This is a genomic window from Nitratireductor mangrovi (assembly GCF_007922615.2).
Lineage (GTDB): Bacteria > Pseudomonadota > Alphaproteobacteria > Rhizobiales > Rhizobiaceae > Mangrovimarina > Mangrovimarina mangrovi.
This window is the reverse complement of the sequence record NZ_CP042301.2, coordinates 3,094,746-3,267,500: the sequence shown is the minus strand read 5'-3', so window position 1 is coordinate 3,267,500 and position 172,755 is coordinate 3,094,746. Positions and strand designations below refer to the sequence as shown.

Here is a 172,755-nt window from a genome sequence, read left to right as displayed (position 1 = left end):
ATCCGTTCGGAGCACTGCTCCGGGTGGGCATTGGCAATGAGAATGATCAAGTGTCTTAAGGGCAATTGGTGGATGCCTTGGCATGCACAGGCGATGAAGGACGTGATACGCTGCGATAAGCTACGGGGAGGTGCGAATACCCTTTGATCCGTAGATCTCCGAATGGGGAAACCCACCTTAGATACTTGGAAAATCAGAGTGGCGGAGCGATCCGCTGCTGTGGTTTCCAAGTATCGTTTAAAGGTATCTTATCCTGAATGCATAGGGATAAGAAGCGAACGCGGGGAACTGAAACATCTAAGTACCCGTAGGAAAGGACATCAACCGAGACTCCGCAAGTAGTGGCGAGCGAACGCGGACCAGGCCAGTGACAATCGTGAGACAAGCAAAACCTTCTGGAAAGTTGGGCCATAGTGGGTGACAGCCCCGTATGCGTAATGCGAACGATTGTCCTCGAGTAGGGCGGGACCCGTGAAATCCTGTCTGAAAATGGGGAGACCACTCTCCAAGCCTAAGTACTCGTGCATGACCGATAGCGAACTAGTACCGTGAGGGAAAGGTGAAAAGCACCCCAACGAGGGGAGTGAAAGAGTACCTGAAACCGGTTGCCTACAAACAGTGGAAGCGCGCAAGCGTGACCACGTACCTTTTGTATAATGGGTCAGCGACTTAATGTGGCGAGCAAGCTTAAGCCGGTAGGTGTAGGCGCAGCGAAAGCGAGTCTGAACAGGGCGTTCAGTTCGTCGCATTAGACCCGAAACCGAGTGATCTAGCCATGAGCAGGCTGAAGGTAAGGTAACACTTACTGGAGGGCCGAACCCATATCTGTTGCAATAGATCGGGATGACTTGTGGCTAGGGGTGAAAGGCCAATCAAACTCGGAAATAGCTGGTTCTCCGCGAAATCTATTTAGGTAGAGCGTCAGCCGAATACCCCGGGGGGTAGAGCACTGGATGGGCTAGGGGGTCTCACCGACTTACCAAACCTAACCAAACTCCGAATACCCGGGAGTACTAGCTGGCAGACACACGGCGGGTGCTAACGTCCGTCGTGGAGAGGGAAACAACCCTGACCAACAGCTAAGGTCCCCAAGTTATGGCTAAGTGGGAAAGGATGTGAGGATCCCAAAACAACCAGGATGTTGGCTTAGAAGCAGCCATCATTTAAAGAAAGCGTAACAGCTCACTGGTCTAAATAAGGGTCTTTGCGCCGAAAATGTAACGGGGCTAAAGCCATACACCGAAGCTTTGGGCTTGCTTTGCAAGCGGTAGCGGAGCGTTCCGTAAGCTGATGAAGGGAGACCCGTGAGGGCTCCTGGAGGTATCGGAAGTGCGAATGCTGACATGAGTAACGATAAAGGGGGTGAGAGACCCCCTCGCCGAAAGTCCAAGGGTTCCTGCTTAAAGTTAATCTGAGCAGGGTTAGCCGGCCCCTAAGGCGAGGCCGAAAGGCGTAGTCGATGGGAATCACGTTAATATTCGTGAGCCTGGAGGTAGTGACGGATCGCGTGTGTTGTTTGCCCTTATCGGATTGGGCAGGCAGCGAAGCGGTCCCGGGAAATAGCTCCTCCTTATAGTCCGTACCCGAAACCGACACAGGTGGACTGGTAGAGAATACCAAGGCGCTTGAGAGAACTCTGCTGAAGGAACTCGGCAAAATGCACGCGTAACTTCGGGATAAGCGTGACCCTTCTTCGGGCAACCGGAGGGGGGTGGCACAGACCAGGGGGTAGCGACTGTTTATCAAAAACACAGGGCTCTGCGAAGTCGCAAGACGACGTATAGGGTCTGACGCCTGCCCGGTGCCGGAAGGTTAAGAGGAGAGGTGCAAGCTTTGAATCGAAGCCCCGGTAAACGGCGGCCGTAACTATAACGGTCCTAAGGTAGCGAAATTCCTTGTCGGGTAAGTTCCGACCTGCACGAATGGCGTAACGACTTCCCCGCTGTCTCCAGCAGAGACTCAGTGAAATTGAATTCCCCGTGAAGATGCGGGGTTCCTGCGGTTAGACGGAAAGACCCCGTGCACCTTTACTATAACTTTACACTGGCATTCGTGTCGGCATGTGTAGGATAGGTGGTAGACTTTGAAGCGCGGGCGCCAGCCTGCGTGGAGTCACCCTTGAAATACCACCCTTATCGTCATGGATGTCTAACCGCGGCCCGTCATCCGGGTCCGGGACAGTGTATGGTGGGTAGTTTGACTGGGGCGGTCGCCTCCTAAAGAGTAACGGAGGCGCGCGATGGTGGGCTCAGAACGGTCGGAAATCGTTCGCTGAGTGCAATGGCATAAGCCTGCCTGACTGCGAGACTGACAAGTCGAGCAGAGACGAAAGTCGGTCATAGTGATCCGGTGGTCCCGTGTGGAAGGGCCATCGCTCAACGGATAAAAGGTACGCCGGGGATAACAGGCTGATGACCCCCAAGAGTCCATATCGACGGGGTTGTTTGGCACCTCGATGTCGACTCATCGCATCCTGGGGCTGGAGCAGGTCCCAAGGGTATGGCTGTTCGCCATTTAAAGCGGTACGTGAGTTGGGTTCAGAACGTCGTGAGACAGTTCGGTCCCTATCTGCCGTGGGTGTAGGAATGTTGAGAGGATCTGTCCCTAGTACGAGAGGACCGGGATGGACGTATCTCTGGTGGACCTGTTGTGGCGCCAGCCGCATAGCAGGGTAGCTATATACGGAACGGATAACCGCTGAAGGCATCTAAGCGGGAAACCGACCTCAAAACGAGCATTCCCCGAGAGTCGTGGAAGACGACCACGTTGATAGGCCGGGTGTGGAAGTGCGGCAACGCATGAAGCTTACCGGTACTAATAGCTCGATCGGCTTGATCGTTCTCATTGCTTGTGCCCATCGCCAGCGCGATCGGCGGCAATCCAGCTTCTCGAATGAAAATGCTTTTCGCTGACCTGGTGGTTATTGCGGGGCGGCTGCACCCGATCCCATTCCGAACTCGGCCGTGAAACGCTCCAGCGCTGATGGTACTTCGTCTCAAGACGCGGGAGAGTAAGTCGCTGCCAGGTCTGCGAAACGCATTTTCGGCTTTCTCTTCATGACCTCGCCGCGAAAGCGGTGGCAGCCGCGCAGCCTCAGGGCCAGACGGCGTCCCATCAAGCTCTTTGCGGCCCACGTAAGGCAAGGCTTACGTAAAGATTGACGCGGGGTGGAGCAGCCCGGTAGCTCGTCAGGCTCATAACCTGAAGGTCGCAGGTTCAAATCCTGCCCCCGCAACCAAAATCCTACGCGTTACCAAACGCTTACGCGCCGCCCTCCGGGGCGGCGTTTGCGTTTTCACCACCCGTGGAAGCACTGTGGAAGCAAGAGGGGCCGAAGTCCTTCGTGCTTCCGGATGAGCCGCTGAGCTGCTGAGCTCAGCGTTCCTCGATGAAAACACTGCACTCCTTCGAGTGGGACATGAGATTGTCGATCCCCGCGGTCACGTCCCATCTCAAGTTGACTCTGGCCCCGTCGTCGACGGTCTGGATGGTTACGACGCGATCATGGAAATGACGGTCGCGTCCGGAGCGGTGATGGAGTTCGGGCGTAACCGAGACTCCGGAAGATCGCAGCTCAGCGCGCACCGCGTTCGACTGGGCTTGCGGCGTGTCCGGCTCTCCATGATCGGGATTCCACACGACCGCGAGCCGCTCTATGCCGACGCCCGCTGCGCCGACCGCAGCGACGAAGCTTGCGAGACGACGACGGTTGTGCGGGCGAACGCCGCACCAGGGATCCTCGATTTCGAGCGCGACACGGCGTCCCGCCACACCCTGGAAAAGCGGCGTGAGTGCACGGGCTGTTCCCGGCCGGAAGCGGAAGACGCGCAAGCGCTCGGTGAGACCAGCCAACGGCCCCGGCAGCGTTCGGACGCTGTCTTGAACAGAGGCGAGCCAGCTGTCGCCTGCTGAACATGAATACAGATGACTCACCCCCATGAGGGGGCCGTCAAGAGCAGCCGCCGCTTCCTGCTCTGCGTAGAAGGCATCCACGGAAGCCTCAGAACCGCGCCCCTTCAGAACGGACAGGCGAGGCGAATGCAACAAGGCGGACCTATCCAGCGTGCCGAAGCGAATCTGACCGGATCGCTCGTACTGTGCCAAAGCATAGGCAATCTCGCGATCAAGGCCTGTTGGTGTGCCCGCTTCGACTGCTCCCGGAGGAAGGAGGAAGAGCGCATGACGGTTCGCTGCTTCATCGAGCCAGTTTCTCAGTGCCCGGGCGCTTGTGATCGCTTCGGATCGATCTTCGGCGCCCCATAGGGTTGGCGAAGAGACGGCTACAAGCCCGGCTCCTTCCAGACGCACCCGCAGCGTAGCCGCCGCGGTCTGCGCTACCGGGACTGCCGCCTCGGGAGCATGAGAGGGGCGCCGTGTCGACTCCGCAAGCAGGCCGCGCAGCCAATTCAGCACCGGATGTCGATCAAACTGATCCCAATGAACCTGGTTGGAATAATCATTCAGGCACCGCGAACAGCTCGTCTCGCACGCTGAGCCTCGGGGGCAATCCAGGACCGCGATTGCTCGACCGAGCAGCACGCGTGCCGAGAAGCGAGAATCGTCGAGCAGTCGGCGGCAATAGCCGGCACCACCTGGGACTGAGTCCGATAGGATGACCAGCGGGGCCGCACCGAGTAGCTCAACGGTCGCGCGGAGGTCTCTTGGGTCGGTTTCAAGAATGTCCGCTGCCGCAAGTCTCAGTGCCTCTGCCAGCGTTCTGAGGAAGCCATCCCGGGCCGCCCGCCGTTCAGTCTCCGTGGGGCGATCAGAAAAGTCTGGGACCGGCTGATCGATTCGGATCCCCCGAAGATCCGTCTCGAAAACATGTGCGAGGTCCACGGGCCAGCGGAGGGATTCAACCCGGCACCGATCTCCGGTCCGCGGGTTCTCATGCACTGCCCGAATCTCGGCCCCGCCAAGCGCCTCTTGGGGCGCTGGTCTCGCGTGTTCGCAGGACGGGCACCAAAGATAGCCCGCCCCCAGCGGTCCGCGGTTCAAGACGAGCATCCGTCCAGGCTGACTCCCTTCTGGTGCGATAGCCGGCGCGAAGAAATGCGTGACGCGTGCTAGGTCTGAAACCTGGAAGTCTTCAGGGCGGGCTCGCGTTAGGAGGCGCGCTTCGTCGACGGGTCGAACTCTCAAGCGTGTCGCGCCCGGGTCTCTACCCTGCCGGTCGGCATATGAGGTCAGGAACCCGACGGGTTCAACGAAGGCACGGCGCGGGCCACTGGCCCGTGCGCCGCACTGAGGGCAATTCTCCCCAAAATCATCCCGCTCGTGATGTGTTTCTGCATGCTGGCACGTCGGACAAACGCGATGGAATCCACGTTCCATCCAGGCGTCGCCGGTGCCAACTGTGGCTCTCCGTGCAATGCCAGCGGACGTCCATATTCGGCCGCCGGCCACGACTTCGGCGCCCGGCGCATATTCAGCGATCGCCATTGCTGCGTCTCGATCGAGCTGCAGCGCTCGGTCATCTGAGGCAGTGCGAGCGCCGCGCTCCGTGACTATTTCGAGATGAATTGAATGCACGGGGAAGCTGTAGGTTGGGATCACAGCTGCACGCGACAGAGCCTCGACGAGGAAACGATCAAGATATCGACGCATGTCGCCCAAGCGGCCGTTCATTCGACCGGCAGCGCGGCTGCGCGCCTGCTCATTTGCCTCCGGATCATCGAGCGCGGCACGTGCCGTTTCGTAGGCTTCATTCAACTCACGCCAGCGAGCGGACGTAGCCCTGATCCAGCGCGTGATCTCTGCGCGCGCGTGTTCAGTCAGTTCCCCCGCGGCGAGGCCCACATGATCGAGCCTTGCCGGGAGTGTGGATGCCATTCCTTCGGCGACTGCGCGTGCGGCGACTCCTGCGTCCGAGGCGAACCATGTCGCAAGGTCGGCCAACAGAGCGGCCTCCGCCGACACGTCCAAGCGTTCGCCTAACACATCGCGCAGACGCGGGGCGCCCGTACGCTCATGGCCTGCAAGGCGACGATCCAGCCAGCCTGCAAGAACGCATGAGACTTGATGCCGCCGGAAAAAACTGGGGTTGTCCAACGTCAGGTAGGGAGCTGGCGGCAATGCCTCGAGGTAGCCGCGCAGATCGTTGAACTGTGCCTGATCGTACCTGCCGGACCTCGCCATCATCAACGCAACGGGAGCGGCCTGCGCGCGGCGACCAGCGCGGCCCGCGCGCTGTTGATAATTCGCGATGCCGGGTGGAACATTCCGGCAGAAAACCGCTTCCAGCTCACCCAGATCGACGCCCATTTCCATCGTCGTTGTGCAACTGAGCAGATTTACTTCGCCCTGCCGGAATCGCTCTTCGATCTCGGAGCGCTCCGTGGTCGAAATTGCCGCAGTGTGCTCCCGCGCGATCCCGCTGAGTGGCTGTCCTTCATAGCGAACAAGGTAGTGGTTGCGCCGACGCATCTCTGCCCGCTCCTCGGCAGATATGGGAACGGTGCGCCCAGTGCAGCGCCACGCTGTGCAGGCGCCGCCAAGATCGATCTGGCTGGACGCGCCGCAGCTTTCGCAGCGGCGCAGTTCTCCTTCCGCGGTCGCTGCGAATCTCATGGCGGCCAAGTTCAAGACATGACCATGCCCCCCGGCTAGCAAGAGGCGGTGCCTAGGGCGCGTCGCCTCCTCCCAGAAAGCAGAGAGAAGGTCTCTTGCTTGATCTTCCGGAATTCCGAGCTGATCGACGAGCACCCAAAGCGGTCGATTGGGACGTCCCGGCTCTGAGAGCAGCGTTCGCAGTCGGCGACTTTGGTGTGTTCGTGTCAGTGACCACGATATGTCGGCGCTTGCCAGCCCTTCTCCCCAAACCGACTCGTCCGTGAGGTCGATATTCTCTAACGTGTTGATTGCTCTCGTTTGCCGGATGAGATCGAGGAGAAAACGGACAAGAGTCGGCACCATACCTCGATACTCGGGCTGGACCCGTTCTGCCAGTCGCTGCGCGATCCTCGCGCTGCCCTCGTAATGGACAGTGATCAGGCCGAGCGATTCAAGCGATAGCCGGAGAGGGCCACCGCAGAGCTCGGCCGCGATCAGGGCCATCAGGCGGTCTTTCGCGGCGCTGCTGCTCAATGGTTCCGGATTGCGGCGGTCATAGAGCTTGAAGCCGGATCGCCGTAGCGACGTCCAAACACCATCCCGCAACCCCATGAGGTCCAGCGCTTCGTTGGTCTCTCTGCGCAGCGCTTGGACCATCGCTGCGCGAAGCGCCTGATCCCGAGCGGTACGCTCGAAGAATGGGGCGAAAAACGCCGCGTCCTGCCGGTTGTCGGCAAAGACGAGAAGATTTCGCCCCTGCATCGGTGCTTCGGATGACCGCGCCTGCGGCGGCGGCAGAGCCTCGAGCAGCGCCTGGGCCGTTACCGACGCGAGCGCATCGTCGCCAGGATGGATCGGGGTAACTGGCTCGGCGAAGCGTCCGCCGGTGGCTCCGCAGGAGAGGCATTTTCGGACATAGCTGCGACGCTCCTCGGCATCGTCTCGCATCGGCGCTTCGGCAAGGGAGAGGACGCCTTCCTCGGGGCGGTCGGCCAACTCGCCAGTGTCGGCGAAGAACTCAAAAGGGGGTTCGTCCTCGGATCCCTCGTCTTGCTCGTCAGAGTCAACTTCTGTCGCGGCCTCTCCCGCTCTGATCAACCTTAGAACCCGGCGCCTTGATCCAGGACTGATTTCGGGGCGCGGATGGAGCATAGTTCCATCATCCCATCCCTCGACATAGGGTTCGCCGCAGTTGCGGCAAACGAGAAGGGGATAGGCCGGGGCCTCAGCTATATGCATGCCATTGCGAGAAAGCCGGAAGTCCGACCAATTCTCGGCGTCGCTCGCAGACAGCCTCAGGGCCACACCCTCGACGCCCGAGGCGGCGAGATGAAAACGTGCTGGAAGAAGTGGAAACGCGCCGGGTACAGAAGGGCGAGCCAGAACACCAAGCGAGATCAGAGCCGTCAGAGCTGTCTGCGCCGTCTCTCCAGATTCCGATGGAAATACTCGCGCTGCCAGATCGGCGAAGGGCAGAGCTCTCTCCTTGAGCGCACTGGCCACCGCACGAACCTCTGCAATGCCGGCGAGCCGTGCAATGAGCCCTTCGCCGAATGGATGTATAGGGTTCAGGACCAGCGCATCGAGGTCGGCCTCCCGCATCGCCTCGTTCCAGTCCTCGGTCAGATAATCGGCATTGTCAGCCGCGAGGCATCCTTGCTCTCGCAACTCCGAGAGTACCCGTCCTGCTTCGACCCAGGCGGACGCGGACAGAGCTTCTGGTTCGGCACCGTCGACCAATGCTGGATGGAGTCGTCTTTCGGCGGTGATGACCGAACCGTCACCGCTCGGGAAGGGCTCCCCGAACAGGTCCTCCGCGAATCGCGCGAGTTCTTCTCGCCTCGCTGGGTCAAGGCTCGCGGACGTCCCCACACACCGAATCTGCCCTTGGGGTATGCCGAGACGCGCTTTCAGCTTTCGCAGGAGGAAAGCGACTTCGATTGCTTGGGCGCCGGTATAGGTATGGACTTCGTCGAGCACGAGCCAACGGACGTCCGCCCCGGCCAGCAATGCGCGGTTACGCGGCAAGAGCAGGATGTGCTCGAGCATGGCGTAGTTTGTGACGAGAATGTGCGGTGGGTTCGCCAACATTTCGCCCCTGGCTAGAAGCCAGTTCCGGGGAGCATGGCGCACGTCGGGGAAATCGGCCTGAAAAGTGGGCGTGGCCGTCAGTCGTACTTCCTCGTCCGACCTTGTCGCATCTGAGCGCACCTGCCCGGTGAAGCGCCCGAGTGTGATGCCGGGATCACCGAGATTTCGAAACAAGAGCCGTGCGATACGGTGCATCTGGTCGTTTGCGAGGGCGTTGAGCGGATAGACAAGGATCGTCCGAACGCCGGGCCGCTCCAGTTCTCCGTGACGCAGGAGATCGTCGATCAATGGGAAGAGAAAAGACTCTGTCTTGCCCGAGCCGGTGCCCGTTGCGACCAGGTAATTCTCGTCGCGCCCGATGGCTGCAGACTGGTGCAGGTGAAGCCGCCTGCGCCACAGGGATCGCCCTTCTTCGCTTTCGGAAAGCGCTGACCAAGCACCGTGCAATGCACCGGTAGCAACGAGTTCCTCGATGCTTCCGCCCTTCTCGAAGTCTGGCAAACTTTCGACGAACGGGCCGCGCACCAATGCCGAGCGCGCGCATGCGTCAGCGACGGCGCGTGAAAGTCGCGGCGCCCGTGCAGAAGAGACAGCGGCGGCTGTTGAGATGTAGCGCGCCAGCGTCGCGCCGAGGTCGTCCCTGAAACGGATTGGGTCGAGTTCGTTCATGGGCGTTCCTTGGCGATTTGCCAGAGCAATAGATGGAAGGCGAAAAGCTCTGGAGCGAGGCGCAACATAAAGGCGATGCTGGTCAGGGCTTGCCTTGGCGACATGTCCGCCCGCGTGGAAAGGCTTTCAACGTACTCGGACACCTCATTCAGGCGGCTTGCCCGGGCAAAGCCGGAAAGGAGCGCCGAGCCCCACAAATCGACCTGAGCCGGCTCCTCCGACTCCTTGCTGCGATGCGGAGCAGGTGGGCGAAGCTTCTCTGGCGCCAAGATCCAGGCTGCGTGCATCAAGCGCTGCAAGGATGCCTGACGCCGGCTGTTCGGCCCTTCTTCGGCCGTGTCCTCGACGAATAGACCGGCGGCGTCGAGCCGCTCGACAAGGCGCAGATGTGCTGCACGCCAATGGTCGGGCCCGAGCAATGGCGTACCACGCCAGAACCATCCCGCTGATGGATCGCCGTCGACCAGCGGCAGGTTTCTGAATACGCGTGCTGGGTCGAACCCCTCCAACCGCGTTCCCTTGTCGCGCGCCGCCTGCAGGTTCCGGAACGCGAGGTAGACCGTGGGATGAAGATGAGACAGCTCGCGAAGGCGCGCCGTGTCGAGTGTGGCGAGCGCTGCCATTTCGGCAACGCCGGGATCAATGGACGCCGCCAGTGAGGCGAATGCCTGCGGCGCTGCAGCGTATAGATCCGGAGCGAATTGCAAGGGGTGAAGGATTGGTACCCAGCCGGGGGCCGCGTGGTCGGGAGGCGGCAAGCAGGCCGCTCGCATCACCGCTCCGTCGCCGCCGTGAAGTTCTCGCAGCCGAAGACCGAGTTCCTGCCAGCGCGGCACCAATGTGCGATCCAGCGTTGGCCAGCACTCTGCTGCATAGCAATCCGACAGCCAGCGACTGAGGGCTTCGAACCGACGCTGAAGCTCTCCGTCCTGCACGAAGTCGTTCGCCGCCGGGTTGATAATAGCGATTGCGAAACAGTCGCCTCGCGAATTGCGCAGCGGTCGCCAGCCATCGCGCCCTTCGGGGCGGATCAGGAGCCGGGCCAAGCGGGGGCCGTCATCGAGCCAATCGGCGTCAAGCGTCAGTTCGAGGCCGTGCGCGTCGTTGTCGCTCACCTCGGCATGAAACCATTCCGGCCGACGGGTGGCCACCGGCCGATGCCGCAGCGCAGCTTCGGCGAGAACCACTGCTCCGGTTTCACCCTCAACCTCGACGGCCACTGCGTCCACCGGCTCTCCGAATTTTAGCTGCAGCCGGATCGCGCTACGAGCGGGAAGAAAGTTTATCCCCTGGGGGGCAAGTGCTGCGACCAGTTCGAACAACAGGACTTCCGAACCGTTTCCACGCCGCAGTAGCACACGTTCATCGGACGCAGGTGTCAGAAGATCACGAACAGCTAAACTACGGGTCAACCCGCCAAGGAACGGACGCTCTTCCCGCCTTCCGCGGATGACCAGTTGCGCCTTCTGATCAGGGCACCGGATGCTGATCGTATCGAAGCGATCATCTTCACCAACCGAGAGCCGCGTGCCAATCGGGAGTGGGGCAAGGCTGCCTTCTGCACGGCGCCTGGTTACGGAAACATCGGGCCAAGGCAGATCGAATGGAACATGAACGCCTTCGATCTCGAATACGGCCCGCGCAACGCTGTATCCGCCGCCGGGATCAAGACAAAGACGCCCTTGGTCGTCACGGCCGACATGGAGGCATTCGTCCTGTACGAGGTTACGGACCGGGCCGTCGCTATGGAACACGATCCCGTCAGAGTCCCGAAATCCAGGCCATACCCAGGCGGCAAGTCCGATCCCGGAGCCATGAACAGTGGCACCATCAGCGCTAGGTGCCATCAGTTCCATCCGAAGACGCACCGGGTCTGCTGCCTCAGTCTCTGCGAAGCCCGCTAGGACCTCTTCCATCCCGACATCGCCAAAACCGTCATCTGAGATCAGTACCTCGTTAAGCCGCGACTGCATGCCGAGCGCGACCCGTACCGCACGGGTCTCGGAGCGTCCCAATCCAGTTTCGATCCGAAGGCGTGCAGACTGCCCGTGTAGCACGCCCCGTGGACCGCTCGCGATTTCGGCGCCCGCCAGGGAAAGGCGTCTTCGTGGACGGGCCCTGACGCCTATTTGAACACCGTCGAGGTTGAGCGCCACAGGGCGGGGCCCAAGCATCGTAAAGCCAACATAACTATCGGTTTCTGGTTCAAGAGCGGGTTCGCCTGCTACGGAGAACGGCGCACGTGCCAGGATCGCTATGTCCGTTGAGTCCAGTTCGATCTCTACCGCCCCTCGCGGGATCTCGCGCAGGTAGTGGCCGGTCATCCTGTCGAACGCGGCACATCCTCCGTGCGCGAGGAGTTCGAGCTGGCCGCTCTGGCCAGAAATTTCCCAACGTATCTCGCGCGGCCAGGGCTGCGGAAGTGTCCAGTCTTCGCCACCACGCAAACGCAGCGGTCGTTGCGCCCCATCGAGCCACAGGCGAATACGTCCCTCGCTTCGAGGCAGTCGCAAGACAAGCCCCCCAGACTGCCAATGGAGCCGGGGCCGTGGTGCAAGTGCCTCGCTTCCTCCTCGACTTGATGTCGGCCGCGTTTCCTTCAGCCTCTGGTCAAAGACTTCCTTGAAACACCTCTCGAACTCGATCGCAGGGACGAAGGCCTCTGGATCTTGGCGTATCCGTGCAAACAGGGCGGCATGCCAGGCAGTCTCGTCCCAGAGGATCGCACGGCGAGGCACGATGACCGCGGGTGGAAGGAAATACAGGGCATCGTCCTCCCAGCGGTTGAGTAGCACGGTCGTTTCGACAGGCGGCGGACCAAATGCTGCTTCCTGTCTCAGAAACGCGTCGATCAAATGGGGAAGCTGCGCTTGGCTTACTCCGGCATGGAGAAGGTAGACGTCGACATCGCGATCGAACCCTCGAGTAGGCAACCCGAACCGGTCGCAGACGCCACAGAATGAGCTGAACAGCACTTTGCGATGCTGCTGGTTATCAAGCGGAACGCGAAGAGTATCGGCAATATGCGGGTACACCGCATGGCCGGTGTCTCCATATCCTTCGCTAAGAGAGTGAGTGACGAGCCATGCTGCGAGGCTTGGAAACTGGCGGAACAACACTTTCAGCCTGTCCGGCCGGCCGTCCAGAAACTGTCGCGTGCGCTCGATGGCTCGCACTCGCGCGGCTTCGTCCAGGGGGATAAGGCCAATGAAGGGCGGCGCCCCTGCTTCTTGGCGGCGTCTGTTGATCAAGAAGTCTGCGGTCCTGCAACCCAAAGCACACCCTTCCGTCTACAGTGCCCGCTGGCCGCGAGTCCGCTTCGCTGTTGATACTGTTGGGGATAAGGCGTAACAGTTCGCATATCCGCGAACAAGCGGATTGACAGGGAGAGCAAGCGATGAACCGGCCATGTCCGCCGACGGTGTGACCTTCGGCCAGGCGATCTCGAAGGCCCGCAAGGGACTCGGTCTCAGCCAGAAGGAGCTCGCAGCGCGCGTGATTAAGGAAGAGGGCGGCGGGTCGATATCCCCGCAGTACCTCAACGACATCGAGCACGATCGACGCAGCCCCACCTCGGGGCACCTGATCCGCCAGTTCTCCGGCATCCTGAACATCCCGGAGGACTACCTATATGCACTCGCAGGCCGGCTACCGGATGATCTGCGGCCGGATGCGTCCACTCCGGACAAGGTCGTCGAGGCCTTCGCCAATTTCAGGAAGACGTTGAAGGAGTAAGGAGGTTGGCATGGTAAAGATGATCCGTGACAACACGGGCCGCTTTGCCGAGCGACCCTTCTACGAGGCGCGGGATCTCGACAATGAATGCGAGCGACTGATCCAGGACCTTCTGCTGAAGCGCCGCAGGACGGTCGACTACCCCGTGGCGACCGACGACCTGACCGTGCTGATCGAGATGCACGGTGCGGACCTCGACCCTTACGCCGACTTGTCCGCGTATGGCGCCGATGTCGAAGGGGTGACCGAGTTCTTCCCCGACCGCGGACCGCAGGTCTCCATCTCGGAACGCATCGCGGCCGACGAACGGCGCGAGAATCGCTTCCGCACCACGCTCACCCATGAGTTCGGACACGTGAAGTTCCACGGGCCTCTCTGGGCGCAGAAGTTCGCCAACGGCGACCTGCTCGAGCGCGGCGTGAACGCCAACAAGGCGATCTCCAAGCGCGACAACATCCTGGACGCCCCGCAGTCCGACTGGATGGAATGGCAGGCCGGCTATATCAGCGGCGCTCTGTTGATGCCGGACACGCCGGTCCGTCGCCTCGTTTCCGACTACTGCAGCCCGCGCGAGCTGCATGGCGATATCCATGTTTCGACGGAGCATGCCGCGCGGCTGATCGAGATCGTCACAGAGCGGTTCGCGGTCTCCGAAGAGGCCGCCCGCATCAGGCTGTTGAAGCTGAACCTGATCACTTCGACACACGGACAGCCCTCGCTTTTCAGCCGTTGATCGCGAATCCGCGGAAGCGCGTATTTTTTCGATTGACTCCACTCTGGCGCGATATACGCTGATTAGCAGATCAGCCGATAAATGGAATCGCCAGAAAGGAGATCATGGTGACTGCACTGTCCGCCTTCCTTCGCAAGACGCCCGGCGAGGCGCTGCGCGAATACTTCGACCGGCCGGAGATCGGCCTGCCCACCGAGTTCGACTGGAGCGTGCCGGAGGCCGAGCTGTCGAGGCCGCTTCTCGGCGCCATCGAGAAGATGTCCCGCGTTCAGCGTGACCGAATTTCGAACGACGCCGAGCGCGTCCATGCACTGTCCGACGAGCCGGGGCAGGCCGCGATCTACAGCGTTGCGGACGATCCCGCGTTCCTCGACGGCCTCGCGAACCCGCATGCGCGCTCGCTCTGGATGTTCCTGAATGCGCAGGACCGGTTCCGCCATGCCGAGGAAGTTCGCTTCACCGAGGACCGCAGGCGCGGCCGGATGTGGGCGGGCTACATGACCGACGCGGGCTGTGTTGTGCAGCGCGATGCATCGGCCCGTCACGCCTTCATCTCCGCGATCAAGGAGTTCTCGGGCGCCGCCCATGCCCATGTCGACATCTTCGACCGGGTGAGGACGACCCATGAGGGCGACGAATGCGACCTCGTGCAGGTGACGATCTACCGCGAGGGACGGCCCGACGACTTGCTGCGCTTCGACGACAAGGGGTCTCTCGTGCGGCAGGCCTATCGTCCCGTCTTCGAGGCCGCGGTAACCTATGAGCCCGCGACCGGCGCCATCGAAGTGATCGCTAACGACAAGGCGACGCGGGGCGAGATCGTGAAGGCGACGGTCACGCACCTCCTCGGCATCGCGTTCAAGGAGAACCGTCTGCCGCTTCGGTGCTACGACCTTTCCGTGCTGCTGACGCCGTACGACTTCCCGGTCGACCCGGAGGACGGGATCGAAGGTGTCGAGGTGCGCGAGCTGCGCCTCATGCCGATCGACGACAGCAGCCGGAGGGTCACACTGGAGAACATGGCCCGCGCGGACGGTACCATCTGGTCTATGGCTGACGAGATGTTCCAGGAGCGCACGCCCTTGCGCGACGGTTTCGTCATCACGCGGGCCAAACTGGCGGTGAAGCTTGCCAAGCGCCCAGGGGGCGACCGCCGGCGCACACTCACGCTGTCGATCACCTGGCCCCACGGCTGCGACCTGAAGGATCGCACCGCGACCGAGCAGATGATCGGCGAGAAGTACCTGCGGCGCTGGGGGATCCTGGTCGATGACCTGCAGCTCTTCGAGGATTGATCTCGCCGCCCGCCGGCTGCTCTCGTCCATCGCCGGGACCCGCGATGCGCGGGTCTCGGCCATGGCGCTGGCGCATATGCGCGGCGCCGGAAAGACGCTGATGGATACCGGACTCCTCGTGCAGCGCGGCGGCGCAATGTCCGTCGTTGCCGAGGACGATCTGGACGACACCCCGACGTCCGTCATCGCCCACCCGATCACCGGCCAGCATGGGCATCTCGGCAACGCGGCCTGGCACGACGAACAGGCGAGCGCCCGCCGCCGGGTCTATGCGCTGGACATGGGAGTAGCAGCTCGGCGGGTGGTCGCCCGCCTCGACTGCTCGCTCGGAAAAGACCCGGTTTCGTACCTCCACGGCGCGGTGCTGGACTTCGGGACAGCACGGCTGCCGAAGCGAAGGGCACGTGTCGGGATCTGGGTCGCTCGCCGTCTGACGACACCGGCCGTGTTCGAGGAGTTCCGCCAGCTCGTTGCGCGCCGCCCGGCCGACGGGCTTCGTGTGGTCCTCTTTCTCGACCCTCCGGATCGGCATCGCTTCCGCTTCATCCGGGGCCACGAGTTCGTCGCGTTGGCAGACGTGGTCGATCATGAAGATGGGCTCGCCATCGCCCCGGAGGTCCTGACCGCCCGCCTGCTGAAGGGCCCGTCGCGCAAGGAACCCGTCTGGGTCTCCGGCGACGGCGGCGTGCTGATCGTGCATGGCAAGTGGCACGAGTTCACCGGCGGCAAGCAGAAGATCGCCGTCGCCATGCTCGCCGAGGCCTGGCTGGACGGGGATCCGGTGCTGCCCGTCGCGCGCATCCTCGAGGAGGCCGAGTGCGGTCCCTCCGTGAAGCGATTGAAGAATCTCTTCGACGGGCACCCCACGTGGCAGGAGGTCATCCGGGAGAGCGGCTCCAGCGCCTGGCTCGAGGTGTGACGCCACGAAATCACGACGATCAGGCCGTCCTTCGGGGCGGCCTTTTTTCGTTTTCGGGGGCCCCGATCTGCATTCCTCCCGTCTCCCCTCCATCCGCCCTCCCGATCTCCTCCCCTCGCACACCCCAGTCTCCTTCGCAGGCATTCGGCCAATCGCGAAGGAGACGACGATGTCAGTCACGCATCTCAACCAGGTCGAGCTGGCGGCTCGATGGAAAATCAGCCCGCGCACGCTGGAGCGCTGGCGTTGGACCGGTGAGGGCCCCGCCTTCATCAAGATCGGGGGCCGGGTCGTGTACCGGCTCGAGGATGTCGAGGCCTACGAGGCCAACCGGCACTGCTCGAGCACGGCCGACAAGCCCGCCGTGAAGCTGGCGTGATGGGGGTAGCCATGACGATCCCCAACCGCATCACCCTCGACGATCTGTCCTCCATGTCGATCGACGAGCTCATTGCCCTCTCTGGTGAGCAACTGGCGCTCGCAGAAGACGAAGCCTGTGAGCGGCTGCGCGCCGCCAAGACTCTTTACGACTGGATCGCGGGGGCCATCGCGCTGAAGTACGGCGAGCAGGCGCAGGCCGCCCGCCGCGCGGAAGGCAAGGACACCGGCACCATCCGGCTGCAGGACGGCCCGGTCACCGTGGTCGCCGATCTCCCCAAGCGCGTCGATTGGGACCAGGCGATGCTCGCCGGTCTGGTCGAGCGCATCCGGGCCGATGGCGCCGATCCCGCCGACTACGTCGACTTCGCGTTCAGCGTGCCCGAGCGCAAGTACACCGCCTGGCCCACGGACATCCGCCAGGAGTTCGAGCCCGCGCGCACGGTTCGCACCGGCAAGCCCAAGTTCCGGCTGCTGCTCGGCGAGGAGGCCCGCTGATGGCCATCTCGCTCGCATCCATGCAAACCTCGACGGCTCTGCGCCCGCCGCGCGTGCTGATCCACGGCGTCGCCGGCATCGGCAAGTCCACCTTCGCGGCGTCCGCCGACGCACCTGTGTTCGTCCTCACCGAGGACGGTCTCGGCAAGCTGCAGGTGCCGCATTTCCCGTTGGCGACGAGCTACGCGGAGGTCGCCGAGGCGCTCGACGCCCTGCTCGACGAGGACCACCCCTATTCGACGGTGGTGGTCGACAGCGTTGACTGGCTGGAGCCGCTGATCTGGGCCGAGGCCTGCCGGCGCAATGGCTGGCAGTCGATCGAAAGCCCCGGCTTCGGCAAGGGCTACGCCGAGGCGCTGACCATCTGGCGCGAATACATCGACAGGCTGAATGCGCTCCGCGACCGGAAGGGCATGGCGGTCATCCAGATCGCCCATACCGACATCAAGCGCTTCGACAGCCCCGAGCACGAACCCTACGACCGGTACGTGATCAAGCTGCAGGCCCGCGCCTCCGCGCTGCTGCAGGAGCACTCAGACGTCGTACTCTTCGCCAACTACCGGATCTCGGTCAGCAAGTCCGACGTCGGCTTCAACAAGAAGGTGACCCGGGCGCTCGGGTCCGGCGCGCGCGTCATGCACACCGAAGAGCGCCCCGCCTTCCTCGCCAAGAACCGCTACGGCCTGCCGGAAACCCTCCCGCTCGAGTGGTCGGAGTTCCTGGCCGCCATGCCCCAATCCGCCTGATTACGACTGAAAGGACAGAACGATGGCACGTTTCGACAGCGCCTTTGACGCCACCGGCATCGAGCCCACCACCGCCTACGAGATCCTGCCCGCGGGCAAGTATCGCGCCCAGATTGTCGAGAGCGAGATGCGCGTCACGAAGAACGGGATGGGGCAGTATCTCTGGCTGATGCTCGACATCCTCGAAGGGCCGCAGCAGGGCCGCAAGGTCTTCGACCAGCTGAACCTGGTGAACGCCAACCCGACCACGGTCGAGATCGCGCAGCGCACGCTGTCGGCGATCTGCCACGCCACGGGGAAGCTGCAGGTGAACGACAGCGAGGAGTTGCACCTGATCCCGATGACGATCCAGGTCGGCGTGAAGCCCCCGAAGGACGGCTACGGCGAGCGCAACACGATCCGCTACCTGGTGCCGGAGGCCCCGGCGCAGGCGACCCCGCCCAAGCCCGCCTCGACGCAGCCGGCCAGCGCGCCCGCCCAGGCGACCGCCCGCCCGGCCACCGCGCCCTGGAACCGCAAGAGCTGACGCCCTCGGCCGCCGCGGGCTGACACTCGGCTCGCGGCCCGGACATCGCCAGACCCGAGAGACCGACCATGACCAACACCACCGACGCGGCCTGCGCGGCCGCGAACGCCCCCGGCTTGCCTGACGACACGCGGCGCCTGATCGAGATCGAGGACGCCATCGCGAAAATCCGCACGCAGATCGCGACCGCCGATCTGACGCGGCAGCGGACAGCGAAGCCGATCGACCCCGACTGGTTTCACCGCGCGCGCACGGCGCTGCGTCACCTCAATCGCGAGCGCGCCGAGATCGTCGCCCGTCAGGGTGGCCGCCGCCGGCGCGAACGGCTCAAGGACATGATCATCGCCATCCTGCGCGAGCGCCATGACGGCGCCGCCTGGACGGCTGTGCTGGCGGAGGCGCGGGCGCGGCTCGAGCGGGAGGAGGCGTGCTGATGGCCGAACTTCCCGAACCCCCGACGCCGACCCTCTCCGCGATCTACGCTTCCTACGAGGCCCGGCAGGGCGACGGCTTCCGCGACCACCTTGGCGCCTCGCTGATCGGCAAGTCCTGCGCCCGCGCGCTCTGGTACGATTTCCGCTGGGCGATGCCCGCGCGGCACACCGGCCGTATCCTGCGGCTGTTCGAGACCGGCCAGCTGGAAGAGGCGCGGCTCGTCCGCGACCTGCGCGCCACCGGCGCGACGGTGCTGGAGGTCGATCCCGAGACCGGGCGGCAGTTCCGCGTCGAGGCGCACGGCGGTCATTTCGGCGGCTCGCTTGATGGTGTCGCGCTCGGGCTGCTCGAAGCGCCGAAGACATGGCACGTCGTCGAGTTCAAGACGCATTCCGCGAAGAGCTTTGCCGAGCTGATCGCCAAGGGCGTCGCGCTCGCGAAGCCCCAGCACGCCGCGCAGATGCAGGTCTACATGCACCTGACCGGCATCACTCGGGCGCTCTACGTCGCGGTCTGCAAGGACACGGACGCGCTGCACATAGAGCGCGTCCCGGCTGACCCCGCGATGGGCGAGCGCCTGCTGGAAAAGGCGCGACGGATCATCTTCGCCCAGCACCCGCCCGAGCGGATCAGCGCGGATCCTGCCTGGTTCGAGTGCCGGTTCTGCGACCACCACGGGCTCTGCCATGGCGAGGAGGCCGCGGCCGTCACCTGTCGGTCCTGCCTGCATTCCACGCCCATCGAAGGTGGCTGGCACTGCGCGCGTCACGACCGGCTGCTCGACCCGGCCGACCAGCGCCGCGCCTGCGCCCGGCACCTGTTCATCCCCGATCTGGTCCCCGGCGAGGTGACCGACGCAGGCGAGGACTTCGTCTCCTACCGCATGCGCGACGGCTCGGCCTGGACCAACGACGCCCGCGAAGAGGAGGCCGCCGCATGCTGACCCTGCGCCCCTACCAGCAGGCCGCGATCGCCTCGATCTACGGCTATTTCGAGAAGGAGAGCGGCAACCCGCTCGTCGTGATCCCCACGGCCGGCGGCAAGAGCCTCGTCATGGCCGCCTTCATCGACGGCGTGCTCAAGGCCTGGCCCGACCAGCGCGTGCTCGTCGTCACCCATGTCCGCGAGCTGATCGCGCAGAACCATGCGGAGATGCTCGGGCTCTGGCCCGAGGCGCCGGCGGGCATCTACTCGGCCGGACTCGGCCGCCGCGACGCGCGGGCCCGGATCCTCTTCGCCGGCATCCAGTCGATTCACGACAAGGCGACGCGCATCGGCCATGCCGATCTGGTGCTGATCGACGAGGCCCATCTGATCCCCGGCCGGTCGAACACCATGTATCGCCGCTTCCTGACGGACCTTCAGGCGATCAACCCGGCGCTGAAGGTGATCGGGCTGACAGCGACGCCCTTCCGGCTCGACAGCGGCATGCTGCACGAGGGCGAGAATGCGCTCTTCACCGATATCGCCTACGAGGTGTCGGTCCGCGACCTGATCGATCAGGGCTATCTCTCCCCGCTCATCTCGAAGCAGACCAAGACCCGCCTCGACGTGACCGGTGTGGGATCGCGCGGCGGCGAGTTCATCGCGCGCGACCTCGAGGACGCGGTCGACCAGGACGCCATCACACGCGCGGCCGTGGCCGAGGTGATCGCCCATGGCGAAACGCGCCGATCCTGGCTCGCCTTCTGCTCGGGCGTTCGCCACGCCACCCATGTCGCCGAGGAGTTCCGCCGCCGCGGGGTGAGCTGCGCCACCATCTTCGGCAAGACGCCGAAGGACGAGCGCGACGCGATCATCGCCGCCTTCAAGCGCGGCGAGATCAGGGCGCTGGCGTCGATGGGCGTGCTGACGACGGGCTTCAACGCGCCGGCCGTGGATCTGATCGCCATGCTGCGGCCTACCAAGTCGGCCGGGCTCTATGTCCAGATGGCCGGACGGGGCACGCGGCTCGCCGAGGGCAAGGAAAACTGTCTGGTTCTCGATTTCGCGGGCAATGTCCGCCGGCATGGTCCCATCGATCTGGTGCGGCCGAAGCGGCCGGGCGGTCCGGGCGACGGGCCGCCGCCCACTAAGATCTGCCCGAAATGCGGGACCATCGTGGCCATCGCCGCCCTCGAATGCCCCGACTGCGGTTTCGAGTTCCCCGGCCGCGAGGTGAAGCTGGAGCCGACCGCCTCGACGCTGGAGGTGCTGTCGACCGGCAAGCCGCAATGGGTCGCCGTCACGGATGTCATCTACAGCCGCCACGAAAAGCGCGGCGGGCGGGTCTCGCTGAAGGTCACCTACCGCTGCGGTCTCGCCTTCCATACGGAATGGGTCTGCTTCGAGCATGAGGGCTATCCGCGCCGGAAGGCCGCGAGCTGGTGGCGCGAGCGCGCGCCCGCGCTGGAAGTGCCCGAGTCCATTGGCGAGGCGCTCCTGCTGGCCGACCGGTTGCGCCGCCCCACCGAAATCGCCGTCCGCCCCGCGGGCCGCTTCACCGAAATCACCGCCTACAGGTTCGCCCCATGCCTTACAGCCGTGCCGGGCTCTGCGCCGTCTGCCACCGAGAACCCGGAGGCTGGGGCTGGTTCGACGCGCGCTTCCGCGTCTCCGACCCGCGGCGCGACACGAGCCTCAGAGACCTCTGCAGCCGGGCTTGCCAGGACATCTGCCACCGGAGGTCGGGCATGATCGATCCGACCCCCAATGAGACGGCGGCCATGGTCGAGGGCGGAAAGGCTGGCGGCGCCTATCTCGACAGCCTCGGCCGGACCGATCTCGCCCTGCTGAGCGAGGAGGAGTGGGACACCTTCGTCGAGGTGATCGTCACCGGCTACTGCGACCACCTTCGTGACCTGGCCGCGAAGGACCGCGCGCGGCTCGACGGCATGATCCCGGAGGTGCCCTTCTGATGGCGGACACCTCGTGGATGGCGCGCGTGGGCGCGCGTCTCGTGACCAACGGCTACGCGATCCTGCCGATCGCGCCCGGCACCAAGAAACCCGGCCAGTTCGCTCGCGCGGCTTGGCACGACTACCCGCAGTGGAACCGGCATGCGAGCCGCGCCACGACCGAGTTCGAGGTCACGACCTGGTCGACCTGGCCTAGCTGCGGCGTCGGGATCGTCGGCGGCGCGGTCGCCGCGCTCGACATCGACGTCGCCGAGGATGGCGAGCTTGCGCTGCGCATCGAACGACTGGCCCGCGAGCGGCTGGGCGACACGCCCGCGCTCAGGATCGGCAAGGCACCGAAGCGGCTGCTGGTCTATCGCACGCGAGAGCCCTTCGCCGGGATCCGGCGCGCGCCGCTCGAGGTTCTGTGCCTCGGACAGCAGTTCGTCGCCTATTCCGAGCATCCCGACACCGGCCAGCCCTATGCCTGGCCGGACGAGGGGCTCGCGGATCTCGACATCGAGAGCCTGCCCGAAATCGACGCCGACCGGGCGGCAGCGTTCCTCGACGAGGCGCTGGCGCTGATCCCGCCCGAGCTGCGCCCGAAGAGCCTCGGTGCGAAGGGCGTGAACGGGGCCGGACATCCGTGTCTGCCCGCCCATGCACAGGCTGGCACGCTGGCGGCGATCCGGAGCGCGCTCGCCTGGCTGCCAAACGCCGAGCTCGACTACGACAGCTGGATGCGCATCGGCATGGCGCTGAAGGGCGCGCTTGGCGAGGAGGGCGCGACGCTCTTTGCCGACTGGTCGGCGCAGGCGGCCAAGAACGACCCGGCAGCGACGGAGAAGGCATGGACGAGCTTCAAGCCCGCGCGGATCGGCGCCGGCACGATCTATCACCTCGCCATGGAGAAGGGCTGGCGCCCCGATCCCGACCTCCTGCTCGACGGCAGCCAGAAGGCTTGTGCGGCCGACGAGCATCCCGCGGCGGGCCTCTTGGCGCGGCTCGCCCAGCCCGAAGCCCCGATGCCGATCCTCACGCCTGCGCCGTCGTTCACGTTGACGATCCCGGGCGGGCTCGTGGGCGATCTCGCGCGTTATATGATCGACACTGCGCGCAGACCGCAGCCGCTTCTCGCGGTGGGCGCCAGTCTCTGCGCCCTCGGTGCGCTGATGGGGCGTCGCTACCGCACGACGACCGACCTGCGCACGAACCTCTACATCGTCGGCATCGCGGACAGCGGATCGGGCAAGAACCACGCCCGCGAGGTCGTCAACGAGCTGTTCTTCGCGGCGGGGCTAGCGCACCACCTGGGCGGCAACAAGATCGCCTCGGGCGCGGGGCTCCTGACTGCGCTCCACCGTCAGCCGGCGATCCTGTTCCAGATCGACGAGTTCGGGATGTTCCTCTCGGCGGCGGCCGACCGCAAGCGCAGCCCGCGCCACATCACCGAGATCCTCGACAACATGACCGAGCTCTACACTGCGGCCAGCGGGATCTTCCTCGGCGCGGAATACGCCAACCGGGACGGCTCGAACGAGCGGCGCGACATCGTACAGCCCTGCCTCTGCGTCTACGGCACGACGACGCCACTGCATTTCTGGGGGGCGCTGCAGGGCGCCAACGTGGTGGACGGCTCGCTCGCCCGGCTCATCATCCTGCCGAGTGAGGAGGACTATCCGGACGAGAACCGTAGCGCCGGGCTCCGGAGATCGCCCCGGCCGCTGATCGAGGGGCTGCAGCGGCTCGCCGAAGGCGGCGGCCAAGCCAGCGGCAACCTCGCCGGCCGGACATCCGGACCAGAGACCGCGGTCGATCCGATGACCGTGCCGATGGACGACGAGGCGCAGCTTCGCTTCGACGCGCTCCGCGACGAGATCACCGCCGAACTCAGAGCCGCGGCCGGCACGTTCCACACGCCGATCCTCGCCCGGATCGCGGAAAACGCGGCCAAGGTCGCGCTCGTCCTGGCCGTGGGGCGGGATGCGGTCCATCCCGTCATCCGGCTCAAGGATGCTGTCTGGGCGATCGATTTCGTGCGCCATTTCGCCAGGCGCACCATCGACGCCGTCGAGCGCCACGTCGCCGACACCGAGACAGAGGCGCATCTGAAGCGGGTGCGCGAGATCATCCGCAAGGCGGGGTCGGCAGGCGTCACCAAGTCCGAGCTGACCCGCGCCTCGCAATGGCTTCGGGCGCGCGACCGCGACGACATCCTGCTCACGCTGGTTGAGAGCGGAGACATCGTCACGGTCGAGCAGGAGACCGGGGGTCGGAAGGCCATGCGCTTCCGGGCGCTGCGGTGAGGGCCGGGACGATGCTTCCTTCAACGGCCCCCATCCTTCATGTGAAGGAAGTTGCCGCCCAAGCCTCGGTCCCGAAACGGAAATCCGGCGCGGCGGACTTCTTTCAATATTTCACGCAAGACGACTCGCGCGCGTGGGCGGGGATGGAAGCCAGACACATACCCCATGAAGTAACTGAAATATTGAAAGAAGAGATTTATCCTTATTCTGCCAATGGCTTGCGACCCCACTTCCTTCAAGCGGACGGGGTGAAGCCATTGAAGGAAGCGCCGGGCGCTCCCGGCAACGACAACGTGACCCTGACCAGACCTCGCGATCCCGGCCCGGGCGCGCGTGCTGCCTTCACCAGGCTGCCGTGCCGCCCCGACCGCCCAATCGAAGAGGAGGTCGTCATGGACCGTTCCCAACACATCGCCGCAGTGCCTCTCACAGCTGTCGGCAATCTCGACCGCTGCATTCTCGCGCTGGATCTCGGCACCAGCACCGGCTGGGCGTTGCGCTCGGCCGAAGGGCTGATCACCAGCGGGACCGCGAGCTTCAGGCCCGGCCGCTATGACGGTGGCGGCATGCGCTATCTGCGCTTCACGAACTGGCTCACCGAGATCGACCGCCTGTCGGGGCCGATCGCCGCGATCTGGTTCGAGGAGGTGCGCCGCCACGCCGGAACAGATGCGGCCCATGTCTATGGCGGGCTCATGGCCACGCTGACGGCATGGGCGGAACTGCGGGGCGTGCCCTATGCCGGCGTTCCTGTCGGCACGATCAAGCGCCACGCCACGGGCAAGGGCAACGCGCCGAAGGAAGCGATGATCGCTGCCGCCCGGGCCCGAGGCTTCAGCCCTGCCGACGACAACGAGGCCGACGCCATCGCGCTGCTGCTTTGGGCCATCGAGACGAACGGGGGTGTCGCATGAGGTGGCATCCCAAGGGCTACGGCGGCCATCGCCGGGATCCGGACCAGGTGAAGCGCGATGGCTGGCGTGAGCAGGGTCTCCTCGCCGTCTCGCTCGAGGACGCGCGCCTGACCTGGCCGGAACGCGAACTCGTCCGCCAGCTCGGCGAAAAGCTCTACGGGCCGCCCCCCTCCGACAAGGGAGGGCGCCATGGATAAGTGGACCCCGTCCCTCGTCGAGGCCCGTCTCGCTGAGGCGGCCTTCGTGCTCAAGCGCCTGCCCGAGCCGCGACGGCAGGGCTACTTCAGCACGTGGCCCGAGATCGTCCACAGCTTCGCCGACAAGGTGGGCCAGGAGCCGAAGCCGATGCGTGTGCTGCCCTCGCCGCAGGCGATCAGCCGGATGGAGGAGACGCTGACCTGGACCGCCTGCCTCGACCCCGTCGACGGCAAGATCGTCTGGATGCGCGCGCATGGCGAGCGGTGGAAGACCATCTGCTGGACGGTCGGTCTGCAACGCTCGGCTGCCAACCAGCACTGGCTCTACGGGCTTTGCGTCATCTCGCTGAAGCTCAACCGGCGTCGGTTCAACCGCAACCTGTCGAAGCGGCGCGTGATCGAACTGGCCGGTGGCGCGTAACCCTGCGCGCCACAGGGGAAGGTGTGCGGCGGACAGTTTTCGACGGGACAGAAAACCGGTTCAGGGGCTAGGTTCAGGATAAGCTCGGGAGAGGCGCGCGCGGCGCGGTCCCGAGCGAAACCATCCTTTCGTTGGCAGGCCTTTTGGAAAAGGAAAGGCGCTTATCCTTTCCTTGCGGGCCGCTTTCCGCCCCTGCCAAGCCCCTCAGCCGACTCCGCGGTTCCTTTTGCGCGACATTCGTATGCTGGCGGGCGAAGCGCGGGACATCGCCAGCGAAAGGGCCTGATTTTTGGGAAGCCACCCGGAAGCCGGAGCCACCCGAGCACCGCGCAAACACCAATGAACGCTGGCCTTCCGACCGGACACCGCTGGTGGCCGCTGGACCCCGCTTGGAGTCCGGCCCGGCATCCGGAGTCCGGAAGCCACCGGCATCCACCCGACCGAGGAACCTTGCCCACCATGATGCTGAGCTTCGCCCCGGACGCGATCGAGATGTGGCCGCTGTCGCGCCTCCAGCCCTACGCGAGGAACGCGAAGGCGCACGGCGCGGACCAGGTCGCGAAGATCGCCGCCAGCATGGCCGAGTTCGGCTGGACCGTGCCCTGCCTCGTCGGCGACGACGGGGAGCTGATCGCGGGCCATGGCCGCGTGCTGGCGGCGACGCAGCTCGGGCTGACGGAAGCGCCGGTGATCGTGCTCGGGCATCTGACCGAGGCGCAGCGCCGGGCATATCGCATCGCGGACAACAAGCTGACCGAGCTCGGCACATGGGACGAGGCGCTGCTATCGGCGGAGCTCAACGACCTGCTGGCCGAAGATTTCGACCTGTCGCTGGTCGGCTTCTCCGACGGCGAACTCGACAAGCTGCTGGCCTTCGTGCCGGAGGGGGATGAAGAAGTAGGCGGCGCCGGGGGCTCCGTGCCGCCGGTGACCATCCCCGAACCGCCCCGCAATCCGGCGTCGCGCACCGGCGATCTGTGGATCCTCGGTGACCATCGCCTGCTCTGCGGCGACAGCACCAGCGCTGCCGATGTGCGCCGCCTGATGAATGGCGAGCGCGCGATCTTGTTCGCCACCGATCCGCCGTATCTCGTCGATTACGACGGCTCGAACCATCCGACCCGCAACAAGGATTGGTCCGCGTCCTATGGCACGACCTGGGACGACAGTTCTCAGGGCGCGGAGCTCTACGACGGGTTCATCGCTGCGGCCGTGGCCGAGGCGATCACCGAGGACGCCGCCTGGTACTGCTGGCACGCCTCGCGCCGCCAGGCGATGCTCGAGGCTTGCTGGGAAAAGGCGGGCGCCTTCGTCCACCAGCAGATCATCTGGGTGAAGGACCGCGGCGTCCTGACCCGGTCCCACTACCTCTGGAAGCACGAGCCCTGCTTCATGGGCTGGCGCCGCCCGAACCGTCCGCCGAAGGTGGCCGAGCAGACGCTGCCTTCGACCTGGGAGATGCCGTCCTTCGCGAAGGACGAGCGGCCCGACCACCCGACGCCGAAGCCGCTGGACGCCTTCGGCATCCCCATGCGCCAGCATGTGGCACGCGGCGGCCTCTGCTACGAGCCGTTCTCGGGCTCCGGCTCGCAGATCATGGCGGGCGAGGCCAACGGCCGCCGCGTCTTCGCGATGGAAATCAGCCCGGCCTATGTCGATGTCGCCGTGGAGCGCTGGCAGGCCGAGACCGGCCGCGATGCCATCCTCGACGGCGACGGTCGGACCTTCGCGCAGGTGAGGGCCGAGCGGCTGGGCGACGACGCCGACGCCCCGGCCGATCCCCCGGCAACGGACACCGCCCCCGAGCCCGCGCGAAAGCGCAAGACCGACGCGTGACATGCATGACCTGGCTTTACCTTCCTCCGGAGACACTTCCGGAGCCGGAGACGCATGCCTGTTCGGCCTCTCCCTCTGCTCCGGCGCAGGTGGTCTCGACCTCGGGCTCACCATCGCTATCCCCGGATATCGTGCTGTGGGCCATGTCGAACGGGAAACCTACGCCGCAGCCACTCTCGTGGCGCGGATGGAAGATGCGTCCCTGGATCAGGCTGTTGTATGGGACGATGTTGCCACCTTCGACGGCCGCCCGTGGCGCGGCGCGGTGGACATCGTCACTGCGGGCTATCCGTGCCAGCCGTTCTCGGTCGCGGGCAAGCGCCGGGGCGCGGACGACCCGCGCCACCTCTGGCCCCATGTCGCCCGCATCATCGGCGAGATCGAGCCGCCCTTCGTGTTCCTCGAGAATGTCGCCCATCATCTCCGCCTCGGCTTCCCCGAAGTCGCCGCAGGACTGGTCGGTATGGGCTACAAGCTTGCGGCAGGCCTCTTCACGGCGGCGGAAGTCGGCGCGCCCCACAAGCGCGAGCGGCTCTTCATCCTCGCCCTCCGCGAAGGAGACGAGCTGGCCGACCCCGCGCGCCTGCTCTGGAACCCGGTCGAGTGGCGGGAACCGGACGGAATTGCTGCGGCTGTGGCCGACGCCCCGCGCCAGCGCCAACGAGAACCGGCAGACGAAGCCGACGCCCTCGCAGGAAGCGGGTCAGCATGGGATGAACCTCGCGACGACGGCCGCGATGTGGCCGACGCCGCAGATCGACAGCTTTCGCAGCCGGGGTGGCGCGCGGAAAGACGAGAAGGGTCTGGACCGCATGGCGCGGGACTGGCCGACGCCGATGGCGAACGACGGCTGCAAGCCGAGCGCGGGCAACCGCCGGACGGCCGATCTGACCCATGCCAGTCAGATGTGGATGACGCCAACAGCACGGGATCACAAGGACGGAGCGACGACGCTGACGAACACACCGGTGAACGGCCTGCTTGGCCGCCAGGTCCTGGCGACGCCGATGGCTGGGAGCGATACCTCCGAGCCGCGCCGGAGCTTGAACCCGCTGTTCGTCGAGGCACTGATGGGTTGGCCCACCGGGTGGACCGGCTTCGGCTCTGTGGCAACGGAGTGGTGCCGCTGGTTGCGGCGCATGCGCTGCGAACTCTGGCGGCTGAACTGCTGGCTGATGGATGAGGCAGCGGCGTGAAGCAGTCCCGCCTCATGTCGCTGGTCGAGTCCGTCGCCAACGTCATCGTGGGCTACGGCGTCGCGGTGGTCACGCAGATCCTGATCTTCCCGGTCTTCGGGCTGCACACGACGCTGGCGCAGAACCTGAAGATGGGCGCCATCTTCACCTTGGTGAGCATCGCACGATCCTTCGCCCTGCGGCGGGTGTTTGAGGCGATCCGGATGCGGAGCGCCAAATGATCGACCGCCGCCCCGGAGGGACGGCGGCCATCAACTTTTCGGGGTCCGGTGCGTCAGGCGGCGGGGAGTCTGTACACGCGCCCGCGCCCCTCGATCTTTTCGGAGGTGACCTCGAGCCCGAGCTTCTTCTTCAGCGCCCCGGACATGGCGCCGCGCACCGTGTGCGACTGCCAGCCTGTTTGGGCGACGATCTCGTCGATGGTCGCGCCGCCCTCTGCGCGGAGCATCTCGATCAGGGTCTCCTGCTTGGTGCCCTTCCGGCGCTTGACTGGGGCGGTCGGCGTTTCGGGCGGCGGCGTCTCGCCCGGTTCGTCCGTGATCCCGAGGGTGCTGTAGGCCAGCGGGGTGGCGCGCAACGTGATCGGGCCGCGCTCCTCGTCGTGCCGCCAAACCGTGTTGAGATCCGTGGCGGCGATTTCCTCGATCAGGCCCAGCTTCAGGAGGCTCTTGCAGACGTTACCGACGGCGCCGCCCTTGAGGCTGGCGGTGACAGGGAAGACTGCCCCGTCCTCGCGCGCGCAGGCGGTGGACAAGATGACGGCTTGGGCGTCGGAAAGCAGAATCTGGGTCATGGGGTCGTCTCCGTATTCGGGCCCGCGACATGCGGCGCCTTTTACGACCCCGAGCCGCGCAGGGCGCGCGGCGGGAGTTCCGGCAGCGCCGGAGATCAGCGGGCGTGCTCGCCCTCGCCGAAGGCGCTGTCGGTGATGCGCTTCAGGAGGCTGGCGTAGTGTTCGAGGGTGCCGACCATCGCCCAGCCCGCCTCGTCGGGGGCGCAGTTGAAATGGTCGTCGCTGAGCGCCTGCAGGCGGGCGAGCATCTCGTCGATCTCGGCCTTCTTGCCGATGAAGGCCGTGAGCGCGGCTTCCTTGTTCCGGCGCGCTTTCTCGGCGCGGGCCTCAAAGCGCGGCGTGGTGATCGGGTTCAGGCGGGTGGTCATCGAGGTGGCTCCTTGGTGAGTTGCATCGTCCTTCTGGAGACACGTTCCCTCTGTCCGCACCGCTTATCAACTCGATAAGTACATGATTCAGAATGATAACCGGAGCCGTCGATGCAGGGCATGAGCGAGCGCCAGTACGCCGCGCATGTCGGGCTGTCGCGCGGCGCGATCCAGAAGGCGAAGACGGCCGAGCGGCTGGTCCTCTATCCTGACGGCAGCATCAATGCGGCCGCCAGTGATGCGCGGCGGGCGGAGACGACGGACCCGTCGAAGACCCGCAAGCCGCCCGCGCCGAAGCTGAAGCCTGTCCCCGAGGCGGCGGTCGCCGCTGTCGGCGACACGCTGCGCGAACAGGGGCTGGCTGTCCCGGCGGTTGGCGGCGGCACGACCTTCCTGCAGGCCAAGACGGCGAACGAGGTACTGAAGGCGCAGGAGCGGCGCATCCGGCTCCAGAAGCTGAAGGGGGAGTTGATCGAGCGGGCCCGCGCGCTGGCGCTGGTGTTCCGGCTGGCGCGGGAAGAACGGGACTCGTGGGTAAACTGGCCTGCGCGCGCGGCGGCGCTGATGGCGGCCGACCTCTCGGCCTCGTGCAGCGAAGTGGCGGGCCAGCAGATCACCGTTGAGCCAGCCGCGATGCAGAAGGTCCTGGAGAAACATGTACGCGCCCACCTCGACGAACTCGCCGAGGTCCGGCCCGACTTCCGGTGAGAGCGGCGATGGCCTGACCGATTTCGACGGCGCGGGCGAGATCCTGCGCGCCTGGGGCAACGGGCTGCGACCCGACCCGGACCTGACCGTCTCGGAATGGGCCGACCGGCACCGCATGCTCTCGGGCCGCGCCTCGGCCGAACCGGGGCGGTATCGCACGGTGCGCACGCCCTACATGCGCGAGATCATGGACCGGCTGTCGCCGGGCGATCCCACGCAGCGGATCGTGTTCATGAAGGCGGCACAGGTCGGCGCGACCGAGGCGGGGAACAACTGGATCGGGTTCGCGATCCACCAGGCGCCGGGTCCGATGCTGGCGGTCCAGCCGACGGTGGAACTGGCCAAGCGCAACTCGCGGCAGCGGATTGACCCGCTGATCGACGAAAGCCCGGAGCTGCGGGAGCGGGTTAAGCCCGCGCGATCCCGCGATGCGGGCAACACCATGCTGTCGAAGGAGTTCGCGGGCGGCATCCTGATCATGACGGGCGCGAACTCGGCGGTCGGGCTCCGATCGACCCCGGCGCGGTACATCTTCCTCGACGAGGTCGACGCCTATCCGGCTTCGGCCGACGAGGAAGGCGATCCGGTCACGCTGGCCGAGGCGCGGTCGCTGACCTTCGCCCACCGGCGCAAGGTGTTCCTGGTGTCGACCCCGACCATCCGTGGGCTGAGCCGGATCGAGCGGGAATACGAGGCGAGCGACCAGCGGCGGTTCTTCGTGCCGTGCCCGCATTGCGGCCACGCGCAATGGCTGAAGTTCGAGCGGCTGCGCTGGCAGAAGGGTCGTCCCGAGACGGCGGAATATCACTGCGAGGGCTGCGAGACAGCAATCGCGGAACACCACAAGACGGCGATGCTGGAGGGCGGTGAGTGGCGGGCGACGGCCGTCGCCGCTGACCCGACCACGGTCGGATATCACCTCTCAGCGCTCTATTCGCCGGTGGGCTGGCTCAGCTGGTCCCGCATTGCCCGTGGCTGGGAGGCGGCCCAAGGGTCGGACGAGGCGATCAAGGCGTTCCGCAACACCATCCTCGGCGAGACATGGGTCGAAAGCGGCGAAGCGCCGGACTGGCAGCAGCTCTACGAGCGGCGCGAGCGCTGGAAATCCGGCACCGTGCCTGCGGGCGGGTTGTTCCTGACTGCCGGGGCCGACGTCCAGAAGGACCGGATCGAGGTCGATGTCTGGGCATGGGGGCGCGGACTTGAGTCCTGGCTCGTAGATCACGTCGTCATCGAGGGCGGCCCTGATCGGCATGATGCGTGGTCGGAGCTGACGGCGCTGCTGGATCGAAGCTGGCCGCATGAACGCAGCGCGCATCTGCGGATCGCGCGGCTGGCCATCGACACGGGCTACGAGGCTCCGGCCGTCTATTCCTGGTCGCGGGCGCAAGGCTTCGCGCAGGTCTCGCCGGTCAAGGGCGTCGAGGGGTTCAATCGTTCCAGCCCGGTCTCGGGCCCGACCTTCGTCGATGCGACCGAGGGCGGCAAACGCCTGCGGCGCGGGGCCCGGCTCTGGACCGTGGCGGTGTCGACCTTCAAGGCCGAGACATACCGCTTCCTGCGGCTGGCACGCCCGACCGAGGAGGACATGGCTGACGGGGCGGCGTTCCCGCCCGGCTCAGTGCATCTGCCGCACTGGATCGAGAACGAATGGCTGAAGCAGTTCGTGGCCGAACAGCTGGTGACTGTGCGCACGAAACGCGGCTTCGCCCGGCTGGAATGGCAGAAGCTCCGCGAGCGCAACGAGGCGCTGGATTGCCGGGTCTATGCCCGCGCCGCCGCCTGGATCGCGGGCGCGGACCGTTGGCCCGACGAGAAATGGCGCGACCTCGAGGATCAGCTCGGGGCCGCCCCCACCGACACCGATCCCGCGGGACAGATCAACCGGCCGGGACAGGCCCCGCAGGGCAAGCGCCGCTCCGACTGGCTTGGACGGCGGGAGGGATGGTTTTGAACATGACGGACTGGACGGAAACCGAGCTCTCGGCGCTGCGCCGCGCTTATGCCAGCGGCACGACGCGGGTGAGCTACGACGGCAAGTCCGTCGACTACGGTTCGGCCGAGGATCTGCTCGCCCGCATCCGGACCATCGAGCGCGCCATCGCGGGCGTCAGCCAACCGCTGCCGATCGCCGGGTTCGCGGGCTTCTCGCGCGGAGACCGGTGATGTCGGCCAACTGGTTCGACAGGGCCATTGCCTCCGTCGCCCCTCGGGCCGCCGCCAGGCGCGTGCTGGCCCGTCAGGCCTTCGAGACCCTGACGCGCGGCTATGACGGGGCCGCGAAAGGGCGACGGACGGACGGCTGGCGCGCGCCGGGATCCTCGGCCGACACCGAGATCGGCGTGGCCGGAGCGCTCTTGCGCGACCGGATGCGGGATCTGGTGCGCAACAACCCGCATGCGGCCAAGGCCGTGGCGGTGCTGGTCAACAACATCATCGGCGCGGGGATCATGCCGCGCGCCGCGAGCGGTGACGACAGGCTGGACCGGAAGGTCGACGCGCTCTTCGAACGCTGGATGGCGGAGTGCGATGCCGACGGTCAGCTCGACTTCTACGGTCTGCAGACGCTGATCTGCCGCGAGATGGTCGAGGCGGGCGAGGTGCTGGTGCGCCGCCGCCTGCGGCGCGCGAGCGACGGTCTGCCGGTGCCGCTGCAATTGCAGGTGCTGGAGGCGGACTTCCTCGACGCCACGAAATCCGGCGCCCTCGGCGCGGGACGGCTGGTGCAGGGGATCGAGTTCGACCCGGTCGGCAAGCGCAGGGCCTACTGGCTGCATGCCGAACATCCCGGCGACGCCTATGGGGCATTGCAGAACGGCCTGCAGAGTCGCCCGGTCCCGGCGGCCGAGATCGCCCATGTCTACGAGAAGCAGCGCACGCAGGCGCGCGGCGTCCCTTGGGGCGCGCCGGTGATCCGGTCTTTGCGGGATCTGGACGACTATGAGGTGGCTGAACTGGTCCGCAAGAAGACCGAGGCCTGCGTCACCGCCATCGTCTTCGGCGACGACGAGGCGCAACAGGGCATCGCGCCCTCCGTGGTCGATGCCGACGGCAACAGGGTCGAGCAGTTCGAGCCGGGGCTCATCGCCTATGCGCGCGGCGGCAAAGACATCCGGTTCAACCAGCCGTCGGCCACCGGCGGCTACGGCGAATACAAGCGGGCCAGCCTGCACACGATCTCGGCCGGGTTCCGGGTGCCCTACGAGCTGCTGACCGGGGACCTGTCCCAAGTGAACTATTCCTCGATCCGGGCGGGGCTCGTGGAGTTCCGCCGCCAGATCGACGCCGTGCAGTGGCAGCTGTTCATTCCGATGCTCTGCGCCCCGGTCTGGCGCTGGTTCACGGAAGCCGCGTGGGCGGCGGGCCAGATCCCGTCGCCGACCGTGCCGGTCGAATGGTCGCCGCCGAAGTTCGAGGCGGTCGATCCGCAGAAGGACGCGATGGCGAACCTGCTGTCGATCCGCTCGGGCACCATGACGTTGGCCGAGGTGATCGCCCGGCAGGGCCGCAACCCCGACGCCGTGCTGGCCGAGATCGCCGCCACCAACGCCAAGCTTGATGCGCTGGGGCTGGTGCTCGACAGCGATCCGCGCCGCGTCACCAAGACCGGCAGCGCGCAGACCAGCGATCCGGCCACCGATCCGGATGCAGACGAACCGGCCGATTACCCCTCCGCCGACGCGGAAACCGAACCGGCGCAGGCCGACCAACAGGACTGACCTTCATGGACACGATGATCGAACTGCCGGCCATGCGCCGGTCGGCGGAGCTTGCGCCGAACACGGCCGATGCCGACAGCCGCACCGTCGAGGTGGTCTGGTCGGCCGGGGCGCGCGTCCGGCGCGCGACTTTCTTCGGCGAGCCCTATGACGAGGAACTGAGTCTCGATCCGGCCCATGTTCGGCTCGACCGGCTGAACGCGGGCGCGCCGTTCCTGAAGGTGCACGAGCTCGACACGCTCGACGCGGTGATCGGTTCGGTCGTGCCGGGCTCGGCGCGGATCGAGAACGGCCGCGGCATCGCCTTGGTGCGGATCAGCGAACGCGCCGACGTCGAGCCGATCTGGCGTGACATCCAGGCCGGGCACATCCGCGCGGTCTCCATTGGCTACCAGGTCCACCGCTTCGAGGTCTCCAAACCCGAAGCCGCCCGCGAACTCTGGCGCGCGGTCGACTGGACGCCGTTCGAGGTCTCCGCCGTCGCGGTCGGCGCCGACCCCGCCGCGGGCTTCCGTGCCCAGCATCCCCTTCACGACTGCGTCCTTCACCGCCGGGACGCCCCCACACCGCAAGGAGCATCCCCGATGACGGACAAGACCCAGACCCCGGCGAGCGACGCCGCAACCCCCACCACCACCCAGCCGACCGCGCCGGTCGAAACCGAGGACACCACCATGACCGAGCCGAAACCGGCTGCGCCCGACCCGAAGGTCGCCGCAGTGGAAACCCGCACCCAGCCGAAGCTTCCGAAAGCCGACGGCCCCGCTGCACCCGACACCGAGACGGTCGCCACCCGCGCCCGCGAGGCCGAGCGCGACCGCGTCTCCACCATTTACGATCTGGCCGGGCGGCTGAACCTCGAGCGCGGTTTCGCCGAAGATCTGGTCAAGCGCGGCGTTAGCGTCGACGAGTCCCGCCGCCTGATCCTCGACCAGGTCGCCGCGAAGTCGGACGAGACCCGGACATTCCCGCATGTCTCTGTCCCCCTCGGCGGCCGGGACGAGCGCATCACCCGCCGTGATGCCGTGGCGAACGCGCTGCTGCATCGCTACAGCCCGACGCTGTTCCAGCTGGAGGACGCCGCGCGCCAGTACCGCGGCATGACGCTGCTGGAACTGGCCCGCGAGAGCCTCGGCAATGCCGGGGTCAACACGCGGGGCCTGTCGCGCGACGAGGTGGCGACGCGAGCGCTACACTCGACCTCGGACTTCCCCGAGATCCTGTCGGCGGTCACCAACAAGACCCTGCGGCAGGCCTACGAGGCCTATCCCCGCACCTTCATGCTGTTCTGCCGCCAGGTGCTCGCCACCGACTTCAAGGCGATGCACCGGGTCCAGCTCGGCGAAGCGCCGCAGCTGCTGGAGGTCGGCGAGAGCGGCGAGTTCAAGCGCGGCACGCTCGGCGAGAGCAAGGAGAGCTACAAGGTCAAGACCTATGGCCGGGTGGTCGCGATCACCCGCCAGACCCTGATCAACGATGATCTCGACGCCTTCACGCGCATCCCGGCGATGTACGGCAACTCCATCGCTCAGCTGGAGAGCGACGTGGTCTGGGGCATCATCACCGCCAACCCGGCGATGGCCGACGGCAACGCCCTGTTCCACACCAGCCACAAGAACCTCGCGGGCACCGGCGCGGCGCTCGATGTGAGCAGCGTGGGCGCGGCTCGGGCGGCGATGGCCAAGCAGACCGGCCTCGACAAGAAGACGGTGCTGAACGTCCGCCCCGCCTTCCTGATCGTGCCCGCCTCTCTGGAACTGAAGGCCGAGCAGCTTGTCGCCCAGAACCTCGTGCCCGCCGCGACGTCCAGCGTGGTGCCGCAGTCGATCCGCACGTTGGCGCCGATCAGCGAGCCGCGGCTCGATGCGGCCAGCGAGACCGCCTGGTATCTGGCGGCCAGCCCGAACCAGATCGACACGATCGAGTACGCCTATCTCGAGGGCCAGCAGGGCGCCTACATCGAGACGCGTAACGGCTTCGACGTCGACGGTGTCGAGATCAAGTGCCGCCTCGACTTCGGCGCCAAGGCCATCGACTGGCGCGGCCTCTACAAGAACCCGGGCGCGTAACCCGCACCCCATGCTGAAGCCTGACATGCCGGCGGTCCAATCGGGCCGCCCTTCGTCTTTCCACGAGGATCCTCCCCATGAAAAATTACGTCCAGCCCGGCAACACCATCGCCCTGACCGCGCCCTATGCCGTCGCCTCGGGCAATGGCCTGCTCGTCGGCTCCATCTTCGGCATCGCCGCCGGCGACGCCGCCCTCGGCGAGAGCGTGGAGACCGCGCTCGTCGGTGTCTTCGACATCACCAAGGTCGGCTCTCAGGCTTGGACCGTCGGCGCCAAGGTCTATTGGGACGACGCCAACAAGCGCTGCACCACGGTCGCGACCGACAACACCCTCATCGGCGTGGCCGTCGAGGCGGTGGCGAGCGGCGCGGGCGACACCATCGGTCGGGTGCGCCTGAACGCGACGTTCTGATGAGCGCCTTCGCCGCCGCGGTCGGCGCTCTCTTTGCGGATCCGAACATCGGCCGGGACGCGGTCTACATCGCCGACGGCGGCGCGCCCATGCTCGTGCGCGTGGTCGCCCGGCGTGCCGATGCGATCACCGACTTCGGCGACGCGCGGCTCTGGTCCGAGACCACCCGGATCGACCTTCGCGTGGCCGAGGTGGCGAACCCGCGTCCCGGCGACCGGATCGAGATCGAGGGCGACGCCTTCCTCATTCAGGGAGAGCCCGTCCGCGACCGCGAGCGGCTGGTCTGGACCGTCGATCTGAGGCCCGCGTGAAACTGAAGCTCGACGTCGTACTCGGTGGCGAAGCCAAAGCCGCCGTGGAACTGCAAGCAGCAATTCGCCGCCTCCCAGCTGGCCTTTGCGGCCAGGTATTTTGCCATGTTCGCCTCGGTCCCGCATGGTTCGCCCGCGTCGAACAGCTGGCAGGCCTGCCAGCGCATCAGGTCGGCCGCCTCGATCTCGATCTTCGCCTCGGCGATCGGGAACGCAACACCCTGGTTCTGGCCGATAGGCCGTCCGAAGACCTGCCTCTCGGCCGCGTAGGCGGTGACCTTGTCGATGAACCAGTGCCCATCGCCGATGCATTCGGCCGCAATCAGCGTCCGCTCGGCGTTCAGCCCGTCCAGGATATAGCGGAAGCCCATGCCTTCCTCGCCGATCAGGTTTTCGACCGGGATCTCGAGATTGTCGAAGAACAGCTCATTGGTCTCGTGATTGACCATGTTGGAGATCGGCTTGACCTCCAGTCCGTTGCCGATCGCCTCCCTGAGGTCGACGAGGAAGATGGACATGCCGCGGGAACGCTTCGTCACCTCGCCAAGCGGCGTGGTCCGCGCCAGCAGGATCATCAGTTCGGAATGCTGCACACGGCTGATCCAGACCTTCTGCCCGTTGACGACGTAGCGATCGCCCTTTCGTTCGGCAAAGGTCTTGATCCGGGTCGTGTTGGTGCCGGCGGTCGGTTCGGTAACGCCCATGGATTGAAGCCGCAGTTCACCCGTGGCGATCCTTGGCAGGTAGGCGCGCTTCTGTTCCGGGGAGCCATGCCTGAGAAGCGTGCCCATATTGTACATCTGGCCATGGCAGGCGCCGGCATTGCCGCCGGCGCGGTTGATCTCCTCCATGATGACGGAAGCTTCCGCCAGGCCGAGCCCCGAGCCGCCGAATTCCTCGGGGATCAGGGCCGCCATCCAGCCCTCTCTGGTCAGCTTGTCGACGAAGGCGTCCGGGTAGCCGCGTTCTTCATCCACCTTGCGGAAATATTCGGGTGGGAACTCGGAACACAGCGCGCGAATGGCGTCGCGCAATTCCTGATGGGAGATTTTCATGATCGCTCGGTTACCTTTGCGTCCGACAACCCGGTCAGTCTTTGCGTTCGGGCGTATGTGGAAACTAACGCCCAGATCGAACTTCGGGAAACCGGAATTCAAGAAGCCTGGTCTTGCTGGCCTGGCGGGTCGCTGAGGCACGCATCCTCAACCGCTCCGGTTGATCGTCCGGCGGCAACTTCGCCGACCTCAGGCTGGTGCCGGAGCTTGAATAGGGTTCCGGGGGATCGTCCTGGCGGCCTGCCAGTAGTGCCACGCCCCCCAATATCCCGGTAAGCTGTACCATGAGAATGGCGAAACCCAGCGATCGTGCGCCGTGGCCGGCGAACATGGTGTCGCTGGCCAGCCCGATCACCGGTGGTCCGACGCCGACGATCTTGAAGACGAACAGGAAGATCGCGGTGGCCATCGGCCGCATGTAGGGTTCCACGCGCGCGTGCAGGAAGGCACAGGTCGGCCCCCAGAACACCGCCGCCAGACTGGCGGAGACCGCGAGGCAAGCGAGCGCCGCCGTCGCCGACGGCAGCAGCAGGAAGCCGGCGAAAAGGGCTTTGCCGCCAGGATCGCGACGATCACGACCCCCACGCGCCAGCGTGGTTCGCCGGCGCCAAGGCGGTCGGCGATGACGCCGCTCGCCAGGTGCCCAGCCCGCCGAGAACGCCGATGGTCAGCGCGAGATAGATGCCCGTCTCGGCCTGGCTGAGACCATGTGCGCGCGGATGATGAAGGCTGCGTTCCAGGCGAGCGCGCCGAAGGTGACGATACCGGTAATCGCCAATCCCCACATGGCGTGGAACAGGCCGCGGTCGTTCCAGATCGTGTTCAGCGTCGCCGCGAAGACCGACCCGCGGCGGTCGGCCTTGCCTGCCGGCCGCTCGGGTTCGGCCACCGTCAGGCGCATCAGAACGGCCAGGGCCAGTCCCGGTATGCCGGCGATGACGAAAGCCCAGCGCCAGCCGAGCGCCTGTCCCGCGATGCCGCCGATCAGAAAGGCCAGCAGGATACCGATATTGGCGCCCATGGCGAAGGTCGCCATGGGCGAGGTGCGCTTATCGGGCGGGTAGAGATCAGATCATCGAATGCGCCGGCGAGTCGGCATCGGCCTCGCCGATGCCGACGCCGAGCCGCGCGAGCGCCAGTTGGGCGAAATTCTGCGCGCCGGCCATGGCGATGGTCAGGGTGCTCCAGATCGCGGTGGCCCGGCGACGATGTTGCGCCTGTTGCCGCGCGCGGCCATGCGTGCGACCGTGAACCCGAAGACGACGTAGACGAACGCGAAAAATGCGCCCGACAACAGGCCAAGCTGCGTGTCGGAGAGCATGAATTTCGTGCCGATCTGGTCGAGCGTGATGCCGAGGATATTGCGGTCGAGTTGGTTGATGGCAAGCACGCAGGTCAGGATCGCCAGGCGTGGCCGGGCGTGTTCTTTGCCATTTCCCCTCGCGCCCGGGCGGCGCGTCCCTTCCAACATTTGCGCCAAGGTTGCCTGCCAGTCGCCCGATTGCAGCTCCTGATCGCGGAAAGTCCTCTCGACACTTGCAGAGCGCGCCCGATCCAGTCCGGATAGACGTCGGTTTCTTTCCAACCGTGCAACGCACGGTCTCGGCGGCCGAACCGTTCGGCGCGTCCGGGCCACGGCACGTCAGTCAGAAAATCTCGGGCAACAGCTTGACCCTCTAGTCGCTATAGATTGCATATGAGGTGTCACATCGAACGAACCGAGGTGACATATGCCGGTCGACTCCAACGTCGCGCTCAAGCTCCGTGTCGAGGGCATGGATTGCGGCGCCTGCGCGCTCAAGATCGAAAACGGGCTGAAGCGCCTGCCCGGCGTCAGCGACATCAGCGTGAATGTCGGGCTGGGGACGCTGTCGCTCGCGCTCGACGAGGACAGGACCGCGCGAAGCGCCGTCGAGGCGCGCATTCGCGCGCTCGGTTACACGCCGTCACCGACGGAGCGCGAACTACCGGATGGACTGGCGGCTGCGCCGCTGCGGCCGAGGGCGGCCACCGATCTCTGGTGGCGGACATCCAAGGGCCGGCTTGTCATCGGCACCGGTGTTCTCCTCGGCCTCGCTTATGGTGTCGCGACGTTGGTGCCGGAATACGCCGCTGCGGCCTATGTGGCGGCAGCGCTCTTCGGGCTGCTGCCAATCCTGCGGCGTGCCGTCGCCGGCACGCGGCATGGTACGCCGTTCGGCATTGAAACGCTGATGTCGGTCGCGGCAATCGGTGCCATCGCCATCGGCGAGAGCGCCGAGGCGGCGGTCGTGGTCTTCCTGTTCGCGGTCGGCGAACTGCTGGAGAACGTCGCCGCCGGCCGCGCCCGTGCCGGCATCGAGGCACTGGTCGATCTGGTCCCGCGCGTGGCGCGGCGCGAGCGCGGCGGCGTTGTGAGCGAGGTTGCGGTCGAGGCACTCGAGATCGGCGATGTGGTGGTGGTCCGGCCGGGCGACCGGGTACCGTCCGACGGCGAGGTGAGCGAGGGCAGTTCCGAGGTAGACGAGGCGCCGGTCACCGGAGAGTCCGTTCCGGTCCTGAAGGAACCGGGTAGCATGGTTCATGCCGGCAGCATCAATGCCAATGGCGTCCTCAAGGTGCGCATCACCCGCACGGCGGCCGACAACACCATCGCCCGCATCATCCACCTGGTCGAGGAGGCGCAGGGCTCGAAAGCGCCGACGGCGCGTTTCATCGATCGTTTCAGCGCGTACTACACACCGGGCGCGATGGTGGTATCCGCATTGGTCATCGTGCTGCCGCCGCTGTTTTTCGGGGCCGAGTGGTGGACATGGGTCTACCGCGGCCTGGCAACCCTGCTGATCGCCTGTCCGTGCGCGCTGGTCATCTCGACACCGGCCGCCATCGCCTCGGGTCTGGCCGCCGGCGCGCGCAACGGGCTGCTGGTCAAGGGCGGCGCGGCGCTGGAGACGCTCGGCAAGGTTCGCACCGTCGCCTTCGACAAGACCGGCACCCTCACGCTCGGTAAGCCGCGAGTTACCGATATCATAGCGCTGGATGGCGATGAGGCCGGGCTGCTGGCAAGGGCGGCCGCGGTCGAGAAGGGCTCAGGCCATCCGCTCGGCACGGCAATCGTCGAGGCGGCCGCGGCCCGCGGCCTTATGCTGCCGGCAAGCTTCGGTGGTGCGGCGGCGATCCCGGGCAAGGCCGTCACGGCCCGGTTGCGCGAAGGTTTCGTCTCGGTCGGCTCGCCGCGCCATGCGGCCGAGCGGGATGCGCTGTCGCCTGAATTCGGCGCACGCCTCGACGCGCTTGAGGGCGCCGGCAGGACAGCGGTCGTCGTCCTGTCCGGCAACCGTGCCATCGGTGCGATCGGCCTGCGCGACGAGCCCCGCGAGGATGCGTCGCAGGGCATTGCCGACCTCAAAGGCCTTGGCATCAGGACCGTCATGCTGACGGGCGACAACCGGCGAACCGCCGATGCAATCGCCGGCGGGCTTGGCCTGGAGGCAACGGCTGAACTCCTGCCTGATGCCAAGCTTGCCGAGATCGCCTCGTTGCGTGCGCACGGAGGCGTCGCCATGGTGGGCGACGGCATCAACGACGCTCCCGCGCTTGCCGCCGCCTCGGTCGGCGTCGCCATGGGCGGCGGCACCGATGTCGCGCTGGAAACGGCCGACGCCGCCCTTTTGAAGAACCGCGTGGCCGGGGTTGCCGAACTGGTCCGACTGTCACGGGCGACCCTCGGCAATATCAGGCAGAACATCGCTATCGCGCTCGGGCTCAAGGGCATCTTCCTGATCACGACGCTGAGCGGCGTGACGACGCTTTGGATGGCGATCCTGGCCGATACCGGCGCCACCGTGCTCGTCACTGCCAACGCCCTGCGCCTGCTGCGTTTCGGCGGCGCCCGCCGCGGACCACGCAAAGCCTGAGCGCAGCCATCTGACACAGGGTGGACATTTTGACGCAGGGCAATCTGCCGCCTTGTCACATGTGGCAGGTTCGCCTTGCCGATCAATGGCTTGACGCTACGTCAGCGCCGCCCAGTGACCTCGATATGCACAGCCGGAGCGTTCCCATGTCGGTCGGGGCGCGGCGATCCCGTGGAAACGGCCCGCAATATCAGGTAATTGTGATGTGACATCTGAAAACAGGCGCGTGAGTCGCTGATAAGGATGTCGGGAGGACCGGAGGATGGCCGTAGCGCTCGTACTCGTTCTCGTTGTCGCCGGCTCGGTACTTTTTCACATGCTGAGCCCTTGGTGGTGGACGCCCATTGCCTCGAACTGGGGCTATATCGACACCACGCTCGTCATCACCTTCTGGATCACAGGTGTTGTCTTCGCGGCGGTCGTGCTGTTCATGGCCTACTGCGTCTACAAGTTCCGGCACCGTGAGGGCCACAAGGCCGATTACGAGCCGGAAAGCCGCAAGCTCGAATCCTGGCTGACCGGTCTGACCGCGCTCGGCGTGGCGGCGATGCTCGCGCCGGGGCTGATCGTCTGGTACCAGTTCGTTACAGTGCCGGAGGACGCGACCGAGATCGAGGTGGTCGCCCAGCAATGGCAGTGGAGCTACCGGCTGCCCGGCGCCGACGGCAAGCTCGGCACGTCGAATGCCAGGCTGATCAACTTCGAAAACCCGCTCGGCGTCGACCCTGAGGACGCCAACGGTCAGGATGACGTCATCATCGAGGCGGGCGACCTGCACCTTCCGATCGACAAGCCGGTCAAGGTGCTGCTGCGCTCGATCGACGTACTGCACGATTTCTACGTGCCCGAATTCCGCGCCAAGATGGACATGGTGCCGGGCATGGTGACCTATTTCTGGTTCACGCCGACGCGCACCGGCACCTTCGACGTTCTGTGTGCCGAGCTGTGCGGGACCGGCCACGGTTACATGCGCGGCATTGTCGTCGTCGACACGGAAGAGGACTATCAGGCCTGGCTCGCGGAGCAGTCGACCTTTGCGCAATTGTCGTCGCCAGAAAAGGTGAGCGCTGCGGAGGATGTCCGTCCGTGAGCGGGGAGGCGACCGCGTAAGCGGATACCGGCGGAGCCCGCATCGGGGGCTGCGCCGGAGGAACGGGAGGTGAAGGAATGGCCGATGTCACACCTCATCAAGCAGACGATGTCATTTCGCCTGCCGAAGTTCCCGACGTCGAGCTCTATCACCCCAAGAGCTGGTGGACGACCTACGTCTTCTCCCAGGACGCCAAGATCATCGCCATCCAGTATTCCGCCACGGCGACGGCGATCGGCCTCGTGGCGCTTGCGCTGTCCTGGCTGATGCGCCTGCAGCTCGGTTTTCCGGGCACGTTCGATTTCATTACGCCGGAAGCCTATTACCAGTTCATCACCATGCACGGCATGATCATGGTGATCTACCTGCTCACGGCGCTCTTCCTCGGCGGTTTCGGCAACTACCTGATCCCGCTGATGGTCGGCGCGCGCGACATGGTCTTTCCCTATGTCAACATGCTGAGCTTCTGGATCTATCTGGTCGCCGTTCTGGTGCTGGTGGTCAGCTTCTTCGCGCCCGGCGGGCCGACCGGCGCCGGATGGACGCTCTATCCGCCGCAGGCGATCCTTGGCGGGACGCCAGGCGGCCAGGACTGGGGCATCATCCTGATGCTGGTGTCGCTGATCCTGTTCATCATCGGCTTCACCATGGGCGGCCTCAACTACGCCGTCACCGTGCTGCAGGGCCGCGCGCGCGGCATGACGCTGATGCGCATGCCGCTCACCGTCTGGGGCATCTTCACCGCCACCGTCATGGCGCTGCTCGCCTTCCCGGCGCTGTTCGTGGCCGCGGTGATGATGCTGTTCGACCGCCTGCTTGGCACCTCCTTCTTCATGCCGGCGCTGGTCGAACTCGGCCAGCAGCTCGAATATGGTGGCGGCAGCCCGATCCTTTTCCAGCACCTGTTCTGGTTCTTCGGCCATCCAGAGGTCTACATCGTCGCTCTGCCCGCCTTCGGCATCGTCTCCGACCTGATCTCGACGCATGCGCGCAAGAACATCTTCGGTTACCGCATGATGGTGTGGGCAATCGTCATCATCGGCGCGCTGTCCTTCATCGTGTGGGCACACCACATGTATGTCTCGGGCATGCATCCCTGGTTCGGCTTCTTCTTCGCCACCACGACGCTGATCATCGCGGTGCCGACCGCCATCAAGGTCTACAACTGGGTGCTGACCCTCTGGCGAGGCGATATCCACCTCACCATCCCGATGCTGTTTGCGCTCGCCTTCATCGTCACCTTCGTCAATGGCGGGCTCACCGGGCTGTTCCTCGGCAATGTCGTGGTCGACGTGCCGCTGTCGGACACCATGTTCGTGGTCGCGCACTTCCACATGGTGATGGGCGTGGCGCCGATTCTGGTCATCTTCGGCGCCATCTATCACTGGTATCCCAAGATGTCGGGCCGGATGCTCAACGAGTGGATGGGCCAGTTCCACTTCTGGGTCACCTTCATCGGCGCCTACGCGATCTTCTTCCCGATGCATTATGTCGGGCTGGTGGGCGTGCCGCGGCGCTATCCCGACATCAGCGGCACATCGTTCATTCCCGAGTCCGTCAATACGCTCAACGCCTTCATCTCGGTCGCGGCCCTGATCGTCGGCTTCGCGCAGATCGTGTTCCTTTTCAATCTGGTCTGGAGCCTGCGCTTCGGCCGCGAGGCGGGCGGCAATCCGTGGCGGGCGACGACGCTCGAGTGGCAGACGCCGACCACGCCGCCGCCACACGGCAACTGGGGCGACAAGCTGCCGATCGTCTATCGCTGGGCCTATGACTACAGCGTGCCCGGCGCGCCGGAGGACTTCATCGCCCAGAACGATCCCGGTCCGGGTGGCAGAGAGGCGCCGGCATGAGCGTCATCCTCGTCTTTTTGATGGTCGTGCTTGGCGTGGCCGGCTGGTGGCTGCTACAGCAGCGCATCACTTCGAAGCCGTGGCTGGAGCAGGGCATTCCGGCGGCGTATCCCGACGGTGACGTCACCCATCAGCCGACGGCCAAGATCGCGCTGGTGGTTTTCCTCGCGGTGGTCGGCGCACTCTTCGCGCTGTTCGCCAGCGCCTATTTCATGCGCATGGAGTATGTCGACTGGCAGGCGCCGCCATTCCCGCGGGTGCTGTGGCTCAATACCGGCATCCTGCTTCTGGCAAGCATCGCCCTGCATCTGGCGGTCATGGCCGCGCGCAAGGGTCATCAGGACACTCTGCGGCTGGCGCTGGTGACGGCGGCGCTTACCACGCTCGCCTTCCTCGTCGGCCAGTTGATGGCGTGGCGCGAGCTGTCGCTGGAGGGCTATCTGCTCGACGGCAACCCGGCCAACAGCTTCTTCTACCTGATCACCGGACTCCACGGGCTACACATCGTCGGTGGCATCGTGGCGCTGTCGCGTACCACGACAAGCGCCTTTCGCGGCGCCCATGACGAGAAGCTGACACTCGGCGTCGAACTTTGCGCCATGTACTGGCATTTCCTGTTCATCGTCTGGCTGGCCATGTTCGTGGTGCTGGCCGGCTGGGCGAGCGATTTCATCGCCGTCTGCCGTCAATTCCTGATCTGAGGGGAAGGGGAATGGCCGATACCGCACATACCGCATCGAACCGCCCCAGCGGATTGAAGGGCATCGCCGCCGATTGGTCGGCCGACCAGCGCGCGTTCAAGAGCGCGAGCTGGGGCAAGTCGATGATGTGGATCTTCCTGTTGTCGGATACCTTCATCTTCGGCTGTTTCCTGCTCTCCTACATGACGGCGCGCATGTCGACGACGGTGCCGTGGCCGAATGCCAGCGAGGTGTTCGGGCTGCATGTCGGCGGCGTCAGCGTGCCGCTGCTCCTGATCGCGATCATGACCTTCGTCCTGATCTCGTCGAGCGGCACCATGGCCATGGCCGTCAACGCGGCCTACCGGCGCGACAAGAAATGGACCGTGATCCTGATCCTGTTCACCGCACTGATGGGCGCGACCTTCGTCGGCATGCAGGCCTTCGAGTGGTCGAAGCTGATCTCGGAAGGCGTCAGGCCCTGGGGCAATCCATGGGGTGCGGCGCAGTTCGGTTCGACTTTCTTCATGATCACCGGCTTTCACGGCACCCATGTCACCATCGGGGTCATCTTCCTTTTGATCGTGGCGCGAAAGGTATGGCGCGGCGAATATGACCGCGGCGACAAGGGCTTCTTCACCAGCAGGCCCGGCGACTATGAGCATGTCGAGATCATGGGTCTCTACTGGCACTTCGTCGACCTGGTCTGGGTCTTCATCTTCGCGTTCTTCTACCTGTGGTGAGGCACACATGACGGCATCATCCGGTCACGGCCATGAACATGCGGCGAAGGCCGCCACCGCCGGCTCGCACGCCGAAGGCCAGCAGCACCCTATCCGCATCTATCTGGTGGTCTGGTTCTGGCTGTTCGTGCTCAGCGCCTGCTCCTACTTCGTGGATTACATCCATCTCGAAGGGCTGCTGCGCTGGAGCCTGATCCTGATCTTCATGGTGCTGAAGGCCGGGCTGATCGTCGCCGTCTTCATGCACATGGTATGGGAGCGTCCGGCCCTTTCCTGGGCAATCCTGCTGCCGCCGGTGGCCGTGCTGGTGTTCGTCGCGATCATGGTGATCGAATCCGACTACACCGCACTGACCAGAACCGTGTTCTTCTCCGGTGGCGGGTAAGCTTCGATCTTTCGGTGAAGGAGCGGCTCCTTGCCGGCGCCGCTCCGTTGGCGAAGCGCCGCTATTTCCTGGCGGCGGCCTTGCTCTTGCGCGCCGGCTTGCCGGTCGAAACGATCGCTTTGCGATAGAGATGCCAGGTCGAGTGGCCGAGGACCGGGATGACGACGGCGAGGCCGGCAAGAAGCGGCAGCGAACCGACCACCAGCGCCACGGCCACGATCAGCCCCCAGAACAGCATTGGCACCGGGTTGGCGAGCACGGCGCGGGCCGAGGTCTCGATCGCCGCATAGGCGCCGACGTCGCGGTCGAGCAGCAGCGGGAAGGCGATCACGGTCGTAGCAAGCACCACCAGCGCGAACAGGAAGCCGACCACGTTGCCGACGATGATCAGGGTCCAGCCTTGCTGCGTGGTGAACAAATTGCTCAGGAAGGCACCGATCGATTGCGGCTGGCCGGTGCCGAAGAGCCATGCGTAGAGGGCCTGTGCGGAATAGAGCCAGACCAGGAACAGCACCACCAGCAGCGCTCCCACCGCGACGATCGACGGGATCGCCGGCGACTTGCGCACCTCGAGCGCATGCGTCCACGAGGTGTCGAGGTCGAGTTCGCGCCTGCGGCTCATCTCGTAAAGCCCGATAGCGGCGAAGGGGCCGAGCAGCGCGAAGCCGGACATCAGCGGGAACAGCAATTGCAGCGCGTTGCCGCCGGAAGCCCAGGTCAGAAGCACGATGCCGACGATCGGATAGATCAGGCACAGGAACACGTAGTGCGAGGGTTTTTCCCAGAAATCCTCGAAACCGAGCCGAAGGGCGTCGATGACGTCCTGGATTCCGATCTGCCGCACCTTGGGATGCGCGATCGTCTTCTGGGCTCCTGCAAATACGTGAAAGCTCGCCATGACCACTCCTCCTGGATCAAGTCCGGTATGGTCGCGGTTCACGGTGTCGCCCTGGCGGCGGTTGAGGCCACGCAAACCGCGACCTTGCACAAACCACCATACATTCAAGTGGGCAATTTGTCGCTCCTTTTCGAAGGCCGCGGCGGGCGCTACGCGCTGGCGCGGTCTCATGTTCTTGGTTAGCGTGCCCATGGCGGCGCGCGCTCGGGAGGTCTGGAAATGGACCAGAGAATGCTGCTGCTGGTGGGTGTAGGCCTGTTGGTCCTGCTCCTGATCGGGTTTGGCGCGGCCCAGATGTGACCGGTGCCCCGGCCGATCCGTCGGTCGGGACGCGACACGATGCCGAACCGGTAGCCGGCTTGTGGCCGGCCGGGTACGTGGCCGCCAGGAAGGCGGTCAGACGACAATCGTTAGGAGGACTTCTGTCATGAAATCGATCAGCCTTTCTGCCTGGACCTGCCTCGCCCTCGCGGTCGCCGCGCCGCCCGCGTTGGCCGAAGGTGACGCTGTCGAAGGCAAGAAGGTGTTCAACAAGTGCCGCGCCTGCCACGACGCCGAGGCCGAGAAGAACAAGGTCGGGCCGCACCTGGTCGGCGTCTTTGGCCGTGTGGCGGGGTCGCTGGAGGATTTCCAGCCACGCTATTCGCCCAACATCAAGGAAGCCGGCGCGGATGGCCTTGTCTGGAACGACGAGACGCTGACGGAATATCTGCGCGATCCCAAGTCGGTTATCCCGAAAGGCAGGATGGCGTTTCCGGGGCTCAAGGACGATGCCGATCTCGCCAATGTGATCGCCTATCTCAAGGCTGATCCGAAGCCCTAATTGCCTCGGCTGGCCCCATTCGAGGAGACTGGGGGGCGTGCCGTGCCGGCGGCGAGGCTTGCGATGCAAGCGACCCGCTGACGGCTTGACGGATCGTACCAGGGGAAAAAATGGCCGGATCTTTCGATCCGGCCAGAAATTGGAAGTGCCCGTCAGGGCCAAACCTCCAGAGGGGAACACTTTCCGGGCAGAAATGGGAGGAGAATGCCCGGAAAGGTGGTTCATCTTTGAGCTATTCGCGGCGAAGGACAAGGGCTGCAACCGCAAGATCGACTGGTCCAGAAGCTAACAGCCGTTCACCAACAGGAACTGATCGACGTACTGCAGTGCCGAGCGCGCGATCCTTCGCAGGGCCGCCAACCGTCGTGGTGAAGGCGTGCGGACACCTTGGCATGATTGACCATGAGCGGCGACCGGCGCAGTCTGGTCGGATGAGTAACCTCTTTGAGGACACGCGCGATCATGCCTTCGAGGCCGATGGCGCGACGATTTTCGCCCGTATCGGTGGCAACGGTCCGCCGCTCCTGCTTTTGCACGGCTTCCCGCAGACGCATGCCATGTGGCACGCGGTCTATCCCGAGCTTTCCCGGCGCTACACCTGCGTCATGCCCGATCTCAGGGGTTACGGGCGCTCGTCCTGTCCGGCCAATGATGCCGGCAACATGGCCTATTCGAAACGGACGATGGCGGCCGACATGGTCGGGCTCATGACCTCGCTCGGGCATCACCGCTTCGTCGTTGCCGGTCACGACCGCGGCGGCCGCGTCGCCTACCGGATGGCGTTCGATCATCCCGACGCCGTGATCGCCATCGCCGTGTTCGACATCGTGCCGACCGCCGCGATGTGGCGGCAGATGGATACCGCGCTCGGCATGAAGACCTACCACTGGTTCATGCTCGCCCAGCCCGAGCCGCTGCCGGAGATGCTGCTCGGGGGATCGCCGGAAAAATATCTCGACTACACCATCGCCTCCTGGACCAGGGCGAGGGACCTTTCCGCCTTCGATCCGCGCGCCATGGCGGTCTACCGGGAAAGCTTCGCCCGGCCGGACTATTTCCATGCCGCCTGCAACGACTACCGCGCAGGCGCCACCATCGACCGCGAAATCGACGAAGCGGATATTGCCGCCGGCCGCAGAATCGCGGCGCCGCTTCTGGCGCTGTGGGGCGACGCCGGTATTCCGTCCGCGACCTCCGGCCCGCTCGACACCTGGCGGCAGTGGGCCGACAATGTCGAAGGGCAGGGCATCGATGCCGGTCATTTCATCGCCGAGGAGAACCCGGCCGCGACGCTTGCCGCGCTGATGCCGTTTCTGGCGAGGCACGCGGTTTAAACCACCGCCATTCGGCGAGGCGCGACCGGTTTCGGGCAATCCCCCTTTACAGCCGCGCAGCGCTGTGGATTGCTCGGCCGATCGACCATTGGAGAACGCGCATGGCCATCGAGACCTGGCTCGCCTTTGCCGCCGCTTCGGCGGTGCTCCTGATCATCCCCGGGCCAACGATCCTTCTCGTGGTTTCATATGCCCTTGGCCAGGGCTGGCGCGCCGCGCTGCCGATGTCGATCGGCGTGGCGCTCGGCGATTTCACCGCGATGACGCTTTCGATGCTCGGCATCGGCGCGCTGCTGGCGACATCGGCCACGGTGTTCACTGCGCTGAAATGGATCGGCGCGGCCTATCTGGTCTATCTCGGCATCAAGCTTTTCCGAGCCGGCGGTTCGCTCGACGCGGCGCCGCGCACCGACGCGGTGGCCGCGGGCCGGATGATGGGCCACGCCTGGCTGGTGACGGCGCTCAATCCTAAAAGCATCACCTTCTTCGTTGCCTTCCTGCCGCAGTTCCTCGACCGGCATGGTGATTTCTTGACACAGATGGCAGTGTTCGAGGCCACCTTCCTGGCGCTCGCCTTTGCCAATGCGTTCGGTTACGCGCTGGTCGCTTCGCGGGCGCGAGCAGCGGTAAAGAACCCTCGCGTCGTCTCGGTCTTCAACCGGGCGGGCGGCACGCTGCTGGTCGGGGCCGGGCTGGCGACAGCCGCGGTCAGGTCCGGCAATTGACGAGAGCGGACCAATGACGGTCCACGACCGGCTCGGATTTACCCTTTCGGGCGCCAGCGCCGACAGTGCCGAGGCCTATGAGGAGGGCCTCGTCGCGCTGCAACGTTTCGCCGGCGATCCGATTGGTGCCGTCCATCGCGCCATCGCGTTGCGGCCCGATTTCGTGATGGGGCATGTGCTCAAGGGCTGGCTCTACGGCCTCGCCACAGAGCCGGCGGCCACCAGGGTTGCGCGGGAATGCTTCGAGGCCGCCGACGCGCTGCCGAAGGCGGCGCGCGAAGCCGGCCATGTCGCTGCGCTTGGCGCCCTGACAGCAGGCCGCTGGCACGAGGCCGGCGCGATTCTGGAGGAGCTGACCATCGAAGAGCCGCGCGATGCCCTGGCGCTGCAGGCGGGCCACCAGATCGATTTCTTCACCGGCAATGCGCGCATGTTGCGCGACCGCATCGCCCGCGCGCTGCCGGCCTGGGACGACGCCATGCCGGGTTACCACGCGATCCTGAGCGCCCACGCCTTCGGGCTCGAAGAAACCGCCGACTACGCAGCCGCCGAGGCGACCGGGCGGCGGGCGGTCGAACTGGAGCCGCGCGACGGCTGGGGCCAGCACGCGGTGGCGCATGTCATGGAGATGCAGAGCCGGCAGGCCGACGGCATCGCCTGGATGCGTGCGAGCCCCGAAAACTGGACGCGTGAAAGCTTTCTGCAGGTCCACAATTGGTGGCACCTGGCGCTGTTCCACTACGATCTCGGCGAAATCGACGAGATCTTCGCGCTGTATGACGGCCCGATCCAGGGCGGGCAGTCGGCGATTGCGCTGAACATGGTCGATGCTTCCGCCATCCTCTGGCGACTGCATCTGCGCGGCATCGACGCCGGTGGCCGCTGGGCGCCGCTTGCCGAATTGTGGGCGCCGTTCGTCAACGCCGCCAACTACGCCTTCAACGATGCCCATGCGATGATGGCCTTCGTCGGAGCGGGTCGCACACAACTTGCCGAGATGCTAGTCGAGGCGCAGCGCGCGGCGATCGAGGGCGATGGCGACAATGCCGCCTTCACCCGCGATGTCGGCCATCCGGCAACGCTGGCGATCCGCGCCTTCGGCGACGGCGATTACGCCGAGGCGGTCCGGCTCCTGAAGCCGCTGCGGGCCATCGCGCATCGTTTCGGCGGCAGCCACGCGCAGCGCGATGTGCTCGACCTGACCCTGATCGAGGCGGCGCTGCGTTCCGGCAACCGCGCGCTTGCGGGCGCGCTCGCTGCCGAACGCCATGCCCTGCGGCCGGCCAGTCCGCTTTCGGAACTGTTCGTGCGGCGTGCGAAGCAGATGGACGTCGACCTGTCCTGAACGGAGGGCGAGCTCAGTCGCCCCGGCGCCGCTTGCGCACATCCGCCTTGGCGCGAAAGATGCGCATCGCGTCCTCCAGCCGCGCCTCCTCGCTCTGTTCCGGCCAGGCGGCCAGTCGCTCGGCCGAGCGCTCGGCCCACTCGTCGGTCAGTTCGGCGAACGAGACCAGGAAGTCGTAGACCATCGAGCGGGTCAGGACGTGCTTCTGGAAGGGCGCGCTGCCCGTCAGATATTCGCCGCCGACCCGTTCGGCGGCATCGAACATGTCGGTAATGTTCGCCCGCACCTGCAGCAGCGCCTCGGCGAGATCGGCGTCCTTCCCCAGAGGCGACAGGAAGACGCGCAGCAGCGCCTCGAATTCAAGCAGCGGTCCCTTGGCGGCGGCCGGCTCTGCAAGCCATCGCGAGAGTTCGGCGCGGCCGGCCTCGGTGATCGAATAGACGGTGCGGGCACGCTTGCCCGTCATCTCCTTCTCGGCGCTGGCCAGCCCCAGCGCCACGAGGCGCTTTGGTTCGGCGTAGACCTGGCTTTCGGCGCGCGGGAAGAAATAGTGGACGTTGCTGCGCATCTGCTGGGCGAGGTCGTACATCGTCCATGGTTGCAGCGCGAGGTGGCCGAGAATGGCGTAGGATGTCGTCGTGAGGGTCATGGCGAATCCTGTTTACTCCAGATCAGAGTAAACATATACTCCGGATCGGAGTAAATTCGATCACTGTGGAGGAACCCGGAATGACGGACGCGCCAACCTTCCTTCTCGTACACGGATCCTGGCACGGACCCTGGTGCTGGGACGATTTGCGGGCCGCCCTGTCGCGGCGCGGGCTGGCGTCGGCTGCGGTCGCTTTGCCCAGCTGCGGCCACGACCCCGCGGCTCTCGGCGGCCTTGCCGAAGACGCTGCCGCCGTCGGCGCGGCAGCAGCCGCCATCGCTGGCGACGTCGTCGTGGTCGGCCATTCCTATGGTGGCGCGGCGATCAGCGAGGCCGAATACGGCCCCAACGTGAAACGCCTGGTCTATGTCGCCGCGTTCATGCCGGATGCCGGCCGTTCCAGCGTCTCCTACCTGCCGCCAGGGCCGATGGCGCCCTATATCGGGCTGCGCGACGACGGCACGATGGAAGTGCCTGCAGGTCAGGCGGTGCCGTCCTTCTACCACGACTGCACGCCTGAGGTGGCGGCGGCGGCCGAGGCGCAACTCTGCCTCCAGTCGCAGGCGGTGCTCGGCCCGGATTCGACCCGCGCGGCGTGGCGCAGCCTCCCGTCGACCTATATCGTGACCACTGATGACCGCGCGCTGCCGGCCGATTTCCAGCGCATGTTCGCCGCCCAGGCAAGCGAAACGCGCGACTTCGCCAGTTCGCATTCGCCGTTCCTATCACGCCCGGACGATTTCGCCGACCTCCTGGCGGAAGTCGCCGGCGGCCGCTGATCAAGGGCCGGGACGCGGGCGGGTTCGCCACCGTTCGCGCTACCGTTGGACGCGGTGTCCGGCCGGTCATCCTTGCGCCTGATTGCTTGGCCCGTGAATGTCCTCCCTTCCGAAAACACTTGATTTTTTCCGAGACACGAAAAAAATAGCAGGATCGGCTGCCGCAGCGGTTTCCATCGTGATCCGCTTCGGATAAGACTGCTTCTGCCATCTGGTCCGACCAGATGGCTACAAGGATTGGCGCGCCGGTCAAGGCGCGTCCGGGAGGAACCGTCATGTATCTCGGGCTCGACCTCGGCACGTCGGGGGTCAAGGCGCTGTTGATCGACCCGGATCAGCGGGTCGTCGCTTCGGCGACGGGCGACCTCGACGTGTCGCGGCCCAGGCCGGGCTGGTCGGAGCAGGCGCCGGCCGACTGGATTGCGGCGACAGAGACCGCCATCGGGAAATTGCAGCGTTCGCACGGGCGTGAACTCGCCGCCGTGCGCGGCATCGGGCTTTCCGGACAGATGCATGGCGCGACGGTGCTGGGCGAGGATGACCGGCCGCTCAGGCCCTGCATCCTGTGGAACGACACCCGCAGCCACGAACAGGCGGCTCAACTCGACGCCGACCCACGCTTCCGCCGGATCACCGGCAACATCGTCTTTCCGGGCTTCACGGCGCCAAAGATCGCCTGGATGCGCGACAACGAACCCGACCTTTTCGCCCGCCTGCGCAAGGTGCTCTTGCCAAAGGACTATCTAAGGCTGTGGCTGAGCGGCGGGCATTTTTCGGAAATGTCGGACGCGGCCGGCACCTCGTGGTTGGATGTCGAGAACAGATCATGGTCAGGCGATTTGCTGGCCGCGACCAGTCTGTCGGAAGAGAACATGCCGGCGCTGGTCGAGGGAACCCAGCCAGCCGGTGCGCTTCGCCCGGACCTCGCCCGGCAATGGGGCATGGCCGAAGGTGTTGTCATCGCCGGCGGGGCCGGCGACAACGCGGCCTCGGCCTGCGGCATGGGCGCGGTGAGGCCCGGCCAGGCCTTCGTGTCGCTCGGCACGTCCGGCGTCCTGTTCGCCGCCAATGACAGCTATCTGCCCAACCCGGAAAGCGCGGTCCATACCTTCTGCCACGCCCTGCCCGGGGCCTGGCACCAGATGGGCGTGATCCTGTCGGCGACGGATTCGCTCAACTGGCTCTCCGGCGTCACCGGCCGCTCCGCCGGCGAACTCACCGCCGAACTCGGCGACGATCTCAAGGCGCCGGGCAGCGTCACCTTCCTGCCCTACCTCTCCGGCGAGCGCACGCCGCACAACGATGCCGCCATCCGCGGTGCCTATGCCGGCCTCGGGCACGAGAGCGACAGGACGAGCCTCACCAGGGCCGTGCTCGAAGGCGTCGCCTTCGCGTTGCGCGACAATCTGGAGGCGCTGAAGGCAGCCGGAACACGCCTCGAACGGGTGACGGCGATCGGCGGCGGCTCACGCTCGCGCTACTGGCAGAAGGCGATCGCGACGGCGCTCGGCATCGCCGTCGACATACCGGCCGACGGCGATTTCGGCGCCGCCTTCGGCGCGGCGCGGCTCGGCCTGATCGCTGCCGAGGGCGCTGACCCGCTTTCTGTCTGTACTGCGCCGGCGACAGCGGCGACGGTCAAACCCGACACCGCGCTCGCCGGAGCCTTTGAAGAGGCCTATCAACGCTACCGGGCGCTCTATCCGGCGATCAGGGGGACGATGTGACGGTGACCCGCCCGGCCGATGCGTCAGGCCTGTTGCGCCGGTACCTTGTCGAGGAAGCCGGTCACGCGCGCCAGGCGTCCGTCCTCGATGACGCAGATGTCGGTTCCCTCGACCGGCGCTTCCTCACCGTCGGGGCCGAGGCTCCAGGAGAAGCGGATCATTTCGGCAAAGCCGTCCGGCTCCCCCTTGAGCGTGAAGCGGAAGCCGGGGAAGCGCTCCTGCACGCCGGCGATCAGCGCGGCGATGCCGTCATGGCCGTCGCCCGCCATCAGCGGGTCGCGATAGCTGGCCGTCTCGGTGAAGGCGGCAGCAATGCGCGTCGCCCGTTCGGCAGGGTCGACCGCGTTCCACGCGGCGATATAGGCGTTCGCGATATTTCTCAGTTCGGCCATCGGTCGGGTCCTTCCGTTGCGATATCGATGCGCAACGGTGTGGAACGGCCGGCGAATGAAACCAATTACCCGGCGGGTCATGGTGGCCCGGCGCCGCGGCCGCATCACCCTGCCGCCGCGGTTTCCAGAGGAGCAACGACATGAGCACCGGATTCTTCGGCGATATCGGCAAGGTCAGGTTCGAGGGGCCGGACAGCGCCAACCCGCTCGCCTTCCGTTTCTACGATCCCGACGAGAAGGTCATGGGCAAGAGGCTCGAGGATCATCTGCGCTTCGCGGTCTGCTACTGGCACAATTTCGTATGGCCGGGGAACGATCCTTTCGGCGGCGAAACCTTCGAGCGGCCGTGGTTCCCCGCCGACACGATGGACCTTGCGCGGAAGAAGGCGGATGTGGCCTTCGAGATGTTCTCGATCCTCGGCGCGCCCTATTTCTGCTTCCACGATCACGATGTGCGGCCGGAAGGTGCGACGCTCGCCGAAAGCGTGTCGCGCCTCGACGAGATCACCGACTATTTCGCCGGCAAAATGAACGAGACCGGCGTCAAGCTGCTCTGGGGTACGGCCAACCTGTTTTCCAACCGCCGCTACATGGGCGGTGCGGCGACAAATCCCGACCCGGATGTGTTTGCCTACGCGGCGGCGACCGTGAAGGCCTGCATCGATGCGACGAAGAAGCTCGGCGGCGAGAACTATGTGCTGTGGGGAGGCCGCGAGGGTTACGAGACGCTGCTCAACACCGACATGAAACGCGAGCTCGACCAGCTCGGGCGCTTCCTGTCGATGGTGGTCGACTACAAGCACAAGATCGGTTTTTCCGGCACCATCCTGATCGAGCCCAAGCCGCAGGAGCCGACCAAGCACCAGTATGATTCCGACGTCGCCACCGTCTACGGCTTCCTCAAGCGCTACGGGCTCGAAAACGAGGTCAGGGTCAACATCGAGCAGGGCCATGCGATCCTCGCCGGCCACTCCTTCGAGCACGAACTGGCGCTTGCCAACGCGCTCGGCATTTTCGGTTCCATCGACATGAACCGCAACGACTACCAGTCGGGCTGGGACACCGACCAGTTCCCCAACAACGTGCCGGAGATGGCGCTCGCCTACTACCAGATCCTGTCGGGCGGCGGCTTCACCACGGGCGGCACCAATTTCGATGCCAAGCTGCGGCGCCAGTCGCTCGATCCGGAAGACCTGCTTCATGCCCATATCGGCGGCATGGATTGCTGCGCGCGCGGCTTGAAGGCGGCGGCGAAGATGATCGAGGACAAGGCGCTGAGCGGGCCGCTCAAGGAGCGTTACGCCGGCTGGAACGGCGCCGAAGCCAAGGCCATGCTCGCCGGCGAACGGGGCTTGGAGCAAATCTCGGAGCGGATGCTGAAGGACGACGTCGAGCCTCGACCGCGTTCCGGCCGGCAGGAATATCTGGAGAACATCGTCAACCGCTACGTCTGACGGGCGCCCGGCCGGCCGCCACAGGCCGTTCGGCTATCCGGCACAGCGTTGCGAGAAACACCGGGCGTGAAGGCCGTCCTGCCTGGGGTGGTACTGCCTCGCCAGCGCATCGCCGCCTCCGTTTGCTTCCCATCGGCGTCGGAACCGGACTACACTTTCCGCGGATCCCCGATGGAGGGTGTCGTGATCCGCTTTGCCGCCTGCGTCACGATTGTCGCCGCGCTCCTGTGCAGCCTTGTCCTTGGGGCTGCCACGCAGGATTTCGTCGAACTGGACAGCGCGGCGACCGAAGCGTTCGAACTGCGCCGCTTCGCCGAAGCCGGGCGCCTTGCCGCGCAGGCGCTTGCCGCTGCCGACGCCGAGGGTCTTGCCGACACCGATCCAAGGCGGCTCGATGCGCTGGGCGTCCTGGCGGGAACCGCGCAATGGTTCGGCGATCTCGACGCCGAGGAAGGGCATCTGCACGCCATTCTTGCGGTGATGAAGGCCAATTTCGGCGGCCCCGGCAACATCAATTCCGCCTTCGCGATGGAGGCGCTCTCCTATCTTCACGCGCGCGCCGGGCGCCCCGACGCCGCGGAGGCGATGCTTGCCGAGGTCGTCGCCTTGCGCGAGCCGTTCATCATCGACGGCAACGATCCCTTCGAGACGGTGCACCTCGCCATCCGGGCCAGGATCGCGCTTGAACGCGGCGACTGGGCCAACGCCTATGACGGCTTCACGCAGGTGGTCGATCGGATCGCGGCGGCCGGTGCGGTCCCGCAGCGCGACATGCGCGGCTTTGTCTTCGAGACCGACAGCTGGACCTTTCTCGGCTTGGTGCGGGCGGCCTGGGGGCTGACCGGCGGCGCTGAGGGCGATGGTGCCGGCCCGGCCGATGAGGCCTTTCGCGCCATGCAGTGGAAATGGCGCACCTCGGCCGCTTCGGCCCTGCTGCGCGCTGCGGCGCGGCCCTATGCCGAGGACGAAGCACGCACCGAAGCGCAGCGCGAACTGGAGGCCAAGAGGGCCGAGCTCGACGACCTCGTCGAGCGGCATGCCAATTTTCCGCAGACGAGGGCGAAGACGCCGGAGCAGCTCGCGCTGGAACAGGAACTCGAACAGGCGCTGGCGCGGCAGGACACCGGCGCGCAGGTGCGGGCCATGCAGCGCAGCCTGGAGCTGACCCAGAAGCTGGTCCAGTTGATGCAGGCGTGCCCGACCGGCTGTGAGGCCGAGATGGCAAGACTGCAAGCCGACATCGCGCAAGCGGCAAACCCGGACCAGGACGCCGGCACGGAGATCGCCGAGCTCCAGCGCCAGCTCGAGCAGGCGACCGACCCCGCGGAGGATGCCGCCTTTCATGAGGAGTGGAACCGCCTCGGCGCTGAAATGCGACGCAAGCAGGCCGCGTTCGAAAAACTGCAACGCGCGTTCGACGAGCGCTACGTCAAGGTCGGGGACGGCCCTGACCGGTCGGCGGCCTTTCTGGCCGAACCCGATCCGATCGGCATTGCCGAAGCGCAGGCGCTGCTGGGGCCGGACGACGCATTGCTCGCCTACCTCGTGGCGGACGAGATGTCGTTCGTCTGGGCGATCTCGGCGGAAAGCATTTCGTGGGCGCCGGTGCCGGTGGCCGCGCACGAATTGCTGTCGCGCGTTTCGCTGCTGGTCCATGGCGCCGATCCAAACGGCTCGGTGCGCGGCGCGCGAGCGCTGACGACACCGGAAGCCGGCTTCGATCTTGACGAGGCGCACGCGCTTTTCCGGCTGCTGGTCGGTCCCGTCGACAAAGCGCTCGCCGGCAAGGGCCATGTCTATCTGGTGCCGACGGGTCCGCTCACGGCGCTTCCCTTCCATGCGCTCGTCACCGAGCCGCCCGATCCGGCGCTCAAGGGCGCCGAAGCGCTGCACGGCGCGGCGTGGCTCGCACGCCGCCATGCCGTCACCGTGCTGCCTTCCGTCGTCAGCCTGCGCGCTGTCGGTGCCTTTGCCGAAAAGAGGCGCGCTCCCGACCCGTTCGTCGGCTTCGGCGACCCCCTGCTCGACGGCGACGGTGACGACGGCAGGCGGGGCCTTTCGCAATTCTTCGACGGAGCGCGCGCGGACCTCGCCCAGTTGCGGAGGCTGGCGCCGCTGCCCGACACCGCGGAGGAGTTGCATGCGGTCGCGCAAGCGGTCGGGGCCGGCGCCGAGGCCGTGCTCCTCGGCGAGCGCGCGACGGAGGCGTCGGTGAAGAACATGGCGGTAGGCAACTACCGCGTCGTGCATTTCGCCACCCACGGGCTGGTTGCCGGCGAACTGCGCGGCCTGGCCGAGCCGGCGATTGTGCTGTCGCCGCCAGACCGGCCAACGGTCGAGGATGACGGGTTGCTGACTGCGGGCGAGATCGCCGCTCTGGCGCTCAATGCCGACTGGGTGGTGCTTTCGGCCTGCAATACGGCCGCCGCGAGCGCTGCCGGGGCGGAAGCGTTTTCGGGCCTCGCCCGTGCCTTCTTCCACGCCGGCGCGCGGTCGCTCCTGGTCTCCTATTGGCCGGTCTATTCGCGCGCTGCGGTGACACTGACCACGGGCGCCTTCGACGCGCTTGCTGACGATCCGGGCATCGGCCGAGCCGAGGCGCTGCGCCGTTCGATGCTGGCGCTCATCGAGAGCGGCCAGCCGGCGCAGCTCGAGCCGCGTTATTGGGCGCCATTCGTCGTCATGGGGGAGGGCGCGCCGCGCCGGCGGTGACCCTCAGGCCGGGCAGTCAAGCTCGAAGGCGGCTTCGGCAAGCACCTTGCCATTGACCATCAATTCGACGCGGTGGCGGCCGGGATGGTGCGTGCGCGTGGTGAAATCACGAATGGTCTGCGAGATGGCAAGCTCGCAGGCCGCGCCCGGCCCGAGATCGAATTCCTTGAGCTTGAAGACCTTGCGCGAGGTATCGCCCTTCTTCTTGACGTAGTGGATCGCGTAGTCGGCCACCAGGCGCTGCGCGTCTTTTGCGGCCGAGGTCACGCGCGCTGCGATCGTGATGCGCTCGCCGAGCGCGACACTGGCAGGGGTGACTGCAAAACCGTCGATCGTCACCCTGGCCGCCTCGCCGGCGCCGATCAACTCCAGCGCTTGCGGGTCGCCGTTCTTGATCAGCGTCCGCAGGGCGCGCTTTGCGACCCACGCCGTGCGGGGGTCGTCGAGCGGCCAGTTGCGCAGCTTGCCGATCACCCAGCCGGGATGGTCCTTGGTGATGTCGTTCAGATGATTGGCGACAGACTTGCGGACATAGAGGCTCGGGTCGCGCTTCAGTGCGTCGAGGATCGGCGCCACCGGCTCCGGGTTGGCGACGAGGTCCTTGAGTTGAAACGACCAGGGCAGGCGCGGGCGGCAGCCTTCACTCGCCAGCCGGCGCACATGTTCGTTGTCGTCCTCGGCCCATGTCCGCATGATGGCGAGCGAGCGCGCCGTGTTGCGGGCGATAAACGGCCTGACGGCGAACTCCGACGAGCCGTGGCGAGTCAGGTCGGCCAGCGCCTGCATGGAAAGCTCAAAATGCTCTTGGCCATAAAGTGCGACATATTCCGACAGAGCGATCGCCGCGAAGGAATGGTCGAGCCGCGGCGCCAGCTCGCGCAGGATGTCGATATTGGCCGCGAAGCCGCCGGGCAAGGTGGCGTGCAGGCTGGTCGCCACCTGCCGCATGCGCTGCATGATGCCAAGCCCGTCGAGGTCCTTGCCCGCATGTCGAAGGAACGCTTCGCTGTCGAAGCCGGGACAGACGGCCGCTGCCTCGCGGGCAATGTGCCGGAGGCGCTCATCGTTGAAGATTTCCTTCAGAAGCGGTGAAGTCGCGTCGGCCATTGGCGAAATTCCTCGTTGCAATGTCCGCCATAGCACGGCCTCATGCCAGCGAGCTGTCAGGATGGTGAGTTCACGCCGCGATGGCGCTGACTTTCCGCTTGAAAGCGTCGTTTAACTGGGATACTAGAATCCAAATTCTTCGGGAGGAAGAATGCGTCAAGGCTGGCGGTGGTTTGGGCCTCAGGACAAGGTAACGCTGGCCGACGCGCGGCAGGCGGGCGTCGAATGCGTCGTCACGGCACTCCATCACGTCCCCACAGGCGAGATCTGGCGACCGGAGGAGATCGAGAAGCGCCAGCGCGAGGTGGCCTTTCATCCCGACGGCGCGATGACGCATCTCGCGTGGGACGTGGTGGAGAGCCTGCCGGTCTCGGAGGCGATCAAGACCCAGTCCGGTGACTGGCGCGCCCACATCGTCCACTATCGGCGGAGCCTGGAAAATCTTGCGCGGGCCGGCATCTCCACCATCTGCTACAATTTCATGCCGGTTCTCGACTGGACACGTACCGACCTCGCCTGGCGGGTACCGCACGGCGGCACCGCGATGCGTTTCGACCTCGCCGATTTTGCCGCCTTCGATATCCACATCCTGAAACGCAAGGGCGCGGCCGAGGGCTATCCCGAGACGGTCCTTGCCGAGGCTGACAAGCGTTTCGCCCGCATGGACGACGACGCGCAAAGGCGGCTCGCCGCCAACGTGGTCGCCGGGTTGCCGGGTGCGGTCGAGAGCTGGACCCTGGAATCGCTCGCTGCGCAACTCGAGACCTATCGCGGCATCGGCCCCGACCGCCTGCGCCGCAACCTCATCGACTTCCTCTCCGATATCGTGCCGGACGCGCAGCGGCTGGGCATGCGTCTGGCCTGCCATCCCGACGATCCGCCGTTCCCGCTGCTCGGGCTGCCGCGCGTGATGTCGACCGAGGCGGATTACCGCGCCGTCCTCGACGCCGTCGCAAGCCCTGCCAACGGCGTCACACTGTGCACCGGCTCGCTCGGCGCGCGTCCCGACAACGATCTGCCGGGCATGGCGGCGCGGTTGGCGCCGCAGGTCCATTTCGTCCATCTGCGCAATGTTCGCCGGGACGACGAGGCGGTGCCGTGTTCGTTTTTCGAGGACGAGCATCTGGCCGGACAGACCGACATGGTCGCGGTGGTGGCGGCGCTTCTGGGCGAGGAACGCCGGCGCCGGTCCGAGGGCCGCGCCGATGCCGAAATCGTCATGCGGCCGGACCATGGCCAGGACATTCTCGACGATCTGAAACGCGGCGCCCAGCCGGGCTATCCCGCGATCGGCCGGCTGAAGGGCCTGGCCGAGCTGCGTGGTGTCATGGCGGCGCTGAACCATGCCGGCTCCTCTTCATGACGGCGCGGCTCGTCAGTCTCGACAGCCTGCCGCCGTCGGTGCAGCGGCCGGTCTATGCCCGCGACGGCCTCGGATGCGGCATCGTGCATCTCGGCCTCGGCGCCTTTCACAAGGCCCATCAGGCGGTCTACACCGACGATGCCATCGCCGAAGCCGGCGGCGACTGGATGACGGTCGGCGTCAGCCTGCGTTCGCCGGACGTCGCCGACGCGCTGAACCCTCAGGACGGGCTCTACACGCTGCTCGTCCGAGGCGCCGGGGGCACGTCGGCGCGGGTGATCGGCTCGGTCCGCCGGGTCCTCGTCGCGCCGCGCGAGCCGGAAGCGGTGCTGGGCGCAATCGCCGCGCCGGAGGCCCGCATCGTCAGCCTCACGATCACCGAAAAGGGCTATGGGCTCGATCCGGCAACCGGCGGTCTCGATCGCGGCAACCCGGCCATTGCCGCCGACCTCGAAGGCTCCGCCCCGCCGCGCAGCGCAGTCGGCCTGCTGGTGGAAGCAATGCGCCGGCGCATGACGGCTGGGCTTGCCGGCGTCACCGTGCTTTGCTGCGACAACCTGCCGGGCAACGGCCGCATCGTTCGGCGGCTGGTGGGCGAATTCGCTGCGGCCAAAGATCAGCGGCTTGCAGACTGGATCGCTGAGAAGGTGCGTTTTCCGGCGACCATGGTCGACCGCATTACGCCGGCAAGCACGGCCGAGACCCTGGACGAAGTGCGCCGCCTGACCGGCCATGCGGACGAGGCCGCCGTCGAGACGGAATCCTTCTCGCAATGGATCATCGAGGACGATTTCGTCGCCGGCCGGCCGGCCTGGGAGGCGGGCGGTGCGCTCTTCGTGCGCGACGTCGCGGCATACGAGAAAATGAAGCTGCGCATGCTCAACGGCGCCCATTCCATGCTCGCCTATGCCGGCCATCTCGCCGGCCATGCCTTCGTGCGCGACGTCATGGGTGACACCGATCTTGCGCTGCTTGTCGAGCGCCACATGCAAGACGCGGCGAGGACGCTCGACCCTGTGCCGGGGATCGATCTTGCCCGCTACGCCAGTGAATTGCGCGACCGTTTCACCAATCCGGCGATCGCGCATCGCACCTACCAGATTGCCATGGACGGCACCCAGAAGCTGCCGCAGCGCCTGCTCGAACCGGCGGCGTCGGCGCTCGAGCGCGGCTGGCCGCTCGATGCCTACGCTTTCGCAGTCGCGGCCTGGATGCGCTACGCCACGGGCCGCGACGAACGCGGCAAGAGCTATGCGTTGCGCGATCCGCGCGAAGCCGAGATCGCGGCCGTTGTGGAAAGGTCCGGCGATGAGCCGGCCTTGCTTGCCGATGGCCTCCTCAATCTGCCCGGCCTGTTTCCGCAAGGCTTGCGCCTGTCGCAGCCCTGGCGCGACAAGGTCAGTTCGAAGCTGGCCTGCATGCTGGAGCAAGGGATGCGGGCAGCCATCGAGCGTGAGGTAAGCCTGTGCCGCGCGTGAAGCGTATCCCGGAGGGGTTCGACCTCGCCGCGGCGCTCGCGGGTGTCAGGATCGACCGCAGCCGGGCGATCGCGCCGCAGCTTTACCAAGCCCTGCGTCAGCGGATCATCGATTGCCGTTTGCCGGCCGGCACGCCGATCCACGAAAGCGACATCGCCGCGCTTTGCCAGGTGTCGCGCACGCCGCTCAGGGCGGCGCTGCAACAAATGGTCAATGAAGGGCTGGTCGTTACCCGCCCGCAGGTCGGATCGATCGTCGCCGAGCGCGACCACGCGCGTTTTCTGGAGGCGCTGTTCATCCGCTCGGCGATCGAGAGCCAGGTCGTGCGCCGCCTGGCCGTCACGGGCATCGACGAAAAGGCGCTGGCGCCGATCATGATGCGGCAGGAAAGGTCGGCAAAAATCGACGATTACGCGGCGTTTTTTGAAGACGATGAGGCTTTTCACGAATTTCTGGCCGAGATGGCGGGCGTCCCGGGCGCCTGGCAGCTCGCCCAGTCGGTCAAGGCGCATGTCGACCGCGAGCGGTTCATCCTGATGTCATCGATCCATGGTCGATCGGAACGCGCCTATCGCGATCATCTGCGCATCCTGGACGCCATCAGGGCCGGAAACCCGGACCGCGCGGCATCCGAGATGGTGGCACATATCGAGACGGTTCTGAATGTTTCGGAACCTTGACAGCGGGGCGAAGAAGGTGCTCGAAATTGACTCTTATATAAGATATAAGATAGCAATTTCGCGCACCACGGCATGCGGCTTCGTCCGTTCAACCGGGCATGCATCGAACAGGGAGGAATTCATGACATCGAGACAGCTTCTTTCCGGCATCGCGTTTGCGGCCATCGTGGCGGCAACGCCCGTCTCCGCCGCAGAGCTGCGTTTCGCCTGCTATCAGGACGGCGTCGAATGCGACGCCTGGGCGGAGCAGTTCAAGGCGTTCGAGGCCGAAAATCCCGGCACCACCGTCGCCGTCGACGTGGTGCCCTACAAGTCGATCGTCGAGAGCCTGCCGCTGCAGCTCGCCTCCGGCGAAGGGCCCGACCTTGCCCGCGTGACCGACCTGGGTGGGCTCGCGCAATACATGCTCGACGTTACCCCGCATGTCTCTGACCCGGCCAAGATCGAGGAACAGTACGGCAAGACGCTCGCCTGGACCCGCGTCAACGGTCCCGACGACAAGGGCATCTATGCCATCATGGACCAGCAGACGGCGACGGGTCCCTTCGTCAACAAGACCCTGTTCGACCAGGCCGGCGTGGAAATGCCGGGCAAAGGCGCGACCTATGAGGAGTGGGCGGCGGCCGCGAAGGAAGTGGCCGAGAAGACCCAGACGCCCTATCCGATGGCGCTCGACCGTTCCGGCCACCGCTTCGCCGGCCCGGCGATCTCCTATGGCGCGGCGCTGTTCGACGCGGACGGCAATCCGATCACGGTCGATGACGGTTTCCGGGCCTTTGCCGAGCAGTTCGTCGAATGGAACAATGACGGCACGATGGCCAAGGAAGTGTGGGCCGGCGCCGGCGGCGCCACCTACCAGGACGCGGCGGCGGAATTCACCAACGGCACGCTGGTGATGTATCTCTCCGGGTCGTGGCAGATCGGCCGTTTCGGTCGCGACATCGGCGACGCGTTCGACTGGGTCGCGGTTCCTGCCCCTTGCGGGCCGGGCGGCTGCACCGGCATTCCGGGTGGTGCCGCGATCGCGGCCTTCAAGCACACCGCGGCGCCGGAGGAACTCGGCAAGCTGATCGAGTTCATCTCGCGTGAGGACGTGCAGGCGAAGGTGCTGGCCAAGACCAAGAACATCCCCGCCAACCAGGCGCTGCAGGTGAAGGGCATCGAGTACGAGAACGCGTCCGACGCGGAAAAGGCCGCGCTGACCGCGTTCGGCAACGCGCTTGCCGGCTTCTCGCCCGTCGCCTTCCAGTTCCAGGGCTACAAGAACAACCGCGCCATCATGAACGCCACGGTGACCCGCATCACCCAGGCGATCGTCGGCGAATCCTCGCTCGACGAGGCACTCGAGCGCATCGACGCCGACGTCAAGGAAGCGGTCGCGGCGGCGCAGTAGCAGCCGGCGCAACGGTCGGCGTGAAGCCGATCCTCCACTGAAAGGCAGGTGGGCCCCGGGGGCCCGCCTGCCGACCAGCGCCCGCGTCGGTGCCCTCGGGCGTCCCACCGGGCATTTCAGGCGTCGCCCGAGCCTGCAAGGCGCGGTGAAGGCGATAGCGGCGGAACGAGCCATGCTGTCAACGCTCACGGGTGTCGCATCGCTGGCCTATCGCGGCGCGTTCGAGATCTTCGAACGGCCGATGCTCGCCATCCAGAAGATGACTGGCGCGCAGAAGATCGCCTGGGTTTTCTTGCTGCCCAACCTCGTCATCTTCGGGCTCTTCACCTTCCTGCCGATCTTCCTCAACTTCTTCTACGCGACCAGCGGCAGCGACCGCATCCTGCTTTCGCAGCGGCCCTATGTCGGCATGGAGAATTTCTCCTCGCTGCTCGCCTGCCAGAACTATCTCGATCCCAATTCCTGCCAGCGCGACATCTTCTGGCGCGCGGTCCACAACACCGGCTGGTTCGTGGTGCTGCAGGTTGGCTTCATGATCCTGTTCTCGCTGGTCACGGCGCTGGTTCTCAACCGCAACATTCCGCTGCGCGGCTTCTTCCGTAGCGTGTTCTTCTATCCGGTGCTGCTGTCGCCCGTGGTCGTGGCCCTGATCTGGAAGTGGGTGCTGCAACGCTATGGCGTGCTCAACGCCGTGCTCGAAGGGCAGGGGCTGCCGATCACCAACTGGCTGGTCGAGGCGGACTGGGCCTTCTTCTGGATCGTCTTCGTGTCGATCTGGGCCCATATGGGCTTCTACACGCTGATCCTGCTCGCCGGGCTGCAGGCGATCCCGTCCGACGTCTACGAGGCGGCCGAGATGGATGGCGCCTCGAAATGGCGGGTGTTTTCGAAGATCACCATGCCGCTTCTGATGCCGACCATGGCCGTGGTGCTGGTGCTGTCGCTGATCCGCGCCGTCCAGGCCTTCGACGAGATCTTCGTTTTGACCGGCGGCGGGCCCGGCTCGGCCACGCTGCTCATCCTGCAGTTCATCTACGAGACCGGCTTCGCCTTCCGTCCGCAGCTCTACGGGCTGGCCTCTGCCGCCTCGCTGCTGATGGCCGCGGTGCTGATGGTGCTGACGCTCCTGCAATTGCGGGTGGCGCGCGGGCGCGGGGAGGACTGAGCCATGGTCTGGAGGTTTTTGACGCGTACCCGCGGCCGTGGCCGGCTCGACCTCACCGACTGGCTGACCTTCGGCTATCTCGCGTTGGCCGTGGTGCTGATGTTCGGCCCGGTGGCATGGATGGCGCTCTCATCCTTCAAGACCGAATCGGCGCTGCAGGAATATCCGCCGTCGATGCTGCCGCTGGCGCCGGTCACGGTCAGCGTCGAGGGTTACGAGCAACCGTTGCAGCTCTTCCGCATCACCGGCGGTGAGCACGAGGGCAAGACGCTGGCCCAGATCCGCCGCATCGGGCTGGTCAGCCAGATGGTCGATCCCGACAACCCGGGCGAAAGGCTGAGCGTCAACATCAACGACCGCGAGCCGGTGCGTGAGTTTGCGCTGGCACTGGGCAATTACAGCGAGCTGTTCCAGCGTTTCAATTTCGCGCTCTATTTCTGGAACTCGGTCTTCATTACCGTGATCGCGACCATCATCACCGTGCTGTTCAACTCGATGGCGGCGTTCGCGCTTTCCAAATACCGGTTCCGGGGGCGAACCGTGGTGTTCCTGCTGATCATCGCCACGCTGATGGTGCCGCCGACCATTAACCTCGTGCCGATCTATCTTGTCGTCTCCGAGCTCAACCTGGTCAATTCGCCCTGGGGCGTGATCTGGCCGGCGGTGGCGACGCCGACCGGCGTCTTCCTGCTCAGGCAATACATGCTGACCATTCCCGACGACCTTCTTGACGCGGCGCGCATGGACCACGCCTCGGAATGGCGGGTCTACTGGCGCATCGTGCTGCCGCTGGCTGCACCGGCGCTGGCGGTGCTGGTGATCTTCTCGGTGATGTGGCGCTGGAACGATTTCCTGTGGCCGCTGATCGTGCTGACCCGTTCGGAACAGTTCACGCTGCAGCTGGCGCTGAACTCCTTCCAGGGCGACCTGCAGACGAGCTGGTCCAACCTTCTGGCGATGACGGTTCTGACGCTGCTGCCGATCACCATCGTGTTTGCGTTCCTGCAGAAATACATCACCACCGGCATCGCCCAGACCGGGGTCAAGTGATGACGGCGTTGGCGAGGAGGGTCTGAGGCGATGGCGGTTCTCGAACTCGACGGGCTGGTCAAGGACTATGGCGAGGTGCGCGCCATCCACGGCATCGACCTCACCATCGACAATGGCGAGTTTTGCGTCTTCGTCGGGCCCTCGGGCTGCGGGAAGTCGACCCTGCTGCGCATGATTGCGGGACTGGAGGACATCACCGGCGGCGAACTGAGGATCGACGGCGAACGCGTCAACGAGCAGCGCGCGTCCGAACGCGGACTGGCAATGGTGTTCCAGACCTACGCGCTCTACCCGCACATGACCGTGCGCCAGAACCTCGCCTTTGGGCTCGAAAACATCCGCACGCCGAAGGACGAGATCGCGCGCCGCGTCGGCGAGGCTGCACGCATGCTGCAGATCGAGGCCTATCTGGAGCGGCGGCCGAAGCAGCTTTCCGGCGGCCAGCGCCAGCGCGTCGCCATCGGCCGCGCGGTGGTGCGCGAGCCGCGCGTCTTCCTGTTCGACGAACCCCTGTCCAACCTCGACGCTGAGTTGCGTGTGACCATGCGCGGCGAGATCGCCTCGCTCCACCGCCGGCTCGGCAACACCATGATCTACGTCACCCACGACCAGATCGAGGCGATGACCATGGCCGACAAGATCGTGGTGCTGCGCGACGGGCGGATCGAGCAGTCGGGTTCGCCGCTCGACCTCTACAACCAGCCGCAGAACCGCTTCGTTGCCGGCTTCATCGGCTCGCCGCGCATGAACTTCATCGAGGTGACGGTGAAGGAGATCGGCGCCGACGGCGTCACGGTGACAGACGCGGCCGGCAACGATTTCAGGGCGGCGGTCACGGGTGAAGGGCTGACAGCGGGCGAGGCGGCGGAACTCGGCATCAGGCCCGACCATCTCCAGGTCGGGGAGGGCAGCGGCCATGCCGTGACCGTGCATTCGGTGGAGCAACTGGGCGGCGAGTCCTATCTCTATTGCGAAACCGCCGACAAGACGGCGCTGACCGTGCATCTGGCCGGCCAGACCGCGATCGGCCGCGGCGAGACGGCACATGTCCTGTTCCGGCCGGAATTCACCCACCTCTTCCGCAAGTCGGATGGCAGGGCGCAAAGGCGCCTGGTGATCGGGGAGGCGGTGTAGCCTCTCGCACGCGCAATGCAGGTCAGATAATGTCCTTTCTCACGATCTCCGGTTCCCTTGAGGAGACGGCGACCGGCGCGACCGCGCCGCTGTCGGGTGGATTCTCGCTGCGGGTGGAAGCGCTTGCCGACTGGCTGCTGCGCATCGCCGTCGTTCCCGATGGCGGCTTCACGGTGGATCGCACCTGGATGATCGCGCCCGGGGATGATGTGCCCTGGCCCGGGCGCGACAGGCTGTCGACGGAAGGTTTCCAGTCGCCTCTGCCCGCGTCAGTCAACCAGACCGGCGGCGCGGGAACGATCGTCACGCTGGGCGACGATTGGTGTGTCCATGTGCAGTCGGTGCCGCTCGCGCTGACCATTCAGCGCCGCGACGCGGGCAGTTGGCGCACGGTGGTGGCCGACCGCACCACCGGCGCCTATCAGTGGTTCGCCGGTCGCGGCATCTTCCGCCACTTCCAGATGCGCGGCCTCGACGACCGGCACTACGGGCTTGGCGACAAGACCGGTCCGCTCGACCGCACCGGGCGCCGGCTGCGCTGCCTGCAGACCGACTCGCTCGGCTACAATGCCCAGACTGCCGATCCGCTCTACAAGCACGCGCCCTGGGTGATCGCGGAGATGGCGGACGGCTGGGCCACCGGCCTTTTCTACGATACGCTTTCGGAAACCACCTTCGATCTGGGCGCGGAACATTCCAACTATCACCCGCACTACCGGCACGTGGATATCCAGGAAGCGGGCATGGTGCTTTACGTGGTCGCCGGGCCGAAGCTGCGCGACATCGTTCCGCGGCTGATGCAACTGACCGGCAGGCCGCATTTTCCGCCGCGCTGGTCGATGGGTTTCGCCTTCACCACCATGCACCATGCCGACGCGCCCGACGCGCAGCGGGTCATGACCGGCTTCGCCGAACGCTGCCGGACCGAAAGGATCCCGATCAGCGCCATCCATTCCGGCTCCGGCTACACCACCAGGGATGACGGGCGGCGCTATGTCTTCACCTGGAACGACAAGAAGTTCCCCGACCGCGCCGGCTTCTTCCGGCACCTCGCCGAACTCGGCTTCCGCACCGCCGCCAACGTCAAGCCGGTGCTTCTGACCGAACATCCCGACTACCCGCAAGCCGCGGCCGAAGGCTGGTTCGTGCGCCGGCAGGACGGCAAGCCGGCGGTGGAGATGTTCTGGGGCGGCAACGGCTCCAGCCTCGACTTCACCAATGCCGCCACCGTCGACTGGTGGAAACAAGGCATTTCCGCGCAGGTGCTGGAAGCCGGCTTCACCGCGGCGTGGAACGACAACAACGAATGCGAGCTCTGGGACGAGACCGCGACCATCGACGGTTTCGGCAAGCCGCTGCCAGCGATCGACATGCGGCCGGTGCACGCGCTGCTGATGACCCGCGCCACCTACGAGGCGACACTCGCGCGCCGGCCCGACGAACGGCCCTACACGATCAGCCGCGCCGGGCCGATCGGCATTTCACGCTACGGCGAGACCTGGTCGGGCGACAACCGCACCAGCTGGCACACGCTGAAATGGAATTTGCGCCAGGGGCTGTCGATGAGCCTTTCCGGCATGCAGTTCACCGGCCACGACATCGGCGGCTTCGACGGGCCGAAGGCGGAGCCGGAACTCTTCGTGCGCTGGGTCGAGATGATGTCGCTGCACCCGCGCGCGGTGATGAATTCATGGAAACCGCAGCTCGACGACCCGACCAACCTGCCATGGATGCATTCCGAGGCGACCGATAACGTGCGCGCGGCACTCGCCCTGCGTTACCGGTTCCTGCCCCATCTCTATCATCTGGCCTATTTGGCGCATCGCGACGGGTCGCCGCTGATCGCGCCGCTTTTCTATCATTTCGACGATCCCGAATGCCGGGCGGACATGGACGCCTTCATGCTCGGCCCGGACGTGCTGGTGGCGCCGGCGGTCGAGGCGGGGGCGACGCGCGTCGAGGTCTTCCTGCCGCGGGTCGAGGGCGGCTGGCACGATTTCCATTCCGGCGCCATCCACGAAGGCGGGCAGGCCGTTACGGTCGACGCGCCGCTCGGGCGATTGCCGGTGTTGGTGCGGTCGGGGGCGATCCTGCCGCTCGCCACCCGATGGCCGGACACAACGCCGCACGATTTTGCCGAGGTCGAGCTGACGCTTTTTGCCGGTGAAGGGTCGGGAGAGACACGGCGCGAGGCGTTTTTCGACGATGGTCTGGGCTGGGGTTATCGCGACGGGGAGGCGTCGCTGGTCGCCTGCGAGGCTGATTGGGATGAAAAGTCGGTCCGGCTTGAAGCGTGCGAGAGATGGAGCGGCCGCGGCCGGCCGCAACTGACGCTCGCCTGCCGCGGGCTGGCAGGGCGGAACTTCGAGGCGGACACCCGCTGGTAGGCCGTCAAATGCGGATCATGGCCGTCGGCGAAAAATCGTCTCGGCTTGCCGCGGCCGCGCGCTCGCGCATGCCTGCGTCGGCGATCAGTCGCATCGGCGTGGTGTCGGCGTACACGCGTTCCTCGAAAATCTTGCCGTCGCGCATCAGGAAGCGGTCCATGCCGGTCCACTCCACGGGAATGCCGGCCAGGGTCTGCGTCACGCGCCACTCGACATAGACAGTTTCGCCGCGCACCGCCCAGTCGACGAGGTGCCAGGCAAGATCGGGAATCATGCGGGTCTGGGCAGCGAGGAGCGCGGGCAGTTCGTGCGGCGACACCGGACGGTCGACGATCGGCGTGAACAGCCTGCCGTCGGGTTGCCACAGGGCCTGCATGGCGTGGCCATCATGGTTCGCCCACGCCGCCTCGAAGCTGCGGACGAAGGTTTCGGCTTCCTGGTCGGTCATGGAAATGCTCCTTGCTGCGGCGACCGTGCAGGAAGCATCGTGAACCATTGTCGGCCACCCGAAAGCCGCCGACGGCCCGGTCTCCTGACACCTTATGGCAAGTGGCTTTCGCCGCCGGCTCACTGCGCGACGAAAAAGTGCTCGATCCGTGTCGCCGTCTCGCGCAGCACCGGCAGCACGTCGCCGGTCATCTGCCTGGCCGAAAGCCGTGCCGATTGTGTGGAGACGTTGATCGCGGCGACGATCGCGCCGGAACGGTCGCGTACCGGAACGGCGATCGAGCGCAGGCCGGGCTCCAGCTCCTCGTCGACCAGCGCATGGCCGTCGCGCGCGGCGGCAAGGATGGCGCTCCTCAGAGCGGCGCGGCTGGTGAGGGTTTTCGGCGTCAGACTGCGGATGTCGGCTTTGGCCAGAAAGCGGTCCAGTTCCGGCGCGGAGAGCCCCGACAGCAGCACCCGCCCCATCGAGGTGCAGAAGGCCGGCAGGCGGGTACCGACATTGAGACCGATGCTGACGATGTGGCGGCCTGGCACGCGGGCGACGTAGACGACGTCCTCGCCGGAGAGTTCGGCCGCCGAGCACGCCTCGCCGAAACGCTCCGAGACCGCGCGCATGAACGGTTCGGCGAAGGTCCACAGCGAGGCGCCCCCGAGCCAGGTGCGCGCCACGGCAAGGAGCCGCGACGACAGCCGGAAGGTGCGGCCATCCTGGACGGCGTAACCCGACGCGACCAGGGTCAGCAGGAAGCGCCGGGCACCGGCACGGGTCAGCCCCGCCTCGGCTGCCATTTCGGTCAGCGTGAGACCGGCAGGATGCGCGGCGAGGATTTCCATGACGGCCAGCCCGCGCTCCAGCGAGCCGACAAGATCGCGCGCGACGGCGTCGGCACGCGTTGACTCTGGCGTCGGTTCCATGTATCGAGTTTCGCATAGAAAACAATTGTTCGCAATACGAACTTCGTAATGTGCTGCGGGAATGGTGGTGGCGGGATCGAGCGACGATGAACAAGATCTATCCAGGCCTCGAAGAGGCGCTCGACGCGGTCGAGGACGGCATGGCGGTGATGATCGGCGGCTTCGGCGGTGCCGGCGCGCCGATCGAGCTGATCCATGCGCTGGTCGAGCGCTACAAGCGCACCGGCTCGCCGGGCAATCTCACCGTCATCAACAACAATGCGGGTAACGGCGCGGTCGGCATCGCGGCGATGATTTACGCCGGCATGGTGGCGAAGATGGTGTGCTCGTTCCCGCGCTCCTCCGACCCAAAGGCCTTCACCGACAAATATCTTGCCGGCGAGATCGGGCTGGAACTGGTGCCGCAGGGCACGCTTGCCGAGCGCATCCGCGCCGGCGGCGCGGGCATTCCCGCCTTCTATACGCCGACAAGCTACGGCACCCAGCTCGCCGAGGGCAAGCCGTTGGCCGAGTTCGACGGTCGGCAATATGTCCAGGAGCGCTGGCTCAAGGCCGACGTGGCGCTGATCAAGGCGGAACTCGCCGACCGCAAGGGCAACCTCACCTACCGCAAGGCGGCGCGCAATTTCTCGCCGCTGATGGCGATGGCGGCGACCACCACCATCGTCCAGGCGAGCCGGGTCGTCGAACCGGGCGAGATCGACCCGGAACATGTGGTGACGCCCGGCATCTTCGTCGACAGGATCGTCGAGGTCGCCGACCCGAAACAGGAAGAGGCCCTGCTGCGCGAGGGAGCCGCATGATGGCAACGAAGCTCACCAACGCACAGATCGCCTGGCGCGCGGCGCAGGACCTGCCCGACGGCGCCTATGTCAATCTCGGAATCGGCTTTCCGGAGATGATTGCCAAATTCAAGCCGAAGGGCCGCGAGGTCACTTACCACACCGAGAATGGCATCCTCGATTTCGGCGAGGCGCCGCCGGCGGGCGAGGAGGACTGGGACCTGATCAATGCCGGCAAGAAGGCGGTGACGCTCAATCCGGGCGCGGCCTTTTTCCACCATGCCGATTCCTTCGCCATGGTGCGCGGCGGCCATCTCGACGTGGCCGTGCTCGGCGCCTACCAGGTGGCCGAGAATGGCGACCTGGCCAACTGGAGCACCGGCGCCGGTTCGGTGCCGGCGGTCGGCGGCGCGATGGACCTGGTTCACGGCGCCAGGCAGGTCTGGGTGGTCACCGACCACGTGACCAAGAAGGGCGAGCCGAAGCTTCTGGAGACCTGCACCCTGCCGCTCACCGGCGTCGGCTGCATCACCACCGTCTATACCAGCCTTGCCGTGATCGACATTGTCGACAAACGCTTCGTCCTGCGCGAAAAGCTGCCGTCGATCAGCCTCGACGAATTGCAGGCCGTCACCGGCGCGCGGCTCGTGACCGGCGACACGATCGGCGAACTCAACGTACCGGAGCTCTGAGTCCCATGCCCGAAGCCTTCATCTGCGATTATGTCCGCACGCCCATCGGCCGCTTCGGCGGGTCGCTGTCTGCGGTGCGCGCCGACGATCTCGGCGCCGTGCCGATCCGCACGCTGATGGAGCGCAATGCCCAGGTCGACTGGGCGGCGATCGACGATGTCGTCTATGGCTGTGCCAACCAGGCCGGCGAGGACAACCGCAACGTCGCGCGCATGGCGCTGCTTCTGGCGGGCCTGCCGACCGAGGTGCCGGGCTCGACGGTCAACCGGCTCTGCGGCTCCGGCATGGACGCCGCCACTATCGCCGCGCGCGCCATCAAGGCCGGCGAGGCCGAGATCATGATCGCCGGCGGCGTGGAATCGATGAGCCGTGCGCCGTTCGTCATGCCCAAGGCCGACAGCGCGTTTTCGCGCAAGGCGGAAATCTACGACACCACTATCGGCTGGCGTTTCGTCAACCCGCTGATGAAGAAGCAATACGGCATCGATTCCATGCCCGAGACCGGCGAGAACGTCGCCGAGGAGTTCCAGGTGAGCCGCGCCGACCAGGACGCATTTGCCGTGCGCAGCCAGTCCAAGGCGGTTGCGGCGCAGGAAAACGGCCGGCTGGGCAAGGAAATCGTCGCGGTGACCATCCCGCAGCGCAAGGGCGACCCGGTGGTGGTCGACAAGGACGAACACCCGCGCGCCGGAACCACGGTCGAAACACTCGCCAAGCTGCCAACGCCGTTCAAGAAGGAGGGCGGCACGGTGACGGCCGGCAATGCGTCGGGCGTCAATGACGGCGCCGCGGCGATGATCATCGCCTCCGAGGCTGCGGCCCGTAAGTATGGACTTACGCCGATCGCGCGTATGCTGGGCGGGGCCGCCGCCGGGGTGCCGCCGCGCATCATGGGCATCGGCCCGGCGCCGGCAACCAGGAAGCTCTGCGCGCGCCTCGGCATCAAGCCGTCCGATTTCGGTGTCATCGAGCTCAACGAAGCCTTTGCCTCCCAGGGCATCGCCGTGCTCCGCGATCTCGGCCTGCCCGAGGACGCGGAGCACGTGAACCCGAATGGCGGCGCCATCGCGCTCGGCCATCCGCTCGGCATGTCGGGCGCCCGCATCACCGGCACGGCGGCGCTGGAACTTCACGAGCGTCAGGCGAAGCTGGCGCTGGCGACGATGTGCATTGGCGTTGGCCAGGGCATCGCGATCGCGCTGGAACGGGTGTAGCGACCAAGCGGAGCAACGAGTTTGAGCCTGTTGGTCGAACCGGCGGCGCGCACGGACTCCCTGCGGCTTGCCGATGACCGTCGCCTGGCCTGGAGCGAGTGGGGGCCGCGCGAGGGCCTTCCAGTCCTGTTCTGCACCGGCGCCGGCATGAGCGGCTCGCTCGGTTTCGGCGCCGAATGCCTGGAGCGTGAGCATGTCCGTCTGATCGGCATCGACCGGCCGGGGCTCGGCGCATCGGGTGTCGACGCGGCGAAATCGTTCGAGAGCTGGACCCGGGATGTCGGCGAACTGATCGGCGCCAGGAACCTGACGAGACCGTGCGCCGTCGGCTTCTCGCAGGGTGGCCCCTTCGCCCTGGCGCTGGCGGCTGGCGGTCTCGTGAGCGCCGTCGCCATTGTCGCCGGACAGGACGATCTCGGTTGCGCGGACCTGCAAGACCGGCTCGATCCGATTGTGGCCGCCATGATCGCGGCCGCAAGGGCGGATCCGACGGCGTTCGAGCAGCAGATTGCCGCCACGGCGTCCGCGGAATGGCTATGGCAGATGGTCGTTTCGATGAGCGCGCCGCAGGACCGGCAGGTCTATGAGGACGGAGCCTTTGGCCGGCTCTACCGCACCTGCCTGGCGGAAGGTTTTTCGCAGGGCGCGGGCGGCTATGCGCGCGACCTCGTCAATGCCGTGAACGAATGGCCGTTCGCCCTCGAGGAGATCGCGGTGCCGGTCCGCCTTTGGTATGGCCGCCTGGATGCGAGCCCTGTCCATTCGCCGGATTTCGGCGTCACGCTGGCGCGGCGCCTGCCGAATGCTAAGCTGACGGTCGATGACGATGCCGGCGGTTCGATCCTGTGGACCCGGTCCGGCGACATCCTGAGGGATCTCATCGAAACCGTGGCGGCGCCTGCCGCACCGGGAGCGGCCGACGGCAATGCAGGCCGTCGGTCCCATGTCTCGAACGCCGGTTAACCCGAACCGGGCCGCTCTTGCTGGTGGCTACTCACGTGTCCAGTCCTCGAAAGTCAGGCCCCGGCACGTGCCTGAAGGTCGGTCGGACGAGACCGGCACGTGGTTCAACGCTCAGCTCTTCCGCATCCGTGCCGGCGGCTGGCCGAAGGTTCGGGAGAAAGCGCGGCTGAAGGCAGCGGCGCTTGAAAAACCGGTGCGCGCGGCGATGTCGGCCATCGGCTCGGCCGTGTCGAGCACCAGGCGGCGCGCCGCATTCAGGCGCAGGCGCAGATAGTAGGCGCCGGGCGTCTCGCCGATCGCGGCGGCGAAAATCGTCTCCAGCGTTCTGGCCGTAACGCCGCAGCGGCGGGCGATCGCCGAGACCGGCAAGGGCCGGTCGACATGGCTCTCCATCAGCCGGATCGCCTGCGCCAATCGCGGATCGTAGCCGTCGAGCCGGCCCAGCGACACCAGCGGCTGGGCGTCGGTCGCCGCGCGCGTCTGGTCGTAGATGAACACCGAGGCGACATCGAGCGCCACCGCCATGCCGAGGCGCTCGCGCACCAGATGCAGCATCAGGTCGAAGGTCGGCGATGCGCCGCCCGTGGTGAACACCGGGCCGTCGATCACATAGCGGTCGGGCCTGACGTCGCAGCCCGGGAAGGCGGCGGCGAAATCCTCCAGATCCTCCCAGTGCGTGGTCGCGGCGCGTCCGTCGAGCAGTCCCGCCTGACCCAGCAGCCAGGTGCCGGCCTCGATGCCGCCGACGGCGCGGGCCTGCCGGCTGGCGCGGCGGAAGGCCGCGACAAGCGGCGGCGCCGATTGCAGCCGCGTGCCGAAGCCGCCGACCGCAACCAGCACCTCGCTCGGCCGCCGGGCGTCGAACGCGCCGGCCACCGCGACCGGCAGGCCGGACGTGGTCATCGCCGGTTGGCCGTCGGGCGAGACGATGGTCCATTCGAAGACCTTGTGGCCGGCGATGCGGTTGGCTGCGCGCAGCGGGTCGATCGCCGAGGCGACGCACATGATGGACGTGCCGGAAAAGACGAGAAAGGTGACGGAAAGCAGGTCCCGCTCGGGCCGGAAGATCGTTCGGCTTTCGCTTTTCATCAATTCTGTTTGGTAAAGTGCAAATCATGGCAGTGCAAGACGCGACATCATTCCCTCCGAGCCAAGGGAGGATGCCGATGCCGCTTGCCATGAACCGCGAGGTCTTCATCACCTGCGCCGTCACCGGCTCGGGCGGCACCCAGGACCGCTCTCCCCATGTGCCCCGTTCGCCGAAGGCGATCGCCGATGCGGCCATCGAAGCGGCGAAGGCGGGCGCTGCGATCGTCCATTGCCATGTCCGCGACCCCGAGACCGGCGCCCCGCGCCGCGACATCGCGCTCTACCGTGAGGTGACCGAGCGCATCCGCGATGCCGAGGTCGACGTGGTGCTGAACCTCACCGCCGGCATGGGCGGCGACATGGTGTTCGGTTCGGCCGAAAAGCCGCTGCCGCTCAACGACAAGGGCACCGACATGGCGGGTGCCGCCGAACGCGTCGAGCATGTGCGCCAGTGCCTGCCGGAAATCTGCACCCTCGATTGCGGCACAATGAACTTCGCCGAGGCCGACTACGTCATGACCAACACGCCCGGCATGCTGCGCGCCATGGGCGGCATGATGACGGAGATGGGCGTGAGGCCGGAGATCGAGGCTTTCGACACCGGCCATCTCTGGTTCGCGAAGGAACTGGTGAAGGAAGGTGTCCTGCAGGCGAAGCCCGAAGTGGGCGGCGCGCTGGTGCAGCTCTGCATGGGAGTGCCCTGGGGCGCGCCCGACGATCTGAACACCTTCATGGCGATGGTCAACAACGTGCCGGACGACTGGACTTTCTCGGCCTTCGCGCTCGGCCGCAACCAGATGGCCTATGTCGCGGCCACGGTGCTCGCCGGCGGCAATGTGCGGGTCGGGCTGGAGGACAATCTGTGGCTCGGCAAGGGCGAACTCGCCACCAACGCGCAGCTGGTCGAGCGCGCGGTGACGATCGTGCAGAACATGGGCGCGCGCGTGATCGGCCCGGAGGAAGTGCGCAAGAAGCTGGGATTGGTGAAGCGAGCGCCGGTGGCGGCACCGTAGAGAGACTCGAGAAGATGAGTTCGCCTCACGCCCCCCTCTGGCCTGCCGGCCATCTCCCCCACAAGGGGGGAGATCGACGGATGCGATCCTCCTGCGATTTCGGAGATGCCGGCGGGCGCTGCAACGGTGACGACTGGCGAAAGCTCAATGGAAGGCTAATCTCCCCCCTTGTGGGGGAGATGGCCGGCAGGCCAGAGGGGGGCAACGTAGAGCGTAGCCTCCACGACACGGAGGCATTCGCATGACCATCACCAGGGCAGCCTGCGTCGGCGGCGGCGTGATCGGCGCCGGCTGGGTGGCGCGGCTGGCGCTCAACGGCATCGACGTTTCGATTTTCGACCCCGATCCGGAGGCAAAACGCAAGGTCGGCGAGGTGATGAAGGGCGCGCGCCGCGCTTACAGGCGCATGGCCACGAACGGCCTGCCCAGGGAAGGCAGGATCACCTATGCAAAATCCATTGCAGAGGCGGTCGAAGGAGCAGACCTGATCCAGGAGAGCGTGCCGGAGCGGCTCGACCTGAAGCACAAGGTGCTGGCCGAGATCGACGCCCATGCGCAGAGGGACGCCATCATCGGCTCCTCGACCTCCGGCATCAAGCCGACCGACATGCAAAGCGCCATGAAGCGGCCGCAGCGGCTGGTCGTCGCGCATCCGTTCAATCCGGTCTACCTGTTGCCGCTGGTCGAGATCGTCGGCGGCGAGAAGACAAAGAAAAAACATGTCGAGCGGGCGCGCGAACTCTACGCCTCGATCGGCATGAAACCGGTCGTGATCCGCAAGGAGATCGAGGCCTTCGTCGGCGACCGGCTGCTCGAGGCGATGTGGCGCGAGGCGCTGTGGCTGATCAAGGACGGCATCTGCACGGTCGAGGAACTCGACGACATCATGCGTTATTCCTTCGGCTTGCGCTGGGCGCAGATGGGCATGTTCCAGGTCTACCGCATCGCCGGCGGCGAGGCCGGCATGCGCCACTTCATGGCCCAGTTCGGACCGTGCCTGTCATGGCCGTGGACCAAGCTGATGGATGTGCCGGAATTCAACGACGAACTGGTCGACCTGATCGCGACCCAGTCGGACGCGCAGTCGGGCCAGTGGTCGATCCGCGAATTGGAAAAGATCCGCGACGACAATCTGGTCGCGATGATGGAGGCGCTGGCCAGGGGCGACGGCGGCAAGGGCTGGGGCGCCGGAGAGTTGCACAAGGATTACGTGAAGCAGTTGGGCAAGGCGGCGAAGGGTTCGAAGGCGGCGCGGAAGAGGAAGGCGGAAAGCCCGGCCAACACTCTCGAGCCGAAGAGCGGGAAGGGGTGATGGTCGTCCCGTCCACCCCCCTCTGTCGGCTTCGCCGACATCTCCCCCTCAAGGGGGGAGATCGGCTTTCATCGATGGCTTCGCCAGGTGCCAACGCCCACGTGCCTTCATCTCCGCAGGTGATCTCCCCCCTTGAGGGGGAGATGGCCGGAAGGCCAGAGGGGGGTATCTTGTGTAGCGGGATGCCATCATGAATTTCGGCCTCACCGAAGAGCAGAAGCTGATCGTCGAGACGACGCGCGCCTTCGTCGAGAACGAGCTTTATCCGCACGAGCAGGTGGTCGAGCGTTCCGGCCGGCTGGAGCTGGACCTGATCCGCGAGTTGCAGCAAAAGGCGATCGCCGCAGGGCTCTACGCCGCGAACATGCCCGAGGATGTCGGCGGCGCCGGGCTCGATACGCTGACCTGGCTGCTCTACGAGAAGGAACTCGGCCGCGCCAACTACGCGCTGCACTGGACCTGCGTGGCGCGGCCTTCGAACATCCTGCTCGCCGGCACCGATGAGCAGAAAGAGAAATATCTCTACCCCTGCATCCGCGGCGAGACCTGGGATTGCCTGGCGATGACCGAGCCCGGCGCCGGCTCCGATCTGCGCGGCATGAAGGCCACCGCCCGGCAGGATGGCGACGACTGGGTGCTGAACGGCACCAAGCATTTCATCAGCCATGCCGACATTGCCGGCTTTGCCATCGTGTTCATGGCGACCGGCGAGGAGGAAACCTCCAGGGGCAGGCGCAAGAAGATCACCGCCTTCTTCGTCGACAAGGGTACGCCCGGCTTCACCGTGCGCGACGGCTACCGCAACGTCTCGCATCGCGGCTACACCAATGCGGTGCTGGAGTTCGACGATTGCCGGCTGCCGAAGGAACAGGTGCTGGGCGAGGTGCATCGCGGCTTCGAGGTCGCCAATTCTTGGCTCGGCGCGACCCGCCTGCAGGTGGCGGCGACCTGCCTCGGCCGCGCCGAGCGGGCGCTCGGCCATGCGATCGACTATGCGGCCAGCCGCGAGCAGTTCGGCCAGCAGATCGGAAAGTTCCAGGGCGTTTCGTTCAAGCTCGCCGACATGGCGACGGAGTTGAAGGCGGCGGAACTGATGGTCATGGAAGCCGGCTGGAAATATGACGAGGGCACCGTCACCGACCACGACATGGCGATGGCCAAGCTCAAGGCGAGCGAGATGTTGGCATTCGTCGCCGACGAGGCGATCCAGATCCATGGCGGCATGGGGCTGATGGACGACCTGCCCTTGGAGCGCATCTGGCGCGACGCCCGCGTCGAGCGCATCTGGGAAGGCACCAGCGAGATCCAGCGCCACATCATCTCGCGGGCGCTTCTGCGCGCGGTGGGCGGCTAGGGAAGGCGGCTATGCCTAGGCAAGCCATCAGGGAGACGGATCTTTATCAGCCCGTGAAGCGGTTGCTCGAAGGGCAGGGCTATGCGGTCAAGGGCGAGATCGGGGCGGCCGACATGGTTGCGGTGCGCGGCGACGAGGACCCGGTGATCGTCGAACTGAAAACTGCGTTCTCGCTGTCGCTGTTCCACCAGGCCATCGACCGGCAGGCCTTTTCCGACACGGTCTACGTCGCGGTGCCGCGTGGCAAGGGTCGCGCCTTCCTGAAGGCGCTTGTCGCCAACACCAGGCTTTGCCGCCGGCTCGGGCTGGGTCTGATCACGGTCCGCCTCGACGACGGTTTCGTCGAAATCCACTGCGACCCGGCACCCTACAAGCCGCGGCAATCGAAGCCGAAACGCGCCCGGCTGCTGCGCGAATATCACCGCCGCGTCGGCGACCCCAACAGCGGCGGCGCGACCCGCCGCCAGCATCTCGTCACCGCCTACCGCCAGGATGCGTTGCGTTGTCTGGTCTTGCTCGACGAGAACGGCCCGACCAAGGCGGCGGAGGTCGCAAGGCTGACCGGCGTGGCGCAGGCGCGCCGGCTGATGGCGGACGACCACTATGGCTGGTTCGAGCGCGTGGCGACCGGCATCTACGGGCCGAGCCCGAGGGGCGTCGAGGCGGTCGCCGCCTACGCCGCCGAGATCGAGCGCATTCGCGCCGCTTCGACCGCCGGCGACACGGCGGACGGGGAGAATGCGCACCCATGAGCGCGCGCCGCGACCTCTCGCGCCTGCTGCGGCCACGCTCGATCGCCGTGGTTGGCGGCGGTTTCTTCGGCACCAATGTCGTGCGCCAGTGCGTCAAGATGGATTTCGCCGGCGACATCTGGCCGGTGCATCCGACGCGGGATGCCGTGGAGGGCTTGCCTGCCTTTCGCTCGATTGCCGAACTGCCCGAGGCGCCCGACGCGGTCTTCGTCGGCGTCAACCGGCACCTCACGGTCGATATCGTGCGTGACTTGCGGCTGCGCGGCGCCGGCGGCGCGGTATGTTTCGCCTCCGGTTTCCTCGAGGCGGGCCAGGACGATGCCGACGGCGCGCGGCTTCAGCAAGCGCTGCTGGAGGCGGCCGGCGACATGCCGGTCATCGGACCCAATTGTTACGGGCTGATCAACTATTGCGACGGCGCATTGCTGTGGCCGGACCAGCATGGCGGTGTGCGGCTGGCCGAGGGCGAACGCGGCGCGGCGATCGTCACCCAGTCATCGAACATCGCCATCAATCTGACCATGCAGCGGCGCGGCCTGCCGCTCGCCTATGTCATGACGGCGGGCAACCAGGCCCAGACCGGGCTGTCGGAGATCGCGCTCGGGCTGATCGAGGACGAGCGGGTGTCCGTGCTCGGCCTGCATATCGAAGGTTTCGATTCCGTCGCCGGCTTCGAGCGCCTTGCCGCACGCGCCCGCGAACTGAGGAAGCCGGTGGTCGCCATGAAGGTCGGCCGGTCGGAGCAGGCCCGTGCCGGAACCGTGTCGCATACCGCCTCGCTTGCCGGTTCCGACGCCGCGTCCAACGCTTTTCTTCGCCGGCTCGGCATCGCCCGCGTCGATGCGATCCCGTCCTTCCTTGAAACGCTGAAGCTGCTGCATGCGGTCGGCCCGCTCGGCGGCTCGCGGCTGTCGTCGATGAGCTGTTCCGGTGGCGAGGCGGCGCTGATGGCGGACAGTGCGGATGGTCGCCGCGTGCACTTTCCGAGGCTGATGGACGAGCACCGCGCGCGTGTGAAGGCGACGCTGGGGCCGCTGGTCGCGGTCGCCAACCCGCTCGACTACCACACCTTCATCTGGAACGACGAGCCGGCGATGATGGCGACGTTTTCGGCCATGGTTTCCGGCGGCTTCGACCTCAATCTGCTGGTGCTCGACTTCCCGCGCCACGATCGCTGCTCGGATGCAGACTGGCGGCCGACCGTGGACGCGTTCGCGGCCGCTCTTGAGGCCAACGGTGCGAGGGGCGCCGTCGTCGCCTCGATGCCGGAGAACCTGCCGGAGGATTATTGCGCCCAGCTCCTGGCGCGCGGCATCGCCCCGCTTTGCGGCATCACCGAAGCGCTCGATGCGGCTGAGGCGGCGGTGAAGCTGGCGGAGGCATGGAACGCGGCGGCTGCCTCCCCCTTGAGGGGAGGGTGGTCGGCAGAAGGCCGGCCGGGTGGGGACCCCTCCCCTGGCACGCCCTCTTTTCAATATGCCTCGAGCCCGTCGCCGGCGACCCCGCCCGGCCCTTCGGGCCTCCCTCCCGTCAAGGGGGAGGGAACGCACCCCGACGAGGCCGCGGCCAAGGCACTGCTTGCCGCCCACGGCCTGCCGGTGCCGGACGGCAAGGTTGCCGTGACCGCTGAGGAGGCGACCTTTGCCGCCACGGAAATCGGCTTTCCGGTCGCCCTCAAGGCGCTGGGCATCGCCCACAAATCCGAGGCGGGTGCGGTGCGCCTCGGCCTTGCCGACGGTGCGGCGGTCTACGCGGCGGCCGGCGAATTGCTCCAGCTCTCGAACCGCATCTATGTCGAAGCGATGATCGAGGGCGCCGTTGCCGAACTGATCGTCGGCGTCACCCGCGATCCCGCTTTCGGGCCGGTCATGACCGTCGGCTCCGGAGGCGTCCTGGTCGAATTGTTGCAGGACACCGCGACGCTGCTCCTGCCTGCCACGCGCGACGAGGTCGATCGCGCCTTGCGGTCGCTGAAACTCTTCCCGTTGCTCGACGGGTTTCGCGGCCGGCCCCGCGCCGACCTTTCCGCGGCGATCGTTGCCATTCTCGGCATTGGCGATTTCGCCATCGCCCACGCCGATAGCCTCGATGAACTCGACATCAACCCGCTGATCGTCTGCGAGCGCGGCGCATGGGTCGCCGACGCGCTGATCGTGTTTGGGCCACTCGCCTCGCTGCGGGAAGGCGAAACCGATCTGCCGGTCGGCGCCATCGTTCCCGGCGGCAAGCGCGCAACGGCCGAGCGTATGCCCCCAACCCTCACCCCGACCGGTGTTGCCGGTCGACCTTCCCCTCACGGGCGGGGATAGAGCAGGAGCACGCCATGTCCGTCATCACCACGCGCCGCGAAGGCGCGATCCTGGAAGTCACGCTCGACCGGCCGAAGGCCAACGCCATCGATCTGGCGACCTCGCGCCTGATGGGCGAGACGTTCCGAGACTTTCGCGACGATCCCGACCTGCGCGTCGCGATCGTCAGGACGGCGGGCGAGAAGTTTTTCTCGGCCGGCTGGGACCTGAAGGCGGCCGCGTCCGGCGACGCGGTCGACGGCGACTACGGCGTCGGCGGGTTCGGCGGTCTGCAGGAACTGATCGGCATGAACAAGCCGGTCATTGCCTGCGTCAACGGCATGGCGGTGGGCGGCGGCTTCGAGCTGGCGCTTTCCTGCGACCTGATCTACGCCTCCGAACATTCCTCATTCGCGCTGCCCGAGATCAGGGCCGGCACGCTCGCCGATGCCGCGACGATCAAGCTGCCCAAGCGCATGCCCTATCATGTCGCGATGGACCTGCTCCTCACCGGCCGCTGGATGGACGTCGCCGAGGCGCATCGCTGGGGGCTCGTCAACGAGGTGCTGCCCGCCGATCGCCTGGAAGAGCGGGTCTGGGAGGTCGCCCGGCTGCTCGCCTCCGGCCCGCCGCTGGTCTTCGCCGCGATCAAGGAGGTGGCGCGCGAGGCGGAGGCGATGGGGTTCCAGGACGCGATGAACTGGATCACCAAGCGCAAGTTCCCGACCGTCGACACGCTCTACGCTTCGGACGACAATATGGAAGGTTTTCGCGCCTTCGCCGAAAAGCGCGATCCGGTCTGGAAGGGCAAATGACCGACTATTCAAGACTCATCGACGCCGAGACCTGGGCTTTCATCGAGCGGACGAATTCGTTCTATCCGCCCGACACCATCGACTACACGATCGACCAGCAGCGCGCGCTCTACGACCGCATGTGCCGCGAATTCCACTCCGGCTATCCCGACGCGGTCAGCGCCAAGACGGGCGCGATCGAGACCGCAGATCACGCGATCCCGATCCGCACCTATCGCCGTGCCGACCCGGATCGCTCGGCGCTTGTGCTTTATTACCATGGCGGCGGTTTCATCCTCGGCGGGCTGGAAAGCCATGACGATGTCTGCGCAGAGCTTAACGGGCGCACCGGCTACGAGGTGGTCGCGGTCGACTACCGGCTGGTGCCGGAGCATGTGCATCCGGCCGCCTTCGACGATGCCATGAGCGCCTTCGAATGGGCGGCGGGTTCCGATGACCGGCCGATCCTCTTGTGCGGGGATTCGGCCGGCGGCAACCTTGCCGCAGCGGTCGCCCATGCGACGCGTGGACATCCGCGCGCCCCGATAGGCCAGGTGCTGATCTATCCGGGGCTCGGCGGCGACGTCACCAGGGGCTCCTACGTCACCCACGCCGAAGCGCCGATGCTGGCCATGCGCGACCTGCAGTTCTACGGCAACCGCCGCGCCGGCGGGGCCGATCTGGCGGCCGATCCGACCTATGCGCCACTGGCCGACACCGACTTTTCCGGCCTGGCGCCGACCGTGGTCATCACCGCCGAATGCGATCCGCTTTCCTCGGACGGAGAGGCGTATCGCGATGCCATCCTCGCCGCCGGCGGCAAGGCCCACTGGCGCGAGGAAGAGGGGCTGGTGCACGGTTATCTGCGCGGCAGACACACGGTGGGCCGGGCGCGCGACAGCTTCACCCGCATCGTCGACGCGGTGAAGGCGCTTGGAAAGGGCGAGTGGCCGTATTAGACCTCGGCCATGACCACGTGATCGAACCCGTCACGCCTGATGCCCAAGCCGGCATCCTCGATCTCAACAATCGCCATGCGGTCGAGCTTTCCTGGCTGGAGCCGCAACGCTTGGCGGCGCTGGTCGGCGAGGCCTTCCATGCACGCCGGGTCGGAGAGGCGGAGGCCTTCCTGATGGCTTTCGACCAGGACGCCGACTATGACAGCCCCAACTTCGCCTGGTTCCGCGAGCGCTATCCGCGGTTCGTCTATGTCGACAGGGTCGTGGTCGATCCGGCGGCGCGCGGCCGCGGCCATGCCCGTGCGCTCTATCTCGACCTGTTCGAGAAGGCCGCGCAGGCGGGCCACACGGTCGTCACCTGCGAGGTCAATGCGGAGCCGCCCAATCCCGCCTCCGACGCCTTCCACGCCGCGATGGACTTCGAGCAGGTCGGCTCGGCCGCCCTTCATGGCGGTGAAAAGAAGGTGCGCTATTTCGCGAAACGGCTGTAGCGTTTCCCGGGTGAGCGAACTGCCTATGCCAGGAAGGGCTTCGCCTTCATCGTATCAGGCACCGGCACGCCGAGGCGGTTGAGGATGGTCGGCGCCAGCTGGAGCTGGTCGAGAAGCGTATCGTCCTTGGGCCCCTTCGCCGGCCCGAAATAATAAAGCGCGAAATCCTGTTGCAGGTCCTCGCGGCCGCCATGATGGCCGCGGTCGGTCTGGCCGTGATCGGCGGTCACAAAGACCTCGTAGCCGGCCTCCCGCCATTTCGGCAGGAAAGCCGCCAGCATACCGTCCATCACCGCGCAGGCGTGGTCCATCGGCGTGTTGTCATGGCCGAAGCGGTGCCCCATCGAATCCAGCGTACAGGTGTGCAGGATGCCGTAGTCGATGCCGTGGCGGGCGCAAAGCATGGTGAGCGTGGCGAACAGGTCGACATCCGACGGCGTCATCTGGTTGTCGTGGCCGTAGCCGGTCATGGTGTGGAAGCGGCCATGGCTGATCGGCCCGCCCGGTTCGTCATATTCGATGTCGCGCACGAAATCGAAGGGATGGCGGTTGAAGAATTCCGACCAGTAGGAGTGCGTTACCGCGCCTGTCCGACCGCCGGCCTTCGTCACCTCGGAGAAGATGTCGGGCTGGGCGACGCGGAAGCGCACCTCGTTGGAGAGGATGCCGTGGATCTGCGGCGGCACGCCGGTATGGATCGAGGCGTAGCAGCAGGCCGATGTCGACGGCAGCACCGACCGCATTTTCCACACCCGCGCCTCGCCCGACTGCACCCAGCCTTCGAGGTTGCCGAACAGCCGGCGCCAATTGCGCCACGGTACGCCGTCAAGGACGATCAGAAGGAGTTTTGAGGAGAGGGGCATGGCGTGACGCGGTGAGGCCTCAGTTCCCGGCGCTTTCCATCTTGCGTCCGGCGATTGCCTTTTCCAGCCAGCCGATCTCCATCTCCGGCACCGACGACAGCAGCAGGTCGGTATAGTCGTCGAAGGGCGGCGCCAGCACCTCGCTCTTGGGGCCGTAACGCACCACGGCGCCGCGATACATGACGGCGATGGCGTCGGCGATCGACTTCACCGTGGCGAGGTCGTGGGTGATGAACAGATAGGCGACCTGTTCTTCTTCCTGCAGTTCGAGCAGCAGCCGCAGGATGCCGTTGGCAACCAGCGGGTCGAGCGCGCTGGTCACCTCGTCGCAGATGATCAGCTTCGGGCTCGCGGCGAGCGCGCGGGCGATGCAGACGCGCTGCTTCTGGCCGCCGGAGAGCTCGGCGGGGTAGCGGTCGACAAACCCGTCGCCCATCTCGATCTTGTCGAGCAGTTCGGAGACCTTCCGGTCGCGCTCGCGGCCCCTGAGGCCGAAATAGAATTCCAGCGGCCGGCCGATGATGGTGCCGACGGTCTGGCGCGGGTTCATGGCGACGTCGGCCATCTGGTAGATCATCTGCAGTTCACGCAGATCGTCCCGCGTCCGGTCCGCCAGTCTTGCCGGCAGGGTGCGGCCATCGAAATGGATTGCGCCTTCGCGTGGCGGCAAGAGCCCGGTGATGGCGCGCGCCAGCGTCGACTTGCCGGAGCCGGATTCGCCGACCACCGCGAGGGTCTGGCCAGGCCTGATTTCGACCGACACGTTCTTCAGAACGTCGATCGCCGTGCCGCCATAGGCGGCAGTGACGCCTTCCACCTTCAGCACCGGTTCGCCGACCGGCTCCTTCTCCTTGTGCTCGATCTCGTGCACGGAAACGAGCTGGTTGGTGTATTCGCGGCGCGGTTTGGTAATGATCTGCTGGGTATCGCCCCATTCGACCAGCTTGCCATGGCGCAGCACCATGATCTCGTCGGACACCTGGGCGACCACGGCCAGGTCGTGCGTGATGTAGAGGGCCGCGACGCCGGTGTCCCGGATCGCGTCCTTGATCGCAGCCAGCACGTCGATCTGAGTGGTGACGTCGAGCGCCGTCGTCGGCTCGTCGAAGACGATCAGGTCGGGCTCCGGGCACAGTGCCATCGCCGTCATGACGCGCTGCAGCTGACCGCCCGAAACCTGGTGCGGGTAGCGGCGGCCGATATTGTCCGGGTCGGGCAGGCTGAGCTTGCGGAACAGCCGCACGGCGCGCTTTTCCGCTTCGGCGCGACCGGCGACGCCGTGTTCCAGCGCCGCCTCCACCACCTGGTCCATGAGCTGGTGGGCGGGATTGAAGGCCGCTGCCGCGGACTGCGCGACGTAGCAGACCTCGCGGCCACGCAACTGGCGCAGGCCGCCGATGCCGGCCTTGCGGATGTCGCGGCCGTTGAGAAAGATCTCGCCGCCGGTGATGCGGACGCCGCCGCGGCCATAGGCCATCGAGGACAAGCCGATGGTCGACTTGCCGGCACCGGACTCGCCGATCAGGCCGAGCACCTTGCCTTTCTGTAGCGACAGGGACACGTCGTCGACGATGACGATGTTTTGCGGATCTTCGCCGGGCGGATAGACGGTCGCCTCGATCCTGAGGTTGCGGATGTCGAGCAGCGGCGGCTCTGCGCCGTTGCCGCCCGGCTGCGTAGGTGCGTCAGCCACCGCGGCCTCCCTTCAGGCTTGTCGTGCGATTGAGAATCCAGTCGGCGACGAGGTTCACGGAGATGGCGAGTGCGGCGATCGCCGCCGCCGGGATCAGCGCGGCCGGGATGCCGAACACGATGCCGTCCTTATTCTCCTTGACCATCCCGCCCCAGTCGGCCTCGGGCGGCTGCACGCCGAGGCCCAGGAAGGACAGCGCCGACAGGAACAGCACCGCGAAGATGAAGCGGAGGCCGAGTTCGGAGACGAGCGGCGAAAGGGCGTTGGGCAGGATCTCGCGGAAGATGATCCAGCCCATGCCCTCGCCGCGCAGTTTGGCCGCTTCGACGAAGTCCATCACGTTGATGTCGACGGCGACCGCGCGCGACAGCCGGTAGACACGGGTCGAGTCGAGGATGCCCATCACGAGGATCAGGGTGAGGATGGTGGAAGGCAATACCGAAAGGACGACGAGGCCGAAGATCAGTGTCGGGATCGACATCAGGAGGTCGACGAAGCGGGACATGATCGTATCGAACCAGCCGCCCACCACGGCCGCGGTGAAGCCGAGGATGGCGCCGAGCGAGAAGGACAGCGCCGTGGCCATGGCGGCGATGAAGATCGTGGTGCGGGCGCCGTAGATCATGCGCGAGAGCAGGTCGCGGCCGAGATTGTCCGTTCCCAGCCAATGCTCGGCAGAGGCGGGTTCCCAGACATCGCCGACGATCGAACTCATCGGGTGCGGTGCGATCAGAGGCGCGAAGACTGCCGCGATCAGAAACAGCGCTGTGAAAAAGAGACCCAGCAGGGCTCCAAGGGGGATGCGTCGCAGATTCATGTCCCGCCGCCCCTATTTCGGATGTCTGAGCCGCGGATTCGCGACGATCGCAGCGATGTCGGCAACGATGTTGAGGCTGATGTAGACCGTCGCGAAGATCAACCCCACCGCCTGCACCACCGGAACGTCACGTTTGGAGACGTGATCGACGAGATACTGGCCCATGCCCGGATAGACGAAGATCACCTCGATGACGACGACGCCCACGACGAGGAAGGCAAGATTGAGCATCACCACGTTGACGATCGGGGCGATGGCGTTCGGAAAGGCATGCCGGCGGATGATGTCGAGTGCCGAAAGCCCCTTGAGCTCGGCGGTTTCGATGTAGGCCGACTGCATGACGTTGAGGATCGCGGCGCGCGTCATGCGCATCATGTGCGCCAGCACGACGAGCACCAGCGCCGTCGCCGGCAGAACGATGGCGCGCAGCTTGTCGAGGAACGGCATGCCGTCATAGACGGTCGAGATCGACGGGAACCACTGCAGCTTCACCGCAAAGAAATAGATCAGCAGGTAGCCGATGAAGAACTCGGGCAAGGAGGTCGAGGCCAGCGCGAAGCCTGAAATGGACTTGTCAATCGGTCCGTTGCGGTAGCGCACGGCAAGAAGGCCGAGCAGGATGGCGAGCGGCACGGAAACGACGGCTGCCCAGAAGGCAAGGAACAGGGTGTTCCACAGGCGCGGCATGAGGGTTGTCGTGATTTCCTGACGGCTGGTCAGCGCGGTGCCGAGATCCCCCGTCATGACGCCGCCGAGCCAGCTGAAATAGCGGACGACGGCCGGCTCGTTGAGGCCAAGTTCCTTGCGCAGGTTGGCGAGCGCCTCCGGGGTCGCGGATTGCCCGAGGATCGACTGGGCCACGTCACCAGGCAGGATCTGCGTCCCGGTGAAGATCAGCACGGAAACCGCGAAGAGGAGAAGAACGCCCAGCGCAATGCGCTGGGCGATCAACTTGAGGATCGGAGAACTCATCGAGGATACGGCCGCGTCAGGCGGTGAGCCAGCACTTGGCCAGCGCGTATCCGTCCATCAGTTCGTGGTTCACGCCGCCGCCGTAACCGGCGACCTTGTCGGAAACGGCATCGATGTACTGGTTGAACATCGGGCAGATCAGACCACCCTCGTCGCGTACGATCAGCGCCATCTCGCGGTAGAGTTCCTTGCGCTTGGTCTGGTCGAGCTCGGCACGCGCTTCGAGGAGCAGCTTGTCGAAACGCTCGTTGAAGAAGCGCGTGTCGTTCCAGTCGGCCGTGGAGAGGTAGGCCGTGGAGTACATCTGGTCCTGCGTCGGCCGCCCGCCCCAGTAGGACGTCGAGAAGGGCTGCTTGTTCCAGACCTCCGACCAGTATCCGTCGCCCGGCTCGCGCTTGATCTCGATGGTGATGCCGGCCTGCGCGCAGCTCTGCTGGTAGAGCTGAGCGGCATCCACCGCCCCCGGGAAGGCGACGTCGGAAGTGCGCAGGAGCACCGGCCCGTCATGGCCGGACTTCTGGAAGTGGAACTTGGCCTTGTCGGGATCGAAGGTCCTCTGCTCGATGTCGTCGGCAAACAGCGGATAGGAGGCATTGATCGGAAAATCATTGCCGGCCGTGCCGTAGCCCCGGAGGATCTTGTCGACCATCTCCTGGCGGTTCATCGCCAGCTTCAGCGCCATGCGCAGGTCGTTGTTGTCGAAAGGAGCGGTATTGCAATGCATGATGAAGACGTAGTGTCCGGGACCGGAAAGCGTCTTGATCTCGACATTGGGAACCCGCTTGACCAGATCGACGATCTTGGGCTCGACGCGGTTGATCATGTGCACCTGGCCGCCCTGGAGCGCCGACACGCGGGCCGTGGCGTCGTTGATGACGATGATCTCCACCTGGTCGGCATGCCCCATCTGGTCTGCCTGCCAGAAGTTCGCGAACCGCTCGCCGACATGGCGCACGCCAGGCTCGTCCACAGCCACCTTGTAGGGGCCGGCGCTGATGCCAGCTGCCGGGTTGTCCTTGCCGCCATCGGGCTGGATGATCAGGTGATAGTCGGCCAGCAGGTAGGGCAGGTCGGCGTTCGGCTCCTTGAGGGTGATCACGACATCGCGCCCATCCGCCTTGAGGCCTTCGATGCCGCGCATGATGCCGAGGGCGCCGGACTTGGAGTCCTCGTTGGAATGGCGCTCGAGCGTCGCCACCACATCCTCGGCGGTGACGGTCTTGCCGTTGTGGAACTCGACGTCCTGCCGGATCTTGAAGGTCCAGACCTTGGCGTCGTCGGATGCGCCATATTCTTCGGCAAGCCGGTTTTCCAGGCCGTCCTCGGCCAGTGCCACCAGATATTCGCCCCAGCATTTGCCGAAGTTGAACGGAACCTGGCTCAGGAACGTCGCGGGGTCGAGGCTGTTGGTCGCTTCGCCGCCCTGGATGCCCGCCTTGAGGATACCGCCCTTGACCGGCTCCTGGGCGCTCGCCGCGGTCGAAAGCAGCGTGTTGGCGAACGGCGCGGTGATGCCCAGCGCCGCCGCGCGCCCCAGGAAATCACGCCGGCTCAGCTTGCCGGCAGCCACCCTGCGGCTCAGATATTCGAGTTCTTTCGACATTGACAGCTCCTCACTCTGTTAGGTTGCCCCTGGGGCCGATCATGCGGCCTCTCTTTGTCAGGAATATTGGGGCCAACGATGCCCGGACCGCAAGACGGAAAGCGACATTCCCTGGCGTAAACGGTTCCAACCAGCGCGCGGACGGCCTGCCCGCGCCTCTCATTGACCGTTGATTTCACTCTTAAAACGCGGTCGGCCTGTCGCCGGCGCAAGACTGGTTGGCAGCCGGTCCTGACATTCCGTCGTCTCCGGCGGGCGCTCCGGACTAGACGCCATGACGCGGGATCCTGTCGTGGAACCGGCGTTCGAACACCAGGCGGTCGTCCTCATAGGCCTCGATCCGGGCCGTGAGTTCGAAATGGCCGGCGTCCGACGACATCACGATCGAGGTCTCGGTGCGGGCCGACCAGTCGTCGCGGTCGAAGGTCTGCGTCCACTCGGCGGTGCCACGCGCCGAAAGCGGGTCGTCGGGATGGATGGTCCAGCTTTCGCGCGCCAGCGAGCCGTGGGCGAGCCCATGGTCGAGGTCGCGCTTCTCGCCGAAATCGTCGCGGATCGAAAGCGTCACCGCGCCGGTCGCGGGATCATGCTCGACGTTACGGCTGTTGGAGGCCGCGCGCAGCGTCTCGGTTCGCCACGGCGTTGCCCCTTCCGGTTCCTCGAAAGCCCATTCGGGCTCCTTCGCCGGCGGCCGCAGCGGCAGGGCCAGCTCGCCGCCATGCACCATCAGCGTCACCTTCTCCGGCGAGGGCCACACCAGCGGCCAGCATGCCGACGAAACGGCCAGCCGCAGGGTGTGCCCGGCCGGCACCCGGTAGGCGATGTCGTCGAGGCGGAGGGCGATTTCCATCTCCTCGCCCGGCTCGATGGCGACTGGCGTTTCGTGCCCGTTGCGGTGCGTGAGGTTGAGCACGCCATAGGTGATGCGGGTCGATGCGCCGTCGGGATGGACGTCGCACAACCTGATGGCCACCATTGCCGCCGGCCTGTCGGCAACGAGCCGCAGCGTGGCGACCGGACCGCCGACGATCTCCATGTCCTCGGCCACCGGCATCTCGAAACACAGAGACTTCCGGTCGTCCTCACGCTGGTCGCCCGGCAGCTCCGGGCCGAGCCAGATCGCGCAATATTCGCCGCCCGCCATGCCGGTGTCCTGCGGCGAGCAGATCGCGGCGGGCAATGCCTGCGCGCAGGTGAGTTCGGACCCGAGCGCCAGCCTGCGCTCCGGGATCGCCGGCGATGGCCACTTGCGCTCGGCGATCCAGCGACCGTCACGCACTTCGTACCATTCCTTCGGCGGCGCGGAGTCCATCACGTAGAGCCGCATCGCCGGGTCATGTTCGACGCCGGTGTCGATATCCTTCAGCCAGCGGTCCCACCAGCGTCGCGCTTCCTGCAGGAAACCGATTGCCGGCTGCGGCACGGCGAAATGCGGGTATTTGTGGATCCATGGGCCAACGATGCCTTTTGCCGGCGCATGGGTGATGCCGCTGACCAGCCGCCCGACGGCGTTCTTGTAGGCGTCGCCCCAGCCGCCGATCGCCAGGGTCGCCGCCCTGATCGCCGAAAAGTCCTCGCAGACCGAGCCGCGTTTCCAGTAGCCATCGCGGGCCTGGTGGCGCAGCCATGTCGCGGTGAGCAGCGGCTGGTTGTCGAGCCGCTCGAGCCACATCTCGCGCCATCGCTCGCCGACCAGCGCCGGGTCCGGCGGCCGCGAGGAATAGGACAGCATGGTCGCGCCCCAGCCCATGTTCTCGTTGAGCAGCAGGCCACCCTTGTAGTGGATGTCGTCGGCGTAGCGGTCGTCGGTCGAGCACAGCGTGATGATCGCCTTCAGCGCCGGCGGCTGCTTGGCCGCTACCTGCAACGCGTTGAAGCCGCCCCAGGAAATGCCCATCATGCCGACATTGCCGTTGCACCAGGGCTGGGCGGCGGCCCAGGCGATGACGTCGCAGGCGTCCTGCAGTTCCTGCTCGGTGTATTCGTCCTCCATCAGCCCTTCGGAATCGCCGTTGCCGCGCATGTCGACCCTGAGGCAGGCATAGCCGTGGCCGGCGAACCAGGGATGGGTGAGGCAGTCGCGCGCCGTCGTGCCGTCGCGCTTGCGGTAGGGCAGGTGCTCGACAATCGCGGGGACGGGATCGGCCTCGGCGTCCTCGGGCATCCAGACACGCACCGACAGCCGGCAGCCGTCCGGCATGACGATGCCAAGATCAGGATGTTCGACGACCTGGCGCGGGAAATCGGTGATGGTCTTCATGGGATTGCCTAGCGCCAAGGAGGCACAGCCCCGTCGGCGACGCAACCCCGCCGGCGACCTGCGCCGACGATTTCAGGCCAGGTCCACAAGCAGGCCCGTCCCGCCGGTGAACGTCGTATCAGTTCAGCGGGATGGCGTTGTCGGCCTTGCCGTCCTGATATTCGGCCGACAGCGCATCGTATTGCCGGCCGATCGCTGCGATGCGAGCATCCAGCCGGGAACGGTCCGCCTCCGGCAACGCCGTGACCAGCCGGCGGATCGAATGGCCGGTCCAATAGGCGTTTGTCATGTTGTAGCCGCCGGGATCTAGCGTGAAGACCTCCTTGAGGATCTTCAGGTCGTGCGGAATGGCGAAGGAATCGCGCGAATCCTCGTGGCTGAACAGGAAATGGAAATTGTCGAAGCCGGTCCAGGTGATCGCCGACAGGCACAGCGAGCAGGGTTCGTGGGTGGCGACGAAGACGCAGTCGCGGGTGTCGGGGCGGGACGACGCCGGCAGTTCGTAAAAGCGTTTCAGCGCATGCACCTCGCCGTGCCAGAGCGGGTTTTCCATCTCGTTGTTGGTTTCGGCGATGACGACCGAGAGGTCGGACTTTTTCAGGATCGCTGCACCGAAGAGCTTGTTGCCGGCGTCGACGCCGGCTGCGGTCTTCGGCACGATGTCGTTCTCGATCACGTCGAGCAGGCGTTCGATGAACTTGGCGTCGGTCATGCGGCCTCCGGCAATTGCACCAGCCATGGCTTCTCGAAGAAGAACTCTTCCAGGTTCGACCCCTCGCCGCCGCGGTCGACGACCAGGAAATCCTGCGGCGCGCCGATCGGGGTCAGGACGGCGTGCCAGGTCTTGCGCCGGTAGCTGACGCCCTGACCGGGCGCGGTCACGAAGGCCCGGGGTTCGCCCGGTTCGCCGTTGCCATCCGGGCAGACCACGACCAGGAACGGCGCCGGCGACAGCGGCATGAAGGCCTGGCTTCCGAGCGGGTGGCGTTCGACCATGCCAAGCTTGAGCGGCATCTCGTAAGGCGTGCCCTTGAAGATCGAGATCAGCACCCGGGCCGCGGGGCCTTCGGCTTCGACCGCGGCAAGGTCGTGGTAACGCTCGCACTTGCCGTTGTTGATCGCAAAGTGATTTGGCCAGTCCGTATCGAGTACGTCGCCGAAGGGCGCGAAGGCTTCGCGGGTGAGGGGCCGGGCGGTTAGCGTCCGGGTCATGAGGCCGACATCGCTGCAATGGATTCTGGAGGCACCGGCATTTCCGTCACTCTAAAGGCCTTTCGCCCGACCCAGCTTCATGTGCCGGTTCACGTCCTTGTAGAGCAGATAGCGGAACTGGCCCGGACCGCCGGCATAGCAGGCCTGCGGGCAGAAGGCGCGCAGCCACATATAGTCGCCGGCCTCGACCTCGACCCAGTCCTGGTTGAGCCGGTAGACGGCCTTGCCTTCGAGCACGTAAAGCCCGTGCTCCATGACATGGGTCTCGGCGAACGGGATCACCGCGCCGGGCTCGAAGGTCACCACGGTGACATGCATGTCGTGGCGCATGTCGGCCGGGTCGACGAAGCGGGTGGTCGCCCATTTGCCGTCGGTGCCGGGCATCGGGTTCGGCGCAACATCGGCCTCGTCGACGAAGATCGGCTCGGGCGCGTCGATGCCGTCGACGCGCTCGTAGGCCTTGCGGATCCAGTGGAAACGCGCCGGCACGGCGCCGAGATTGCGCACCTGCCAGTCGCTCGCCGGCGGAATGAAGCCGTACCAGCCCGGCTTCAGCCGGCGTGCCTCGCCGTCCAGCGTCACGGTCAGTTCGCCCTCGACCACGAACAGCACGCCCTCGGCCTCAGGGTCCGGTTCGGGCCGGTCGCTGCCGCCGCCGGGGCCGACCTCCATGATGTATTGCGAGAACGTCTCGGCGAAACCCGAAAGCGGCCGCGACAGCACCCAGCAGCGGGTCTCTTCCCAGAACGGCAGGCAGCTGGTGACGATGTCGCTCATCACCCCCTTGGGAATCACGGCATAGGCGTCGGTGAAGACGGCGCGGTCGGTGAGCAGTTGCGTCTGCGGCGGCAGCCCGCCCTGCGGCGCGTAATAGCTGCGGCCGGTGATCGTGGTATCCCTCATGACGGCAGCAGGTCCCTGAGCCTCAGAAGCGCGATGCGTTCGACCTGCCGGCAGGCGGTGTCGAACTCGGTTTGGCGGTCGTTGTCGATGCGTTGTTCGAAGGCGGCAAGGATCTGGTCCTTGTTCAGGCCCTTGACGGCGATGATGAATGGGAAGCCGAACTTTTCGACATAGGCGGTGTTCAATTCGGTGAAGCGCGTCCGCTCGGCGTCGGTCAGCGCGTCGAGCCCGGCCGAGGCCTGCTCCTTGCTCGATTCCGCCGTCAGCCTCTTTGCCTGCGCGAGCTTGCCGGCAAGATCCGGGTGCGCGGTCAGGACGCCGAGCCGTTCCTCCTCGCTGGCCGAGCGGAAGGCGCGGCAAAGCGCGTTGTGCAGCCCGCCGGCGGAATCGTGCGCCGGGCCGAGTTCCATCTCCCAGGCGCCTTCGGCGATCCAGGGCGAATGCTCGAAGATCGAGCCAAAACGCTCGACGAACTCGGCGCCTTCCATGCGCGAGGGCCGCAACTTTGGCGCCTGGTAAGGATGATGTTCCATCCAGTGCCGCGCGATGTCGATGCGCCGGGCGAGCCACACCTTGTCGTGGCTCTTGACGTAGTCGATGAAGCGCCTCAGCGCCGCCGCTCGGCCGGGGCGCCCGACGAGGCGGCAATGCAGGCCGACATTCATCATCGCCGGCCGGCCGTTCTTGCCTTCCTCGTAGAGTGTGTCGAAGGCGTCCTTCAGATAGGCGAAGAACTGGTCGCCCGAATTGAAACCCTGTGCGGTGGCAAAACGCATGTCGTTGGCGTCGAGCGTGTAGGGGATGACGAGTTGCGGCGCGATCGCGTTGCCCTGGCCGTCATGGTCGAGCCAGTAGGGCAGGTCGTCGTCATAGGTGTCGGAGATCCAGGTGAAGCCGCCTTCCTCGCAGGCGAGCTTGACCGAATTGACCGAGGTGCGGCCGACATAGAGCCCGGCCGGGCGTTCGCCGACCACTTCCTCGTGCAGGCGCACGGCTTCTGCGAGGTCGCGGCGTTCATCGTCGATCGAGTGGTCGCGGTAGTCGATCCAGCGCAGGCCGTGCGAGGCGATCTCCCAGCCGGCGTTTTTCATGGCGGCGACCTGGTCCGGCGAACGGGCAAGCGCGGAGGCGACGCCATAGACCGTGACCGGGACCTCTGCCTCGGTGAACATTCGATGCAGACGCCAGAAGCCGGCGCGGGCGCCGTATTCGTAGATCGATTCCATGTTCCAGTGGCGCTTGCCGGGCCAGGGTGCGGCGCCGACGATCTCGGACAGGAACGCCTCGGAGGCCGCGTCGCCATGCAGGACATTGTTTTCGCCGCCTTCCTCGTAGTTGACGACGAACTGCACGCAGACATGCGCGCCGCCCGGCCATTTCGGATCGGGCGGGTTCGCGCCATAGCCGCGCATGTCGCGTGGATATCGTGTCGCCTGCATGGATCTCTCCGCCGGTTCGCGCCGGCTTTTTGCGGATCAAGATTATCAAGGGCGAATAGGCGTACTCCCCTAAAAATATTTGAAAGTCTTTTCGTCCCCATTCCGGCCGACAAGCCTTATGCATTTCAACGATTTGCGGCACTATCCGCGGGCTTAAGCAGTTCGCGGCGAAGGAGAGGACGGCGACGAATGGCGGCTGGTGAAGGACGACTGACCACACACGTGCTCGACACGGCTTCCGGCAAGCCGGCGGCGGGGCTGAAGATATCGCTCTACCGGGTGAGCGGCAATTCGCACACCAAGGTCAAGGACGTGACCACCAATGCCGACGGGCGCTGCGACGCGCCGCTGCTGGAAGGCACGGACTTCAAGCCCGGCCAGTATGAACTGATCTTCTTTGCCGGCGACTATCTGCGGGCCTCGGGCACCACGCTGCCGGAGCCGGCCTTCCTCGACCAGGTGCCGATCCGCTTCGGCATCGCCGAAGATGCGCATTATCACGTGCCGTTGCTGCTGTCGCCCTACGGCTATTCGACCTACAGGGGGAGTTGATCGTGGCCGCCAGCAACCGGATCCGTTTTCTGCTCAACGATGCCGAGGTCGCGCTCTCGGACCTGCGTCCCGACGAGACGCTGCTCGACTATCTGAGGCTGCGCCGCTCGCTCAGGGGCACCAAGGAAGGCTGTGCGGAAGGCGATTGCGGCGCCTGCACGGTGCTGGTCGGACGGCTGACCGGCGACGGCCTCGTCTATGAGAGCGTCAATGCCTGCATCCGCTTCCTGGGGTCGCTGCATGGCTGCCACGTCGTCACCATCGAGCATCTGAGGGGCGCGGAGGGCGGGCTGCACCCGGTACAGCAGGCGATGGTCGATTTCCACGGGTCGCAATGCGGCTTCTGCACGCCGGGCTTCGTCATGTCGCTCTACGCGCTGTGGATGCGCCGGGCCGAGCCGAGCGACGCCGAGATCGAGAAGGCCCTGCAGGGCAATCTCTGCCGCTGCACCGGCTACGAGGCTATCGTCAAGGCCGCGCGCGCCATCTCAACCTACGGCGCGGTCGCGGGTGACGCGCTGGCAACGGAGCGTGCGGCGATCGAAGGCAATCTCAGGGCGATGAACGACGGCAGGCGCGTGGAAATCGGTTCGGGCAAGGACCGCTTCGTCATCCCCGCCGACGTCGACGACCTCGCCGCCGTGCTGGAAGCCGAGCCGCAGGCGACGATCGTCGCCGGCGCCACCGATGTCGGCCTGTGGGTGACCAAGTTCATGCGCGAGATCGCGCCGGTCGTGTTCATCTCGCACCTGAACGAGCTGCACCAGATCGAGGAACGCGACGGCGTCATCTCGATCGGCGCCTGCGTTTCCTACACCGAGGCCTTCGAGGCGCTTGCCGGCCGCATCCCGGCCTTCGGGCCGCTGATCGACCGTATCGGCGGCGAGCAGGTGCGCAACATGGGAACGATCGGCGGCAACATCGCCAACGGTTCGCCGATCGGCGACACGCCGCCGCCGCTGATCGCGCTCGGCGCTCGCCTCACCCTGCGCAAGGGGTCGGAACGGCGCACGATCGCGTTGGAGGAGTTTTTCATCGACTACGGCAAGCAGGACCGCGCGCCGGGCGAGTTCGTCGAACGCGTCGAGGTGCCGGTGCCGGCGGCCGGCGCGCATTTCGCGGCCTACAAGATCTCCAAGCGCCGCGACGAGGACATCACCGCCGCGCTCGGCGCTTTCCACATGACGCTCGACGGCGACGGCAACGTCGCCGACATCCGCATCGCCTATGGCGGCATGGCGGCGACGCCGAAGCGGGCGGCCAATGTCGAGGCTGCTCTGCGCGGCAAGCCATGGAAGACCGAGACGGTGGAAGCGGCGATCGCCGCCTATAAGCGGGATTTCAGCCCGATCAGCGACATGCGCGCCTCGGCCGATTACCGCATGCTGGCGGCGCAGAACCTGCTCCGGCGTTTCCTGATCGAGACGAGCGGCACGACAAGGCCGTTCCAGGTCGCGCGCCACGAGGCCGCGTGAGGAGGACAAGATGAACAAGCACGCCTCCGCCGAAATCAAGGCCGCCCGCATCCAGGGCGGGGTGGCGACCGACCAGCGCCACGATTCGGCGCACAAGCACGTCACAGGCACCGCGATCTATATCGACGACATGCCCGAGCCCGCCGGCTTGCTCCATGGCTGTCTCGGTCTGTCGACCGTGGCGCACGGGACGATCCGCGACATGGATCTTTCGGGCGTGCGCGCCGCCCCTGGGGTCGTCGATGTTCTGACCGGCGCGGACATGCCGGCCTCCAACGACATCAGCCCGACCGGACGCCACGACGAGCCGGTGCTGGCAGAAGGCAAGGTCGAGTTCTTCGGCCAGCCGATCTTCGCCGTCATTGCCGAAACCCGCGAGCAGGCGCGGCGCGCCTGCCGGCTGGCCAGGGTCGTTTATGATGAGGAACCCTTCATCATCGACGTCTGGGACATCGACCGCCGCGCCGGCAAGGTCGTCACCCCGCCGCTGACCCTGAAGCGCGGCGATGCCGCGGCCGCAATCGCGGCCGCACCGCGCCGCCTCAAGGGGTCGATGCGCATGGGCGGCCAGGACCATTTCTACCTCGAAGGGCACATCGCGCTGGCGATCCCCGGCGAGGACAAGGACGTCACCGTCATCTCTTCAACCCAGCATCCGAGCGAGGTCCAGCACATGGTGGCGCATGTGCTCGGCGTGCCCTCGCACGCGGTCACCGTCGAGGTGCGGCGCATGGGCGGCGGCTTCGGCGGCAAGGAGACGCAGGGCAACCAGTTCGCCGCGATCGCGGCGGTGGCGGCCAAGAAGCTAGGCCGCGCCGTCAAGATCAGGCCCGACCGCGACGACGACATGACCGCGACCGGCAAGCGTCACGATTTCGTCGTCGACTACGAGGTCGGCTTCGACGACGACGGCAACATCCTCGGCGTCGACTATCTCTACGCCGCGCGCTGCGGCTTTTCCTCGGACCTTTCGGGGCCGGTCACCGACCGGGCGCTGTTCCACTGCGACAACACCTATTATTATCCGGCGGTCCAGGCGCAGTCGGCGCCGCTCTACACCAACACGGTGTCGAACACGGCCTTCCGAGGTTTCGGCGGCCCGCAAGGCATGGTCGGCTGCGAGCGGGTGATCGACGAGGTCGCCTTCGCGGTCGGCAAGGATCCTCTCGAGATCCGCAAGCTGAACTTCTACGGCACGACGGACCGCAACGTGACGCCCTACCACCAGAAGGTGGAGGACAACATCGTCCACCGCATCGTCGCCGAACTGGAAGAGAGTTCGGAATATGCCAGGCGACGGCGCGAGATTGCCGCCTTCAACGCCAGTTCCCCGGTGATCAAGCGCGGTCTGGCGCTGACGCCGCTGAAGTTCGGCATTTCCTTCACCGCCACCCATTTCAACCAGGCCGGCGCGCTGGTGCATGTCTATGCCGATGGCTCGGTGCACCTCAACCACGGCGGCACCGAGATGGGACAGGGGCTCTACGTCAAGGTCGCGCAGGTGGTGGCGGAGGAATTCCAGATCGACATCGATCAGGTGAAGATCACCGCGACGACGACCGGCAAGGTGCCCAACACCTCGGCGACCGCCGCCTCGTCGGGCTCCGACCTCAACGGCATGGCCGCCCAGGCGGCGGCGCGCGCCATCCGCGACCGGCTGCGTGACTTCGCGGCCGAGAAATATGGCGTGCCGCTCGAGCAGATCGAGTTCCTGCCCAACCGGGTGCGCGTCGGCAACCAGGAAATCCCGTTCGGCGAACTGACTCAGCAGGCCTACATGGCCCGCGTGCAGCTCTCGGCGACGGGCTTCTACAAGACGCCGAAGGTGCGCTGGGACCGCGACAAGGGCGAGGGCCACCCCTTCTATTATTTCGCCTATGGCGCTGCCTGCGCGGAGGTCTCGATCGACACGCTGACCGGCGAATACATGGTCGAGCGCGTCGACATCCTGCACGAGACCGGGCGTTCCCTGAACCGGGCGATCGATCTCGGGCAGATCGAGGGCGGTTTCATCCAGGGCATGGGCTGGCTGACGACCGAAGAGCTGGTCTGGGACGACAAGGGCCGGCTCCGCACCCACGCGCCGTCGACCTACAAGATCCCGCTCGCCTCGGACCGGCCGAAGGTCTTCAACGTGACGCTCGCCGACTGGCCGGAAAACCACGAGCCGACCATCCACCGCTCCAAGGCGGTGGGCGAGCCGCCCTTCATGCTGGCGATGTCTGTGCTGCACGCGTTGTCGGATGCGGTGGCGAGCGTCGCCGACCACAGGGTCTGCCCGCGCCTCGACGCGCCGGCGACGCCGGAGCGGGTGCTGATGGCGGTCGAGCGACTCCGGCGTGAGGCCGCCAACTAGAGCGGCGTGCGTCGGGCGGCGGGATGAACTACATTTCGGCCATGCCGGTGTTTTCTCGCGCCCTCCTCTGGCTGTCCTGATGGCGTCGACGCTCTCTGCCCTGCGCGCTTTCCTCGCCGATCACCCGGCCCTGGCCAGGGTCGAGGTGCGAGAGGCGAAAGGCTCGACCCCGCGCGAGGAAGGCACCTGGATGCTGGTCGCGCCTGAGGCCATCTTCGGCACCATCGGCGGCGGCCAGCTCGAATTCATGGCGATCGACAAGGCGCGCGAGATGCTTGCCGCGAAGCGGTCGGAGACGGGTCGTGATGCAGGCGCGCGGCTCGACATCCCGCTCGGACCCGACATCGGCCAGTGCTGCGGCGGCCGAGTCGAACTGGCGATCGAACCCGTCGACAAGGCACTGCGAGCCGAACTGGAAAGCCGGGCGAAAAGCGACGATGACAGGCTGCCGCAGGTGCTGCTGTTCGGCGGCGGTCATGTCGGCCACGCGCTGGCGCAGGCGTTGGCGCTGCTGCCGGTGCGGCCATTGGTCGTGGAAACCCGCGCCGAGGCCATCGCCGGCTTCCCGGCCGAGATCGAGACGCATCTGACGGCGGTGCCGGAGGAGTTCGTGCGCGATGCGCCGCCCGGCGCGGCCTTCGTCGTTCTCACCCACGACCATGCGCTCGACTTCCTGATCGTCGCCGAAGCGCTCAAGCGGGGCGATGCCGCCTATGTCGGGATGATCGGCTCGGCCACCAAGAAGGCGACGTTCAAGAGCTGGTACCTGAAGACCGCCGGCGGCAACGAGGCCGATTTTGCCCGCCTGGTGACCCCCATCGGCGGGGCGGCGCTGCGCGACAAGCGGCCGGCGGTGATCGCAGCACTCGCGGCAGCCGAGATCATGACGGCTCTTGCGGCGGCTGTTCCTCGCGCTTCTTCCGCCTGAGGCTCAGGAGCAGCGACACGAAAAAGAACAGCATGAAGCCCGGAATGACCGAGGCGATCGCCGAGGTCGCCGCGCCCATCTCGCAGCCGCCGGAATCGCCCGGCGTGCCGCAGCGCGGGTCGAAGGCGTAGCCGAGGATCAGGACGCCGAAGAAGACAACAACGGGTACGGCGACAAGGCCAGCCACGCCGAGCAGCGCCGCCTTGGCGATGATGCGAAACATGAAGGCAGCTCCTTTGTTCAGTTGCGGCCCAGAATATCGCGGATCATGCGCTGGCAGCGCTCGGCCATGAAATCGAGCAGCAGGCGTACCTTCGGGTCCTGGAACTTCTTGTGCGGGAACACCGCGGCCAGCTGCACCGGGATCGGCGGGGTATCGGTGAGGATGACCTTCAGGCGCCAGTCGCGCAGGAAGGGTTCGACCTCGAAGCGCGGCTTCATGATGATGCCGTGACCGGCGAGTGCCCAGCCGGTCAGGACGTCGCCATCGTCGGAATCGTAGGGGCCGCGCACGTCGAGCTTGCGCGGCCCGGCCTCGGTCTTCAGCGTCCAGAAATGCTCGCGCGCGCCCGGATAACGCAGCATCAGGCAGTCGTGCGAAAGGAGGTCGTCGGCGGTTTGCGGCTCGCCGCGCTTCTCCAGATAGGCAGGCGCGGCGACGATGACGCGCTCGCATTCCATGATGCCGCGCATCCTGAGGCTGGAATCCTCCAGAAGTCCGAGCCGGAAGGCGACGTCGATGCCCTCGCGCATGATGTCGACATCGTGGTCGGAAAGCCTGAGCCTGACCTCGATGTCGGGATAGCGTTCGCGGAATTCGGGAATGCCGGAGGCGATCAGTCGGCGGCCAAGGCCGAGCGGCGCGGTGACGCGGATGGTGCCGCGCGGCTGGCCCGACAGCGCGCTGACGGCTGCCTCGGCGTCGCCGACCGCTTCAAGCACCTTCTTGGCGCCGTCGTAAAAGACGCGGCCGTGCTCGGTGGGAGTCAGCTGGCGCGTCGTGCGGTTGAACAGGCGCACGCCTAGATGCTTTTCAAGTTCCTTGATGCGGTTGGAGGCCACCGCCGGCGAAATGCGCATGTCGCGCCCTGCGGCGGAGAGGTTGCCGAGTTCGACGACGCGGACGAAAACGGCGATGTTGTCGAGATAGGCCATCCCGGCGTCCCGATGTTTTTGGCTTCTGGCTGGCAGCAACCTATTATTTTCGCGATTTTTTTGAAAGTGCTCGGTGAGCGGCCCCCTTTTCGTTTGCCGTCGAGCCCGTAAAGTCGCGGGATCGAAGAGGGCAGGCACCGATGTACGATTTCGCGATTTTCTGGGACTGGCTGAGCTTTGCGGTGCGCTGGCTGCACGTCATCACCGGCATCGCCTGGATCGGCTCGTCCTTCTATTTCGTCGCGCTCGACCTCGGCCTGCGCCAGCGTCCCGGCCTGCCCGAAGGGGCCTATGGCGAGGAATGGCAGGTGCATGGCGGTGGCTTCTACCATGTCCAGAAATATCTGGTGGCGCCAGCCGAGATGCCCGAGCACCTGACCTGGTTCAAATGGGAGGCCTACGCCACCTGGCTGACCGGCTTCGCCATGCTCGCCATCGTCTATTATGTCGGCGCCGACCTCTATCTGGTCGACCGCAACGTGCTCGACGTTTCGGCCGGGACCGCGATCCTGATCTCGCTCGCCTCGCTGGCGGTCGGCTGGATCGTCTACGACCAGCTCTGCAAATCGCCGCTCGGCAACAACGATACGACGCTGATGCTGGTCCTGTTCGCGGTGCTGGTCTTCATGGCCTGGGGCTATACCCAGGTCTTCACCGGGCGCGCTGCCCTTCTGCATCTCGGCGCCTTCACGGCCACGATCATGTCGGCCAATGTGTTCATGATCATCATCCCGAACCAGAAGGTGGTGGTCGCCGACCTGATCGCCGGGCGCAAGCCGGACCCGAAATACGGCCGCATCGCCAAGACCCGCTCGCTGCACAACAACTATCTGACGCTGCCGGTCCTGTTCCTGATGCTGTCGAACCACTACCCGCTGGCGTTTGCCACCAAGTTCAACTGGGTGATCGCGCTCCTGGTGTTCCTGATCGGCGTCCTGATCCGGCACTATTTCAACACGGTGCATGCCCGCAAGGGCAACCCGACCTGGACCTGGGCGCTGGCCGCGATCCTGTTCGTCGTCATCATGTGGCTGTCGACGGTGCCGACGGTGCTGACCGGCGAGGATCGTACGGCCCAGGCGGCCGAGCCCTATGTCGCCTCGGCGCATTTTCCCGCGGTGCGCGACACCGTGCTCGGCCGCTGTTCCATGTGCCACACCGCCGAACCCGTCTATGAAGGCGTCTACATCACGCCGAAGAATGTGCGCCTCGACAGCGATGCCGCGATCGCCAACCGCGCCGAACAGATCTACCTGCAGTCGGGCCGCAGCCATGCCATGCCGCCCGGCAACGTCACCTACATGACCGAGGAGGAGCGCGACCTCATCGTCTCCTGGTTCGAGGAAGCGCGGGCTCGGAACTGATCATGACCTCACTCCTCATCCGGGGCCGCGTGCTCTCCTTCCTGCGCGAGCCGGTGGCGGCCGACGATCTCGACGCCTGCCGCTACGAGGAGGACGGCGCCGTCTTCGTGCGCCGCGGCAAGATCGTCGCGGTCGGCGACTTCGCCACGGTCTCGGCGATCGCCGGCGACGTTCCGCTCGCCGACCACCGGCCGCACCTGATCCTGCCCGGCTTCATCGACGCTCACGCGCATTTTCCGCAGATGCAGGTGATCGCCTCCTACGGCGCCGAACTGCTTGACTGGCTCAACAACTACACCTTCCCGGAAGAGACCCGGTTTTCCGACGCCCAGCACGGCCGGCGCATCGCGCGGCTGTTCTTCGACGAACTGGTCCGCCATGGCACCACGACGGTCGCGGCTTACTGCTCGGTGCACAAGGCGTCGGCGGAGGCGTTCTTTGCCGAAAGCCACGCCCGCAACATGCTCAACATCGCCGGCAAGGTGATGATGGACCGCAATGCGCCCGACGGGCTCACCGACACGCCGCAATCGGGCTATGACGACAGCAAGGCGCTGATCGGGGAATGGCACGGTAAGGGACGCCAGCTCTACGCGATCACGCCGCGCTTCGCGATCACCTCGACGCCCGACCAGATGGAGATGGCGCAGGCGCTCGCCGCCGAACATCCGGACTGCCACATCCAGACCCACCTCTCGGAAAACCACGCCGAAATCCGCTGGACCGAGGAACTCTACCCGCAAGCGAAGGACTATACCGACGTCTATGCGCAATACGGCCTGCTCGGCCGCAAGAGCCTGCTCGGCCACTGCATCCATCTGTCCGACCGCGAGGCCGACGCGATGTCGGAAAGCGGCGCCGTCGCGGTCTTTTGCCCGACCTCGAACCTTTTCCTCGGCTCGGGCCTGTTCGACTACCAGCGCTACCGCAGGCGGCCCAACCCGCTCACCGTGGCGGCGGCGACCGATGTCGGCGGCGGCACCAACTATTCCATGCTGCGGACCATGGACGAGGGTTACAAGGTGATCGCGCTGCAGGGCGAGAAGCTGAACCCGCTGGCCTCGTTCTGGCAGATCACGCGCGGCAATGCCGAAGCCCTGTCGATCGCTGACCGCGCCGGCACGCTGGACGAAGGCACCGATGCCGACATCATCGTGCTCGACGCGCGGGCGACGCCCGGCATGCGGCTCAGGATGGAGACAGTGAGCGCGCTGTCGGAGGAACTGTTCCTGTTGCAGACGCTTGGCGACGACCGCGCCGTGCGTGAGGTCTATATCGCAGGGGCGGCGGCCAAGAGCACATTGTCGGCGGCCTGACGCCGTCACGGCCATTGCGGATGATCACTTGGCGAGACGTTGACGGCCATGTTGTTTGCGGCTTTCGCAGGCCGTAGATGAGCCGGCAAGTCGGATCAGGAGCAACGATGCCCAAGCTGGCCGCCAACCTTTCCATGCTGTTCACAAAAGCCCCGTTCATGGAGCGTTTTGCGCTTGCGGCGGCTGCCGGGTTCCACGCGGTCGAGTTCCTGTTTCCCTACGAACACGATGCGCGTGCCATCGCCGCCGAGCTGGAACGGCACCGGCTCGAACTGGCGCTCTTCAACACGCCGCCGGGTGACTGGGACAAGGGCGAGCGCGGGCTGGCAGCGCTTCCCGGGCATCGGGAACGGTTTCGCGAAAGCCTGTCGCAAACGCTCGACTACGCCCGTGTGCTCAAGCCGCGCAACATTCACTGCATGGCCGGCATCGTTCCCGAGGGCGCTGACCGCGCGATGCTGGAAGAGACCTTCATCGACAATCTGTGCTTCGCGGCGGACGCGGCGGCCGGGCTCGGCGTACGCGTCCTGATCGAACCGCTCAATCCCTTCGACATGCCTGGCTATTTTCTGGGATCGATGGAACAGGCGGCCGCCATCCTTGATCGCGCCGGGCATGACAATCTCGGGCTGCAATACGACATCTACCACCAGAGTCGCACGCGCGGCGAGATCGTCGCCACCTTCGACCGTTACAAGGATCGCATCGCCCATATCCAGATTGCCGGCAATCCGGGCCGCCACGAGCCCGACCGCGGCGAGGTCGCCTATCGTTTCGTGCTCGGCGAATTCGACGCGCGCGGCTATGGCGGGTTCGTCGGCTGCGAATACCGGCCGCAAGGCCTGACCGAGGAGGGGCTCGGCTGGGCGCGGGAGTATCTAGGGCAGGGCTGAGCCGTTAGCTGCGTTCGGCGGGTCAGCCGGCGATGTCGATCACGCCGCAATCGCCGGCTTCGGAGCCGAAGGCAATGCGCCGTCCTTCCGCATCCCAGGCCATGGAGGTGATCGCGCCGTTGCCGGCGCGGCGCAGCAGCACCTCCTTCTGGTCGGCGATGCGGGCGGCGAGCACCATGCCGTCGGCATAGCCGATCGCCACGAACTCGTCGGTCGGGTGGCAGGCGACCGACGTCACCATGGTATTGCCGCGTGTGCCCAGTTCCACCGGGGCCTTGCCCATCGGGCCGTCCTTGCCGGTGAACGGCCACACGATTGCGGCCGGCGCGCCTGAGGTGGCGAGCCAGCGGCCTTTGGCGGCCCACGACCACGACTTCACCTTGGCCGGATAGCCGCTCATGCGCATATGCTTGCCGTCGGCGAGCTTCCAGCCGTGCAGTGCGTTCTCCTGCATGGTGGTGACGACGAAATTGCCGTCCGGCGAAAAGGAGATGCCGGTATGGGCGCCGTCCCAGGTGAGTTCGACCGGCTTGCCGTCGGTCGCCGGGAAATGCAGCGTCGCGCCGTTGTAGCGCGCCACGCCGATCCGCATGCCCTTGGGCGCAAAGGCGAGGCCTTCGACCGAGCGCGGATGCGCCAGTTCCTTCAGCCGGCCGTCGGCGAAGCGCACATAGGCCGTGCGTCCGGAGGCGAAGGCGACGGCGCCCTGCGGCCCGCTGGCGACCGCGGTCACCCATTTGCGGCCGATCGATGCCAGTTCGGTGAAACTGCCGTCGGGCGCAAGCGATGCGACGCGCCCGTCCTCGCCGCCGGTGAGCAGCACCTTGCCGTCGGCGGCAAGAGAAGCCGCGAGCAGCCCGTCATGGGCCTCGACGTGCTTGTGGCCGTTGTCGAGCCGGTGGACGACGCCGTCGGCCAGCGCGAAATGCGGAACGTTCGCCACCCAGCAGGCGGCGACGCAATGGCCTTCAAGATCGAGCGGAGCGACGGTGGGCATTAATTCACGAACTTTCCGCGATATCGTTCCGATTGGGCGGCGAAGCGTACGCTGTACATCACCATGCAGAATGTCTTCCAGTGATCCTTGGGGTCAAAAAACCATAACATTCGGCAATCCGGATCAATGTCGAAATAGGCCCAAGAGACAGTCAGCGTTTGGCTTGGCAACCGGACGCCAGGACATATCTCGTTCATGGAGAAAGTCCGACCGCAATCGCGAGAAAAAAGATCCAGGAGGAAAGGGGTGTAGTCCGGATGACTGGCGAAATCAGCACAAAAGTCCGGCCGCCTTGGTTTCCTGTACATTTGTTCGCCGAGACGACCCGGCATCTGTTGCGTGGTGCATGTTCACGACTTCACGTCGTGAAAGCTTTGTCAAACGCGTGACCCCGAAGTGACGTCGCGCCCGGCAGAGGCGACCCCACCCGGCGGCTTCGCCCCCTTCGAGGGGGAGAGACGTCCTGGCGTACCTCATCAAGCCTGGCATGCCTCGAAGGTGCGCTTCAGGCGCTCGGCGTCGAGTTCGCGGCCGATGAAGACCAGCCTGCTCTCGCGTTTTTCGTCCTCGCGCCAGGGGCGCTGGTGGTCGCCTTCCACGATCATGTGCACGCCCTGCACGACATAGCGGTCGTCGTCGCCGTCGAGCGCGATGATGCCTTTCAGCCGCAGGATGTTGGGGCCGTCCATCTGCGTCGTCTTCTCGATCCAGGGAAAGAACTTCTTCGGGTCCATCGGCCCGGCGCGCAGCGACACCGACTGCACCGTCACGTCGTGGATCGGCGCCGGCCCGTGGTGGTGATGGCCGTGATCATGGTGATGGTCGTGACCCTCGCCATGGTGGTGGTCATGGCCATGATGATCGTGGTCGCAGTCCGGACCGCAGACATGGTCGGGATGGTCGTGGTCGAGGAAATGCGGGTCGTTCTCGACCGCCCGTTTCAGGTCGAAGGCGCCGCGGTCGAGCACTTCGGTCAAGGGCAGGCCGGCGCGGGTGGCGTGGTGGATGCGGGCCGCCGGGTTGATGGCACGCACGGTCGCCTCGACGGCGGCCAGCTCTTCAGCGCTGACAAGGTCGGTCTTATTGATGACGACCACGTCGGCGAAGGCGATCTGGTCCTCGGCCTCGCGGCTGTCCTTCAGCCTGAGCGGCAGATGCTTGGCGTCGACCAGCGCCACCACGGCGTCGAGCTGCGTCTTGGCGCGCACGTCGTCGTCCATGAAGAAGGTCTGCGCCACCGGCGCCGGGTCGGCCAGCCCCGTCGTCTCGACCACGATAGCGTCGAAGCGGCCGGGGCGGCGCATCAGCCCTTCGACGACGCGGATCAGGTCGCCGCGCACGGTGCAGCACACGCAACCATTGTTCATCTCGTAGATTTCCTCGTCGGATTCCACGATCAGGTCGTTGTCGATGCCGATCTCGCCGAACTCGTTGACGATGACGGCATAGCGGCGGCCGTGGTTTTCCGAAAGGATGCGGTTCAACAGCGTGGTCTTGCCGGAGCCGAGATAGCCGGTAAGCACGGTGACGGGGATCTGCTGGACGTCGGACATGGAGGCTTTCCGAAACGCGTTGCGGGGTCGGCTCCCATATAGGACGACCGGCCCGGCAATGCACGTCTTGCATGCGCCGGAATTGCATACCATCGTTGCTTGACTGCAACAGCGGTTTATGTGCACATTTGATGCGCACAAGTGTGGACTTCACTATGCCTGCCTCATTTTCGGCGAACCGCAGTCGCCGGCCAGCTAACCTATCGATCGACGCCGATCTAATGGCGGAAGCCAAGGCGTTGGATATCAATGTCTCGCGCGCCGCCGAGACCGGTATTGCTCGCGCGGTAGCCGAGGAGAAGGGGCGTCGCTGGAAGGCTGAGAATGCCGAAGCACTCCGAGGCTGGAACGAGTGGGTTCGCAAGAACGGGCTGCCACTCGAGCCTCATTGGCCTTTCTGATGGCACGATACGACGTTTATCGTTTCCAAGACACAAGCCGGCTCCTCCTGGATGTGCAAACCGACCTGCTCGATGACCTGGACACACGGGCCGTTGTTCCGCTTGTTTCGGAGAAACAGATGCCGCCCATCGCCAATCGCTTGAATCCCGTCTTCCAGATCGAAGGCGGCGGATATGTGATGGCGACCCAGTTCATAGGCGTCGTGCCGGCCGTTGGATTAAAGGAGCCCGTCGCGCATTTGGCCGAAGCGCATGACGAGATCGTTGCCGCTCTGGACATGCTTTTTCACGGCTTCTAGGCGCAGCTGACAGCGCAATTCTTACCAAGAGTTCATTAGGCTGCCGGCGCTGTCGCGGCTAGCCTGTCTCCATGACGCATGAACGGGACCGACCGCCGCGCAACGCCGGCACGCCCAAAGGCCGCATCAGCAGGCGCGGAGCGCTGGCCGGCCTCGCCGTCACCGTCGGCGGCGGGCTGATGCTGGCGCGTCATTCGCTGCCGGCGCGGGCCGCGGCCAACCTCATCACCGGTGCCGACGTCTGCACCATCATGCCGGAAACGACGGCTGGACCGTTCTATTTCGATCCCGAGCTTGAGCGGCGCGACATCGCCGAGGACCGGGACGGACTGCCGCTGGCAATGCATATCCAGGTGGTCGACAGCGGCTGCGTGCCTGTCGCCGGCGCCCGCGTCGACGTCTGGCATTGCGACGCCCAAGGCGTCTATTCCGGCTATCGCGGCCAGCCGGGCGGGCTCGACACGCGCGGGGAGACTTTCCTGCGCGGCACCCAGTTTGCCGACGAAGCCGGCGTCGTTTCCTTCGCCACCATCTATCCGGGCTGGTATCCGGGCCGCACCCCGCATGTGCATTTCAGGGTCTTCCTGCCGGGCGATCGCACCCTGACCGGCCAGATGTTCTTTCCCGACGCGATCAGCCGCGCGCTCTACGAAAGCCACGCGCCTTACGACGACCGCCCGCTCGACGGCGCGACGTTCAACGATCGCGACTGGATCGCGCGCCGCGCGGGCGAGGCGGCGCTTGCCGAACTCACACGCAGCGGAGAGAGTGCTGAGGCCGCGCTGGTGATCGCCGCCGGCGCCTAGCAAACATCGCCTCAGTCGAGGCCTGCGACATCGAAGCGGTCGACATCGGCGAGAAGTTCCAGGAACCCCGTCACCGCGTGGTCGAGCAATGCCTGGCCTGCTTCGGCGCTTGCCGCCGCGGCGTTGCCGACGACACCGGTCTTCGACAGGTCGCGCATCTTCCAGCCGAAGGCGTGCGGGCCGTAGGCGCGCAGATGGGTAAACTCGGTCGCGAAGCGCTGCTGCGCGGAGACAAAGTCCGCCGCTTTGGCCATGTCGACGAGATCGGGCCGCAGCGCCAGCATCACCGACGTCTCGACGAAGCCGCCATGGATGCCGAACGCCCTTTCCTCCTCGGAAACGAGCCCTTCGGGGTAGCCGAACCGGGTCCAGCTCGTCGCCACGGCCAGCATGGCGTGGCGGACGCGCAGTTCCGTCGCCACGACCGTCATCAAGGGCGAGTTGCCGCCATGGGCGTTGAGCATGACGAGTTTGCGCACCCCTTTGCCGGCAAGGTCGGCGCCGATGCCGATCCAGCGCTCCACCGCCTCGTCATAGGCAAGGCTTTGCGTGGCGCCGAGGTCGAGATGTTCGGGCGAGTAGCCGACCGGCTCGGCCGGCAGGAAACGGACATCGAGCGTCTCGCCAAGCCGCGCCGCCGCCAGCCGCGCCACACCCTCGGCGATGATGGTGTCGGTCTCGGGCGGCAAGTGCGGGCCGTGCTGCTCGGTCGCGCCGAGCGACAGCACGGCGATCGTCCCGCCGGCTGCGCGCTCCTTTTGCCGGGATGAATCCGCCTCTCCGATTGTCATTGAACTGAAATCTGCCTCTGCCATATGTTCGTCGGCGAATTAGCCGGCGGGTCTCGCGCGGGCTGTGTACCGGTATCCGAATTGACCAGAGGCCGATCGAGCTCGCAATGTCGGGCGAGACTAGATCGATCCGGCCCGACTTTGGAGAGGGCTCATGGCGAAAGCGGAAAAAGGCGCGGCGATCAACCGGCTGCAATCGACGGCGCGGCTGTTGCGCACGTCGCTGGCGTCGCGTCTTCTCAACCACGGCTTCTACGCCGGGCAGGACCAGATCATGCTGGCGCTGGCCAGCGAGGACGGCCAGACGCCGGGGCAGCTCGCTGGCCGTCTCGGCGTCAGGCCGCCGACCATCACCAAGACCATCAACCGCCTGCAGGCGCAGGAATTTCTGACCAAGCGCGCGTCCGAGAACGATGCCCGCCAGGCGCACATCTTCCTCACCGACAGCGGCCGCGAGGCGATCAAGGCGATCGAGAAATCGGTGCGCAAGACCGAAAAGATCGCGCTCAAGGGGCTCGACAAGAAGGAACAGAAGGCGTTCCTGAAAGTGTTGGCCCGCATCGAGCACAACATCTCCGGCAACGGCCAGGTCGATGCCGCCGGCGAACTCGCCGACGACGATTAGGCTTCTTCGCAGCCCATCGTTTGCCGGGAATTCGCTTGCGTGCCGGCCGGTGATGATGGCAAGCCGTCCAGTGTGACCCTCGCAGACCGCATCAAGCCTTGAACGAACCCCGCCAGAGCGAAGACACGGCGACGCCCGTCGCGGCGATCCTTCTCGTGTTCGGCGCGGGCGTGATCTTCTCCTTTCTTGACACCAGCGCCAAATATCTCGGCGCGGCCGGCTTCGCGCCGCCCTTCATCGCCTGGACGCGGTTTGCCGTGCATGTCGCGCTGGCGGTCTTCATCCTGCAGCCGTGGAAACATCGCGCCGCATTCCGCGTGGCGAGCCTGCCCAAGCAGGTGCTGCGCGGCATGTTCCTGTTCGGCGCCACCTTCTTCAACTTCCTCGGGCTGAAGACGCTGCAACTCGCCGAGGCGGTGTCGATCTTTTTCTTCGCCCCGATGGTGATCACCGCGCTTGCCGGCCCCTTCCTCGGCGAGTGGGCGGGCTGGCGGCGCTGGGCGGCGATCATCGTCGGCTTGGCCGGCGTGCTGGTCATCACGCGGCCGGGCTTCGGCGTCTTCGAGATCGGCCATCTCTATGTGATCGGCGCCATGCTCAGCTATTCGTCCTACGTGATCATGACCCGGCAGATGAGCGCGACGGAGACGCCGGAAAGCCTGATCTTCTACTCCGCGCTGACCCCGGTGATCCTGATGGCGCCGGCCGTTCCGCTTTACGGTTCGCTGCCGCAGCAGCCGGTCGAATGGATCGTGCTTTTGTCGCTCGGCTTTTACGGCGGCTTCGGCCACTGGCTGCTGATCAAGGCCTATCGCCAGGCGACCACCGGCGCGCTGGCGCCCTATCCCTATCTGCAGATGGTGTGGATGATCGTGCTCGGCTACCTGGTCTTCGGCGATCTGCCGGACCGCTACACGGTGGCGGGCGCGGCAATCATCGTCGCCAGCGGCCTCTACATCGTCCACCGCGAGCGCCGGCTCAGGCTGAAGGCCACGGCCGCGCCCAACGCCGAGACGGAAAACCTGTCGAAAAAGCTTTGAATCGCCGAATCGCGATGGCATAAGCTCGTTTAAACAGTTTAAAGCCGGGGAAACGGGAGCGGAGGAGCAGCGCCTGGCCCAGAAGATCAAGCTTTCGACGATCGCCGAGGCGCTCGGCGTCTCCACCGCCACAGTGTCGCTTGCCCTGCGCGACAGCCCGCTGGTCGCCGACGGCACCCGCGAGCGCATCAAGGAGCATGCGCGCGCCATCGGCTACATCTATAACCGCCGCGCAGCGAGCCTCAGGACGTCGCGCTCGGGCATCGTCGGGGTCGTCGTCCACGACATCATGAACCCGTTCTTTGCCGAGATCCTTCGCTCGATCGAAAGCGAGCTCGACCGCAGCCGGCAGACCTTCCTGCTTTCCAACCATTACGACCAGCTCGAAAAGCAGCGCACCTTCGTCGACACGCTGATGCAGCTTGGTGCCGACGGCGTCATCATGTCGCCGGCGATCGGCACGCCGCGCGAGGACATCCAACTGATCGAGAGCAACGGCCTGCCGGCGGTGCTGATCGCGCGCTCGGTCGAGGGCGCCGAGGTGCCGGTGTTTCGCGGCGACGACGCCTATGGCGTCGGGCTGGCGACCAACCACCTGATCTCGCTCGGCCACACGCGCATCGCCATGATCGGCGGCACCGACGGCACCTCGACCGGCCGCGACCGCTACCAGGGCTATGTGATCGCGATGGAAAAGGCCAAGCTTGAGGTCAAGCCGCACTGGCGCATCCCCGGGCCGCGCACCAAGCAGGCCGGCTTCGAGGTCGCCGGCCAGTTCCTGGCGCTGCCCGACAAGCCGACGGCGGCGGTGTGCTGGAACGACCTTGTCGCGATCGGGCTCATGAACGGAATCGCCCGCGCCGGGCTGGTGCCGGGCGTCGACATCTCCGTCACCGGCTATGACGATCTGGAGGAGGCGGCGATCGCGACCCCGGCGCTGACCACGGTGTGGAACGGCCAGCGCGATGTCGGCCGCCGCGCCGCGCGCGCCCTGCTCGACCGTCTCAACGGCGTTTCCGTCGTCGCCTCGCAGGAACTGATCAAGCCCGAGCTGCATGTGCGCCAGTCGACCGGAAAGCCCGTCGAGCGGAATTGATGGAATGCATTGACGTTCGACACCCGCTTGACGTCCGTGGCGAAAGCCGAATGTCAAATGCAAGAAGTTCCACCAGAGTTGTGAGATTGCGGTGGTTCCGCCTTGGACGGTGGAAAGGTGGAACACCACTGGATAATCTCGCATCATGAAGCCTGACACGATTACGTTGTGGCGGCCGGTTGGCCCAGCCGAACTCACACTTATCCGCGAAAGCGGTATGCGCTCGTTCCCACCGCGCCTGCCGGATCAGCCGATTTTCTATCCCGTGCTGTCAGAAGACTACGCGATCAGGATCGCTCGTGATTGGAATGTTCCGCAGAGCGGAGCGGGTTTCGTTACGCGCTTTGAGGTGCGCCGTGACTTCCTGGAGCAATACGACGCGCAGGAAGCAGGTGGCCGCGCACTGAGAGAATACTGGATACCCGCGGAAGAGCTCGATGCGTTCAACGCAGCCATCGTCGGGCCTATCGAGGTGGTGAAAGAGTTCCGTTGAGGCTTTGACATCTCGGCGGGGACGGCGACCAGTACGTGGCCCATTCCGGCGGCTCCCTCCGAGTGCTTGCCGCTGCGCCGTCCGTTCAGGCGCTACGCCAAACGAAAAAGGCCGGCCCGGATGGTCCGGACCGGCCTTCCTTCATGCCGGCTTACCGCCGGCATTGATGGCGCTACAGCTGGCCGATCTGCTCACACAGGGCAACCGTAACGGTGCCATAGGAACCGCGATTGCTCATAGCGCGGTCACAAGCGGCCCGGATCTCGGCCTGGTTGTCGGCGCCGGCCGCTGCGAAGGTCTCGGCGACCTCGCCCTCGGGGCGCAGCGTCGTCATGGTCTCGTCCGTGAAGAACGGACCCATGATCTCGGCGTTGTCCTGATACATCATCTGCTCTTCTTCCGACTTGAAATTCGGGCCGGAGCCGGTCTTCGAGGTCGCGCTGGTGGTCTGCGCGATCGCGCCGCCCATGCCGAGTCCGATGGCGAGAACAGTCGTTGCAAGAAGCTTCATGGTCATGAAAATCTCTCCTTCTTTTTTGTGGTTCCGACGGGTCAACGCGGTCTCGCGGTACCCGTTCCGAAATCGTCTTCACGGATTTGCGAGCGTTGCCGCCGGCCCGCGCTTGCCCGACGCGCCGCGCCCCCCTAGGCTGCGCGCAACCAGTACGGAGAGGTCCATCTTGAGCGCGACAAAAGACATCGTCATTCTCGTCCCGGGTCGGCTGCATCCGCATGCCGTCGGCCGGATCGGCGACCGGTTCCGCCTGGTCCGGATCGACAGGGCCGATCCCGCCCTCGTCGATCCGGCGCTCGCCGGGCAGGTGCGCGGCATGGCCGCCATGACCGGCATCGACGCCTCCTTCATCGACGCCCTGCCGAAGCTGGAGATCATCGCCAATTTCGGCGTCGGCTACGACGCGGTCGACGCCCGCCATGCGGCGAAAAGGGGCGTCATGGTGACCAACACCCCGGATGTGCTGACCGAGGAGGTCGCCGACACCGCGATCGGGCTGCTGATCAACACGGTGCGCGAACTGGCGAAGGCCGAAAACTATCTGCGCGCCGGCCGCTGGGAAGGCGAGGGCGCCTATCCGCTCACCAGGGCGACGCTGCGCGGCCGCAGCGTCGGCATCTTCGGCATGGGCCGCATCGGCCAGGCGATCGCGCGCCGCATCGAGGCCTTCGGCCTGCCGGTCGCCTATCACAATCGCCGCCCGGTCGACGGTGTCGCCTACGCCTATCACGACACGCTGAAGGGGCTCGCCGAGGCGGTCGACACGATGATCTCGGTGGCGCCCGGCACCGCTGCGACGGAAAAGGCGGTCAATGCCGAAATCCTGGCCGCGCTCGGCCCGGACGGCGTCTTCGTCAATATCGGCCGCGGCAGTACCGTCGACGAGGCCGACCTCGCCGCGGCGCTGAAAAACGGCACCATCCGCGCCGCCGGGCTCGACGTCTTCGCCGACGAGCCGCGCGTGCCGCAGGCCCTGCTCGACGTCGACAACGCGACGCTGTTGCCGCATGTCGGTTCGGCCTCCGTCCACACCCGCCAGGCGATGGCCGATCTGGTGGTCGACAACCTCGTCGGCTGGTTCGCCGAAGGCCGGCCGATCAGTCCGGTGCCGGAGACCGAAGCCATCGCGCGGCGCGGTTGACGGCCCCGCGCAAGCCTTGCCGCATAAATTAACCCTTCGTTAGCCGGCGCCTCGCAAGCTCATCGCGGGGGTGGTTCACCGAGGGTGATTCGCCGTGAGAATTTTGCCTTTCGGCCTTGCCGGGCTTGTCGCCGTGGCGTGGCTGCAGACGATGGCCGGGCCGGGCCGGCAGGCGATCGCGCTCGCCGAGGACGATGTGCGGCCCGACGGCTACTGGCTGCGTCAGGTCGGGTCGGCCGACGGCTGCTCGGTCGCTTTCGCCGAACCGGGCACCGACGCCGTGACGGCCATCGTTCCCGAGGCCGGCTGCGCCGCGCTTCATCCCGAAATGGCCTCGGTGCGCTTTCAGCGCGAGGACGGCGACGGGCTGATGAGCTTCGTCTCCGAGGCGGGCGAGACCGTCATCCAGTTCGCGATCGCCGACGGCGTCGCCTATGAATCGCTCAAGCCCGCGACGCCGCTGTTCCAGCTCGAAATGCGCGGCGAGGGGCGGTAAGGGATCAAGGTGTCGCCGGCAGCCGTGCTGGCCGCGGCTGCCGGCGCTCACGTTATTCCTTGATCTCGGTGACCGTGATGCGGCCGTTCACCCTTTCGGCAATGAACTCGATCGTCTGACCTTCCTTGACCTTGTCGATCATGGCGTCGTCGGCGACGACGAACACCATCTTCATCGCCGGCATGTCGAGATTCTTCAGTTCTTCGTGCTTGATCGTCAGCTTCTTCTGCTTGGCGTCGATCTTGGTCACCTCGCCCTTGGTGTATTCGGCAGCCATGGCGGCACCAGTGAGAGAGATCGCCAGGCCGAGGGCGGCCAGCGCGGTTGCGATGGGTTTCATGATTGTCCTTCCCTTCTGCTTAGTGGCTGACCGTGATCTCGCCCTTCATGCCGGCTTCGTAGTGGCCCGGAATGAGGCAGGCGAATGCGAAGTTTCCGGCCCTGGCGAAGGTCCAGACGATCTCTCCCTTCGCGCCCGGCGCAAGCCGGACGGAATTGGGATCGTCGTGTTCCATTTCCGGGAACTTCGCCATCATTTCCTTGTGCTTCATGAGTTCCTCATGGTCGTCCATCACGAACTCATGGTCGGTTTCGCCCTTGTTGACGAAGCTGAGGCGGATGGTCTCTCCCTCCTTGACCTCAAGCGAGGCCGGCTCGAACAGCATCGCGCCGTCGTCGTTTTCGAACATGGTGATGGTCACGGTGCGTTTTGCCTTCGCAGCTTCCGCCGGCTTGCCGATCGCCATTTCGGCATCGTCGTGGCCGTGGCCGCCTGCGTGGCTTCCCGCCGCCTGCGCGCCGCCGGTAAGCAGGGCGATGGAAGCGATGGTCATGATCAGATGTCGCATGCTGTTCCTTTCCTGGTTGCTTGTCGGTTGAAGGAGATTCATCCCTGCTTGTGCCCCGCATGCGGATCGGCCGGGGCCATCTCTTTTGTGTCGCCGGATCTTGCCGGCTCGGGTGTGTCGCCCGTCCATTCGTAGGCGACGGTGCCGGCCGGATGCTCGTACCAGCCGGGGTCGGCATAATCGTCGGCGGCCAGCCCCTCGCGAACCTTCACGACGGAGAACATTCCGCCCATCTCGATGGCGCCGAACTGCCCCCAACCGGTCATCATCGGGACCGTGTTGTCGGGCAGCGGCATCTCCATCTCGCCCATGTCGGCCATTCCACGATTGCCCATGGCCATGTATTCCGGCTGCACCCGCCGGATTTTCTTGGCCACCTCGGTCTTGTCGGCGCCGATGAAGGTCGGCACGTCGTGGCCCATGGCGTTCATGGTGTGGTGCGACTTGTGGCAGTGGATCGCCCAATCGCCGGAATAGGTCGCGTCGAACTCGTAGGCGCGCATGGCGCCCACGGGAATGTCGATGGAGACCTCCGGCCAGCGCGCTTCGGGGCGAACCCAGCCGCCGTCGGTGCAGGTGACCTCGAAGTCGTAGCCATGCATGTGGATGGGATGATTGGTCATCGTCAGATTGCCGACGCGCACTCGAACCCGGTCGTCCTTGGCCACCACCAGCGGGCTGATGGCCGGGAAGAGACGGCTGTTCCAGCACCACATGTTGAAGTCCGTCATCTCCATGACACGCGGCACGTAGGAGCCGGGGTCGATGTCGAAGGCGTTGAGTAGGAAGACGAAGTCACGGTCCACCCGGTGCTTGGCCGGATCTTTCGGGTGGATGACGAAAAAACCCATCATGCCCATCGCCATCTGCACCATCTCGTCGGCATGCGGGTGGTACATGAAGGTGCCGCTCTTCACGAGATCGAACTCGTAGACGAAGGTCTTGCCGGGCGGGATGCCGGGCTGGGTCAGCCCGGTCACCCCGTCCATGCCGTTGGGCAGGATCATGCCGTGCCAGTGGATCGTGGTGTGCTCCGGCAGCCGGTTGGTGACGAAGATGCGCACCCGGTCGCCTTCCACGGCCTCGATGGTCGGGCCGGGCGACTGGCCGTTGTAACCCCACAGATAACCCGTCATGCCGGGCGCCATCTCGCGCTCGACCGGTTCGGCCACGAGATGGAACTCCTTGACCCCGTTGTTGATGCGGTGCGGCAGTGTCCAGCCGTTGAGGGTGACGACGGGCTGGTAGTCCGGCCCGCTCGACGGGAACAATGGCGGCTGCATGTCGGCCGATTCCATGATCGGCGCTTCGGGCAGGCCCATGGCTGCGGTCTTCGTCCAGGCGGCCGCTCCGGCAAGGAACGCGCCACCACCGAGGATTTGTCGTCTGGTGATCATTTTTCCGGTTCTCCTGCTCAATGTCCGCCGCCGCCGTCGCCAGCCGCCGCGACCTCCGTCGCCATTGCGGGCGAGGAACCCGAGCCGCCGCCATGAATTGCGGTGCCCAGGTCGACGTCGGCCAGCCAGAACTGGCGCTTGGCGTTCAGCGACAGCATGATCGCGCCAATCCTGGCGCGGGTGTCGGCCAGAAGCTCGAATGTGTTGGTGATCATGCCGTTGTAGGTCAGCACCGACTCTTCCTCGATGGTCGTCCTCAACGGCACGACATTGTTGCGGTAATGCCGGGCGATGTCATAGCTCGATCGATAGCCGTCATAGGCGCTGCGGGCCTCGGAACGAACGTGCACCGCTTTCTCCGCCAAGAGGTTCGCCGCCCGCATGTAGGCGAGTTCGGCCTTGCGCAGGCGTGCCTGGCCGCTGTCGAAGATCGGGATCGCGAACTCCAGTTCGATCACGGGCGTGGTCGTGGTGGTGGCGCCATCCTCCTCTTCGCGCTCGACTTCGGCGCCGGAGATGATCTCGAGATCGGTCAGGTAGCGGGTCGCCGAGGTCAGCCCGTAGGCGCGGGCAAGGGATTCCAGTTCCAGCCGCGCCACCTCCAGGTCGACGCGGTTGCGCAGCGCCTCCGCCTCGATCGCCCGCTTCGCAGTTGGCCGCTTCGGCAGCGGCGGCAGTGCGTTGGGCACCTGATAGTCGAGGTCGGAGCCCCAAAGACCCATCAGGCGGGTCAGCGCCTCCTTGGCCATGCGCGCCTGCATCCGCGCTTCCGCGGTCTGGCCCGCCAATTCGGCGTAGAACACGTGCTCCCGCGCCTGGCCCGACTTGGTGAAGGCGCCGGTCTCGCCGAGCTTCTGGGCAAGTTCCGAGGCGGCATCGGCGGCCGCCTGGGCCTGGTTGAGATAGGCAACCCTTTCCCATGCCGAAACCGCGTCGATCCACGCGCGCCGCGTGTCGGCGGCCAGGCGCAAGGTTTCTTCGGCGGCCCGCAACTGAGCCTGCCTCAGCCGAGTATCGGCGATGGCCATACGCTGAGGCCGCGTGATCACGGCAAGGATGTTGTTGGCCACCGTCGCCTCGATCGAGCGGACCGGGTCGACGCCGGTCAGCCCGACCGAGACGGTCGGGTTGACGAGCAGGCTCTGCTGCCAGACCTCGGCCTGGGACAGGCCTACATCGGCATAGGCGGCCTGAAGCCCCTTGTTGTTGAGGAGCGCCACCTGCACGGCCGTGTCGGGCCCGACCGTCCTGTTTCGGACAAGCGCCTGTACGCGGTCGCCGATCTTGCGCGCCTCCTCGGCGGACTGGAGCCAGACTGTCTGCTTGCCGGTCACCGACGCGGTCCGGTCGGAGACGGGCGCAAAGGCGTTCAAGGGATCGGTGTCGACCGCTCCCGTCGTGGCGCAGCCGGCGGTCAGAAGAGACAGCGCCGCGACGGCGCTCATTTTGGCAATGCCGATCCTCATGACCCGGCTCCTTTCGAAGCCGGCGACAGCCGCTCGTTGAGGCGCCGCCAATCCTGCGGGCCGACGGGCTGGCGGTGGTAATAATCAGCCACGACGGGACGATAGCTGGTCTCGCGTACGCCCATCGCGGGGTCGGCTGCGTTGTAGGCTGGCAGCGCGACCGGTGGTGTCGCCGCACATGCGGTCACCGAAAGCGGCGCGAGCACCGCAACGAATGCAAGTTTCATCCTGAGTACCTGAACTGAACGAGGGATCGCGCCGTCGTGACACGAAACGTCACGCGGCAGGCTCCGCCCGATGCGGGCGCGTCAGTTCAGGTGTCTGGGAGGTTTTGCGAGGACGCTGGTCTTGCCGTCGACGAGCGCGACGATGCGTGTCACTCCGTGGCCGCCGGAGGCTGGTTGCCGCAGGAACGGACAGTCGACCGGCAAGGCGGTGACCAGCGCGCAATGGACTTCGCAGCCGCTGTCCGAGAACTTGCCGCCCTTGTGATGCTGGACCTTGCTTTGCGCGTGCCCGCCATCGGCGCCGGCGTGGTGGCGGTGCCCATGGTCCGCGGCCTCATGCGAAGTGTGGGCCTGTGCGACCTCGGCGGGCTTGGCCGAGGTCAGGCTCTTGGCGCTGGCCATCGAGAACAGGCCCGGCTGCACCGATGTGAGCAGGAGAAAAAGAAAAGCAAGCGCCAGCCGCAGCGGCGCGGCATACATCACCGTGATGGCATGCCCGACTTTCATGCCGCGAATAGGCTTGATCCGCATGCTCCATGTCAAGCGAAGAGTTGCAACGGCCCGGGAGCTTCATCTCCGAGGCAGGCGAGACCGTCATCCGGTTCGCGATCGCCAACGGTGTCGCTTATGAATCGCTCAGGCCCGCGACGCCGCTGTTCCAGCTCGAATTGCGCGGTGAGGGGCGGTAGCCATCCCGATCAGGTCAGTTCCTTCAATCCCGCCGGCGTTTCGATCTGCGCCCGGTAGCGGACCTCCGGGCCGAATGCCGGGACCTTGCGAACCGGTCGGCGCCGCTCTGCCGGCTGCCGCAAGTGACCTGCTTCGCACAGCTCCGCACAGGTTTGTGCTACCTTGGTCCTGCGGGGTGCGACAACGCGCGAGGCGTTCATGCCGGAAGATGATCGTCAGGACCGGCCCGACGGCGCCCCCGAGCAGGGGTTTTGGACCACGCTCCTGCAGGGACTCATCCGCGATACGGTGGGCCTGTGGCTGACCTTCCTGATCGGCACCGGTGCCGGTGCGGTCATTTGCCTCTATTTCGGCGCGCCGCTGATCTTTTCCCTGCTCGGCGGCGTTCTGGTGCTCGCCGTCTACGTCGCCTGGGACAGGCTGTAGGCGGCGACCGGCCTGTGAGGCCTGTCCCATGATCTCGATCGTCGGGGGATGAATTTCCAGTGCCGTGACCAATATGTCCAACCGGAATGTCCGCAACATCCGAGAGGAAGCCTCATGACCGTCGTGCTTGCCACCGTTTGCCGGGATGGAGTCGTGCTCGGCTCCGACTCCCAGATCACCGACAGGGGCCGCGGCATGACCTACCCCGCCCAGAAGCTGCACCCGCTCGGCGAGCTGGCGGCCTGGGGTGGCAGCGGCGCGCGCTCGGTGCTGGCCGACGTGGAACGCCGTTTCAATGAAAACAGCGCCGCGATCCTGGAGGCGCCCGACATCGGGCGCGCGCTGCAGGAACAGGTGCTTCCGATCCTGCGCCACCACTACGACACCTTCATCCCCGACGTGCCGGGCGAGGAAGGCGGCGGGACGCCGTCGGCCTATGTGATGGCCGCCGGCTGGCGCGACGGCGCGCCGTGGATCATCGAGATCACGCCCTCCGGCATGATCGGGCACTACGCCGATATCGGGTTCCATGCCATCGGCAGCGGCGCGGCCATGGCCCAGCAGGCCGGTTCGCTGATGTCCCATTTCCACCTGGCCGAGCGGTCGCTGCGTTTCGGCTGCGCGGCGGTCCTGCGGGTGCTGCAGGCGCTCGACCTGACCTCGCCGACCGTCGGCGAACCGTTCAGCCTGTGCCGCATCGACAAGGACGGCGCCCACCACCTCGGCGACAAGGACATCGAGAAGGTCGCCAGGGACGTGCGCCGATGGGAGGACGCCGAACAGGCCGCCATCGCGGAGGTATTCGGTTGAGGGCGCTGGGGGTGGGGCTGGTGAGCGGGACGGCGTCGGCGGCGTCAGCACACGCCGGGCAGCGATAAGCACGCCGGCAAGCCGCAACAGAGTACGCTGCTAGCAGGCATACGGAGTGGATGCGTCGGCGCTTGCGCTCTATGGTAGTGGCTCTGGCAGACAAGTTCTTTTATTGGTCTTCCCAAAATGGTGCGGCAAATATTGCCGCGCGCTATGGTCCGAGTTGAATTGGAGAAATAGCCTCTTGCGAGAAGATAGGTTCTCGATAAGCGGAGGCAATTTCTGAATAGCTGAAAATCGGTGAGGACATCTAAGAATGAGTGATGACGAGAGCATCTCAGAAAACGCCGAGTTATTTTGCCCCAGATTGTCTTTTGAGAGTATTATTTTTTCTGATGGAACAAAACTAACGCTCGATGACGATGACATCGTCGTCTTCGTGGGCCCGAACAATGCTGGGAAGAGCGCGGCGCTCCGCGAGCTGGAATTATGGGTTGCTCACTCGAGAGCGGGCCCTGTGATAAAGGATGCCACATTGCGCAAGGTCGGAACCAAGGAGGATTTGCTTCGGTATCTTGATAGGAACGCCCAAAAAAGCGGTGATGCAATCAACTTTCAGTACGGCGGCATTGGCTACAGTATCCACCACTCGCACGTTAGCTATTTCGATCGACCGCTAGACCGCCACCCGGTAGCGCCGTTCTTCGCCAAGCGAATAACTACGGAAGGTCGTATTCAGGACTCCAATGCAGCTCCGGCGCTGGCGCTCTTTCAATCGCCACCGACGCATCCAATCCACACCCTCTTGATGGACCCTGATCTTGCGAGCGACATTAGCTCAAAGTTCCGGCACGCTTTTGGCAAAGACCTCACACCATTCCGTGCAGGAGGAAGTATGTTCCCACTCTACGTTGGCGAAAAACCTTCCGTCCCACCTGGCAAAGATGAGCTTTCGCGAGAATTCGTGACGAAGCTCCAATCAACGAACCTGCCGCTTGAGTCCCAGGGCGATGGAATGCGCAGTTTCGCAGCCGTGACGCTGCACGTGCTGGCCGCGAGGACGCACTCCATCCAATTTCTCGACGAGCCCGAAGCGTTTTTACATCCGCCGCAGGCGCGACTGCTTGGGCGCTATATCGCCGAAAACCGGCCCGGGAATTCCCAGCTCTTCATCGCAACACACAGTACCGACATTCTGGATGGTTTGATTGAGGGCGGCTCAGATAAAATTCGTATCGTCCGACTTCGTCGAGAAGGCGACGTCAATCGAGTAAGGGAGCTTGGCAAGGAGAAAACCAAGACCGTTGCAAGGGACACTTTAGCTAGGTTCTCGCGTGTTTTTGATGGCATCTTTTTCGAGCACGTCATCATCTGCGAGGCAGATGCAGACTGTATGTTCTATCAATCCATCCTGAACCTGCCTTCAATATCAGGAGACCGGCGTCCTGACGTTCTCTTTGTACACACGTCAGGAAAGCATCGAATGGCAAAGCTTGCAGACACACTTCGCTCCCTCGATGTACCCGTCTCCGTTATTGCCGACATCGATGTGCTCAACGATGAGGGCACCTTCAAAAACCTCTTTGAGACGCTCGGTGGTAACTGGGCGGACGTGAGCACCTCATGGAAATCCATCAACCACGCGGTGTTGCAGCAGCGTCCGCCACTCAACGCAGAACAGGTGGCCAGCTTGATCGCGGCGCAATTGGAAGGGGTGCAGGGAACAGGTGAGTTCCCCGATGATAGGGAAAGGGCAATCAAGGAAGTTTTCAAGACCGTGTCGCCCTGGAGTGCGATGAAAAGGAGCGGGCGCAGCGCACTACCTGCCGGCGAGCCGATCAACCATTTTGATACTCTGAGCAAGAAGTGCGGAGAACATCGCCTATGGATTGTGCCCGTTGGCGAAATCGAAGGCTTTTGCCGTAGCGTCGGATCACATGGTCCCGGCTTCGTAGAGAGGGTGCTCGAAGAACGAAATCTGGAAACCGACCCAGAACTGCAAAGCGCTCGCGACTTTATTGAGAAGATATGGGCGGGGGCCAAACCGCCTTCAACCTAGAACGAAGTCACTGCGGAAGCTTTCAACCGAATTGCGTCAAGGTTAGCGATTTCTCGCGGAGCTGCGCGCGAAGCTTAGTCTACCTAGAGGGCAACCACGTCGATCCACATCTCGCTTTGATTTCGGATATCAGTCGCGAGATTTCTGGCTCAACTACCGATATGACGCCCCCCTACTCGGCCGCCGCCCTTGCTCCGTCCCGCCGCGCCGAATACTCGCGCACGGCGTCGCCGAAGGCGGCGAAGACGCGGTTGGAGGCACTGTCGGTCGCGGCCCAGTATTCCGGGTGCCACTGCACCCCGACGGCAAAGCCCGGCGCATCGCGCACCGACACCGCCTCCACGATGCCGTCCTCGGCGAAGGCCTCCGGCACCAGCCGCTCGGCCGGCCGGCCGACGGCCTGGCGGTGGACCGAGTTCACCATGATCTCGCCGGGCCCGAAGATCTCTGCCATGCAGGTGCCGGCCTTGATCGAAACCGGGTGGCGGATGGCGAAGCGCTCGTCCTGCTCCTCGCTCGGCGGCGCGCGGTGGTCCATGATGCCGTCCTCTTCCTGGATCTCCGTCGCCAGCGTGCCGCCCAGTGCCACGTTGAGCTCCTGGATGCCGCGGCAGATCGCGAGCAGCGGCACGCCGCGCTCGATCGCGGCGCGGATCAGCGGCAGGGTGGTGGCGTCGCGGGCCGGATCGTAGGGGCCGTTCGCCTCGCTCGCCTCGCCGCCGTAAAGCGAGGGATGCACATTGCTCTTCGAGCCGGTCAGCATGACGCCGCTCACCTGGGCGAGCAGCGAATCGAGATCGATGCGGGGGCCGAGCGAAGGCAGCAGCACCGGCAGCACGCCGGCGGCCGTCAGCGCTGCCTCGACATATTGCTGAGGCGTGGCGTGCCAGGTGTAGCGGTCGAAGAAGCGGACATCGGTCGACACGGCGACCAGGGGCTGCAGCATTGAACCTTTCCTGCGTTGCGAAGCGGCTCCCGGGGGCGATGGCGCTTCCGGCCGGTGCGGCGCCGGTTCGGCCCGGCACCCGAGCGGGCGCGACCCTAGGCCGGAAAGCCCCGCAATTCTAGCGCATTAACGACGATATAGGTAAAAATACGCTGGCCAACGATCTCGTCGCCGCGGCGCTGGACACATGCCTTCGAGCGTGTATTGTCGACCGTGGACCGTGGACGGGGGCGTCGACATCATGCCCCCTGTCCATGCCGTGATTGATCCACGATTGGGAGGATACGGAATGGATCGTCGTTCATTTATCAAGAAGGCCGGCTTTGCCGGCGCCGGCGCCGCCGCGGCGTCGACGCTTGCCGCGCCGGCCATCGCGCAGTCGATGCCGAAGGTCACCTGGCGCTGCACGTCGTCGTTCCCGAAGGCGCTCGACACCATCTACGGCGCCGCCGAGACCATGGCCAAGTTCGTCAGCGAGGCCACCGACGGCAATTTCGAGATCCAGGTCTTCGCCGCCGGCGAGATCGTGCCCGGCCTGCAGGCCGCCGACGCCGCCTCGGCCGGAACGGTCGAACTGGCGCACACCGCGTCCTATTATTACTGGGGCAAGGACCCGACCTACGCGCTCGGCACCGCCATCCCCTTCGGCCTCAACTACCGCCAGCAGAACGCCTGGTTCTATTATGGCGGCGGCAACGACCTCATGAACGAGTTCTATGCCACGCAGGGCCTCTACGGCATGATCTGCGGCAACACCGGCGCCCAGATGGGCGGCTGGTTCCGCAAGGAGATCAACACCGTCGCCGACATGCAGGGCCTCAAGATGCGCATCGGCGGCATGGGCGGCAAGATCATCGAGAAGGTCGGCGTCGTTCCGCAGCAGATCGCCGGCGGCGACATCTATCCGGCGCTCGAAAAGGGCACCATCGACGCCACCGAGTGGGTCGGCCCCTATGACGACGAGAAGCTCGGCTTCAACAAGGTGGCCCAGTACTACTACTATCCGGGCTGGTGGGAAGGCGGTCCCGTGCTGCACACCCTCGCCAATCTGGCGAAGTGGAACGAGCTGCCGAAGGCCTATCAGGCGGTCCTTGAGGCGGCCTGCCGCGCGGCCAATGCCGACATGATGGCCAACTACGACTACAAGAATCCCGCGGCGCTCAAGCGTCTCGTCCAGGGCGGCGCCCAGTTGCGTCCGTTCAGCCAGGAAATCCTCGAAGCCTGCTACAAGGCGGCGATGGAGACCTACGACGAGATCAACGCCGAGAACGCGATGTTCAAGAAGATCTACGACAACCAGCGTGAGTTCAAGAAGGACGCCTATCTGTGGGCGCAGCTCACCGAATACAATTTCGATACCTTCATGATGATCCAGCAGCGCGCCGGCAAGCTCTGACGCACCTGCCGGTCATACCGGTTCGAAGGAAAACCCCGGAGCGCCGCTCCGGGGTTTTTTCTTTGCCGGGAAAGGTCCATGACCGACCATGGCCCGCCGTGCTCGTGATCCGGCCGGGTTCAACAGGGCAATGGGTGACGGCAGGCCGGGATGAAGTGCGCGGCAGTTGCCGGCGCTGGCAACAAGCGCCGGCGGCGTAGGCGCGAGCGCCGCGGCCAGTCGTGTTGCCGGTGCCTGCCGGACGAAGCGGCTATTCGATCTTCGGCGGCTGGCTCAGATCGGTCGCCGGCGCATTCGCCGGTGCCTCACCTTCCGGCTGCAGGTTGAGCGGCGGCAGGCCGAATGGCGCCGGCTGCTCGCCGCCGCCCTGGTTCGGCATGCCGAGTGGGGGCAGGCCGAAGGGTGCCGGCTGATCGCCTCCGCCGCCGGGCGGCCCCAGCGGCGGCAGCTGGATCTCGATCTCGCCCGGCCCGCCGATCTCTGGCCCCGACTTGTAGTGCGTTACCAGCTGCGGGAACGAGATCACGATCAGGATCATCACGAACTGGATGATGATGTAGGGCAGGGCGCCCTTGTAGATCTCGAACGTCCTGATCCCCGGCAGCACCTTGCCCGACACCTGGTCGGTCCAGTCCTTCATCGGCGCGATCGAGCGCAGGTAGAACAGCGAGAAGCCGAAGGGCGGCGTCAGGAACGAGGTCTGCAGGTTGATGCCGAGGATGACGCCGAACCAGATCAGGTCGATGCCGAGGGCCTCGGCGGCCGGCGCCAGCAGCGGCACGGCGATGAAGGCGATCTCGAAGAAGTCGAGGAAGCAGCCGAGGATGAAGATGATGATGGTCACCACCACCAGGAAGCCGTATTCGCCGCCCGGCAGCGACAAAAGCAGCTCCTCGATCCAGATATTGCCGTTGATGCCGTAGAAGGTGAGGCCGAAGACGCGCGCGCCGATCAGGATGAACATGACGAAGGCGGCGAGCTTGGTCGTGGAATCGAGCGCCTGCTTCAGCACGGTCAGGTTCAGCCGCCCCTTCACCGCCGCCAGGATGAGCGCGCCGGTGGCGCCCATGGCGCCGCCCTCGGTCGGCGTGGCGATGCCGAGGAAGATCGTGCCCAGCACCAGGAAGATCAGCGCCAGCGGCGGGATCAGCACGATCACCACCTGCTCGGCCAGCCGCGACAGGATGCCGAGCTTCAGCTGGCGGTTGATGAGGCTGAAGGCATAGGCGGCAAGGGTGGCGACGGTGGCCGACCAGACCAGCCGCACCTCGTAGCGCATCTCCGTGAACACGAAATGGTAGCAGACGAAATAAAGACCGATCGCCGCCGCCATGATGACGACCAGCGAGGTGACGCCGCCGCCCAGCGTGCGCGCTTCCGGCGGCAGCGCCGGCACCCATTCGGGCTTGGCGATGCTCACGCCGAGCACGTAGAGGCAATAGAAGCCGATGATGATCAGCGCCGGCAGCAGGGCGCCGACATACATGTCGCCGACAGAGCGGCCGAGCTGGTCGGCCATGACGATCAGCACCAGCGATGGCGGCACGATCTGGGCCAGCGTGCCCGAGGCGGCGATTGTGCCGGTGGCGACGCTGCGGTTGTAGCCGTAGCGCATCATGATCGGCAGCGAGATCAGCCCCATGGCGATCACCGAGGCGGCGACGACGCCGGTGGTCGCCGCCAGCAGCGCGCCGACCAGCACGGCGGCGAAGGCGAGGCCGCCGCGCACCGGGCCGAACAGCTGGCCGATCGTGTCGAGCAGGTCCTCGGCCATGCGCGAGCGTTCGAGGATCAGCCCCATGAAGGTGAAGAACGGCACGGCCAGCAGGGTGTCGTTGTACATGATGCCGTAGACGCGCTCTGGGTGCGACTGCAGCAGTGGCCAGAACAGGCGGATCTCGCTCGAGATGGTCGACAGCTCGACGCCGATGACGAAGAAGAACAGCCCGCCGGCGGCGAGCGTGAAGGCGACCGGATAGCCGATCAGCAGCATCGCCATCACGCTGATGAACATGATTGGCGCGAGATTGTGGGCGACGAAGTCAATCACGGTTCTTCGTCTCCATCTCGATGGCCGCCTCGGCCGCCGCCGGCAAGTCATGCGTAGGGGTCGGGTCGTCGATGTCGCCGCGAATGACGGCGATGCGCTTGACGATCTCCGAAAGCGCCTGCCCGGTCAGCAGCATGAAGCCGAGCAGCACCATCATCTTGGCCGGCCAGATGATCAGTCCGCCGGCATTGGCGGAGATTTCGCCCGTCCGATAGGAGAGCCAGAACCACGGCCAGCACAGATAGACCATCAGGGTCACGAAGGGCAGCAGGAAGATCACATGGCAGACGAGGTCGACCCAGTCGCGCGTGCGTTTGCTGAGGCGGTTGGACAGGATGTCGATACGTACATGCTCGTTGCGCTGCAGGGTATAGGCGGCGGCCAGCATGAAGACGGTGCCGTAGAGATACCATTGCAGTTCCAGGAAGGCGTTCGACGAAATATCGAAGGCCTTCCGGATGCTGGCGTTGCCGGCGCTGATCAGGACCGCCACGAGGATCAGCCAGGACACCTTCTGGCCGATGAACTCGTTGATCCTGTCGACAATGCGCGAGAGCGCGAGCAGCCCCGCCATGCAGTTCCTCCCTGTCGTACGCCTCGTTACAGGCAGTTCCCCGTTCCGGCCGGCGGCCGTCGCATTTTTGTAGGCGGACATTGCCGCCGTGTCGTGGCGTTCGAGCACCCGGACCGGCTGTGATTAACAGCTTTGCCAGCGTTATCAAAGGAGATTGGTGGACAAACCAGGCCCGAAATTCTGCTAGGTATTTCCACCAGTCGTCTCGACAGAGGCTGCCACGCGCGCGCGTTGGCGCAAACGTTCGAGGCAATTTTGTCGTGGCCGCGCGGCGGTGTTCGACGCGGCCCTTTCCAGCCGGCCGTGGCGATCGCGGCCTTGCCCGCGGAGACATTCTGCTGTTTGGTTGACTGGCGCGAATCCGCGGGGATGCGCGCGGCATGAGCGAGGCGCAAATGACCGTGGCGACCTCGCGGAGGAGCGGATGACCCTTCACGACGTTTCCCTCGACGACAAGTTCGACCTGACCAAACGCGGCATCTACGTCTCGGGGGCGCAGGCGATCGTCCGCATGCTTTTGATGCAGCGCGAGCGCGACCGGCTCGCCGGGCTGGACACGGCCGGCTTCGTGTCGGGCTATCGCGGCTCGCCGCTGGGCGGGCTCGACCAGCAGCTGTGGCGCGCCCGCGGTAAGCTCGAACAATCCAACATCGTCTTCCAGCCCGGTCTCAACGAGGAACTGGCGGCGACCGCCTGCTGGGGCTCGCAGCAGACCGAGCTTCTAGGCGAGGGCAAGCACGACGGCGTCTTCGCTGTCTGGTACGGCAAGGGTCCCGGCGTCGACCGCTCCGGCGACGTCTTCCGCCACGCCAACCTGGCCGGCTCGTCGAAGAATGGCGGCGTGCTGGCGCTTATGGGCGACGACCACACCGCGGAATCCTCCACCAACGCCCACGCCACCGAGTTCCTGTTCGTCGACACCATGATCCCGATCTTCAACCCGGCCGGGGTCCAGGAACTGGTCGATTACGGGCTCTACGGCTTTGCCCTGTCGCGCTTCGCCGGCACCTGGTCGGCAATGAAATGCGTCAAGGACAACATCGAATCGACGGCCTCCGTCGACGTGTCGCTCGAGCGGCTAGCAATCACGCTGCCCGAATTCGACATGCCGCCCGGCGGCCTCAACATCCGTCACGAACTCGACCAGATGGGCCAGGAAGCGCGGCTGCACGAATACAAACGCGCCGCCGCCGCCGCCTTCATCCGCGCCAACGACCTCAACCGCATCGTCTATTCCGGCGGGCGCAATCCGAAGATCGGCATCATCACCGTCGGCAAGAGCTATCTCGACGTGCGTCAGGCGCTCGACGACATCGGCATCGACGAGGCCCAGGCCGACCGCATCGGGCTGAGGCTGTTCAAGGTCGCCTGCCCGTGGCCGCTCGACCTGGAGCACATCCGCGATTTCGCCCGCGGCCTGGAAATGGTGATCGTGGTCGAGGAAAAGCGCTCGCTGATCGAGGTCCAGGTGCGTGAGGACCTCTACGGCACCTCCATGCAGCCGGTCGTGGTCGGCAAGAAGGACGAGCGCAACGACTGGCTGTTCCCGGCCAAGGGCGCGCTCGACCCCAACGACATCGCGATCGCCATCGGCGAGCGCATCCTGCGCGTGATCGGCCCCTCGGAGGAGATTTCGGCCCGCGTCAACCGGCTGAAGCAGTTCCAGGCGATGCTCGCCGAGACCACCGATGTCGCGACCCGCACACCCTATTTCTGCTCCGGCTGCCCGCACAATTCCTCGACCAAGGTGCCGGACGGCTCGATCGCCGGCGCCGGCATCGGCTGCCATTTCATGGCGATGTGGATGGACCGGTCGACGATCGGCTTCACCGCCATGGGCGGCGAGGGCGCGCAGTGGATCGGCCAGGCGCCGTTCTCGAAACGCGGGCACATCTTCCAGAATCTCGGCGACGGCACGTACAATCATTCCGGTTCTCTGGCGATCCGCTTCGCCATCGCCTCCGGCGCCAACATCACCTACAAGATCCTCTATAACGACGCCGTGGCGATGACCGGCGGCCAGCCGCACGAGGGCGGGCTCACCGTCGACATGATCGCCCACCAGGTGGCCGCCGAAGGCGTGAGCCGCATCGCGGTGGTCACCGACGAACCCGACAAATATGACGGCAAGGTGCGGTTTCCGGCCGCCGCCACCATCCACCACCGCGACGACCTCGACCACGTCCAGCGCCAGCTGCGCGAGGTAGGCGGTGTTTCCGTGCTTCTCTACGACCAGACCTGCGCGGCGGAAAAGCGCCGGCGCCGCAAGCGTGGCACGTTTCCCGATCCGGACAGGCGTGTGCTCATCAACGAACTGGTCTGTGAGGGCTGCGGCGATTGCGGGGTTCAGTCGAACTGCGTGTCGATCCAGCCGGTGGAGACCGAGTTCGGCCGCAAGCGGCGGATCGACCAGTCGAGCTGCAACAAGGATTTCTCCTGCGTCAACGGCTTCTGTCCGTCCTTCGTGACCGTGCACGGCGCCAAGCCGAAAAGGTCGGAAGGCGTCGCCGGCGCCGCCAACCCGCTCGACAGCGTGCCCGAGCCCAGGCAGGCCGACCTCTCCAAGGGCTGGTCGGGGATCATCGACGGCATCGGCGGCACCGGCGTTGTCACTGTCGGCGCCATCCTCGGCATGGCGGCGCATCTGGAGGGCAAGGGCTGCGGGCTGATCGACATGGCGGGTCTGGCGCAGAAGGGCGGCGCGGTCTTCACCCATGTGCGCATTGCCGAGCGTCCCGAGGACGTGCACGCCATCCGCGTGTCGGCCGGCAAGGCCAATCTGGTACTCGGCTGTGACCTGGTCGTGTCGGGCTCCAAGAAGGTGCTGTCGGCGGTGCGCGAGAACGAGACGGTGTTCGTCGCCAACACGGCCGAGGTCATGCCGGGCGACTTCGCGCGCTCGGCCGGGTTCTCGCTGCCGGTAGAGCGGCTGAAGAAGGCGATCCGCAAGGCGGCGGGCGAGGACAACGCCCATTTCTTCGACGCCACCGGCACGGCGAGCGCGCTGTTCGGCAATTCGCTCGGCGCCAACATGTTCATGCTTGGCTTCGCCTGTCAGCACGGAGGTTTGCCGGTATCGGCGGCTGCGGTGGAAAAGGCGATCGAGCTCAACGGCCAGGCCGTCGCCATGAACCAGGCCGCGTTCCGCTGGGGACGCCGCGCCGCGCACGAGCCCGGCTTCGTGCGCGCGCTGCTCGAGAAGGCCGGTTCCGGCCGCCAGGACCGGGACATCGCGACGGCACTCGACGATATCGTCGCCCGCCGCGGAGCGTTCCTTGAGGCCTATCAGGATGCCGGCTACCGCCAGCGCTACGAGGCCCGCATCGCCGCGATCCGCGCCGCGGAAGAAAAGGCGCTGCCCGGCTCCACGGCCGTCACCGAGGCCGCCGCCCGCAACCTTTTCCGCCTGATGGCGATCAAGGACGAATACGAGGTGGCGCGGCTCTACACCGACGGTTCCTTCGCGCGGCAGCTGGCATCGGCCTTCGAGAGCTACGACCGGCTCGAATTCCATCTGGCGCCCCCGATCCTCGGCCGCAAGGGGCCGGACGGCCGGCCGCGCAAATCCTCGTTCGGTCCCTGGATGATGCGCGGCTTCAAGGTGCTGGCGGCGCTGAAAGCGCTGCGCGGCACCCGCCTCGACATTTTCGGCTACTCGGCCGAACGCCGCATGGAACGGCAACTGCTTGCCGACTACGAGCGTGATCTCGACCTGGTGCTGGCCGACCTGACGCAGGAACGCGTCGACGCGGCCGTCGCGCTCCTGTCGGTGCCGGGCCTGATCAAGGGGTACGGTCACGTCAAGACGGCCAGTGCCGAGCGCGCCGCCGGCGAACGGGCCCGTCTCATCGAGCGCTTCCGGGCCGGGGCCAGGGAAGACACGCTTCAGGCCGCCGAATAGGTCGCGATATCTGCCGTGCATTAGCGCGAAGCGTTTTATTAAGGGGAACCTGCCATATTTCGGACTCCGTGCGGGCTGTGAAATGGGCAGATCCAAGAAACGCGAAATTCCGGTCGACATCTACATCCCGTTCGTGGAATCGCTGTTCCGCGACGGGTTGACGCTCTCGGTCGGCCTGGTCGCCCAGACCCTTCTCGTCATCCTCTGCTACTGGAAGACCGGCGACATGCTCTACCTGCTGGTCGCCGTCAGCATGGCGATCGTCGGCGTCCTGCGGCTCAGAAACATCCGCAAGCATCGCAGCATGCCGCCGCCGACGACCCGCGAGGAAGCCACGGCGCGCGAGCGCGACTACATCCTGTTCGGGTCCATGCACGGCTTCATGCTGGGCTTTTTCTGTTTTGTCGGCATCTATCTGGCGCATGACGGCTTCGCCGAGATCGCCTCCGTCGCGGTGACGCTGGCGTCGGCGACCTCGATCGCCGGCCGCAACTACGGCTCGCCGCGCATGGTCATGATCTTCATCATGACCATGACCTGGCCGATCTCGATCGGCTTCCTGTTGCGTGGCGACGCCTATCACATCGTTCTCGGCTGCATGGCCTTTCCGTTCTTCTTCGCCATCCGCCGCTTCGCCGACCTGGTGCGCGAGGTGCTGTTTTCGGCCCTCTCGGAGGAAAAGAAGGCCAATCGCCTGGCGCAGCGCTTCAACCGCGCGCTCAACACCATGTCGCACGGCCTGGTCATGCTCGGCCCAGACAGCCGCGTCGTCGTCGCCAACGCCGAGGCGGCGCAGCTGATGTCGGTTGCAAGCTCGGATCGTCTGGTCGGCCGCTCGCTCAAGGCGCTGCTCATGCGCGGCGCCGCCGGGGGCCTTATTAGCTACGATGATTGCGGTTTCGTCGAGCGCCAGCTGGCGCTGGCCCTGCGCGAGGGGCGCGACCGCAAGCTGCTTGTCAGTCTTTCCGACGGCCGCCATCTGGAATTCTCGGCGCGCGAGGGCGATGACGATCTCGGCGTCATCACCTTCGAGGACGTGACCCAGCGCGTCCAGGCGGACGAGAAGATCCGCAACATGGCGCGCTACGACAGCCTGACCGGTCTGCCCAACCGGGCCTATTTCCACGAGCTGGTGTCGGAACGCATGGGCGGCGGCGACCGGGAGCGTCAATGCGCGCTGGCGGTGCTCGATCTCGACGATTTCAAGACCATCAACGATACGCTCGGCCATCCGGTCGGCGACGGACTGATCTATGCGATCGCGGAGAAGCTCGCCTTCTTCGCGGACGAGGACATCAGCGTCAGCCGCTTCGGCGGCGACGAGTTCATCGTCTATTTCGATCGCATCCAGGACGAGGTCCATCTCGGGCAGTTGCTCGACGGCATCTTCGTGGGGCTCGGCGAGGAGGTGGACGTTGCCGGCCACCTCTTAAGGGCGCAGATGAGCGCCGGCGCGGTGCTGCTGCCGATCGCCTTTGCCGATGTCGACGACATGGTCGTCAAGGCGGATCTGGCGCTCTACCGCGCCAAGGAAACCGGCAAGAACGGCTGGCAGCTGTTCGAGGCCTCCATGGACGCCGCCTTCCGCGAAAAGCAGATGCTCAAGGCCGACCTGCGCAATGCGGTCGAGGCGCAGGCGCTGCGCGTCGTCTTCCAGCCGATCGTCGGCATGGACTCCATGCGCATCGAAAGCTGCGAGGCGCTGTGCCGCTGGCAGCATCCCGAACTTGGCGCGGTTTCGCCCGGCGTGTTCATTCCGCTCGCCGAGGAGATGGGCATCATCTCCGAAATCAGCGTCCAGATGCTGCGCGCCGCGTGCCGCGAGTGCTGCAGATGGCCGGAGCCGATCGGCGTCTCGGTCAATTTGTCGGCGCGCGACTTCCGCGACGCCGACATCGTCGCCACCGTGCGTGATGCGCTCAAGGTCAGCGGGCTGGCGCCGGAACGGCTCGAGATCGAGGTCACCGAGACCGCGATCCTCGACGACAAGTCGTCCACCCGCCAGTATCTCGAGGAGATCCGCGCGCTCGGCGTCCGCATCGCGCTCGACGATTTCGGCACCGGCTATTCGAGCCTCAGCTACCTGCACACCCTGCCGCTCGACAAGGTCAAGATCGACCGCAGCTTCCTGCAGGACATCACCGTCGACGCTCGCTCGCTGGAGCTTTTGAAGGGAGTTGTGAGCCTCTCGCGACAGGTGGGGCTCAAGGTGACCATGGAAGGCGTCGAGACCTTCGAGCAGTTGTGCCTCCTCGCGCACGAGGTCCATCCCGATCTCCTCCAGGGCTTCCTGTTCGGCGCGGCGCTGTCGCCGTCGGGCATCGAGACGATGTCGAGCACGGTCTGGCCCTTCGGCAAGGATCTCGAACAGGCTCGCAGCGTCGCCCGCTAGGGCGCCGATACCCTCCAAGTCCAAAAACCTAACCGATCCGGGGACTTCTCGGGGCCGCGGTGCCGCCAATGGCGCGATCGCGTAATAGGCCGCGCCGCCGTTAAGGTTAACGTTAAGTAAATGATGTAACGAGAAGTTTCGGCTTTACTTGACCGGGGCTTCGGCTACCGTCGAGCGTGGATGGTACGGGGAATTGAGTAACATGAACGCGAATCCCGCGCTGAGGGCCGCCGCGGCGAGCGTTCCGGAGCGCAACGGCAGCGCTGGCCCTTCCGCCTTCGCGCAGAACGTGCTGGCGGTGCTTGAGCGCACCGAATACCGGCGCATTGAGGGCGGCGAGGATCTGGAGGAGATCTACCGTCTCCGCTACAAGTCCTATCGTGCCGCCGACATGGTCTCGGAACTGCCGGGCCACATGGTGCATGACCCGCTCGACGATCTGCCCAACTGTTACCGGTTCGCGATCCTGATCGACGGCCAGCTGGTCTCGACCATCCGCATCCATCACGTCAACAGTGCCAACCCGGTGTCGCCGTCGACCACGGTTTATGGCGACGTGCTCAATCCGCGCATCGCCGCGGGCGAAACCTTCATCGACCCGAGTCGCTTCGCCGCCGACCCCGACTGGTCGCAGATCTACCCGCAGATTCCCTATCTGACGCTGCGCCTGGCCGGCATGGCCTGCTTCCACTTCGACGCGCCCTATTGCCTGTCGACCATCCAGGAAGACCACACCGGCTTCTATCGCCGCATCTACATGTCGGAGCAGATCGGCGGGGTGCGCTCCTATCCCGGGCTCAACTATCCGGTCGTGCTCTACCAGGCCAACGTGCATGCGATCGAGGAGCGCTCGTTTGCGCGCTACCCGTTCTTCAAGTCGACCCGCATGGAGCAGCGCTTGCTGTTCGACAGCCCGGTCAATGGCGACACCGCTCCGCTGACCGTGATTCCCACGGCCAGATTCTTCGACCGCGCGGCCTGACGCGGGGCCGGTCGGTCCCGCTGGCGTTCCGCTTGTGTTGGGGTCGTCGCGCGTCCATAACGGGGGCAATCAGCAACGCCGCCCGAGAGTATGAACGCCAGGCAGGACTTCATCACCAACGCCATCTGGGCCAGCGAACTCACCGACGAAGAACTCGAGCGGGCGAGCCGCGGAACGGTCGAGAAGCGGTTCGCCAAGGGCAGCTATGTCTGCCATCGCGGGGACAAGCTCGACTACTGGACGGGCGTCATCGAGGGGCTGGTCAAGATCGCGGCGGTCTCGCAGGACGGCAAGGCGATGACCTTCGCCGGCGCCACCAACGGCAGCTGGTTCGGCGAGGGTTCGGTGCTGAAGGGCGAGGCGCGCCAGTACGATCTGGTGGTCCTGCGCGACACCCGGCTGGCGATGATGCCGCGCGCCAACTTCATGTGGCTCTACGAGAACAGCCGTGGCTTCAACCGCTTTCTGGTCCGCCAGCTCAACGAGCGCATGGGCCAGTTCATCGCCACTATCGAATATGACCGCATCCTGAGCCCGCGCGCCCGGGTAGCACGCAATTTGTCGTGGTTTTTCAATCCTGTGCTCTATCCCGCGGTGGCGACGGAGATCGAGATATCGCAAGAGGAACTCGGCCTGCTGGCGGGGGTCTCTCGCGCCGTCGTCAACAAGTCGCTGCAGGAACTCGAGGATGAGGGCCTGCTCGTCGCCGGACACGGGCGGATCAGGGTCATCGATCTCGAATCGTTGAAGAGATACGAGCCATAGCCGCATTGGCTTGATGGCCATGCGCGGAATTCGCAACGGATTGTCGGGAAGCGCGTCGGCTAAGGAAGACGCGACGGTAAAAGACCATCGCCGGGTTTGTCTGTCAATCGCGAAGTTGTCATCGCCGGCTGTTCGTGGGAATCTGGCGCCAACTAGCTGATATCCGGTCCGCTTTCGCCAAGGCGAGGATGGCGGGTCCGGCAAGAAACCGAGGGCGAACTTGCGCGGCGGCTCTACCCGCGCGATAAAAAGTGAACCAACCGCAGAAACAAGGCGGGGTTCGGGAGGATGATGGGAAATGGTTGCTGCGGCCGACGCCGACAGGACGCTTGATACGTTTCCGAAGTACCTGCTCTTGAACGCCGAACGGTTCGGCGATCGGCCGGCCATGCGGCACAAGGACTACGGCATCTGGCAGAGCTGGACCTGGAAGGAACAGCTCGATGAGGTTCGTGCGCTGGCGCTCGGGCTGGAAGCGATCGGCATCGGTCGCGGCGACAAGGTCGCCGTGGTTGGCGCCAACCGGCCGCGGCTCTACTGGTCCTTCGCCTCGATCCAGTCGCTCGGCGGCGTGCCGGTGCCGGTCTATGCTGATTCGGTCGCTGAGGAGATGGCCTATGTCCTCGACCACGCCGAGGTGAAGTTCGCCATCGTCCAGGACCAGGAGCAGGTCGACAAGCTGCTCGGCATCGCCGAGAAGGTGCCCAGCCTCACCCATGTCGTCTATGACGAGCCGCGCGGCCTGCGCGACTACGACCATTCGCGCCTGCATCCCTATGCCGATCTGCGCGAGAAGGGGCTTGCAATGCTGGCCTCATCGCCGGAGGCCGCGACGCGCTGGCAGGCATCGGTCGATGCCGGCAAGGGCGACGATCTCGGCATCATGCTCTACACGTCCGGCACCACCGGCCGCCCCAAGGGCGTGATGCTGTCGAACCGCAATCTCGTGACCTCGGCGCTGCACGGCAATTCGTTCGACAAGCTCGACGTCAATGAAACGACGATCGCCTATCTGCCGCTCGCCTGGGTCGGCGACCACGTTTTTTCCTATTCGCAGTCCTACACCGCCGGCTATTGCGTCAGCTGCCCGGAAAGCCCGGATACGGTGACGGAAGACCGCCGCGAGATCGCGCCGACCTATTTCTTCGCGCCGCCGCGCGTGTTCGAGGGACTGCTGACTGCGATCATGGTGCGCATGGAAGATGCGGGCCCGCTCAAGAAACGCATGTTCGACTATTTCATCGAGCTTGCCCGCAAGGTCGGCGAGCCGATCCTCGACGGCGAGAGCGTCGGGCTCTGGGACCGCATCAAATACGCGCTGGGCGAGGTTTTGGTTTACGCGCCGCTCAAGAACCGCATGGGCCTGTCGCGCATGCGGGTCGGCTACACGGCGGGCGAGGCGATCGGGCCGGAGCTCTTCCGCTTCTATCGCGCGCTCGGCCTCAACCTGAAGCAGCTCTACGGCCAGACAGAAGCCTGCGTCTATATCACCGCGCAGCCCGACGGAAAGATCAGGGCCGACACGGTCGGCCTGCCGTCGCCGGGCGTCGAGGTCAGGATCGCCGAGAGCGGCGAGGTCATGTACCGCTCCGACGGCGTCTTCGTCGGCTACTACAAGAACGACGAGGCGACCCGCGCCACCAAGACCGAGGACGGCTGGGTGCACACGGGTGATGCCGGCCTGTTCGACGCCGAGGGCCACCTCAAGATCATCGACCGCGCCAAGGATGTCGGCAAGCTGCGCTCCGGCGCCCTGTTCGCGCCGAAATACATCGAGAACAAGCTGAAGTTCTATCCCGACGTGAAGGAGGTCGTGGCCTTCGGCGACGGCCGCGACTTCTGCGCCGTGTTCATCAATATCGACCTGGAGTCGGTCGGCAGCTGGGCCGAACGCAACAACGTTTCCTACGCCTCCTACCAGGAACTCGCCAACCATCCCGAGGTCCACAAGACCATGGCGGCCCATGTCGAAGAGGTGAACCGGTCGCTCGCCGAGGAAGAATTGATGAAGGCCTCGCAGATCAGGCGCTTCCTGGTCTTGCACAAGGAACTCGACGCCGACGACGGCGAATTGACCCGCACCCAGAAGGTGCGCCGCTCCTTCATTGGCGAACGCTATGGCGAGCTGATCGAGGCGCTTTATGACGGCTCCACCGAGAAGTATGTCGAGACCGAGGTCACCTTCGAGGACGGCCGCAAGGGCAAGCTGCGCGCGACGGTGAAGATCGTCGACACGCCGGTCTACGGCCTCGACGCAAAGCCCATGCAGGAGGCGGCCGAATGAACCGGGCAGTCGATCCGCGCGACCTCCAGGTCCATGCCGATGACGGCATCGCCAAGGGCGACGTGCTGCTTGAGGTCAACAACGTCTCGCTGCGTTTTGGCGGCGTGAAGGCGATCACCGACATCTCCTTCGACATCCTGAAGGGCGAGATCAGGGCGATCATCGGCCCCAATGGCGCCGGCAAGACGTCGATGCTGAACGTCATCAACGGCTTCTACACGCCGCAGGAGGGCACGATCACCTTCCGCGGCGTCGAGCGGCGCGCCATGCGCACCACCGATGCTGCCCGTCAGGGCATCGCGCGCACCTTCCAGAACATCGCGCTCTTCAAGGGCATGACGACGCTCGACAACATCATGACCGGCCGCATCACGCTGCAGACGAGCAACATCTTCTCGCAGGCGCTGTGGTTCGGCCCCGCGGTGCGCGAGGAGATCGCCCACCGCCAGCGCGTCGAGGAGATCATAGACTTCCTCGAGATCCAGCATATTCGCAAGGTGCCGGTCGGGCGGCTGCCATACGGCCTGCAGAAGCGGGTCGAGCTTGGCCGCGCGCTCGCCGCCGAACCCTCGCTGCTGCTGCTCGACGAGCCGATGGCCGGCATGAACCTCGAGGAGAAGGAGGACATGAGCCGCTTCATCCTCGACGTGAACAGCCAGTTCGGCACCACGATCGCGCTGATCGAGCACGACATGGGCGTCGTCATGGACATTTCCGATCGCGTCGTCGTGCTCGACTACGGCCGCAAGATCGGTGACGGCACGCCGGACGAAGTCTCGAAGAACCAGGACGTCATCGACGCCTATCTCGGCGTTCCGCATGAATAGGCCCCGCCAGGAGATCGCTGCCGCATGAGCCCCGGCTTTCTGTACTTCCTCGAAACGGTCCTCAACGGCCTGATGACCGGTGTCATGTATTCGCTGGTCGCGCTCGGCTTCGTGCTGATCTTCAAGGCGTCCGGCATCTTCAACTTCTCGCAGGGCGTGATGGCGCTGTTCGCCGCCCTGACGCTGGTCGGGCTGCAGACCGGGCAGGTGCCGTTCGCGCACCTGATCAACGCCATCTTCGGCACCGACATCCACCATTTCGGCTGGACGCTGCCGGCCTTCGTCGCGATCGTCGGCACGCTCGCCGTCATGGTTGCCTTCGCCTATCTGTTCGAGAAGCTGGTGCTGAAGCACCTCGTCAATCAGGAGCCGATCATCCTGTTCATGGCGACGATCGGGCTGGCCTATTTCCTCGAGGGTTTCGGCGACCTGATGTGGGGCGCCGACATCAAGACGCTCGACATCGGCATTCCGTCCGGCGGCTCGTTCTGGCTCGAGGACGTGACGCGCGAATGGGCGACCGAGGGCTCCGACTATTTCGGCATGTATATCGACAAGCTCGACGTTGTCGCTGCGCTCGTCGCCGTGGTGCTGGTGACGGTGCTGATGCTGTTTTCGCAATACACGGCCACCGGGCGCGCGCTGCGCGCGGTCGCCGACGACCACCAGGCCGCCATGTCGGTCGGTATCTCGCTGCGCAACATCTGGGTGATCGTGTGGTCGATCGCCGGCTTCGTGGCGCTGGTCGCCGGCATCATGTGGGGCGCCAAGTCTGGTGTGCAGTTCTCGCTGTCGCTGATCGCGCTCAAGGCGCTGCCGGTGCTGATCCTCGGCGGCTTCACCTCGATCCCGGGCGCCATCGTCGGCGGGCTGATCATCGGCGTCGGCGAGAAGCTGGCCGAACTCTATATCGGCCCGCTGGTCGGCGGCGCCATCGAGAACTGGTTCGCCTATGTGGTCGCGCTGGGCTTCCTGCTGATCAGGCCGCAGGGCCTGTTCGGCGAAAAGATCATCGAGAGGGTTTGACGCGCCATGCTCTACCGTGAGGCGGGTGACTTCAAGTCGACCTATGTCGCCGACATGCAGACCTTCCCGATCCGGGGCGAGCGGCTGCTGTTCTGGGTGTTTGTCGCGGGCTGCTTCCTGATCGTGCCGTTCCTGATCAACGACTATTGGGAAAAGTCGATCATCATCCCGTTCCTGGTCTGGTCGATGATCGCCATCGGCCTCAACATCCTGACCGGCTATTGCGGGCAGGTGTCGCTCGGCACCGGCGGTTTCATGGCGGTCGGCGCGTTTGCCTGCTACAAGCTCACCACTGCCTTCCCGGACCTCAACATCATCGCCATCATCGTGATGTCGGGCTTCGTCACCGCCGGCGTCGGCATGCTGTTCGGGCTGCCGTCGCTCCGGATCAAGGGGTTCTACCTGGCGGTCGCCACGCTCGCGGCGCAGTTCTTCCTGGTCTGGTTCTTCAACAAGTTCGGCTGGTTCTACAACTACTCCGCCTCCGGCCAGATCACCGCGCCGGAACGGTTCCTGTTCGGCGTCGCCGTCACCGGGCCGAACGCCCCGCCCTGGGCGACCTATCTCCTGTGTCTCAGCTTCGTGTTCGTCTTCGCCTGGGTGGCGCGCAATCTGACCCGGGGCCGGCTCGGGCGCAGCTGGATGGCCATGCGCGACATGGACATCGCCGCGCAGATCATGGGCATCTCGCCGTTCTCGGCCAAGCTTTCGGCCTTCGCGATCTCGTCCTTCTATGTCGGCATGGGCGGGGCGATGTTCTTCGCCGTCTATCTCGGCGCGGCCGAGGTCACCGAGGCGTTCAGCATCGACAAGTCGTTCGACGCGCTGTTCATGATCATCATCGGCGGCCTTGGCTCGATCCTAGGCTCGTTCCTCGGCGCCGCCTTCATCGTCGTCTTTCCGGTGTTGCTGAAGAACATTATGGTGGGCTGGCTCGGCTGGTCGACCGATCTTGCCGCGCATCTGGAGATCATGACGGTCGGCGGACTGATCATCTTCTTCCTGATCGTCGAGCCGCACGGGCTGGCGCAGCTCTGGCGGCTAACCAAGGAGAAACTCCGGCTCTGGCCATTCCCGTATTGACGGGGCAAGGTCGGGCGTATCGGCCCCGCGAAACCGGGCCGCACAAATCGTCTGTTTCACTATGGGAGGTACTTGCAGATGAGACTGACAAAACTGGCTGCAGCAACCGCGGTGCTTTCCGCGCTCGTCGTCGGGCCGGCGCTTGCCGACCTGATGGTGCCGAGCCTGAGCTACCGCACCGGGCCTTACGCGCCCAACGGCATTCCCTATGCCGACGGCTTCGCCGACTATTTCACGCTTCTCAACGAGCGTGACGGCGGCATCAACGGCGTCAAGGTGAACGTGGTCGAGTGCGAAACCGGCTACAACACCGAAAAGGGCGTCGAGTGCTACGAATCGACCAAGGGTCAGGGCGCGCTCGTCTATCACCCGCTGTCGACCGGCATCACCTATCAGCTGATCCCCAAGGCGACGGCCGACGGCATCCCGGTGCATTCGATGGGCTACGGCCGCACGTCGGCGGCAGACGGCTCGGTGTTCGAGTGGATCTTCAACTATCCGGGCACCTACTGGGACGCGGCCTCGATCATCGTCAAGCACATCAGCGACCAGGAAGGTGGCGACCTCAACGGCAAGAAGCTGGCGCTGGTCTACCACAACTCGGCCTACGGCAAGGAGCCGATCCGCACGCTCGAGGAACTGGCCAAGAAGCACGGCTACGAGCTGACCCTGCTTCCGGTCGATCATCCGGGCCAGGAGCAGAAGTCGCAATGGCTGCAGATCCGGCGTGACCGTCCCGACTATGTCATCATGTGGGGCTGGGGCGTCATGAACCAGGTCGCCGTCCAGGAAGCCGCCAACATCCGCTATCCGATGGATCATTTCATCGGCGTGTGGTGGTCCGGCTCCGAGAACGACGTCGTCCCCGCCGGCGCCGGTGCGGACGGCTACAAGGCGATCGCGTTCCACGCTCCGGGCACCGACTTCCCGCTCTTCGACGACCTTAAGAAGCATGTCGTTGACGCCGGCAAGGCGGCGGGCGACGGCAGCCATGTCGGCGAGGTGCTCTACAACCGCGGCATGTACGCGGCGATCACCGTGGCCGAGGCGATCCGCAAGGCGCAGGAGATGCACGACACCAAGGACATCACCCCTGCCCAGATGCGCGACGGCATGGAGAACAGCGTCATCGACGAGGCCCGCTGGGCCGAACTCGGCCTGCCGGGCTATGCGCCCACGATCAAGGTGACCTGCTCCAACCATGGCGGTCCCGGCCTCGGCGCCATCCAGCAGTGGAACGCCGAGACGAAGACCTGGTCGCTCGTGACCGACTTCATGGAAGCCGACCGCGAAGTGGTCGACGCGCTGATCAAGGAAGATTCCGAGGCCTACGCCAAGGAAAACAACATCACGCCGCGCGACTGCGCCTCCTGATGTGAAGCTTTGCCCCGGCGGTTCCGGCCGCCGGGGTTCCTTTTGCGACAACCTGCGGGAAAGCATGATGACGGACGCGGCGCTGGCCCGGGACGAGGCCGAGACCATCCTTGCGGTCAACAATGTCGAGGTGATCTACAATCACGTCATCCTCGTGCTCAAGGGCGTGTCGCTGTCGGTGCCGCGCGGCGGCATCGTGGCGCTGCTCGGCGCCAACGGTGCCGGCAAGACCACCACCCTGAAGGCGATCTCCAACCTGCTCCGGGCCGAGCGCGGCGAGGTCACCAAGGGCACCATCGAATTCGACGGCGAACGCATCGAATCCTCCTCGCCCAGCGATCTCGTCAGGCGCGGCTGCATCCAGGTCATGGAAGGCCGCCATTGCTTCGGCCACCTGACCATCGAGGAAAACCTGATGACCGGCGCCTTCACGCGCCGTGACGGAGCCGCCAACGTCAAGCGCGACCTCGACATGGTCTATGGCTACTTTCCGCGCCTGAAGGAGCGCCGCGGCTCCATGGCCGGCTACACCTCGGGCGGCGAACAGCAGATGACGGCGATCGGCCGGGCGCTGATGTCGCGGCCGAAGATGATCCTGCTAGACGAACCCTCGATGGGCCTCGCCCCGCAGCTGGTCGAGGAAATCTTCGAGATCGTCAAGAAGCTCAACGAGGAGCAGGGCGTGTCGATCCTGCTCGCGGAGCAGAACACCAACATCGCGCTGCGCTACGCCAAATATGGCTACATCCTCGAATCCGGCCGCGTGGTGATGGACGGCGAAGCCAAGGCGCTGCGCGAGAACGAGGACGTCAAGGAATTCTATCTTGGCGTCGGCGGCGAAGGCCGGCGCTCGTTCAAGAACGTCAAGCACTACAAGCGCCGCAAGCGCTGGCTCGCCTGAACCCTTGAGCGGGCCAGCGCCGCAACAAACGCGGCGCGCCTGTTCCCCAACGCCATGTGCCGGGGCGGTTGACCTCACGTAAGCCTGCCGTCTCTAATGCCCGCTGGTCGAACCAGGGTGGAGGACAGGCGAGTGCGACACGGCAATTTCCTGCGGCAGGTCTTTTTGGCGGCGTTCACGACGCTGACGATGGCGGCGGCCGCGACGGTGGCACAGGCCGCCGAACGGGCCATCATCGTGCTCGACGCGTCCGGCTCGATGTGGGGCCGTATTGGCGAGGAGCCGAAGATCACCATTGCCCGCACCGTGTTGAAGGATGTGCTCGGCCGCCTGCCCGGTGAGGTCGAGCTCGGCATGATCGCCTATGGCCATCGCCGCAAGGGGCAGTGCGACGATATCGAGCTCTTGGTCGAACCCGGCGCCGGCACATCCGGCGCCATCGCCGCCGCCGCCGACGGGTTGAGCCCGCTCGGCAAGACGCCGCTCTCGGATTCGGTGCGCATTGCCGCGGAAGCGTTGAAATACACCGAGGAGAAGGCCACCGTCGTTCTGATCACCGACGGCATCGAGACCTGCAATGCCGACCCTTGCGCGCTGGGCCGCGAACTGGAGGCCTCCGGGGTCGATTTCACCACCCATGTCGTCGGCTTCGGCCTCTCCGCCGAGGAAGGGCGGCAGGTCGCCTGCCTCGCCGAGGAAACCGGCGGCCTCTACCTGCCGGCCGAGGATGCCGGCCAGCTCACCGAGGCACTCGACCAGCCGCTGACCGAAATCGCCGAGGCGGCGGAGCCGGAAGCGCCGGCCGAAGAGACACCGGCCCCGGAGCCGGCCGAGCTTCCCGAGGCGTGGCTTGCCGCCGACGACAGCGTCGAGATCGGCCGGCCGCTGACCGTCATCTGGGATGGCCCCGCCTACCGCCGCGACGCGGTGCAAATCTTCGATTCGGAGGCGCGCGGCGGCGAGGGCCGCATCGTCGCTTCGCGGCGCATCGTCAATGGCGACCTCGACGAGCAAACGGTGACGTTGCTGGCGCCGGTGCGTCCCGGCACCTACCAGTTGCGCTACTGGTGGGGCGAAGGCAACGAGGTGCTCGCCACCCGCCCGGTCGAGGTCGTGGAGGCGCCGGTCTCGCTTGCCGCGCCTGCGACCGTCGGCCTGTCGAAAACCTTCGTCGTCGAATGGGTCGGTCCCGGCGCGCGGCGCGACGTGATCCAGATCGTCGATCCGGGCAAGCCTGACGGCACCAATCCCGTGCTGCGCTCGAAGCGCCTCGTCAACGACGATTTCGACAACCGCAAGGTGTCGCTGGTGGCGCCGGCCGAGCCCGGCTTCTACCGGCTGCAATATTTCAGCGGCGACGGCCGCGAGGTGCTGGCCACACGCGAGATCGAGGTCCTCGACGCCGAGGTTGCGCTCGACGCGCCGCACGAGGTGCCGATCGCCGTTCGCTTCACCGTAGGCTGGACCGGACCCGGGGCGCGCCGCGACGCGATCGAGATCTTCGACCCGCAAGCGAATGCGGGCGACGGCAAGGTGATCGAATCGCGCCGCATCGTGAATGGCGACATGGACGCCCGCACCGTCGACCTTCACGCGCCGGCCAGGCCCGGTCCTTACCAGTTACGCTACTATAATGGCGAAAACCGCGCCGTGCTGGCGACGCGCCCGCTGACCGTGGTCGAGGCCGAGGTCGCGCTCGAGGCGCCCGAGGCGGTCGGCATGGGCCGTGCCTTCACCGTCAAATGGACGGGTCCGGGTGCGCGCCGCGACGCGATCCAGCTCTTCAACCCGCAGGCGCGCGCAGGCGATGGCGAGGTCGTCGCCTCGGCCCGCATCATCAATGGCGACATGGAGGCCCATACCGTACGCCTCAATGCGCCGGCGAGCACCGGCGATTACCAGCTCCGCTATTACAATGGCGAGAATTCCGCCGTGCTGGCGACACGGGCGATCACGATCGAGGAAATCGCCGTCGGGCTGACGGCGCCGGACACGGCGCTGATCGCCCACACGATCGAGATCGGCTGGGAAGGCCCCGGCGCGACGCGCGACGCGATCGAGCTTTTCGATCCCGCGGCAAAGGCCGGGCAGGGCGAGGTGCGGGTGAGCCAGCGTATCCTCAATGGCGACATGGACGCGCGCACCGTCAGGCTCGTCGTGCCGGCCATCCCGGGCGATTATGTGCTGCGCTACTTCAACGGCGACAGCCGCAAGGTGCTGGCCGAGCGTCCGATCACGGTCGAGCCGATGGAGGTGGCGCTCGACGCGCCGTCGACGGTGCCGGCCGGGCAGTTCTTCGAGGCCTCATGGGTCGGGCCGGGCGCGGCGCGCGACGCGATCGAGGTGTTCGACCCCGAGGCCCGCGCCGGCAAGGGCCAGGTGCTTGCGGCGACGCGGCTCATCAATGGCGACTATGACGGCAGGACGGTGAAGATGAGGGCGCCGAAGGAGCCCGGCTCCTACCTGCTGCGCTATTTCAACACCGGCAGCCGCGTGGTCCTGTTCGAGACCCCGATCGTCGTCGAGTAGCTGCAGGACGCATCGCCGAAGGCTGCGACGATCCGCGTGGCGGGCGCGCCATTGCCCTTGCCCCGGCTTTTCGCTATGTGCGCAGCAGAGGTTTGCCAACGGGGTTTGCACATGGCCGACAATACGCCGACCGGGCCGGTCGAAACCGGCGCCGACATGGATTATTCGGAGCACGAGAAGACCTATTCGCTCTTCCTGATGCTGACGAAATACGGCTCCATCGTCTGCGCCGCGCTGCTCATCGCCATGGCGTTCGGCTTCTTCGCCGGCGGCGGCTTCATCGCATCCACCGTTCTGTTCCTGCTGGTCACCGGCCTAGCGGCGTACATCCTGCGCTAGGCGGAGGGCGGGCCGGCGATTGACCGGCCCGGACAAGAACGGGTTCCAGCCGGAAAGGGAGTGAGCGGTGGGACAGACAATCTTCGTGCCCAGTGAATCCGATGCGACCGAGGGTCGCGTCGCGGCCTCGCCGGAAACGGTCAAGCGTTTCGCGGGGCTGGGCTTCGACGTGATCGTGGAGAAGGGCGCGGGTTCCGCCTCGCGCATTCCCGACGCGGATTTCGCCTCGGCCGGCGCGACCATCGGCAAGGCCTCCGACATTTCGAAGGCCGACATCGTGCTCAAGGTGCGGCGCCCGTCGCCGTCCGAGCTCAAATCCTACAGGAAGGGCGCGGCGGTGTTTGCCGCCATGGACCCTTACGGCAACGAGGCCGAGATCGCCGCGATGGGCAAGGCCGGCGTCTCCGCCTTCGCCATGGAGTTCATGCCGCGCATCACCCGCGCGCAGTCGATGGACGTGTTGTCGAGCCAGGCGAATCTTGCCGGCTACCGCGCCGTCATCGACGCGGCGGCCGAATATGACCGCGCGCTGCCGATGATGATGACGGCAGCCGGCACCGTGCCGGCGGCCAAAGTCTTCGTCATGGGTGCCGGCGTTGCCGGCCTGCAGGCGATCGCGACCGCGCGCCGCCTCGGCGCCGTGGTCACCGCGACCGACGTGCGCGCCGCCGCCGGCGAGCAGGTCGCCTCGCTCGGCGCCAAGTTCATCATGACCGACGCGCTCAAGGACGCCTCGGGCGAGGGCGGTTATGCCCGCGAGCTCACCGACGCGGAGAAGAAGGCGCAGGCCGAACTCGTCGCCGACCACATCGCCAAGCAGGACATCGTCATCACCACGGCGCTGATCCCTGGCCGCCCGGCGCCGCGGCTGGTGTCGGCCGAGATGGTCAAGTCGATGCGCGCCGGCTCGGTGATCGTCGACCTTGCCGTCGAGCGCGGCGGCAATGTCGAGGGCGCGGTGGCCGGCAAGATCGTCACCACCGCCAATGACGTGAAGATCGTCGGCCATCTCAACGTGCCCGGACGCGTCGCTTCCTCGGCCTCGCTGCTTTACGCCAAGAACCTCTACGCCTTCATCGAGACCATGGTCGACAAGGAAAAGAAGAGCTTCGCCATCGACCGCGAGGACGAACTGGTCAAGGCAACGCTGCTCACCCATGACGGCGCCGTCGTGCATGCCAACTTCGCCGATGCGGCCGCAGCCGCGCCTGCGGCGAAAAAGCCGGCAGCGAAGGCTCCCGCGGCGCCCCGCGCCCGCAAGAGCGCGGCCGCGAAGCCGGCGGCAAAACGGACGGCCGCGAAGAAACCTGCCAGCGGCGCCAAGCCGGAGGGAGACGCCTGATGGAAAAGACCGCACTCGAACAGGCCCTCGACCAGCTCGACCAGGCCTCGGCTGCCGCGCGCCTCGCGCTTCAGGAAGCCGACGGCGCGGCGGATGCGGCCGGCAACATCGCGCATGCCGCGACCGGCGGCGCCGTCGACCCGTTCCTGTTCCGCTTCGCCATTTTCGTGCTGGCGATATTCGTCGGTTATTACGTGGTCTGGTCGGTGACGCCGGCGCTGCACACGCCGCTGATGTCGGTCACCAACGCCATCTCCTCGGTCATCGTGGTCGGCGCGCTGCTCGCCGTCGGCATCTCGGCCTCGGGCCTTGCCACCGGCTTCGGCTTCGTCGCGCTGGTGCTGGCCTCGGTCAACATCTTCGGCGGTTTCCTCGTCACCCAGCGCATGCTCGCCATGTACAAGAAAAAAGAGAAGTGAGGCCCATCCGATGAGCGTGAACCTCGCTTCCTTCCTCTACCTCGTCTCCGGCGTCCTGTTCATCATGGCGCTGCGCGGGCTGTCGCATCCGACCACCAGCCGTCAGGGAAACTATTACGGCATGGTCGGCATGGCGATCGCCATCATCACGACGCTGGCGCTGGCCACGCCGTCCTTCGGCGGGCTGGTGCTGATCGTCGTCGGCATCGCCGCCGGCGGCGGCGTCGGCGCCTATATCGCGCGGCGCATCGCCATGACGGCGATGCCGCAACTGGTCGCCGCCTTCCACTCGCTGGTCGGCCTCGCCGCCGTCATGGTGGCGGCCGCCGCGCTCTATTCGCCGGAAAGCTTCGGCATCGGCACCTTCGGCGACGTGCACGCCCAGGCGCTGGTCGAGATGAGCCTCGGCGTCGCCATCGGCGCCATCACCTTCACCGGCTCCATCATCGCCTTCCTGAAGCTCGACGGGCGCATGTCGGGCAAGCCGATCATGCTGCCGATGCGGCACTTCGTGAACGCGGCCATCGGCATCGCGCTGGTCGTCTTGATCATCATGCTGGTGACGACGCAGTCGACCACCATCTTCTGGCTGATCGTCATCCTGTCGCTGGCCCTCGGCGTCCTGATCATCATCCCGATCGGCGGCGCCGACATGCCGGTCGTGGTGTCGATGCTCAACTCCTATTCCGGCTGGGCGGCGGCCGGCATCGGCTTCACGCTCGGCAATCTGGCGCTGATCATCACCGGCGCGCTGGTCGGCTCGTCGGGCGCGATCCTCAGCTACATCATGTGCAAGGGCATGAACCGGTCCTTCATCTCGGTCATCCTCGGCGGCTTCGGCGGCGAGACCGCAGCGGTGGCCGACGACGGCGTCGAGCGCACCGTCAAGCAGGGCTCGGCCGACGACGCGGCCTACCTGATGGCCAATGCCCAGAAGGTCATCATCGTGCCCGGCTACGGCATGGCTGTCGCCCAGGCCCAGCATGCGCTGCGCGAGATGGCCGACAAGCTCAAGGCGGCCGGCGTCGAGGTCAAATACGCCATCCACCCGGTGGCGGGCCGCATGCCGGGCCACATGAACGTGCTGCTCGCCGAGGCCAACGTGCCCTATGACGAGGTGTTCGAGCTCGAGGACATCAATTCGGAGTTCGCACAGGCCGACGTCGCCTATGTCATCGGCGCCAACGACGTCACCAACCCGTCGGCGCGCGACGACAAGTCGAGTCCCATCTACGGCATGCCGATCCTCGACGTCGACAAGGCGCGCACCTGCCTGTTCGTCAAGCGCTCGCTCGGCTCCGGCTATGCCGGCATCGACAACACGCTGTTCTACAAGGACGGTACCATGATGCTCCTGGGCGACGCCAAGAAGATGACCGAAGAGATCGTCAAGGCGATGGACCACTAAGATCCGGTCGCTTTGTCTTCCTGAAACCCGGCCTGGCGCCGGGTTTCGCTTTTGCGGACATGACGTCGATCGGGACGACCCGGCCCTTTTCGCGATAGGGAGGAACGAACGTGCCGAGATTCGCCGACCGTGCGATCGCCGCCCTGCTTGTCGTCGTTCATGCCGGGCTGCTTGTCTGGGCGCTGGTCGGTTTTGCCGAGCTGGCATGGCCTGTGCCGCCCTGGCCCCGCCTCAGCAATCCGCTCTTTTCCGGCACCATGCTGCTGCTGCAATGGACCGTCGTGGCCGCGGCCGCGGTGACATACCTTGTCGGCTATGCCAGCCGCTGGGCCGGTCTGCGGCGTGCGATGGTAGGCTGGTACGTCGTGATGGCCGCGATCTGCGCCTGGCAGACATTCTTCATTCTCGAACATTCCGCGCGCTTCGCGCAGATGGCGCTGGAATATGTCGAATATGCCGTGATCACGCTCTATCTCTACCGCTCGCCGCACATTCGCGAACGCCTGTCAGTCGGCGCTTGAGCGCAACTGCAGCTCGGCGATGCCGACGGCGGCGTTGACGCCTTCCTGCGCCTGCACGGAGACCGGCTGCAGCGATATCGCGTCGTCGGAGCCGCCGATCATGACATTGACGCCGCCGCCGGCCGCCACGCTGGCCTCGGCCGAGGCCCCGACATAATCGCCGGAGAGCGCGCCCCGCTCGTAGGCGAAATCGTCGGCGGCCGCGAAGACGACCCAGGCGATGATGGTCGTCCCGGTCACGCCGACGTCGATGCCGTATTTGTTGATGACGCCGAAATAGGCCTCCTTGGGCAGGCTGTCGTCGGCGGGCGTGAATTCGCACGACAGATCCTTGGAGGAGCCGAAGATGAAGCCGGCGCCGCCCTCGACGACGCATTCCAACAGGCCGAGTTCCACGTCCTGGGCGTGGGCGGGCAACGAGGCGGTGGCGATGCCGGCCGTGACGGCGACTGCCGCGGCGATCTTCGCGATTTTCATGATACCGGTACCTTTGCTGGTTGACGGGCGGGAACGGAACGGCCGGACCGCCCGATTGGTTCCCGCGCCCGCGCGACCGGCCAGCAGCAATACCTCGATTTTCTTTCATGACGGGGCGAGATATGGTTTCCCGCACGGAATGGTGGTGCATGGAGCAATGGCTATGCGCATGGCGACGCCGGTACTCGGCCCAAAACACGGCGAGTCGTTCGATCTCGGAAGTTTGGGAGCCCGTTACCTTCTGACGGGGGCAGCGTCCGGGGGGCGGGTATCGGTACTCGAGCACTGGGTACCGCCACGGACGCTCGCTGCCCCGCTCCACCGCCACTCCCGGGAGGACGAGTACAGCTTCGTGCTCAGCGGGCGGATGGGAGCGCAATTGGGAGACCGTACGCTCGAGGCGGGCCCGGGGGATTTTGTCTTCAAGCCGAGGGGTGAGTGGCACACCTTCTGGAACCCCGGCGAGGAGGAGTGCCGGCTGCTTGAGCTCATCTCCCCTGCCGGCTTCGAGGAAATGTTCAGAGAGATTGCAGGAGACCCGGAGGCGATGGCGGGAGAGGCTGCTGAAGCACTTGACGCCAAATACGGCCTCGAAGTCAGTTACGAGAGCATCGCACGCTTCTGTTCGGAACACCGCCTGGAGTTCCCTGCCTGACAGGACTCTCGAACTGCGCATGCCGGATATCGGCGTGAGGAAGCCGCAGCCGCAGGCCCCGTGACGGTTCACGAGCAGTCGGGACAGGGACCAGCCCGGACCGCCGGGCCAAAAGGCGCCCGCGTCCGGAGCCAACAACTCCGCAACAACAGCCCTTGCCATGGCCGCCCGATTGCGAAACCCTCGCCTGACCGTCCGCGAAAGAGATGGTGGGGGAGCGAAATGCCTGCAGCGGGCCGCCCGCATTGCACGACATGACCGGCGCCGTCGCGCTGCCGTTCTGGCTGGTCGCGCTGCTGGTGGTCTTTGCCGCCATAGGCATCGTCGACCGCGTCTTCGCGCCCTCGGTGCGCTGGTTCTTCCGCCGCCGCTTCAACCAGGCGATCGACGAGCTCAACCAGCGGCTCGACATGCGCATCGAGCCGTTCCGGCTGACCAGGCGCCAGACACTGGTCGACCGGCTGATCTACGATCCGAAGGTGGTGGAGGCGGTCGACGCCGAGGCCAAGGCCAGCGGCACGCCGCGCGCCGTGGTGATGAAGCGGGCCGAGCGTTACGCGCGCGAGATCGTGCCGGCCTTTTCCGTCACCACCTATTTCGGCTTCGGCATCCGGGCCGCAAGGCGGCTGTCGGAGTTCGTCTACCGGGTGCGGCTCGGTTATGTCGACGACGACGCGCTGAAGGCAATAGACCCGCAGGCGACCGTGGTCTTCGTCATGAACCACCGCTCCAACATGGACTATGTGCTCGTCACCTACATGGCCTCCAGCCGCGCCTCGCTCTCCTATGCGGTCGGCGAATGGGCGCGGGTGTGGCTCTTGCAGAACCTGATCCGCTCCATGGGCGCCTATTTCGTGCGCCGCAATTCCGGCGACGAACTCTACCGCAAGGTGCTCGGACGCTATGTGGCGATGGCCACCCAGGAAGGCGTCACCCAGGCCGTCTTCCCCGAAGGCGGCCTCAGCCGCGACGGCCGGCTGCGCGAGCCGCGGCTCGGGCTGCTTTCCTACATGGTCGCCGGCTTCGATCCGCGCGCCTCGCGCGATGTCGTCTTCGTGCCGGTCGGGCTCAACTATGACCGCGTGATCGAGGACCGGGTGCTCACCGCCGGCGCCGAGAAGGAAATCTCGGGCCGCGATTTCCGGGTGCGCCTGCCGGCGCTGGCGGGTTTCGTCTGGAACCTCGTCAGGCTGCGCCTGCAGGGCCGGCTCTACCGTTTCGGTTATGCCTGCGTCAGTTTTGGCAAGCCCGTCTCGCTTGCCCACTGGCAGAAGCGCGAGCAGGTCGACTTCACCACCGCCGACCGCGAGGCCCTGTTCGTTGGCATCGAAAAGCTCGGCGACGATCTGATCGAAGCTATCGCGGCCATCGTGCCGGCGCTGCCGGTGGCGCTCGCCTCGCATGTGTTCCTGGAGAGCGGCGAGCGCTGGATGAGCGAGTTCGAGCTCAAGTCGGCGGTCTTCGGACTCATCGAAAGGCTGGAAGGCGAGGGGGCCCACGTCCATATTCCGCGCGCCGACCGCGACTATGCCGTCGGCGCCGGCCTCAGAATGCTCACCCTGCGCCACATGGTGGTGATGAACGACGAATGGCTCTACCGCGCCAACCCGGACGAACGCCTGCTCCTGACCTACTACGCCAACTCCATCGCGCACCTGCTGAAGTGAGCATCCGGCTGCTCCTCCTCATTGGAGCCGATGGCGTTCCGTTCGTGCGCCGGTGGCACCGGAAATGCCTGTCGAGCTCCCGAACGCTGGACTCGGTGCCCCTCGCCGTGTGAGCCTCTTCAGGCGCCCGACTTCGGAGAAACCGCGCCGGGGCTCCTTCGGCAGTCGAAGCGGCGTCGGCGGTGTGAAAACGGCGAACGAGTCATGGGAAGGGAGCATGTCAATTCCGCGGGACGATGTCCGTTTTGTTGTCTTGCCAATGGCCGGCAGGAACGCCCACGCGAGTGAATTCGGCCGCACGATGGCACCGCATCCGCTCGTCTATCAGGAAATCCCATACGACCCGCAATATACGATCTACAACCGCAGGCTTACCGCGCTGGTGATGTCCAACGGATCGGCCGACGACGCATACTGGAAGCTCCGCCGCCAGGCGATCCTGCGTCATACCGGCGAATTGCCCGTCGAGGTCCGCGGACCGGACGCAGAAAGGCTGTTGAACCTCGTTTTCACCCGCGACGTCGCCAAGGTCCGTGTCGGGCGATGCAGCTACCAGTTCGCCTGCTATGACGATGGCGGCATGATCCTGGACGGGGTGCTCGTCCGCCTGGCCGACGACCGGTACTGGTATGGACAGGCGGACGGCGACCTTTCGGACTGGCTGAAGGCGCATGGCCGGGGCATGGACGTCGACATCCTTGACCCGGACGTCTGGATCAGCCAGGTGCAGGGTCCCGACTCGCTCAAGATCCTGGCAGCTGCCGTTGATGGAGCCTATCCTGACCCGTTCCGCTACTTTGATGCCGCACGGGTAACCATCGCCGGACAGGAGGTTGTCGTCACCCGCTCGGGCTTCACCAACGAGCTGGGGTGGGAAGTCTATCTCGAGCCGGATACCGATGCGCGCGCAGTGGGCGAGCGTATTCTCGAGGCGGGCAGACCTTGCGGGATGAGACCGGTCGCGGTAGGCGGAGCGCGGCGGATCGAGGCCGGGCTGCTCAATGCCGGGTCGGATTTCGACGAGACCGTAACCCCCTTCGCAGCGGGCCTGGGCGCCATGGTCGACCTGGACAAGCCGGACTTCATCGGAAAGGCTGCCCTGCAGAACTGCGATCGGAGGAATCGGACCTGGGGCATGCGCGTTCCCGGGGGCGTGGCGCGGCTTGGCGACAGTCTGAGCAGGGACGGTGTCCTCGCCGGTCGCGTGTGCTCGACGGCCTGGTCGCCGTTCCAGCAATGCGGCGTTGCGATCGTGCGGCTCGATGATCCTGACCTCGGACCGGGGACGGTCCTCGACGTCGCGTGCCAGGATGACAAGGTCCGCCCGGCGGAGACCTGCGCCCTGCCGATGTATGACCCGAAAGGGGAAATTCCCCGTGGCAGGCTGGTGGATATCCCGGACGTTCCGAGGGGAGGGGAGATCGGCCAGCCTGGCCGGCCTGGGGCCTGATTGCGGTCGCCCAACGGTAGCCAGTAGCCGGGGCGCCCGGCACGACGCGTCTGTCGCCCACACGGATAAGCGGGCCTCAATGCCGATCGCCTGTCAGCTTGTGTTCCCTGCGACTTCATCAGAGTCGCCCGCAATCGCCGCGCGTCGAGAAAGCCATTTGTCGAACTCCACCGCAAGGAAGATCGATGCGGCCAGCGACAACAGGACCAGCCAGTCGGCAAGCGCCACCGGTGCAAGGTCAAGCGTTTCGGCCATGACCGGAACATGCATCGCCGCGACATGTAGGGCCTGGGCGGCCACGATGCCGCTGACGAGGAGCGGGTTTGCCGCAAGGTCCAGGCGGAATACCGAGTGGTTTTCCGATCGCGCATTGAGGGTCTGGAAATTCTCGAACAGCACGATCAGCAGCAGAACGATATTGCGCGCCTCGAACTCGGAACGGCCGAGGTTGAGCAGCCACCAGAACGCAACAAAACCGCCGCCGCCCATCACAAGCGTGGAGATGGCAAGCCTGCGCATCATGACACCGTTGAAGATTGGCTCCTTCGGAGCGCGCGGCGGGCGGTCGAGTTCGTCGCCTTCAGCCCCTTCGGCTGCCAGCGCCACATCCTGAATGCCATTGGTCACCAGGTTGAGCCACAAGAGTTGCAGGGGCATGAGCGGCATCGGCAGGCCGAATGGCAGTGCGAGAAGGAACAGCAGCACTTCCGCGGCACCGGTCGAGACTGTCATGAAAACAACCTTGCGGATGTTTGCATAAGAGACTCGGCCCTCGCGGATACCGGCGACAATCGAGGCAAAATTGTCGTCGGTCAGGATGATGTCGGCGCTTTCCCTTGCGATGTCGGTCCCGCGCTTGCCCATCGCAACACCCACATGCGCATGTTTGAGCGCGGGCGCATCGTTTGCGCCGTCACCGGTTACGGCGACGAAGTGGCCGTTGCGCGCCATCGACAGGACGATCGAGAGCTTCTGCGCCGGTTCAACCCGGGCGAATATGCTTGCAAGGCGGGTCAGGGCATCGAGCGCATCGTCTCCCTCCGCTTCCGCCTGGCGCAAGCTGTCGCCCGTGACGACCTGGCTGTCGTCGAAGGTCAGTCCTGCCTCGCGCGCGATGGCGGCGGCCGTACGCGGGTCATCGCCCGTGACGACGGCAACCTCGATGCCGGCCCGTCGGCATGCCTGGACGGCGCCCGGCACCTCGGCGCGCAGCGGATCGTGCATGCCGGCCAGGCCGAGGAAGACCAGGTCGACCAGATGCCGGTGACCCAGTTCCTCCTGACTTGCTGGTTCGATCTCACCTTCCGCGAAGGCCAGAACGCGCAGGCCGCGTCCGGCAAGGTCCGCTTGCTGGGCCATGAGCACAGCCCGGTCGATGGCGATCGCTCCTGTGGCCGTCGCCATCCGGTCGGCCATGGCGATCAACGTTTCCGGTGCGCCCTTGACGAAGGTGCGCACCCGGTCGCCGCCATGGTGAAAGGAAGCAGCATATTTCAGGTCGGGCTCGTAGGGAATGCGCGCGATAAGCGGATGATCGCGCGCGATGGCCTCCTGAGCCAGGCCTGCCTTTCGTGCCGCCGACAGCAGCGCGATATCGACGGTGTCTCCAACACCGCGCCAGCCATCGCCGTCCAGGACCAGTCGACCCTCATTCGGCAATGCCGCCGCGCGCAGCAGATCCGCGATCCGCTCCCTGACGGCCTGGGTCGCGACGGTTGGCGAGTGGACAGCGCAGGCATCGAGATCTCGGCCAGCCTCGAAGAGCACTATCGTCCCGTCCGGCAGACGGACCTCGGTGACCGTCAGTTCGTTGAGCGTCAACGTCCCTGTCTTGTCGGTAGCGATCATCGTACACGAACCGAGCGCCTCGATCGCTGGCATGTTGCGCACGATCACGTTGACACCGGCCATACGGCGCATGCCGATCGCAAGCGTCACCGAGATTGCAACCGGCAGCCCCTCCGGGATCGCACTGACCGCCAGGCCCACCGCCAACAGGAAAAGCTGGTGCAGACCGAGATCACGCAGCAGTCCGATCAGGACGAGCGCCACCATGGCAAGTCCGACCGAAAGGGCGATGGTGCGGGCGAAACGTTCCATGCGGATGAGCAGAGGCGGGCGCGACAGATCCCGGGCTGCGACGAGGGCGGCTATGCCACCAACCTTGGTCGCCGGACCGGTCGCAACTACCTCGCCAATCCCGCGTCCACGCGTGACCATGGTCCCGGCAAAAGCCGTCGCCCGCCCTTCGCTCCCGTCAGCGCCGGCATCCTTGCGAACCGGAAGCGATTCGCCGGTCAACAAGGCCTCGTCGCATTGCAGGTCTTCCACGGAGCCAAGGCGCATGTCGGCCGGAACCCTGCTGCCCGCTTCCAGCAGGACGAGATCGCCAGGCACGAGGACACGCGCGTCTATCACTCTCGGAACGCCGTCGCGGATGACAGTTGCCTGGGGAACTTCGAGACCACGCAAGGCTGCCGCCGCGCGGCCTGCGCTGAACTCCTGGGTGGCCCCGATGATCCCGTTCAGAAGAAGAACTATTCCGATGAAAAAGGCGTCCTTGACGTCGCTCAGTGCGATCGACACCAGCGCCGCGGCAATCAGGATGTAGATCAGCGGGCTCAGGAACTGGCGCAGGAAGACGCGCAGGATCGAGGGCGGCCGTGGCTCCGGCAGCGCGTTTTGGCCATACCGGTCCAGCCTTTCCCGCGCTTCGGCCTCGCTGAGCCCGCAGAGACCGGATGGCGGCTCGAAGGTCGTGTTCATGGCCTTCGCCTACCCGTTTTGCGGTGCTTGCAGCCTTGACGTGCGTCAAGACGGGAACTGACCCGTCAAGCGTCGAATACGTAGGTTCCGGGCGCGGCGGCGAGCGGCTCTCGGCCTGCGATCGTTCGGGGCACGCCAGGCTGCCCGGAGCGGGCCTTCAGCCATTCGAACCACGCGAGCCACCATGAGCCGGGTAGCGTCCCAGCGCCTTCGAGCCAGTCGTCCGGCGACGGATGCGGCCCGCCCTCGCGGTAGCAGAGATGGCGGAAGGCACGGCGCGGATGGCCCGGAGCGGCGACGATCCCGGCATTGTGGCCGCCATTGGTGAGAACGAAGTCGACATCGGTGTCGAGCAGGTGCATCAGCTTGAACACCGATCGCCAGGGAGCGACGTGATCGGTTTCGGTTCCCACGGCAAAGACAGGCACTTTGATGTCTTCAAGGTGAACCGGCCTGCCGGCGACCCTGTAGCGGCCCTGGGACAGGTCGTTGTCGAGATAGAACTGCCGCAGATATTGCGAATGCATGCGGTAGGGCATGCGCGTCGCGTCGGCGTTCCAGGCCATAAGGTCGGTCATTTCGGCGCGTTCGCCCATCAGGTAATCGCGTACGATGCGCGACCAGACCAGATCCTGCGACCGCAGCAGCTGGAACGCGCCCGCCATGCGGTGTTGGTCGAGATAGCCCTCGCTCCACATGATATCTTCCAGCATGGAGAGCTGGCTCTCGTCGATGAAGAGGCCGAGTTCGCCCGGTTCGTCGAAATCGACCTGTGCGGCCAGAAGCGACAGCGTCTTCAGCCGCGTATCACCGTCACGGGCCATGGCTGCTGCGGCAATCGAAAGCATCGTGCCGCCAAGGCAATAGCCAACGCCGTGGAACCGGCCTGGCCCGGCATCCTCGCCCACGGCGTCGAGCGCCGCCATCACGCCCGACTGCCTGTAATCCTCAAGCGACAGGTCGCGCTGGGCCCGGCCGGGGTTGCGCCACGAGATGCAGTAGACTTGAAAACCCTCGTCCCGCAGGTGCCTGACCAGGGAATTTCCCGGCGACAGGTCGAGGATGTAATATTTCATGACCCAGGCCGGCGCGAGCAGTACGGGCTCGGGATGCACCGTCGTGGCCGTCGACCGGTAGCGGATGAGTTCGATCAGGTCGTTGCGGAAGATCACGTCGCCGGGCGTTGCGGCCACTTCGTGACCAGGACGGAAGCGCTCCGCGGCCGGATCAGGTCCGCCGGACCATTGGCGCGAAAGGTCTTCGATCAGGTTCTGGATGCCGATGACAAAGTTGGCGCCCCCATCGCGCAGGGCGCGTTCGAGGATTTCCGGATTGGTCAGCGCGAAGTTTGACGGCGCGACCATGTCGAGCCATTGCCGGCTGTAGAACTCCACGAGCCGCTCGTGCCTTGCGGAAACGCCGGGCACGCCGGTCGTCGCGTTGTGCCACCACTGCTGCCAGAGCAGAAAGCTCTGCTGAAACAGGCTGAAGGGAAAGACACGCCATCCCTGATGGCCGAAACGCCGATCCTGCGGCAGGGGCGAGATGCATGGACGGCCGAGCCCCCGCTCGGCGGCGCAAGTTGAAAGGAAGCCCGACAGGCGGGCTGTCTTCTCCAGGGCCTTGGCGATGATCTGCTGCTGCTTGCCGGGCGAAATGGCCAGATGCAGCGCCCAATCCTGCCACGCCTGCAGAAGGCTGGCCGGCGACATTCCGAGCGTCCACGCACCGACGGCCGCGTGGACGAGGCGATCCGCCTCGCGGTAGACTTTCGCCCCGTCGGCCAACTGCGCAGGGGGCACGTCGGGGGCACGCACTTGTCCCACCTTGCGCCCTGTCGGCGCAGCGGGCCTGAGCGCCGGTCTTCGTTTCCGACGCGGTCCGGTGATTGCGCGCATGCTGTTCTCCGCGATCTACTGGCTGACGTATCCGCCGTCGACGGGGATGATCGCGCCGGTGACGGAGGAAGCCCTCGACGAACAGAGCCAGACGATCATTTCGGCGACCTCCTCGGGCGTTCCGATGCGGCCGATGGGATGCAGTGGGTCCAACATCTGGTGCGCGTCGAGCGCGCCACCGCTGGCCTGGTCGGCCAGTGAATCGAGCATGCGCGTGTCGATCCCGCCGGGGCAGACGGCATTCACCCGGATGCCTTGCCTGGCATATTCGAGTGCCGCGTTTCGGGTCAGGCCGTTGATGGCATGTTTCGAGGCTACATAAGGCGCGAGGCCGGGAAAGCCGATCAGTCCGGCAACCGAAGCGAGGTTGACGATCGCGCCGCCGCCCGATTTGAGCATCTCCGTGATTTCCGCCTTGAGACACAGAAACGTGCCCCTGGCGTTGACGGCCATGATCGCATCGAAATTGTCGTCAGCCTGTTCGACAAGGGGCACGACCGTTCCCTCGATACCGGCATTGTTGCAGGCACAATCGAGTTTCCCATAGGTCTCCAGCGTCTTCGCGACCAGTGCCGCCACGTCGGCCGCCAAGGAAACGTCCGCTTTTACGAATGTCGCCTCGCCACCGCCGCTTCTGATCAGGCTAACAGTCTCTTCGCCGCCATCGGCATTCAGGTCGGATACCAAGACCCGTGCGCCCTCGCGGGCAAAGCATATTGCGGTTGCTCGGCCAATTCCCGCCGCCGCACCGGTCACCAGCGCGGTCTTTCCCACAACCAAGGCCACAGCTTGTATCTCCACTCCCCGGCAGCACGACCGGCGAGCAGGCGTCACGCCCCGCCGGCCTACCGATCGCGTCGCCATCCTGCCCGTCAGGCGACGGTTTTTGCGGCCATATCCTCGATGACGGATTCGGTTTCCGTGCGGACACGGCTTGCAGCTTCGGAGGCGAGCTTGGAGCCAATCGAGGCGACCTTGCCCATCTCCTCCGAATACTCGATCGCAGCGTTCTGGAAGAAGTCGCTGCAGACGTCGAAAGCGTCATTGAATTCGCTGCTGGAAACGAGGTCGTCGACCAGCTTGACGTCCTGTTCGAAGCGATGCTTCAGGAAATCGAGCATCTCGATCTGGTAGCGCATCATCGCCTTGAAGCCGTGGGCCTGAAGGCGTGCACCGGCAACCGCGAGTTTCTGTGCCTGACCGAACATCGGAACGGCGTTCATTGCCCGGGGGGATGGAGACATTTCCTTGCTCCGCATGGCGCAAGCTCCTGATCACGAGGATAGTCGTCCTGATGCAACGACCTATTTTCAAGCCTAGCTCATCAGGCCCCGCGGTTTGTTGATCCTGATCAAAGAGCACGCAAAAGCGCGGACCGATAATCATATGAGACAGTCGCTGCCGAGACGCAGTTCATGCCCGGAGGGCTGCCTCCGGCGCCTCATGCGCCGGCCGCCTGTGGCGGGCTGGTCGCATGGCCACCCGTCCACAGGGAGAACCTGAGCACAAGGACGAAGACAATGGTCGAAGCAACGAAACTGCCGGTCAAGAATGACACGAATTCACCGCAATCGGTCGAACGGGGCTGGTTGCCGTTCGAAAGCCTGCGAAGGGAGATCGACCGCCTTTTTGACGATTTCCATCCCTTCGATTGGCGCCTGCCGACGGGACGGACACGTCCCGCTCTCGAGCCCGTTGCGCGGGGTTCCGAATGGCCCATGGCGCCAGCCGTCGACTGGGTCGAGAGGGAGGGCGAATACGAGATAACGGCCGAACTGCCAGGCATCGACGAGGACAAGGTCGATATCCGGCTTGCGAACCGCATCCTGACCATCAGGGGCGAAAAGAGCGAGGAGAAGGAGGAAAAGCAGACGGACTACTATTTGTCGGAGCGGCGCTTCGGTTCGTTCCAGCGTTCCTTCCGGCTTCCCGACGGCGTTGATCTCGACGGGATAGAAGCGAATTTCAGCAAGGGTGTTCTGACCGTGAGGCTGCCCAAGACGGCAGACGCGAAAAAGGCCGAAAAGAAAATCTCGGTCAAGGCGGCCTGACATCCAGCCCAGGAAAGGCAAGCGGCGCGGAAGACCCGCGCCGCTTTTTTGTTTGGGTTGACCCGAAAGGCGCCCAGTCACCGCGCCAGGAGCACCGGCAGCGGCGGGTTCTCCAGAAGGGAGCGGGTCACGCCGCCAAGGAGGCTTTCGCGCAGGCGGGAATGCCCGTAGGCACCGGCGACCAAGAGTTCGCACGCCGTGTCCCGTGCATGGCGCGCCAGAATGGCAGCCACCGGATGCCCCTCGCTCGGCAGGCGATCGACCGTGACCTTTGCACCGTGACGCGAGAGATAGCTGGCGAGATCGGCGCCCGGCTCGGCGCCGTGGGCTTCTTCGCCCCCGACCGGATCGATAAGAACCAGCCGGACCTCCCGAGCCGCGGTCAGCAGGTCGATCGCCTCGCGCACCGCGCGTGACGCCTCCATGCCGCCATCCCATGCGACGCTGACGCGTTCCGGCCTCAGGGTAGCACGCGCGTTATCCGGAACAACAAGCAGCGGCCTGCCAGAAGCAAACAGGACGCCTTCCACCACCTTGTCCCTCAGGAGCGGGGAGGCGGCGAGCCCGGGCCCGACCAGAACGAGGTCAGCGTAGCGAGCGCGGCGTCCGACGGCGTCGTCGGCCCAGAACTGCTCGGCATACTCGCTGGTGACGTCGGCAGAGACTGGAAGCGCGGCAAGAAATGCGGAAACCCCGCTTGTTCGCGACGTCAGCCTCGCGATGTCGTCCCGACGCTCCTTCACCCAGATGTCGGAAACGACAGCGGCGTATTCACCGACAGGAGGCGGTGCCGCGATCCCGACGACCAAGGTGGACAGATGGGCACCCGCCTCTTCGCAGAGGGCCGCCGCCAGGTGGAGATCGTCGTCACTGCCGTCCGCCTCGGTGACGGCGAGAATGGTCTTGAAAGTCATAGCCGGTTCTCCGTGAGCCTAACTGGGTGCTCTCTTCATGCGAGTCCCTGTCACGTAGGCCGGGTACAGCAAGACGTCCTTGCGCTGGATCAATGAGGCAACCGTGTGTGGTTTGACCGGCATCAATGTGCAGTCGCGACAACTGTTCGATGATGACTAGCGTGCTCGAACATGGCGACAACAAAAGTGATGACCACAACGAAGACGATCGCAACAACGGTCACCTTGCTTCTGGCGGGCTTTTCCGCGCTGGCCGGCGAGCGTGACTACGGCCCGGCAGAATACCAGAATTCCTGTGCCGCATGTCATGGCGAAAACGGACAAGGCGATGGACCGCGCTCAGCAGACCTTGCGGCACCACCGAGCGATCTGACGGGGCTCGCGCGCGACAATGGCGGCGAGTATCCCTACTGGAAGGTTTTCTGGGTGATCGACGGCCGCTACGTCGTGCCTCTCCATAATGATGGCGAGATGCCGGTTTGGGGCGAGGTTTTCAAGGAGGGTGACATCGAGACTTTCGGGCCGATCGGCGGCGAGTTGATTGCGCGCGAACGCGTCCACCGTCTCACCGAATTTATCGAGACGTTGCAGCGCTGACGGGAAACCAGGGTCTCTTTCATTCGTTTCGGCACAAGAAGCTCACGCCAATGTTCACAGGCAGTGTAGAAATGTCGACCGACCGGCAGGACAGCGTGACCGCGTTTCTTTCCGACCCGGCCAACCATCCGGGCGCAGACCGGGTCGAGGTGATAGAAACCCATATCTCCCGAATCTTCCTGGCAGGCACGCGGGCCTACAAGATGAAACGCGCGGTCAAGCTGCCCTATGTCGACTTTTCGACGCCGCAGCTCAGGCTTTCCGCATGCCGAAAGGAGGTCGAGCTCAACGCCCCGACGGCGCCGGGGCTCTATCTCGGTGTTCGGTACATAACGCTATCAGGCGTGGGCGACCTTGCCTTTGACGGTGAGGGCGACACCGTTGACGCCGTGGTGGAGATGAAAAGGTTCGAACAGTCCTGCCTGCTCGACAGGAAAGCGGAAAAGGGCGAACTGACGCCGCGGCTGATGACCGACGTTGCGCGTGCGATCGAGCGCTTTCATGGTGTCGCGGCGGTGGTCCGGGCGGGCTCGGGCAGCGGCAACATCGCCGGAGTCCTCGACATCAACGAGGCGGGCTTTGCGACAAGCCATCTCTTCCCGCAGATCGAGGTCGATTCTCTCAACCGGAGGTTCCGCGCTGCGCTTGCCCGGCATGCCGGGCTGCTCGACAGGCGCGCGACGGCCGGCAAGGTCCGGCGCGGCCACGGAGACCTGCACCTGCGCAATATCTGTGTCCTCGACGGGAAACCCTGCCTGTTCGACTGCATCGAGTTCAATGAGCAGATCGCGAGCATCGACGTCCTCTACGACCTCGCCTTCCTGCTGATGGACCTTTGGCATCGCGACCTTCCCGACCTCGCCAACCTGGTCATGAACCGCTACCTCGACGAAACGGAAGAGGATGACGGCTTCGTGCTGCTGCCATTCTTCATGGCGCTGCGGGCGGCCGTGCGTGCGCATGTGACCGCGACGCAATTGGAAGAGGGCGGACATGAGGACGCCGTGCTGGCTGGGCAGGCACGATCCTATTTCAACCTCGCGAACGCCCTGCTGGAAGATCGTCCGGCGCGGCTCGTCGCGATCGGCGGGTTCAGCGGGTCTGGCAAGACGACGGTCGCCGAAGCCCTGGCAGCTCATGTCGGCACTCCGCCGGGGGCGCGCATTCTCGAAAGCGACCGGCTGCGCAAGGCGATGCACGGCGTGAGCGCCGAAACGCGGCTTGCCGAGGAAGCATATCGTCCCGAGATTTCCGAAAGGGTCTATGCCGAGATGGCCCGCAAGGCCGGGACGATCCTCGGACAAGGCGGCGCGGTCGTAGCTGACGCGGTGTTCGACCGAGCGGGAGACCGCACCAGGATCGAAGGGGCAGCGCGCGGCGCCGGCGTATCCTTCTTCGGCGTGTGGCTTGACGCCGGGGCCGCGCTCCTTCGACGGCGGGTCAGCGAGCGCAAGGCCGGAGGTCCTTCCGACGCGACGATCGACGTGCTGGCGATGCAGCTGCGGCGCCAGCGCGACGACATCCGCTGGAAGAAAATCGACGCTGGCGGGCAGCCGGAGGAGATCGTGGCGCACATCCTCGGTCATTTCGAGGGCAAAAGCCGCGCCGGCACGCGGCGAAGCGGGACTTGACCACGATCAAGGATGGCGGTCAGGACGTGGTCTATGCTGCGAAGATGCTGGTGACGACAAGCCGAACGAACGACAGCCTGGCCCTTGCAGGGGTGATGCTCATTCTTGGCTCGCTTTCGTGGACCCTGCCCGCTTTGGCGGCGGACCGGGAAAGCGCTTTCCGCGGTCGGCGCCTGGCCGAGGCCAATTGTGCGCCCTGCCACGCGCTGGCACAGTTCGACGGGAGCGAGAATGCCGAAGCACCGCCTTTCAGGCATCTCGGGCGACGGCGTCCGCTCGCAACGCTGCGGGACGAGATGCTGGCGGATCTTTTCCTGCGTCATGCCGTGATGCCGGATTTCGAGCCGGATCGACGTCAGGTGGACGACATCGTCACCTATATCGAAAGTATCCAGGAATAGACGAAGTAACAAGGTTCGAGTCATGGTCGAAAAGCTGGTCGTTTGCGGCAGTTGCGGGGGCATCAACCGGCTGCCCGAGGCGCGGCCCGCGACCGGGGCCAAGTGCGGCAAGTGTGCCTCAAAACTCTTCCGCGGGCATCCGGACGACATTTCCGGCGACAATCTCGGGCGCCAGATCGACCGCGGCACGCTGCCGGTGCTTGTCGATGTCTGGGCTCCCTGGTGCGGCCCCTGCCGGACAATGGCCCCCGCCTTTGAAGCCGCGGCGGCCGTGCTGGAACCCGAAGTCCGTCTCGTGAAGCTCAACTCGGACCGGCACCAGGCGACTTCGGCCGAACTGGGTATTCGCGGCATTCCGACCATGATCCTGTTTGCGGGCGGGCGTGAGATCGCGCGTGTTTCCGGCGCCATGACAACTGGCGAGATCACGAATTGGGTGCGCGAACGCCTTCCCGCTGTCGCCTCCTGACGGAGGTTCGAGCTTGGACCCGCTGCTCGCACGCCTGGGGCTTGCACTGGCCATCGGTCTCCTGGTCGGGCTCGAGCGTGGCTGGCGGGAGCGCGAAGCTCCCGACCACAGCCGCACCGCCGGTATCCGGACGTACGGCCTCAGCGGCCTCCTTGGCGGCATCTTCGCTGCCCTGGCCCAGGCTTCTGGCGCGATCATGCTGCTGGTTAGCGGACTCATCGTCTTTACGGCGGTCTTTGCCTGGTTCAAGGCGCGCGAGGCCGCCCATGACAACGACTACAGCGTCACCGGCGTGGTTGCCGCAATCGCCGTTTTCGCGCTCGGCGCGCTTGCTGTTGCCGGCGACTATATGGTCGCCGCGGCTGGCGGCACCGCCTTGGCGGTGCTTCTCGCCAGCCGGGCGGTGCTGCATGACCTGCTCAGGCGGTTGACATGGGCCGAATTGCGGTCGGCGCTCATCCTCGCGGTCATGACCGCCATCGTGCTGCCGATGCTGCCGGACCACACGATCGATCCATGGAACGGCCTCAACCCGTACCAGATATGGTTCTTCACGGTGCTGATGGCCGCGATTTCCTATCTCGGCTATGTCGCAACGCGACTTCTCGGATCTTCGCGCGGACTTCTGGTCAGTTCGCTGGCCGGCGCGGTCGTATCGTCAACCGCTGTCACGGTGGCACTAGCCCGGACCGCAAGGACGCAGGGCGACTGCCTTGCGAGAGCCGGAGCGGCGGCGCTGGCCGCCATGGTTTCGATCCTGCGCGTGTGCGGGGTAGTCCTCATTATCGAGCCGCGGGTCCTGATGACGGTCGCGTTGCCGGCGCTTGCGGCCGCCACCGTTTTCGCAGCCTCCGGTCTCCTGCTGCTTCGCAGTGGTTGGCAGACCGGTGACGAAGGTCCGGCGACGCGCAATCCCTTCGACCTTATTCCGCTACTCGCCTTTTCCCTGATGTTCGCTATCGTGTCGACGGTGACGGCGTCGGTTTCCGGACGTTTCGGCGAAGTCGGGCTGCTTGCGACGACGGGATTGTCGGGGATGTTCGATGTCGATGTCGCGGTGTTGAGCGCGTTGCGGCTCGCCGGGCAGGAGGTGTCGCGTGAGATGGCGGGATTCGCCGTGCTTGCGGCCGTTGCGTCCAATGCCGTCGGTCGCTGGTCTCTTTCCGTCTTTGCCGGACCGCCGAGGTTCTGGCTCCCTGGCGCCGGAATAACGTGCGCGGCCGCGATGGCAGGCTATCTCGCGCTTTTCGTGCAGGCCAGTTGAGCGGCGATCCTTGCGCGTCGCTCGCCAACTCATGCGGAAAGCCCGCTGTCGGGAGGCGTTTCTGCCGTGACCTGACAATTTGCGACCAACGGACCTTCCGTACTGCTTGGGCGACTTTCTAGTGATTTCGTACCAAAGAAGACTGTCCGCTTCTGATTCGGTGGACGGCTCTCCTCCGCCTTGCGGCTATAGGATGGGCTGGACGAGCGGCGGCAGGCCTATTGGGAACTGCATGTCATGGCGGCGGTGCGGCTGACCCGAGGCGTCGTGCCGATGACGCGCAGCCGCGGTGGGGGGCATCCTGCACAGCGCGTCGATCTGCGCGGTCCAGCCGCTTTATCACGAGCTGATCTACAAGGTTGCCAAGGCGGCGCTGATGATGCTCTCCAAGAACCTCGCGCACGAGGTCATCGGCGACAACATTCGCGTCAACACCGTGAACCCCGGGCCTGGTGCTGACCGATGGTTGGATCGAACCGACGAAGAAGCAGGTCGAAGGGACGGGAGAAACCTGGGAGCGGCGCTGCTTGAGAACCGTCTGAGGTCACTTTTCGGGCGCATAGGCGATGACCTCGATCTCGACCTTGCAGTCGACCATCATGTCGCCGCGCACGCAGGAGCGGGCCGGCAGCGCCGCTCCGAAATATTCGTTGTAGACCTTGTTGAATGGCCAGAAGTCGCGCGCGTCGGCAAGCCACACGGTCGCCTTGACGACGTCCTTGAGGTCGAGGCCCTGCTCGCCGAGAATGGCACGGACGTTCTCGATCGTCTGCCGCGCCTGGGCGACGATCGAACCCTCGACGATCTCGCCGTCCGGCCCCATCGGCACCTGTCCGGAAACAAACAGGTAGTCGCCGGCGCGTGCAGCCCTGGTGAAGGGCAGTCCGCGACCGCCGGGGCCGGTCGGCGTCGATCCGAAACGTTTGATTGTCATCGGCAAGGTCCTTTCCTTTGGACGCGTGTTACAGGCCCGGAATGGCGAGGCGCCTTTCGGCGCGTTGACCGAGTGCCTGGATGGAATAGTTGATCGCGAAATAGAGCAGCCCGGCGAGCAGATAGAATTCGAGTGTCAGGAAGGTGCGGCCGATCACCTCCTGGGTCTTGAGCAGTAATTCACCGACGCCAATCACGGAGAGCAGCGTCGACGCCTTGACGATCTCGACCGCGGTGTTGACCCACACCGGCAGCGCAAGCCGCACGGCCTGCGGAACCAGCACCAGCGCCAGGATGCGCCCGAAGCCGAGGCCGAGACTGCGCGCGGCCTCTACCTGCCCCGCCGGGATCGCGGCTAGCGCGCCCCGGGTCACTTCGCCAAGATGCGCGCCGCAAAAGACGGTCAACGCCAGGATACCCGATGCCTTCGCGCCCAGATGAAGACCGAGGAAGGCCAGCACGTAGAAGCTCGCCAGGACAAGAACCAGAACCGGCGTACCGCGCACCACGTCGACATAGAAGTGCATGAGCAAGCGCAGTGGCCGCGGCCCGTAGGACAGGCCGATGCCCACGGCGAGGCCAAGGATCGTCCCGAGCGCAATCGGTGCCGCGGACACCTCGGCGGTGGTGACAAGCCCTTGCGCAATCTGGAACCGTGCGGCCCAGAGCGAAGCGATCAGGTTCTCCATGACGACACCTCAGAACCGCGCGAACCGGCGCTCGAGCCGGCGCAGGCCGGCCGCGATCGCGAAGCAAGTGACGACATAGAGCGCGCTGGCCGCCATCCAGGCCTCGACCACCCGGAAGCTGTCGACATTGATCCGGCGCGCCTGGAAGGTCAGCTCGGGCACGGCGATGGCGGCCGCAATCGAGGTGTCCTTGAAAAGCGATATGAACGTCGAACCCAGTGCCGGCAGCGCATTGCGCAGCATGATCGGGAACCGGATCAGAAGGGCGACCTTGAAACGGGAAAGTCCGATCGCGAGTCCTGCGTCGACGACGCCGCGGGGAACGCCGGCCAGGCCGGCGCGGAACACCTCTGTGAGGTAGGCGCCGGCATAAAGCGCGAGCGAGGCGGCGAAGCTTTGCAGCTTGCCCATGCGGACACCAAACTCCGGCAGCGCGAAATAGGCGATCAGGACGATGACCAGGATCGGCGTGTTGCGGACAAGGGTCACATAGGAAGCGACCATCGCGCGCGCCGGTCGCCGTCCATCGGTGACGACGAAGGCGCAGGCAAGGCCGATAACGGTCCCGACCGCAAGCGAAATGACGGCGAGCGCCAGGCCCAGCCCCAACCCGGCGAGCAGGCGATCGAAGTTTCGCCAGATCACGTCGAAATTGAGGACATAGTCCATGGCGCGCGCTGCCCGGCCCTACCGCAACTCGCCCGGGAAGCCGACCTGCGGCGCGGGAGGAACCTCGCCGAACCAGCGTTCGAACGAGGCGCTGTAGTTACCGAACTCGACGCCGGTCAGCGCTTCGCGCAGCGTCGTGTTGACGAACTGGAGCCAGTCCGCGTCGCCGCGCTTGACCGCGCATGAGTAGGTCTGCGGGTTCCAGCCATGGCCCGAGTCGCGATAGCGCTCCGGGTTCTGCTTCATGAACCAGCGCAGCGACGACTTGTCCGTGGCCGCTGCGTGGGCGCGGCCGGAATTGAGCGCCTGGTACATGAGGTCAACGCTTTCATATTGGTCGACGCCCGCGTCGGGCAGTGCCTGATGGACCATCTCCTCAGCATAGACGTTCTGCAGCACCGACACGGTCACCGCGCTGCCCGCGGCCTTGAGGTCGTCATAGGTCTGGTGCTCGCCATCGGCAGCCAGAAGCAGGCCCACCCCCTCGCGGTAGTAGGGAATGGTGAAATTCGCCTGTTGCGCCCGCGACGCGGTCACCGTCATGAACTGGCAGGTGATGTCGACCTTGTCCGTAACCAGGTTGGGAATGCGCGCATCCGACGCCTGGATGACGAACTCGACCTTCTCCGGATCGTCGAACAGGCCCTTCGCGACGATCTTGGCAACGTCGACATCGAAGCCGACCAGCTTGCCGTTCTCGTCCGTAAAATGCCAGGGCGGGTTGGTGCTTCCGGTGCCGACGACCAGCTTGCCGCGCGCCAGGACGTCAGCAAGTTTGTCCGCGCTGGCCGCCGTCGGCATGGCGACGGCCGCTAGGGCCCCGATCAGGGATAGCAATCCTATTGAACCTTTCATCATGGTCTCCTCCTCCGCGAAGTCCGGACCCTTTGCGCCGGACGATTGATGATCATCTCGAAAGCCAGCCGCCATCGACCGTGAGCACCGATCCCGTCACGTAGGCGCTGGCCGGCGAAGCCAGGAACAGCACCGCCGTTGCGAGCTCGCGCGGCTCACCCCAGCGGCCGATGGGGATCCGGTCGACGATCTGACGATTCCTGGCCGGGTCGGCGCGCAGCGGCGCGGTGTTGTCGGTTGCGAAATAGCCGGGCGCGAGCGCGTTCAC

The 172,755-nt window shown here is 65.6% G+C and carries 158 protein-coding genes, 1 tRNA gene, 2 rRNA genes and 2 pseudogenes (1 of these 163 cut by a window edge); 111 read left to right on the top strand and 52 right to left on the bottom strand.

What is annotated here, in order from left to right:
• Positions 1–44: 44 nt before the first annotated feature.
• From FQ775_RS15870 to FQ775_RS15860, 3 genes are all read left to right on the top strand, one after another.
• Positions 45–2,839: ribosomal RNA gene (locus FQ775_RS15870) — 23S ribosomal RNA — on the top strand.
• A gap of 73 nt (positions 2,840–2,912) precedes the next feature.
• Positions 2,913–3,027: ribosomal RNA gene (gene rrf, locus FQ775_RS15865) — 5S ribosomal RNA — on the top strand.
• 134 nt (positions 3,028–3,161) lie between these two features.
• Positions 3,162–3,238, top strand: a tRNA-Met gene (locus tag FQ775_RS15860).
• A 137-nt stretch (positions 3,239–3,375) separates the two neighbouring features.
• Here FQ775_RS15860 and FQ775_RS15855 read toward each other — a convergent pair.
• Positions 3,376–9,312 (bottom strand): DEAD/DEAH box helicase, encoded by a 5,937-nt coding sequence (locus FQ775_RS15855; RefSeq protein ID WP_146300135.1) that lies wholly within the window; start codon positions 9,310–9,312, stop codon positions 3,376–3,378.
• On the bottom strand, positions 9,309–12,563 hold the full coding sequence (locus tag FQ775_RS15850; RefSeq protein ID WP_146300134.1) for a hypothetical protein: 3,255 nt from the start codon (positions 12,561–12,563) through the stop codon (positions 9,309–9,311). Before FQ775_RS15850 ends, FQ775_RS15855 begins: the two co-directional genes overlap by 4 nt.
• A gap of 157 nt (positions 12,564–12,720) precedes the next feature.
• On the opposite strand from FQ775_RS15850, the gene FQ775_RS15845 reads away from it, so the two are divergent.
• The 20 genes and pseudogenes from FQ775_RS15845 to FQ775_RS15755 all read left to right on the top strand — a co-directional run bounded on the left by FQ775_RS15845 (position 12,721) and on the right by FQ775_RS15755 (position 28,544).
• Positions 12,721–13,047: a helix-turn-helix domain-containing protein gene (locus FQ775_RS15845; RefSeq protein WP_146300133.1), complete on the top strand. Its 327-nt coding sequence runs from the start codon at positions 12,721–12,723 to the stop codon at positions 13,045–13,047.
• A 10-nt stretch (positions 13,048–13,057) separates the two neighbouring features.
• The gene (locus tag FQ775_RS15840; protein ID WP_146300132.1) at positions 13,058–13,780 is read left to right on the top strand and encodes an ImmA/IrrE family metallo-endopeptidase; all 723 of its coding nucleotides are present in this window, start codon (positions 13,058–13,060) and stop codon (positions 13,778–13,780) included.
• Positions 13,781–13,887: 107 nt separating this feature from the next.
• Positions 13,888–15,075: a hypothetical protein gene (locus FQ775_RS15835; protein ID WP_146300131.1), complete on the top strand. Its 1,188-nt coding sequence runs from the start codon at positions 13,888–13,890 to the stop codon at positions 15,073–15,075.
• A complete protein-coding gene (locus FQ775_RS15830) occupies positions 15,050–15,994 on the top strand; it encodes a hypothetical protein (RefSeq protein WP_146300130.1) in 945 nt (314 codons plus the stop codon). The genes FQ775_RS15835 and FQ775_RS15830 overlap by 26 nt, the downstream gene beginning before the upstream one ends.
• A gap of 169 nt (positions 15,995–16,163) precedes the next feature.
• A complete protein-coding gene (locus FQ775_RS15825) occupies positions 16,164–16,373 on the top strand; it encodes a helix-turn-helix transcriptional regulator (RefSeq protein WP_021096360.1) in 210 nt (69 codons plus the stop codon).
• An 11-nt stretch (positions 16,374–16,384) separates the two neighbouring features.
• Positions 16,385–16,870 carry a hypothetical protein gene (locus tag FQ775_RS15820; protein WP_146300129.1) on the top strand — a complete coding sequence of 162 codons (486 nt, stop codon included), beginning with the start codon at positions 16,385–16,387 and terminating at the stop codon, positions 16,868–16,870.
• Positions 16,870–17,616: an ATP-binding protein gene (locus tag FQ775_RS15815; protein WP_146300128.1), complete on the top strand. Its 747-nt coding sequence runs from the start codon at positions 16,870–16,872 to the stop codon at positions 17,614–17,616. The genes FQ775_RS15820 and FQ775_RS15815 overlap by 1 nt, the downstream gene beginning before the upstream one ends.
• Positions 17,617–17,638: 22 nt before the next feature.
• On the top strand, positions 17,639–18,142 hold the full coding sequence (locus FQ775_RS15810) for a DUF669 domain-containing protein (RefSeq protein WP_146300127.1): 504 nt from the start codon (positions 17,639–17,641) through the stop codon (positions 18,140–18,142).
• A gap of 68 nt (positions 18,143–18,210) precedes the next feature.
• The gene (locus FQ775_RS15805; RefSeq protein ID WP_146300126.1) at positions 18,211–18,576 is read left to right on the top strand and encodes a hypothetical protein; all 366 of its coding nucleotides are present in this window, start codon (positions 18,211–18,213) and stop codon (positions 18,574–18,576) included.
• Positions 18,576–19,520 carry a PDDEXK family nuclease gene (locus tag FQ775_RS15800; protein ID WP_146300125.1) on the top strand — a complete coding sequence of 315 codons (945 nt, stop codon included), beginning with the start codon at positions 18,576–18,578 and terminating at the stop codon, positions 19,518–19,520. Before FQ775_RS15805 ends, FQ775_RS15800 begins: the two co-directional genes overlap by 1 nt.
• Positions 19,514–21,253, top strand: a complete 1,740-nt coding sequence (locus FQ775_RS15795) for a DEAD/DEAH box helicase (protein WP_146300124.1) — start codon at positions 19,514–19,516, stop codon at positions 21,251–21,253. The genes FQ775_RS15800 and FQ775_RS15795 overlap by 7 nt, the downstream gene beginning before the upstream one ends.
• Positions 21,250–21,474, top strand: coding sequence for a DUF6511 domain-containing protein (locus FQ775_RS15790; protein ID WP_021096367.1), 225 nt, complete (start codon positions 21,250–21,252; stop codon positions 21,472–21,474). Before FQ775_RS15795 ends, FQ775_RS15790 begins: the two co-directional genes overlap by 4 nt.
• Entirely contained in the window at positions 21,474–23,759 is a 2,286-nt protein-coding gene (locus FQ775_RS15785; protein WP_146300123.1) for a PriCT-2 domain-containing protein, read from the top strand. The genes FQ775_RS15790 and FQ775_RS15785 overlap by 1 nt, the downstream gene beginning before the upstream one ends.
• A 392-nt stretch (positions 23,760–24,151) precedes the next feature.
• Positions 24,152–24,673: a crossover junction endodeoxyribonuclease RuvC gene (locus FQ775_RS15780; protein ID WP_146300122.1), complete on the top strand. Its 522-nt coding sequence runs from the start codon at positions 24,152–24,154 to the stop codon at positions 24,671–24,673.
• Positions 24,670–24,870 (top strand): hypothetical protein, encoded by a 201-nt coding sequence (locus FQ775_RS15775; RefSeq protein ID WP_146300121.1) that lies wholly within the window; start codon positions 24,670–24,672, stop codon positions 24,868–24,870. The genes FQ775_RS15780 and FQ775_RS15775 overlap by 4 nt, the downstream gene beginning before the upstream one ends.
• On the top strand, positions 24,863–25,291 hold the full coding sequence (locus FQ775_RS15770) for a DUF6362 family protein (protein WP_146300120.1): 429 nt from the start codon (positions 24,863–24,865) through the stop codon (positions 25,289–25,291). Before FQ775_RS15775 ends, FQ775_RS15770 begins: the two co-directional genes overlap by 8 nt.
• 459 nt (positions 25,292–25,750) lie before the next feature.
• On the top strand, positions 25,751–27,127 hold the full coding sequence (locus tag FQ775_RS15765) for a site-specific DNA-methyltransferase (RefSeq protein ID WP_146300119.1): 1,377 nt from the start codon (positions 25,751–25,753) through the stop codon (positions 27,125–27,127).
• Between the two features lies 1 nt (position 27,128).
• A pseudogene (locus FQ775_RS24015) lies at positions 27,129–27,638 on the top strand (DNA cytosine methyltransferase); the annotation flags it as partial.
• Positions 27,639–27,840: 202 nt separating this feature from the next.
• Positions 27,841–28,323 (top strand): hypothetical protein, encoded by a 483-nt coding sequence (locus tag FQ775_RS24010; RefSeq protein ID WP_246730418.1) that lies wholly within the window; start codon positions 27,841–27,843, stop codon positions 28,321–28,323.
• Entirely contained in the window at positions 28,320–28,544 is a 225-nt protein-coding gene (locus FQ775_RS15755) for a DUF7220 family protein (RefSeq protein WP_146300117.1), read from the top strand. Before FQ775_RS24010 ends, FQ775_RS15755 begins: the two co-directional genes overlap by 4 nt.
• A gap of 53 nt (positions 28,545–28,597) precedes the next feature.
• Here the strand turns inward: FQ775_RS15755 and FQ775_RS15750 are convergent, their stop codons facing one another.
• Positions 28,598–29,116: a DUF3489 domain-containing protein gene (locus FQ775_RS15750; protein ID WP_146300116.1), complete on the bottom strand. Its 519-nt coding sequence runs from the start codon at positions 29,114–29,116 to the stop codon at positions 28,598–28,600.
• Between the two features lie 95 nt (positions 29,117–29,211).
• Complete coding sequence (locus tag FQ775_RS15745) at positions 29,212–29,484, bottom strand: hypothetical protein (RefSeq protein WP_146300115.1); 273 nt, start codon at positions 29,482–29,484, stop codon at positions 29,212–29,214.
• Positions 29,485–29,595: 111 nt separating this feature from the next.
• Between FQ775_RS15745 and FQ775_RS15740 the strand changes: the two genes are divergently transcribed.
• The 7 genes from FQ775_RS15740 to FQ775_RS15710 all read left to right on the top strand — a co-directional run bounded on the left by FQ775_RS15740 (position 29,596) and on the right by FQ775_RS15710 (position 36,704).
• A complete protein-coding gene (locus FQ775_RS15740; protein WP_146300114.1) occupies positions 29,596–30,192 on the top strand; it encodes a hypothetical protein in 597 nt (198 codons plus the stop codon).
• Complete coding sequence (locus FQ775_RS15735; protein WP_206064767.1) at positions 30,140–32,146, top strand: phage terminase large subunit family protein; 2,007 nt, start codon at positions 30,140–30,142, stop codon at positions 32,144–32,146. The genes FQ775_RS15740 and FQ775_RS15735 overlap by 53 nt, the downstream gene beginning before the upstream one ends.
• A gap of 2 nt (positions 32,147–32,148) precedes the next feature.
• On the top strand, positions 32,149–32,358 hold the full coding sequence (locus FQ775_RS15730; RefSeq protein ID WP_146301978.1) for a phage head-tail joining protein: 210 nt from the start codon (positions 32,149–32,151) through the stop codon (positions 32,356–32,358).
• The gene (locus tag FQ775_RS15725) at positions 32,358–33,911 is read left to right on the top strand and encodes a phage portal protein (protein ID WP_146300113.1); all 1,554 of its coding nucleotides are present in this window, start codon (positions 32,358–32,360) and stop codon (positions 33,909–33,911) included. The genes FQ775_RS15730 and FQ775_RS15725 overlap by 1 nt, the downstream gene beginning before the upstream one ends.
• Before the next feature lie 14 nt (positions 33,912–33,925).
• On the top strand, positions 33,926–35,980 hold the full coding sequence (locus FQ775_RS15720; RefSeq protein WP_206064766.1) for a prohead protease/major capsid protein fusion protein: 2,055 nt from the start codon (positions 33,926–33,928) through the stop codon (positions 35,978–35,980).
• Between the two features lie 77 nt (positions 35,981–36,057).
• Positions 36,058–36,393, top strand: coding sequence for a DUF2190 family protein (locus FQ775_RS15715; RefSeq protein ID WP_146300111.1), 336 nt, complete (start codon positions 36,058–36,060; stop codon positions 36,391–36,393).
• The gene (locus FQ775_RS15710; protein ID WP_146300110.1) at positions 36,393–36,704 is read left to right on the top strand and encodes a head-tail joining protein; all 312 of its coding nucleotides are present in this window, start codon (positions 36,393–36,395) and stop codon (positions 36,702–36,704) included. Before FQ775_RS15715 ends, FQ775_RS15710 begins: the two co-directional genes overlap by 1 nt.
• Here FQ775_RS15710 and FQ775_RS15705 read toward each other — a convergent pair.
• The 5 genes from FQ775_RS15705 to FQ775_RS15685 all read right to left on the bottom strand — a co-directional run bounded on the left by FQ775_RS15705 (position 36,641) and on the right by FQ775_RS15685 (position 39,149).
• The gene (locus tag FQ775_RS15705; protein ID WP_146300109.1) at positions 36,641–37,759 is read right to left on the bottom strand and encodes an acyl-CoA dehydrogenase family protein; all 1,119 of its coding nucleotides are present in this window, start codon (positions 37,757–37,759) and stop codon (positions 36,641–36,643) included. The genes FQ775_RS15710 and FQ775_RS15705 overlap by 64 nt on opposite strands.
• Before the next feature lie 64 nt (positions 37,760–37,823).
• Positions 37,824–38,168, bottom strand: a complete 345-nt coding sequence (locus FQ775_RS15700) for a hypothetical protein (RefSeq protein ID WP_206064765.1) — start codon at positions 38,166–38,168, stop codon at positions 37,824–37,826.
• Positions 38,169–38,426: 258 nt separating this feature from the next.
• Positions 38,427–38,795 carry an MFS transporter gene (locus tag FQ775_RS15695; RefSeq protein WP_146300107.1) on the bottom strand — a complete coding sequence of 123 codons (369 nt, stop codon included), beginning with the start codon at positions 38,793–38,795 and terminating at the stop codon, positions 38,427–38,429.
• Positions 38,796–38,826: 31 nt separating this feature from the next.
• On the bottom strand, positions 38,827–38,925 hold the full coding sequence (locus FQ775_RS24140) for an MFS transporter (protein ID WP_146300106.1): 99 nt from the start codon (positions 38,923–38,925) through the stop codon (positions 38,827–38,829).
• Between the two features lie 8 nt (positions 38,926–38,933).
• Positions 38,934–39,149, bottom strand: coding sequence for an MFS transporter (locus FQ775_RS15685; RefSeq protein WP_146300105.1), 216 nt, complete (start codon positions 39,147–39,149; stop codon positions 38,934–38,936).
• A 340-nt stretch (positions 39,150–39,489) separates the two neighbouring features.
• Between FQ775_RS15685 and FQ775_RS15680 the strand changes: the two genes are divergently transcribed.
• From FQ775_RS15680 to FQ775_RS15655, 6 genes are all read left to right on the top strand, one after another.
• Positions 39,490–41,655: a heavy metal translocating P-type ATPase gene (locus FQ775_RS15680; RefSeq protein ID WP_146300104.1), complete on the top strand. Its 2,166-nt coding sequence runs from the start codon at positions 39,490–39,492 to the stop codon at positions 41,653–41,655.
• A gap of 262 nt (positions 41,656–41,917) precedes the next feature.
• Positions 41,918–42,745: a cytochrome c oxidase subunit II gene (locus FQ775_RS15675; RefSeq protein ID WP_146300103.1), complete on the top strand. Its 828-nt coding sequence runs from the start codon at positions 41,918–41,920 to the stop codon at positions 42,743–42,745.
• A gap of 77 nt (positions 42,746–42,822) precedes the next feature.
• The gene (locus FQ775_RS15670; RefSeq protein ID WP_146300102.1) at positions 42,823–44,598 is read left to right on the top strand and encodes a cytochrome c oxidase subunit I; all 1,776 of its coding nucleotides are present in this window, start codon (positions 42,823–42,825) and stop codon (positions 44,596–44,598) included.
• On the top strand, positions 44,595–45,299 hold the full coding sequence (locus FQ775_RS15665) for a cytochrome c oxidase subunit 3 (RefSeq protein WP_146300101.1): 705 nt from the start codon (positions 44,595–44,597) through the stop codon (positions 45,297–45,299). Before FQ775_RS15670 ends, FQ775_RS15665 begins: the two co-directional genes overlap by 4 nt.
• Positions 45,300–45,310: 11 nt before the next feature.
• Entirely contained in the window at positions 45,311–46,021 is a 711-nt protein-coding gene (locus FQ775_RS15660; protein WP_146300100.1) for a heme-copper oxidase subunit III family protein, read from the top strand.
• Between the two features lie 7 nt (positions 46,022–46,028).
• Positions 46,029–46,406, top strand: coding sequence for a cytochrome C oxidase subunit IV family protein (locus FQ775_RS15655; RefSeq protein WP_146300099.1), 378 nt, complete (start codon positions 46,029–46,031; stop codon positions 46,404–46,406).
• Between the two features lie 61 nt (positions 46,407–46,467).
• Here the strand turns inward: FQ775_RS15655 and FQ775_RS15650 are convergent, their stop codons facing one another.
• Positions 46,468–47,304 (bottom strand): DUF2189 domain-containing protein, encoded by an 837-nt coding sequence (locus tag FQ775_RS15650; protein WP_146300098.1) that lies wholly within the window; start codon positions 47,302–47,304, stop codon positions 46,468–46,470.
• 427 nt (positions 47,305–47,731) lie between these two features.
• Between FQ775_RS15650 and FQ775_RS15645 the strand changes: the two genes are divergently transcribed.
• The 4 genes from FQ775_RS15645 (at position 47,732) to FQ775_RS15630 (ending at position 51,531) form a co-directional block, all read left to right on the top strand.
• The gene (locus tag FQ775_RS15645; protein WP_146300097.1) at positions 47,732–48,127 is read left to right on the top strand and encodes a c-type cytochrome; all 396 of its coding nucleotides are present in this window, start codon (positions 47,732–47,734) and stop codon (positions 48,125–48,127) included.
• Positions 48,128–48,558: 431 nt separating this feature from the next.
• Positions 48,559–49,461 (top strand): alpha/beta fold hydrolase, encoded by a 903-nt coding sequence (locus FQ775_RS15640; protein ID WP_146300096.1) that lies wholly within the window; start codon positions 48,559–48,561, stop codon positions 49,459–49,461.
• A 101-nt stretch (positions 49,462–49,562) separates the two neighbouring features.
• Positions 49,563–50,186, top strand: coding sequence for a LysE family translocator (locus FQ775_RS15635; RefSeq protein WP_146300095.1), 624 nt, complete (start codon positions 49,563–49,565; stop codon positions 50,184–50,186).
• Between the two features lie 13 nt (positions 50,187–50,199).
• Positions 50,200–51,531, top strand: a complete 1,332-nt coding sequence (locus tag FQ775_RS15630) for a tetratricopeptide repeat protein (RefSeq protein ID WP_146300094.1) — start codon at positions 50,200–50,202, stop codon at positions 51,529–51,531.
• 13 nt (positions 51,532–51,544) lie between these two features.
• Here FQ775_RS15630 and FQ775_RS15625 read toward each other — a convergent pair whose 3' ends face one another.
• Positions 51,545–52,180 (bottom strand): PadR family transcriptional regulator, encoded by a 636-nt coding sequence (locus FQ775_RS15625; RefSeq protein ID WP_146300093.1) that lies wholly within the window; start codon positions 52,178–52,180, stop codon positions 51,545–51,547.
• Between the two features lie 80 nt (positions 52,181–52,260).
• Here FQ775_RS15625 and FQ775_RS15620 point away from each other — a divergent pair, with 80 nt between their 5' ends.
• Together FQ775_RS15620 and xylB are read left to right on the top strand one after the other, a co-directional pair.
• Complete coding sequence (locus FQ775_RS15620) at positions 52,261–52,959, top strand: alpha/beta hydrolase (protein ID WP_146300092.1); 699 nt, start codon at positions 52,261–52,263, stop codon at positions 52,957–52,959.
• Positions 52,960–53,234: 275 nt separating this feature from the next.
• Positions 53,235–54,686, top strand: coding sequence for a xylulokinase (gene xylB / locus FQ775_RS15615; protein ID WP_146301976.1), 1,452 nt, complete (start codon positions 53,235–53,237; stop codon positions 54,684–54,686).
• A gap of 23 nt (positions 54,687–54,709) precedes the next feature.
• Here xylB and FQ775_RS15610 read toward each other — a convergent pair whose 3' ends face one another.
• A complete protein-coding gene (locus FQ775_RS15610; RefSeq protein WP_146300091.1) occupies positions 54,710–55,078 on the bottom strand; it encodes a nuclear transport factor 2 family protein in 369 nt (122 codons plus the stop codon).
• Positions 55,079–55,218: 140 nt separating this feature from the next.
• Between FQ775_RS15610 and xylA the strand changes: the two genes are divergently transcribed.
• Together xylA and FQ775_RS15600 are read left to right on the top strand one after the other, a co-directional pair.
• Positions 55,219–56,532: a xylose isomerase gene (gene xylA, locus FQ775_RS15605; RefSeq protein WP_146300090.1), complete on the top strand. Its 1,314-nt coding sequence runs from the start codon at positions 55,219–55,221 to the stop codon at positions 56,530–56,532.
• 183 nt (positions 56,533–56,715) lie between these two features.
• Positions 56,716–59,244: a CHAT domain-containing tetratricopeptide repeat protein gene (locus FQ775_RS15600; protein ID WP_146300089.1), complete on the top strand. Its 2,529-nt coding sequence runs from the start codon at positions 56,716–56,718 to the stop codon at positions 59,242–59,244.
• A 3-nt stretch (positions 59,245–59,247) separates the two neighbouring features.
• Here the strand turns inward: FQ775_RS15600 and FQ775_RS15595 are convergent, their stop codons facing one another.
• Positions 59,248–60,351 carry a DNA alkylation repair protein gene (locus FQ775_RS15595; protein ID WP_146300088.1) on the bottom strand — a complete coding sequence of 368 codons (1,104 nt, stop codon included), beginning with the start codon at positions 60,349–60,351 and terminating at the stop codon, positions 59,248–59,250.
• Between the two features lie 151 nt (positions 60,352–60,502).
• On the opposite strand from FQ775_RS15595, the gene uxuA reads away from it, so the two are divergent.
• The 8 genes from uxuA to FQ775_RS15555 all read left to right on the top strand — a co-directional run bounded on the left by uxuA (position 60,503) and on the right by FQ775_RS15555 (position 71,001).
• Positions 60,503–61,714, top strand: coding sequence for a mannonate dehydratase (uxuA, locus tag FQ775_RS15590; RefSeq protein ID WP_146300087.1), 1,212 nt, complete (start codon positions 60,503–60,505; stop codon positions 61,712–61,714).
• Positions 61,711–63,192 carry a mannitol dehydrogenase family protein gene (locus FQ775_RS15585; RefSeq protein WP_146300086.1) on the top strand — a complete coding sequence of 494 codons (1,482 nt, stop codon included), beginning with the start codon at positions 61,711–61,713 and terminating at the stop codon, positions 63,190–63,192. The genes uxuA and FQ775_RS15585 overlap by 4 nt, the downstream gene beginning before the upstream one ends.
• Positions 63,189–63,872: a GntR family transcriptional regulator gene (locus tag FQ775_RS15580; RefSeq protein ID WP_206064764.1), complete on the top strand. Its 684-nt coding sequence runs from the start codon at positions 63,189–63,191 to the stop codon at positions 63,870–63,872. The genes FQ775_RS15585 and FQ775_RS15580 overlap by 4 nt, the downstream gene beginning before the upstream one ends.
• Positions 63,873–63,993: 121 nt before the next feature.
• The gene (locus tag FQ775_RS15575; protein ID WP_146300084.1) at positions 63,994–65,265 is read left to right on the top strand and encodes an ABC transporter substrate-binding protein; all 1,272 of its coding nucleotides are present in this window, start codon (positions 63,994–63,996) and stop codon (positions 65,263–65,265) included.
• Positions 65,266–65,437: 172 nt separating this feature from the next.
• Positions 65,438–66,430, top strand: coding sequence for a carbohydrate ABC transporter permease (locus FQ775_RS15570; protein ID WP_432420029.1), 993 nt, complete (start codon positions 65,438–65,440; stop codon positions 66,428–66,430).
• 3 nt (positions 66,431–66,433) lie between these two features.
• Positions 66,434–67,480: a carbohydrate ABC transporter permease gene (locus tag FQ775_RS15565; RefSeq protein WP_146300083.1), complete on the top strand. Its 1,047-nt coding sequence runs from the start codon at positions 66,434–66,436 to the stop codon at positions 67,478–67,480.
• 30 nt (positions 67,481–67,510) lie between these two features.
• On the top strand, positions 67,511–68,614 hold the full coding sequence (locus FQ775_RS15560) for an ABC transporter ATP-binding protein (RefSeq protein WP_146300082.1): 1,104 nt from the start codon (positions 67,511–67,513) through the stop codon (positions 68,612–68,614).
• A gap of 29 nt (positions 68,615–68,643) precedes the next feature.
• Complete coding sequence (locus tag FQ775_RS15555) at positions 68,644–71,001, top strand: glycoside hydrolase family 31 protein (RefSeq protein WP_146300081.1); 2,358 nt, start codon at positions 68,644–68,646, stop codon at positions 70,999–71,001.
• A 4-nt stretch (positions 71,002–71,005) separates the two neighbouring features.
• Here the strand turns inward: FQ775_RS15555 and FQ775_RS15550 are convergent, their stop codons facing one another.
• Together FQ775_RS15550 and FQ775_RS15545 are read right to left on the bottom strand one after the other, a co-directional pair.
• Positions 71,006–71,449, bottom strand: coding sequence for a nuclear transport factor 2 family protein (locus FQ775_RS15550; RefSeq protein ID WP_167813009.1), 444 nt, complete (start codon positions 71,447–71,449; stop codon positions 71,006–71,008).
• A 119-nt stretch (positions 71,450–71,568) separates the two neighbouring features.
• Complete coding sequence (locus FQ775_RS15545) at positions 71,569–72,363, bottom strand: IclR family transcriptional regulator domain-containing protein (protein WP_146300079.1); 795 nt, start codon at positions 72,361–72,363, stop codon at positions 71,569–71,571.
• An 86-nt stretch (positions 72,364–72,449) separates the two neighbouring features.
• Between FQ775_RS15545 and FQ775_RS15540 the strand changes: the two genes are divergently transcribed.
• The 4 genes from FQ775_RS15540 to FQ775_RS15525 are packed head-to-tail and all read left to right on the top strand — an operon-like array spanning position 72,450 to position 76,014.
• Complete coding sequence (locus tag FQ775_RS15540; protein WP_146300078.1) at positions 72,450–73,166, top strand: 3-oxoacid CoA-transferase subunit A; 717 nt, start codon at positions 72,450–72,452, stop codon at positions 73,164–73,166.
• Positions 73,166–73,837, top strand: a complete 672-nt coding sequence (locus FQ775_RS15535) for a 3-oxoacid CoA-transferase subunit B (protein WP_146300077.1) — start codon at positions 73,166–73,168, stop codon at positions 73,835–73,837. The genes FQ775_RS15540 and FQ775_RS15535 overlap by 1 nt, the downstream gene beginning before the upstream one ends.
• A gap of 5 nt (positions 73,838–73,842) precedes the next feature.
• Positions 73,843–75,051 carry a 3-oxoadipyl-CoA thiolase gene (gene pcaF, locus FQ775_RS15530; RefSeq protein WP_146300076.1) on the top strand — a complete coding sequence of 403 codons (1,209 nt, stop codon included), beginning with the start codon at positions 73,843–73,845 and terminating at the stop codon, positions 75,049–75,051.
• A 21-nt stretch (positions 75,052–75,072) separates the two neighbouring features.
• Positions 75,073–76,014 (top strand): alpha/beta fold hydrolase, encoded by a 942-nt coding sequence (locus FQ775_RS15525; protein WP_246730151.1) that lies wholly within the window; start codon positions 75,073–75,075, stop codon positions 76,012–76,014.
• Positions 76,015–76,125: 111 nt separating this feature from the next.
• On the opposite strand, the gene FQ775_RS15520 is transcribed toward FQ775_RS15525, so the two are convergent.
• Entirely contained in the window at positions 76,126–77,106 is a 981-nt protein-coding gene (locus tag FQ775_RS15520) for a GlxA family transcriptional regulator (protein WP_146300075.1), read from the bottom strand.
• A gap of 74 nt (positions 77,107–77,180) precedes the next feature.
• Between FQ775_RS15520 and bcoG the strand changes: the two genes are divergently transcribed.
• From bcoG to FQ775_RS15480, 8 genes are all read left to right on the top strand, one after another.
• On the top strand, positions 77,181–78,116 hold the full coding sequence (bcoG, locus tag FQ775_RS15515; protein WP_146300074.1) for a 3-dehydrocarnitine:acetyl-CoA trimethylamine transferase BcoG: 936 nt from the start codon (positions 77,181–77,183) through the stop codon (positions 78,114–78,116).
• 241 nt (positions 78,117–78,357) lie between these two features.
• A complete protein-coding gene (locus FQ775_RS15510) occupies positions 78,358–79,428 on the top strand; it encodes a carnitine 3-dehydrogenase (RefSeq protein WP_146300072.1) in 1,071 nt (356 codons plus the stop codon).
• A gap of 190 nt (positions 79,429–79,618) precedes the next feature.
• Positions 79,619–80,782, top strand: coding sequence for an acyl-CoA dehydrogenase family protein (locus FQ775_RS15505; RefSeq protein WP_146300070.1), 1,164 nt, complete (start codon positions 79,619–79,621; stop codon positions 80,780–80,782).
• 11 nt (positions 80,783–80,793) lie between these two features.
• Positions 80,794–81,534: a DUF2161 domain-containing phosphodiesterase gene (locus FQ775_RS15500; RefSeq protein ID WP_206064762.1), complete on the top strand. Its 741-nt coding sequence runs from the start codon at positions 80,794–80,796 to the stop codon at positions 81,532–81,534.
• Entirely contained in the window at positions 81,531–83,843 is a 2,313-nt protein-coding gene (locus FQ775_RS15495) for an acetate--CoA ligase family protein (protein WP_146300069.1), read from the top strand. The genes FQ775_RS15500 and FQ775_RS15495 overlap by 4 nt, the downstream gene beginning before the upstream one ends.
• A gap of 14 nt (positions 83,844–83,857) precedes the next feature.
• A complete protein-coding gene (locus FQ775_RS15490) occupies positions 83,858–84,637 on the top strand; it encodes a carnitinyl-CoA dehydratase (protein WP_146300068.1) in 780 nt (259 codons plus the stop codon).
• Entirely contained in the window at positions 84,634–85,575 is a 942-nt protein-coding gene (locus FQ775_RS15485; RefSeq protein WP_146300067.1) for an alpha/beta hydrolase, read from the top strand. Before FQ775_RS15490 ends, FQ775_RS15485 begins: the two co-directional genes overlap by 4 nt.
• Positions 85,576–85,592: 17 nt before the next feature.
• Positions 85,593–86,066: a GNAT family N-acetyltransferase gene (locus FQ775_RS15480; RefSeq protein WP_146301972.1), complete on the top strand. Its 474-nt coding sequence runs from the start codon at positions 85,593–85,595 to the stop codon at positions 86,064–86,066.
• A 23-nt stretch (positions 86,067–86,089) separates the two neighbouring features.
• On the opposite strand, the gene FQ775_RS15475 is transcribed toward FQ775_RS15480, so the two are convergent.
• The 10 genes from FQ775_RS15475 to puuE all read right to left on the bottom strand — a co-directional run bounded on the left by FQ775_RS15475 (position 86,090) and on the right by puuE (position 97,828).
• Positions 86,090–86,929, bottom strand: coding sequence for an alkaline phosphatase family protein (locus FQ775_RS15475; protein WP_146300066.1), 840 nt, complete (start codon positions 86,927–86,929; stop codon positions 86,090–86,092).
• A 19-nt stretch (positions 86,930–86,948) separates the two neighbouring features.
• Positions 86,949–88,622 carry an ABC transporter ATP-binding protein gene (locus tag FQ775_RS15470; RefSeq protein WP_246730149.1) on the bottom strand — a complete coding sequence of 558 codons (1,674 nt, stop codon included), beginning with the start codon at positions 88,620–88,622 and terminating at the stop codon, positions 86,949–86,951.
• Positions 88,615–89,439, bottom strand: a complete 825-nt coding sequence (locus FQ775_RS15465) for an ABC transporter permease (protein WP_146300065.1) — start codon at positions 89,437–89,439, stop codon at positions 88,615–88,617. The genes FQ775_RS15470 and FQ775_RS15465 overlap by 8 nt, the downstream gene beginning before the upstream one ends.
• 12 nt (positions 89,440–89,451) lie before the next feature.
• Positions 89,452–90,411 carry an ABC transporter permease gene (locus FQ775_RS15460; protein ID WP_146300064.1) on the bottom strand — a complete coding sequence of 320 codons (960 nt, stop codon included), beginning with the start codon at positions 90,409–90,411 and terminating at the stop codon, positions 89,452–89,454.
• Between the two features lie 16 nt (positions 90,412–90,427).
• Entirely contained in the window at positions 90,428–92,014 is a 1,587-nt protein-coding gene (locus FQ775_RS15455; RefSeq protein ID WP_146300063.1) for an ABC transporter substrate-binding protein, read from the bottom strand.
• Between the two features lie 265 nt (positions 92,015–92,279).
• On the bottom strand, positions 92,280–94,274 hold the full coding sequence (locus FQ775_RS15450) for a CocE/NonD family hydrolase (protein WP_146300062.1): 1,995 nt from the start codon (positions 94,272–94,274) through the stop codon (positions 92,280–92,282).
• 118 nt (positions 94,275–94,392) lie between these two features.
• Positions 94,393–94,986 (bottom strand): deaminase, encoded by a 594-nt coding sequence (locus FQ775_RS15445; RefSeq protein ID WP_146300061.1) that lies wholly within the window; start codon positions 94,984–94,986, stop codon positions 94,393–94,395.
• Positions 94,983–95,486, bottom strand: a complete 504-nt coding sequence (locus FQ775_RS15440) for an ureidoglycolate lyase (RefSeq protein WP_146300060.1) — start codon at positions 95,484–95,486, stop codon at positions 94,983–94,985. The genes FQ775_RS15445 and FQ775_RS15440 overlap by 4 nt, the downstream gene beginning before the upstream one ends.
• Positions 95,487–95,537: 51 nt before the next feature.
• Positions 95,538–96,389 carry a bifunctional allantoicase/(S)-ureidoglycine aminohydrolase gene (locus FQ775_RS15435; protein WP_146300059.1) on the bottom strand — a complete coding sequence of 284 codons (852 nt, stop codon included), beginning with the start codon at positions 96,387–96,389 and terminating at the stop codon, positions 95,538–95,540.
• A complete protein-coding gene (gene puuE / locus FQ775_RS15430; RefSeq protein WP_146300058.1) occupies positions 96,386–97,828 on the bottom strand; it encodes an allantoinase PuuE in 1,443 nt (480 codons plus the stop codon). The genes FQ775_RS15435 and puuE overlap by 4 nt, the downstream gene beginning before the upstream one ends.
• Positions 97,829–98,017: 189 nt before the next feature.
• Between puuE and uraH the strand changes: the two genes are divergently transcribed.
• The 4 genes from uraH to xdhC all read left to right on the top strand — a co-directional run bounded on the left by uraH (position 98,018) and on the right by xdhC (position 103,139).
• Positions 98,018–98,380: a hydroxyisourate hydrolase gene (gene uraH / locus FQ775_RS15425; RefSeq protein WP_146300057.1), complete on the top strand. Its 363-nt coding sequence runs from the start codon at positions 98,018–98,020 to the stop codon at positions 98,378–98,380.
• Between the two features lie 2 nt (positions 98,381–98,382).
• A complete protein-coding gene (gene xdhA, locus FQ775_RS15420; protein WP_146300056.1) occupies positions 98,383–99,855 on the top strand; it encodes a xanthine dehydrogenase small subunit in 1,473 nt (490 codons plus the stop codon).
• Positions 99,856–99,865: 10 nt separating this feature from the next.
• Positions 99,866–102,211, top strand: coding sequence for a xanthine dehydrogenase molybdopterin binding subunit (gene xdhB / locus FQ775_RS15415; RefSeq protein ID WP_146300055.1), 2,346 nt, complete (start codon positions 99,866–99,868; stop codon positions 102,209–102,211).
• Positions 102,212–102,290: 79 nt separating this feature from the next.
• Positions 102,291–103,139 carry a xanthine dehydrogenase accessory protein XdhC gene (gene xdhC, locus FQ775_RS15410; protein ID WP_146300054.1) on the top strand — a complete coding sequence of 283 codons (849 nt, stop codon included), beginning with the start codon at positions 102,291–102,293 and terminating at the stop codon, positions 103,137–103,139.
• Here xdhC and FQ775_RS15405 read toward each other — a convergent pair.
• The gene (locus FQ775_RS15405; protein ID WP_146300053.1) at positions 103,093–103,362 is read right to left on the bottom strand and encodes a hypothetical protein; all 270 of its coding nucleotides are present in this window, start codon (positions 103,360–103,362) and stop codon (positions 103,093–103,095) included. The genes xdhC and FQ775_RS15405 overlap by 47 nt on opposite strands.
• A 17-nt stretch (positions 103,363–103,379) precedes the next feature.
• Positions 103,380–104,294 (bottom strand): LysR family transcriptional regulator, encoded by a 915-nt coding sequence (locus FQ775_RS15400; RefSeq protein WP_146300052.1) that lies wholly within the window; start codon positions 104,292–104,294, stop codon positions 103,380–103,382.
• Between the two features lie 140 nt (positions 104,295–104,434).
• Between FQ775_RS15400 and FQ775_RS15395 the strand changes: the two genes are divergently transcribed.
• The 3 genes from FQ775_RS15395 (at position 104,435) to otnI (ending at position 107,867) form a co-directional block, all read left to right on the top strand.
• Positions 104,435–105,658, top strand: a complete 1,224-nt coding sequence (locus FQ775_RS15395; RefSeq protein ID WP_146300051.1) for a urate hydroxylase PuuD — start codon at positions 104,435–104,437, stop codon at positions 105,656–105,658.
• A 2-nt stretch (positions 105,659–105,660) separates the two neighbouring features.
• Positions 105,661–106,974 carry a guanine deaminase gene (gene guaD / locus FQ775_RS15390; RefSeq protein ID WP_146300050.1) on the top strand — a complete coding sequence of 438 codons (1,314 nt, stop codon included), beginning with the start codon at positions 105,661–105,663 and terminating at the stop codon, positions 106,972–106,974.
• A 107-nt stretch (positions 106,975–107,081) separates the two neighbouring features.
• Entirely contained in the window at positions 107,082–107,867 is a 786-nt protein-coding gene (gene otnI, locus FQ775_RS15385) for a 2-oxo-tetronate isomerase (protein ID WP_146300049.1), read from the top strand.
• 22 nt (positions 107,868–107,889) lie between these two features.
• Here the strand turns inward: otnI and FQ775_RS15380 are convergent, their stop codons facing one another.
• The gene (locus FQ775_RS15380) at positions 107,890–108,864 is read right to left on the bottom strand and encodes a WD40 repeat domain-containing protein (RefSeq protein WP_146300048.1); all 975 of its coding nucleotides are present in this window, start codon (positions 108,862–108,864) and stop codon (positions 107,890–107,892) included.
• A 476-nt stretch (positions 108,865–109,340) separates the two neighbouring features.
• On the bottom strand, positions 109,341–110,417 hold the full coding sequence (locus tag FQ775_RS15375) for a CobW family GTP-binding protein (protein WP_146300047.1): 1,077 nt from the start codon (positions 110,415–110,417) through the stop codon (positions 109,341–109,343).
• A 71-nt stretch (positions 110,418–110,488) separates the two neighbouring features.
• On the opposite strand from FQ775_RS15375, the gene FQ775_RS15370 reads away from it, so the two are divergent.
• The 3 genes from FQ775_RS15370 (at position 110,489) to FQ775_RS15360 (ending at position 111,923) form a co-directional block, all read left to right on the top strand.
• A complete protein-coding gene (locus FQ775_RS15370) occupies positions 110,489–110,818 on the top strand; it encodes a type II toxin-antitoxin system CcdA family antitoxin (RefSeq protein ID WP_349291483.1) in 330 nt (109 codons plus the stop codon).
• On the top strand, positions 110,818–111,117 hold the full coding sequence (locus tag FQ775_RS15365; RefSeq protein ID WP_146300045.1) for a CcdB family protein: 300 nt from the start codon (positions 110,818–110,820) through the stop codon (positions 111,115–111,117). The genes FQ775_RS15370 and FQ775_RS15365 overlap by 1 nt, the downstream gene beginning before the upstream one ends.
• Before the next feature lie 71 nt (positions 111,118–111,188).
• A complete protein-coding gene (locus tag FQ775_RS15360) occupies positions 111,189–111,923 on the top strand; it encodes an intradiol ring-cleavage dioxygenase (protein ID WP_146300044.1) in 735 nt (244 codons plus the stop codon).
• An 11-nt stretch (positions 111,924–111,934) separates the two neighbouring features.
• On the opposite strand, the gene FQ775_RS15355 is transcribed toward FQ775_RS15360, so the two are convergent.
• Positions 111,935–112,714: a creatininase family protein gene (locus FQ775_RS15355; protein ID WP_146300043.1), complete on the bottom strand. Its 780-nt coding sequence runs from the start codon at positions 112,712–112,714 to the stop codon at positions 111,935–111,937.
• Positions 112,715–112,868: 154 nt separating this feature from the next.
• On the opposite strand from FQ775_RS15355, the gene FQ775_RS15350 reads away from it, so the two are divergent.
• From FQ775_RS15350 to FQ775_RS15335, 4 genes are all read left to right on the top strand, one after another.
• A complete protein-coding gene (locus tag FQ775_RS15350; RefSeq protein ID WP_146300042.1) occupies positions 112,869–113,339 on the top strand; it encodes a MarR family winged helix-turn-helix transcriptional regulator in 471 nt (156 codons plus the stop codon).
• 98 nt (positions 113,340–113,437) lie between these two features.
• The gene (locus tag FQ775_RS15345; protein ID WP_146300041.1) at positions 113,438–114,379 is read left to right on the top strand and encodes a DMT family transporter; all 942 of its coding nucleotides are present in this window, start codon (positions 113,438–113,440) and stop codon (positions 114,377–114,379) included.
• Between the two features lie 73 nt (positions 114,380–114,452).
• A complete protein-coding gene (locus FQ775_RS15340; RefSeq protein WP_146300040.1) occupies positions 114,453–115,475 on the top strand; it encodes a LacI family DNA-binding transcriptional regulator in 1,023 nt (340 codons plus the stop codon).
• 145 nt (positions 115,476–115,620) lie between these two features.
• Positions 115,621–115,968 carry an ADP-ribosylation/crystallin J1 gene (locus FQ775_RS15335; protein ID WP_146300039.1) on the top strand — a complete coding sequence of 116 codons (348 nt, stop codon included), beginning with the start codon at positions 115,621–115,623 and terminating at the stop codon, positions 115,966–115,968.
• 172 nt (positions 115,969–116,140) lie between these two features.
• Here FQ775_RS15335 and FQ775_RS15330 read toward each other — a convergent pair whose 3' ends face one another.
• Positions 116,141–116,485, bottom strand: a complete 345-nt coding sequence (locus tag FQ775_RS15330) for a hypothetical protein (protein WP_146300038.1) — start codon at positions 116,483–116,485, stop codon at positions 116,141–116,143.
• A 163-nt stretch (positions 116,486–116,648) separates the two neighbouring features.
• On the opposite strand from FQ775_RS15330, the gene FQ775_RS15325 reads away from it, so the two are divergent.
• Together FQ775_RS15325 and FQ775_RS15320 are read left to right on the top strand one after the other, a co-directional pair.
• Entirely contained in the window at positions 116,649–117,623 is a 975-nt protein-coding gene (locus FQ775_RS15325; RefSeq protein ID WP_432420028.1) for a 2-hydroxyacid dehydrogenase, read from the top strand.
• 94 nt (positions 117,624–117,717) lie between these two features.
• Positions 117,718–118,119, top strand: a complete 402-nt coding sequence (locus tag FQ775_RS15320; RefSeq protein ID WP_167813005.1) for a hypothetical protein — start codon at positions 117,718–117,720, stop codon at positions 118,117–118,119.
• A 52-nt stretch (positions 118,120–118,171) separates the two neighbouring features.
• Here the strand turns inward: FQ775_RS15320 and FQ775_RS15315 are convergent, their stop codons facing one another.
• The 6 genes from FQ775_RS15315 to FQ775_RS15290 all read right to left on the bottom strand — a co-directional run bounded on the left by FQ775_RS15315 (position 118,172) and on the right by FQ775_RS15290 (position 122,537).
• A complete protein-coding gene (locus FQ775_RS15315; RefSeq protein WP_146300035.1) occupies positions 118,172–118,459 on the bottom strand; it encodes a copper-binding protein in 288 nt (95 codons plus the stop codon).
• Between the two features lie 19 nt (positions 118,460–118,478).
• The gene (locus tag FQ775_RS15310; RefSeq protein ID WP_146300034.1) at positions 118,479–118,967 is read right to left on the bottom strand and encodes a cupredoxin domain-containing protein; all 489 of its coding nucleotides are present in this window, start codon (positions 118,965–118,967) and stop codon (positions 118,479–118,481) included.
• A gap of 38 nt (positions 118,968–119,005) precedes the next feature.
• On the bottom strand, positions 119,006–120,364 hold the full coding sequence (locus tag FQ775_RS15305; RefSeq protein WP_146300033.1) for a multicopper oxidase family protein: 1,359 nt from the start codon (positions 120,362–120,364) through the stop codon (positions 119,006–119,008).
• Positions 120,365–120,381: 17 nt separating this feature from the next.
• Positions 120,382–121,830: a TolC family protein gene (locus tag FQ775_RS15300; RefSeq protein WP_146300032.1), complete on the bottom strand. Its 1,449-nt coding sequence runs from the start codon at positions 121,828–121,830 to the stop codon at positions 120,382–120,384.
• Entirely contained in the window at positions 121,827–122,057 is a 231-nt protein-coding gene (locus FQ775_RS15295; protein WP_146300031.1) for a hypothetical protein, read from the bottom strand. Before FQ775_RS15295 ends, FQ775_RS15300 begins: the two co-directional genes overlap by 4 nt.
• 81 nt (positions 122,058–122,138) lie before the next feature.
• Positions 122,139–122,537, bottom strand: a complete 399-nt coding sequence (locus FQ775_RS15290) for a hypothetical protein (RefSeq protein ID WP_146300030.1) — start codon at positions 122,535–122,537, stop codon at positions 122,139–122,141.
• 56 nt (positions 122,538–122,593) lie between these two features.
• Here FQ775_RS15290 and FQ775_RS15285 point away from each other — a divergent pair, with 56 nt between their 5' ends.
• The 4 genes from FQ775_RS15285 (at position 122,594) to FQ775_RS15265 (ending at position 126,042) form a co-directional block, all read left to right on the top strand.
• Complete coding sequence (locus tag FQ775_RS15285; RefSeq protein WP_167813003.1) at positions 122,594–122,746, top strand: hypothetical protein; 153 nt, start codon at positions 122,594–122,596, stop codon at positions 122,744–122,746.
• A 199-nt stretch (positions 122,747–122,945) separates the two neighbouring features.
• On the top strand, positions 122,946–123,173 hold the full coding sequence (locus FQ775_RS15280; protein ID WP_146300029.1) for a hypothetical protein: 228 nt from the start codon (positions 122,946–122,948) through the stop codon (positions 123,171–123,173).
• A gap of 114 nt (positions 123,174–123,287) precedes the next feature.
• Positions 123,288–123,983, top strand: a complete 696-nt coding sequence (locus tag FQ775_RS15270) for an Ntn hydrolase family protein (RefSeq protein ID WP_146300028.1) — start codon at positions 123,288–123,290, stop codon at positions 123,981–123,983.
• Between the two features lie 316 nt (positions 123,984–124,299).
• Positions 124,300–126,042 carry an ATP-dependent nuclease gene (locus FQ775_RS15265; RefSeq protein WP_146300027.1) on the top strand — a complete coding sequence of 581 codons (1,743 nt, stop codon included), beginning with the start codon at positions 124,300–124,302 and terminating at the stop codon, positions 126,040–126,042.
• A 172-nt stretch (positions 126,043–126,214) separates the two neighbouring features.
• On the opposite strand, the gene FQ775_RS15260 is transcribed toward FQ775_RS15265, so the two are convergent.
• A complete protein-coding gene (locus FQ775_RS15260; RefSeq protein WP_146300026.1) occupies positions 126,215–126,988 on the bottom strand; it encodes a gamma-glutamyl-gamma-aminobutyrate hydrolase family protein in 774 nt (257 codons plus the stop codon).
• A 289-nt stretch (positions 126,989–127,277) separates the two neighbouring features.
• On the opposite strand from FQ775_RS15260, the gene FQ775_RS15255 reads away from it, so the two are divergent.
• Positions 127,278–128,384, top strand: a complete 1,107-nt coding sequence (locus FQ775_RS15255) for a TRAP transporter substrate-binding protein (protein WP_146300025.1) — start codon at positions 127,278–127,280, stop codon at positions 128,382–128,384.
• A 250-nt stretch (positions 128,385–128,634) separates the two neighbouring features.
• On the opposite strand, the gene FQ775_RS15250 is transcribed toward FQ775_RS15255, so the two are convergent.
• On the bottom strand, positions 128,635–130,434 hold the full coding sequence (locus tag FQ775_RS15250; RefSeq protein WP_146300024.1) for a TRAP transporter large permease: 1,800 nt from the start codon (positions 130,432–130,434) through the stop codon (positions 128,635–128,637).
• Positions 130,427–131,008 carry a TRAP transporter small permease subunit gene (locus tag FQ775_RS15245; RefSeq protein ID WP_146300023.1) on the bottom strand — a complete coding sequence of 194 codons (582 nt, stop codon included), beginning with the start codon at positions 131,006–131,008 and terminating at the stop codon, positions 130,427–130,429. Before FQ775_RS15245 ends, FQ775_RS15250 begins: the two co-directional genes overlap by 8 nt.
• 424 nt (positions 131,009–131,432) lie before the next feature.
• Here FQ775_RS15245 and FQ775_RS15240 point away from each other — a divergent pair, with 424 nt between their 5' ends.
• From FQ775_RS15240 to FQ775_RS15165, 16 genes are all read left to right on the top strand, one after another.
• A complete protein-coding gene (locus tag FQ775_RS15240) occupies positions 131,433–134,909 on the top strand; it encodes an indolepyruvate ferredoxin oxidoreductase family protein (protein WP_146300022.1) in 3,477 nt (1,158 codons plus the stop codon).
• A gap of 82 nt (positions 134,910–134,991) precedes the next feature.
• On the top strand, positions 134,992–137,301 hold the full coding sequence (locus FQ775_RS15235) for a putative bifunctional diguanylate cyclase/phosphodiesterase (RefSeq protein WP_146300021.1): 2,310 nt from the start codon (positions 134,992–134,994) through the stop codon (positions 137,299–137,301).
• A 202-nt stretch (positions 137,302–137,503) separates the two neighbouring features.
• Positions 137,504–138,283 (top strand): N-acyl amino acid synthase FeeM domain-containing protein, encoded by a 780-nt coding sequence (locus FQ775_RS15230; RefSeq protein WP_246730148.1) that lies wholly within the window; start codon positions 137,504–137,506, stop codon positions 138,281–138,283.
• A gap of 90 nt (positions 138,284–138,373) precedes the next feature.
• Positions 138,374–139,048 (top strand): Crp/Fnr family transcriptional regulator, encoded by a 675-nt coding sequence (locus FQ775_RS15225; protein WP_146300020.1) that lies wholly within the window; start codon positions 138,374–138,376, stop codon positions 139,046–139,048.
• A gap of 298 nt (positions 139,049–139,346) precedes the next feature.
• Positions 139,347–141,332 carry an AMP-dependent synthetase/ligase gene (locus FQ775_RS15220; RefSeq protein ID WP_146300019.1) on the top strand — a complete coding sequence of 662 codons (1,986 nt, stop codon included), beginning with the start codon at positions 139,347–139,349 and terminating at the stop codon, positions 141,330–141,332.
• The gene (locus FQ775_RS15215; RefSeq protein WP_146300018.1) at positions 141,329–142,159 is read left to right on the top strand and encodes an ABC transporter ATP-binding protein; all 831 of its coding nucleotides are present in this window, start codon (positions 141,329–141,331) and stop codon (positions 142,157–142,159) included. The genes FQ775_RS15220 and FQ775_RS15215 overlap by 4 nt, the downstream gene beginning before the upstream one ends.
• Before the next feature lie 24 nt (positions 142,160–142,183).
• On the top strand, positions 142,184–143,185 hold the full coding sequence (locus tag FQ775_RS15210; RefSeq protein WP_146300017.1) for a branched-chain amino acid ABC transporter permease: 1,002 nt from the start codon (positions 142,184–142,186) through the stop codon (positions 143,183–143,185).
• Between the two features lie 6 nt (positions 143,186–143,191).
• Positions 143,192–144,268: a branched-chain amino acid ABC transporter permease gene (locus FQ775_RS15205; RefSeq protein ID WP_146300016.1), complete on the top strand. Its 1,077-nt coding sequence runs from the start codon at positions 143,192–143,194 to the stop codon at positions 144,266–144,268.
• Between the two features lie 78 nt (positions 144,269–144,346).
• A complete protein-coding gene (locus FQ775_RS15200) occupies positions 144,347–145,642 on the top strand; it encodes an ABC transporter substrate-binding protein (RefSeq protein ID WP_206064761.1) in 1,296 nt (431 codons plus the stop codon).
• A gap of 67 nt (positions 145,643–145,709) precedes the next feature.
• Positions 145,710–146,543 (top strand): ABC transporter ATP-binding protein, encoded by an 834-nt coding sequence (locus FQ775_RS15195; protein ID WP_146300014.1) that lies wholly within the window; start codon positions 145,710–145,712, stop codon positions 146,541–146,543.
• 132 nt (positions 146,544–146,675) lie between these two features.
• Positions 146,676–149,072, top strand: coding sequence for a vWA domain-containing protein (locus FQ775_RS23790; RefSeq protein WP_349291482.1), 2,397 nt, complete (start codon positions 146,676–146,678; stop codon positions 149,070–149,072).
• Positions 149,073–149,183: 111 nt separating this feature from the next.
• Positions 149,184–149,411: an aa3-type cytochrome c oxidase subunit IV gene (locus tag FQ775_RS15185; protein WP_146300013.1), complete on the top strand. Its 228-nt coding sequence runs from the start codon at positions 149,184–149,186 to the stop codon at positions 149,409–149,411.
• A gap of 67 nt (positions 149,412–149,478) precedes the next feature.
• Positions 149,479–150,753, top strand: coding sequence for a Re/Si-specific NAD(P)(+) transhydrogenase subunit alpha (locus tag FQ775_RS15180; RefSeq protein ID WP_146300012.1), 1,275 nt, complete (start codon positions 149,479–149,481; stop codon positions 150,751–150,753).
• Complete coding sequence (locus FQ775_RS15175; RefSeq protein WP_146300011.1) at positions 150,753–151,172, top strand: proton-translocating transhydrogenase family protein; 420 nt, start codon at positions 150,753–150,755, stop codon at positions 151,170–151,172. The genes FQ775_RS15180 and FQ775_RS15175 overlap by 1 nt, the downstream gene beginning before the upstream one ends.
• Before the next feature lie 10 nt (positions 151,173–151,182).
• Positions 151,183–152,580, top strand: a complete 1,398-nt coding sequence (locus tag FQ775_RS15170) for an NAD(P)(+) transhydrogenase (Re/Si-specific) subunit beta (protein ID WP_146300010.1) — start codon at positions 151,183–151,185, stop codon at positions 152,578–152,580.
• 110 nt (positions 152,581–152,690) lie between these two features.
• Positions 152,691–153,101, top strand: coding sequence for a hypothetical protein (locus tag FQ775_RS15165; RefSeq protein ID WP_146300009.1), 411 nt, complete (start codon positions 152,691–152,693; stop codon positions 153,099–153,101).
• Here the strand turns inward: FQ775_RS15165 and FQ775_RS15160 are convergent.
• Positions 153,087–153,578 carry a DUF992 domain-containing protein gene (locus FQ775_RS15160; protein ID WP_146300008.1) on the bottom strand — a complete coding sequence of 164 codons (492 nt, stop codon included), beginning with the start codon at positions 153,576–153,578 and terminating at the stop codon, positions 153,087–153,089. The genes FQ775_RS15165 and FQ775_RS15160 overlap by 15 nt on opposite strands.
• On the opposite strand from FQ775_RS15160, the gene FQ775_RS15155 reads away from it, so the two are divergent.
• From FQ775_RS15155 to FQ775_RS15145, 3 genes are all read left to right on the top strand, one after another.
• Positions 153,532–154,233, top strand: a complete 702-nt coding sequence (locus FQ775_RS15155; protein WP_349291481.1) for a cupin domain-containing protein — start codon at positions 153,532–153,534, stop codon at positions 154,231–154,233. The genes FQ775_RS15160 and FQ775_RS15155 overlap by 47 nt on opposite strands.
• A 254-nt stretch (positions 154,234–154,487) precedes the next feature.
• Positions 154,488–155,900, top strand: a complete 1,413-nt coding sequence (locus tag FQ775_RS15150) for a 1-acyl-sn-glycerol-3-phosphate acyltransferase (RefSeq protein WP_146300006.1) — start codon at positions 154,488–154,490, stop codon at positions 155,898–155,900.
• A 217-nt stretch (positions 155,901–156,117) separates the two neighbouring features.
• A complete protein-coding gene (locus tag FQ775_RS15145; RefSeq protein ID WP_146300005.1) occupies positions 156,118–157,350 on the top strand; it encodes an aminomethyl transferase family protein in 1,233 nt (410 codons plus the stop codon).
• A 93-nt stretch (positions 157,351–157,443) separates the two neighbouring features.
• Here the strand turns inward: FQ775_RS15145 and FQ775_RS15140 are convergent, their stop codons facing one another.
• From FQ775_RS15140 to FQ775_RS15125, 4 genes are all read right to left on the bottom strand, one after another.
• Positions 157,444–160,116 (bottom strand): cation-translocating P-type ATPase, encoded by a 2,673-nt coding sequence (locus FQ775_RS15140; RefSeq protein ID WP_146300004.1) that lies wholly within the window; start codon positions 160,114–160,116, stop codon positions 157,444–157,446.
• 65 nt (positions 160,117–160,181) lie between these two features.
• Positions 160,182–161,933 carry a PHA/PHB synthase family protein gene (locus FQ775_RS15135; protein WP_246730147.1) on the bottom strand — a complete coding sequence of 584 codons (1,752 nt, stop codon included), beginning with the start codon at positions 161,931–161,933 and terminating at the stop codon, positions 160,182–160,184.
• A 96-nt stretch (positions 161,934–162,029) separates the two neighbouring features.
• Positions 162,030–162,878: a glucose 1-dehydrogenase gene (locus tag FQ775_RS15130; protein WP_167813001.1), complete on the bottom strand. Its 849-nt coding sequence runs from the start codon at positions 162,876–162,878 to the stop codon at positions 162,030–162,032.
• An 8-nt stretch (positions 162,879–162,886) separates the two neighbouring features.
• A complete protein-coding gene (locus tag FQ775_RS15125; RefSeq protein ID WP_146300002.1) occupies positions 162,887–163,258 on the bottom strand; it encodes a phasin family protein in 372 nt (123 codons plus the stop codon).
• A 276-nt stretch (positions 163,259–163,534) separates the two neighbouring features.
• Between FQ775_RS15125 and FQ775_RS15120 the strand changes: the two genes are divergently transcribed.
• A complete protein-coding gene (locus FQ775_RS15120) occupies positions 163,535–164,065 on the top strand; it encodes an Hsp20/alpha crystallin family protein (protein ID WP_146300001.1) in 531 nt (176 codons plus the stop codon).
• A 77-nt stretch (positions 164,066–164,142) separates the two neighbouring features.
• Here the strand turns inward: FQ775_RS15120 and FQ775_RS15115 are convergent, their stop codons facing one another.
• Positions 164,143–164,979 (bottom strand): universal stress protein, encoded by an 837-nt coding sequence (locus FQ775_RS15115; RefSeq protein ID WP_146300000.1) that lies wholly within the window; start codon positions 164,977–164,979, stop codon positions 164,143–164,145.
• A 189-nt stretch (positions 164,980–165,168) separates the two neighbouring features.
• Here FQ775_RS15115 and FQ775_RS15110 point away from each other — a divergent pair, with 189 nt between their 5' ends.
• The 6 genes and pseudogenes from FQ775_RS15110 to FQ775_RS15085 all read left to right on the top strand — a co-directional run.
• Positions 165,169–165,576: a c-type cytochrome gene (locus tag FQ775_RS15110; protein WP_146299999.1), complete on the top strand. Its 408-nt coding sequence runs from the start codon at positions 165,169–165,171 to the stop codon at positions 165,574–165,576.
• Between the two features lie 50 nt (positions 165,577–165,626).
• Positions 165,627–167,207 carry a bifunctional aminoglycoside phosphotransferase/ATP-binding protein gene (locus FQ775_RS15105; protein ID WP_146299998.1) on the top strand — a complete coding sequence of 527 codons (1,581 nt, stop codon included), beginning with the start codon at positions 165,627–165,629 and terminating at the stop codon, positions 167,205–167,207.
• Positions 167,204–167,608 carry a c-type cytochrome gene (locus FQ775_RS15100; protein ID WP_146299997.1) on the top strand — a complete coding sequence of 135 codons (405 nt, stop codon included), beginning with the start codon at positions 167,204–167,206 and terminating at the stop codon, positions 167,606–167,608. The genes FQ775_RS15105 and FQ775_RS15100 overlap by 4 nt, the downstream gene beginning before the upstream one ends.
• 22 nt (positions 167,609–167,630) lie before the next feature.
• Positions 167,631–168,077 (top strand): thioredoxin TrxC, encoded by a 447-nt coding sequence (gene trxC, locus FQ775_RS15095; RefSeq protein ID WP_146299996.1) that lies wholly within the window; start codon positions 167,631–167,633, stop codon positions 168,075–168,077.
• Between the two features lie 13 nt (positions 168,078–168,090).
• Positions 168,091–169,341, top strand: coding sequence for an MgtC/SapB family protein (locus FQ775_RS15090; protein WP_146299995.1), 1,251 nt, complete (start codon positions 168,091–168,093; stop codon positions 169,339–169,341).
• A 201-nt stretch (positions 169,342–169,542) separates the two neighbouring features.
• Positions 169,543–169,859, top strand: a pseudogene (locus FQ775_RS15085) (SDR family NAD(P)-dependent oxidoreductase); the annotation flags it as partial.
• 26 nt (positions 169,860–169,885) lie between these two features.
• On the opposite strand, the gene FQ775_RS15080 reads toward FQ775_RS15085, so the two are convergent.
• The 5 genes in view from FQ775_RS15080 to kduD are tightly spaced (at most 49 nt apart) and all read right to left on the bottom strand, a layout consistent with a single transcriptional unit that may run on beyond the window.
• Positions 169,886–170,275: a RidA family protein gene (locus FQ775_RS15080; RefSeq protein ID WP_146299994.1), complete on the bottom strand. Its 390-nt coding sequence runs from the start codon at positions 170,273–170,275 to the stop codon at positions 169,886–169,888.
• Between the two features lie 28 nt (positions 170,276–170,303).
• The gene (locus FQ775_RS15075; RefSeq protein ID WP_146299993.1) at positions 170,304–170,963 is read right to left on the bottom strand and encodes an amino acid ABC transporter permease; all 660 of its coding nucleotides are present in this window, start codon (positions 170,961–170,963) and stop codon (positions 170,304–170,306) included.
• Between the two features lie 9 nt (positions 170,964–170,972).
• A complete protein-coding gene (locus FQ775_RS15070; protein WP_146299992.1) occupies positions 170,973–171,632 on the bottom strand; it encodes an amino acid ABC transporter permease in 660 nt (219 codons plus the stop codon).
• 18 nt (positions 171,633–171,650) lie between these two features.
• Positions 171,651–172,490 carry a transporter substrate-binding protein gene (locus FQ775_RS15065; protein ID WP_432420027.1) on the bottom strand — a complete coding sequence of 280 codons (840 nt, stop codon included), beginning with the start codon at positions 172,488–172,490 and terminating at the stop codon, positions 171,651–171,653.
• Between the two features lie 49 nt (positions 172,491–172,539).
• Positions 172,540–172,755, bottom strand: the final stretch of a protein-coding gene (kduD, locus tag FQ775_RS15060; RefSeq protein WP_146301967.1) for a 2-dehydro-3-deoxy-D-gluconate 5-dehydrogenase KduD. The gene runs 552 nt beyond the window's last position; the window shows 216 of its 768 coding nt (coding positions 553–768); the start codon falls outside the window, past its right edge; it ends in the stop codon at positions 172,540–172,542.

Coding starts and splice junctions, on each gene's coding strand:
- FQ775_RS15855 (WP_146300135.1), bottom strand. CDS start 9,312: ATGAACGAACTCGACCCAATCCGTTTCAGGGACGACCTCGGCGCGACG.
- FQ775_RS15845 (WP_146300133.1), top strand. CDS start 12,721: ATGTCCGCCGACGGTGTGACCTTCGGCCAGGCGATCTCGAAGGCCCGC.
- FQ775_RS15840 (WP_146300132.1), top strand. CDS start 13,058: ATGGTAAAGATGATCCGTGACAACACGGGCCGCTTTGCCGAGCGACCC.
- FQ775_RS15830 (WP_146300130.1), top strand. CDS start 15,050: ATGACCTGCAGCTCTTCGAGGATTGATCTCGCCGCCCGCCGGCTGCTC.
- FQ775_RS15825 (WP_021096360.1), top strand. CDS start 16,164: ATGTCAGTCACGCATCTCAACCAGGTCGAGCTGGCGGCTCGATGGAAA.
- FQ775_RS15820 (WP_146300129.1), top strand. CDS start 16,385: ATGACGATCCCCAACCGCATCACCCTCGACGATCTGTCCTCCATGTCG.
- FQ775_RS15815 (WP_146300128.1), top strand. CDS start 16,870: ATGGCCATCTCGCTCGCATCCATGCAAACCTCGACGGCTCTGCGCCCG.
- FQ775_RS15810 (WP_146300127.1), top strand. CDS start 17,639: ATGGCACGTTTCGACAGCGCCTTTGACGCCACCGGCATCGAGCCCACC.
- FQ775_RS15805 (WP_146300126.1), top strand. CDS start 18,211: ATGACCAACACCACCGACGCGGCCTGCGCGGCCGCGAACGCCCCCGGC.
- FQ775_RS15800 (WP_146300125.1), top strand. CDS start 18,576: ATGGCCGAACTTCCCGAACCCCCGACGCCGACCCTCTCCGCGATCTAC.
- FQ775_RS15795 (WP_146300124.1), top strand. CDS start 19,514: ATGCTGACCCTGCGCCCCTACCAGCAGGCCGCGATCGCCTCGATCTAC.
- FQ775_RS15790 (WP_021096367.1), top strand. CDS start 21,250: ATGATCGATCCGACCCCCAATGAGACGGCGGCCATGGTCGAGGGCGGA.
- FQ775_RS15785 (WP_146300123.1), top strand. CDS start 21,474: ATGGCGGACACCTCGTGGATGGCGCGCGTGGGCGCGCGTCTCGTGACC.
- FQ775_RS15780 (WP_146300122.1), top strand. CDS start 24,152: ATGGACCGTTCCCAACACATCGCCGCAGTGCCTCTCACAGCTGTCGGC.
- FQ775_RS15775 (WP_146300121.1), top strand. CDS start 24,670: ATGAGGTGGCATCCCAAGGGCTACGGCGGCCATCGCCGGGATCCGGAC.
- FQ775_RS15770 (WP_146300120.1), top strand. CDS start 24,863: ATGGATAAGTGGACCCCGTCCCTCGTCGAGGCCCGTCTCGCTGAGGCG.
- FQ775_RS15765 (WP_146300119.1), top strand. CDS start 25,751: ATGATGCTGAGCTTCGCCCCGGACGCGATCGAGATGTGGCCGCTGTCG.
- FQ775_RS24010 (WP_246730418.1), top strand. CDS start 27,841: ATGAACCTCGCGACGACGGCCGCGATGTGGCCGACGCCGCAGATCGAC.
- FQ775_RS15750 (WP_146300116.1), bottom strand. CDS start 29,116: ATGACCCAGATTCTGCTTTCCGACGCCCAAGCCGTCATCTTGTCCACC.
- FQ775_RS15745 (WP_146300115.1), bottom strand. CDS start 29,484: ATGACCACCCGCCTGAACCCGATCACCACGCCGCGCTTTGAGGCCCGC.
- FQ775_RS15740 (WP_146300114.1), top strand. CDS start 29,596: ATGCAGGGCATGAGCGAGCGCCAGTACGCCGCGCATGTCGGGCTGTCG.
- FQ775_RS15735 (WP_206064767.1), top strand. CDS start 30,140: ATGTACGCGCCCACCTCGACGAACTCGCCGAGGTCCGGCCCGACTTCC.
- FQ775_RS15730 (WP_146301978.1), top strand. CDS start 32,149: ATGACGGACTGGACGGAAACCGAGCTCTCGGCGCTGCGCCGCGCTTAT.
- FQ775_RS15725 (WP_146300113.1), top strand. CDS start 32,358: ATGTCGGCCAACTGGTTCGACAGGGCCATTGCCTCCGTCGCCCCTCGG.
- FQ775_RS15720 (WP_206064766.1), top strand. CDS start 33,926: ATGATCGAACTGCCGGCCATGCGCCGGTCGGCGGAGCTTGCGCCGAAC.
- FQ775_RS15715 (WP_146300111.1), top strand. CDS start 36,058: ATGAAAAATTACGTCCAGCCCGGCAACACCATCGCCCTGACCGCGCCC.
- FQ775_RS15710 (WP_146300110.1), top strand. CDS start 36,393: ATGAGCGCCTTCGCCGCCGCGGTCGGCGCTCTCTTTGCGGATCCGAAC.
- FQ775_RS15705 (WP_146300109.1), bottom strand. CDS start 37,759: ATGAAAATCTCCCATCAGGAATTGCGCGACGCCATTCGCGCGCTGTGT.
- FQ775_RS15700 (WP_206064765.1), bottom strand. CDS start 38,168: ATGGCCACCGCGATCTTCCTGTTCGTCTTCAAGATCGTCGGCGTCGGA.
- FQ775_RS15695 (WP_146300107.1), bottom strand. CDS start 38,795: ATGGCGACCTTCGCCATGGGCGCCAATATCGGTATCCTGCTGGCCTTT.
- FQ775_RS24140 (WP_146300106.1), bottom strand. CDS start 38,925: ATGGCCGGCGCGCAGAATTTCGCCCAACTGGCGCTCGCGCGGCTCGGC.
- FQ775_RS15680 (WP_146300104.1), top strand. CDS start 39,490: ATGCCGGTCGACTCCAACGTCGCGCTCAAGCTCCGTGTCGAGGGCATG.
- FQ775_RS15675 (WP_146300103.1), top strand. CDS start 41,918: ATGGCCGTAGCGCTCGTACTCGTTCTCGTTGTCGCCGGCTCGGTACTT.
- FQ775_RS15670 (WP_146300102.1), top strand. CDS start 42,823: ATGGCCGATGTCACACCTCATCAAGCAGACGATGTCATTTCGCCTGCC.
- FQ775_RS15665 (WP_146300101.1), top strand. CDS start 44,595: ATGAGCGTCATCCTCGTCTTTTTGATGGTCGTGCTTGGCGTGGCCGGC.
- FQ775_RS15660 (WP_146300100.1), top strand. CDS start 45,311: ATGGCCGATACCGCACATACCGCATCGAACCGCCCCAGCGGATTGAAG.
- FQ775_RS15655 (WP_146300099.1), top strand. CDS start 46,029: ATGACGGCATCATCCGGTCACGGCCATGAACATGCGGCGAAGGCCGCC.
- FQ775_RS15650 (WP_146300098.1), bottom strand. CDS start 47,304: ATGGCGAGCTTTCACGTATTTGCAGGAGCCCAGAAGACGATCGCGCAT.
- FQ775_RS15645 (WP_146300097.1), top strand. CDS start 47,732: ATGAAATCGATCAGCCTTTCTGCCTGGACCTGCCTCGCCCTCGCGGTC.
- FQ775_RS15640 (WP_146300096.1), top strand. CDS start 48,559: ATGAGTAACCTCTTTGAGGACACGCGCGATCATGCCTTCGAGGCCGAT.
- FQ775_RS15635 (WP_146300095.1), top strand. CDS start 49,563: ATGGCCATCGAGACCTGGCTCGCCTTTGCCGCCGCTTCGGCGGTGCTC.
- FQ775_RS15630 (WP_146300094.1), top strand. CDS start 50,200: ATGACGGTCCACGACCGGCTCGGATTTACCCTTTCGGGCGCCAGCGCC.
- FQ775_RS15625 (WP_146300093.1), bottom strand. CDS start 52,180: ATGACCCTCACGACGACATCCTACGCCATTCTCGGCCACCTCGCGCTG.
- FQ775_RS15620 (WP_146300092.1), top strand. CDS start 52,261: ATGACGGACGCGCCAACCTTCCTTCTCGTACACGGATCCTGGCACGGA.
- xylB (WP_146301976.1), top strand. CDS start 53,235: ATGTATCTCGGGCTCGACCTCGGCACGTCGGGGGTCAAGGCGCTGTTG.
- FQ775_RS15610 (WP_146300091.1), bottom strand. CDS start 55,078: ATGGCCGAACTGAGAAATATCGCGAACGCCTATATCGCCGCGTGGAAC.
- xylA (WP_146300090.1), top strand. CDS start 55,219: ATGAGCACCGGATTCTTCGGCGATATCGGCAAGGTCAGGTTCGAGGGG.
- FQ775_RS15595 (WP_146300088.1), bottom strand. CDS start 60,351: ATGGCCGACGCGACTTCACCGCTTCTGAAGGAAATCTTCAACGATGAG.
- uxuA (WP_146300087.1), top strand. CDS start 60,503: ATGCGTCAAGGCTGGCGGTGGTTTGGGCCTCAGGACAAGGTAACGCTG.
- FQ775_RS15585 (WP_146300086.1), top strand. CDS start 61,711: ATGACGGCGCGGCTCGTCAGTCTCGACAGCCTGCCGCCGTCGGTGCAG.
- FQ775_RS15575 (WP_146300084.1), top strand. CDS start 63,994: ATGACATCGAGACAGCTTCTTTCCGGCATCGCGTTTGCGGCCATCGTG.
- FQ775_RS15570 (WP_432420029.1), top strand. CDS start 65,438: ATGCTGTCAACGCTCACGGGTGTCGCATCGCTGGCCTATCGCGGCGCG.
- FQ775_RS15565 (WP_146300083.1), top strand. CDS start 66,434: ATGGTCTGGAGGTTTTTGACGCGTACCCGCGGCCGTGGCCGGCTCGAC.
- FQ775_RS15560 (WP_146300082.1), top strand. CDS start 67,511: ATGGCGGTTCTCGAACTCGACGGGCTGGTCAAGGACTATGGCGAGGTG.
- FQ775_RS15555 (WP_146300081.1), top strand. CDS start 68,644: ATGTCCTTTCTCACGATCTCCGGTTCCCTTGAGGAGACGGCGACCGGC.
- FQ775_RS15550 (WP_167813009.1), bottom strand. CDS start 71,449: ATGACCGACCAGGAAGCCGAAACCTTCGTCCGCAGCTTCGAGGCGGCG.
- FQ775_RS15545 (WP_146300079.1), bottom strand. CDS start 72,363: ATGGAACCGACGCCAGAGTCAACGCGTGCCGACGCCGTCGCGCGCGAT.
- FQ775_RS15540 (WP_146300078.1), top strand. CDS start 72,450: ATGAACAAGATCTATCCAGGCCTCGAAGAGGCGCTCGACGCGGTCGAG.
- FQ775_RS15535 (WP_146300077.1), top strand. CDS start 73,166: ATGGCAACGAAGCTCACCAACGCACAGATCGCCTGGCGCGCGGCGCAG.
- pcaF (WP_146300076.1), top strand. CDS start 73,843: ATGCCCGAAGCCTTCATCTGCGATTATGTCCGCACGCCCATCGGCCGC.
- bcoG (WP_146300074.1), top strand. CDS start 77,181: ATGCCGCTTGCCATGAACCGCGAGGTCTTCATCACCTGCGCCGTCACC.
- FQ775_RS15510 (WP_146300072.1), top strand. CDS start 78,358: ATGACCATCACCAGGGCAGCCTGCGTCGGCGGCGGCGTGATCGGCGCC.
- FQ775_RS15505 (WP_146300070.1), top strand. CDS start 79,619: ATGAATTTCGGCCTCACCGAAGAGCAGAAGCTGATCGTCGAGACGACG.
- FQ775_RS15500 (WP_206064762.1), top strand. CDS start 80,794: ATGCCTAGGCAAGCCATCAGGGAGACGGATCTTTATCAGCCCGTGAAG.
- FQ775_RS15495 (WP_146300069.1), top strand. CDS start 81,531: ATGAGCGCGCGCCGCGACCTCTCGCGCCTGCTGCGGCCACGCTCGATC.
- FQ775_RS15490 (WP_146300068.1), top strand. CDS start 83,858: ATGTCCGTCATCACCACGCGCCGCGAAGGCGCGATCCTGGAAGTCACG.
- FQ775_RS15485 (WP_146300067.1), top strand. CDS start 84,634: ATGACCGACTATTCAAGACTCATCGACGCCGAGACCTGGGCTTTCATC.
- FQ775_RS15475 (WP_146300066.1), bottom strand. CDS start 86,929: ATGCCCCTCTCCTCAAAACTCCTTCTGATCGTCCTTGACGGCGTACCG.
- FQ775_RS15465 (WP_146300065.1), bottom strand. CDS start 89,439: ATGAATCTGCGACGCATCCCCCTTGGAGCCCTGCTGGGTCTCTTTTTC.
- FQ775_RS15460 (WP_146300064.1), bottom strand. CDS start 90,411: ATGAGTTCTCCGATCCTCAAGTTGATCGCCCAGCGCATTGCGCTGGGC.
- FQ775_RS15455 (WP_146300063.1), bottom strand. CDS start 92,014: ATGTCGAAAGAACTCGAATATCTGAGCCGCAGGGTGGCTGCCGGCAAG.
- FQ775_RS15450 (WP_146300062.1), bottom strand. CDS start 94,274: ATGAAGACCATCACCGATTTCCCGCGCCAGGTCGTCGAACATCCTGAT.
- FQ775_RS15445 (WP_146300061.1), bottom strand. CDS start 94,986: ATGACCGACGCCAAGTTCATCGAACGCCTGCTCGACGTGATCGAGAAC.
- FQ775_RS15440 (WP_146300060.1), bottom strand. CDS start 95,486: ATGACCCGGACGCTAACCGCCCGGCCCCTCACCCGCGAAGCCTTCGCG.
- FQ775_RS15435 (WP_146300059.1), bottom strand. CDS start 96,389: ATGAGGGATACCACGATCACCGGCCGCAGCTATTACGCGCCGCAGGGC.
- puuE (WP_146300058.1), bottom strand. CDS start 97,828: ATGCAGGCGACACGATATCCACGCGACATGCGCGGCTATGGCGCGAAC.
- uraH (WP_146300057.1), top strand. CDS start 98,018: ATGGCGGCTGGTGAAGGACGACTGACCACACACGTGCTCGACACGGCT.
- xdhB (WP_146300055.1), top strand. CDS start 99,866: ATGAACAAGCACGCCTCCGCCGAAATCAAGGCCGCCCGCATCCAGGGC.
- xdhC (WP_146300054.1), top strand. CDS start 102,291: ATGGCGTCGACGCTCTCTGCCCTGCGCGCTTTCCTCGCCGATCACCCG.
- FQ775_RS15405 (WP_146300053.1), bottom strand. CDS start 103,362: ATGTTTCGCATCATCGCCAAGGCGGCGCTGCTCGGCGTGGCTGGCCTT.
- FQ775_RS15400 (WP_146300052.1), bottom strand. CDS start 104,294: ATGGCCTATCTCGACAACATCGCCGTTTTCGTCCGCGTCGTCGAACTC.
- FQ775_RS15395 (WP_146300051.1), top strand. CDS start 104,435: ATGTACGATTTCGCGATTTTCTGGGACTGGCTGAGCTTTGCGGTGCGC.
- guaD (WP_146300050.1), top strand. CDS start 105,661: ATGACCTCACTCCTCATCCGGGGCCGCGTGCTCTCCTTCCTGCGCGAG.
- otnI (WP_146300049.1), top strand. CDS start 107,082: ATGCCCAAGCTGGCCGCCAACCTTTCCATGCTGTTCACAAAAGCCCCG.
- FQ775_RS15380 (WP_146300048.1), bottom strand. CDS start 108,864: ATGCCCACCGTCGCTCCGCTCGATCTTGAAGGCCATTGCGTCGCCGCC.
- FQ775_RS15375 (WP_146300047.1), bottom strand. CDS start 110,417: ATGTCCGACGTCCAGCAGATCCCCGTCACCGTGCTTACCGGCTATCTC.
- FQ775_RS15370 (WP_349291483.1), top strand. CDS start 110,489: ATGCGCCGGAATTGCATACCATCGTTGCTTGACTGCAACAGCGGTTTA.
- FQ775_RS15365 (WP_146300045.1), top strand. CDS start 110,818: ATGGCACGATACGACGTTTATCGTTTCCAAGACACAAGCCGGCTCCTC.
- FQ775_RS15360 (WP_146300044.1), top strand. CDS start 111,189: ATGACGCATGAACGGGACCGACCGCCGCGCAACGCCGGCACGCCCAAA.
- FQ775_RS15355 (WP_146300043.1), bottom strand. CDS start 112,714: ATGACAATCGGAGAGGCGGATTCATCCCGGCAAAAGGAGCGCGCAGCC.
- FQ775_RS15350 (WP_146300042.1), top strand. CDS start 112,869: ATGGCGAAAGCGGAAAAAGGCGCGGCGATCAACCGGCTGCAATCGACG.
- FQ775_RS15335 (WP_146300039.1), top strand. CDS start 115,621: ATGAAGCCTGACACGATTACGTTGTGGCGGCCGGTTGGCCCAGCCGAA.
- FQ775_RS15330 (WP_146300038.1), bottom strand. CDS start 116,485: ATGACCATGAAGCTTCTTGCAACGACTGTTCTCGCCATCGGACTCGGC.
- FQ775_RS15315 (WP_146300035.1), bottom strand. CDS start 118,459: ATGAAACCCATCGCAACCGCGCTGGCCGCCCTCGGCCTGGCGATCTCT.
- FQ775_RS15310 (WP_146300034.1), bottom strand. CDS start 118,967: ATGCGACATCTGATCATGACCATCGCTTCCATCGCCCTGCTTACCGGC.
- FQ775_RS15305 (WP_146300033.1), bottom strand. CDS start 120,364: ATGATCACCAGACGACAAATCCTCGGTGGTGGCGCGTTCCTTGCCGGA.
- FQ775_RS15300 (WP_146300032.1), bottom strand. CDS start 121,830: ATGAGGATCGGCATTGCCAAAATGAGCGCCGTCGCGGCGCTGTCTCTT.
- FQ775_RS15295 (WP_146300031.1), bottom strand. CDS start 122,057: ATGAAACTTGCATTCGTTGCGGTGCTCGCGCCGCTTTCGGTGACCGCA.
- FQ775_RS15290 (WP_146300030.1), bottom strand. CDS start 122,537: ATGTATGCCGCGCCGCTGCGGCTGGCGCTTGCTTTTCTTTTTCTCCTG.
- FQ775_RS15285 (WP_167813003.1), top strand. CDS start 122,594: ATGTCAAGCGAAGAGTTGCAACGGCCCGGGAGCTTCATCTCCGAGGCA.
- FQ775_RS15280 (WP_146300029.1), top strand. CDS start 122,946: ATGCCGGAAGATGATCGTCAGGACCGGCCCGACGGCGCCCCCGAGCAG.
- FQ775_RS15270 (WP_146300028.1), top strand. CDS start 123,288: ATGACCGTCGTGCTTGCCACCGTTTGCCGGGATGGAGTCGTGCTCGGC.
- FQ775_RS15265 (WP_146300027.1), top strand. CDS start 124,300: ATGAGTGATGACGAGAGCATCTCAGAAAACGCCGAGTTATTTTGCCCC.
- FQ775_RS15260 (WP_146300026.1), bottom strand. CDS start 126,988: ATGCTGCAGCCCCTGGTCGCCGTGTCGACCGATGTCCGCTTCTTCGAC.
- FQ775_RS15255 (WP_146300025.1), top strand. CDS start 127,278: ATGGATCGTCGTTCATTTATCAAGAAGGCCGGCTTTGCCGGCGCCGGC.
- FQ775_RS15245 (WP_146300023.1), bottom strand. CDS start 131,008: ATGGCGGGGCTGCTCGCGCTCTCGCGCATTGTCGACAGGATCAACGAG.
- FQ775_RS15240 (WP_146300022.1), top strand. CDS start 131,433: ATGACCCTTCACGACGTTTCCCTCGACGACAAGTTCGACCTGACCAAA.
- FQ775_RS15235 (WP_146300021.1), top strand. CDS start 134,992: ATGGGCAGATCCAAGAAACGCGAAATTCCGGTCGACATCTACATCCCG.
- FQ775_RS15230 (WP_246730148.1), top strand. CDS start 137,504: ATGAACGCGAATCCCGCGCTGAGGGCCGCCGCGGCGAGCGTTCCGGAG.
- FQ775_RS15225 (WP_146300020.1), top strand. CDS start 138,374: ATGAACGCCAGGCAGGACTTCATCACCAACGCCATCTGGGCCAGCGAA.
- FQ775_RS15220 (WP_146300019.1), top strand. CDS start 139,347: ATGGTTGCTGCGGCCGACGCCGACAGGACGCTTGATACGTTTCCGAAG.
- FQ775_RS15215 (WP_146300018.1), top strand. CDS start 141,329: ATGAACCGGGCAGTCGATCCGCGCGACCTCCAGGTCCATGCCGATGAC.
- FQ775_RS15210 (WP_146300017.1), top strand. CDS start 142,184: ATGAGCCCCGGCTTTCTGTACTTCCTCGAAACGGTCCTCAACGGCCTG.
- FQ775_RS15205 (WP_146300016.1), top strand. CDS start 143,192: ATGCTCTACCGTGAGGCGGGTGACTTCAAGTCGACCTATGTCGCCGAC.
- FQ775_RS15200 (WP_206064761.1), top strand. CDS start 144,347: ATGAGACTGACAAAACTGGCTGCAGCAACCGCGGTGCTTTCCGCGCTC.
- FQ775_RS15195 (WP_146300014.1), top strand. CDS start 145,710: ATGACGGACGCGGCGCTGGCCCGGGACGAGGCCGAGACCATCCTTGCG.
- FQ775_RS15185 (WP_146300013.1), top strand. CDS start 149,184: ATGGCCGACAATACGCCGACCGGGCCGGTCGAAACCGGCGCCGACATG.
- FQ775_RS15175 (WP_146300011.1), top strand. CDS start 150,753: ATGGAAAAGACCGCACTCGAACAGGCCCTCGACCAGCTCGACCAGGCC.
- FQ775_RS15170 (WP_146300010.1), top strand. CDS start 151,183: ATGAGCGTGAACCTCGCTTCCTTCCTCTACCTCGTCTCCGGCGTCCTG.
- FQ775_RS15155 (WP_349291481.1), top strand. CDS start 153,532: ATGCCGGCCGTGACGGCGACTGCCGCGGCGATCTTCGCGATTTTCATG.
- FQ775_RS15160 (WP_146300008.1), bottom strand. CDS start 153,578: ATGAAAATCGCGAAGATCGCCGCGGCAGTCGCCGTCACGGCCGGCATC.
- FQ775_RS15150 (WP_146300006.1), top strand. CDS start 154,488: ATGACCGGCGCCGTCGCGCTGCCGTTCTGGCTGGTCGCGCTGCTGGTG.
- FQ775_RS15145 (WP_146300005.1), top strand. CDS start 156,118: ATGTCAATTCCGCGGGACGATGTCCGTTTTGTTGTCTTGCCAATGGCC.
- FQ775_RS15140 (WP_146300004.1), bottom strand. CDS start 160,116: ATGAACACGACCTTCGAGCCGCCATCCGGTCTCTGCGGGCTCAGCGAG.
- FQ775_RS15130 (WP_167813001.1), bottom strand. CDS start 162,878: ATGGCGACGCGATCGGTAGGCCGGCGGGGCGTGACGCCTGCTCGCCGG.
- FQ775_RS15125 (WP_146300002.1), bottom strand. CDS start 163,258: ATGTCTCCATCCCCCCGGGCAATGAACGCCGTTCCGATGTTCGGTCAG.
- FQ775_RS15120 (WP_146300001.1), top strand. CDS start 163,535: ATGGTCGAAGCAACGAAACTGCCGGTCAAGAATGACACGAATTCACCG.
- FQ775_RS15115 (WP_146300000.1), bottom strand. CDS start 164,979: ATGACTTTCAAGACCATTCTCGCCGTCACCGAGGCGGACGGCAGTGAC.
- FQ775_RS15110 (WP_146299999.1), top strand. CDS start 165,169: ATGACCACAACGAAGACGATCGCAACAACGGTCACCTTGCTTCTGGCG.
- FQ775_RS15105 (WP_146299998.1), top strand. CDS start 165,627: ATGTTCACAGGCAGTGTAGAAATGTCGACCGACCGGCAGGACAGCGTG.
- trxC (WP_146299996.1), top strand. CDS start 167,631: ATGGTCGAAAAGCTGGTCGTTTGCGGCAGTTGCGGGGGCATCAACCGG.
- FQ775_RS15080 (WP_146299994.1), bottom strand. CDS start 170,275: ATGACAATCAAACGTTTCGGATCGACGCCGACCGGCCCCGGCGGTCGC.
- FQ775_RS15075 (WP_146299993.1), bottom strand. CDS start 170,963: ATGGAGAACCTGATCGCTTCGCTCTGGGCCGCACGGTTCCAGATTGCG.
- FQ775_RS15070 (WP_146299992.1), bottom strand. CDS start 171,632: ATGGACTATGTCCTCAATTTCGACGTGATCTGGCGAAACTTCGATCGC.
- FQ775_RS15065 (WP_432420027.1), bottom strand. CDS start 172,490: ATGATGAAAGGTTCAATAGGATTGCTATCCCTGATCGGGGCCCTAGCG.